Here is a 225752-nt window from a genome sequence, read left to right as displayed (position 1 = left end):
CCCGGATCGAGAACCTTCAGGAACTCGCCTCCGTGGCCCTCGAGTTCGAGCAGGAACGGGCGGAGGAGGAGGGCGCGGGCACGCTCGCCGAGTTCCTGGAGAAGGTCGCGCTCGTCGCCGACGCCGACCAGATCCCCGACGAGGACGAGGACGGCTCCGGTGTCGTCACGCTGATGACGCTGCACACCGCCAAGGGCCTCGAATTCCCCGTGGTCTTCCTGACCGGCATGGAGGACGGCGTCTTCCCGCACATGCGTGCGCTGGGACAGGTCAAGGAGCTGGAGGAGGAGCGCCGGCTCGCCTACGTCGGAATCACGCGCGCCCGCGAGCGGCTCTATCTCACCCGGGCGGCGATGCGCAGCGCCTGGGGTCAGCCCTCGTACAATCCGCCGTCGCGGTTCCTGGAGGAGATCCCGGACCAGCACCTGGAGTGGAAGCGCAAGGGCCCGATGGCGGCCCCGGCGGGACCGACGGCGGGCATCACCTCGTCGCTCTCTGCGTCCCGCTCGCGCTCCGGTCCCTCGGGCTTCGCGACCCGGCGGACCTCGGACAAGCCGACGATCACGCTGGTGGCCGGCGACCGGGTCACCCACGACCAGTTCGGTCTGGGCACGGTGACGGCGGTCGAAGGCATCGGGGACCAGGCCAAGGCCACGGTCGACTTCGGCGACGAACGGCCGAAGAAGCTGCTGCTGCGATACGCGCCGGTCGAGAAGCTCTAGCGGTCTAGCGCCCGCGAGGGCGTGACTGCCGGGGCGGCCGGGGCGGCCGGGGCGTTCTGCCCCGGCCGTTGCGCGTGCGCCGGGGCAGTCAGGTCAGCCGGGGCAGTCAGCTGGGTCAGTTCGGGTTGACGTTGTGGCTGCGGAGCCAGGGCAGCGGGTCGATGGCCGCGCCGCCGCCGGGTCGCACCTCGAAGTGCAGGTGCGGGCCGGTCGAGTTGCCGGAGTCGCCGGAGTGCGCGATGACGTCACCGGCCTTGACCGAGCCCGAGCGGATCCGGGTGCTGCTGAGGTGGCAGTACCAGGTCTCGGTGCCGTCGGCCGCGGTGACGATGGCCATGTTCCCGTAGGCGGTGTTGAACTGCGTACGGACGGTGCCGTCGGTCGCCGCCATCACCGGCGTGCCGTAGTCGACGGGGAAGTCGATGCCCGTGTGCACGGACATCCAGTTGACGCCCGCCTGGCCGAAGTACGCGCTGAGCCGGTGATTCGCGACCGGCATGACGAACTTGGGGCGCAGGGCCTCCTTGCGGGCGGCCTCCTCCGCACGCTTCCTCTTCTCGGCGGCCTGCCGCGCCTTCAGGTCGATGCGCTCCTGGGTGCGGCTGGCGCGGTCGGCGAAGTTCTCCGCGTCCGCGCTGAGGTTGGCCAGCTGGGTGTCCAGCTTGTTGTTGGCCGCGACGGGCTTGACCGTGCCGGGGTCGGCGGCCGCCATCGACGTGGTCTCGTCCTTCTTCTCCTCGCCGCCGCCCATACCGCCCACTGACGCCGCGGCGATGCCCGCCACGCTCATCACGCAGGCGGACGGAACAGCGACGGTGAGGAGTGCGGACCGCTTCGCGGGGGAACGCCTGCGGCTGCGGCTGCCGCCACCGCTGCGGGTGACGGGGCGGCCTGCGGGGCGCCGGCCGGCGGCCGGTGCGGAGTCCGGGACGGCGGCGGAATCGTCGTCGCGGGCGTGGTCGTGGGCGTGGTCGTCCGGCTCGGGCCCGGTGCCATCGGAGGCCTCTGCGTCGAGGTCCGTCTCCGGGAGGCTGAACTCGGCGGTCCGGTAGGGCTCGTACGGATCGTAGGAGGCCTGTTGCTCGTAGGTGGTCTCGTGAGAAACCTGCTGCTCGTACGGCGTCTGGTGGGAGGCAGCCTGCTGTTCGTACGGCGTCTCGTGGGAGGCCTGCTGCTCGTACGCCTCGTTGGCCATGTACGGATGCTGGGCCGTTTGTTCGGATTCGTGCGGCATCGTCGCGGTGTGCATGGCGTGCGAGGTTTGCTGTTCGTGCTCGGGCGTGGCGCCGGTGTTCCAGGCGGTGGCGTCGTACGCGCCGGTGTCGTATCCCGCTGTTCCGGTGCCGGCCCACTGGCCGTTCTGGTGCCAGGCGGTGGTGTCCCACTGACCGGAGGAGTCCGGGGCGCCGTGCTGGGCCGGGACCGCGTGGCCGTAGCCGCTGTCCGCCGGGATCCAGGTCGCGCCGGTGTCGTACTGCGGGTCGGCGTCGTACGGGTGCTGCTGCGGAGGCTGTTGCGCGGTGTGGGCCGTGTAGTCGGCGGAGAGGCCGTACTCGGCTGTGTGGTGTGCGCCCGTGTCCCACTGGGAGGCGTCGTACGTGCCGCTGTAGTCGGCCTGGCCGCTGCCGTACGGGTCGGCGTAGGCCGTCGCGGTGTCGTAGTTGCCGTCGTAGTTGCCGGGAAGGGAGCCGAAGAGCGGGTCGCTGTCGAAGCCGCCCATGGAGTGGCCGTCGTATCCGGCGTACCCGGCGTGGGGGTGCTGGTCGTTCACCAACTTCTCTCTCGCCTCGACAGCAGGACCAGTGTGTCCGGGGTCCGATGGGGACTCCGGGGGAAGCAGTGGCCGCGACTGTACCCGGCGGTATGCGACGCCGACAATCTTCGACGCCTTCCGGGCGCTCAGGAATCGGGCAATCGGCCGCCTTTCGACGGGCTGCTCACACAGCCTTGGCTCTACGTTCGAGGTTCGTTCGATTTGCGGGCGCGGTGGACTGTTGACGGGGCGGCGCGAGGCTTCGGAAATGTCGCAGTTTCAGGCCACGGAGGTGGCGTCGGCCGACCCGTGGGCAGGTGCATGGGCATCGAGCGCCTGGCGGATGCCGGCCGCCACGGCCGGGTGTACGGGCAGGGCGAGATGGCCGACCCCGCTGACCCGTACGTTCACCGCGTCGAGGTCCGGGTGGTCGATGCAGGCCGCCTCGACGGGGACGATCACCTGGTCCAGCTCGCTCCAGAAGCTGACGAACCGGGTGCGACAGCCGGGCGCGGGCAGCCGCAGCTCCTCGATCGGCGCCGAACCGCTGCGCATCTGGCGCACGATGGGGTGGGCGCCGGCCAGCGGGGCGACGGCGGTCCCACCGTGGGGCGTACCGAGGGTGACGAGGGTGCGGACCCGCCGGTCACCGCCCAGCCGCTGCACGTAGTAGCGCGCTATCAGGCCGCCGAGGCTGTGCCCGACGATGTCGACCTCGCGGCGGCCGGTCCGGGCGCAGATCTCCTCGATGTGCCGGCCGAGCAGTTCGGCGGCCGTGCGGATGTCGCAGGTCAGCGGGGAGTAGTTGAGCGACTCCAGATGGTGCCAGCCGTGCCGGGCCAGTGAGCGGCGCAGCAGGACGAAGACGGAGCGGTTGTCGATGAAGCCGTGCAGCAGCACGACGGGCGGCCGGGCGGAGCGCCCGGTGGGCAGGGCGGAGGTCCCGGCGGGTGCGGCCGTGGGTGTGGATGCCGGGCCGGTTCGTCCTGGCGTACCCGCCGTCGTTCCTGTGGTCGTTCCTGTGGAGGTTCTCGCGGCTGTTTCCGTGGCTGTTTCCGGTGTGGATCCGGCCGTGGGGCGCCGCTCGCCGGTGATGCCGGTGGGATAGAGGAGCGCGTGCCCCGCGAGCACGACCAGCTCGAGGGCGGTTGCCTTCAGCAGGGCGGTGGACAGCCAGGTGGACGGGATCCGGGCGGACGGCAGCCACGTGGTGCCCGTGCACAACCGGCGCAGCAGTAGAGGAAGAAAAGGCAGGGTCTTCATGGCCGACCTCCCGCTCCGGCACCCGGGGAGAAGCGGCTCGCTGCCCCGTATGCCCTTGTGGGGCGCCATGCCGGAGGAGGTCCGGGCCGGCCGGTCGCCGTCCTGGACTCGCCGTCCGCAGTGCCCTCCGGATCACCATCGGTGACCGGCGGACGGGCAGGCGGTGAGTCGTACCACCGTGCCGTGCGGCTGACGGCGCGGTGGTACGACGACCTCGTTGCGGCTCCCCTGGCAGCCGGTCCCGCACGGCAGGGCTGCCGCGTGCCGCGGGAACGGTGCCCGGTGAACATGTCCCACGTGTGATTTCCCCCTCCCCGTTCACCGCGAAACGGCGGCTTGCGGGATGCTGTGGATAACGTTCGTTCACATTCCCTGGCCTTCAGGCACGGGAGACGCATGTGGAGGCAGTGATGGGTGTGACCGGTCCGATCCGTGTGGTGGTGGCCAAGCCGGGCCTCGACGGCCATGACCGCGGGGCCAAGGTGATCGCGCGGGCGCTGCGTGACGCGGGTATGGAGGTCATCTACACGGGGCTCCACCAGACGCCTGAGCAGATCGTGGACACCGCGATCCAGGAGGATGCCGACGCCATCGGTCTCTCGATCCTCTCCGGTGCGCACAACACGCTCTTCGCGAAGGTGATCGAGCTGCTGAAGGAGCGCGACGCTGCGGACATCAAGGTCTTCGGCGGCGGCATCATCCCGGAGGCGGACATCGCCCCGTTGAAGGAGCAGGGCGTCGCGGAGATCTTCACGCCGGGCGCGACGACGGTCGCGATCGTCGACTGGGTCAACGCGAACGTCCGCCAGCCGGCGGAGGCCTGAGCCGCGGAGGCCTGGGGCCGGTGGAGGCCTGAGGCGCGGAGGCCTGGGTCGGGCGGAGGCCTGAGGCGCAGATGCCTGGTCCGGTGGAGGGCCGAGTGGGATGCGGCCTGGTCCGGTGTTGGGCTGAGCGGGTTTGCGGGCGGTCGCCGGTCCCGCTGCGAGGGGCACGGGCGCGGCGTGCCGTGCCGGCCCCGTGGCCGGGCCGGCGCGGCGTGGCGCTGTCCGCTGCCTCAGAGGCGGCGGCCCGGGGTGAGCTCCAGGTCCATCGCCGCGCGCAGCCGCAAGGTGGAGACCAGGCGCTGGAACGCCTCCGACCAGTAGCCGTTCGCACCCGGTGAGGCGTCCGCCGGCTCGTCGGGCGTCGTGGTGAGGACCTCGAGCCGGTCCGCCTCCGCCGGGTTCAGGCAGCGCTCGGCGAGGCCCATCACCCCGCTGAAGCTCCAGGGGTAACTGCCCGCGTCCCGGGCGATGTCGAGTGCGTCCACGACGGACCGCCCGAGCGGCTCCGCCCAAGGCGTCGGGCAGACCCCCAGTAGCTGGAACGCCTCCGACAGGCCGTGGGCCGCGATGAACCCGGCCACCCAGTCGGCCCGTTCGACGGCGGGCAGAACGGCCAGGAGCTTCGACCGCTCGGCGAGCGACGCCGTGCCGGGGCCGTTCGACGGAGGGGTGGAGGGGGTACCGAGCAGCGCCCGTGCCCACTCCGGGTCGCGCTGGCGCACCGCTGCCCGGCACCAGGCCGCGTGCAGCTCCTTGTCCCAGCCGTCGGCCACGGGCAGGGCGACGATCTCCCGGGCGCTGCGGCCACCGAACCGCGCCGGCCACACCGACAGCGGGGACGACTCCACCAACTGGCCCAGCCACCAGGACCGTTCGCCCCGCCCGGACGGCGGGAGCGCCACCACCCCGTCGCGCTGCATCGCCGCATCGCATTCGTGTGGCGCCTCCACGGCCACGGACGGACCGGTGCCCGTGAGGCCGGGGCTCACGCAGGACAGGGCGCGGGCCGCCATCCTGCGGGCCAGTGCCGATTCGGGGAGCGCGGACAAGAGCTCGGCGGCCGTGGCGCGTACATTGCGGCTGCGGTCGCCGAGGGCCTGCTCCAGGAACTCCTCGTCGGCTCCGGACAGCCCGGTGCGCAGTGAGTCGATGAACATCAGCCGGTCCTCGGCCCGCTCCGTGGACCAGGAGGTGGCGAGCAGCGCGAGTGCGGCATCCGCCTCGTGTGCCCGTACGGAGGACAGCAGGGCGACGCGTTCGGCGAACAGGCCCTCCTCCCACAGCCTGCGCACCGCCTCCGGGTCCGTCACCTCGGGCAGCAGCGCCCTGCCGGAGGCGCCGCGCAGGGCGAACTTCCAGTCGGGGTTCAGCCCGGCCAGCCACAGCCCGCGCAGCCCGGCGAACGCCAGCGCCTGGGGCCGCAGATCGGTCCGCGCCCGAGCCGCGTCCAGCAGCGGCGGCAACGCGGCGTCGGGCGCGCGGTAGCCGTGCAGATTGGCGGTGGCGAGCCACTGCGGGAGCAGCTCCATGAGATCGGGAGCCGTGCCGCGTCTGCCGCCCGAACCGTTCGGCGCCGCCCGGTCCGCGAGCAGCTGCGCCAGCCGGCTCCGGGCGGCCTCCGGCAGCGCCGCGCGCGGGTCGGCGGGTGCGGGATCGGGGCGGGGCGCCGCGGGGGCGGGCAGCAGTCCCGCCCGGCGCCGCACGGTGTGCAGCGCGGCGGCGTCCAGCAGCGCGGCCGCTGCGCCGTCCGGCCCGGTGCCGGACGGCGTCCCGGGCGGGCGGCGGTCCGTGCCGAGCAGCGCCGAGGTGACGAGCTCCTCCCACGGCGGGGGCGCGGATGCTCCGGCGGTCGCGGGGGGTGAAGCACCGGTCGTCGGCGCAGTCGCGGCGGTCGTCGTGGTGGTGGTCGTGGTGGTACGGGGCATCGCTCCTCCTCAGGTCAGATGAGCGGCACGGTCTCGGCGGCGGCAGCAGCTGCTGCGGCTGCGACGGCGTCCGGCCGGGCGTGCGACGACGGATCCGGCGACGCGGCGTCGCCGCCCTCGCTCGCGGCCGGCCAGGCAGCGAGCGGGTCGAAGCCGCGGTGACCGCACTCGCCGAAGACGGTGAGCGGGCGGCCTCCGGAGAGCGCGACGAGCTTCCACAGCGCGGGCCGGGACAGTGCGGTGGCGGCGACGGGCAGGGCCGCATCGCCCTCCGCGTCCGTCAGTTGCCAGCCGTCCGGGGACGGCACGGGTATGACATCGCGCAGCGTCACCGGCCAGGAGTCCAGCCACGGGTCGTCGCTCAGGGCCCTGCCGTACGCGGCGATCGCCTCGGTGACGGGGACGCCCGGCGGTGGTGTCCCGGTCGGCACGGGCAGGCCGAACTGCCGGCCCAGCTCCGCCCGTAGCTGCCCGGCTCCCCCGTAGGGCGTGACCTCGGCGTCGAGCGAGACGCCCACCGGAAGGGCCTGTCCGGGGGAGCGCCCGGCGGCCCCGAAGGACAGCAGCAGCGCGATGCGGCCCGAGTCCCTGCCGTACAGCCAGATGCGGCGGGTGACGATCTTGCCCTCTGGTGTGTCGTACTGCGCGAGGACCAGCCAGTGGTCACGGACCGGCGGTCCGTCCGCGGTGGCTGTCAGGCCCACGCGGGTGCGGACCGTCGCCGCGAGCGGCTGCGGGAGCCGGTCGATGCCCAGCCACGCCGTGTCCAGCAGATGGAGCAGCGCGCACTCCTCCAGCAGTCGCACCGGCCAGCCCGGCCCGGAGGCCGCGATCGCGCCCAACTCCCGCACCCGGCCCGCCAGGCCGGGCGCCTGTGCGTCGACCATGCGGGCGGCCGTCTCGTCCCACAGCCCGTACCCCGACTGCTCGGCCGCGGCCAGCCCGCCGCGCAGCAGGTCGGTCAGGCGCTGCTCCAGCTCCTGCGCGCCGCCGTCGATCCGCTCCGCCCGCCGCTCGGCACGACGCCGGGCGGCCTCGGGGTCGGCCGGACCACCGCCCGCAGTCTTCTCCTTGACCTCGGCGCGGGCGCGACGGTCCGTCAGCCACTCACCGGCCCAGTCGGGCGGATCGCCGGCGGGCGGCGCCGATTCGCCGGAAACGAGGAGGAGCAGCAGACCCAGAGCGTGCTTGCACGGGAACTTGCGGCTGGGGCAACTGCACTTGTACGCGGGCCCCGTGGTGTCGATCACCGTCCGGTAGGGCTTGCTCCCGCTTCCCCGGCACAGCCCCCACACCGCGCCCGAAACATCCCCTCCGGTGTCCGACCATGGACCGGCCGAACCCAGCTTGTTCCCCGCCTTGCGTGAAGCGTCGTCAGGAGCCAGGGCCAGGACCTGCTCCACCGTCCAGCGCGCCGCCGGAGCAGCGGCGCCCAAGGGTTCTCCCCCGTCAGTCAGCAGCATGGGAACGACGGTAGGCCGCACCACTGACAACGGGGCCTCTCCCGTCCGGGGGACCGGCCCTGACCTGCGGCGAGGTCGATTGTCAGTGCCATGGTGCACCGTGGGAACCACATCAGGTCGACCGATCTGGAGGGGGATCCATGACCGTGTCCGCAACCACCGCAGCCAGTGCGACGACCACCGCAGCCGTCGGCGCCGAAGTCCTGCGCCCGCATGCCGAGGACGCCTTCGCCGACGAGCTGAAGGCGCTCGCCGCCGCCGACGACCGCCCCCGGCCCGAGCGTTGGCGGCTGTCGCCGTGGGCCGTCGCCACGTATCTGCTCGGCGGCACCCTGCCCGACGGCACGGTGATCACACCCAAGTACGTGGGCCCGCGCCGCCTCGTGGAGGTCGCCGTCACCACACTCGCCACCGACCGGGCGCTGCTGCTCCTCGGCGTGCCCGGCACCGCCAAGACCTGGGTGTCCGAGCATCTCGCGGCTGCCGTCAGCGGCGACTCGACCCTCCTCGTCCAGGGCACGGCGGGCACACCCGAGGAAGCCGTCCGCTACGGATGGAACTACGCCCGGCTGCTCGCGCACGGCCCCAGCCGTGACGCGCTGGTGCCAAGCCCGCTGATGCGCGCCATGTCCGAGGGCATGACCGCCCGGATCGAGGAACTCACCCGCATCCCCGCCGATGTGCAGGACTCGCTGATCACGATCCTGTCGGAGAAGACCCTGCCCCTGCCCGAACTGGGCCAGGAGGTCCAGGCCGTCCGCGGCTTCAACGTCATCGCCACGGCCAACGACCGCGACCGCGGGGTCAACGAGCTGTCCAGCGCGCTGCGCCGCCGCTTCAACACCGTGGTGCTGCCGCTGCCCGCCACCCCCGAGGCGGAGGTCGACATCGTCTCGCGGCGCGTGGACCAGGTCGGGCGCTCGCTCGACCTGCCGCCCGCGCCTGACGGCCTCGCGGAGATCCGCCGCGTGGTCACGGTCTTCCGCGAACTGCGTGACGGGGTCACCACCGACGGCCGGACCAAGCTCAAGTCCCCCTCGGGGACCCTGTCCACCGCCGAGGCCATCTCCGTCGTCACCAACGGCCTCGCGCTCGCCGCCCACTTCGGCGACGGCGTGCTCCGCCCCGGTGACGTAGCCGCCGGCATCCTCGGTGCGGTCGTCCGTGATCCGGCGGCCGACCGCGTGGTCTGGCAGGAGTATCTGGAGACCGTGGTGCGTGAGCGGGACGGCTGGAAGGACTTCTACCGCGCCTGCCGTGAGGTCTCGGTATGACCGGCGCGCGGCCGCCGGGGCCGCTGCTGCTCGGCGTGCGGCACCACGGACCGGGGTCCGCCCGCGCTGTCCGTGCCGCGCTCGACGCGGCCCGCCCGCAGGCAGTGCTCATCGAGGGCCCGCCCGAGGGGGACGCGCTGCTGCCGCTCGCCGCCGACGAGCAGATGCGGCCGCCCGTCGCCCTGCTCGCCCACGCGGTGGACGACCCGGGCCGGGCGGCGTTCTGGCCGCTCGCCGCGTTCTCGCCCGAATGGGTCGCGATCCGCTGGGCGTTGGCGCACGGCGTCCCGGTCCGCTTCATCGACCTGCCCGCGGCGCACTCCCTGGCCATGACGGAGGAGGGGGAGCAGGACGGCCGCCCGGAGCGGGACGACGAGCCCCGGCCCGTTCCCGTCGACCCGATCCGGGTGCTGGCCGAGACGGCGGGCCACGACGACCCCGAGCGCTGGTGGGAGGACGTCGTCGAACACCGTGTACCCGGCGGTCCCGGCCATCCCGGCGGTCCCGGCGCCGCGGCCGCCGACCCGCTGGCCGCCTTCGCCGCGCTCGGCGAGGCGATGGCCGCTCTGCGAGCGGTCTACGGGGACGGCGGGCACCCCAGGGACGCGGTCCGGGAGGCGTACATGCGCATTCAGCTCCGCGCCGCCCGCAAGGAGTTCGGCGGCGCGTTCGCCGTGGTCTGCGGCGCCTGGCATGTTCCCGCACTCGAAGCGAGGACGACCCAGACCGCCGACCGGGCGCTCCTCAAGGGCCTCCCCAAGGTCAAGACCGAGCTGACCTGGGTGCCCTGGACCCATCAGCGCCTTGCCCGGCACAGCGGATACGGGGCCGGGATCGACTCGCCCGGCTGGTACGAGCACCTCTTCGCCTCCCCGGACCGCCCGGTCGAACGCTGGATGACCAAGGTCGCCGGACTCCTGCGCGACGAGGACCGGTTCGTGTCCTCCGCCCATGTCATCGAGGCGGTCCGGCTCGCCGACACCCTCGCCGCCATGCGGGGCCGGCCCCTCGCCGGACTGAGCGAGACCACCGACGCCGTCCGCGCCGTGATGTGCGAGGGCTCCGACGTGCCGCTCGCCCTCGTCCGGGACCGGCTGGTCGTCGGCGTGACACTCGGAGAAGTACCGGACACCGCCCCCGCCGTGCCGCTGCAGCGCGACCTCAACCGGCAGCAGCGCACCCTCCGTCTCAAACCGGAAGCCGGCGAAAGGGAGTTGGAGCTCGACCTCCGCAAGGACACCGACGCGGCGCGCAGCCGCCTCCTGCACCGGCTGTGTCTCCTCGGTATCGGCTGGGGCGAACCCACCGCGGGCCGGGGGAGCACCGGCACCTTCCGGGAGAGCTGGCGGCTGCACTGGGAGCCCGAGCTGTACGTACGGGTCGCGGAAGCAGGTGTCTGGGGTACCACCGTGCTCTCCGCCGCCACTGCACGCGCCGAGTCGGAGGCCCTGGCGGCCACCACCCTGGCCGAGGTGACCGCCCTCGCCGAGCGGTGCCTGCTCGCCGGACTGCCCGAGGCACTGCCCGTGGTGATGCGGGTCCTTGCCGACCGTGCCGCTCTCGACGCCGATGTCGGTCACCTAGCCGACGCCCTGCCCGCCCTGGCCCGCACCCTGCGCTACGGGGACGTCCGTTCGACGGACACCACCGCGCTCGGCGAGGTCGCGGCAGGGCTCGCCGAGCGGATCTGCGTCGGACTGCCGCCCGCCTGCACCGGGCTCGACGCGGACGGGGCGGCCGCGCTGCGCGGTCAGGTGGACGGCGTCCACACGGCGATCGGACTGCTCGCCGGCGCCGTACCGGAGAACGCGGACGGCCTGCGCGAGCGCTGGAGGGCGGTGCTGCACAAGCTGTCCGCCCGGGACGCGGTCGCCGGCGTCATCCGTGGCCGGGCCGCCCGGCTGCTGCTCGACGAGGGACACCTCGCGCAGGACGATGCCGCCCGGCTGATGGGCCTCGCCCTGTCACCCGGCACGCCCCCCGCCGACGCTGCCGCGTGGATCGAGGGCTTCGTGGGCGGGGCGGCCGGCGGCGGCATGCTCCTGGTCCACGACGAGCGGCTCCTCGCCCTGGTCGACTCCTGGCTCACCGGAGTTCCCGCGGACACGTTCACCGACGTGCTGCCCCTGTTGCGCCGCACCTTCTCGGCGTACGAACAGGGCGTACGCCGCACGCTGGGCGAGCTCGTCCGGCGGGGCCCGGCCGCCACCGGCACGGACCAGGTTCCCGGAGCGGTGCCGGGGCGCGAGTCCACGGCGCCGGGATTCGGACCGGTCCTGGACGGGGTGCGTGCGGATGCGGTGGTGCCGGTGCTGCGTCTACTGCTGGGCCTGGATGCCGTGTCGACGGCGGAGACACCCGACAACCACGAGGAACGGCTGGGGGCAACGGTATGACGACAGGAATCGGCGCGGCGGTGGACGTGGCAGCGACAACAACGGCAACGCCACCACTCCCCGCGGGCGACGGGGAACGGCTGCGGCGGTGGCGCTTGGTGCTGGGGGCGGAGAGCGCGGAGAGCACCGGCCGCACCCTCACCGGCCGCGACGCCGCGATGGACGGCGCGCTGACCGCGCTGTACGAGAGCGGGGGCCGGCCCGGAGGCAGGGGCGGCAGCGGACGATCGGCCGGGCTCGGGGCCTCGGCCCCGTCCGTGGCCCGCTGGCTCGGCGACATCCGTACGTACTTCCCCACGTCCGTCGTCCAGGTCATGCAGCGCGACGCCATCGACCGCCTGGGCCTCTCCGCCCTCCTGCTCGAACCGGAGATGCTGGAGGCCGTCGAGGCGGACGTCCATCTCGTCGGCACCCTGCTCTCCCTCAACAAGGCCATGCCCGAGACGACGAAGGAGACGGCAAGAGCCGTCGTGCGCAAGGTGGTCGAGAAGCTGGAGCAGCAACTCTCCACCCGGACCCGGGCCACGCTGAAGGGCGCCCTGGACCGATCCGCGAAGGTCACGCGGCCCCGGCACCACGACATCGACTGGGACCGCACCATCCGGGCCAACCTCAAGAACTACCTGACCCTTCCCGGTGAGGACGGGGCCGGGACGATCGTCCCTGAGCGGCTCATCGGCTACGGGCGGGCCGCGCAGTCCGTGAAGAAGGACGTCATCCTCTGCATCGACCAGTCGGGCTCGATGGCGGCCTCCGTCGTGTACGCCTCCGTCTTCGGCGCCGTCCTCGCCTCCATGCGCTCGCTGCAGACCAGACTCGTCGTCTTCGACACGGCGGTCGTCGACCTCACCGACCAGCTCGACGACCCCGTCGACGTGCTCTTCGGTACCCAGCTCGGCGGCGGCACCGACATCAACCGGGCGCTCGCCTACTGCCAGTCGAGGATCACCCGCCCCGCAGACACCGTCGTCGTGCTCATCAGTGACCTCTACGAGGGCGGTATCCGCAACGAGATGCTGAAGCGGGTCGCCGCGATGAAGGCGTCCGGAGTGCAGTTCGTGACCCTGCTCGCCCTCTCCGACGAGGGCGCACCCGCCTACGACCGCGACCATGCGGCGGCGCTCTCCGCGTTGGGTGCTCCCGCCTTCGCCTGTACGCCGGACCTCTTCCCGGACGTGATGGCGGCCGCGATCGAGAAGCGGCCCCTGCCCATACCGGACAAGGAGACCCATCAGTAACAGGGGACTTGCGTGCCCCCGGGCACCTCGTGCAAGCATCGTCCCCACATCCGCGGAGGATCGCATTCCGCGGTCCGCGCCATCCTGAGAGGGCTCGCTCCCACGTGACCACCGCAGTTGCCGGCTCCGCCACCGCCCCGCGCCTCCGGCGCGGTGCGGCAGGCCGCCGCGTGCTGCAGGTGGTGTTGTTCCTCGGCGGTCTGCTGGCGCTCGGGCTGCTCTTCGGCGCGCGTGCCCAGGCGGACCAGCAACCGGATCAGCAGCTGCTCCAGCAACCGGAACAGCAGCTGCTCCAAGAAGCGGCCGCGCAACAACTGCCGCACCAGCCGCATCAGCCGGTCCAGCCGCACCAGCCGGTCCAGCAGTTTCGGGAGGCGACAGCGGCGGATGCGGTGGCACCGGTCGTTTCCACTCCACCCGCGCCGCCGGTACGGGAAGCTGGGCAGGTACGGGAAGTGCTGCCGGTACGGGAGGCAGCGCCTGCACGGGAGGCGTCGCCCGTAGGGGAAGTGCCGCCCGTACGGGACACCGTCCGGGGGCTGACCCGGCCCGTCGGCCAGGTCGTCGAGCGGACCGTCGGCACGGCAGTCACGGGTCTCCGGGACGTCACAGCGGCCCTCCCGGGCGGATGGCCGCTGCCCATACCGTCGTTGCCGGCCACGCCCGAGGCGCCGCACGCCGGACCCGCACCGGTGTCCGATGCGCCCGGCAGGGGTGGACCGGACCTCCCGGCCGCGCCCCGCCCCGTCACCGCGTCCGTTCCTCCCATCACCCCGGCGCCTGCCGTGTTCCTCGCGTCGCGCGGGACAGCTGCGGCCCCTCACCGGGAGGCCGCGGCGGATCACCGTCCGGCACCCCGGGGGCCCTTCGGGCCCGACGGCGGGCAGGGCCGCTCCGCGCCCGCCGAGGTCCACCCGCCCCGTGGCGGTGACCAGTACGCCGTTCCGTCGGTGGACGGCACCTTCTTCGGACTCGTGCGTGGCGTCGGCCTTCCGGCGACCGCCGCACCGGTCCGTGACAGATCCGGCGACATCCTCGAATTTCCCGGCTAGGGCAGGCCTTTCCCCCGCCTCGACCTGCCGCGCGGGGGCGGAACAGGTCTGCCCGCAGTCCGGACGTACTCCGGACCGTCGAAAAATTCGAAGGATCTGACACACACATGCACAAGAACATCCGCCGTTCCATAGCCGTCGCTGCCACGGCCACCGGTATGTGGGCCCTCGGCACCGCAGCCGCAAGCGCGGACGAACTGCCCGTCTCCGTCCCCCTTTCCACCCCCGACCACGTGGCCGATGCGGCCGATGTGGCTCACGTGATCGACGGCGTCGACGGTGCTGACGTCGCAGGCAAGGCAGGAGGCCTCCAGGACACCGTCCGGGCGAAGGCGACCGACGTGACGTCCGCCGCCCGGAGCGCCGTCACCGGCCACGCGACCGACCGCACCGATCTCGCCGACATCGCCGACCGCGCAGACGTCGCGGACCGCACCGACCTCGCCGGCCACGCCGCGCAGGTCCGGAACGAGGCCGCCGGCACCCTCGGGAAGGCCGCGGGCACCACGGTCGGCAACCCCGCCCCCGAGGCACCTGTCGACTACCTCTTCGGCCCCATCGAGCAGCTCCCCGGCTACGGGCAGAACATCGGGACCACCGCCGAAGGTGCCCTCACCCAGGCCGCTCCGGTCGTCGGGCAGACCTCCGACGCCGTGCTGCCGCCCCTCGTCGCTGATGCCGTCTCCTCGGTGCTGCCGGTCGTCGGGCAGGCGCTCGGTGACGTCTCCACCCTCGCTCAGGGCGTCACCGGCGAGGTCACACCGTTCGCCGACGGAGTCGTGACGCAGGCCGCTGTGCCCTTTGTGCAGGGCGTGACGACCGAGGTCCAGCCGCTGGCGTACGGAGTGACCGGTGCGGTCCAGCCGTTCGCCGAGGGCGTCGTCTCCGAGGCCCAGCCGCTGGCCCAGGGCCTGGCCGGGGATGCCGTCGCCCCGTTCGCCCAGGGGGTCAGCAGCCAGGTGATGCCACTCGCCCAGGGCGTCGGCTCCGAGGCCCGGCCCTTCGCCGGCGGTCTCGTGTCCACGGTCGGCGACGACGCGGGTCCGGCCGTGTCGCATGCGGCGTACGGCTCCGAGGGGCTGAAGTCCGTCACTCCGGCCTACGTCTCCGACACCGTGTCGTCGGCCTCGGCGACGGTCTCGTCGCTGAACCCGGCGCACTCCGTCACCGCTCCGGCGTACCCGCTCCAGGGGATCTGAGAGGCCCCTCGCACCACTCGCCACACCGCCTTCCGCGCCATCCGTCACTCCGGGCACCGTCCCGGTGACCTGCCGGGCGGCCCCCGTACGGTCCGGACCCACCCGGGTCCGGGACAGGGGGCCGCCCGGTCCGCGTTCGGCCCTCCTGCCCTCGTCCACCGTGCCGATTTGTCCACTGCGACCCGGCTACCAGCGCGATCTGTGACCGTAATCACCGCCCAGGTGGGATCTGCGATTTAGGGTCATGCGGGGCTCGGGGATAACCTGCGAGATGGACATGCCGCGTATTCGGTCACCGTGTGCGCCTTCCTTGTGACAGAGCAGTCACGTTGCCCCTCGCGGCACGCCCACGCAGAAAACCAACCGCGAGACCATTTGATAAGGGACGGACGCGCGTGGACCTGTTCGAGTACCAGGCGAGGGACCTCTTCGCCAAGCACGGTGTACCGGTGCTGGCCGGTGAAGTGATCGAGACGCCTGAGGCAGCCCGCGAGGCGACCGAGCGGCTGGGCGGCAAGTCTGTCGTCAAGGCACAGGTGAAGGTCGGTGGCCGCGGCAAGGCCGGTGGCGTGAAGCTGGCCGCCACCCCTGACGAGGCGGTCGCCCGGGCGACCGACATTCTCGGCATGGACATCAAGGGCCACACGGTCCACAAGGTGATGATCGCCGAGCTGTCCCCGGAGATCGAGGCGGAGTACTACGTCTCGTACCTCCTCGACCGCACCAACCGCACCTTCCTGGCCATGGCCTCGGTGCAGGGCGGCATGGACATCGAGGAGGTCGCGGAGAAGACCCCCGAGGCCCTCGCGAAGGTCCCGGTCAACGCCGTCGACGGGGTCGACATCGTCAAGGCCCGCGAGATCGTGGCCCAGGCGAAGTTCCCGGCCGACGTCGCCGAGGGTGTCGCCGAGGCCCTGGTGACCCTGTGGGACACCTTCGTCGCCGAGGACGCGCTCCTCGTCGAGGTCAACCCGCTGGTGAAGACCAAGGACGGCCGCATCCTGGCACTGGACGGAAAGGTGTCTCTCGACGAGAACGCCGACTTCCGTCAGCCGGGTCACGAGGCGCTCGAGGACAAGGCCGCAGCCAACCCGCTCGAGGCTGCCGCCAAGGCCAAGAACCTCAACTACGTCAAGCTCGAGGGCGAGGTCGGCATCATCGGTAACGGTGCCGGTCTGGTCATGTCGACCCTGGACGTCGTCGCGTACGCCGGTGAGAACCACGGCAACGTGAAGCCCGCCAACTTCCTCGACATCGGTGGCGGCGCCTCCGCAGAGGTCATGGCGAACGGCCTGGAGATCATCCTCGGCGACCCGGACGTCAAGTCCGTGTTCGTCAACGTCTTCGGTGGCATCACCGCCTGCGACGAGGTCGCCAACGGCATCGTCCAGGCGCTGGAGCTGCTCAAGACCAAGGGCGAAGCGGTCACCAAGCCGCTCGTCGTGCGCCTTGACGGCAACAACGCGGAACTGGGTCGCAAGATCCTTTCCGACGCCAACCACCCGCTCGTTCAGCGCGTGGACACCATGGACGGCGCGGCCGACAAGGCCGCCGAGCTCGCCGCGGCTGCGAAGTAAGGAAGAGGGACTCAGACCACCATGGCTATCTTCCTCACCAAGGACAGCAAGGTCATCGTCCAGGGGATGACCGGCTCGACGGGCATGAAGCACACCAAGCTCATGCTCGCCGACGGCACCAACATCGTCGGCGGCGTGAACCCGCGCAAGGCCGGCACGACCGTCGACTTCGACGGCACCGAGGTACCGGTCTTCGGCTCCGTCGCCGAGGCGATGGAGAAGACCGGCGCGAACGTGACCGTCCTCTTCGTGCCGCCGGCCTTCTCCAAGGCCGCCGTCATCGAGGCGATCGACGCCGAGATCCCGCTCGCCGTCGTGATCACCGAGGGCATCGCTGTCCACGACTCGGCCGCCTTCTGGGCGTACGCCGGCGCGAAGGGCAACAAGACCCGGATCATCGGCCCGAACTGCCCGGGTCTCATCACCCCCGGCCAGTCCAACGCCGGCATCATCCCGGGCGACATCACCAAGCCCGGCCGCATCGGTCTCGTGTCGAAGTCCGGCACGCTGACCTACCAGATGATGTACGAGCTCCGTGACATCGGCTTCTCGTCCGCCGTCGGCATCGGTGGCGACCCGGTCATCGGTACGACGCACATCGACGCCCTCGAGGCGTTCGAGGCCGACCCCGACACCGACCTGATCGTCATGATCGGCGAGATCGGCGGCGACGCCGAGGAGCGTGCGGCGGACTTCATCGCGAAGAACGTCACCAAGCCGGTCGTCGGTTACGTCGCGGGCTTCACCGCCCCCGAGGGCAAGACCATGGGCCACGCCGGCGCCATCGTCTCCGGCTCCTCCGGCACCGCGCAGGCGAAGAAGGAGGCCCTCGAGGCCGCCGGCGTCAAGGTCGGCAAGACGCCGACCGAGACCGCCAAGCTGGCACGCGAGATCCTCGGCGCCTGACGCCTCACCGCGTCGGAGCACCACCGCAGGAACGCGTCACCGCACAACGACGCGGGCCCGCATCCCGATCAGGGGTGCGGGCCCGCGTCGTTGTGCGACAGGGCGTGCCGCAGTCGCCAGGTCAGTCGGCCAGGTCAGCCGCCGGGCCGGCCACCCGGGTCAGCCGGCCCGGGGGACCAGACGGCCCGGACCGCGGCCCAGTTCACTGCCGAGCTTCTTCTGAAGCTTCTTGTCCGTCGGCGTCAGCTTCTGCGGACCACCGAGCGGCGGCACCCCCTCGACCCTCTGTCCGGGCGACCGGGGTGTCTCGTACCGCGTCGGCGCCGTTGCCAGGGTGATCAGCGTCAGCCCGATCAGCAGCACGGTGAACGCGATGGCCGCCCTGGTCCACAGCTGTGCCTTGCGCTCGCTGCCCGTACGGATCAGGTCCGGAACGGGGAGCGAGGACGCGGGCTGGGCGAGGGCGAGGGCGCCGAGGTGTTCGTGCAGCAGCGCGGACTGCTCGTCCGGTGTCGGGGGCTCGGCGAGCTCGGGCAGCTGCTCGGCGACCGCGGCCCGGGCGGTCACCAGCCGGCCGGCCGCCGCCGGGGTGCTCGCCTCGGTCTCCGCCGCGGTCTCCGGCAGTCCCAGGCCGACCCCGTCATGCAGCAGCAGGGTGCGGCGGTACGCGGGCGGCAGGGCCAGCAGCGCGTCGAGCAGGGCGCGCGGGCCGGGCGCCTCGGGCGGCGGGTCGGGGTGACGGTGCTCGCGGCGCAGCCGGTGCCACGGCGACATCGCGTACTCGTAGGCGGCCGCCCGCACCCAGCCCACCGGGTCGCGGTCCACGGCGACCTCGGGCCAGCGCTGCCAGGCCTGCTCGAAGGCTTTTCCGACCGCCTCACGGGAGAGGGCGCGGCGGCCGGTGAGCAGATAGGTCTGGCGGTAGAGCGCGGCGGCGGTGTGCCGGTACAGCGCGTCGAACGCCTCGGCCGGCGAGGGTCCGGCCCCGTCGGCCTCTCGGGTTCCTTCGGCTGCCTCGACCGTCCCGGCCGCAGGGGGCGCCTCGGGTGCGGTGGTGCCGGGCTCGGTCGGGTCCATGGCGTCGCTCCCGGTGGCTTCGACGGGGATCGGCGGACGGGTGTTCGGGGACGGCGTCGCGGTCGGCTCGGCAGCCTTCGCAGCCGAAGGCCCGGCCGTCGCCGGAGCGGGAGCCCCAGCCGTCGCCGGAGTCGAAGGCCCAGCTGTCGCCGGAGCGGAAGGCCCGGCCGTGATCGGAGCCGAAGGTCCGGCTGCCGTCTCCGGCACCCGGTCCTCAGCCGCCTGCGAGACCCCGCCCACAGCCGGCCTCGACGCTCGGCCCGCAGTCGCCTTCGCGGTCGCGGCCGACCGGGCCTGCCGCGCGGTGGCGGCCCTCGGCCGGTTGTTCGGAGTGGCCGGCTTGACGGTGGAGGGGCGTGAGGTGGGCCGCGTACTGCCGGTTCCGATCAGCCGCGCGTACACCTCGCGCTTGCGTCCGCGCGGGCTGGTGCGGCCCGTCTCCCAGGCCCGGACCGTGGCCCGGGTGACGCCCACGGCAGCCGCGACCTGCTCCTCACTCAGTGACTTCGCCTCCCGCAGCCTGCGTCGCTCCTTGGGTGAGGGGAGCGGATGGGCTGCGGCCGCGCCGGTCGTGCTCTGCGTCATGAGGGCTCCCCACCCGGCCTGCGCTGGGTCAAAAAGTACATAAACGTATATTGAGCGACACAACGGCCGTTCGCCCGTTACACGGAATAAGCGCGTGTCGTTGGGAGCATTGCGGCGTGACCCAAATGACCGAACGCGGCCCGTTGTTGTCGGCAGAGCACGGACGGTCCGCCGTGCAGGCCCGGGCGCTGCTGCGCGGGGCCGTCGCGGCAGGGCTGGGGCTGGGCTCCGTCGCCGTGCTCGTCGTGGTGCTCTGGATCAGTTCCCCGGCACCCGACAGCGGCCCGGGCGAGGCCGTCCACGCGGCGGCGGGGCTCTGGCTGCTCGCGCACGGCGCCGAACTGATCAGGACCGACACCCTGACCGGGGCTCCGGCCCCCGTCGGCGTCGTTCCGCTGCTCCTCAGTGCCCTGCCGGTCTGGCTGGTGCACCGGGCTGCCAGGGATGTGCTGGAGCCCGAGGAGGGGCGCCGTGTCCCCTCGGCCGGGGGCACGATCGCCCTGGTTGCGGGGGGATATCTGCTGGTCGGGGCGGCTGTCGCGCTCTACGCCCGGGGTTCCTCGCTGTCCGCCCGGCCGCTGTCCCTGCTGTTCCCGGCGGTTCTTGTGGTGGCGGGCGCGGCGGCCGCCGGGGTGTGGACGGCCTCGGGGCGCCCGCTCGGGCCGCCGCCCTCGTGGGCACCGGTGCGGCTGCACGAGGCGATGGCACGCTCCCGGTTCGGGCGGCGCGCGGAGGCGGTGGGCCGGTCCGCGACGGCCGGTGTGGCGGTCCTGTTGGGCGGGGGCGCGCTGGTGGCCGCGGCGGCGCTGGTGTGGCACGCAGAACCGGTCCAGGAGTCGTTCCTGCGGCTCTCCGGCGACTGGGCCGGGCGCTTCGCGGTGCTCCTGCTGGCGCTGGCGCTGGTGCCGAACGCCGCGGTGTGGGGTGCCGCGTACGGGCTCGGCCCCGGCTTCGCGCTCGGTACGGCGTCCACGGCCACCCCGATCGCCTTCGAGGGGCACCCCTCGCTGCCGGACTTCCCGCTGCTGGCCGCGCTGCCGTCGCAGGGGGCCGGGACGCCCGTGAACTGGGCGGCCGCCGCGGTGCCGGTCGCCGCCGCGTTGACGGTCGCCTGGTTCACCGTACGAAGGGCGGCGCCCGCCCACGGTGAGCGCGAGGAGGCGTGGAGCCTGCGCGAGACGGCGATCACCACCGCGCTGGCGGCGGTCGGCTGCGGCATGGGCGCCGCCGTGCTGGCGGCCGCGGCCGGGGGGCCGCTGGGGGCCCACGTGCTGGCACGGTTCGGCCCCGTCTGGTGGCTCGCGGGGGCGGCGGCCCTGGTGTGGACGGCGGCACTCGCCGTCCCGGCGGCGCTGCTGCTGCGGGCCTGGCGGCTCCGTGGGCGTACGCCGGCCGAACAGCAGGAGGCCGAGGCGGAGGGGGCCGCTGCGGGCGGTACGGATGAGGTCCGGAAGCCCGGGGACGAGGTGGAGGAGGAGGGCGGGCAGGCCTGGCGCAGGTGGTGGCCGAGGCGCGGCCCCCGGCCGGCGGAACCCGGGGCGGACGAGGCCCCCGTCTCCGTACCCCGCCCGGCCGGCCCCCGTCAGGCCGACGAGGACGACGTGTTCGAGGCGTACGACTTCCTGCCGACCGATCCCTGGCACGCGAAGACGTCCGACGCACGGCCGGCCGGGTCGTCGGCACCCGCAGCAGCCGGAGAGTCCGAAGCAGCCGTCGCAGCAGCCGGAGAGTCCGAAGCAGCCGTCGCAGCAGCCGGAGAGTCCGAAGCGGGCGTCGCAGCAGCCGGGGAGTCCGAGGCAACCGTCGCGACAGCCGGAGAATCCGCACCGGCGACGTACTCGTCACCGGCCGGACCGGCCGCGCCTCTCGGCCCGGCCGGTCCGCAGGACGCTACCGGAGCCAATCGCAGTGCATAGGGCTCCGGCCCGGAGGTGAAGCGAATCTGAGTGCTGCTCCGAGTGGCAGGTCAGAGAGTGGCAGGTCGAAGCGGGTGGTTCTGCTGCTCGATGTACTGACGGTCGATGGATAGCGGTGCCCCGCCCTGATGTACGGCTGTGCACGGTCCTCAGCGTGCGGCGCTGTCGCAGGCTTTCGGGTGCGCTCGCGTCGTGTTCAACGACGCGCTGTCGAGCGCAGGTAGGACCGGGATCCCTGATCCCGGCGCAGCGCGAAGAAGCAGGAACCCACCGAGACGGTCCGCCGACCGTGGTAGGGCTCCCCGTCCTTCAGGACGGGGAGCGGAACTCAGTCCTTGACGCCGAAGAAGGGTTCCAGCGGCTTCGGGAGCAGGTCGTTGCAGGACAGCTGGCCCGCCTTGGTGAGGGAGTCGTTCACGCAGGTGTAGTAGTCCCGGTAGACCAGCTGCACGGTGAACGTCGTCGCGACGATGGACAGGGCGATCAGCGCCGTCACCAGGCCACTGACCGCGGCTGTCGTCTGCTGCCGGCTGCCGCGCTGGACGTAGTTGGTTCCCTGCGGGTCTGCCGAGGCAGTGGATCCGGTGATCGGTGCCGGTGCGGACGACGGGCCGGGCGCGGTTCCGTGGCCCTGCCCGAGGGTGCCCGTGCCGGGGGCTCCGGCAGGGCCGGCCGCCTCTCCCTGAGCCGACGGCTCCTTCCCCTTGGCCCGGAGCGCGCTGATCGACCAGTAGGTGGCGAGTGCGCCGAGCAGCAGCGCGATCTCCGGGAGGTCGAAGAGCGCGAAGAAGAAGGCCCACATGCCGGAGAGCAGTGAGTAGCGGGCGCGGCGCTGGATCGGGTCGGTCGGGTCCCAGCGCAGGCCGCCGCGGGGGCTCTCCGGGCCGCCTCCCTGGCCGTTCGTTCCGCCGGGCCCGGTGGGGCGTCCGCCGAAGTTGCCGTTCTGGCGCCCCGGCTGGTGGCTGCTCCACTGGCTGCCCCAGACGGGCCGGCTGTCGGAGGAGCCGCCCTCGGGGGCGTCACCGGAGCCGCCGTCGCCCTCGCCGTTGCCGTTCGTACCGCCGTTGACCGGGTGGCGCGGCTGCCACGGCTGGTCGGGGCGGTCCTCGGGCGGCGGGGCGAACGGGTTGTCGTCACCGGGGCCGGAAGATCCGGAGGAGCCGGCCGGCGAGGAGGAGGGCGGCGTCGAAGAGGAAGAGGAGGAAGGCGTGGAAGAGGAGCCCGGTGCTGGGGACTGGCGTTCCCGCATCAGCAGTGAGGACCGCTCGGGCAGCGGGTGGCGGAAGGCGGTGCGGCGGCGTCGGTCCGGCATGTGGTGAACGTCTTCCCCATCTCGTCATTTCCGCCCGGCGGACGGTTCCCTGTCCCCTGACGCTACCCTCCGGCGCGGAGGGGCCGGAAGCTGGGCGTACAGGCGGGGTGGCCGGCAGCTGCCACCCGGACCGCCCGCCCCTGCCGGGCCGGCGGTCACCGGACCCTCACCCCCGTCAGACGAGGGTCTCCCGAGGTGCCGGTATCGTTGCTGACGGTCGGCTCGTTCGTAGAGTTCCCCGTATCGAGGGACGCGATTCTTTCGTACGACCGTACAAACAGCATGGCCGTCGTGCCGCCGCTCCCGCAATGTGGCGGGTGGTGCGGCCGCTTCGAACTGCTCCACACGTGAGAAAGGGCCCAGCCGTGGCCTCCCCGCTCTCCTCCGCCGGACCGGCCCGTCTGGTCGTCCTGGTCTCCGGTTCCGGTACGAACCTCCAAGCCCTGCTCGACACGATCGGCGACGACCCCGAGGGGTACGGCGCCCGGATCGTCGCGGTCGGCGCGGACCGCGACGGCATCGCAGGTCTGGAGCGGGCCGAGCGCGCCGGGCTTCCCACCTTCGTGTGCCGGGTCAAGGACCACGCGACACGTGAGGAGTGGGACGCGGCGCTCGCCGCGGCCACCGCCGAGCACCGCCCGGACCTCGTGGTGTCCGCGGGCTTCATGAAGATCGTGGGCAAGGAGTTCCTCGCCGGGTTCGGCGGCCGGTTCGTCAACACCCATCCCGCCCTGCTCCCCAGCTTTCCCGGTGCCCACGGTGTGCGCGACGCGCTCGCGTACGGCGTGAAGGTCACCGGGTGCACCGTCCACTTCGTCGACGACGGCGTCGACACCGGTCCGATCATCGCGCAGGGCGTGGTCGAGGTGACCGAAGAGGACACCCCGGAGGGTGAAGCAGCCCTCCATGAACGCATCAAGGAAGTCGAGCGCAAGCTGCTCGTCGAGGCCGTGGGGCGGCTCGCCCGTGACGGCTATCGCATTGAGGGACGAAAGGTTCATCTCGGTCATGTCGGTGAATAAGCCCATCCGCCGCGCCCTGGTCAGTGTCTACGACAAGACGGGGCTCGAAGACCTCGCGCGCGGTCTGCACGAGGCGGGTGTCGAGCTGGTCTCCACCGGCTCCACCGCCGGGAAGATCGCGGCCGCCGGAGTGCCGGTCACCAAGGTCGAGGAGCTCACCGGCTTCCCCGAGTGCCTCGACGGCCGCGTCAAGACGCTGCACCCGCGCGTCCACGCCGGCATCCTGGCCGACCTGCGCCTGGACGCCCACCGCGAGCAGCTCGCCGAGCTCGGCGTGGAGCCGTTCGACCTGGTGGTCGTCAACCTCTACCCGTTCAAGGCCACCGTCGCCTCCGGCGCCTCCGACGACGAGTGCGTCGAGCAGATCGACATCGGCGGCCCGTCGATGGTCCGCGCCGCCGCCAAGAACCACCCGTCGGTCGCCGTCGTCACCAGCCCGGAGCGCTACGCCGACGTCCTCGCCGCCGTCAAGGCGGGCGGCTTCGACCTGACCGCCCGCAAGCGGCTCGCCGCCGAGGCCTTCCAGCACACCGCCGCGTACGACGTGGCCGTCGCCTCCTGGTTCGCCGCCGACTACGCCGCCGCGGACGACTCGGGCTTCCCCGACTTCTTCGGTTCGACGTACGAGCGCAAGAACGTCCTGCGCTACGGCGAGAACCCGCACCAGCCCGCCGCGCTCTACACCTCCGGCGGCAGTGGCCTGGCCGAGGCGGAGCAGCTGCACGGCAAGGAGATGTCGTACAACAACTACACGGACACCGACGCCGCGCGCCGGGCCGCGTACGACCACGCCGAGCCGTGCGTCGCGATCATCAAGCACGCCAACCCGTGCGGTATCGCGATCGCCGACGACGTCGCCGAGGCGCACCGCAACGCGCACGCCTGTGACCCGCTGTCGGCGTTCGGCGGCGTCATCGCCGTCAACCGCCCGGTGACGGTCGCGATGGCCGAGCAGGTCGCGGAGATCTTCACCGAGGTCATCGTCGCCCCGGCGTACGAGGACGGCGCCGTCGAGGTGCTCGCCCGCAAGAAGAACATCCGCGTGCTGCGCTGCCCCGACGCCCCGTCCGCCGAGGTCGAGGTCAAGCCGATCGACGGCGGTGCGCTGCTCCAGGTCACCGACCGCCTCCAGGCCGACGGCGACGACCCGGCCAACTGGACGCTCGCCACGGGTGAGGCGCTCTCCGCCGACGAGCTCCGTGAGCTCGCCTTCGCCTGGAAGGCCTGCCGCGCGGTCAAGTCCAACGCGATCCTGCTCGCCAAGGACGGTGCCTCGGTCGGCGTCGGCATGGGCCAGGTCAACCGCGTCGACTCCGCGAAGCTCGCCGTCGAGCGCGCGGGCGAGGAGCGGGCGCGGGGCGCGTACGCGGCCTCCGACGCCTTCTTCCCCTTCCCCGACGGGCTGGAGATCCTGACCGCGGCCGGCATCAAGGCCGTGGCCCAGCCGGGCGGTTCGGTCCGCGACGAGCTGGTGGTCGAGGCCGCGAAGAAGGCGGGCGTGACGATGTACTTCACGGGCACGCGCCACTTCTTCCACTGACACGCGTCGCACCCGGGCGGCCCGGGTAAGACGGAAGGCCGCCAATTCCCCCCGAACGAGTGGGGAATTGGCGGCCTTCGCCATGCAGTGAGGGTGGTTACACCTTCAGCATGCTCACTTCGTCTTGATGACGATGGTGCTGCCGGCGCGGTCGTGCCAGCCCTGGAGCTTGCCCGAGTTGTCGAAGAAGGGGGAGAGGTAGACCAGCAGCGTGCCGAGACCGCAGAAGAGCGAGCCGACCATCGGGATGATCCAGCGGATGAAGCCCGCACCCAGGCCGGGGGCCTGGCCGGTGTTCTCCCTGACGACCTTGACGTTGAGGACCATCTTGCCGAGCGTGGCGCCCCAGATGGAGACCATCAGCCACTCGTAGAGCAGCGCGATCAGCGCGAACACGGCGATGAAGCCGAGGAAGCCCGCGAGGATGCCGACGCCGGCATCGGCCGCGTCGTTCACGCACTGGGTGTAGGCAGGAGTGCCGTACTCCATGCCGCTGCAGTCGTCGATGGACTCCGAGGCGCCCACGAGGCCCGCGACGCCGATCACCGAGAAGATCACGTAGAGGATGCCGTACGCGACTGCGTCCAGCGCACGCGCGCCCAGGCGGCGCCCCATCGTGGCGAGTTCGACGGTGCCGAGGCCCGCGACGTTGATGTAGCCGTTGTTGGCCTGAAGGGTGCCGCCCGGCTGCTGGGGCGGGTAGCCGTAGCCGGGCTGGCCCTGCGGGGGCACGCCGGGCTGCTGCTGCGGGTAGCCGTAACCCGGCTGACCCTGCGGCGGGACGCCCTGGGGGGCCTGCTGCGGGTAGCCGTATCCGGGCTGGCCCTGGGGCGGCTGGCCCTGCGGCGGCTGGCCGGGCTGCTGCCCGTAGGGGTTGTTCGGGTTCGGGTCGCCGAAGCTCATCTGGGGCGTTCCTCCAACGGACGTACGGGGACGAATGCGGCCGCGCGGAGGAAAGAAAACATCAGCGGTCCGCCCCCCGGGTACTTCTGCGGCACTGCGGCCTTCATCGTTATAAGCAGGACGTAAGTTTGTCCAGCTGCTGCCCAGTCGCCGTCCAAGAAGTTGTCCAAGTGCAACCTTGTGTCCACGGTCGCGCCCGCAATTGGTCCGCGGGCCGGGTCATCCGCGAGAATGTCCCCATGACTGCCCAGATTCTCGATGGCAAGGCCACCGCAGCTGCGATCAAGTCCGATCTCACCGTCCGCGTAGCGGCCCTCAAGGCCCGGGGCATCACCCCCGGCCTGGGAACTCTGCTGGTCGGGGACGACCCGGGCAGCAGGTGGTACGTGAACGGCAAGCACAAGGACTGCGCCCAGGTCGGCATCGCCTCCATCCAGCGTGAACTTCCCGACACCGCCACGCAGGAGGAGATCGAGGACGTCGTCCACGAGCTCAACGCCGACCCCGCGTGCACCGGTTACATCGTGCAGCTGCCCCTGCCCAAGGGGATCGACACCAACCGCGTCCTGGAACTCATGGATCCGGCCAAGGACGCCGACGGCCTGCACCCGATGAGCCTGGGCCGGCTCGTGCTCAACGAGCAGGGCCCGCTGCCCTGCACCCCGCAGGGTGTCGTGCAGCTGCTGCGTCACCACGGTGTCGAGATCAACGGGGCGCACGTGGTGGTCGTCGGGCGCGGTGTCACCATCGGCCGGTCGATCCCGCTGCTGCTGACCCGCAAGTCCGAGAACGCCACGGTGACCCAGTGCCACACCGGCACCCGTGACCTCTCCTCCCACCTCCGCCGGGCCGACATCATCGTCGCCGCCGCAGGCGTGGCGCACATCATCAAGCCCGAGGACGTGAAGCCGGGTGCGGCCGTGCTCGACGTCGGCGTCAGCCGCGACGAGAACGGCAAGATCGTCGGCGACGTCCACCCGGGCGTGGCCGAGGTCGCCGCCTGGATCTCGCCGAACCCGGGCGGTGTCGGTCCGATGACCCGCGCGCAGCTGCTCGTCAACGTGGTCGAGGCGGCCGAGCACGCCGCCGACGCCGTCTGAGCCGGCTGATCCGATCCGGAAGGAACCCCATGGGTGCTGGTACGAGTCCGGCCGACCGGGCCGCCTCGGCGACCGGCCCGGCCGCCGAGCAGGCGGAGGGCACGGCTGAGGCCGACGCCGCGGCCGACGCCCCCGCCGCAGATACGGCCGACGGCCCTGCCGAGGGTTCTGAAGGCCGCACCGGCAGCCACCCGGAACCCGGCCCCGACGCGTCCCCCGCGGCGCGCCGGTCTCGGCGTTTCCCGTCGTTCACCCGGGACACCGCGCGTCCCGAGGGCGGTGGCCGTGCCGCGAGCGGGGACGCCCCGGCGCCCGCCCGCCAGTGGCCGCTGCTCGCCGTGCTCTGCACGGCCGGGGCCGGCCTGCTGATCGTGGCCGCCGACCCCTTCGCCGAGGCCTTCAGGATCGGCACGATCCTGATCGGTGTGGCGCTCATCGGGGGCGCGGTCCTGCGGCTCCTGGTCCCTTCGGTGGGCATGCTCGCGGTGCGGTCCCGCTTCACCGACCTGGTGACGTACGGACTGCTGGGCGTCCTCATCGTGATGCTGTCGCTCATGGCGCAGCCCAAGCCGTGGCTGGACATCCCGGTCCTGGAGGACGCGGTCCACTTCACGATCCGCTGAGCCCGGCCGGTCCGAACGGTGTCCGTCCCCTCCCCCGAGAAGGGACGGACACCAGGGGCGGGGCCCACCGGAGAGAAAAGCTCCGGAAAGTGGCGACTTGAGCGGCCTTGCCCCGTCCTGACTTCAGCCTTGTTGACGGGGGTCGAGGGTTCAAGGGATGGCTGTGCCCTGTGGCACGGAAGTGACCATTCCGCCACGGTGTGATCGCTGGGCAACGGAGGCGGGACCGCCCCCGGCCGCAACAGAGTGGGGGCGCGCGAGCGTGCGCGCGGACGCCTGAATGCCACCATGCGCTGCCTTCTCAGGAACTGGCGGTCCGCGTTTGCGCATCTACCTGGGTAGTCCGGAACGGAAGACCACCGGTCCGGACAGGGGGCAGACCGTGCGCGGCGCAGCGGAAGCCGGGCGAACCGAACGGGACGCACATGCAACGAGTGGTAAGCGGTGCAGCAGTAAGTAGGGGGAATTGATGCCTCGTTGGAAGGCGCTGCCGGAGGAGCTCGATCCACAGATCCGGGAGTTCACCGGCCAGTTGCGCAGACTCGTCGACCGCGGCGGGCTGAGCATCGCCGCGGTGGCCGACCGCACGGGCTACAGCAAGACGTCGTGGGAGCGGTATCTGAACGGCCGGCTGCTCGCTCCCCGCGGGGCGATCGTCGCGCTCGCCGAGGTGACCGGTACCGACCAGGCCCATCTGAACACCATGTGGGAGCTGGCGGAACGGGCCTGGAGCCGTGCCGAGATGCGCCACGACATGACGATGGAGGCCATCCGGATCACTCAGGCGCGGGCCGCGCTCGACGAGGCCGGGACCCAGCGCGGCCACGGCGGTCCCCGTCCCTCCGGAGCCGTCGGTACGGCGAGGGGCGAGGAGGAGGGCACGACGCCGGGCGAGGGCCACTCACCGTCCGTGCCGGCTCAGCGCGGGTCCCTTCCGCGGGTCCCGCAGCAGCCGCGGACCGGTCCGGACTCCGCCCCGGTCCGCGGCGTGCCGCCCGACGTGGCTTTCGGCGTCGGCGGACCGCGACCGCCCACGCCCGGTGACGGCGGGCGTGGCACGGCCGGGGGCGGTCGCAGGACGGCCGCGATCGCGGCGGCCGTCGTGGGCGTTCTGCTCGTGGTCACCGGTGTGGTGCTGCTGATCGGCTCGGACGGCGACTCCAAGGGCGACGCGGCCGCGCCCACGCCCTCCCCGACGCCGACGGCCAGCGCTCCGGTGCTGCCCGCCGGGGTCGAGTGCAGCGGCTCCGCATGCGCGGGCCAGGACCCCGAGGCCATGGGCTGCGGCGACGGACACGCCCGTACGCTCTCCAGCGCCACCGTCGGCACAAGCGTCATAGAGGTGCGCTACAGCAAGGTCTGTGCGGCGGCGTGGGCGCGGATCACCAAGGCGGCCCCCGGCGACTCCGTGGAGATCAGTGCGGGTGCGGCCGGGCAGAACGGCACGGTGGACGCTGCCGCGGACGCGGACGCCTACACCCCGATGGTGGCGGTGAAGCGGATCGCCGACGCCCGGGCGTGCGCGACGCTCGCCTCCGGTACGCGGGGGTGCACGGCCGAAGCGGCGGGGTGAGCCGAAGGGTGTAGTCGGGTGAGCGGGGAGTGACGGGTTGTGTGCGGTGCCACAGGGGGGCGGGCGGCCGCGGGGTTCCGGGTCGGATAGCCTGGCCGACGGATATCTCTTCACATCAAGATTCAGGGATGTCCCGCACCAGGGGCCCGGAGCCCCCACCGCCAGCTGTCTAACGGAGAAGGCCATGACCCGCACTCCCGTGAATGTCACCGTGACCGGCGCAGCCGGCCAGATCGGCTACGCGCTGCTCTTCCGCATCGCCTCCGGCCACCTGCTCGGCCCGGACGTGCCGGTCAACCTGCGTCTCCTGGAGATCCCGCAGGGGCTGAAGGCCGCCGAGGGCACCGCGATGGAGCTCGACGACTGCGCCTTCCCGCTGCTGCGCAACATCGAGATCACCGACGACGCCAACGTCGGCTTCGCCGGCGCGAACGTCGCCCTGCTCGTCGGCGCCCGCCCGCGCACCAAGGGCATGGAGCGCGGCGACCTGCTCTCCGCCAACGGCGGCATCTTCAAGCCGCAGGGCAAGGCGATCAACGACAACGCCGCTGACGACATCAAGGTCCTCGTCGTCGGCAACCCGGCCAACACCAACGCGCTCATCGCGCAGGCCGCCGCCCCGGACGTGCCGGCGGAGCGTTTCACCGCCATGACCCGTCTGGACCACAACCGCGCGATCTCGCAGCTGGCCGCCAAGACCGGTGCCGCCGTCTCCGACATCAAGAAGCTGACGATCTGGGGCAACCACTCGGCCACCCAGTACCCGGACATCTTCCACGCGGAGATCGCCGGGAAGAACGCCGCCGAGCTCGTCAACGACGAGGCGTGGCTGGCCGACACCTTCATCCCGACCGTCGCCAAGCGCGGCGCCGCGATCATCGAGGCCCGTGGCGCGTCCTCGGCCGCCTCGGCCGCCAACGCCGCCATCGACCACGTGCACACCTGGGTCAACGGCACCGCCGAGGGCAACTGGACCTCCATGGGCATCCCGTCGGACGGCTCCTACGGCGTCCCCGAGGGCATCATCTCGTCCTTCCCCGTCACCACGGAGAACGGCACGTACAAGATCGTCCAGGGTCTGGACATCAACGAGTTCTCCCGTGCGCGCATCGACGCGTCGGTGAAGGAGCTCACCGAGGAGCGCGACGCGGTCCGCGAGCTCGGCCTGATCTGATCCGTCGGTCCCCTCGCGGGACACGGACGCCACCGCCCCCGGCAGCAGAGTCATTCGCTGCCGGGGGCGGTGGCTTTTTTCGCGTACGTACGGTGTGCCGATGCCTCAGGACGCGCGCAGCCCGCCGGCGGTCTCGCCCAGGGCCGCCATGGCGCGGCGCTGGAGGCCGGGGCCGAACGTCACGCGGGCGGCGCCCAGTTCACCGAGACGCCGCGGACCCGGACCGCCCGGCCGGGCGAGGGCGTTCAGCGGCAGCGGTACGGCGGCGGCCAGGCGGGGGAGCGCCTCGGGCGGCGCCATGATCGGGTAGACGCCGTCGGCGCCCGCCGCCACGTACAGCAGCGCGCGGCGCACCGTTTCGGCCTCCTGGTCCGTGCCCTCCGGGACGCCGGTGACATACGTGTCCACCCGGGCGTTGACGAACAGCCCGTCCCCGGCAACCGCCCGCACCTCCGCCAGCCGGTCCGCCTGCCGGCGGGCATCCACGAGGACCCCGTCCACTGTGTCCTCCAGATTGCAGCCGACGGCCCCGGCGTCGAGCAGCCGCTCCACCAGCTCCCGGGGCGCCAGCCCGTACCCGGCCTCGATGTCGGCCGACACGGGTACGGAGACGGCGCGGGCGATCCGCGCCACCGCCGCGAACATCTCGGCGGCGGGCGTGGCCCCGTCCTCGTACCCGAGCGAGGCCGCCACCCCGGCGCTCGGTGTGGCGAGGGCCGGGAACCCCGCGTCGGCGAGAACGCGGGCACTCGCGGCGTCCCACGGGCCGGGGAGGACCAGCGGATCGCCGGGGGCGCGGCCGTGGTGCAGGGCGCGGAGGACGGACGCGGTCATGGTGGAGGCCTCCTGAGGCGTCGGCGGGCGGGGCGGGCGGGGCGGACGAGAGTCAGGAGCGGTGGTCGCCCGGGGTGTAGTGCCCCGGGACCATCCGGGTGGTCACGGCGAACCGGTTCCACGAGTTGATCGTGATGATCGCGGCGATGAGATGGGCGAGCTCGGCCTCGTCGAAGTGGATCGCGGCGTTCGCGTACACCTCGTCCGGAACGAAACCGTCGGTCAGGACGGTCATCGCCTCGGCCAGCGCGATCGCGGCGATCTCCTTCGGTGTGTAGAAGTGCTGCGACTCCTCCCAGGCGCTGAGCTGCACGATCCGCTCGATGGACTCACCCGCCGCGAGTGCGTCCTTGGTGTGCATGTCGAGGCAGAACGCGCAGTGGTTGAGCTGCGAGGACCGGATCTTCACCAGCTCGGCCACGACCGGGTCGAGCCCCTTGCGGGACGCGGCCTCCAGGCGGGCCATCGCCTTGTAGACGTCGGGGGCGTGCTCGGTCCACTGCATGCGGGGGGTGTGCTCGGGGGCGTACTCGGAGGTCGCGTGGTGGTGTGTGTTCGTCGTCATGGATATGACGCTACGCGGCGAGTGGCGCACCTGTATGGTCCATTCCCATGACAGATGCCTGGGCCACTTTCGGGTCCGACCTGCATATCGACCTGACCGGATCGAGCGGGCTGCGGGCCGGCCTCATGGACGCTCTGCGGGAGGCGGCCCGGACCGGCCGGCTCGCCCCCGGGACCCGGCTGCCGTCGTCCAGGACCCTCGCCGCCGACCTCGGTATCGCCCGCAACACCGTCGCCGACGCCTACGCGGAACTGGTCGCCGAGGGCTGGCTCACCGCCCGGCAGGGCTCCGGCACCCGGGTGGCGCAGCGGTCCGAGCCCCGCCCGTCCGCCACCAGGGCACCGCGCACCCGGCCGCACCGGAGCAGCCCCACGTACAGCCTGATGCCCGGCTCGCCCGACCTGGCCACGTTCCCGCGCGCCGAATGGCTGAAGGCTGCCCGCCGCGCCCTCACCCGCGCACCCAACGACGCCTTCGGCTACGGCGACCCGCGCGGCCGCATCGAACTGCGCACCGTGCTCGCCGACTATCTGGCACGGGCCCGCGGGGTGTACGCGGATCCCGAACGCATCGTGGTCTGCGCCGGCTTCGTCCACGGGCTGAGGATGATGGGGCAGGTGTTGCGGGAGCGTCGCGTGCGCGAGGTGGCCGTCGAGTCGTACGGACTGGACGTGCACACGAGCCTGCTCACCGACGCCGGTCTGCGCATCCCCTGTCTCCCGCTCGACGGACTCGGCTCCCGGACCGGCGAACTGCACGGGATGCGGGGCGCGGGCGCGGTGCTCCTGACACCCGCTCACCAGTTCCCGACCGGTGTGCCGCTCCATCCCGACCGGCGGGCGGCGGCCGTCGACTGGGCGCGCAGCACCGGTGGACTGATCCTGGAGGACGACTACGACGGAGAGTTCCGCTACGACCGCCAGCCGGTCGGCGCACTCCAGGGACTGGACCCCGAACGCGTCGTGTACCTGGGGACGGCCAGCAAGTCCCTGGCGCCGGGGCTGCGGATGGGGTGGATGGTGGTGCCGCAGTCAATGGTGGGCGAGGTGACCGCGGCCAAGGGCTGGAGCGACTGGGCGTCGAGCGCGCTGGACCAGCTGACACTGGCGGAGTTCATCGCGTCCGGCGCGTACGACCGGCATGTGCGTTCCATGCGGCTGCGCTACCGCAACCGCCGCGACCAGCTGGTCGCGGCACTGGCGGAGCGGGCCCCGTCCATCCGCGTCAGCGGAATCGCCGCCGGGCTGCACGCCGTACTGGAACTCCCGGAGGGCAGCGAGGCCGCGGTGATCCGTGCGGCGGCCTGGCAGGGCCTCGCGGTGGAGGGGCTGTCCTTCTTCCGGCACCCGGACGCCGAGGTGCGGCGCGAGGCGCTGGTCATCGGATACGGAACACCGACCGACAGTGCCTGGGCGGGGGCGCTGGACGCGCTTGTACGGGTGCTGCCGTAGACGAGGCGCAGCCGGGCGGTGACACGCCCCACCGGGCGCGATGCTTCGGCCCTCGTACGGCGGCGCATCCGTCCTCCGCTGTCGTGAAGGACGGGTGAGGTCGTGCTGCCCGCAGTCCCGTCCGGCCGGACGCGCCGTCCGGTGAGCGTCACCAGCAGGCCGGCAACGGGGTCGACCACGGTGAACACGTCGAGGTGCCCGGATTCCAGCCGCGCCATCGCCTCCTCCTGCCGGCTCTGGTCCTCGGCCCACTCCCGGAGCTCGTTCAGCACACCGGAGCTGTGAAGGACCGCCGACCGTACGCCCATTTCTCCGGAACACTCCGCGCCGGACGGAACACCACGTCCCTCCGCGACTCGGAGCGCCTGCCTTCGCAGCCACCGAAGAGCGAGCCGGCGATTCCCCACCACGACCTCGCCCAGCGAGACGGCGCGCTGTCCGTTCGTCACGGTGATCTCCGCCGCGTATCCCACACCGGTCATGGCGCGCTCTCCTTGTCCAGATCCACCAGATCCACCAGACCCAGAAGCCGATCGACTGCCACGCGCCAACCCTCCGACTCGACGTCACGATCGACGTTCCGTGCGTCGATCGATGCGTTCAGCCCGGCAAGGAACAACGCGCGGAACTCCGGGTCCGATTCGATGCGTTGCAGCTCGGCCAACGGCTCGTCCTGCCTGGTCCGGTGTGCCTTCACGACTCCTCCCCGTGCTCGGCGGCCCGGTGTCGCCTACGCAGCACCCGGCAGTCGGTCTCCCTGCTCGCGTCCCTCTCGCTGTGTGCGACGGCTTCTGCCGCGTCGAGTTCCTGGCAGCCCTGGCACTCGGCTGCCTCGGCTCTCTGCGGCGAACCAGGGGTCACAGCGCACCCCGACTTCGCGCGTTCTGCTCGGCGTTCAGTGCACTGAGACGCTCGCCGGCCGTGGCGAGGCGGACGTGTTCGGGGACGGCTTCCCACGCGGGGCCTCCGCCGACGGGCCGCAGCGACCAGTACGGGCCGGAGACCCCGCGGAACTCTCCGACGCGGTCCTTGCGGCCCCCGTCCACCACGAGTGCTCCGGCGGGAGGAAGTTGGATGCGCTTCTGCCCAGGCATCGCCGCACCTCTCTGTAGTCATTTCGCTACCAAGGGCGTTCAGCGTGGCCTAGGGTCAGGCTGTCTTCAACGTGGCGCAGGAGGAGGGCACATTGGTAAACCGCAAGGAGCTGAACCCCGAAGCAAGCGCCCAGGCGGCGTTCGGTGCGCGTTTGCGCAGACTGCGCGAAGGGCGGGGCTGGACCCAGGATCGCCTGGGAGTGCTGGTTGGCTGCACTGGCAGGCATATTTCGGCGATTGAAACTGGTCGCAAGTCGCCAACCCTGCCGTTTTCTCGCAGGGTTGACGCGACTTTGGGCACGGCCGACACCGCCGATTCCTTCGAGCGCGAGTGGCGGGAGATCAAGCACGGCAACTTGCTGGAAGGCTTTCCGGAGTACGTCGGCTTTGAGGGCCGCGCGGTGGAGATCCGGCTTTTCGAGATCGGGATCATCCCAGGGCTGTTGCAGACGCCGGAGTACGCGAGGGTCTTGGCGGCCAACGCCGTGCGGCTGGGTGCTATCACGCCCGAACAGGCCGAGGAGCGAGTCTCGTTCCTGGCGGAGCGACAGGCGGCACTGGTGCGGCCCCGGCCCCCCATGGTGTTCGTCACCCTGGACGAGAGCTGCATCCGTCGGCCCATTGGCGGGGCCGCGGTGATGGATGCCCAATTGGCGCGTCTCGTCGAGTTCGCGGGACTGCCGAACACCCTGCTCCAGGTGGCACCGTACGAGATTGGCGAGCGTCGCACCTTTGACCTGCCCGTCAACCTGCTGACCCTGTCGGACCGGTCCGTGCTCGGCTATGCCGAGTCTCAGGCGCAGGGACACCTGGACCGGGAAACTACGTCCGTGGTCCCCATGTTGACGGCCTACCATCAACTACAGGGCGAAGCGATGTCGCAAGCGGCATCCGTGGCCATGATCAGTGAGTTGCGAAAGGGCATCCCGTGACGACCGAATCCCCCCGTTGGTTCAAGTCCTCGTACAGCAACAACGGCGGCAACTGCGTCGAGGTCGCCGCCAACCTCGTCGCCTCGCGCGGCGTCGTCCCCGTCCGTGACTCCAAGGTCCTGGCCGGCCCGGTCCTGAGCGTTCCCGCCGCCTCGTTCGCCTCCTTCGTGGCGGGCGTCAAGGGCGGAGAGTTCGGCGCCGTCTGAGGGCGCGGCCCGGCACGTACCGAGCCAGAGAAGCCCTGCCGTGCGCGGCGGGGCTTCTCTCCGTCACCCTCGGGGCCTCGTGCTCACCGCAGCCTCGGACACGTCCTCAGCCGGCGCCTCGCCGAACCGGGCCAGGGCCAGCGCTCCCGCCACGGCCACCGCGAAACCGGTGACCGCCAGCCAGCCGAGGCCGTCGCGCGTACGGTCCCCGAGCCAGATGACCCCCACCAGCGCGGGCCCGATCGTCTCGCCCAGCACCATGCCGGCCGTGGCCGTCGTCACCGAACCGCGTTGCAGCGCCGAGGTGAGCAGCAGGAACGCCGAACCGCCGCCCACCAGCAGTGCGTACACGGCGGGGTTGGTGACGAGCGCGGAGGGCGACACGTCGTCGATCAGCCGGACGGCGACCTCCACAACCCCGAAGCCGCAGCCCGCGCCGAGCCCCAGAACCAGCGCGCGCGCCCGCTCGGGCAGCCGCCCGGCCGCGGTGCCCAGCAGCAGAATGCCGACCGCGATGCCGAGCATCGACCAGCGCAGCGCGTCCGAGCCGGTCAGATGGCCCTCGCCGCCGGAGGCGAGCCCCAGCATGCCCAGGCCCGCGCAGACCACGGCGACGGCCGTCCACTCGGTGGTGCTCAGCCGCACCTGGAGCAGGCGGGCGGCGACGACCGCGGTCACGGCGAGGCTCGCGGCCAGGGCCGCGCCCACCGCATAGATGGGCAGGGAGCGCAGGGCGATGATCTGGAACACGAAGCCGAGGCCGTCGAGCGCGAGCCCGGCCACGTAACGCCACTGGCGTAGGGCCCGCAGCAGCAGCGCCGGATCCACCCCCGCACCGGCCCCCGGCTCGGCGGCGGCCCGCGCGGCGACGGCCTGAAGGACGGAGGCCGTGCCGAAGCAGACCGCGGAACCGAGCGCGCAGATCATCCCCAGGAGCACACGGGGACTCTACTGGGGACGGCGCGGGCGCCCCGGACCCGGACCGGACCCGGACCCGAGGGCCGCCCCCCGGTGGTCAGCCCTCGGAGGCCGGCCCCCGGCGATCAGCCGCGCAGCACCTCGCGCAGCTGCTCCAGCCCCCAGTCCAGGTCCTCCTTGCTGATCACCAGCGGCGGGGCGATCCGGATCGTCGAACCATGGGTGTCCTTCACCAGTACCCGCCGGTCCATCAGCTTCTCCGAGATCTCCCGTCCCGTGCCGCGGCCCGGGTCGATGTCGACACCCGCCCACAGCCCGCGGCCCCGCACCGCCTCCACCGCGCCGCCGCCCACCAGCAGCCCCAGCTCCTGATGGAGGTGCTCGCCCAGCTCCGCGGCCCGCTGCTGGTACTCGCCGGTGCGCAGCATCGCGATGACCTCCAGCGCGACAGCGCACGCCAGCGGATTGCCGCCGAACGTCGAGCCGTGCTCCCCGGGCCGGTAGATCCCCAGCACCGCCGCGGACGAAACCACCGCCGACACCGGCACCACACCTCCGCCCAGCGCCTTGCCCAGCACATACATGTCGGGCACGACACCCTCGTGCTCACAGGCGAACGTCTTCCCGGTCCGGCCGAGGCCCGACTGGATCTCGTCCGCGATGAACAGCACGTTCCGCTCGCGGGTCAGCTCCCGGACCCCGGGGAGATAGCCGGGCGGCGGCACCAGCACCCCGGCCTCGCCCTGGATCGGCTCGAGCAGCACCGCCACGGTGTTCTCGGTCATCGCCTCCCGCAGCGCGGTCAGGTCCCCGTACGGCACGATCTCGAACCCCGGGGTGTACGGACCGAAGTCCGCGCGGGCCTCGTGGTCCGTGGAGAAGCTGACGATCGTCGTCGTCCGGCCGTGGAAGTTGTCGGCGGCGACGATGATCTTCGCCATCCCGTCCGGGACGCCCTTGACCCGGTAACCCCACTTGCGGGCCGTCTTCACGGCGGTCTCCACGGCCTCCGCCCCGGTGTTCATCGGCAGGACCATCTCCATGCCGCACAGCTCGGCGAGCTGCGTACAGAAGTCGGCGAACCGGTCGTGGTGGAACGCCCGTGAGGTGAGGGTCACCCGCTCCAGCTGCGCCTTGGCGGCGTCGATCAGACGGCGGTTGCCGTGGCCGAAGTTGAGCGCCGAGTAACCGGCGAGCATGTCGAGGTAGCGCCGGCCCTCGACGTCGGTCATCCAGGCGCCGTCCGCCGTGGCGACGACGACGGGCAGCGGATGGTAGTTGTGCGCACTGTGCGCCTCGGCGGAGGCGATGGCGTTTTCCGTGGTCGACACGGGGTCTCCGTTCGTCGTGCGGCGTGGGCTGGGGTCGTGCCCACTTTGTATCGTCGGTCGGATCGCCCACGAGGAAACCTTCACTTCGCGGCGCGCCCGCGTTTTCCGCTGCGCCACGTGCCCTCGGGCCGTCGTAGGGCCCTGTCCGGAGTCCTCACGCCTTTCTTACACCGGCTGCCCGAGATCGGTTCCGTACCTGAGACAATGACTCCATGGCCTCTGAACGTCCCCGTGTGCTCTCCGGAATCCAGCCCACCGCAGGCTCGTTCCACCTCGGCAACTACCTCGGCGCGGTCCGCCAGTGGGTGGCTCTCCAGGATTCCCACGACGCCTTCTACATGGTGGTCGACCTGCACGCGATCACCGTCCCGCAGGACCCCGCGGAGCTGCGCGCCAACACCCGGCTCGCCGTCGCCCAGCTGCTCGCCGCCGGGGTGGACCCGGAGCGCTGCACGCTCTTCGTCCAGAGCCACGTTCCCGAGCACGCCCAGCTCGGGTGGGTCATGAACTGCCTGGCCGGATTCGGTGAGGCGTCCCGGATGACGCAGTTCAAGGACAAGTCCGCCAAGCAGGGCACCGACCGCACCACGGTGGGACTCTTCACCTATCCGCTGCTGATGGTCGCCGACATCCTGCTCTACCAGGCCGACCAGGTCCCGGTGGGAGAGGACCAGCGCCAGCACCTGGAGCTGACCCGCAATCTCGCCGAGCGGTTCAACGGCACCTACGGGGACACCTTCACCGTGCCGGACCCGTACATCCTCAAGGAGACGGCGAAGATCTACGACCTGCAGGACCCGTCCGCGAAGATGAGCAAGTCGGCGGCGACCACCAAGGGCCTGATCAACCTCCTCGACGAGCCGAAGACGACGGCCAAGAAGGTGAAGAGCGCGGTCACGGACACCGACACCGTGATCCGATTCGACCAGGTCGAGAAGCCGGGCGTCAGCAATCTGCTGTCCATCTACTCCACCCTCACCGACACGTCGGTCGCCGACCTGGAGCAGAAGTACGAGGGCAAGGGCTACGGTGCGCTGAAGACCGACCTCGCCGAGGTCATGGTCGATTTCGTCACACCGTTCCGCACCCGCACCCAGGAATATCTCGACGACACGGAGACGCTGGACTCCATCCTGGCCAAGGGAGCGGAGAAGGCACGGGCCGTCGCCGCCGAGACCCTGGCGCAAACCTATGACCGGATGGGCCTTCTGCCGGTCAAGCACTGAGTCCAAGGACCCTGGCGTCAGGACCTCCACAGGCGGCACACTGGCGGCGTAAAGCTTGTGGCCGTCAGTGGCTGAAAACAGACCATCGAGGATTGAGGAGAACGACGTGGGGACCGTAACGCTCGGCGTTTCGATCGCGGTCCCGGAGCCCTACGGCAGCCTGCTCCAAGAGCGGCGCGCGAGCTTCGGGGACCCTGCCGCACACGGCATTCCCACCCACGTCACCCTCCTGCCGCCGACCGAGGCGGAGGCGGCCGATCTGCCCGCGGTCGAGGCGCACCTCGCCGCGATCGCGACCGGCGGCCGTCCCTTCCCGATGCGACTGTCCGGCACGGGAACCTTCCGCCCGCTCTCCCCGGTCGTCTTCGTCCAGGTCGTCGAGGGCGCCTCGGCCTGCTCCTGGCTCCAGAAGCGGGTCCGGGACGCCTCCGGGCCGCTGGTGCGCGAGCTCCAGTTCCCGTACCACCCGCACGTGACCGTGGCGCACGGCATCTCCGAAGCGGCGATGGACCGGGCGTACGCGGAGCTCGGCGACTACGAGGCGTCCTGGACCTGCGGTTCCTTCGCCCTGTACGAGCAGGGTGAGGACAGCGTCTGGCGCAAGATCAACGAGTTCCCGTTCGGAGCGGGCGGCGGCAGCCCCGCCGTACCCGCACAGAGCGGCAGCTCCGTGGACGCGCCCTCGCTCCACGGCTGAGGAGCCCGCGGGCCCCGCACCCGCACGCCACCCCTCGCTCCACGGCTGAGGACTCCACGAGCCCCGCACCGCGCCACCCCCTCGCTCCACAGCTGAGCGGGCCGGGCGGGCGGCTGTTCTCCGCCTCAGACCGGCAGGCGCCGGAACAGCGGCCGCGGCACATGCCGCAGCGCCGACATCACCGCCCGCAGCGCCCCCGGCACCCACACCGTCTCCGAACGCCGCCGCAGCCCCGTCACGATCGCTTCCGCGACCGCGTCCGGCGTGGTCACGAGCGGGGTCCGGGTGAACGGGATCATCGCGAGTGGCGCCCCGGCCGCCGCGGCGCCGGACCCGGCCGGCACGGTCGCCGGCCGGACGAGCCCGGGGCGTACGACCATCACGTGCACGCCCGTCCCGTGCAGGGCGTCCCCGAGCCCCTGCGCGAACGCGTCCAGGCCCGCCTTGCTCGACCCGTAGATGAAGTCCGCGCGCCGGGCGCGCTCCCCTGCCACCGAGGAGAGCACCACCAGTGAGCCATGGCCCTGCGCCTGGAGTGCGCCGGCGCACACCAGGCCGGCGGAGACGGCTCCTGTGTAGTTCGTCTGGGCGACCCTGACCGCGGCGAGCGGCTCCTCCTCGTCACGCTCCTGGTCGCCGGGGATACCGAAGGCGAGGAGCACCATGTCGATGTCGCCCTCGGTGAAGATCTTGCCGAGGCCGGTCTCGTGGGACTCGGTGTCCAGTGCGTCGAAGTCGACGGTACGGACGTAGGCGCCCCGGCCGCGCAGTTCGGCCGCGGCCGACTCCAGGGCGGGGGAGGGGCGTCCGGCCAGCCAGACCGTGCGGGTGCGGCGGGCGATCAGACGGCGGGCGGTGGCGAGCCCGATCTCCGATGTGCCGCCGAGGATGAGCAGGGACTGCGGGGCACCGAAGGCATCCTTCACGAGAACGCTCCTTAAGGGCGGGTGGCGGGTGGCGGAAGACAGACCGCGAAGGCGGAAGGCGGAAGTGAAGGCTGAAGACGGACGGCGGAAGAGGGGCGCGCTGCCGGCGTGGTGGTGGTCGCGCCGTCAGAGGGAGAGCCGGCGCGACAGATCCGACCGGAATGCCCCGTTCGGGTCCAACTCGGCTCGGAGCTGCCGGAATGCGTCCAGCCGCGGGTACATCGCGGCCAGCGTGTCGGGGCGCAGCCGGGAGTCGGCCGTCAGACAGACCCGGCCGCCCGCTGCCGCCACCTCCCCGTCCAGGCGGTCGAGGAAACGGGCCAGTCCCGGCAGGGCCGCGGGCAGGTCGAGGGCGAGGCTCCAGCCGGGTTCCGGGAAGGACAGCCAGCCGGGATCGCCGGGCCCGAACCGCTTGAGTACGGCGAGGAACGAAGGGCAGCGCCGCTGCGAGACCTGTCCGACGATCCGGCGCAGTGTCTCCGCCCGTCTGTCCCCGACGGCGAACTCGTAGTGCACGAAGCCGCTCCGGCCGCGGATCCCGTGCACGTGCGGCGTGGTGTCCAGGGGGTGGAAGAACGTGGAGATGCGCTGGAGTTCACCGGTGCGGGACCGGGGCGCGCGGCGGTAGCGGAGCTCGTTGAACGCGGCGGCGGACATGCGGCCGAGCAGCCCGCCGGGCACGAGATCCGGTACGAGGGAGTGTGCGGGGGGCAGGGGAGCGGAGCGGAAGAGCAACGGTGTGCGCCGGGCGTGCGCCGGGAGCATGTGAAGGGGCGCGTGCTCCCCCTGGGTCAGGACGCCGCGCCCCGTCGACCGGCCGCGGGCGGTCAGGTCGACCCAGGCCGACGCATAGCGGTGGCGGCGGCTGCCGGTGGCGAGCCTCGTCATCAAGTCGTCCAGATCGAGGGCCCGTTCGGTATCGACCGACATCAGAGACGTCACGACGGGATGGAACCGCAGCGTGGCCGAGAGGATCACCCCGGTCAGGCCCAGGCCACCCGCGGTCGCGTCGAAGAGCGGAGTGCCGGGGCGGACCGTACGGACCCCGCCGTCCGCGGTGAGGAGTTCGAACTCCGTGACGTGGCGGGAGAAGGAGCCGGCCATGCGGTGGTTGTGACCGTGGACGTCGGAGCCGATCGCCCCGCCCACCGTGATGTACCGGCTGCCGGGTGTCACCGGCAGGAACCAGCCCAGCGGCAGCAGCACCTCCAGCAGCCGGTGCAGGCTCACGCCCGCGTCGCACACCACGACGCCGGTGCCCACGTCGATGGTGCGGATCCGGTCGAGCGCCGTCATGTCGAGGACGGAGCCCCCGGCGTTCTGCGCCGCGTCGCCGTGGGACCGGCCCAGGCCGCGGGCGATCGAGCCGCGCGGCCCGCAGCCGCGCACCGCGGCGACGGCCTCCTCGTAACTACGGGGGTGAAAGCGCAGCGCGGTCGTCGGGGCGGTACGGCCCCAGCCGGTCAGGGACACGGTGTCGACAGACATGAGGGTGACCGTATCGCCCGAGAAAACACCTTTGAGGGATTTGTTACAACACTCACCGAAATGGGTGATTGAAAGGGTGTCATCTCCCCCGCGGCGGACCGGACGCCGGTTTTCGGTGCCCGGGAGGGTAGTCGTACGTTATGGACTGGCTGAAAAAACTCCCCCTCATCGGGCCGCTCGTCTCCCGGCTGATGGAGACGCACGCCTGGCGCAGCTACGAAACCCTGGACCGGGTGCACTGGGCCAGGCTCGCTGCGGCGATCACGTTCATCAGCTTTCTCGCCCTCTTCCCGCTGATCGCGGTCGGCGCGGCGATCGGCGCGGCGCTGCTCTCCGACAAGCAGCTGGACAAGATCGAGGACAAGATCGCCGAGCAGGTGCCCGGCATCTCCGATCAGCTCGGCATCGACAACCTGGTGGCCCATGCGGGGACCGTCGGGCTGGTGGCCGGTGCGCTGCTGCTCTTCACCGGCGTCGGCTGGATCGGCTCGATGCGGGACTGTCTGCGCGCGGTCTGGGAGATGGACGATCTGGACCAGGGCAATCCGGTCCTGCGCAAACTCAAGGACGCCGGGGTGCTGTTCGGGCTGGGCGGCGCGTCCCTGGTCACCCTGGCGATCTCCTCGGTGGGCTCCGTGGCCGTCGGCCGGGTCGCCGATCTGCTCAACATTCCGGAGGGCGGCGCGGGCGGTGTGCTGCTGCGCATCGCGGCCCTGGTGGTGGCGGTGATCGCCGACTTCCTGCTGCTGCTCTATCTGCTGACCCTGCTGCCCGGTGTCGAGCCGCCGCGGCACCGGCTCGTGGTCGCCGCGCTGATCGGCGCGGTCGGGTTCGAGCTGCTCAAGCTGCTGCTCGGCAGCTATATGAAGGGCGTCGCCTCGAAGAGCATGTACGGAGCCTTCGGCGTGCCGATCGCGTTGCTGCTGTGGATCAACTTCACGGCGAAGCTGCTGCTGTTCTGTGCCGCCTGGACGGCCACGCGGAGCAAGGGCGACGCCGTCCCGGCGGCGGACGCGGAACAGGACTCCGCGTCCGCTGCCGGAAAGGAGACCGGCGGCAGCACCCTCAGCGGCGGGGGAGGCGGCGCACCAGGTCAGGCAGCGGCCAGCGCCGGTTGACCAGGAACGCCGCCCCGGCCAGCAGTACCAGCACGCCGCCGACGATGCCCAGGGCGATCCCGGCCCCGCTCGTGCCGTCGGCGGCCGCGACGGTCTTCGCGGCCCCGGGGCCGTTCCCGCCCTTGGCCGCGGCAGGCTTGTCGGCCTGGGAACCCTTGCCCGTACCCGTCCCGGTTCCGGTCTCGGCGGACTTCGGCGGAACGAGTTCGCCGACCGGGGTGACCTTGCCGCTCGCGGCGAAGCCCCAGTCGAGCAGGCTCGCCGCTTCCTTGTAGACGGCGTGCGTCTCGTTGGAGGACGGGTTCATGACGGTGACGAGCAGCACCTTGCCGTTGCGCTCGGCGACTCCGGTGAAGGTGTTCCCGGCGTGCGTCGTGTAGCCGTTCTTGACGCCCGCGATGCCCTTGTACGGGGTGACACCGTCGGCCCCGGTGAGCAGCCGGTTGGTGTTCTGGATGCCGAAGCTCTCGCGCTCCTTGCCCTTCTTCTGCTCACCCGGGAACTGCGCCGTGGCGGTCGAGCAGTACTCGCGGAAGTCCGCCTTCTGCAGCCCGCTGCGGGCGAACAGCGTGAGGTCGTACGCGCTGGAGACCTGGTTGGGGGCGTCGTAGCCGTCGGGCGACACCACCGTCGTGTCCAGGGCCTGGAGCTCGTCCGCGTGCGTCTGCATGTCGGCGACGGTCTTGGGGACGCCCCCGTACATCGAGGCCAGCACGTGCACCGCGTCGTTGCCCGAACGCAGGAAGACCCCGAGCCACAGGTCGTGCACCGTGTAGCTGAGGTCTTCCTTGACGCCGACCAGGCTGCTGCCCTCGCCGAGATCGGCGAGGTCCTCGTCCTTGACCGTGTACTCAAGGGTCTTGGGCGTGAGCGTCGGCGCCTGGATCACCGTGTCGGCGAAGAGCATCTTCAGCGTGGAGGCCGGAGGCAGCCGCCAGTGCGGATTGTGCGAGGCGAGCACGTCGCCGGTCTCCGCGTCCGAGACCATCCAGGACCTGCCGGTCAGGTCCTTCGGCAGGACCGGGGCGCCGGCGCCGAGGTTGACCTGGGTCCCGCTCCGGCCGAGCTGTACGCCGCCGACCTGTGACATGCCGGCGGGTGGCTTCGGCTCGTCGTCCGTGGTGTCCTGACTGACCGCCGAAGCGGGGCTGACGAGGAAAACGGACAGCAAAGCGGCAGAGGTGACCGACAGCGCGGCCTTCTTGAGAGCTGACACGGTCGAAAACGTACATGCAGTTGATCTGAATATGGATACCGGAGGTATGACCCGCCGCGTGTACCGCCGGGACAGCCCACCCCGGGCGGAGCGGCCGGAGCGTGGCGGAGATACTGAATCCATGAAGCTCAGCCGCCCCGTCTCCTGGTTCCTGCTCGCTTTCGGGGTGTGGAGCTGGTTCATTTGGGTCACTTTCGTAAAAAATCTATGGAAAGACGGCAGCGGTCTCGCCTTCGACGACGCGGGTGACCCGACTGCCTACTTCTGGGTGCATCTACTGCTCGCCATCACGTCCTTTCTCCTGGGGACGGCAGTGGGAGTGATCGGGTTCCGTGGCGTCAGGGCCCTGCGCAGCCAGGACTCTTAGCACGTCGACTTCCGGCCGAGGCTGGATGCGGACAAACAAGACGAACAGGGCGGGGGTGCGACGTGGCGGTCATGGGATTCGCTCTGCTGGCGGCCGCGGTGCTCGGGCTGCTGGCCGTCGTGCACCGCTATGTGTGGCGCCGCTTCGTCGGTGACACGACGACAGCAGGCAGCCCCTGGCGCCGGGCCGGCACGGTTGCGGCGTACGTCCTGCCGTTGCTGAGCGTCGGCGCCCTGGTCTCCGGGCGTACGGGGGCCCCCTTCTGGCTCCAGCAGGTGCTGGCCTGGCCCGGTTATCTCTGGCTGGCCGCCCTCCTCTATCTGACGCTCGCCCTGCTGGCCGGCGAGGCGGTACGGCCGCTGCTGCGCCGGCTGCTCGCCCACCGGGCCGCGGGTGCGCCGGAAGCGGCGGCAACGGAGACGGCCGCACCCTCAGTGGTGGGGGAGGCGGCGCCCGCCGAACCGGTCACCGCCGCACACACGTCCACCCTCACGACCGCAGTCCCGCCGACCGCAGTCCCGGTTACCGCGCCGCCGGCCCCCGCCTCCGCCCCCGCCGCCCCTTCGCGCCGTCTCTTCGTCGCGCGGGCCGTCGGGGGCGCCGCCGCTGCCGCCGGGCTCGGTACGACGGGCTACGGCGCCTACGGGGTGCTGCGCGGCCCCCGCGTCAAGCGCGTCACCGTCCCGCTGGCCAGACTGCCCCGGTCCGCCCACGGCTTCCGGATCGCCGTCGTCAGCGACATCCACCTGGGCCCGGTCCTGGGCCGGGCTCACACCCAGCGGATCGTCGACACGGTCAACCGGACGCAGCCCGACCTGATCGCGGTCGTCGGGGACCTGGTCGACGGATCGGTCGCCGATCTCGGCCCGGCCGCCGAGCCGCTCGCGCGGCTCCGCTCCCGGCACGGCGCGTTCTTTGTCACCGGCAACCACGAGTACTACTCGGGGGCCGCCGAATGGGTTGATCATGTAAGGGAATTGGGCCTTCACCCGCTGGAGAACTCCCGGGTCGAGATCGACGGCTTCGATCTCGCCGGAGTCAATGACATCGCGGGTGAGAGCGAAGGGCAGGGCCCCGATTTCGGCCGGGCGCTCGGCGGCCGGGACCCCGGCCGTGCCGCCGTCCTCATGGCCCATCAGCCCGTCGTCATCGACGAGGCCGTCGAGCACGGCGTGGACCTGCAGCTCTCCGGGCACACCCATGGCGGCCAGCTCTGGCCGGGCAACTACATCGCGGAACTGTCCAATCCCACGGTCGCGGGGCTCGAACGCTACGGCGACACCCAGCTGTACGTCACGCGTGGCGCGGGTGCCTGGGGTCCGCCCGTGCGGGTCGGGGCGCCCTCAGACATCACCGTCGTCGAGCTCGCGTCCCGCCAGGCGTAATCGCCCACTGCTCACAATCCCCGCCGAACGCCTCCGAAATGCCCGTTCGGGTGACCGGTGATGAACCCTCTGTATTCGACCTATCGACCCAAGGTTTCAACTAACGAACAAAAGGCTATGAGCCTCCGATTTCCTCTTCCAGATGTGAAAACCGTGTGATTGGCTGAGCGCGAACGTGCGGTGATCTGCGTATCTGAGCGCGACGCCGAGGTGGGGCTGGTAAGGGAGTGCACGGCAATGCGGTCGATCCGGCTACGGATTCTCGCGATTCTCGCGGTATTGGTCATCGCAGGCGTCGGCGCCTGGCAGTTGCTCCCCTCGGATGAGGGGAAGAGTGATCCGGTCACGGTCGGCACGACCGACGAGGTGACCTCGCTCGACCCGGCGGGCGCGTACGACGCGGGTTCGTGGGCGATGTACAGCAACGTCTACCAGTCCCTCATGACGTTCAAGTCCGGGGCGATCGTCCCCGAGCCGGACGCCGCCGAGAGCTGCGGCTTCATCGGCGGGAAGCTGCAGACGTACCAGTGCAAGCTCCGTGACGACGTGACCTTCTCCGACGGTGAGGAGATCACCGCCGAGGACGTCAAGTACTCCTTCGACCGCATGATGGAGATCAAGACGGACGTCGGTCCCTCCGTCCTGTTCCCCAGTCTGAAGAACGTGGTGGCCGAGGGCCGGACCGTCACCTTCAATCTCTCCGCGCGTGACGCGACCTTCCCGCAGAAGCTCGCCACCGGTGCGGGCTCGATCGTCGAGAAGGGCTCCTACTCGGAGCACAAGCTGCGGACCGACAACAAGGTCACCGGGTCCGGGCCGTACGTACTGAAGTCGTACGAGCCGGGTGTCTCCGCGGAGCTCGTGCCGAATGCGAACTACAAGGGCGCGCTGAAGAGCACCGGTGGTCCGGTCACCGTGCGCTACTACAAGCAGTCGGACGAACTCCTGGCGGCCTGGAAGGCCGGTCAGGTCGATGTCACGCACCGTCAGCTCCCGTCGTCCACGCTCGCCGAGCTGGACACCGGTTCCGTCGACCAGCGCGTGACGGAAGCCGACAGTGCCGAGATCCGCAACCTGGTCTTCAACGTCCGCAAGAGCTCACCGCTCGCCGACAAGCAGGTCCGCCAGGCCATCGCGGCGCTCATCGACCGCGCGCCGCTGGTGACGGACGTCTTCAAGAGCACCGTCGAACCGCTCTACTCGCTGATCCCGCAGGGCTACATCGGGCACAGCACCCCCTTCTTCGACGCGTACCCCGCGCCCGACCCCGAGCGCGCCAGGGAACTGATGGGGAAGGCGGGTGTCCAGCTTCCGCTGCACATCAACTTCGCCTATCGCGACGATGCCGAGTACACGAAGGAGTCCGCGGAGATCCGTCGCCAGCTGGAGGCGGACGGGCTGTTCAAGGTCACGATGAAGGCTGTGGAGTGGCAGACCTTCCAGAAGGGGTACGCGGCCGGTGAGTACGACATGTACACCCTCGGCTGGCTCCCCGACTACCCCGACCCCGACACCTTCAGCCAGCCGCTCGTCGGCCGCGACAGCAGCCTTCACAACGGCTACACCAGCAAGAAGATGGACCAGCTGATCAGCTCCACGCTGCAGTACAGCGATCGCAGCCGCACCTCGGCCGACTTCAAGGAACTCCAGAAGCTGGTCGGCGAGGACGTGCCGCTCGTGCCGCTGTGGCAGAAGAAGGACTACGTCCTCGCCAAGCCCGACATCTCCGGATCGCAGTACCTCTCCGACGGCACCGGCATCTGGCGGCTGTGGGAGCTGGGCTGGATCTGATCCGGCACCGGTGCACGACACCGAGCGGCCGTTCCGGGATCGGATCCCGGGACGGCCGCTCGGTCGTTTCCGCCGCTGCCCGGCCGTCGTTACCTGGCCGCCGCCCGGCCCGTCGCTCCGGGCAGGAACTCCTCCAGCACCTCGTAGACCTGGCGCACGAGCGGCCGCAGTACCCGGAACCGGGACAGGGCGATGGCCCGCGCGACGATCGGGGCAGTGCGCTCGACGAGGCGGCGGCTGCGTTCGGCGTCGTCCGTCCGGTCGTAGACCCAGTACAGCACCAGGCCCATCTGGTTCAGCCACATCAGCTGGGGCAGCAGCTCGGCCAGTTCGGGGTCGATCCTGGTGCCGGAACCCGCCAGACAGCGCTCGTGGATGGAGATCGCCGCCTCACGCGCGGCGACCGAGTCCTGCGAGAACGGGCTGAGCGGGCTTTCGGGGTCCGCGGCGTTCTTGAAGAACTGGGCGGCGAAGCGGTGGTAGGGCTCCGCCACGTCCAGCCAGCAGAGCAGGACCCCGCGGATGCGTACCGCGAGGTCCTTGTCGCCGGCCAGGACCTGCTGCACCGCCGCTTCGTGCTCGGCGGCGATCCGGTCGTAGAAACCCTGGACGAGATGTTCCTTGGACGAGAAGTAGTAGTACGCGTTCCCTACGGAGACGCCGGCCTCCTGGGCGATGGCCCGCATCGTCGTCTTGTCGTAGCCGCGTTCGGCGAAGAGCCGGAGCGCGGTTTCGAGGATGAGTGTGCGGGTCTGCTCGCTCTTGGGAGCCTTGACTTCCTTCACGTCGTTCTCTTCCTTCACCACGGTCCCGAGGGTATCCGGACCGGCTACGTTCTCGGGCCGGGGCCCTGTACCCGGCACTCCCCGCCCGCACCTTGGCCACCGTCCGTGCGGCACGGCTCGGCCGTCAGGGAGCGGTACTTGGCGGCGGCGAGGACGGTCGCCCGGGCGAACGGCCGGCCGGCCGGGGTGGTCAGCCAGTGGGCCGTCGGCCGGTACCCGTCCAGCGCCCAGAGGCAGACGATCCACGCGGAGGTGGAGCGGTAGATCTGCCCCCGGTCACCGATCACCGTGATCTCCTCCAGCGTCCCGGAGTGGTCGAGGCCGGGAAAGCGGCGGTGCGCCTCCGCGGAGTCAGCCGGCACCAGGTCGAGCGGGACCAGCTGACGCCGGCTCATCAGCCACTGGCGCAGGTGGACGCAGAGCGAGCACTGTGCGTCGTAGAGCACGGTGAGCCGTTCGACGGACAGCCGCCGCCCATCGGTGCGGGTCGTCATGGCCGGTCCTCACGCCCTGGGGGCGTGCGCGGCCCACGGTCCCTGCCCCGGGCCCGGACCCATCCAGCCCTGCGGCGCGACGGGCGGGGTCTGCTCGCGTTCCATCAGGCCCCGGCGACGGATCTTGTTGAGTACGTAGACGTTGCCCAGGTGCATGACCCCGAGGACGAGCAGGACGACGCCGACCTTGACCGACAGTGCCTCGAAGAGCTGCCGGGCGTCGGCGACACCGTCGGAGTTCTTCAGGTAGAGCGTCACGAACCCCAGGTTGACCAGGTAGAAGCCCACCACCAGCAGGTGGTTGACGGCGTCTGCGAGCTTCTCGTTCCCGTGCAGCACATCGGCGAGGAAGACCTTGCCGTTGCGGCTGAGCGTGCGGGCCACCCAGATGGTGAGCGCCACGCTGATGAGCAGATAGATGACGTACGCGACAACAGTGAGGTCCATGCCCCACCCTCCCTTGAACGCGTTCAAATGCTGTTGTCATGGACTGTAGACCCATCTTTGAACATGTTCAAGCCGCGGCTTCGGTGGCGGCCGTCACGCTCTTCGCGGGCGGCCTGAAGTTCCGTACGCCCGGTACGGCCGCGGTGGCCAGGCAGGCCGCACCGACCATCAGCCCGGCCACGGCCAGCGGGACTTCGGCGCCCCACGCGGAAGCGGCGAGCGGGGCCAGGGTGTAGCCCAGCGGCATCGCGCCGAGCGAGAGCAGCCAGTCGTACGAGGTCACCCGGGCGAGCGCGTGCGCGGGGACGGCGGACTGGACGGCGGTCTCCCAGACCGGGTTGAGGAAGCCGAGTCCGGCAAGTGCGATCCCGTACGCGACGACGGCCACGGCGACGGGGGCGTGTGCGGCCAGCAGGCAGAGCGGGAGCGCGTAGAAGGCGAGGCCGAGGTTGGCGATCAGGACCGGGCGGCGCGGCCGGGCGCGGCCGGCCACCAGCGATCCGAGCAGCAGGCCGACGGCTCCGGTCTGGAGGAAGGCCACCCAGGCGCCCTTGCCGCCCAGGTCGCGGAGGAAGAGTGCCGGGCCCACCGTCATCAGGACGGCGGCCGCACCGTTCCAGACGGCGTGGGCGATCAGGCTGGTCCAGTACCAGTCGCGGCTTCGGACCTCGCCCCAGCCCTCCTTGAGGTCGGCGATCAGTGAGCGCCGCGGGATGGGGACGTGCCGGACGTCGATGGCGGCCAGCAGTGCGGCGCTCACCGCGAAGCTCGCGCCGTCCAGGACGAAGGCCCAGCCCGACCCCGCGGTGAACACCAGCGCCCCGGCGACGGCCGGGCCGCCGATCCGGGTCGCGCTGCCGGCCACGGCCATCAGGGCGTTGGCGCGCAGCAGTCCGGACTCCGGTACGGTGCCGCGGATCAGCGGCGCGACGGTGGGCATCGAGAAGGCTCCGGCGGCGCCGCCGATCGCCTCGGCCACGGCGATCTGCCACAACGCGGGTGTTCCGGAGAGCAGTTCGGCACCGACGAAGAGCTGGGTGACGCACCGTACGAGGTCGGTGGTCAGGGCGATCGTGCGGGCGTTGAAGCGGTCGCCGACCACGCCGCCGAGTGGCAGCAGGAGCAGCTTCGGGACCATCGCGCAGGCGAGCACCAGGGCGAGGTCGCCGGTCGAGCCGGTGGCCAGATAGACGGCGATGCCGAGTGCGGCGGGAATCGCGGCGTCACCGAGCAGCGAGAGGCTGCGTCCGACGAAGAGCAGGCGGAAGGACCGGGTGCGTAAGGGGTGAGGCATGGGCGGGAATCTATTTCGTCACCGAACTATTCGTCAACGAAATATCAACTTCCGAAACATGGGAGGGTCCGGCGTAGGCTGTGGCTCATGCAGCAACGCGACTGGACCGACGGCCACGTGGAGCGATGGAAGCCGGTACTTCCCGACCTCGACCCCGATGTCGAGGGCGCGGTGACGCGGATGAAGAAGCTCTCCGTCCATCTGCGCCGGGTGCGTGAGCAGTCCCTGGTCGACTTCGACCTGGACCGCCAGGAGTTCGACACGCTGCACAAGCTCGCCGGCCGCGGCGGCAAGGCGGCCCCCTCCGAGCTCGCCGCCGACCTCGACCTCGCGCCCGCCTCCGTCACCGGCCGTCTGGACGCCCTGGAGCGCCGCGGATTCGTCCGCCGCAAGCCCTCCACCACCGACCGGCGGCGCGTCGATGTGGAGCTGACGGACGAGGGCCGCGCGACCTGGCTCGGCGCGATGGACATCCTCGGCCACGAGGAGTACCGGCTGCTGGGCGTGCTCGACAAGGACGAACGCACGCTGTTCAACGACATGTTGCGGCGCGTCATGGTGGTCGCGGAGCACAAGGGCGGCGCGGACTGGGACTGACGGGAGAGGAAGCGCACCGGCCCTGCGAGACAGTGGCACCGGCCTCGCGAGGAGGTGCAGGGCCCCGCCTCGCCGGCCCGCCGCACCGGCCCGGCTCACCGGCCCGTCAGGCGCCGTCCTCGGCCCCCTTGCGGTCCTCGGCCCCCTCAGAGCTCTCGGCTTCCTTACGAGGCCGGGCCGTCCCCTCGGCCGCGTGCCGCGCCGGTTCGGCACGGAGCTCGTCCGGGCCGAGGGCCAGCGCCCCTGACCAGCTGGAAATCCGCGACGGGCGTCCCGTCCCCCAGGACGACGTTCCGGCCGCGGGCCCGGGTGGATTCGGCGAAGTCGCACATCAGCGCGGTCACTTCGCGGAGCCAGTCCGGATCCAGGGGCAGGATGGTGACGGAATGCCGGAGCGCGGCCATGGTCTCCCGCCCCTTCGAGTGTTCCCGGGCCCGTTCGCCCGGGGAGCCCGACCGTACCGCCGGGCAGTCCTCGTACGGCAAGAGGCCCCGTCCTCCGCATTGTTCCTGCGGAGGACGGGGCCTCTGGTGCGCTCGGGGAGTCCCGGCGATCCCGTGGGATCAGAAGCGACGCGTGATCAGCGCGCGCTTGACCTCCTGGATCGCCTTCGTGACCTCGATGCCACGCGGGCAGGCGTCCGTGCAGTTGAAGGTGGTGCGGCAACGCCACACACCGTCACGGTCGTTGAGGATCTCCAGGCGCTGCTCGCCGCCCTCGTCACGCGAGTCGAAGATGAAGCGGTGCGCGTTGACGATCGCCGCCGGGCCGAAGTACTGGCCGTCGTTCCAGAACACCGGGCACGAGGACGTGCACGCGGCGCACAGGATGCACTTGGTGGTGTCGTCGAAGCGCTCGCGGTCCTCGGGGGACTGCAGACGCTCGCGGGTCGGCTCGTTCCCCTTGGTGATGAGGAAGGGCATGACGTCGCGGAAGGCCTGGAAGAACGGGTCCATGTCGACCACGAGGTCCTTGAGGACCGTGAGGCCCTTGATGGCCTCGACCGTGATCGGCTTCTCCGGGTTCAGGTCCTTGATCAGCGTCTTGCAGGCCAGCCGGTTCTTGCCGTTGATCCGCATCGCGTCGGAACCGCAGATGCCGTGCGCGCACGAGCGGCGGAACGTCAGCGTGCCGTCGGTCTCCCACTTGATCTTGTGAAGGGCGTCGAGCACACGCTCCTTCGGGTCGATCTCGATCTGGAAGTCCTGCCACTGGGCCTCGTCGGAGACCTCCGGGTTGAACCGGCGGATCCGGAAGGTCGCCGTGATGTACGGCGAGTCGGCGAAACCGGCCTCGGGCTCGGGAGCCTTGTCGGCCTTTTCCAAGGTGGGGGTAGCCATCAGTACTTACGCTCCATCGGCTGGTAGCGGGTCTGGACGACCGGCTTGTAGTCCAGCCGGATCGACTCGGTGCCGTCCTCGGCGACCTCGCGGTACGCCATGGTGTGGCGCATGAAGTTGACGTCGTCGCGGTTCGGGTAGTCCTCGCGGTAGTGACCGCCGCGGGACTCCTTGCGCGCCAGCGCCGAAGTCGCCATGACCTCGGCAAGGTCGAGCAGGTTGCCCAGCTCGATGGCCTCCAGCAGGTCCGTGTTGAACCGCTTGCCCTTGTCCTGGATGGACACGTTGAGGTAGCGCTCGCGCAGCTCGGCGATCTTGTCGACCGCGGTCTTGATCGTCTGCTCGGTGCGGAACACCATCACGTTGGCGTCCATGCACTCCTGCAGCTCCAGGCGGATCACCGAGACGCGCTCGGTGCCCGTGGAGGTGCGCAGCCGCTCGACCTGGTCGATGACCTGCTGCGCCGGGTTCTCGGGAAGCCCGACGTAGTCGTTCTTCGCGGAGTACTCGGCGGCGGCGATGCCCGACCGGCGTCCGAAGACGTTGATGTCGAGCAGCGAGTTCGTACCGAGGCGGTTGGCGCCGTGCACGGAGACACAGGCGACCTCGCCGGCGGCGTACAGGCCCGGGACGACGGTGGTGTTGTCGGCCAGCACCTCACCCTGGAGGTTGGTCGGGATGCCGCCCATGGCGTAGTGCGCGGTCGGCTGGATCGGGATCGGGTCCGTGTAGGGCTCGATGCCGAGGTACGTACGCGCGAACTCCGTGATGTCCGGGAGCTTGGCGTCCAGCTGCTCCGGCGGCAGGTGCGTCAGGTCCAGGTAGACGTGGTCGCCGGCCGGACCGCAGCCGCGGCCCTCACGGATCTCCGTGTAGATGGAGCGGGACACGACGTCACGGGACGCGAGGTCCTTCATGACGGGCGCGTACTTCTCCATGAAGCGCTCGCCGTCCTTGTTGCGGAGGATGCCGCCCTCACCGCGGGCGCCCTCCGTCAGCAGGATGCCCATGCGCCAGATGCCCGTCGGGTGGAACTGGAAGAACTCCATGTCTTCCAGCGGCAGACCGCGGCGGTAGCAGGCGGCCTGGCCGTCACCGGTCAGGGTGTGCGCGTTCGACGTCACCTTGAAGAACTTGCCGGTGCCGCCCGAGGCATAGATGACCGACTTCGCCTGGAAGACGTGAATCTCGCCGGTGGCCAGCTCGTAGGCGACGACGCCGGCGGACTTCTTGACGCCGTCCTCCTCGACGACCAGCTGGTCCAGGACGTAGAACTCGTTGAAGAACTCCACGCCCTCCTTGACGCAGTTCTGGTACAGCGTCTGGAGGATCATGTGGCCGGTGCGGTCGCCCGAGTAGCAGGCGCGGCGGACCGGGGCCTCACCGTGGTTGCGGGAGTGACCGCCGAACCGGCGCTGGTCGATCTTGCCCTCGGGCGTGCGGCCGAACGGCAGGCCCATCTTCTCCAGGTCGAGAACGGCGTCGATGGCCTCCTTCGCCAGGATCTCGGCGGCGTCCTGGTCGACCAGGTAGTCGCCGCCCTTGATCGTGTCGAAGGTGTGCCACTCCCAGTTGTCCTCCTCCACGTTGGCGAGCGCGGCGGCCATGCCGCCCTGCGCCGCGCCCGTGTGGGAGCGGGTGGGATAGAGCTTGGTCAGCACGGCGGTGCGGCTGCGCTTCGTCGACTCGATGGCCGCGCGCATGCCGGCGCCGCCGGCGCCGACGATGACGGTGTCGTACTTGTGGATCTGCATGGTTTACCTCTGGTCCTTCGGGCCCGGCGTCTAGCGGATGTTCGGGTCGAAGGTGAAGATCACCAGCGTGCCCAGCAGGACGGTGAACACCGTGGCGGTGTACAGCAGCATCTTCAGCCAGAAGCGGGTGTTGTCCCGTTCGGCGTAGTCGTTGATGACCGTACGGAGACCGTTGGCGCCGTGGAGCATGGCGAGCCACAGCATCGCCAGGTCCCACATCTGCCAGAACGGCGAGGCCCAGCGGCCCGCCACGAAGGCGAAGCCGATCTTGGAGACGCCGCCGTCCAGCACCAGCTGGATCAGCAGGTGGCCGATGACGAGGACGACCAGCACGATGCCCGACAGGCGCATGAAGAGCCAGGCGTACATCTCGAAGTTGGTGCGCGAGCCCTTGGGGGTCTTGCCGGTCCGCTTGCGCGGCGGCTCGATCACGGGCGCCGGGTTGTCGACGTCGTACAGGGCAGCGCCCTCGACGTCGCCGATCGCGGAAGTCTCGGTGGACATTGGCCTCAGCTCCCGAATACTTCGCGTACGGCGTGGCCGAGGACGGGGTACAGGGCCCCGACCATCAGCACGATCCAGATACCCAGTACGGCCCAGAGCATCTGCTTCTGAACGCGCGGGCCCTTGGCCCAGAAGTCCACGGCGACGATGCGCAGACCGTTCAGCGCGTGGAAGAGAATCGCGGCCACCAGGCCGTATTCGAGGAGCGCGACGATCGGCGTCTTGTACGTGGACACGACGTCGTCGTATGCCTCGGGGGAGACGCGGACGAGTGCGGTGTCCAGGACATGTACGAACAGGAAGAAGAAAATGAGGACACCGGTGACTCGATGAGCCACCCAGGACCACATGCCTTCCCGGCCGCGGTACAGCGTTCCAGCCGGCACGGAAGAACCCTCCGGGAGCGGGGATTGGGGTCGGCCGGCTTGACTGTCGGTCTGACCCGGCCGGGTACGGTCCACCGGCCCCGGCCATCGTAGCGACGGATTGTCGGTTCGATCGCGCGGGGGCCTCTGGTGTGATCAAAGTGGCAATGAATCAGGCACGGACGGGCTATGGACAGGCGCCGACAGGCCTGTTTGCCCGCCTGTGGCGGGGAATCGGCACACCGGGGCTCGCCGCCAACCCGTTACTGACTCGATACCAGCTCGATGATGCGTCCCCGGGCGAGTCGCCGCATCTCGTCCGCCGTGACCACCCGCTCGTGTTCGGGTTCGTGCCCCAGCCGGGCCCGGATGGCGGCCAGCACCTGGTCGGGGTGCTCGGCGGGCCGGACGTCGTCCAGGCAGATCACGAAGACATGACCGAATCTGCATTCGTACGCGGCGTGCGCGGCGGCCAGCGCGAGATGGGCGGAGTGCGGCGCGTCCGGGGGCAGCCCAGGGGAGACCTCGACGGCGAGCGCCTCGGTGCGGTCGGTGGGGGAGAGGTCGTAGCCCGCCTCGTCGGCGGCGGCGAGCAGCGCGTCCAGGTCCGGGTACGGACGGTGGCCGGCCAGCCGCTGCGCCCAGCGGCGGCTGCCGTAGCACTCCAGCAGGGCGGCCTCGGCCTCGGCGACGGGCGCCGCGTTGAACCGGCGCAGGCAGTAGGGGCCGAAAGAGCTGCGGCCGGGCACGGATCCACGGTTCTGTACGGGCACCGCGGCCCGCCGGGCGGAAGGCTGCGGCTGCTCGGGGAGGCCGGCGTGGGACTCGCTGGACCTGGACAGCGTGGGCTCCTCGAATCAACGGCATCTGTGAACCTGGAGTGGGGAGGGACCGAAGAGACCAGGTGGATGCAGGGTGAAGGGAGAGACGAATGTGCCTCAAAGCTAGCGACGCTGGGCAACGGCCGTCCGACGGATGCGCGAATTTCACCCGGACGGGAGAGTTTCGGGATGCCTGAGGGACGAATGAGCGAGGAGAATGCCCGGCTATCTTCCATATCCGCCCTGTTTTCTCCCCCCATCTGCTCTCTTTCCCCCTGAAACCGGAGGTTTCTGACCGATGGCACCCTCACGCGGCGTCCTCATGGCCGTGACGGCGGTGGCCGCGGCGACCGTCACCGTCGCCGCCTGCGACAGCTCCGGCACCGAACACCGGAACGGCTCCGAGACGTCCCCCTCGTCGTCACCGTCCGCGTCCCCCACACCGTCCCCCACTCGGAGCTACCCGCTCTCGAAAGCACCCCGCACCATTCCCTCCGTACGGGAGCACACCCCCGCGCGCGGCCCCGGCTGGCAGCCGGGGAAGAGCAGCGCAGTGGTGATCGGAAAGGGCGACAAGGCGCTCGCCGACGAGGGGAAGCTGCTCGCCGGCGAGCTGAGGATCAGTTACCGGGGCGAGGCCCAGGCCCGTGCGGGCGACGTGGAACTGGCCCTGAACCCGAAGGACGGCGGCGGGCCCGAGTCGTACTCCCTGCGGACCCACGACGGACGTGTCACGATCAGCGGACCCGCCGAGGCAGGCGTCTTCTACGGCACCCGCACCCTCAAGCAGTCCGTGCGCGCCGACGGCACCATGCCCGAGGGCGAGGTGCGCGACCGCCCCGACCGTCCGCAGCGCGGACTCAACCTCGACATCGCGCGCAAGCACTACAGCGCCGGCTGGATCGAGGACCGGCTGCGCGGCATGGCCGACATCAAGCTCAACCAGCTCGGCCTGCACTTCTCCGACGACCAGGCCTTCCGCATCGAGTCCGACACCCACCCCGAGGTCGTGTCGCCCGAGCACCTGACCAAGGCCGAGGTGCGGCGCATCGTCGCCCTGGCCGGCCGGCTGCACATCGAGGTCGTCCCCGAGATCGACTCGCCGGGCCACCTCGGGGCGGTCCTGCTCGCCCACCCCGAGCTCCAGCTGCGCAACGTCTCGGGCGTGCCCTCGAAGGGATCGCTCGACATCTCGAAGCCGGGCGCGGCGAAGCTCGTCGACGAGCTCCTCGGCGAGTACACCGAACTGTTCGGCGGCGCCTACTGGCATCTGGGCGCCGACGAGTACCAGGCACTCACGGTGCGTGATCCCGCCGCCTCGTACCCGCAGCTGCAGCGCGAGGCCGTGAAGAAGTACGGGGCGCAGGCCGGCATCGAGGACCTCGCCACCGGCTGGCTCAACGACCGGGCGGCGGTGGTCCGGCCGCACGGCATGAAGCCCAAGGCGTGGAACGACGGGCTCTTCCGCGACAGCACCGTCCGGGCCGACAAGGACATCGAGATCGAGTACTGGACAGGCAAGGAGTATGGCGCCCGGCCGCCGGAGGACTACCTGCGCGAGGGGTTCAAGATGCTGAACCTCAACGACGAGTTCCTCTATTACGTGCTCGGCCAGCCCAACGCCTTCGTCTATCCCACGGGCAAGCGCATCTACGAGCAGTGGACCCCCCTCGTCCTGCGCGGCACGACGCCGGTCCCGGCGCGCTACTCCGGTCAGATCCTCGGCGGCCGGTTCGCCGTCTGGGGCGATTTCCCGAACGCCCAGACCGCGGAGCAGGTGGCGCAGGGCATCCGGATGCCGTTGCGGGCGACGTCCCAGAAGCTGTGGGACCCGGACAAACCGAAGCTCAGCTGGGACGGCTTCAAGGCGCTGGCGACGGAGATCGACCGGGGCTGAGCCGCGGGCCGCCTGAACCCCGTGGACAGCGCGGCGCGCGGAAGCTACCTTCCGCTTGCCGCGTGGTCCGGGGAGGGACGCGCGCTCCATGCGTAGGCGTCCGAATCCTGGGGGGTTCCACTTTCATGCTCTGCTCGCTCTGCGGTACGAGACCTGCCGGCACGTCCGACGGGCGGTGCACGGTGTGCGCCGCCTTTCGCCGTTCACGGGCGGGCGGGCTGATGCCGACGCCGACGGGACCGCAGACCACGCGTCTCCTGCGGTCACCGGTCGGGCTCGGCAAGGCGGTGTGCGTGCTGCTCGGCTCGGTCGTCGTGGCGGACGTGCTGTCGCTCGGCGCCGGTTTCCACGCGTGGCAGGTGCTCAGCGAGGGGATGGCCGACGACTTCCTGACGTACGACGAAGCGGTCGGGGACCGCGCCGACATGTTGTACCAGGCCGCCGGATCGCTGCAGCTGCTGACCTTCCTGGCCACCGTCGTCGTCTTCCTCATCTGGTTCCGCCGGGTGCGGCTCAACGCGGAGGCGTTCGACGCGTACGCCCACTCGATGCGGCCCGGCTGGGCGATCGGCGCCTGGTTCGTACCCATCGGAGTGCTCTGGCTGCCTCACCGCGTCGCGAGCGGCATCTGGACCGCGAGCTCCCCGGGCGGCAGCAACCGGCCCCCGGCCCCGCGCCGGCTGCTGCACGCCTGGTGGGCGGCGTTGCTCTGCTCGGGAATCGTCTCCCGGTACACCGGGCAGGTCTACTCGGACGCCGAGGAGGCGGACGAGATCCTGAACGCCATCGACCAGGTCATGGCCGCCGACGCGCTCGACATCGTCGCCGCCGTGCTGGCGATCCTGTTCGTGCGCCGGCTGACCGCGATGCAGGGCGAGCGGGCGGCGCAGGGGCCCGCTCCCGACGCCTCGCCGATCCCGGCGGACCGGGCCGACTGGGGCCGGGCGCACTGACGACCTGGTGCGAGCCGGACGACGGCAGGACTGAGCGGCGGTAATCAGACGGTACGAGTGACGATTTTCGGCCATACGGCGCTGAAGGCGATAAGACGACGCGCTGCCTCCCCGTACGTCCGTGTACGGGGAGGCCGACGGGAGACGCCGATGAGCCTGCTCGAACTGATCGCCGCCGCTGATGCCCGGGGGCTCGCCGCGAGCGGGGCCGCCTGCCTCGACCGGTGCCTGCCGCAGCCCGCCGCGGGGACCGAACCGGACCCGTTGCGCCCGCTCTGGGCCGGCTGCGCCGACCCGCGCGACTGGCCGGACCGGCTGGCCGAGGCGCGGGCGGCGCTGGACGCCCTGCCCGATCCGCCGGAGACCGCCCTGCGCATCCGGACCCTGCTCGGCGAGGCGCCCGCGGACCGGTCGGTTGAGGAACTGCGCACCTGGGCGGGCGCGTGCTCGGTGCTGGCCCTCGACATCCACTGCGGGCACGACACCGTACGCGCCGACGCCACGGAACTGGTCGGGCGCTGCCGGGCAGGGGATCCGGAAGGGGCGGGGCCGCTGCTGTCCGGGGAGACCGCCCGGCAGGTCCGGATCCTGGAGATGCTCGCGGAGATCGGGGACGCCGCCCCCACCGGCGCGGGGCTGCGCCAGGTGATGGACCTGTCGACCGAGGGCCAGCGGGTCCTGCGCGCCGCCGCCTCGCGACGGGCCCGGGTGCGCGGCTGACGCGGTACCGGTCCGGCTCCGGTGCGGGGTTGTGTCTCGGTGCCGCGCACGACGACGGGCCGGACCATGGCGTGGATCCGGCCCGGAGCACTTCCGTACATCGCCCTCGGCCGGCCTGCGATCCGGCCTCCCCGATGTAGCCGTGCGCTGGAGAGCAGCGTGGCCCCGGTGTTGCTCGGCCTGGCCGTGGTGCTCGGCGTTCTCCGCCCCCTCCCCGCCCGCCTGGAGCGGATGGCCGGAGGACCTGCATCCTGCGGGGAAGGCGGGCCTGCGGGCGTGGAACCACACGCGGGCCGGGCAGTTGGGGACGGTCCGGGGACCGGGCGCAGTTGAGGCCGGTTGAGCCGGCGGTGACCTCGAACTGCTTTGCTAACACAAATGGCTTGTCCTACAGTGTGGCCACTGAGACGAGCCTGGGGGAGGGGTCTTGGAGCAGCCTGGAGCAGCGCTTTCGGAGCAAATTGCCGAGCGCCGGCGGGGTGTTGGTGATCCGCGGGCGCTGGTGGGTGAGATGCGGCGTTCGGTCCTTCTGGTGCCGACGGTGGGTGAACGGCTCTGGTCGGCGCGGTTGGGCGGGGTGCGGTGGATCTACGGGTTCACCGACGAGGCCGCGCTGGCCCGGTTTGCTCTGCTTCGCTCATCGGGTGATCAGGCCATGGATTACGCGGCGTTGCTGGGTGCGCGCATTGTCGACGAGGTGGTGCCGTCCTTGGGGGAGCCTGCCGGTCTTGCCGTCGATGTCGCCACGGAGGACGGGTCGATGTTCTTCCCGCCGGTCGTCGGCATCGTTCCGGAGGCGGTCGCCGTCGATGCCGGTGAGGCGGAAGAGGGGGCGGGTCGATGAGCGGCGACGGGGCCGACCTGCATCTCGACAAGGAGTCCGTCACCAAGTTCACCAAGGGCCTGAACACGACCATCGACGAGCTCGGTGATCTCGGTGGTGCCACGGGTTCGGTGATGGGGAAGGGTTTCTCGTCGCTGGCGGTGACCGGGATGGAGGCCGGTCACCACGGTCTCGCGGTCGACTTCGAGGACTTCTGTGAGCGCTGGGAGTGGGGTGTGCGTGCTCTGGTGCGGGATGCCAGTGGGCTTGCGAACCGGCTCGGTCTGGCGGCGGGCACCCAGTGGGAGCACGACCAGTACCTCGCGGGCACGCTCAAGGTGGGTGCCAACTCCCTGTTCGGGGGGAACCCGCACGCCAGCGAGGAGGAGATCGCCAAGCAGAACTGGGGCGACATCTTCACGCCGGACTATCTGAACCCGGACTACAGCCCCGAATCGTTCGACAAGGCGAGCCAGGACATGGGGCAGACCTGGAAGGACACTGGCCGCACCGTCCTCACCGAGGGCTACGGCGGCCGGCAGTCCGACATGTTCAACAACGCGCTCGGCATCTCCGACGACCAGTTCGACCAGGCACTGGACGACACGCTCGGCCCGTCACCGGAGGAACGCGCCCAACAGACGCAGCAGCAGAGCCAGTCCGGGGGGAACTGACTGTGGGTATAGGCGACTTCCTGAGCGATATCACGCCCGACTCGGTCGAGGACGTGATCGAGGACGGCGTCGAGTGGGCCGGTGACCGGGTCGAGGACGCCGGGAACTGGACCGCGGACCGGCTGGACGATGTCGGCTGGGATTCCGGTGCGGACTGGGTGCGCGAGCAGTCCCGTTCGGTTGCCAACCGGATGGGCGCGGAGGTCGACGAGATGGACCTCGGGCAGACCGAGGACAAGACCAAGCTGATCTACGGCAGCCCCAGCAAACTCAACGCCACCGTCACCAAGCTCCGCGCCTTCCAGTCGGCCTTCGACGGCACCGGTGACGGTCTCAAGGGCCTGGACTCCGGGCAGCTCAAGGGCGAGACGGCCGACGCGCTGCGCACTGCGGTGGGCACCCAGCCGCCCAAGTGGTACGCCGCAGCCGATGCGAGCGCGAAGGCGATCGGCGCTCTTGACGCGTTCGCTGACACCGTCACCTGGGCGCAGGGGCAGGCGCAGACGGCGATCGACAAGTGGAAGGAGGGCATCAAGGCCTCAGAGGACGCGGCGGATGCCCACCGCAAGAAGGTCGACGGCTTCAACAGCGCGGTCGACCGCTACAACGCTCAGCCCTCCGACAAGCGTGACCCGTCGTCTCTGCCTCCCCGTCCCGCGTCGACGTTCGCCGACCCCGGCAAGAAGCTGATGCAGGATGCGCAGGACCTCCTCGCCGCGGCCCGCGAGCAGCGGAACTCGGCGGCGCAGACCGCGCGCACGGCGGTCCAGGCCGCCCGCGACATGGCGCCGCAGAAGCCGTCGTACAGCGAGCAGTTGCGCGACGGGGCCGAGGAACTCCAGGTCATGGGCATGCATGTGGACGGCGGCATCATCAAGGCCACGGCGGGCATGCTCAACTTCGTCCGCAGCGTCAACCCCATGGACCCGTACAACCTCACGCATCCGGGCGAGTACGTCACCTCCCTCAACAGCCTTGCCGCCGGTCTGGTGGTCGCCGCCAACGACCCGGTCGGCACCGGCACCACGATGGTCAAGGACTTCATGAAGGACCCGGCCGAGGGATTCGGCCGGCTGATCCCCGACATCGCGCTGACCATCGCCACCGGCGGCGGCGGCGCCGCGGTCAAGGGCGTGCGTGTCGCCGACGAGGCCGCCGAGGCCGCACGGCTGCGCCGCCTGGTCGACGACGCCCCGGAAGGCACCCACAGCCGGCCCGACGGCGAGCGAATATCCGACGACACCGACCCGGTGGACCTCGCCACCGGCCGGATGTACCTGCCGCAGACCGACGTCGCGCTCGCCGGCATCCTGCCGCTCCTGTTCACCCGCCGCACCGAGTCCGGCTGCACGGCCGGCCGCTTCCTGGGGCCCTCCTGGACGTCCACCGTCGACGAACGCCTGCAGATCGACGCCGTCGGTGTCATCCACATCACCGCCGACGGGCTCCTGATCCGGTACCCGCACCCGGCCCCGGGCGCACCGACCACACCGGAATCGGGCAGGGCCCGCACCTTGCTGGCCCGCGACGCCAACGGCGACTACACGGTCACCGACCCCGACAGCGGCCTGGTCCTCGACTTCGACGCCCCGTCCGGCGCCGAGCCGGGGGGTGACGGAACCGCCTGGCTGTCGGAGGTGACCGACCGCAACGGCCACAGGATCAGCGTCGACCGTGACGAGGGCGGCCTGCCGCTGGCCCTGGTCCACTCCGCGGGCCACCACGTGAATCTGACCACCGAGGACGGCCGGATCACCGCTCTGTCCCTGGCCGGTGCGGGCGAGGACGGCACGGACCTGCCCCTGATGAGCTACGGCTACGACGGCGGCGACCTCACCACCGTAAGCAAGCCGTCGGGCGCCACGACCACCTTCGTCTACGACGACCGCCGCCGCGTCACAGCCTGGATCGACTCCAACAACAGCCGCTACGACTACGCCTACGACGACCACGACCGCGTCATAGCCGAAGGCGGCCAGGCCGGCCACGTCCAGATCACCCTGGCCTACACCGAACCCGACCCCGAGACGGGCCACCGCTCCACCACACTCACCACCGCCGAAGGCCACGCCACACGCCATCTGTTCGGCCCCGGCTGCCGTCGGCTGGCCGTCACCGACCCGCTCGGCCACACCACCCGGTTCACCTACGACCCATGCGGCAACCTCCTGGCCCGCACCGATGCGCTGGGTCTGCGCACCGCCTTCGCCTACGACGAAGACGACCGCCTCGTCTCCACCACCGCCCCCGACGGCGGCGAACTACGCACGGTCCGCGGCCCGTTCGGCCTGCCCGTGGAGGTCGTCGGACCGGACGGCAGCCGCACGCTCCACGAGTTCGACGAACGCGGCAACCGCACGGCGGCCACCGACCCGGCAGGCTCCACCACCCGCTACACCTACGACCGGGCCGGCCGGCTCACCTCGGTCACCGACGCGCTCGGCGCCACGACCCACGTGGTGTGCGACGCGGCGGGCCTGGCCGTGGAGGTGACCGGCCCGACCGGCGCCGTCACCCGCACGGAGCGGGACGCCCTCGGCAGACCGGTCCGCGTCACCGATCCGGCGGGCGGCGTCACCCGCCTGGAGTGGCACGTCGACGGCCAACTCGCCCGCCGCACCGGACCGGACGGCGCCACGGAGTCATGGACGTACGACGGCGAGGGCAACCGCCTGACGCACACCGGCGCATCCGGTGGCGTCACCCGCTCCGAGTACACCCACTTCGACCTGCCCCTCGCCCGCACCGGACCCGACGGCGTCCGCCACGAGTTCGAGCACGACAACGAACTGCGCCTCACCCGCGTCACCAACCCACAGGGACTGGAATGGAGTTACGCGTACGACGCGGCCGGCAACATCGTCTCCGAGACCGACTTCGACGGACGCACCCTCAGCTACCGGGTGGACGCCGTGGGCCGGCTCGCTGCCCGTACCGACGCGCTCGGCGGGACCATCTCGTTCGAGCGCGACCAGCTCGGCCAGGTGGTCAGCAAGGACGTCGACGGCCATGTGACGACCTACGGCTACGACCGGGCCGGACGGCTGCTGGAAGCGGTCGGGCCGGACAGCGAACTCCGGTACCAGTACGACCGCCGAGGACTCACCAAGACAGAACTGGTCGACGGCCACCCCAGCTCGTACGCATACGACGTCCTCGGCCGCCGCACGCGACGCACCACACCCACCGGTCACGTCACCTCCTACACCTACGGCACGGACGGGCAGACCCAGCGCCTCACCACCGGCAGCCACCGCATCGACTTCACGCACGACGCCGTCGGCCGGGAGCTCACCCGCGCCTTCGGCGACGCGCTCACCATGACGTCGGCCTGGGACGAGGCCGGACGGCTCTCCGCCCAGCACATCACTGCCGGAGTGCGTCCGGTCAACAGCCGCGCTTACATGTACCGCGCCGACGGCCACCTCATATCCGTCGCCGATCAGAACTCCGGCACCCGCACCTTCGACCTCGACCGAGCGGGCCGCGTCACCGCCGTCCACGCCAAGGACTGGACGGAGCGCTACACCTACGACGACGCCGGCAACCAGACCTCGGCCTCCTGGCCCTCCGGCCACCCGGGCACCGAGGCCACCGGACCGCGCGCCTACACCGGCACCAGCATCACCCGCGCCGGGAACGTCCGCTTCGAGCACGACGCCCTCGGCCGCGTCACCCTGCGCCAGAAGACCCGCCTCTCCCGCAAGCCCGACACCTGGCGCTACACGTGGGACGTGGAGAACCGCCTCACCTCCGTCATCACCCCCGACGGCACACGGTGGCGCTACCGCTACGACCCGCTCGGCCGCCGCACCGCGAAGCAGCGCCTGGCGGTCGACGACGAGCGGGTGGTCGAGGAGGTCCGGTTCACCTGGGACGGCCTGACCCTGTGCGAACAGACCACCCACCACCCGGACACCCCGAACACGGTCGCCCTCACCTGGGACCACCGCGGCCACACACCCCTGGCCCAGACCGAGCGCATCCTCACGGCCGACGACGGTCAGGAGGAGATCGACCGCCGCTTCTTCGCCATCGCCACGGACCTCATCGGTACCCCCACCGAACTCATCGACGAGTCCGGCGACATCGCCTGGCGCTCCCGCTCCACCCTCTGGGGCACCACCGCCTGGTCCCGCAACAGCGGCACATACACCCCGCTGCGCTTCCCCGGCCAGTACTACGACCCCGAAACCGGCCTCCACTACAACGTCTTCCGCCACTACAACCCGGAATCCGGCCGCTACGCCTCCCCGGACCCGCTGGGGCTGGCTCCGGCCCCCAACCCCGTCGCGTACGTGGACAACCCGCACCGCTGGACGGACCGCCTGGGACTGGCACCGGACTACGTCCCGATCTACAGGACCCCCAAGGGGGCCCACGCGGAATACGAACTCGCCCACGGCCCGAATCCGGCCAACCATCAACCCGGCGTGGATATCGGTGGAGGCATCATCTCCGACGGGAAAATCTACTTTGGTGAACGGTCCGTTGCCGCGGAGTACGCTGGACCGACGGGCATCAACTTCGCCAAGGGTATGGTGAAGTACGAGATGCATCCGTCGTTCCTGGAAGAATTTGGCGAGCATGCGAAGGTTATCGACCGTAACGGCCCTAATGGGGCGGTGCGTTTGGAGTTCGAAATCCCCGTGGGGAAGCTGGATCGATTCAATGAACTCACCCAGGGGCGTAGTTGGATTTCGATTTTCGGAGGACCGAAATAGTGTTTCATGATCATCAGGAGCTCGATGTGACCGTGGTTGCGGTCGCTCCAGTGGGCTCGAAAGTCGATGCCGATGGTCGTACCGGATTCATCGATCAGGTGAAGCACCCCTCCTGGTGGGACGAGAGCAGCGCGCGGCCCCAGGTTGGGGACAGGCTGCACGTCGTTGTGCTCGACGCGAGCCGGGAGGAGCCCCGGTTCAGCGCGCTGCAGCGGGACATCGACATTGCGCGTCGCCTTCGGGGCACAGGCGCGTGAGGCCCGCGGCAACAGCCCCTATGACTCCGGCAGAACCTGAACGGAAACGGAACCGATCTGGTGCCTCTCGGCAGGCGGGTGGTTGCCGGAGCAGCGGCTGAGGGGGACTTCGACGGGGCCGTTGTTGGCGAGCCCCACAGCATGTCGCACCGCGTCTGCGGCGCGAAGGGCCGGGTAGCGGAATGGGACGTTGCCTCTCCCCTGTTCGCCAATGGAGTCGAGCGCTCACGCGCCCACGGGTACGTCGCCGAGTGCCCCGGCTGCGGAAGTCATTTCGACACGCGCTGGAGTTCATCACACCCGAAATGTCGTGAGGAATTCAGTTCTCGCCCGGCGCCGGCCAGTGTCGATCTCACGGGACGGCGTCGCCTTGCCTTTGTAGATGAATCCAGTGTCGTCGCAGATGACCATGGCCGCTGAAGCGGGCGCGACGGAGGCTCTGCCCCGATGTCGTAGAGGACGGGATTCCCGCCAAGCGCGGTCGTACGGCTACGGCTGAGCAGATCCGATGAGGAGCAACCGCGGTGAGAATCAATATGGGTGATGACTGGCGCGCGGTGGTGACGGACGAGCCGCTGCACATCGCCCCCCGCTTTTCAGGCGACGCTGTGTGCGTCATGCACTACGCGGACGGGAAGGAGCGTGAGCGGTTCGTTGCGGACACCTTCGGTAGCCAACACTGGTTGTGGGACACGCCCGATGTCTTCCGGTTCGCCCCGGACAGCCGGAAACTGGTCGGGGTCGAACTCCAGATGCCGTACATGTCCGCCGTCGCCGAGACCTCTACTCGCCTTCCCGCCATGCCTGCCGTACGCCCGGGCGGGCTCCGCGCGGACGAGGTCCGGGACTTCCGGCATGAGACGTGCACGGTGCTGTGCCGCGCTCCGGGGGACGCCATGCTGATCTGTTTGCGCGACCTCGACGTCCTGGACGAACCGCTGGAGGTCTGTATCGGCATCGCCCCGGACATGGCGCTCCTCGTCCAGCACGGCAGCGTCGTCGGCTGGAATCTGACCGACCCGGTCCGGTACTTGACCACTTGGTTCGCCGACCCCGATCCCGCCCCGCCGTCCGACACCACGCGTCGGCTGCTCACAGAGTGCCTGGACCTGATCACCGAGCCGGTGATCGACGACGTGATGGACCGCGAACCGGCCGCCTTGGCCCGGCTCCGGGCCGCCGACGATGCCCTGCGCAACCAACAGAATGACCGCCATCGGGCCGACGCCCTGCTCGCGCTCATCGCTGGACTGGTCGAGGACTACGCAGACGTGCCGCCCCCGCAGAAGCCGTGAACCACTGCCCTGCCCTGCCCGGAGCGAGCGAAGTCCTGATCCCTCACATGACCGAGAGGAATCCGTGGGCAGGCTGACAGCGGCCTTTCGTAAGCGGGACACGCATTACTTCTCCGCAGGAGAACCGATCACGGCCGACGAGCCGATCGCCGGCTTCGACGAGCAGGAGGGCGACCTGCTCGCGGACCACCCCCGAATGCGCCGGATCATATTTCGCCCACGTCCCGGCCGGCCGTTGCATCGTTATTACCTGCACTGGAGCGACCGAACCGGCCTGGCGTCCCTCGACAGGCGGGTGGCTGCCGGGACAGCGACCGAAGAGCTCACCATGGACGGTGAGGGACCGCGAGTGTGACGGGCAGACCTCCGGTCATCGCGCCGCGCTTCGACTTCCCGGAGGATCACGGACATGGGTGACGGTATTTCTGGGGAGCTCCAGATCTACTCAGTAGAGGCTGGAGATGCTGCGTCCGCCACGTGCGTAGTCCGCTGCGTAGGTGGCGTGGTGCGCACCGGCCGGCATTTCAGGACTTGTCCAACTGGTGACGCAACAGGCGATCCAGTCCTCCTGAGCCTCGACTGGATCAAGTGCTACGAAAAAATTGTGGACTCCCTGCATCCGCCCTACAGCGCCAAGGTTAAATTGTCCGGGAATGGGGTGGAATCCCTGAAGAGGGGCGTAATCCTTGCCTCTGTCGCGAATGATGAGCCCGAAGCGCCGTAAGGCGCGTTCAGGCCTCGCCCGGCCCTTCGGCTGCGCGCGGGGCGTGCGGAGGCCACATGCTCTGGGCGTGACATGACAGGAGCGGGGGAATGGAGGACGACCGGGGCCGCCACCCCCCACAGGAGAGGCCCCGGTCGTCTTCCGCGGGGCCGCAGGACGACCCCGTACTCATCTCAGCGCCGCGACTGCGTTTTCTGTCACACCGCACGGTGTCCGAAGAATGTTGCGGGTTGTACAAGTCATGGACGCGGTGCCCGCGAAGGACGTAGCGTGCTGAGTCGCGCAGGGTGGCGCCGCAGTGATGACCAGCTGCGATTCAGGACAGCAGGGCAGGGTTGAGGGAGTGCTGGGGGACGACGCGGGGCTTACTGCCGCGGTGCTCGCGGCGCAGGACGGGGACGAGGACGCCTTCCGTGCTGTGTACCGCGCTGTGCAGCCGCGGCTGCTGGGCTACATACGAACACTGGTGGGGGAGCCGGACGCCGAGGACGTGGCGTCCGAGTCGTGGCTGCAGATAGCCAGGGACCTCGACCGGTTCAGCGGTGACGCCGACCGGTTCCGGGGCTGGGCGGCGCGGATAGCCCGTAACCGTGCCCTGGACCATCTGCGGATGCGCGGCAGGCGGCCCGCCATCGGCGGCGACGAGACGGAACTGTCCGAGAAGCCGGCCGGGTCCGACACGGCCGACGAGGCGATCGAGGCGCTGGCGACCAGCCGGACCATGTCACTCATCGCCCAGCTGCCGCAGGACCAGGCCGAGGCCGTGGTGCTGCGCGTGGTGGTCGGTCTCGACGCGAAGAGCGCGGCGCAGACGCTGGGCAAGCGGCCCGGTGCGGTCCGCACCGCCGCGCACCGCGGGCTGAAGCGGCTCGCCGAACTGCTGCGGACGGATGGCGTGGACGGCGTGGACGGCGCGGACGGTGTGGACGGCGCCGGGAACCCGGGCGGCGAAGGCGGTCCGCGGGCGGTCGGCTCCGGCTCCGCGGAAGCGAGCCGTCCGCGCGGCGACGGACCGGCCGGAGGGGTCGGGGCGCCCAGGGGGCCGGTCGACGGCACGGCCCCGGCGCAGTCCCCGCAGGGCAACGGGGCGGGCCGGACGGTGGAACTCGGCGCCGTTCCCGCGCAACGCCCCTCCCGCACCGGCCTGGTGGCGCCCGCCGGTGTGACGCATTCGCGTCCGTGGACGCAGAAGGACATGTGATGGCCGACGAGCAGCACGAATGGCTTGACAAGGCAGCGGCGGAGAGAATTCTCCGCCGCGAACCGGTCGATCCTGCCGACGGCCGGCTCCCACAGGACGCAGAAAGGCTCGCGGCCGCTCTGGACGTAGTGGCCCGCACCGCCCGCCCCGCCACCGGGGAACTGCCCGGCGAGGCAGCCGCACTGGCCGCCTTCCGCGCCGCCCGTCGTCCCACCGCCCACACCGCCGCCGCGTCCGCCCCCACGGCTCCGCCGCGCGCGGCCCGGGCCTCCGGGACGGACGGCTCCACCGAGTCCGAGTCCGGGATGCTCGCGCCCGTACACATACGTTCGGCCGGTTCCGGCACGGCGTCCGGAGCCGCGGGTTCCCGCGGCCCCCGCCCGATGCGCTGGAGCCGGCCGATCCGCTTCGGCCTGGTCGCCTCCCTCGCGTGCTGCGCGATCGGCGGGGTGGCCGTGGCCGCCGGGACCGGGATGCTGCCCGGCCCCTTCGGCCGCCACGCGCCCGCACCGGCCACCTCGGTGTCGGCCGCGGCGACCCCCGAGGAGCTGGGCTCCGGCCTGACCGCCGACGACGAGACGTCCGCACCGCCGCCCGGATCCCCGGGCGGCGACACCGCGACGCCGGGCAAGCCCGGTTCCGGCAGGACCGGCGGCCCGGAGAGCGGCCGCCCCGACGGCGACGGCGGCACCACGGACGAGGACGCCGGCGGCGACGGCACCGGCGACAACCGGTCCGGCGGCACCGGGGACGCCCCGTCGGACGGTGCCGACGCGACGCAGGGCGAGAGCAGTCAGGACGGCCAGGCGGGCGACGGGACGTCCAGCGGCACCGGCGGCAAGACGCTCACCTGGTACGCCAAGACTCTGAAGGCCTGCCGCGCCTACCGCGACGGCACGCTCGACGACGAGCGCAGAAGCCGCCTCGAAGCGTTGGCCAACGGAGCCCGCAACCTCGACCGGTTCTGCGACCGGATGATCGACCAGGCGGATGGAACGAGCGACGACGGAACGAGCGGCAACGGGAAGAACGGCGACGGCCAGAGCGGCAACGACAGCGGCGACGGCGAAGACGACCCGGCCGGCAGCGACGGCTCGTCCGGTGGCGGCTCGGGCACCCTGCCCTCGATCCGCTTCTCCACGGCTCCCCCGGAGCCCTCGGCCGCCGCCCTCGCCCCGGACTCCGAGTCCTCGCACTTCCCGGCGTCGGCGTTCTCCCTCGCGGCGCGCTGACGGTCCGCACCGCCCCACCACCACCGGGTGTGACGTTTTTCGGCCTGCGGACGCAGTACTGAGTGAGCCGACTGGTCATCGGCAGCGCCCGGAGCCGGGGTTCCCCCCGTACCTACGGCTCGGCGCAAACGGCGCGGGCGGGACACGTTCCCCCGGTCCCGCCCGCGCCCCTCATTTCATGACCTCACTTGTAGATGACGACCTTGTCGCCGTTGCGGACCTGGTCGAACAGCGAGGCGATCTTCCCCTCGTCCCGGACGTTGACGCAGCCGTGCGAGGCGCCGTTGTAGCCGCGGGCCGCGAAGTCCGACGAGTAGTGCACCGCCTGGCCGCCGCTGAAGAACATCGCGTACGGCATGGCCGTGTGGTAGATCGACGACACATGGTGCCGGGACTTCCAGTAGACGGAGAAGGTGCCTTCGCGCGTCGGCGTGTACTGAGAGCCGAACCGCACGTCCATCGACGAGACGACCCTGCCGTCGATCATCCAGGACAGCGACCGGCTGTTCTTGCTGATGCAGATCACCCGGCCCGTCATACAGCGCTTGTCCGGCTTCGCGGCCGGACGGGTGGTCGGCGGGTTCAGCTCGGCGGCCGTCGGCGCGTGCGTCATGCCGAGCAGCTTCTGCCAGGTGAGCGTGTCCGTCTTTCCCGTACGGGACAGCCCGCGCTTGCCCTGGAACGACTGCACGGCGGCGACCGTGACGGAGCCGTAGTAGCCCGTGGGACTGCGGTCGAAGTGGCCGATCTGACGCAGCCGGGCCTGGAGCTCGCGCACCTGCTTGCCCTCGGCGCCGCTCGCCATCAGCACCTTGGCCTGCGGATCGGCCGACGGCGTGGACGGAGGTGTGGAGCTGGGCGTGGCCTTCGGAGGCGCGCTCGGCTTCTCGCTCGGCTTCGCGCTCGCGGACGGCGTGGCCGATTCCGGTGCCTTCGTGCCGGGCTTGGCGTCGTCGGTGGGTGAGCTGCTCGCCGACGGTGCGGCCGACGCGCTGCCGGCGGGCTCGGCCTTGCATCCTGCGGTCACGGCGACCAGCGCCAGTACGGCGACGGCGGAGGCCGCACCGGCCCCCCGGCCGCCCCTGTGCGCGTGGCCGCGCCCGGTCCTGCTGCTGCGTATCATCTCGGCCCCCTGAATCTGCGGTATCTCATGGGACGGATTCCCGCTCTGCCCGGTTGCCGAATCCTGCGCATGATGGGGAAAGCGGCATCGAGGACCGGAGGATGTCAGGCATCAGGGCTGTGGGCAAGCTCCGGCCGGGCCCCTCCGACAGTCGAGCGCCCGCCGCTACAGTCCGTCGCGAAGACCATCGGCTGCCGGCGAGCAGCTTCAGCGGGAGGCGCAGCAGATGACACGCGAGTCGGAGTCGGGACTGCCCATCGAGCCGGTCTACGGGCCGGACACGCTCGACGGATGGGACCCCGCGGAGAAGCTGGGGGAGCCGGGCGCCTACCCCTTCACACGCGGTGTGTACCCGTCCATGTACACCGGCCGCCCTGGACGATGCGCCAGTACGCGGGCTTCGGCACGGCCACCGAGTCCAACGCCCGCTACAGGCAGCTGATCGCCAACGGCACGACGGGCCTCTCCGTCGCCTTCGACCTGCCCACCCAGATGGGCCACGACTCCGACGCGGAGATCGCGTCCGGTGAGGTCGGCAAGGTCGGGGTGGCGATCGACTCGGTCGACGACATGCGCGTGCTGTTCGACGGGATCCCGCTGGACAAGGTCTCCACGTCCATGACGATCAACGCCCCTGCCGCGCTGCTGCTGCTCATGTACCAGCTGGTCGCGGAGGAGCAGGGCGTCCCGGCGCAGCAGCTCACGGGCACCATCCAGAACGACGTGCTCAAGGAGTACATCGCCCGCGGCACGTACATCTTCCCGCCCCAGCCCTCGCTGCGGCTGATCGCCGACATCTTCAAGTACTGCCGGGCCGAGATCCCGAAGTGGAACACCATCTCGATCTCCGGCTACCACATGGCGGAGGCCGGGGCCTCTCCCGCGCAGGAGATCGCCTTCACGCTCGCGGACGGCATCGAGTACGTGCGTACCGCCGTCGCGGCCGGCATGGACGTCGACGACTTCGCCCCGCGGCTCTCCTTCTTCTTCGTCTCGCGTACGACGATCCTGGAGGAGGTCGCCAAGTTCCGCGCCGCCCGGCGGATCTGGGCGAAGGTGATGAAGGAGGAGTTCGGCGCTTCGAACCCGAAGTCGCTGATGCTCCGCTTCCACACCCAGACCGCCGGTGTGCAGCTCACCGCGCAGCAGCCCGAGGTCAACCTGGTGCGCGTCGCGGTACAAGGGCTGGCCGCGGTCCTGGGCGGCACCCAGTCGTTGCACACCAACTCCTTCGACGAGGCGATCGCGCTCCCGACGGACAAGTCCGCCCGCCTCGCCCTGCGCACCCAGCAGGTCCTGGCGTACGAGACGGACGTGACGGCCACCGTCGACCCGTTCGCGGGCAGCTACGTCGTCGAGAGGATGACCGACGACGTCGAGGCCACGGCCGTGGAACTGATGCTCAGGATCGAGGACATGGGCGGCGCCGTCCACGCGATCGAGCGCGGTTTCCAGAAGAACGAGATCGAGCGCAGCGCCTACCGCATCGCCCTGGAGACGGACAGCGCCGAGCGGGTCGTCGTCGGCGTCAACCGCTTCCAGCTCGACGAGGAGGAGCCGTACGAGCCGCTCCGCGTCGACCCGGCGATCGAGGCCCAGCAGGCGGCCCGGCTGGCGAAGCTCCGCGCCGCACGCGACCAGGGCGCGGTGGACACGGCCCTGGCGGCCCTGCGCAAGGCGGCCGGGGGCACGGACAACGTGCTCCACCCGATGAAGGACGCGCTCAGGGCCCGGGCCACGGTGGGCGAGGTGTGCAACGCGCTGCGGGACGTGTGGGGGACGTACGTGCCGACGGACGCGTTCTGAGGCGGAACCCCGCTTCCGGCGTGTCGTACCCCCGTGCGACACTCCGTTTCATGCTGGGTGTCACCGACCTTCCGACCTATCTCGCCGGCCTCGTGCTCATCGTTCTGCTGCCGGGGCCGAATTCGCTGTACGTGCTGTCCGTCGCCGCCCGGCGCGGGGTACGGACCGGCTACGTGGCCGCGGCCGGGGTGTGGACCGGGGACACCGTGCTGATGACGCTGTCCGCGCTCGGAGCCTCGTCCCTGCTGCAGACGACGCCCGTGCTCTTCACCATCGTGAAGTTCGCCGGTGCGGGCTATCTGACCTGGCTGGCGATCGGGATGCTGCGCGCCGCGGTGTCGATGTGGCGCGAGCGGCACCGCCGGGTGGCCGAGCTCACGGGTGAGGCCGCGGACGGGGCGGAGACCCCGGGTGCCATGGAGCGGCCGTACCGGCGGGCCCTGGTGGTCAGCCTGTTCAACCCGAAGGCCATCCTGTTCCTGATCTCGTTCTTCGTGCAGTTCGTCGACCCCGGGTACGCGTATCCGGCGCTCTCCTTCCTGCTGCTGGGCACCCTGCTCCAGATCGCCAGCTTCCTGTATCTGTCGATGCTGATCTTCGGCGGAACCCGGCTTTCCGCCGCGTTCCGCCGCCGTAAGCGACTCTCGGCGGGAGCCACCTCGGCGGCGGGCGTGCTGTTCCTCGGCTTCGCGGCGAAGCTCTCGCTCAGCAGCGTCTGACCGGACCTCAGGACTCCCGGGCGCTGCGCCCGGGCAGTCCAGGGGCTCCCGGGCGGGACGGTGGCGTCACGGAGGCTTCGATCCGGGCGAACTGGTGGCCGAGGCTTGTCATCCACACCTCCAGATCGACCGACAGGGAGGCCGGCGGGTAGTCGCCCGGTTGCGGTACGGGCGGCCGCGCGGGCACCGTTCGGCCGGTCAGCAGTGATGCGATCCGGTCCGCCTCCGCCTCCATAGCCGTCGCTGTGGCGCGGGCCCAGGCCGCGGACGAGCCCGTCGTGCCGGAGCTCGGACGAAGACCGAAGCGGGGCAGCCGGTACGCGCCCATGAGCATTTGGTTGGCGACGATGAGCACGGAGTGCCAGTCGGGGCCGGTTTCCTCCGAGGCGCCCGGGGCCTCGCTGCGGTACTGCGCGTACGCCGCCTCGGCAAGCCGCAGCCTGTGCAGGCTCGGCAACGTCTGCGGCTGCGCCGACGAGCCCGGCGGCGGGGTCAGCAGCGTCTCCGCGGTCGGGGGCACCATCCCGCCGCACGAGCGCAGGAGCCCGGCCATGGCGCGGCGGACCTCCCTTCGGGCCCCGGCCGGCCAGGCCAGCAGCCCGCACAGCAGGCCGATCACGCTGCCGGTGACGACGTCGATCATCCGTGCCTCCGACAAGCGCCAGGTGACCGGCGACAGCTGGGCGAACGCGGTGGCCACGACCAGGGTGAACGCCCCTTGCGCGAAAGCGATCCCCAGCAACGGTCCCAGCCAGAACCCCACCAGCATCGCGGGGGCGAGCAGGGCGGCGTACACATCGGTGTGCGGGCCCACCCCCGTCAGGAGGGCCCCCGCCACGAGAGCCCCCACGGCATTGCCGGCCACCGACAGCCGAACCGTCCGCCAGGTCGCGCCCACCGTCGTACGTTCGAGGGTCAGCACCGCCAGAAGCACCCAGAACCCGTGGGCCAGGTCGAAGGAACCGGCCACCAGCCGGGCGGCTGCGAGGCCGAGCGAGGTCCGTACGGCGTTCTGGAAGACCACCGACCGGAACGTCATGTTGCCGAGGACGCGGTGAGCCCACAGCCTCGGTGTGGACAGCTCCGCGTACCAGAACAGATCGCGTGGGGCGGCCGGCGCGGTGGGCCCGTCGTTCACGGCGATGTCTGCGGTGACCTCCACGATCCGGGCCGATTCGGCCAGTGCCAGCACCCGCGACTGGCGCTGCAGCACGGCGGTCGGGGGCAGGTCGCCGGGCGGTCCCGACACCAGACGGACGGGCGCTCCCGACACCAGAAGGACGCGTTCCTCCTGGAAGCGTCGCATCGCCTCTTCCAGCGCCCCGGCAGGGGGCGGGTGGCTGCCGGTACGCAGGAACCGCGCGCATGCGGTGCAGACTGCCGCGACCCGGCCGAGGAGGGCGGTGGACGCCTCGTCGGCGGCGCGCGGTGTCGCTTCGGCGAGCGTCGCCAGCTGTTCCAGGAGCCGCCGTACCGAGCGGCCGGCCTGATCCAGCGCGCGATCCGTCCGGCCCGCACCGGCCGGCCTCTCCGCCGGCGGGATGTGCGACAGCCGCAGTCTCGATCCGGCCCTCCGCAGCTTCTCGGGCGTGACCTCGCCGGGTGTGGCCCCGGCGGCTGCCGTTTCGAGCGCGCGCGCCAGCCGTTCACGGTAGGAAGCTGCGGACGGTTCGGGCAGGAGCACCTCCCATGCGGCGAGGAGCAGAGTCCCCGTGGTCAGCCCCAGGAGCCGGGCCCCCAGCGAATCGGGGTCGTAGGGAGGGAAGCAGGCCAGGATGTAGAAGAGCTGGAGGCCGGGCCCCGTTCCCGCCGGGCGCGGACCGGCCACGGCCGCGAACGTCAGCAGGAACCCGACGGCGAGCACGCCGCCGACCGCCGCCCAGGTATTCACCGCGAGGACCGTTCCCAGGGACGCCAGCGCGAGTCCCGCGGGAAGCGCGCACAGCATGACGGATGCCCTTTGACGGCCGGAGCCGGGGATGGCGGAGAGCAGACCGAAGGCAATGGGCGCGAAGAGCGCGTAGAGAGCGGCGATCGGCTGTTCGGCGGCGTACAGCAGCGGGTAGAAGCCGATGCTCACCGCAAGCGTCACCCGGGCGGCCTTGCGCAGGGCCGCTGACCTGTCCACGCCGGTGCTCACACGCCTGCCTCACCCGTGCGGGTCCCCTCGGACCCGTTCGCGCGGTGGGCGTCGGACCTGGGGCCGCCTCTCGTTCGGATCATGCCGGGCTCGCTGGGTGATCCGAACGAAAGGCCCTGGCCGGAGCAGGGTGCAGGGCTTCGCGTGCCGGCAGCGGTTGTGCGCTCATGCCGCCCGCTCCTCTCGGCCGGGGCCACACCGCGCAGGCTCGCAGCGTGGTACCTGCGGCCATTGTTGGTCAGTGCGGAACCACCCGCGCGCGGGCCGTGGAGAACGGGCGAGAGGAGCGCCCCAGGGGTCCTGAGTGATCAGGGCCGGGTCGAGCAGGGCGCCGGTCCCGGGCTCCAAGCCGGCGGACACAGGAGTTCAGCCGTGCTTGAGGCCAAGACCCAGCGGAGCCAGATACTCCGCGAGCCCGGTCGCGTCCTCGCCCGCCCAGCCGACGTAGCCGTCGGGCCGGACCAGGAACAGCCCCTTGCCGTACGCCTCGTAGGCGTCCGTGCGGTGCACCCTGACCTGTGAGCCGGCGAACTCCGGCAGCTCCGCGTCGGTGCCGACGGCCAGCAGGGTGAAGTGCGGGCCCCGGAAGACGTCGAACAGCCGCCGCTCACCCGCCGGCCCGTCGGGGGCCCGGTCGCCGGCCTCCAGAGCGCCCGCGCGGCCCACCGACAGCGGGCCCTCGCGGTACCCGAGGCCCAGCTGCTGGGCGGCAGCGCCCCGCTCCTGCTCGCCGCGGTGGATACGGGTCGACAGACCGAGCATCTCGGCGGCGATGGGGCGGCGCTCCTCCTCGTAGCTGTCGAGCAGGGCCGCGGGCGCCCCGTGGCCCAGCACCTGGCCGAGCTTCCAGCCCAGGTTGTACGCGTCCTGCACGCTGGTGTTGAGCCCTTGGCCGCCGGCGGGGGAGTGGACGTGGGCGGCGTCCCCGGCCAGGAAGACCCGCCCGTCGCGGAACCGGTCGGCGAGCGCGGCGCGGGGGCGGAAGTCGGAGGCCCAGAGCACCTCGGTGACGTCCTGCGCGTCCACGTGGGTGCGTTCGGCGACGAGTGCGCGCACCCCCTCCAGGGAGAGGTCCGGCTCGCCCTCCTTGAACTGGGCGACCAGCTGGAAGTCCACGGTCCCGGGCAGCGGGCACAGCGTGATGAACCCCGAGTCGGTGTTCATCATGTGCCAGTTGAGCCGGTCGAGCGCGTCCTCGGCGACCCGTACATCGGCCACCAGCATCGGTGCCGGGTCCACCGTCTCCCCGGTCATCGCGAGGGACAGGGCCCGCCGCACGGTGGAGCGCCCGCCGTCCGCCGCGACCAGGTAGGAGGCGCGGACGGGGCCGGTGCTCAGCTGCGCGGTGACCCCGTCGGCGTCCTGGCCGAGGCCGGTCAGCGCGGTCGAGAGCACGACGTCGCCGCCCAGCTCGCGCAGCCGGGCCAGCAGGATCTCCTGGGTGCGCCACTGCGGCATCATCCACGGCTCCCCGTAGGGCTCGGCGTCCGTCGGGGCGGCCACCCGGAACATGTGGTGCTCGCCCATCCGCTCGCCGTTCTGCCAGGCCATCCCGACCGGCGCGGGACCGCCGTGCTCGCGGATCGCGTCACCGACCCCGAGGTCGTCGAGGACCTCCCGGGTGCGGGGCTGGATGCCCTTGCCGCGCGAGCCGGGGAAGAGGGCGGGCGCCTGCTCGACGAGAAGGGCGGGGACGCCGCGACGGGCCAGGTCGCAGGCGAGGGCGAGGCCGCAGGGACCCGCGCCGACGATGAGGACCGAGGTCTCCCGGACAGTTTCCTTAACGCTGTTAAGTTCCATGGTCCGGAGTCTCCGCTTAACGCTGTTAAGTTGTCAAGGGGAGGGGCTGTTAACTTGTCGAGGTGGGTACGACGAAGATCGACCGGTCCCGGGTGGCCGACACAGCGCTGCGGCTGCTGAACGAGGTGGGCCTGGACGGACTCAGCCTGCGCGCCATCGCCAAGGAGCTCGACGTCAAAGCGCCCGCGCTCTACTGGCACTTCAAGGACAAGCAGGCGCTGCTCGACGAGATGGCCACGGTGATGTACCGCCGGATGCTCGACGAGGGTCTGCCGGGCCCGACCCCGGAGCGCTGGCAGGACCAGCTCGTCGCGTACAACAGCGGGCTGCGCGCCGCGCTGCTGCGCTACCGCGACGGGGCCAAGGTCTACGGCGGCGCGAAGTTCACCGGCACGGACCACGCCGACGGGCTCGAAGCCCATCTGCGGACCATGGTCGACGCGGGTTTCGAGCTGTGGCAGGCGGTGCGGGCGGGCACCACCGCGTACTCGTACACGATGGGCTTCGTCAGCGAGGAGCAGGGCGTCCGCCCGATGCCGGACCAGCAGCGCGAGGGCTTCGACATCGGTGAGCGTGCGGAACGCATGGCCCGCTACCCGCTGGCCGCCGCGGCAGGCGCGGAGATCTTCGCCAACTACGACGAACGCTTCGAGGACGGCCTGCGGCTGATCGTCGCGGGCATCGAGGCGCGGTACGGGGCGGGCTGATCCCGCCCTTCCGGAGCGGGGGAGGGCTGAGCCCGCCGCGACGGAGTACGGGAGGCTGATCCCGCCCCGCCGGAGTGCGGTCCCGGCGCCTTCGCCGCTACGGCCGCGCGCGCCGCCGCCTTACACGCGTCTGGACCGCCGGTCCGAACGCCACGGCGAGCAGGGCAGCCAGCGCGGCAGCCCCGGCAACCGTCCCGGTCCGCAGTCCCGGTGGCCGGAAGGAGCAGTCCACCGAGGTCCGGTCACCGCCGACCGGCACCGCCACCAGGCCGAGGTACGAGTCGGCCGGACGCCCGTTGCAGCTCCATCCCGCGATCCGGGGCGCGGCCAGCACGGCCACCCCCCTTGTCCGAGGCGGGAGTTCGGCGTGTACACCGCTGCCCGAGACGGTGACCCTCGTCGCGCCCGTGTGCTTCAGCTCCGCCGCCGCCGAGGCCAGGCGCCCCGGATCCAGGCAGCCGACGGCCTCGTGCGGGACGGTCCCCGCCCGCTCCACCCGCAGCGTCACGGTGATCCGGCCCGCGCCCGCGCCCAGCGGCAGTACCCCGGCACGGCGCGCGGGCATGTCGCCCCGGACATCGATCGGTTCGCCGGTCGCACCCAGCCTGGCCGTGCCGAACAGGTCGGGCGCCCACAGGAACACCTGGCTGCCCGCGGGACAGCTCGCACTCAAGGTGTACGTGCCTGGCTTCGCCGCGTAGGTGCTCGTATTCCTGTCGGTGGCGGCCGAGCCGTCCGCGGACCGCAGCGCGGTCGTGGGCAGCGCGTACACCGAAGCGCCCAGCAGCTTCTCCTGATTGCGGAACGGTGAGCGCCCCCACCCGGAAGCACCGGATCCGGACGGCCGCACCGTCACCAGCGGCGGGACGTCCTGCCGGGTCACGGTCACCGGCCGCTGGTCCGGGCGGTTCCAGACCTGGTGCGGATCGCGCGGCATATGGACCCGGGCTCCCACCGAGAACACCGCGTCGGTCACCGGGTTGTCCAGGCTCTGCAGCGCGCGGCCGCGCGAGGTCCAGCCGGCGCCCAGTGCGAGGAAGGTGCGGGTCGTCACGTCAGGCGTATGACTGCTGTAGTAGGCCCCGCCCTGCCCGCCGACCAGCATCGGATCGTTGGCGGTGCTCTGCTCGAGGCCGGGGTCGGTGCGGTAGCGCGGCCAGCCGTCGGCGCCGGCGACCGCAGCGGACTGGAGACTCTGCCGCTCGCCCCAGGGGGCGTAGTCGTCGAGCCGGTTGAGCCGCTGCCGGTCGGCGTACGCGGTGGTCGCGGCGGCCTGCCCGGCCTGCGCCCCGGCCAGCAGGAGCACCGCGAGCACGACGAACCTGCGGTTGCGGACCAGCGCGAGACCGCCGACCGCCGCCACCAGTCCCGCGGCGAACAGCGGATAGGTCCACCGGGTGACCAGCTCGCTGGGGGCGGCAGCGGCGGCGATCAGCACCAGCACCCCGCCCCCGCCCAGCAGCGCCCGCCGGTCAGGCCAGGCATGGGCGACGGAGGTCCAGGCGGCGATCACCACGAGGCCGGAGAGGACGAACGTCTGCCGGAACGGGCTCCCGTTCGGCGTCGCGAAGGCGTGCCAGAGCAGATGCGTGGGTCCCCACTGCAACGACAGCGCGACCACCGCCACGAGCCCCGGCCACACCCACCGCTCGGTGCGCGGCACGGCACGGTGGAAGGCCAGCGCGCAGGCCAGCAGCAGGGAGCCCGTGCCGAGGAAGACCGCCGGGCTGAAGAATCCGTACGTGGCAGGCAGCAGCCGGGCGGCGACGTCCGGCCAGGCGGCCGGGGCGAACTCCCTTGTCCAGCCCGGGTAGGCGTGCCGCGTCCCCAGGAACACCGGCAGCAGCACCGGCGCGGCCAGTCCGATACCGATCAGCACCGTCCGCCCCGCGCGCACCAGCCCCCGGACCCGCTCCCGCGACGTCCCGTCCTCCAGCAGCAGCCGTACCACCAGCACCAGGGCCGCCCCGAGCGTGGCCATGTAGGCGGTGTAGAAGTTGGACACCCAGGCGAGCGTGACGAGGAGCGTCCCCAGCACGGGCCGCCGCGCGGTGCGCGCCCACTCGCCGGCCAGGCACAGCAGCGGGAAGGCGATCAGTCCGTCCAGCCACATCGGGTTGTACGCGGCCTCGACGACCGACCAGCCGCACAGCGCGTACGAGGCACCGAGCACCGCCGCCAGCCACTCCCGGCCGCGCCCCCGGCGCAACGCGGTGAGCAGCCAGGTCATGGCTGCCGCTGCCACGCCCGTCTTCACCAACGTGACCGCGTAGACGGCCAGGTCGATCCGGTCCCTCGGGAACACCCCGACGAGCAGGGCGAACGGGCTGGTCAGGTACGTACCGAGGTCCGGCAGGAAACTCGTGCCGAAGCCCGACTGCCAGTTGACCAGCAGCCCACCGTCCGCCCGCCCGTGCAGCAGGTCCCAGAGCCGGGCATGGAACGGTACGAACTGATTGCCCAGGTCGTTCACGCTGCGGGTGTGCGGGCCGAAGGGGTAGCTGCGGGCCACCGCGTCGCCGGCGCAGACGGTCGCGACGGTGAGCACGGCGGCCAGGGCGGCACCCCGGCCACGCGGCGATCGGAGAATCGACGGAGTCCTCATGATGGGTCGAATATGCCATCGAGCATCGCCAAATCCCGCGAGCGAAAAGGCGGTTCACCTGATGGACCGCCAGCCTTCACACGGCCATCCCCGCTCGGTCATCCTGCGCGGGCGACGACGCGTGCAGAGTGCCGGAGGGGCACGGTCCGCCGCGGAACGTCCTCATCGACGAGGGCCGGGCCCCGATGACGATCGGTGGGGGAGACAGTACGGACGGAGGGCGGCAGTTTTCCGTGCTGACAGGGCGAGTTCATCTTCCGGCCGTTCAGGTTTCCTAGCGTGCTACGGAACCACGAACGGTTGACGAACATCCGTACCTCCCTTCCTCCCTACGCCCCTTCCCCCCACGGGCAGCAGACGCTTGGAGCGCCATGACGAAAGCCCGCACCCGTTGGCCACGGCAGCGTGACGCGGAGGAACCGGCACCGCCCGACGGCGGCACGTCCTCCCTCGCCGCCGTCCGCCCGACGGAACTGGAGACCTGTCTGCGCGCCTGCGCCGCGCACAGCGGGAAGCTGGTCGCCGGGCTCGACCGGCGGCGTGCGGCGCTCGCAGAGGCCCTGCGGAATCTGCTGGCCACCCACGCGACCATGGAGCAGCCGTCCTCCGAGGCAGCCTCCCCGCTCCCGCTGCTGCGGCGCGCCGGCAAAGGCGGGCCGGCCTCCGCGCTGGTCCTCGGCGACCAGCTGCTCGACCCGCTGCTCGCGGTCGGCTCCAAGGCGCTGGACTGCGGCTACGAGGACGAGCTGAAGCTCGCCGTCCTCATCACCGACACCGTGCTGACCCAGCGCAAGAAGTCCCGGGCGGCCTGGCGGCTGCGGGCCCGTGCCCTGGAGGCGATCGGCGCGGAGAGCGCCGCCGTCGAGGCGTACGAGCGCTACCTGGCCCTCACCGACGAGGACGGCTTCGGGGTCGCGGCGAAGACGGCCGGGCTGCGGGCCGGCGCGGAGTATCAGAGCGAACTGCTGCTGAAGCTGGAGCAGAGCTGCCCCGAGGCCGAGGGTTTCGCCGGCGGGTCCGTCACCGACACCTGGGCCGAGGGCCTGGCACTGCACGGGCGCGGGGACTGGAACCGGGCACGATCCCGGCTGATCGGCGCGCTGCTTGCCCAGGACCGGGCCGGCGCGCCCGTGCCGGAGATCCAGGAAGCCCTCAGTCAGTACGTCGGACTCGTGCTGGAGGCCGGCGGCGCGCCGGGCGGTGGCGGCACTCCCCGCACCACCGCGGGCAACGCCGACCTCACCCCCCTCGCCGAACTCATGGAGCTCTACGCCGGTCAGCGCCGGGCCCGGATGCGTGGACCGGTCGGCGACCCCACCTTCGGCGACGTCGAATGGACGACGCTCGGAGAGTTCCGTAACCGCATCGCGGGGAAGTCGATCTGTCTGATCGCCAACTCGCAACGTGTCGGCACCGGTTCGATGGGCGCGGAGATCGACGCCTACGACCTGGTCGTCCGCTTCAACTCGTACCGGATCGACCCGTCGGCGACCGGCAGCCGTACCGACATCCACGCCACCATCCACAAGCACGGCTTCAACTGGGACCAGAAGGTCCATACCCGGCTGGTCTTCGGCGGGGTATCCGGCGACTGGAAGTACTCGCTGCGCAACCGGCTGGTGCCCGGTGCACAGCAGTACCTCGGCGACGAATCCCTGCGCTGGCCGCTGCGCAACATCGGCAGGGTCGGCACGGACGTCTGGCCGGCCATCCCCACCAGCGGATTCAACATGCTGTGGCTGCTGGACCATCTCGATGTCAGCTCGCAACTCGACCTGATCGGCTTCGACTTCTACGAGAGCGGCGCCTACCGGCTGCCGGCCGCGATGAAGATGCCCATCACCTCCGTCCACGAGTACACCAGCGAAAAGGCGTGGGTCATGGAACGCGCCCAGAGCGTCACCGATACGAGGATCCGACTGCGATGACGACGACGCCCCCTACCGCACCCGCGCCGCACGCCCCCGCCAACGCCCTCACCGGCAAGCGCCGCGTCGCCTTCGCGAGCTTCGTGGACGAGAACTACCTGCCCGGCTTCCTCGCCCTGCTGCGCAGCCTCGCCCTGTCCAACCCGGCGGTCTGCGAGGACTTCATCGTCCTGCACGACGGGCTGCGCCCCGCATCCGTCGCACAGATCCGGGCGCTGCACCCGCGCATCGACTTCCGGCGGGTCGATGCCGCGCACTACGACACGTACGCCAAGGGCGACCAGGACAACTACCTGGTCCGCAAGGCGTACTTCATCCTCGATGTCTTCCGGGTGCGCGACTACGACACCGTGATCACCCTGGACACCGACATGGTGGTCCTCGGCGATCTGGGCGACCTGCTGAGACTGCGCGACGGACTTGCCGCCGTTCCGCAGTTCTTCTACGGGCAGCACAAGCTCAACAGCGGGCTGCTGGTCATCCAGCGCGAGTATCTGAGCGACGCGTTCTGCGCGAAGATCGACGACGTGGGCCGCAAGGGCACCTACGAACTCGACAAGCACGACCAGGGCATCCTGAACGCCGTGCTCGACGGTGACTTCGTGCAGCTCGACGCCCGCTACAACTTCGTCAAGCGGCGGCTCTCCGGCGACCTCCCGGTGCCCGACACGACCGCCATCCTGCACTTCACCGGCCGGCACAAGCCGTGGCAGGGCGGCGAGGCCGGCTACAGCCAGGCCGAGGACCGCTGGCGTGAGTTCGAGCTGTCCGACGCGGTGTTCCACGCCGCGTACCTGGCGCTGCCCGGCGCCAAGCACCACGACCTGCTGGTGCACTACGGCACCCCGCACGTCCGCCGCACCGCCGACCCCGAGAGTGCACGCAAGGTCGCCGCCGCACACATCGGCGCCGGTGAGTACCAGGAGGCCGCCGACATACTCGGCGGCGTCCGGATCCCCGTCGACGAGGCCTGGCCGCACGAGGTGCTCGGCAACGCGCTGCTCAGCGTCTCCCGCTACGAAGAGGCCCGCGCGCAGCTTCTGCTGGCCGCCGCAGCCCCCAACCGGGCCGCCACCGCCTTCTCGCGCCTCGCTCAGATCGCCTGGATCCACGGCGACGACACCACCGCCGCGCAGTACGCCCTCCAAGGGCTCGGCGTCGACCCCACCCACCGGGCGAACCGGCTGATGTACAAGCGCACCAGGGACGCCGAGACGCCCGCGGAGGGGCCGGCCGACGAGCAACTCGCCCACGTCGCGTTCTACATGGACCGGCAGGGTAATGCCGGCGACAAACTGCTCCCGGAGAGCGTCCGGCTGGCCTTCGGCCGTGACACCGGCCCGGCCCGCTGGCACTCCGTCCACGCCCACCGGCTGTTCGACGAGGCCGCCCTGGAACGCGTCAACGCCCGCCGCGGACTGGTCATCGGCGGCGGCGGGCTCTTCATCCCGGACACCGCTCCGAACGGCAACAGCGGCTGGCAGTGGAACGTCCCCGACGAACTGCTGGAGCGGATCGACGTACCCGTCATGGTGTACGCGGTCGGCTTCAACGCCTTCGACGGCCAGGCGTACGGCCACGGCCGCGACCGGTTCCTCTCCTCGCTGCGCAGACTGGTGGAGCGCGCCTCGTTCTTCGGGCTGCGCAACCACGGCTCGATCGAGAAGGTCCGCGAGCTGCTGCCGCCGTCACTGCACGACAAGGTCCGCTTCCAGCCCTGCCCGACCACCGTCACCCGGCAGCTGGTGGACGGCTGGACCGACCCCGCACAGCGCGAGAACACCGTGCTGATCAACGCCGCGTACGACCGCTCGGGGCTCCGCTTCGGCCACGACTACGCGCACTTCCTCGCGGAGATGGCCACCGCGGTGAAGGGGCTCGGCGCCCATGCCGAGGTGAAGTGCGTGGCCCACTCGCTGGACGACGAACGGATCGCCTTCGACCTGCGGCGCGAGCACGGCATCGCGCTGCCGGTGATCCCGATGTACGACTTCGGGAACGACGAGATCCGCGACACGTACGCCAGGACCAAGCTCGTCATCGGGATGCGCGGGCACGCGGGCATGATCCCGTTCGGCTGCGGCACGCCGATCATCAGCCTGATCTCGCACCCGAAGATGGCCTACTTCCTGGCCGACATCGAGCGGCCCGAATGGGGCATCTCCGTCCACGACCGGCACCTCGGGGCGCGGCTCGTGGAACGGGCTGCCGGGTTGCTCGACGACCACGCGGCAGCGGTGGCCGATGTGCACGGCCGGCAGCAGGAACTGTGGAAGGTCACCGAGGCGAACGCGGCGGACCTGCGGTTCATCCGGGCGGGCGTGCGCGTCTGACGGTACGGCGGGAGGGGCGGGGAGGCGGGCCGGCTTCCCTGCCCCTCCCGCCGTTGACGCCCGACAGCGAAGGCCCCGTCCGGATCCAGTGACCGGACGGGGCCTTGCGCGTGTGCCCTCGACGCTCAGGTGGTGATGACCGGTACCGCGGAACCGGTGAGCTGGTGGCCGGCGTTCTCGGTATGGACCGTGAAGCACGCAGCGGTTCCCGGTGCTCGCCGGAAGGAGAACGAGGTGCCTGTGATGACCTGGGCGGAGACGGAGAACGGATCAGCCGATGCCGGGCCGCCGGCTTCCGCGACCGGCCGTCACCCCAGCGCCGCCCGCTTGAACGCCCGGGCCCGGCGCGCCACTTTGCGCAGGGCCCGGCTGCGCGGGATGAAGGAGAGCTGGGCGGGGACCGCCCCCGGCAGGGCCAGCGTGGTCAGGCGGCGACGCTTGAAGTAGCGCCAGGTGCGGTCGTCCAGATGGTGCGCGAGGTAGCGCTCGGCCGCCGGGCGCAGGTCCGGGTAGATCTGGGGCTGCATCGCGAAGCCCACCGCCGTGAGCAGCGGGGAGACCCGCTCGGCCACCTGGTCCGCGGAGGGCAGCGACCAGTCGCGTACGGCCTGCGCGTCGCCCAGATCGGGCAGCAGCGCGTCGGCCAGCGTCACCGGCACCCGATTGCTGTTCTGGTACGGGGCGAGCCGGTCCAGCAGCAGGTCCGTGCCGGTCCTGGCGACCGGCAGCCCGTAGAAGGCGGCCGCCGTCAGCAGAGCCGTGGAGAAGCAGCCGACGACCAGTGCCGGCCGCATCCGCTGGTAGAGCACCTCCGCGAGCAGGGCTGCGCCCGTCGCGCCGGCGCGGCCGGATTCCCGTTCCAGCACGGTCAGTTCGGCGCCGAGCGCGCTGGCCTCTGCCACCATCGCGTGCGCCCACTGCTCCGGCGCGGTGGGATGCGGCTTGAACACCAGACGGGTGTGCCCGAGCGCGACGGCGCCCCGGATCATCCGCAGGTGCAGTTCCTCCTCCTCGGCCGCCTCGATCAGTCCGAGCGCCGAGAGGTACTGGCCCAGCAGCAGTGCGGGCGCCTCCACGGGGGGCACCGCGACCGGCATGTCGGCCAGCTCGGCGAACACCTTCAGCAGGTGGTCCGTGCTCAGCGTCTCCGGCTCCACGCCGAACTCCGTGAGCAGCAAAGGCTTCAGCCCCGGCACCAGGTCGGGATGGAGCAGCCGGCGCACCCGGGTGCCGATCAGCGGGTCGATCTTGTTCCTGGTCGGGCCGTAGCTCATCAGGCCGTCCGCGTACACGTCGATCGGTGCGGCCGTGAAGATCTGGCAGATCGACAGTGACGGGCTGACCTGGATCGATTCGACGACCAGCTCGACACGGTCGTCGCCGAGTCCCCAGAGGAGGCGCAGATGGCGCTCCCACAGCGGCACGTCGTCCGCCCGCGGCTCCCAGGCGCCGGGGTGGAAGGGCGCGATGGCCTCGTTCCATGACAGCACGCCGTCGAAGCGCACGCGCAGCGCTTCGAAGCCGGGCATCGTGTCGACGGACGGCGAGGTCTCGGGGATCGAGGCGTTGTTGCAGAGCAGCAGGAGCGAGCGGTCGGCGGCCTCGAAACGGCCGTCGTCCATCGCGGCGGCCAGCGTGGCCACGCCGTAGAGGGTGGAGGCGACGAAGACGCGCGTGGTGCGCACGGTGGTGCTCATGCGGCGGCGACCTCCTTCGCGGTGTGCGGCCGACGGCGCAGCCGGCGCAGCAGCGTCGCACGCTGCCCGTCCATCGAGTCCAGTGCCTCGTCGAGTACCTGTTGCGGCATGCGCTTCAGGGCCGCCGAGCTGAGCGACTTCAATGTCCGGGCCACAGAGGGTTCGAACCTTTCGATCGAGCTGTTGTGATGAGAAATGACGGCGCAATACGTCCGTACGGCCTTCGGCAGCAGGACATCCGCGTCACGGTCCTCGGCCGTTTCCCTTACGACCTGGTCGAACGCCCGGATGAAATCGAGTTGGCGTACGTCCCCGATCTGGGTCAGTGAGGTGGAAACACCGCGCCGGTAGAAGAGGCCCAGCATTCCGACCACCGCGAAGGATTCCGCCTGCCGGTGCAGCCGCCAGATCCACGGGCGGTCCTCCGCCGTGCGCAGCCCGTCCGTGAAATGCAGCAGGCCGCGGTCCAGCAGCCGGCGGTGATAGATCCCGGCCCAGGCGTACGGATAGTCGACCATCGTGGAACGGGTGGCGGGCAGGATCGCCGCGCGGGGGTCCAGGGTCACGTCCCTGAGGCCGTGGGGTGCGCGCTGCACGGTGCGCGCCCTGGCGTGGGCCTGGACATGGTCCGTACGGACGAAGTCGCAGGCCAGCCTCTCGGCATGGGCCACGAGTTCGCTGTAGTAGCCGGGCGCGAGCCAGTCGTCGCCGTCCAGGAAGGTGAGGTACTCGCCGCGGGCCGCGTCCAGACCGGTGTTGCGTGCGGTGGCCAGCCCGCCGTTCTGTTCGTGTCTGAGCACCACCACCCCCGGAATGTCCTCCTGGGCGCGGTGCAGAATTTCCGCTGTCCCGTCGGTCGAGCAATCGTCGACGAGGATGAATTCGAAGTCGTCGCGGGCGTTGGCCAGCAGACTTCTGAGAGTGTCGGGCGCGTATGTCCGCACGTTGTAGAACGGCACGATGACGGAGAGCTTAACCACCCGCGTCACGCTAGTTCCGGGCCGCGCATTCGTCCTGTCGGCTGTGCAGACGGTGGGTGAACGGCGCCCGTCGGATTCATGAACCGGTAGGCCAGCAAGGGAATTGTTCTTCGTCTTTCAACGAGCCGGGCGGCCGGTTCGGCAATCGTCGGCAGGCTGTTAACCCTCTGTTGCTGTCGCGTTGGGCTGTCCACCCCCCGGCCTTCCTAACGTCTGGGACGTGCCCCCACGTACCGAAAAGACGACCACCCTCCGGGTAGCCGTACTCGCCGACTCCGACACCCGGTGGAAGTGGGGCGCGCTCACCGCGCGCCGGCTCACCACTGGCGACGCAGGCGCGTCCACGCCCCGTACGGAGATCAGCGGACTGCTGCTCCGCGGCCGGGCTACGCCGACACCCCGCCAGCTCGCCGAGGTCGGCGACGTCGGCATCGACACCGACCGGGTGCGCGAGGTGACGGCCGTCGAATTCCTGCACACCGTGCGCGACGAGGGATACGACCTCGTGGTCCTCGCCCTCGTCGGCGGCGCCGTCCAGGCGATGCTGCACGGCCTCGCCGCACTCCGGCTGCCCGCCCGGCCCGTCGTCGTCACCGGCTACGTCGGCGTCGTCTACGAGAAGCTCGCCGACGGACTGCTGCTGCGGCACGGCGCCGACGTCGTCCTCGCCAACTCCCGCCACGATGCCGGGCGTTTCCGCGACGTGTACGAGGGAGTGGGCGCCGACGCCTCGGCCGTCACGGAGGCCGCCCTGCCGTTCCTCGGCGGAGCCCCGCACGCCCCCGAACAGGGCCGCGACACGGTCGTCTTCGCCGCCCAGCCCTCCGTACCGGCCTCCCGCGCCGACCGTACGTACCTGCTGCGCCGGCTCGTCGAGCACGCCCGGCTCCACCCGGGGCGCGAAGTGCTCCTCAAGCTGCGCTCCAAGCCCGGTGAGCACACCACGCACATCGAGGAACTCCCGTACCAGCGCCTCGCCGAGAAGCTGCCCGGCGGACTCCCGCCCAACTTCCGGCTCGTGTACGGGCACATGGGCGAGGTCCTGGACCGCACCGACCTGCTGGTCACCGTCTCCTCGACCGCCGCCCTGGAGTCCCTGCACCGGCGCATCCCCACCGCGGTCCTCACCGACCTCGGGGTGCGCGAGACCCTCGGCAACCACCACTTCATCGGCTCCGGCCTGCTCACCTCCTGGGACCACCTCGACGGCGGCGCCCACCCGGTGCCCGACGCCGAGTGGCTGGCAGGCCAGGGCGTCGCAGCCGACGGCACGTACGCCACGGCCTACGACACCGCCCGCGCCCGGGTCGCCGCCCTGCTGGCGCAGGACCGGCTGCCGGACCTCGCGCCCTACTACACACCCGCCACCGCCCCCGGCTACCTCCCCGGCATCCTCGCCCGCCACCACCTGGCCCCCGACGGCCACCCGCTCCCCGGCGCCGCGGCGCCCAAGGACACCGGCCGGGTCAGGGGAGCGGTGCGCGAGGCGGTCCGCGACGCGGCCCGGGGCGCGTACCGCCACGGCGTCCAGCGGGTCGCCCCGGTCATCCGACGGATGGGCGAGCTGTGAAAACCACTACCGAGCCACTCACTGGAGCAGCGATGACGCAGCCCACCGTGCTAGCCGTGATCCCCGCCCGCGGCGGATCCAAGGGCGTACCCGCCAAGAACCTCGCCCAGGTCGGCGGCGTACCGCTGGTCGTCCGCGCGGTCCGCGCCTGCCTCGCGTCGAGCGAGGTCACCGACGTCGTCGTGACGACCGACGCCCCGGCCGTCGCCGAAGCGGCCCGTGCCGCAGGCGAAGCGCTCGGCGAGGCGCCCCGGCTGCACTGCGTCCAGCGCCCCGAGGCGATCGCCGGCGACACCGCGACCAGCGAGGCCGCCGTCCTGCACGCCCTCGACACCTACGAGGCGGAGCACGGCCGGACCGTGGACGTGGTCCTGCTCGTCCAGTGCACCAGCCCCTTCATCGCACGCGAGGACATCGACGGAGTCGCCGCCGCGGTCGCCCGCGAAGGCGCCGACACCGCCGTCACCGTCGCCCCCTTCCACGGCTTCCTGTGGCGCGACGGCAGCGCGGTCGAGGACCACAACTACGGTGTCAACCACGACAAGGCCGTCCGCCCCCGCCGCCAGGACCGCCCCGAGGACCTCCTGGAGACGGGCGCCGCCTACGCGATGGACGCGGCGGGCTTCCGCACCCACCGGCACCGCTTCTTCGGCCACACCGCCCTGGTGCGCACCGACCCCGCCCGGGTCCTGGAGATCGACGACCCGCACGACCTGGCCCGCGCCCGCGCCCTGGCCCCGCTCCTGGACCCGGCGCCGCTGCCGACCCGCGAGGACATCGACGCGGTCGTCCTCGACTTCGACGGCACCCAGACGGACGACCGCGTCCTCATCGACTCCGACGGCCGCGAGACCGTCGCCGTCCACCGGGGCGACGGACTCGGCATCGCAGCCCTGCGCAAGGCCGGACTGCCGCTGCTGATCCTCTCCACGGAACAGAACCCGGTCGTCGCCGCCCGCGCCCACAAGCTCCGCGTCCCCGTCCTGCACGGCATCGACCGCAAGGACCTCGCGCTCAAGCAGTGGTGCGACGAACAGTCCATCGCCCCCGAACGCGTCCTGTACGTCGGCAACGACGTCAACGACCTCCCCTGCTTCGCACTCGCCGGCTGGCCCGTGGCCGTCGCGAGCGCGCACGACTCGGTACGCGCCGCGGCGCGGGCCGTGACCACCACCCCCGGCGGATTCGGCGCCATCCGCGAGATCGCGGCCTGGCTGCTCGGACCCACCCTCACCACTCCCACCCCCACCAAGTAAGTAAGGAACACCCTCATGAGCACCTCCCGACTGCGCACCCTCGGCGACCGCACCGCGGGCCCCGGCCACCCCGTCTACGTCACCGGCGAGATCGGCATCAACCACAACGGCGACCTCGACAACGCCATCGCGCTGATCGACGTGGCCGCCGAAGCCGGCTGCGACGCCGTCAAGTTTCAGAAGCGCACCCCCGAGATCTGCACCCCGCGCGACCAGTGGGACATCGAGCGCGACACCCCCTGGGGCCGGATGACGTACATCGACTACCGCCACCGCGTCGAGTTCGGCGAGACCGAGTACCGCGCCATCTCCGAGCACTGCGCCGAGCGCGGCATCGACTGGTTCGCCTCCCCGTGGGACACCGAGGCCGTCGCCTTCCTGGAGAAGTTCGACGTCCCCGCCCACAAGGTGGCCTCCGCCTCCCTCACCGACGACGAGCTCCTGCGCTCCCTGCGCGCCACCGGCCGCACGGTGATCCTCTCCACCGGCATGTCGACCCCGCGCCAGATCCGCCACGCCGTCGAGGTCCTCGGCTCGGACAACATCCTTCTCTGCCACGCCACTTCGACGTACCCGGCCAAGGCCGAGGAGCTGAACCTCCGCGTCATCAACACCCTCCAGCAGGAGTACCCCAACGTCCCGATCGGCTACAGCGGCCACGAGACGGGCCTGCAGACCACCCTCGCCGCCGTCGCGCTCGGCGCCGCGTTCGTCGAGCGCCACATCACCCTGGACCGCGCGATGTGGGGCTCCGACCAGGCCGCGTCCGTCGAGCCGCAGGGCCTGACCCGCCTGGTCCGCGACATCCGCACCATCGAGGCGTCCCTCGGTGACGGAGTCAAGAAGGTGTACGAGTCGGAGCTCGGCCCGATGAAGAAGCTCCGCCGGGTCCCGGGCGTCGTGGCAGAGAGCGGCGAGACGGCCCAGGCCGCCGAGCCGGTCGCGGTCTGACGGGCAGACCGGTGAACCTCGCCTTCGTCGAGAGCCCGGTCCAGCTCCTGAACGTCCTGGAGTGGGCCTACACAGAGGGAGGCGGCGGCCGTGTCGTCCCGGACGTCACCGTCGTCGTCCTCCCTCCGGTCGACCCGATGTCGCGCGGTCAGCTGCGCCGGATGGCGGAGCTGGCCCGCGACGAGGGCATCACCGTGCGCTGGCAGGAGGCGCGCGGCGACTCGGGCACCCCCCTGAAGTCGCTGCGCGCCCTCACCAGGCTCGTACGCAACGCCGACCACATCGTCATCGGGGACCCGTTCTCCCGTTACGTACAGCTCCTGCTCTCCCTGGTCCGGCCCCGCCGGCTCACCGTGGTCGACGACGGCACCGCCACCATGGAGTTCGTCGCCCTGCTGACCCGGGGCGAGCGCCTGGTGCGCTGGCACCGCCGCGGCGGCTCCGGCCCCCGCGACCTGGCCCTGGCCCCGGTCTCCGCCACCGCCCGCCGCCGCTTCACCCCGTCCGCGGCGCGCGAGGTCGAACTCTTCACCGCGATGCCGGTGATCCCGCCGCCGGGCATCACCCTCATCCCCAACACCTTCTCCTGGACCCGCTCCCGCTTCGGCCCGCCGCTGCTCACCAAGGGCGCGGACATGGTCGGCACCTCCCTGGTGGAGACGGGCGTGGTCGACCGCGGCCAGTACCTGGAGGCGGTGGCCGCCCTGGCCCGTACGCACGGCGCCACCCGCTACTTCGCCCACCGCCGCGAGGCCACCGAGAAGCTCCACGCACTGGAGGCCGCCACCGGCCTGGAGATCGTCCGCCCCGACCTCCCCCTGGAACTCATCGCCCGCCGCGGACCCATCGGCCGCAAGGTCCTGAGCTTCCCCTCCACGGTCGTCCACACCCTGCCCCTGGCCCTCGTCGGCACCGAGGTCAAGGTCGCGGTCTGCGACATCGCCCCGGAATGGCTCCGCGAAACGGCTTCCCCGAGAGCCCAGGGCTTCCTGGCGGGGGTCACGGAGACGGCCCGCGACGTCCAGCGGCTGGCGCCGTGGCGGGCTACGGCGGTGACGTCGGAGGCGTGAGCCGGCGGGGCAGGCCCGGCAGGGCATGACCTGCACGTCGTAGGAGGGATTCCACTTGTCCCGGTCAGGACGGTCATCCCCTCGGTCCGGGCCTGAGCGCCGAGTCAGGGTAGGGGGTGGGCCAGGGACATCCCCGATAGCTGGCGAGGGTGCCGCGAGGCGATCATCTAGGCATGCAGAAATGGGAATTGACTGACCGTCAAAATAGTGTTGCGACCGCCGCGACCACCACACCGACGCTTCTCGCGGGTCCGGCCCTGATGGCCGGATACGGCGTGGTGCGGCTGATCGGGCGGTCGGTCGGTGACTACGGGCCAGGGGTGTGGTGGTCGCTGGCTCACCTGCTCTTCCTGGCCGGAGTGCTCGCGTTCGTTCCGGTGTTCCTGCGCCTGCGGACGGAGGCCGGGGTGCGCGGCGGCAGACGGGCCGGCATCCGGGTGGCCGCCGGAGCCGGGCTGCTGGGGGCGGCCGCGGTGGCGGTCCAGGCGGCGATCGACCTGGTGGTCGGGTTCCTCGCGGCGGACAAGGAGGCGATGAGCGAGATGTTCGACAGGGTTCAGGGCGTGCCCGGTGCGATGCCGCTGGTGTACACGGTGGTGCCGACGCTGTTCTGGCTCGGGCTGCTGGCGCTCGTCACGCAGCTCGCGTTCTTCCGCCGGGGCGAGGTCCCGGGCCGGTCCCCGCTGCTGGTGCTTGCCGGGATCGTCATGATGGCCGTGAGTCTGGATCTGCTGGCCGCCGGAGCCCTGTGCGTCGGGCTGGCGCTGTATCCGGTGCGCCGGGGGCTGCGGGGCTGACGGAGCATCCGCAGGGCAAGGCGCATCGCACGTGTCGCCGGGCGGTGCCCGCGAAGCCTCGTCCGGGCCGGACAGCCCTCAGCGCCCGTCCATCACACGGCGCGCCACCTCGTCCCGTGTCTCCTTGAGTTCCGCCCGCAGCGCGGTACTCCGTGCGGTGTCCATGGTGACCGCCGCCGGCAGAGCGGCCGCGGTCAGCAGTCGGGCCCGGCGCAGGTGGGTCGGGGGGTGGGTGGAGTCGACACTGTGACCGCGCAGCGCGCTGCAGCGGCGCTGCCGTTCGTGCTCGCTCTCCGGAATCGAGTCCATGTGGGCGGCCAGACGTTCCCACAGGCCGCTCCAGGCTTCACTGCCCGTGGGAGCCCCGGCCCGGCGGGTCTGACGAGAGTTGGACTCGCGCAGCAGTGTGGCGGCGGCGGAGTCGGCGACCAGCAGCCGGTCCATCATGCCCACGGCGGCTTCCGTGGACCCGCACCGGGCGGCGAAGGTGTCGGCCAGGTACTCGCCGCGCTGGGTGGCGCGCAGGGACAGGTGGTCGAGGGTCATCAGGACGCCCGTGACCGCGGAACGGGGAAGCAGATAGAGGGCGTTGAGTGCGGCCTCCACGAGCGTGGGGTGCTCGACCGGGCTCAGCAGGTACCGCCAGGTGTCCAGGGAGCGGAGCGCGTTCCCGATGATCAGGCCGTGGCGGGTGTCGCCGTTGGCGTAGTGGCCGAGCTCATGTCCCAGCAGCGCGATCCGCTGCTCAGCGGTGAGGGTCTCCCAGAGGCCGAGACCGATGGACAGCAGCCGTCGACGGCGGAGGCCGTACGTGGACACGCTCGCGTTGTACTCAGCGGTGATCGAAACCGCGTGCACCCCGGTCGTCCCCATCGTCCCGGCGATCTCGTCGACCAGGGCGAACAGCTCGGGCGCGTCTGCCCGGCGCAGGACCGGTTCGTCCTCGGGCAGGCGTGCGAACCGGGGGCGCAACGACCAGGCGACGAGGAGGGACAGGGCGCCGAGGAGCGGGAGCGCGCTGCCCCAGCCGAGAACGACCAGCAGCAGTCCGCCGACGAGCAGGGCGGCGGTGGTGCCGTGGACTGCCAGTGCCAGCGCCAGGGCGAGGACACCTACCGCATCGCGCCGGGGGCGCAGGGTTCCGTCCGTCGTCACCTCGGCCAGCAGCGTCTCGCCGTGCTGCCGGGCCAGCCTGTGCCGCAGGACTTCCAGCCGGCCTGTCGGTGGCTCGGGCTGCCCCGGGTTCACATTCCAGTCGCAGGCGGCGCACCACGCCACGAACCTGTGGTCGGTCCGGATCTCCACCCCGCATTGCGGGCATGCTTGAACGTGCTGTTCCACCGTGTCGAGCACTGCTGAGGTCCCCTCGTCCCACGGCTCCGACCGGAGACCGCCCAGGTGTGCGGCGTACGTGCGTTCGTGTTCGCCGGTCACGTGCAGATTAGGCCGGGGGTTCGGCTCCGTACAGGAGGTTCCGGGGGTGGAAATCGGCAGAGTTTACCCGCCTCTATCTCATGTCACACATGTCGACGCCGTCTTTTGTTCCTCTATGTGGCTGAACTTTTGTTGATCTGTGGCCAGTTGGCGGGGTGAGGGGCCTACCCTTCAACGGGTGAACGAGTTGATGTCCCGCGAGTCCGATGCCGACCTGCCCGGCACGCTGTCCGAATCCCTGCGCGCCGAGCTCATCGCCTTCCGCCGTGATCTGCACATGCACCCCGAGCTCGGCAACCAGGAGTTCCGCACCACCGCGGCCATCAAGGCCCGGCTGGAGCAGGCGGGCCTCGAGCCGCGGGTGCTCGCCTCCGGGACGGGGCTCATGTGTGACGTCGGGACGCGGGGCGAGGGGACGCGCCCCATGCTGGCGCTGCGGGCCGACATCGACGCGCTGCCGATCCCGGACACCAAGGCGGGCGTCCCGTACCGCTCCACCGTGCCCGACCGGGCGCACGCCTGCGGGCACGACGTGCACACCACCACCGTCCTCGGCGCCGGCCTGGTGCTCGCCGGGCTCGACCGGCAGGGGCTGCTGCCCAACCCGGTGCGGCTGATCTTCCAGCCGGCCGAGGAGGTGCTGCCGGGCGGGGCGCCCGACGCGATCGAGTCCGGGGTGCTGGAGGGCGTCGGGCGGATCATCGGGGTGCACTGCGACCCCAAGGTCGACGTGGGCCGGATCGGGCTGCGGGTCGGCGCCATCACCTCCGCCTGCGACCGCCTGGAGCTGTCCCTGGACGGCCCCGGCGGCCACACCGCCCGCCCGCACCTGACCACGGACCTGGTCACCGCCGCCGCCAAGGTCGCCACCGAGGTGCCCGCGCTGCTGGCCCGCCGGGTCGACGCGCGGGCCGGGCTCGCGGTGACCTGGGGACGCCTGGAGACCGGACACGCGTGCAACGTGATTCCGCAACACGCCGAACTGTCGGGCACGGTTCGCTGCCTGGATCTGGAGGCGTGGCGCGACGCACCGGATCTGGTCCACGCCGCGATCGACGAGGTGGCGGGAATGTACGGCGCGAAGACGGTGATCAACTACATCCGGGGTGTCCCGCCCGTGGTGAACGACGCGGCGGCGATCGACCTGCTCGCGGGCGCGATGTCCGCCCGCCGCGGTTCGTATGCCGTCGAGGACACCGAACAGAGCCTGGGAGGCGAGGATTTCTCCTGGTATCTGGAGCATGTGCCGGGCGCGATGGCACGCCTCGGGGTGCGGACGCCGGGTGACGCACGCGGGCTGGACCTGCACCGTGGCAACTTCGACGCGGACGAGGAGGCGATCACCGTCGGGGTGGAGCTTTTCACCGCCTCCGCTCTGTTTGACGGCAACCATCCGTAACCGGACAGGTCACCCCTCGTTCGCGACGATCCGATAACGGCTGCCGTACAGGTCATTATCTGACATCTACGCGCGTTACGATCGCCGCGAAACCAGCGCCGGAAGAGGCGCTTCGGTCAGGTTTGAAGGAGCCTTCCCTTGCGCCGGGTATCCAAGATCACCGCCGCGTGTGCTGTCACCGCAGCGCTCGCGCTCACCGCCACCGCGTGCGGCAGTTCGTCCGACGAGGACACCAGCTCCGACTCGGGTCAGATGAAGATCGGCATGGCCTACGACGTCGGCGGCCGTGGCGACAACTCGTTCAACGACTCCGCCGCCCGCGGCCTGGACAAGGCCAAGGCCGAGTTCGACGCCCAGACGAAGGAGCTCACCGCCAAGAACGGTGAGACCCCCGCCGACCGCGAGCAGCGTCTGCAGTCGCTGGCCGAGGGTGGCTACAACCCGGTCATCGCCGTCGGCTTCGCGTACAAGGACGCGGTCGACAAGATCGCTCCCAATTACCCGAAGGTCAGCTTCGGCCTGGTCGACTCGGTCTCCGACGCGAAGAACGTCGCCTCGATCGTCTTCACCGAGGAGCAGGGCTCGTACCTCGCCGGTGTCGCGGCCGCGCTGAAGTCGAAGGACGGCAAGGTGGGCTTCATCGGTGGTGTGGACCTTCCGCTGATCAAGAAGTTCGCCGCCGGTTTCCAGCAGGGCGTCAAGGACACGAAGCCCTCGGCCACGGTGCAGATCCAGTACCTGTCCACCGGTTCGGACCTGTCCGGCTTCGGCAGCCCCGACAAGGGCAAGGCCGCCGCCAAGGGCATGCTCGACAAGGGCGTCGATGTCATCTTCGCCGCCGCGGGCGGTTCGGGTGCCGGTTCGATCGAGGCCGTCGCCGGCCAGAAGGGTGCCTGGTCCATCGGAGTCGACTCCGACCAGGCCCTGGACCCGGCGCTGTCCAAGTACAAGGACACGATCCTGACCTCGGTCGTCAAGAACGTCGACACCGGCGTCTTCGACCTGGTCAAGTCCGTCAAGGACGGCAAGCCGCTGACCGGCACGCAGACGTACTCCCTGGCCAAGGGCGGCGTCAGCCTGACCACCACGGGTGACCACCTCAAGGACATCCAGACCCAGCTCGACGAGGCGAAGAAGAAGATCGTCGACGGCCAGATCACGGTCAAGACCACGACCTGATCCGTCCCGTCGATCGGGGCCCGGACGAGCGGCTTCGGCCGCCCGACCGGGCCCCGATTCACGTACCCCCGTCACGGGGGTCACCGGCCCCGGTCCGCCATCTGTGATCAGGTGGCCAACGATTCGGCAGCGCTACGCGCGTAGCTCCGGCTCGGGCGCGGTACCTTTTTCCGCCCCCCGCTCACGCCTTCCCGTCTCCGTCCCACCGCCTCCGCCCTCCGCTCCTGCCAAGGAGAGTGCGCCATCAACGCGTCCAGCAGTCCTCATGCCGTGGAGCTTCGCGGCATCACCAAGCGGTTCCCCGGGGTCGTGGCCAACCACGACATCGACATCACCGTGCGCCGCGGCACCGTCCACGCTCTCGTCGGTGAGAACGGCGCCGGCAAGTCCACTCTGATGAAGATCCTTTACGGCATGCAGAAGCCGGACGAGGGCACCATCGCGGTGGACGGCGAACAGGCCACGTTCTCCAACCCGGGCGACGCCATCGACCGCGGTATCGGCATGGTGCATCAGCACTTCATGCTCGCCGACTACCTCACCGTCCTGGAGAACGTCGTACTCGGCTCCGAGAAGCTGTACGGCATCGGCGACCGGGCCCGCGCGAAGATCCGGGAGATCTCCGACGCCTACGGTCTCGGGGTCCGCCCGGACGCCATGGTCGAGGACCTCGGTGTCGCCGACCGCCAGCGTGTGGAGATCCTCAAGGTCCTCTACCGCGGCGCCCGCACCCTGATCCTCGACGAACCCACGGCCGTCCTCGTGCCGCAGGAGGTCGACGCGCTCTTCGACAACCTGCGCGAGCTCAAGGCCGAGGGCCTGACCGTCATCTTCATCTCGCACAAGCTGGGCGAGGTGCTGTCGGTGGCCGACGAGATCACCGTCATCCGGCGCGGTACGACCGTGGGCACCGCCGATCCGGAGCACACCTCGACCAAGCAGCTCGCCGAGCTGATGGTCGGCAGCGAACTGCCCTCGCCGGAGACCCGCGAGTCGACCGTCACCGACACGCCGATGCTCACCGTCGACGGACTGCGGCTGACCGCGACCGACCCGGACGGGGTGGTGCGCGCCGTGCTCGACGGCATCACCTTCACCATCCACAAGGGCGAGGTCCTCGGTATCGCCGGCGTCGAGGGCAACGGTCAGTCCGAACTCGTCGACGCCGTCATGGGCATGCGCACCCTCGACGCGGGCTCCCTCGCCCTGGACGGTGCGGACATCTCCCGTACGCCGACGCGCAAGCGCCGCGAGAACGGCATGGCCGTCATCCCCGAGGACCGCCACCGGCACGGACTGCTGCTGGAGGCCCCCCTCTGGGAGAACCGCATCCTCGGGCACGTCACCGAGCGCCCCAACAGCAAGGGCGCCTTCCTCGACCTCAAGGCGGCCCGCGCCGACACCGAGCGGATCGTGCGCGAGTACGACGTGCGCACCCCCGGCATCGAGGTCACCGCGGCCTCCCTCTCCGGCGGCAACCAGCAGAAGCTGATCGTCGGCCGCGAGATGAGCCACTCGCCCAAGCTCCTGATCGCCGCGCACCCCACCCGGGGCGTGGACGTCGGCGCGCAGGCCCAGATCTGGGACCAGATCCGCGAGGCGCGCCGCGAGGGGCTGGCGGTACTGCTGATCTCCGCCGACCTGGACGAGCTGATCGGGCTCTCCGACACCCTGCGCGTCATGTACCGCGGCCGGCTGGTCGCCGACGCCGACCCGGCTTCCGTCACCCCCGAGGAGCTCGGCTCGGCGATGACGGGCGCGGCCAGCGGGCACCTCGAAGCGCCGGAGGGCGACGGCGGATCCGCCGCCCCCGCCACGGACGACACCGACCCCCGGAACGGGGGAGAGGACCGATGAAGAAGATCGACAAGGAGCGGCTGCTCCTGGGGATCGCGGCCCCTGTACTCGCGATCGTGGTCGCCTTCCTGGTGACGGCACTCGTGCTCGCCGCCACCGGCAAGGAGCCCTTCAGCGCCTTCGGCATCATGTTCGACTACGGCCTGAAGTCGGACAGCCAGGTCTACATCCTGAACAAGGCGACGACGTACTACCTCGCGGGTCTCGCGGTGGCCGTCGGCTTCCGGATGAACCTCTTCAACATCGGCGTCGACGGCCAGTACCGCCTCGCCGCCTTCTTCGCGGCGGCGCTCGGCGGCGCGCTGACCCTTCCCGGCGCCCTCCAGATCCCGCTGATCATCCTCACCGCGATGATCGTCGGCGCGATGTGGGCCGGCATCGCCGGTGTCCTCAAGGTCACCCGGGGCGTCAGCGAGGTCGTCTCGACGATCATGCTGAACGCCATCGCGACCGCGATCATCGGCTACCTCCTCCAGCAGAACCGCCTCGGTCACCTCGACGAGGCAGGCACCAAGATCTCCACCAAGCCGCTGCCGGAGTCCTCGCACTTCTTCGAGTTCCCGACCACCCCGACGCCCATCTGGGGCTTCATCGTGGTCGCGATCGTCGCGGGCATCGCCTACTGGTTCACGCTCTCGCGCACCCGGTTCGGCTTCGACCTGCGCACCGTCGGCCAGTCCGGCTCCGCGGCCGAGGCCAGCGGCGTGAACGTCAAGAAGATGGTCGTCACCTCGATGCTCATCTCGGGTGCCGTGGCCGGCCTGATCGGCATGCCGACCCTGCTCAACGACAGCTACGAGTACAGCGGCGACTTCCCGGTCGGCATCGGCTTCACCGGCATCGCCATCGCCCTCCTCGGCCGCAACCACCCCATCGGCATCGCCCTCGGCGCACTGCTCTGGGGCTTCCTGGAACGCGGTACCGGCAAGCTGGAGTTCGAGGGGTACGACAAGGAGATCGTCGGCGTGATCCAGGGCGTCATCGTCCTGTGCGTCGTCATCGCCTACGAAGTCGTCCGCCGCTACGGACTCAAGCGCCAGCAGAGCAAGGTCGGCGCGGAACTCGCCGCACAGGCCGCCCGTAACTCCGACCAGCAGGAGGTGTCGGCGTGACCGTCACGGCGACTTCCACCCCGCCCCCCGCGGCCCCCAAGGTCTCCGGCGGCAAGGGCGGCCGCACCCGTCTCTCCTTCCCCGTCGTCCTGCTGATCATCGCGGGCGTCCTGCTCGCGCTGTCCGCGGTGCGCGCCATCACCGGCGCACAGGACGTCACCTCGGCCGGACAGATCAGCGCGGCCCTCGCGATGGCCGTGCCGATCGGCCTCGCCGGTCTCGGCGGCCTCTGGTCCGAACGCGCAGGCGTGGTCAACATCGGCCTCGAAGGCATGATGATCCTGGGCACCTTCTTCGGCGCCTGGGCCGGCTGGCAGACCAACCCCTGGCTCGGCGTCCTCGCCGGTGTCATCGGCGGCATGCTCGGCGGACTGCTGCACGCGGTCGCCACCGTCACCTTCGGCGTCGACCACATCATCTCCGGCATCGCCATCAACATCCTGGCGCTCGGCTTCACCACCTACTTCGCCAAGCTCTGGTTCAACTCCGGCGACGCGGCGGCCAAGGGCGGCTCACCGAAGCAGTCCCCGCCGGCCGACGAGATCACCTCGGTGACGATCCCGGGCCTCTCCGACTGGCTGCACAGCGTCGAGAAGCACCACTGGTTCTTCGTCTCCGACCTGGCCGGCGTCATCGGCGGTCTGGTCACCAACGTGTCCCTGCTGACGATCGTGGCCGCAGTCCTGTTCGTCGTGACCTTCTTCATCCTGTGGAAGACCGCCTTCGGCCTGCGGCTGCGCTCCTGCGGCGAGAACCCGGTGGCAGCCGAATCGCTCGGTGTGAACGTCTACACGTACAAGTACATCGCGGTGATCATCTCCGGCGGCATGGCCGGACTCGGCGGCGCCTTCCTCTCCCTGGTCACCTCGCACATCTACAACGAGGGACAGACCGGCGGCCGCGGATACATCGGTCTCGCCGCGATGATCTTCGGTAACTGGCGGCCCGGCGGACTCGCCATGGGCGCCGGCCTGTTCGGCTTCGCCGACGCGCTCCAGCTGCGCAACGGCGGCGAGTCCGTCCACGCGCTGCTCCTGCTGCTCGTGGTCGTCCTGGCCGGCATCGCCGCCTGGAAGCTCTACCGCAAGAGCTTCGTGCAGGGCGTCGTCAGCGCGGTCATCGCCGCCGCCGTACTGGTCTGGTACCTCGGTACGGACACCGTGCCCACCGAGTTCGTCAGCGCCACCCCGTACGTCGTCACGCTGCTCGTCCTCTCGCTCTCCGCGCAGCGGCTGCGGATGCCGAAGGCGGACGGCATGCGCTACCGCAAGGGCCAGGGCAAGTGACGCCCACCGCCGGCGCGGACGACGCCGCCGTGAAGGGGGCCGACTGGGACGCCCTGCGGGCCGCGGCCCGGGACGCCATGTCCCGGGCGTACGCGCCCTACTCCGGCTACCCGGTCGGCGTCGCCGCGCGCGTCGACGACGGCCGCACGATCGTCGGCTGCAACGTCGAGAACGCCTCGTACGGCATCGGGCTGTGCGCCGAGTGCGGACTGGTCTCCCAGCTCCACGCCACCGGCGGCGGCCGGCTGACCCACTTCACCTGTGTGGACGGTGCGGGCGAGGTCCTGGTGCCGTGCGGTCGGTGCCGGCAGCTGCTGTACGAGTTCGGCGGACCGGAACTCGTCCTGGAGACGCCGGACGGCTTCCGCACACTCGACGAGATGCTCCCGCAGGCGTTCGGGCCGTCGCACCTCGGCTAGCAACCCGCCGGGTGGGCCCGCACATGGGCCCGCCCGGCGTCTCTTTTCCCCTCTATGCGCGTAGAGTCAACGGGACTCATGCGTGCTCATGCGTACGTACGTACCGGCCGGAAGGACTCCAGACCATGGACGCCATCTCCGTCATCCGCACCAAGCGGGACCGAGGCGAGCTGACCCCCGAGCAGATCGACTGGGTCATCGACGCGTACACCCGCGGTGAGGTCGCCGACGAGCAGATGTCCGCGCTGGCCATGGCGATCCTGCTGAACGGCATGAACCGTACGGAGATCGCCCGCTGGACCGCCGCCATGATCGCCTCCGGCGAGCGGATGAACTTCGACGCGCTCTCCCGCCCCACCACCGACAAGCACTCCACCGGCGGCGTCGGCGACAAGATCACCCTGCCCCTCGCCCCGCTCGTCGCCGCCTGCGGCGCCGCCGTACCGCAGCTCAGCGGACGCGGCCTCGGCCACACAGGCGGCACGCTCGACAAGCTGGAGTCCATCCCCGGCTGGCGCGCGCACCTCTCCAACGCCGAGATGCTGAACGTCCTCGACACCACGGGCGCCGTCATCTGCGCGGCCGGCGACGGCCTCGCCCCCGCAGACAAGAAGCTGTACGCGCTCCGCGACGTCACCGGCACCGTCGAGGCCATCCCGCTGATCGCCAGCTCGATCATGTCCAAGAAGATCGCCGAGGGCACCGGCGCACTCGTCCTGGACGTCAAGGTCGGCTCCGGCGCCTTCATGAAGACCATCGAGGACGCCCGCGAACTGGCCTCCACCATGGTCGCGCTGGGTACCGACAGCGGCGTACGCACGGTCGCCCTGCTCACCGACATGGCCACCCCCCTCGGCCTCACCGCGGGCAACGCCCTGGAGGTCCGCGAGTCCGTGGAGGTCCTGGCGGGCGGCGGACCGAAGGACGTCATCGACCTCACCCTGGCCCTCGCCCGCGAAATGCTGGACGCGGCCGGACTGAAGGACGCCGACCCGGAGAAGGCCCTCGCGGACGGCTCCGCGATGGATGTCTGGCGCCGGATGATCTCCGCCCAGGGCGGCGACCCGGACGCCACGCTCCCCGTCGCCCGCGAACAGCACGTCGTGAAGGCCTCGTCCTCCGGCGTCCTGACCCGCCTGGACGCGTACGACATCGGCGTCGCCGCCTGGCGCCTCGGCGCGGGCCGTGCCCGCAAGGAGGACCCGGTCCAGGCCGGCGCGGGCATCGAACTGCACGCCAAGCCGGGCGACCGGGTGACGGCCGGGCAGCCGTTGCTGACGCTGCACACGGACACCCCGGAGAAGTTCGACTACGCGCTGAAGGCCCTGCCGGACGCGTACGACATCGCGCCGTCGGGCACGCCGTTCACCGCCACCCCTGTGGTGCGGGAACGTATCGCGTAACAGGCGCGCGCTCCGACGCGAACGGCCCGCCGGGACGGTGAGAACCGTCCCGGCGGGCCGCTGTCATGCGTACCGGAGCAGAGGCAGGTCCTACTTGCCGAAGTAGGCGTTGTAGATGGCCACCGAGGACGTGTTGCCCTTCTTGTCCGTGACCTTGGCCTTGAAGGAGAGCGACTTCCTCTTGGCCGGGTTCTTCACCGAGATGCTGCCCTTCTTGACCGCGGTCTTCTTCCAGGTCTTCCCGGCGTCATAACTGATGTACACCGTGAGCGACTTGAGGTTCTTCCCGGCGGCCGCTCCCTGCACCGTCACCGGCACGGCCACGGACTTCCCGGCCTTGGCCGTGCTGTCCAGCGCCACCTCGGGTGCGAAGCGGACCATGGAGACCGGCAGCGCGACGAGATCCTTGGTCCGGCCGGAGCGGAAGGTCCAGCTCGCGTCGATCCGGGTGGAGACCGAAGCGACGTCGGCGGCGCGCCGCACCGACGTGGTCAACCGGTAGTCGGCGGCCGCGGCGGGCACGGTGAGGGGTGTCTCGCCCGCCAGAGGGTCGGCGTTCTTGGCGAACACCTTGCCGTTGCGGTAGAGCACGGTCTTCACCGAGCTGTAGAGGGAGCCCCCGACGTTCCGGTGGCCGTCGGCGACCAGCGGCAGCGACCCGACGAGCGCGTTCTCCTCGCGGAAGACCCCGAAGTCGGCGCTGACGTAAGGCCCGAACACCGCGGTGTTCACGGTCTTCGTGTACGTCCTGCCCGCCTTGAGGGCCTGCGGGGAACCGATGGAGTACGAGGCGTCGGCCTGCGGGAAACCGTCCTCGTCGGGCGCACCGTTCTGGCCGAAGTCGAAGGCCCACCGCACCTTGTCGGCGGTGGAGACATAGGCGGTGGTGGTCGACGGAAGCTTCTGGGTGGTTGCGGTCGACCAGCCGCCGAACGAGCCGGGCAGTTCGCTCCACGCGGAGACGTCGCCGGTCTTGCCCTTGACGGACGAACCGGCGCGGACTGCGACCTTGGCCAGCTGCTTACTGCCGAAGGCGCGGTGGTAGCCGGTCGCCACCCGGGTCACCGGGCCGCCGAGCGCGATGTCGTACCGGGTCGCCGCACCCTTGGTCCAGGTGCCGTACCAGTGCTGGGAGAGCTGGACGCCGGTCGTCTTCGGACCGACGTGCGCGGTGCGCAGCTGCTTGAACGAGCTGAGCAGCCAGCCGTAGCCGTAGCTGTTGTCCCCGTTCTCGACCTGGAGGTCGGGCGAGGCGAGCACGGGCTTCGTACCGGTGGCCGGAAGGGTGATGTCCACCGGCTTGGCCAGGCGCGCGTCGAAGGTCACCGTGGTGTCTCCGGTGAGGTTCAGAGAGGGCTGAGCGAGCCAGTCGACGCCCTTCTCCAGGTCCTCCGGGTCGATGTACACGGCCGAGTTCAGTACGTACCCGCCCTTGGGGACGCGGAGCTTCGCCGTGCCGTTGACGACCTCGGGGGACTCCCACACGCCGTTCGCTGCGCCGCTGATGCCGTAGACGTCGCCCGTGGTGTACGGGGCCGGCTTGCCGTCACGCCCGATGGTCCTGAGCGTGAGGTCGTACGACTCGCGCTCGCGATCGACCGCGGCCGCGGTGCGGACGGTCTGCCCGCCGCCGGTCGCGACGACGTACGCGGAGTAGCCGCCGTCGGCCGTGCCGCCGAGCTTGGTGTTCACGGTCAGCGGCACCTCGGCGGTGCCGCCCGCCGGGACGGTCACGCCGGTGGCGCCGAGGGCGAAGAAGCCGGCCGGGGCCGGCTTGCCCGTCGGACCGGTGCCCTGGACGGTGAGCGCGAGCGTGACATCGGTCGTGCCGAGGTTGCGGTACGACACCTTCTTGCTGACCGGCACGTCATCGGTGTGCGGCCACTGCTGGATGCCGAAGCTCAGCGAGACCGGGTCGGCGACGACGGACTGGGCGATCGCCCGGTCGACGGCGATCCGGCCCGAGCCCTGCTCGAAGGGGGTGTACTTCCCCGGCTTCGTGGAGGCCGTGAGCGCGCCCTTGAGCTCGGTGTACTTCCACGAGGGGTGCTGCTGCTTGAGGAGCGCCGCGGCGCCCGCGACGTGCGGGGTCGCCATCGACGTACCGGAGATCGTCAGATACCCCGCCGGGCTCTGGCCGACTTCCTGGTCGATGACGGAGCCGGGTGAGGCGGCCGCCGTGATGTCCACGCCGGGAGCGGTGACATCGGGCTTGATCGCGCCGTCGCCGACCCGGGGGCCCCGGCTGGAGAAGTCCGCCAGCAGGTCCTTGTCGTCGACCGCGCCGACGGTCAGTGCGGAGTCCGCGCTGCCGGGGGAGCCGACCGTGCCGGCCCCGGAGCCCTCGTTGCCCGCCGCGATGGCGAAGAGCACGCCGCTGTCGGCGGAGAGCTTGTTGACCGCCGCCTCCAGCGGGTCGATTCCCGGGGTGTCGGTGCCGCCGAGGCTCAGGTTGATGACGTCGGCGCCCTGGGCGACCGCCCACTCCATGCCGGCCAGGATGCCGGAGTCGTCGCCGAAGCCGTCGTCGTCGAGCACCTTGCCCTCGAGGAGCTTGGCGTCGGGGGCCACGCCCTTGAACTTCCCGCCCGACTTCGCGCCGGTACCGGCCGCGATCGAGGAGACATGGGTGCCGTGGCCGAAACGGTCCTTCGTGTCGGGCGAAGCGGAGAAGTTCTTCGACGTGAGGATCTGGCCATCGAGGTCCGGATGGGTGGCGTCCGCGCCGGTGTCCAGGACGGCGATCTTGACGCCCTTGCCGGTGTAGCCCGCCTTCCAGGCGGTCGGGGCGCCGATCTGCGGGACGCTCGTGTCGAGGCTCGCCCGGCGCACGCCGTCCAGCCACACGCGGTCGACTCCGGCTGCCGTGGTCCGCTGGGCGCTGCCCGACGGCTTGCTGGTCAGCGCCTGCCAGATGGACCGGGCGTCTTCCCGCGGGGTGGCCACGGACTGGGCGTTCAGCGACTTCAGCACGGGCCCGACGCGGGTGGCGCCCGCGTCGCGTACCTCGGCCTTCGCGGTCGTGGCCGCGGCACCCCGGTAGGAGACGATCAGTTTCAGGCCCGACTCCTGTGCCCTGCGGTTCTCCGCCCGGCTCAGCTCCGTGACGTCGAACAGCCGGCGGTCCAGCTTTCCGGAAGCGATCAGCCGGTGTGCGTCGGCCGGGACGAGCAGGGTGTGCCCGTCGTGTATCTGCCGCTGCACGGGTATGTGCTCGCGCCCCGCCGCGGGACGGAAGCCCACGACCCGGCCCTTGGCGTCCACCGTGACGCGGTCGCCGGTGATGAGCGTCAGCTGATGCCGTGCGCCGGACAAGCTGTCGGCCGGCTGCGACGGGCTGTTGTCGCGGGCCATGGCCGGGGTGGTCAACCCGGCCGCGAGCGCCACGGCCGCCGCTGTGGCGACGGTTGAAACACACGCTCTTCTCACGTGTCTGCGCAACTCTCCCCCTGGAGAATCAGGCGGCCCCCGAGGGGGGCCGGTGGGCAGTCGGCGCCGATGCGTGCACCGGCGCCGGCTGTTTCACCCGTCTAGAGGGGGATCTGATCGAATGGGTTCACAGCAGGCACACAGATGGCCGGAGTTGGCGGATCTTCATCGGCTGTCGGTCGAATGCCGGTCGGCTGTCAGTCGTCTGGCGGTCGGTCCTGCGAGACGGGGGAGCGGCCCGTAACGAGGTGGCCGGATAGGTTCATGGGCAGCTCGGGGGCGCAGGGGCGCCCCCGACGAGGAGCCGGACAAGAAGGGCACGCGCGTCCGGCGGAAGCGGGGAACGGCGGGGCGATGAGTTTCGGCCGTAAAACCGGTCTCCCTGGTATGGATCCCCTGTCGCCTGCCGTACTAGTGCTCTCCGGACGCGTCACCCGGGCCGGTACGCCACGCCTCTGCGCGGACTTGGAGGCGATACTGGCCACATCGGACGCGACGGTGGTGGACTGCGACGTCGGCGGCATCGTCGAGCCGGACCTGGCCTCGGTGGAGGCGATCGCCCGCCTGTCGCTGGTCGCGCGCAGGGCGGGCGGCAGACGGCTCCGGCTGCGCGCGACACCGCCCGAACTCCGGCTGCTGCTCGATCTGCTGGGGTTGGGCGACGTGGTGGACCTGGACGACGGGTCGGCGACGGTGGATGCCGGCCGGATGCCGGGCCCCTGACCGAGTCGGCCGCCACCGCCCCCGGATCAGTCGGAGACCGAGTAGTCGCAGGCCACCGCGGTGACCACGCTCTGTCTTCCGCCGGTGCTCGTGTGCTCCGGGGGCAGGGCGACGGCCGACGGGGACGGGGGCGGCGTCATGCGGGATTTCGCGGCCCGCACCGCCGCCGCGCAGCCGGACTCCGGCTGCGGCCCCGGCTCCGCGCCGGAGGGCGGCGGCGAGACAGGGCCCGGCCCCGCCGTCGCCGCCGGCTCACCGAGCCACTGCGTGACACCCCACCCGGCGACCGCGAGAACCACCCACCCCGCGACGATCCCCCGCACCAGCCGCGGCCTCACGCGGCATCGGCGTCCAGATGATCAGGCAGCCCGAACAGCGGGAACCAGCGCGGGGTGTCCAGGAAGCAGTGCATCCCCGTGATCGCACCGTCCGAGATGTCGATGACCTGCACCGCCCACGGAACGAATCCCGGCCCGTCCGGGTTCGGCTTGTAGTGCGCGAACGCCGGGGTGCCGTTCGCCGAGGTGGCAACCAGCCGGGAGCCCTCGCAGGCCGCGCCGATGGACGTCATGAAACCTGCGATGTCGTCGTGCCCCTGCAGCCAGAGGTCGAACGGCGGCATGGTCATCACGGCGTCCTCATGGAGGAGCGCGGTCAGCGCCTTCATGTCGTAGCCCTCGAACGCCGCCACATACCGCTCCAGGAGCTTGCGCTGCTCCTCGTCGAGCGGGTCCGCCGCATCGGCGGTGGCATCGCCCTGGTGATCGGTCAGAGTCGCCCGGGCCCGCTGGAGGGCGCTGTTGACCGAGGCGACCGAGGTGTCGAGCAGCTCGGCGACCTCGCTCGCCTTCCACGCGAGCACCTCGCGCAGGATCAGTACCGCCCGCTGCTTCGGCGGCAGATGCTGGAGCGCGGCAACGAACGCGAGCCGCACCGACTCACGCGCGACGGCGGCCTCCGCCGGGTCCTCGACCGACGGCAGGATCCGCCCGTCAGGCATCGGCTCCAGCCAGGTGTTCTCCGGCAGCGGATTGAGCGCGGCCTGCGCGAGCGGCGTCGGGCCGGACAGGTCGACCGGCCTGGCCCGCTTGTTGCCCGCGGTCAGCATGTCGAGACAGACGTTCGTCGCGATGCGGTAGAGCCAGGACCGCAGCGACGAACGCCCCTCGAACTTCTCGATGTTGCGCCACGCGCGCACCAGGGTGTCCTGGACCGCGTCCTCCGCCTCGAAGGCCGAGCCGAGCATCCGGTAGCAGTAGCCGGTCAGCTCGACCCGGTGTCCCTCCAGACGGCTGTCGATATCGGTCGTCGTCGCCGTCAGATCACTCATCGCTTCACTTCACCCCTGTTGCGCTGTGACACCGCTCACTCCAGCACTTCGGAAGCTACCGCAGGGCACTGACAACGGGGGCAGGAAGAGCAGAAGCGGTCACGTCCCGAGCTTGCGCCCGTACACGTACACGTCGTCGCCGTTCTTCAACAGGTTCCAGTACGACTTCGCGTCGGCGGTGCGCATGTTGACGCAACCGTGCGAGCCCGGCGGGTTCCACATCTTCACGCCCACCGCGTGGAAGGCCTGACCGCCGTCGAAGAACTGGGAGTACGGCATCGCGACGTTGTAGATCGTCGAGACGTGGTTCTTGTGCTTCCAGTAGATCTTCTTCGCCCCGGTCCGGGTCTCGTACCCGTCCCGCCCGGTCCGCACCGGCACCGGCCCGAACTTCAGCTTGCTGCCGTCCTGGATCCAGGTGATCTGCCGGGTGAGGTCCACGCACGCGATGCGCCCCTTGTTCGTGGGGCACTTCTTGGCCTTGTTCGGGTTCTTCCCGGCCGCCTTCTGCGCGGTGAGCGTCTGCATGGTGCGCCAGGTGATGGGCCCCGCGTAACCGAGGGTGGGGGTGACCCCGTACGTGCTCTGGAACGACCGGATCGCCTTGCAGTCGGCGGCCGACTGCTTGCCGTCCACCTTCCGGTGCAGGTACTTCTCGACCTGCTTCTGGTACGGACCCTTGGACGCCGTGCACGACGCCGCCTGGGCGGTGCCGCCGGTGCCGAGCACGAACGCCGGTATCGCGGTCAGACCGGCGACGGCCAGCGCCAGCCCGCGCCGTGCCCGTACGCTCCGCATGTTCCCCGTGACTCTCATGTGAACCCCAACTCCCCTTCGCGCGCAGTGCGGTGCTTCCGCCTGCTAGACGCGCGTCGGGGAGTGGATGGTTGTGCGGCGAATGTCTCAGTTCTGTACAGCTCAGTCCTGCGCGTCGCAGTCCTGCGCGTCTCAGTCCCGTACGGCTCGGTTCTGCACGGCTCAGCTCTGCATGGAGACCACTGTGCTCGGCCGCAGTCGCTCGGCACGTGCCGCCCGCGACCCGTACAGCGTGATCGAGACGACACCGAGGACCGCGACCAGCCCCAGCGTGACCGTGCCCGCCCAGCCGCCGGCGTGGAAGGCGACCGCACCGAGCGTGCCGCCCGCGCTGGAGCCCAGGTAGTACGCCGACTGGTAGAGCGCCGAAGCCTGGGCGCGGCCCTTGGTCGCCGTACGGCTCACGGAGGACGAGGCGACCGCGTGCCCGGCGAAGAACCCGGCCGTGATCAGGACCAGGCCGAGGAGCACGGCGGCCAGCTGGTCGGCGAGCGAGAGCAGCAGACCGGCGGCCGTGGTGGAGACGGCGAGGTACAGCGCGCCCCGGCGCCCCAGCCGGGCGACGAGCTTGCCCGCGGCCGCGGAGGAGACCGTACCGACCAGGTAGACGAGGAAGATGGACCCGACGACACCCTGCGGGAGGCTGAACGGCGCCTCGATGAGCCGGTAGCCGATCACCGTGTAGACCGCACCGAACACCGTCATGAACAGCGCGCCGATCGCGTACAGCCGACGCAGCAGCGGATCGGCGAGGTGCCCGCCGACGGTCTTGGCGAGGGCCCTCGGGTTCAGCGAACCGGGGGTGAAGTGCCGGGCCCGCGGGATCATGATGTGGAAGACGACGGCGCAGGCCACGGCCAGCAGCCCGACCGCGCCGAGCGCCGCCCGCCAGCCCCACGCCTGGGCGATCCAGCCGGTGAGGATACGACCGCTCATCCCGCCGATGCTGTTGCCGGCCACGAACAGCCCGATCGCGGCGACGAGCGCCTTCGGCCGGACCTCCTCCGCCAGATACGCCATCGCGGAGGCGGGCAGACCGGCGAGCGCGGCGCCCTGGAGGGCACGCAGCGCGATCAGCCAGCCGAGCGAGGGAGCGAACGGCACGAACAGCCCGACGACCACGGCCACCGCCAGCGAGGCGGTCATCATCTGCCGCCGCCCGAACCGCTCGGACAGCGCGCTCATCGGCAGCACACACAGCGCAAGCGCACCCGTCGCGGCGGACACCGTCCAGCTCGCCTGCCCGGCCGTGGCGCCGAAGGACGCGGAGACGGCGGGCAGCAGGGCCTGGGTGGAGTAGAGGAGTGCGAACGTCGCGACACCGGCGGCGAAGAGCGCGAAGCTCATCCGGCGATAGCCGGGGCGTCCGGGCTCGAGCCGGTCTGCTGCGACGGCGGGTACGGGGGACGACTGGGTCGAGGCGGCCACGGTGAGGGTGGACGCCCCGGTACTGGCAGGAGGCATGCCACGAACGTAGGCCTGTCACCTTTCATGCGTCCAATGCACAAACACGCAATAATCAATCCCATGGCGCATCAGCACAGCTCACAGCCTCGACTGTCACCAAGCAGTTACGAAGAAGACATTCGCGCGGTACTCGCGCCACGCCTCGCGTACTTCGAGGCGGTCGCCCGCCACGAGCACGTGACCCGTGCCGCGCACGAGCTGGGCGTCCCGCAGTCCACACTCTCGCGGGCGATGGTCCGACTGGAACAGGACCTGGGCGTGGCGCTGTTCGCCCGCAAGGGCCGCACCGTCTCCCTCACTCCGGCGGGCCGCACCTTCCTCGGCTCCGCGGAACGGGCACTGGAGGAGGTGGAGAAGGCGGCCGACTCGGTACGCGCCGACGCCGACCCCACCTCCGGCAAGGTCGCCTTCGGCTTCCTCCACACGATGGGCTCGGAAACGGTCCCCGCCCTCATCCGCGCCTTCCGCGTCGACCACCCACGGGTCCGCTTCCAGCTCGTCCAGAACTACGGCGAGGCCATGATCGAACGCCTCCGCGCGGGCGGCCTCGACCTCTGCCTCACCTCACCGGTCCCGGACGCCCCGGACCTCGTGGCCCGCCGCCTGGACGAACAGCGACTGCGCCTGGTCGTCCCCGAGGACCACCGCCTGGCCACCCGCCGCCGCATCCGCCTGGCGGAGGCCGCCGACGAAACCTTCGTCACCCTGGAACCCGGCTACGGCCTCCGCCGCATCACGGACGACCTCTGCACGGAGGCGGGCTTCGTCCCGCGCGTCGCGTTCGAGGGCGAGGAGGCGGAAACCCTGCGCGGCCTGGTCGCGGCGGGCCTGGGCGTGGCCCTGCTCCCGCCCCCGGCGGTGGCACGCCCGGGGGTCGTGGAGCTGACGGTGACGGCACCGCGGGCTGCTCGGGAGATCGGGGTGGCCTGGCTGGACGGGCACCCGGACACCCCGCCGGTGGCGGCGTTCAAGAAGTTCCTGCTGTCGCGGCGGGGGAACCTGCTGCCGGACTGAGGGGGTCAGGCGGTGGGGGCGGTGGCGGACGCGTACGCGGTGAAGTCCGACCAGGCGGTGGCGGAGACGGTGAAAGGGCGGCGGGCGGTGTCCTTGGAGTCGCGGACGTGCACGGCCTGCGTATGCAGGGCGATCTCGATGCAGTTGTCGCCGCCGCTGCCGCTGTAACTGCTCTTGAACCAGGCCAGTTCGGTACTCATAGCGCTCCTAGCATCTGCTTCAGCAGGCCCGCCGAGGCCTCGTGACTCAGCGCCTGTGAGCGCATCCTGCCATAGCGCTGGAGCATGGCACTGACCACTTTCGGGTCAGTGAGAAGAGTGCTGCTGTCATGGCCTTCGACGTAGCCGAACCAGCTGTTCGAGGGGGTCTCGGCGAGGTACATCTGCCCGTCGATGCCGGAGTGATCCGGCTGCCTGAGCGGCATGACGAGTACCTCGACGTTGCGGCGTCCGCCCTGTGTCAACAGGTTGTCGATGAGCGTGGACGTGACCTGAGTACCCCCTAACTGGCGCTCGATGACGGCTTGTTCGATGAGGAACGAGAATGAGGTGTTGGGACGTTCGGGCAGGAGTTCCTGTCGCGCCAGGCGCGCGGCCACCTGCTGCTCGAACTGATCCTCCGCGAGCGGTGGGAGCCGCCGGTCGAAGACGGCCCGGATATAACCCTCGGTCTGGAGCAGCCCCGGGACCCCGCGGCACTCGTACGCGTACAGCGTGATCGCTTCCTCCTCGATCCCCGCCCACTGCTGGAACCAGGAGGCCAGACCCGCCCTCCTCCGCAGACTTCGCGCGGCAGCGGCGAGGACCTTGCCCGCTACTGCCCCCAAGGCCTCGGATGCGCGCTCCGGGAGGCTCGCAGGCGGGAATCTCTTGCCCTGCTCGATCTTGGCGATGTAAGCGGGCGAGTACTGCACACGGGGCGCGAAATCCTCCTGGGTGAGGCCGGCGGCCTCGCGCAGAGCTTTCAGGACCGCCCCGAATGTCCTCAGGCTGTCGGACAGCTCGGATTCGCTGTTCGCCGTGGCGCCCTCGTGGTCTGCCGTCATCGCCGCCCGTCTTCCCCACATCGATCAACTAGACGATGATCACGGACGGTTACCCACCCCGTCCAGAGCGTCAACCCGTACAGGCGGATCTGTATGGGCGTCGTTCCTGCTGGAGCAAGGGGCGAGGCGGAACGCTTGGCACATGACAGCACTTCAATCCCAACCTCCGGTAACTGTAAGTGTGTTCGTCCAGAGGTGTTCCGCCACCCGCCTGGGCGCGACCCTCGCGCGGCGCCTCGCCGTATGGAAGCTCGACGTCTGGGGGATCCAGTACAGCAGCCCGCTCTCCGACACCGTGGCCCTCCTCGTCGCGGAGCTCGCGGCGAACTCGGTCCTGCACGGACGTGTACCGGGGCGCGACTTCGAGCTGCGGCTCTCGTACGCCTACAGGACCGGGGTCGTACGCGTCGAGATCTCCGACACCCACGAGGCCCGCCCGGACCCCGCCCCCGTGTCGCGACCCGACGCGGAGGCCGACGGCGGCCGGGGCCTCCTCATCGTCGAGGCGATCGCCGCCCGCTGGGGCGTGAGCGATCGGCTCGGGCCGGGCAAGGCCGTGTGGGCGGAGACGGAACCGGTTGCCCGGTGAGGAGCCGAGTGGGTCCGGGTCCGACATCGTCAGGAGAGCGGCTCGTGGTTGGCCCGGACGACCTTGCACGGGTGGCGGGACTCGCAGCTCGACCAGCGGCCGCTCGTCGCCTCGTTCGTCGCCGCAGCGGTTCCCGCGAGCCGGTCGCAGTCGGACGCGGCGTCGGATCAGGGGCCGGGCCTATCCCTGGGCGGTGATGTCGGATAATCGCCGTTCCGTTCGGTCGACGCCGGCCGATGGAACCACTACTGCTTCGTCTTCGAGCCCCGGGACGGACTGGCCCACCGGTCCCGCGAGGACATGGACACGGCCCGCGGGCACCGCATGATCTCCGGCGAGGCTCGGAAGAGGCATCCTGGCGGGTGGCACGAGAACCCGATGTGGGTATCCTGCTCCGGGAGTTGGGTGGCTAGGGCACGTAGATGCAGTGGCAGCCGGGGGACGACATGGTGCGCTTGATCAGGACGATCGTTCCGGTGTTTGCTCTGATCGCGGTGACGGCCGGGTGTTCCTCCGACGCCGGCAAGAGCGAGCAGCGGCTGACCGAGCAGCGCGAGAGTTACTGCACCCAGCTCGGGGCGTGGCAGGACGCGCGGGCAGAAGAGGCGGACGCTGAGGCGGAGGGCTCGGGCGCGGAAGCGGATGGGGCATCGGGGTACGACATGGTCGGGGCCGTCGCCGATGACGCCTTCCTTGCGATGGAGCCGCTCCGGGATGAGCCCGTCGGGGGAGGGCGCACCCTGGCGGAGGCCACGGTGGCGGCGATGAAGAGCAGTGATGTCGAGGCAGGCGGGCTCATCGTGCAGTACTGCCAGGACAACGGCTTCGAGACTCAGGTCGGTTGAGCCGGGTCGGGGATCTCCGGCCCGGGCCTGCCTCTGCGCCTCACCCCCGCAACGACTTCCCGAACCACGCCGCCAACGGCATCCGCAGTCCCAGCGGCGGCGGGGCCGCCAACGCGTCGGCCACCGGGCGTGCGTACCCCCGGCCGAAGAGCGAGCCGCGGATGACGTCCGCTGCCAGGGCGGGGACTTCGATGCGGGAGCCGGCGTCGGCGCTGCGTTCCGCCGCCCCGGACGCCGGCTGTCCGCGTCGGCTTCACGGCCTGCTGAACGTCACCTCCTTGGAGTCCTTGTCACGCTCGAAGTTGCCGGCGAAGCCCCAGTTCTTCCAGCCGCCGTCGCCGTTGTTGATGATCGTTCCGTCCTTGACGGCGAACACGTCGACACCGTCCACCACTGCGAGGTGTTCGAGGCCGGATACCGCGGAGAAGGACATCTCGTCGAAGTTCTTCACCGCGATGATGTTCGTGCCGGGGAAACTGCGGCTGTACTCCTCGACAAGCGACTGGTTCAGCTCGGCATCGCCTCCGGGCGCCTTGCCGCTGTAGTCGGTGCCGGGGTACGGCCCGTCGTCCGTGTTCGTGTACTTCGGTGCCCCGTCGTCGAAGTCGACCGATTCCGTACCGGTGGCGAGGGCGTCGGCGTCCAGGTCGGCGGGTTCCGGCTGCCGGAAGGTGGCATCCGTGCCGTCGCGGGTGACGTCGCCGTAGTACGCCCAGTTGGTGTAGCCGCCGTCGCCGTCGTTGCTGAACGTGCCCTTGTCGAAGACGTAGACGTCGAACACGGCCCGGCCCGAGGCGATGGTGTCCTGGGATTCGTCGGAGTGGTACTCGTTGGAGTTCAGCCGGTATCTGCTGTGGTCGATGAGCGTTTCCGGCTTGTCGGCCCAGTGCGAGGGCTGTTCCGAGTGCATCGCGACCACGTTGTAGTCGGGGTAGCAACGGCGCATGTCGTTCACGAGCATCCGGACCGCCTGCGTCGAACCCTCGTTGTCCAGCGGGGAGTACGTGTCGTAGTACCGGCTCCGGTCGGGCGGTTCCTGGCCCTCGATCTGGCAGCCCTCGTCGCCGGGCTTCCAGTCCTTCTTCCGCTTCGGGCGGGGAGGCTCTCCGAACGTGACGGTGCGGCGGTCCTCGCTGACCTCGAACACGCCCTTGAACGCACGGTTCTTCCAGCCGAGGTCTGCGTCGTCCGCCCAGGTGAACTTCCCCTTCCTGAACGCGTAGACGCGGTATGTCGTGCCGCTGATCTCGACGGTCTGGATCATCGCCGCGCCGTCCATCTGCTGCAGATTGCCCTCGTGCGGCTGCGCGATGACGATGTTGTAGTCGGGGAGGCAGTAGGAGAGGTCGTCGAGTGCCAGCTTGACCCGCTTCTCCTTGTTCTTCTCGTTGCTGATCTTCTCCACGACGAAGTTGACCAGGTATGAATAGCCCCAGGCGGCCGCCGTGCCGACGGCCCCGCTGCCCGGTACGGAGACCGACGAGTGCGAGGACCGTTCCCGTGGCTCGAAGCACAGGCTGGGGAGTGCGTTGTCCTCGGTGTCTTCGGACTTGTCCACGGTTTCGCTGTGGGGTTCGTCGCCCGGGCCGCCGTGGATGTCACCGGGCAACCCGCCGCGCTCACCCGGCTGCGCGCCGGGGGCATCGGCCGGTGCGAAGGATTCGGCGGGGGCGGGCTGCCCGCTGCCTGCGACATCGTTGTCATCGACGACATCGTTGTCATCTTCGCAAGAGGCGCTCCCTCCGAACTCCAGGACGCGGCAGACCTGCTGCTGTGCCGTGTCGGCCATGTCGCCCCCGAGGGACGTGGCAAGGAGTGCGCCGACCACGGCGGCCGACACCGTCACCATCGCCACGTAGTCGATCGCCGACTGTCCCGCGCTCGTGCGCGGGTCCCGGCACGTTCGTTCGCTGCTGTGCACGTCTCACCTCGTCATGGCTCGCTCGGATCGCGTCACCGGGAGCCGTGCGGCTGCCGGGTGTGAACCGTAGCGAGCGTGGCGGGGCCTACGGACAGTGCCCAAAGGCCCAGACCAGGACCTAAATCGGGAGGGCGGACCTCGTGGGACCGCCCGTGTGGACGGTGAGTTCGGTGCCCCCCGCCGTCGGAGCGATCCGCCTCAACCTCGCAGTGACTTCCCGAACCCCGCAGCCAACGGCATCCGCAGTCCCAGCGGCGGCGGGGCCGCCAACGCGTCGGCCACCGGGCGTGCGTACCCGCGGCCGAAGAGCGAGCCGCGGATGAAGTCCGCTGCCAGGGCGGAGACTTCGGCGTTGTGCTGGCGTAGCGCGTGGCCGTCCGAGTGGACCTCGAAGCGGCAGGTGTCGCGGTTGGACTTCTTGGCGCGTTCGGCCAGGCGGAAGGAGAGTTCGGGGTCGCAGCGGGCGTCGTTCGTGCCGTGGACCAGCAGGACCTGACGGCCGACCAGGTGCTTGACCGGTTCCGGTTCGGCGTCCGGGTCGCCCGGCAGCCAGGGGGCCATCGCGAGGACCGAGGTGACTGCGGGGTGGCCGCCCGCGCGGAGGGCCGCGCGGCCGCCCATGCCGTGGCCGGCCAGGCAGACCGGGATGTCGCCGTAGCGGCGTACGACCTCGTCCACCGCCCATTCGGCGTCCGCCGCGAGGTGTGCGTCCGTGGTGTTCCAGCCGCGGCAGCGGTAGTGCACGACGTGGGCGGCAAGGCCGTCGTCGCCGCCGGCCCGGGCCAGGAACCGGGCCAGGGGGAGCCGAAGGGCGTAGGAGAGAGGGGAGGGGCGACGGTACGAGTACGGCTCGCCGTCCGGGAGCAGCAGGACCACGCCGCTGACCGTGGTGGATGCTCCGGCCGTGCTGACGGCCCGTCCCAGCCTTGCAGCAGGCAGGGGAAGTGCGCGCTGTGCCATGACGCAACAGTGTCAGAAGGGAAGGTGTACGCCACCCGTATTCGCGGTCTCTGTTACGTATCGCCGAGCGGCGCTCTACGCGCGTAGGCGCTAGAGTGCGCAGATGATGAGCCCGACCCTCAATGTGCCCGGCCAGGATCAGATCCGGCGTGCCCCCAAGGTCCTTCTCCACGACCACCTCGATGGCGGCCTGCGCCCCGGGACGATCGTCGACCTCGCTGCGGCGAACGGATACGACGGACTTCCGGAGACCGATCCCGACAAGCTCGGTATCTGGTTCAGAGAAGCCGCCGACTCCGGTTCACTGGAGCGCTATCTGGAGACGTTCGCCCATACCTGCGCCGTCATGCAGACCCGTGACGCGCTGGTCAGGGTCGCCGCGGAGTGCGCCGAGGACCTCGCGGCGGACGGTGTCGTCTACGCCGAGATCCGGTACGCGCCCGAGCAGCACCTGGAAGCCGGCCTGAGCCTCGAAGAGGTCGTCGAGGCGGTCAACGAGGGCTTCCGCGAAGGTGAGCGCCGGGCGCGCCAGGACGGCAACCGGATCAGGGTGGGCGCGCTGCTCACCGCGATGCGGCACGCCGCTCGGTCGCTGGAGATCGCCGAACTGGCCAACCGCTACCGCGAGCAGGGCGTCGTCGGCTTCGACATCGCGGGCGCGGAGGCGGGCTTCCCGCCCACCCGGCACCTCGACGCCTTCGAGTACCTCAAGCGCGAGAACAACCACTTCACCATCCACGCGGGCGAGGCCTTCGGCCTGCCGTCGATCTGGCAGGCCATCCAGTGGTGCGGTGCCGACCGGCTCGGTCACGGTGTCCGGATCATCGACGACATCGAGGTCGCGGAGGACGGCAGTGTGAAGCTCGGCCGCCTGGCCTCCTACGTACGGGACAAGCGCATCCCGCTGGAGCTCTGCCCGACCTCCAACCTGCAGACCGGTGCCGCGGCCTCGTACGCCGAGCACCCCATCGGGCTGCTGCGCAAGCTCCACTTCCGGGCCACCGTGAACACGGACAACCGGCTGATGAGCGGTACGAGCATGAGCCAGGAATTCGAGAAACTGACCGAGACCTTCGGATACACGCTCGAAGACATGCAGTGGTTCACCGTCAATGCGATGAAATCAGCATTCATTCCTTTCGATGAACGTCTGGCGATGATCAGCGACGTCATCAAGCCCGGATATGCCGAGCTGAAGTCCGAATGGCTCTTCGAGCAGACCGCTGCGACCAGCGTCTCTACCTCGGTCGGCGGCTGAACGACCGCCTTCGGAAAACGGCCGGGAGCGTGTTTCCCGGCCGTTTTCCGCGTCTTTCGATGTTTGCGGGACGGGCAGTGGGCTGACTACCTTGCAGAGCCGCTCACATCCCCCTCCCCAAGGATGAATTTCACATGAAGCAGTCTGCTGCCAGGACTCTCGGCGTCGCCGCTCTCGGTGCCGCTTTCGCCGCTGCCGCCGCCGGTACCGCGTCGGCCTCCGCGCTGCCTCTGGACGCCGCGACCAGCGCCCTGCCCGTCGCCGGCGCACTGGCGAACGCCACCTCGACCCTGCCGGTCCAGGACACCGTCACCGAGCTCCTCGGCACCAGCCAGACCAAGGTCCTCGGCGACGTCACCGCCCCGGCCAAGGGCCTCCTCGGCGGTATGCCCGCCGGTGGTCTGACGACGAGCGGTCTGTCCGCCAACGGTCTGCCGCTCGGCCGCTGACGCACCGGCTCCACACCTGCCTGTGGGCGGGCACCCGGTATCGGGTGCCCGCCCACAGGTGTGCGTACGAGAACTACCAGGCGGTCGCGGTGGACGACGCCTTCTCCTCGGGGAGCAGCAGCCACAGCGCCAGGTAGAGCAGGAACTGCGGGCCCGGCAGCAGGCACGAGACGACGAAGATGATGCGCATGGTCCTCGTGGAGGTGCCGAAGCGCCGTGCCAGCGCTGCGCACACTCCGCCGAGCATGCGTCCGTCACGGGGGCGGGCAAGTGCGGCCATGGTGGGCTCCTTCGCGAACCGTTGCTGAGGGAGCTGTCCGTTGCGCTCCCGATGTATCCAGGATGGCTCGCGGAACGGGGCAAAGCGTCGCTCTACGGGGCGATGCCGACCCTGGAAATCGTCGGGGTCGACCCCTGAGAGGCCGCGCCCGCCGAGGCCTGGGCCTGGTGGCCGACCCGGGGCAGCGCCCGGATCCGCCGCTGCTTGCGGCGGCGCAGCCGCGCCCGCCAGGCGGGGACGACCAGGACGTGGGCGAGCCCGACGCCGACGGTGTTCAGGATCAGTGAGTCGACGTCGACGACCTGGCCGGGCACCCCGGTCTGGCCCAGTTCGATGGCCAGCGAGATCAGCGCCCCGGCCGCGACCGTACGGGTCAGTGAGAACCACGGCGAGACGAAGAGCCGTCCCCCGGCGAGCGGCAGCAGTACACCGAGCGGTGCCAGCAGCAGGAGGTCCTTGCCGATGCGGCGGGCGGCGGCGACCGGGCCGAGGGAGAGATCGGCCTTGATGCCGGCGAACGGGTGGAGGTTGGCAGCGGTCATCCACGGCACGTCCAGCGGGCGCAGAGTCAGCCACCCGACAAGCAGCAGATGCGCGAGGAGCAGAGACACTCCGACCGCGCGGAAGCGGATGACGGCCTGACCGCCCGAACCTTGACGCACGTCACCCAAGACGCGGGCGGCGGCAGGATCGGTTCCGCTCGGGCGGGGGAGACCTGGCTCACCTCGCGCCGCGTCCCCGCGCCGCGTCCTCGCGCCGCGTCCCCGCGCCGCGTCCCCGCGCCGCGTCCCCGCGCCGCGTCCCCGCGCCGCGTCCCCGCGCCGCGTGCGCTTCACCCGGGCCCGCTCCCGGGCCCGGGCCGCCCGGCCCCGCTCAGGGCAGTTGGACCGTGCCCGTCGTCGGTACTGCCTTCGGGCTGGCCTTCGTCTCCGTGGTGCACAGGTAGGCGCGCGGTGCGTAGCTGCCCGGGCCGCCCAGTGTCACCGAGCCGTCGTGGACGAGCGACTCGCTCTCGGTGTACGTACAGACGATCTGCGCCAGCGCCTCGGACGGCAGGTCCTCCGGCTGCTCGCTGAGGCGCAGCGTGCCCTTCGGGTCGCCCGCGCGGGGGCCGCCGACCCGGAGCGTCGCGGGGACGTGGGTGGAGAAGCCCGCCTGCCGTTCGGCGCCGGGCGGTTCCCGGCGCAGTTCGTCCAGCAGGGCGCGGGCGATCCGGAGCCGGTCCGATGCCGTCTCCTGGACCTGAACCGTGCGGTCCACGGTGACCAGTTCCGAGGCGCAGACCAGATAGACCTGTACGGGGATGCCCAGCTGGGCCTGGGTGGTGATGTCCTCCGCCGGCATGGCGCACGGCACCCGTGACGGGGCCGGGCCGGCGTCGACGGGTACCGAGGTGGTCCTGATCCCGCAGCCCGCCGCCAGCACGGCGCAGAGCGCGGCACCGGCCAGAGCCGCGGCGGGGCGGCGGCCCCGGCGTTCGCTGGGCGTCACGTCGCGTCGTCCTCCTCGTCCGGGATCTCGGCCTCGCGACCTTCGGCGGTGCCGTCCAGCGCCTCGGCGTCGCGCGGCAGGCGCAGGACGAACACCGCGCCGTCGCCGTCGGGCGAGTTCGCGGCGGTGATGTCGCCGCCGTGGATGTGCGCGTTCTCCATGGCGATCGACAGGCCGAGACCGCTGCCCTCGGAACGCGGCCTGGAGGCGCTGGCCTTGTAGAAGCGGTCGAAGACGTGCGGGAGCACGTCCTCGGGGATGCCGGGGCCGTGGTCGCGCACCTCGATGACGAGATCGTCGCCCTCGGTCCGTACCGCGACCCGTACCGGCGAGCCGCCGTGCTTCAGCGCGTTCCCGATCAGATTGGCCAGGATCACGTCCAGCCGGCGCGGGTCGAGGCGGACCATCATGCCGCGCTCGGCGTCCAGGTCCACCGCGTCCAGCCAGGCCCGGGCGTCGATGCAGGCGGTCACCTGGTCGGCGACGTCGACGTTGTCGACGACGAGGCGGGCCGTGCCCGCGTCGAAGCGGGTGACCTCCATCAGGTTCTCCACCAGGTCGTTGAGGCGCCGGGTCTCGCTGACCACCAGGTGTACGGCGGGCGCGATCATCGGGTCGAGGCTGTCGGCCTCGTCCTCCAGCACCTCGGCGACCGCGGTGATCGCGGTGAGCGGGGTGCGCAGTTCGTGCGACATGTCGGCGACGAAGCGGCGGCTGGACTCCTCCCGCGCGCTCATGTCCGCGACCTTCTTCTCCAGGGAGCTCGCCGCCCTGTTGAACGTTCTGGAGAGATCGGCCAGTTCATCCGTGCCGGACACCACGAGCCGGGTGTCGAGCTTGCCTTCGCCGAGCTTGCGGGCGGCGTCGCCGAGCCGCTGCACGGGACGCAGCACCGTCGTCGCCGCGGCCTGCGCGAGCAGCGCGGAGCCGACCAGTGCCAGTGCGGTGGCGATCCCCAGTGACCAGGCGAGGGAGTTGAGGTCCTGCCGTTCCTGGTCGAGCGACTTGAGCATGTAGCCCGTCGGACCACCGCCGATGATCTTCGTGCCGGCGACGAGGTACGGCGTGCCGTGGATGGATATCCGTTGCCAGAACAGGTGGTACTGGTACTTGTTGCCTGCCTTGACGGGCTGCTTCTTGTCGACCTGCTTCCGCAGCGACGCCGGTACGTTGTCACGGGTGAACGTGTCCAGGTCGGAGTTGCCGACGATCGGCTTGCCGGGGTCGCGCTCGTCGATCAGCAGCACGCTGTAGCCGGGGCTGCTGCTCGCCATCTGCACGGCGGCGGTCTGCAGGTCCTCCTTGGTGGGGCGCAGCGGCAGCGAGGCCGCGCGGCTCTGCATCTCCTGACGGAAGTCCCCGAGCGCGGAGTCCTGCGTACGGGTCAGCACCGCCTCGCGGTTCAGCCAGTACGCGATCCCGGACGCGGACACCGCGGCGGTCAGCGCGACCAGCGCGAACACGACGACGAGCCGCAGCCGCAGGCTGGTCCAGCGGAGCCCGGCGAGCAGGCTCCGCCGCACAGCCGTACTCACTGCGGCGAGTCCAGCCGGTATCCGACGCCCCGCACGGTACGGATCAGGGTCGGCGAGGACGGTACGTCCTCCACCTTCGCGCGCAGCCGCTGGACACAGGCGTCCACCAGCCGGGAGTCACCGAGGTAGTCGTGCTCCCAGACCAGGCGCAGCAGCTGCTGCCGGGACAGGGCCTGGCCCGGCCGGCGGCTCAGCTCCAGCAGGAGTCGCAGCTCGGTCGGCGTGAGCTGCAGGTCCTCCCCGTTCTTGGTCACGGTCATGGCGGAGCGGTCGATCACCACGCTGCCGAACGTCGCGGAGTCGGTGGACTCGCGCTCGCCGCGGCGCAGCACCGCGCGGATACGGGCGTCGAGCACCCGCCCCTGCACGGGTTTCACCACGTAGTCGTCGGCACCGGACTCCAGACCGACCACGACGTCGATGTCGTCGCTGCGCGCGGTCAGCAGGATGATCGGCAGTTGGTCGGTGCGCCGGATGCGCCGGCACACCTCGAAACCGTCGATTCCGGGCAGCATCACATCCAGCACGACCAGGTCGGGTCGCTGCTCTCGCAGCAGGTTGAGGCCGTCCTCTCCCGTCGCCGCGGTGGCCACACGGTGGCCCTGGCGTGACAGCGAGAGTTCGAGGGCCGTGCGGATGGCGTCGTCGTCCTCGATCAGCAACAGGAAAGGCACGTTGGTCATTCTGACCCATGGGGGTGCCCTAGTTCGACAGTTGGTCCCCTCTCATGCATCCAGCAGCCCGGAATCTTGTCTGCGCCGGGCCCTGTGACAGGTCTGTGACAGTCGGCGGACAGCCCCATGAAATCGCCCCGGCAAGCTCGTTGACACAAGGAACGGACGGACTCCACCGACGGGGGGCGCGAGATGAACGCAACGCACAGCATCACCACCAGCGCAGTTGTCACGCGTCTCCACGACGTCGGCCGGGGCGCCGAGAAGTCCGGCGCCGCATTGAACGGGCGGGGGTGCGTTCGAGGCGCCGGGCGTCAGCACCCGTCGTACATGACGGTGGTCGACGCACCTGCCGCGACAGGCGCGGGCAACGGGGGAAGCGCGTACGGGGAGGTCACGGGGGAGCGGAAGGCCCCGGCGCAGGCCGAGGACGCCGAAGCGGCGTTCACGGCCTACGTCCGGGAGCGCCGCGCCTCCCTGTACGCCACTGCCTATCACCTGACCGGTGACCGGTTCGAGGCCGAGGATCTGCTGCAGAGCGCCCTCTTCTCGACGTACCGGGCATGGGACCGGATCAGTGACAAGGCGGCGGTCGGCGGCTATCTGCGCCGCACCATGACCAACCTGCACATCAGTGCCTGGCGCAGGCGCAAGCTGAACGAATACCCGACCGAGGAGCTGCCGGAGACGGCGGGCGACACGGACGCGATGCGCGGTACGGAGCTGCGCGCCGTGCTCTGGCAGGCGCTGGCGCGACTGCCCGAGACACAGCGCACGATGCTGGTCCTGCGCTACTACGAGGGCCGTACGGACCCCGAGATCGCGTCCATCCTCGACATCAGTGTCGGCACGGTGAAGTCCAGCATCTGGCGGTCGCTCCGCCGGCTGCGTGAGGACGAGGTCCTCAGCTTCGGCCGTGACGAGGAGGAGTCCTTCGGCGAGCTGGTGGCCTGAGGCAGGGGGGAAACGGGGAACGGGGAAACGGGGCCGCTGCTTCGGGGGAGGCGGCGGTGTACGGGGGAAACGGGGTCGTCGCTTCGGGGGAGGCGGTGGCGCACGGGGGAGCACGGGGAGCACGGGGAGCTGAGGGGTCGGACGGGCCGGGGGGTCCTGTCCGGCCCTTCGGCGCGTTTGGCCGGGGTTCCGGGGGCGGGGGCCGTTCGGGGGCGCTGCCCCCGGACCCCGCTCCTCAATCGCCGGAGGGGCTTGATTTTGCCGGGCTTGGCTTTCTCCGGGTCAGTCGCCGGAGGGGCTCACCTTTGCCGCCGCAGGCGTACGGCACCGGCCCGCCGCCGCGGCGGCCAGTCGGCCCAGGGCCTCGGCCTTGCCGCAGGGGTACGCCCCCAGTTCCGCCTGGCGCGCCACGATCCGGCGTTCGGCCCGCATCAGCCGCCAGCCCCGCCGCAACAGGAACGGCACGGACTTGCGGCCTTCCCGCAGGTCCCGCAGCAGCCGGCGGCGGAATGTCGTCGACGGGCGGCCGCGCAGACACAGGGCATCCGCCAGGAGGCCCAGCGACTGACAGCGCTCGACTATGTCGGCGGCGAAGATCCCCTCGGCCACGAAGAGCGGCGTTCGCTCGATGTGGAGGCCCTCGTGCCCCGTTCGGGAGCTGGTCGCGATGTCGTACACCGGTACGTCGGTGCGTCCGGTGCGGCACAGTTCCGTGATCGCGGCGACCGCGGCATCGGCGTCCCAGGACTGTGCGGAGTCCCAGTCGATGTCCGTACTGCCGGTGACGAGCGGCAGCGTGGGGTCGCCTGCCTCCTTGTAGAAGTCGTCCAGCCTCAGCACCGGAAGACCGGTACGGACGGCCAGGGATGACTTGCCGGAGCCGGAGGGGCCCGCCAGCAGGACTACGCGGGTCGAAATCGCTTGGGAACTCACAGAACACAAGTGTGAGGCATTGACCCGCACAGGGGATCCCCCGGAGGTCTTGTTGGTATCCAGCATCACACCTCAACTACGCTGTGCACTCAACCGATTACTCGATTGATGGTTCGAATCGGCCCGATCAGGTGGGAACTTCATGGCACGTCACGCACTTTCCAAGTCCCGGCGCCGCACTCTGCTGCGGGCAGGTCTGACCGTCACCGCGGTGGGTGCCGCGCTCGGTGCGGGGGGTGCGGTGGCCCAGGCGGCCCCCCTGCCCCTCGTGCAGGCGACGGGTACGGACACCAGCCTCGGCGAGGCCGGTGAGGCGGCCGGTGGCGCGGTCACCGGGGCGCTCGGCCACTCGCTCGACAACGGCATCGCGCCCGTGACGCATCTGCGGCTCGACCCGCTGGCCGGCACGGGTGTGGACCCGCTGGACAACGCGGTGGGGACGCAGGTCGCCGACTTCAAGCCGGTCTCCACCGCCGCCGTCACCGACCCGGTGACCAGCGGTGGCGCGCTGAAGGACCTGCCCGTGGTGGGGCAGATCGCGGGCCTGCTGCACGGCTGACGCGGAAGCGGCCCGTGCCCCCGGATCCGCAGATCCCGGGGCGCGGGCCGCCGCCGCGTCCGTGTCAGTACGAGGAGCCCGACACGCCCAGTGCGCCCGTCGGGTGCCAGACCGTCTTGGTCTCCAGGAACGCCGTCAGGCGGCGGGTGCCCGGGTCGGCCGACCAGTCGCCGCTGCCGCCGTCCACAGCCTGTGGACGGGAGATCCGCTTCAGGTTGTCGGCCGCCGCGATCTCCAGCTCCTTCGCCAGTTCCGCGTCCGCCCCCGTGAGGTCGATGCCGTTCACGTCCTGGTGCGAGGCGAGCGGCGTAGCGATCTCCGCAGTCTTCCCGGACAGGATGTTGACCACGCCGCCCGGCAGGTCCGAGGTGGCCAGCACCTCGCCCAGCGACAGTGCGGGCAGCGGGGCGTCGGCCGAGGCGATGACGACCGCGGTGTTGCCGGTCGCGATCACCGGCGCGACCACCGAGATCAGGCCCAGGAACGAGGACTCCTGCGGGGCCAGGACCGTGACCACACCGGTCGGCTCAGGGGTCGAGAGGTTGAAGAACGGCCCGGCGACCGGGTTCGCTCCACCCACGATCTGGGCGATCTTGTCGGTCCAGCCCGCGTACCAGACCCAGCGGTCGACCGCCGCGTCCACGACGGCCGCGGCCTTGGACTTCGACAGCCCCTCGGCCTCCGCCACCTCGCGGACGAACTGCTCCCGGCGGCCCTCCAGCATCTCGGCGACGCGGTAGAGGACCTGGCCGCGGTTGTACGCGGTCGCGCCCGACCAGCCACCGAAGGCCTTGCGGGCGGCCACGACGGCGTCCCGCGCGTCCTTGCGGGAGGACTGGGGCGCGTTCGCCAGCCACTTGCCCTTGGAGTCGGTCACCTCGTACACCCGGCCGCTCTCGGAGCGGGGGAACTTGCCCCCGACGTACAGCTTGTAGGTCTTGAAGACGCTCAGTCGTCCGTCAGACATCGAGGTAGGCCTCCAGACCGTGACGGCCGCCTTCGCGGCCGAAGCCCGACTCCTTGTATCCGCCGAACGGCGAGGTCGGGTCGAACTTGTTGAACGTGTTGGCCCAGACGACGCCCGCCCGGAGCTTGTTCGCCACCGCGAGGATGCGGGAGCCCTTCTCCGTCCAGATGCCGGCCGAGAGGCCGTACTGGCTGTTGTTGGCCTTGGCGACCGCCTCGTCCGGCGTACGGAACGACAGCACGGACAGCACCGGGCCGAAGATCTCGTCGCGGGCGACGGTGTGCGCCTGGGTGACGCCGGTGAAGAGCGTCGGGGCGAACCAGTAACCGGCGGAGGGCAGCTCGCACGGCGCCGACCAGCGGTCGGCGCCCTCGGCCTCGCCCGTCTCGACGAGCGCGGTGATCCGGGAGAGCTGCTCCTCGGAGTTGATCGCGCCGATGTCGGTGTTCTTGTCCAGCGGGTCGCCGAGGCGCAGCGTGGACAGCCGGCGCTTGAGGGAGTCCAGCAGTTCGTCCTCGATCGACTCCTGGACCAGGAGCCGCGAGCCCGCGCAGCAGACCTGGCCCTGGTTGAAGAAGATGCCGGTGACGATGCCCTCGACGGCCTGGTCGATGGGGGCGTCGTCGAAGACGATGTTGGCGCCCTTGCCGCCCAGTTCGAGCGTGGCCTTCTTGCCGGTGCCGGCGATCTGGCGGGCGATGGCCTTGCCGACCGCGGTCGATCCCGTGAAGGCGATCTTGTTGACGTCCGGGTGCTCGACGAGGGCCGATCCCGCGTCCCCGTACCCCGTCAGGATGTTGACGACGCCCCTGGGCAGGCCGGCCTGGCGGCAGATGTCCGCGAAGAAGAGCGCGGACAGCGGGGTCGTCTCGGCGGGCTTGAGCACCACCGTGTTGCCGGTGGCGAGCGCCGGGGCGATCTTCCACGCGAGCATCAGGAGCGGGAAGTTCCACGGGATGATCTGGCCGGCCACGCCGAGCGGACGCGGGTTCGCGCCGTAGCCCGCGTGGTCCAGCTTGTCGGCCCAGCCCGCGTAGTAGAAGAAGTGCGCGGCGACCAGCGGGAGGTCCGCGTCGCGGGTCTCCTTGATCGGCTTGCCGTTGTCGAGGGTTTCGAGGACGGCGAGCTCGCGGCTGCGTTCCTGGATGATCCTGGCGATCCGGAACAGGTACTTGGCGCGCTCGGAGCCGGGCAGCGCCGACCACTTCTCGAACGCCCTGCGGGCCGCCTTCACGGCCCGGTCCACGTCCTCGGCGCTCGCTCGTGCGACCTCGGAGAGCACCTCCTCGGACGACGGGCTGACCGTCTTGAAGACCTGGCCGTCGGCGGCGTCGGCGAACTCGCCGTCGATGAACAGGCCGTACGAGGGGGCGATGTCGACGACGGAACGGGATTCCGGCGCCGGTGCGTACTCGAATGCAGATGCCATGGGAATCAGTCCACCGTCACGTAATCGGGGCCGGAGTAACGGCCGGTGCTGAGCTTCTGGCGCTGCATCAGCAGGTCGTTCAGCAGGCTGGAGGCGCCGAAGCGGAACCAGTGGTTGTCCAGCCAGTCCTCGCCCGCCGTCTCGTTGACCAGGACGAGGAACTTGATCGCGTCCTTGGTGGTGCGGATGCCGCCGGCCGGCTTCACGCCGATCTGGATGCCGGTCTGCGCACGGAAGTCGCGCACCGCCTCCAGCATCAGCAGGGTGTTCGCGGGGGTGGCGTTGACCCCGACCTTGCCGGTCGACGTCTTGATGAAGTCCGCGCCGGCCAGCATCCCGAGCCAGGAGGCGCGGCGGATGTTGTCGTACGTGGACAGCTCACCGGTCTCGAAGATCACCTTCAGGCGCGCGGAGCCGCACTCGGCCTTCACGGCGAGGATCTCCTCGTACACCTTCAGGTAGCGGCCGGAGAGGAAGGCGCCGCGGTCGATCACCATGTCGATCTCGTCGGCCCCGGCCGCCACGGCGTCGCGGACGTCCGCGAGCTTCACGTCGAGCGCGGCGCGTCCGGCCGGGAAAGCCGTCGCGACGGACGCCACCTTCACGCCGGAACCGGCCAGGGCGGCGACCGCTGTCGCCGCCATGTCGGGGTAGACGCAGACCGCCGCGGTGCGCGGGGTGGTTCGGTCGGTGGGATCGGGATGGACGGCCTTGGCGGCGAGCGCGCGGACCTTGCCCGGGGTGTCCGAGCCTTCCAGCGTCGTCAGGTCGATCATCGAAATGGCCAGGTCGATGGCGTACGCCTTGGCCGTCGTCTTGATCGAACGGGTTCCGAGCGAGGCGGCGCGCGCTTCGAGGCCGACGGCGTCGACGCCGGGCAGCCCGTGCAGGAAGCGGCGCAGCGCACTGTCGGACGCCGTCGCGTCGGCGAATGCGGGAGCAGTGGTGGGCATGGTCACCAGAGGAGCATATCTACGCGCGTAGCGGCCTGTACAGGGGCCCCGGCCATTCGCGCATCGCGCGGCGCCACGGCGCGAGGCGAACGCGTGTACGGGACCCGCCCCGCCGGTCTCCGTACGCGCGTCCGACGGTTTCCGTACGCGTGTCCGGGCGGCCGCCCCCGCGTCCGGCGCGCGCGTCAGGCAGAATCGGGCTCATGACGAGCCCCACACCGCCCTCCGAGCCCACCTACGCCGACCGGACCTACCGGTCGCCCGCCGGGCTGGTCGGGGGTGCCCTGCTGCTCCTGCTCGTCTGCTGGATCGGAGGGGACGCCGTGATCCGGGGCGAGGACCGCACGCCGTGGCTGGCCCTGGCCGGGCTGCTCACCGTGGTGCCGCTGGTCGTCGCCTTCACCCTGCGCCCCGTGGTGCTCGCCAACGCCGAGCGCATCCGGATCCGTAACCCCTTCCGGACGATCACGCTGCCGTGGACCGATGTCGCGGAGGTCCGGGCCGGATACTCGACCGAGCTCCTCACGCGCGACGAGGAGAAGTTCCAGCTCTGGTCCGTCCCGGTGTCGCTGCGGCAGCGCAAGAAGGCCGCCCGTCACCAGTCCCGGCAGTCGATGGACGACCCGTACCGCAGGACGTCCGTCTCCGCCGACGTACGCGACACGAAGGCGCGGACGGCGGCCGCGGACCAGGCGGTCGCGGACCTGAGGGCGCTGGCCGAGCGCGCGGGCGACAATCCCGCCGCCGAGGGCACCCTCAAGTCGGTGCGCTGGGCGTACGAGATCATCGCACCGGCCGTGGCGGGCGCGGTGCTGCTGGTGGTACTGCTCGCGATCGGCTGACGAGCCCCTTGCGGTCCGGGCACAGCCTGCCCGGGCGCAGACCCCCGGCCACGGACGGCCGGGGCGCAGCCGCTGCGGGCGCTCCGGCTGGGGATCACCGGCTGGGGATCACCGGTCCTTGAGCAGGGTCCACCACCAGGCGATGCTGGCGATCGGCAGAGGCTGGTCCACTTCCCGTTCGTGGAAGGGGGAGGCGGCGCTGCCGGCGGGCAGGTCGGCGGGATTCTCCGGATTGACGTAGCGGTTGGTGGTGAGGGACCAGTCGTAGTCGGCGCGGATCCAGTGGTCGCAGTCCGTGATCCAGCGGTGGAGTTCCGGGCCGGCGTCGCGCAGGATCTGGTCGCGCAGGCGGAGGTAGAGGGCCATGGCGCGGGTGTGCATCATGGCGGTCTCGCTGACGGCGTCGGTGAGGGAGCACTTCTGCTCGTACGCGATCAGGTCGACGATGTTTCCGTATCCCTCCTGGCTGCGCTGGCGCTCCTTGTGGTAGGAGACCAGGTCGTTGGACCAGCCGATGATCGAGGCGAAGACCTCGACGAACCCGCGGACGTCGTGGCGCTCGTAATCGGCCGCGGGGAGGTCGTATCCGTGGATGATCTCGCTGAGGGTCGAGAAGATCTTGACCGCGGAGGAGTCGAGCCGGACCGCCAGATGGTCGGAGAGGCTGGGAATCCGTCCGTGGGCGCTGTTGGCCGCCATCCAGACCTGGCCCTGGAGATAGGCGCGGAAACCGGCGGCCCAGCGGGCGGTCTGCACGGGTGTGGTCAGTTCGTCGAGCCGCAGGCGCAACTCGCGCAGAGCGGCGCCGTAGCTGTCCTCGGTGGGAGCGGCCCAGGGGACTTCGATGATGCGCTGAAGCTTGGTGATGATGAGCAGGGTGGCGTCCGGGGATGCTGAGACCGGCCCCTCGTCGCAGTACTCGTCGTCGAAGGCGAAGAGCCACATCAGGAAGTCCGAAGTCCACTGCAGCGCCGCGAGGCGCCCGGACGGTGCACCTCGGCTGGTTATCTCACCGACGGAGATGCGCGTCAGCCGTTCGCGCTGCGCCCGGTCGGAGTACAGGCCGAATCGATCGAGCCAGGCAGCCGAGCGGTCGTCGATCTCACGCCAACCCGGGTGGATCCCCGACGGGAGCGGAACCCATAGCTGAGGGATCTTCGGTGCTGGAGCTGGGGAGGTCATCTACCACCCTTTCGAGTGCACTTTTCGATAGCGCTAAGTCCCGGAAGTTATCAAGGTGTACGAGGATCAGGAACGGCCGTTTTCGGCCGGGTTGGCCTACGGACCGGTGCTCTTTCTCTCCTGGGGCCGGGCATTTCTGGCCATGTCCCCGGCGCCTGCGAAACCGTGCGGGCGGTGGATCGCGCATCGTTCGCGCACGCTCTTTTTCGACGCGTAGTTGGCCCGAAAGTGACTCTTGCGCCTGCCCCGCCCGGCATCCGATGGGGCGGCGGGGGCGGAATCGACGGCGGAGGGAGAGCCGAGGCCGGTGGGGCGCGTTGCCGGGGCGATGCCGGGGCGGACGGCGGGTACGAATGGCGGATGATCGCGCAGAGCGGCCGTGTGGTCGCCGTGTCCCCCGGATCCCACGCGGAGTACGGCGAGCGCCTGGCAGCCTGCGACGAAGTGTGCGCGCGTGCACAGGAGTTGACCGGCGGGGTGCAGCGCACGCCCGAGGGCAACGGCTGGATGCGGGTGCTGCGGGACACCGCCGGACGGGCCGCCGTCGTCTCGGAACGCGCGTAGCCGGACACCGGCTTCACGTACCTGATGCGCACCTGAGGCGTACGCGATGCGTACCTGAGGCGTACGTGAGCCGGTGTCCTTCTCCGGATCAGATCCCGGCCGCGGCCGCCAGGTCCCGCTTGATGCCGGACAGCAGCTCCGTGCCCTTCGCGCGGGCCGCAGGCAGCTCGTCCGCCGAGGCGACCGGCACCACGACCTCCAGGTAGCACTTGAGCTTCGGCTCGGTGCCGCTCGGGCGGACGATCACCCGGGCGCCCTCCAGCTGGTAGCGCAGTCCGTCGGTGGGCGGCAGGAGTTCGGTGCCGTTCGACAGGTCCTCGGCCGAGGTGACGGCCAGGCCCGCGAGTGCCGTCGGCGGCTGCTCGCGCAGGCGGCGCATGGCGTCCGCGATGACGGACAGGTCCTCGACCCGGACCGAAAGCTGGTCGGTGGCGTGCAGCCCGTGCTCGACCGCGAGGTCGTCCAGCAGATCGAGCAGCGTGCGGCCCTGTTCCTTGAGTACGGAGGCGAGTTCGGCGACCACGAGCGCGGCCGTGATGCCGTCCTTGTCGCGGACGCCGTCCGGGTCGACGCAGTAGCCGAGCGCCTCCTCGTAGCCGTACCGCAGACCCTCCACGCGGGCGATCCACTTGAAGCCCGTCAGCGTTTCCTCGTAGCCGAGGCCCGCCTTCTCCGCGATCCGGCCGAGGAGGGACGAGGACACGATCGACTCGGCGAAGACGCCGGTGACACCGCGTCCGACGAGGTGGGCGGCGAGCAGTGCGCCGACCTCGTCGCCACGCAGCATCCGCCAGCCGGCGTCCGCCGCGGGGTCCGGGACGGCGACGGCGCAGCGGTCCGCGTCCGGGTCGTTGGCGATGATGATGTCGGGGTCCGAGCGGCGCGCGGTGGCGAACGCGAGATCCATCGCGCCGGGCTCCTCCGGATTGGGGAAGGCCACGGTGGGGAACGCGGGGTCGGGCTCGGCCTGTTCGGCGACGAGGACCGGGGCGGGGAAGCCGGCCCGGTCGAAGGCGGCGGTGAGCACGGAGGTGCCGACACCGTGCATGGCCGTGTAGACGACGCGGGCGGTGCGCGGCGAACCGTCGGCCAGCACCGCGTCCGTGCGCGCGAGGTAGGCGTCCAGGACCTCGTCGCCGAGGGTCTCCCAGCCGCTTCCGGGGCGGGGCACGGTGTCCAGCGGGCCGACCGCGGCGATGGCTGCGGCGATCTCGCCGTCGGCCGGCGGCACGATCTGCGAGCCGTCGCCGAGGTAGACCTTGTAGCCGTTGTCACGCGGCGGGTTGTGGCTGGCGGTGACCTCGACGCCCGCGACGGCCCCCAGATGCCTTATGGCGTACGCCAGGACGGGGGTCGGGAGCGGGCGGGGGAGTACGGCCGCCCGCAGCCCGGCGCCGGTCATCACGGCGGCGGTGTCCCGGGCGAAGTCGGTGGACTTGTAGCGGGCGTCGTACCCGATGACGACGAGGCCGCCGTCCTGCCCCTGGTCCTTCAGGTACGCGGCGAGCCCGGCGGCGGCACGGATGACGACGGCGCGGTTCATCCGCATCGGGCCGGCGCCGATCTCACCGCGGAGTCCGGCGGTGCCGAACTGGAGCATGCCGGCGAACCGTGCGCCGAGCTCGTCGAGGTCCTCGGAGTCGATGAGCTTGGCGAGCTCGTCGCGGGTCTCGGGGTCGGGGTCCTCGGCGAGCCAGGTCCTGGCCCGGGCGATGAGGTCCTGCTCCTGCTGCACGGTGGTCCGCCTTCCATGTGGTCTTGGTGGGGTTGCTGCGCGGGGGCGTCTGCGGCGGGCATGTTCCCCACCCCACCCCTTCCCGTAACGGGGGCTCCGCCCCGGATCCCGCGCCTCGAACGCCGGCGAGCCCGGATCTGTCGCCGGCGGGTCTGGACCGCCAGGCGGCTCAGTCAAATGCCGAGAGGGCGGAATCGGGCCCCTGGTGGTCCCCCGGACGGAGTCCGGGGGAGACCGAGGAGCGGGGATCCGGGGGCAGCGCCTCCGGAACGGCCGTAGCGGGGCCGGATCAGATCCGGTCCAGGACCCTCGCCAGCAGCGAGCCCATTTGGGTCGCCGAGTCGCGCCCCGCCTGCAGCACCTCTTCGTGGTTCAGCGGTTCCCCGCTCAGCCCCGCCGCCAGGTTCGTCACCAGGGAGATGCCCAGCACCTCCGCGCCCGCCTCCCGGGCCGCGATGGCCTCCAGCACGGTGGACATGCCGACGAGGTCGCCGCCCATCACACGGACCATGTTGATCTCGGCCGGGGTCTCGTAGTGCGGGCCGGGGAACTGCACGTACACGCCCTCTTCGAGGGTCTCGTCGATCTCCTTGCACAGCGCCCGCAGCCGCGGGGAGTACAGGTCGGTCAGGTCGACGAAGTTGGCGCCGATGATCGGCGACGCCGCCGTGAGGTTGATGTGGTCACTGATCAGGACCGGCTGGCCGGGGCGCATGCCCTCGCGCAGGCCGCCGCAGCCGTTCGTCAGCACGACGGTCTTGCAGCCCGCGGCGACGGCGGTACGCACTCCGTGCGCCACGGCGGCGACGCCACGGCCCTCGTAGTAGTGCGTGCGGCCCAGGAAGACGAGGGCGCGCTTCTCGCCGATGCGGTACGAGCGGATCGTTCCGCCGTGACCCTCGACGGCGGGGGCCGGGAATCCGGGCAGGTCCGTGACCGGGAACTCGGCCTCCGGAGCACCGAGCGCATCGCCGGCGGGCGCCCAGCCGGAGCCCATCACGAGGGCGACGTCGTGGGTCTCGGCACCGGTCAGCTCGCGCAGGCGGGCGGCGGCGTCGGCAGCGGCGGCGTGCGGGTCGCCCTGGATGTGGTCCGGAATAACTGATGCGTTCACGCGGATGAGCGTAACCGCTGATTCCCTACGCGCGTAGATGCTCCTGGACAGAGTCTCGCCGTGTTCGTTCGTGTGTTCCCACAGTCATCCGGCGGTGATCATGCGAAAGGGCAGATCAGAGCGGCCCCGCGTAGCTCAGCAGGGGCGCTTGCGGAGTTCCATCACATAATCGTGCGGCGCGCCCGCGGAGTCGGCCGCGTCGGCCACCTCGCCCAGGTAGCGCGCCGACGGCAGGCCGCCCTCGTACCCGTTCAGTACGTACATCCAGGCCGGCTCCTCGCCGTCCAGCGTGTGCACCCGGACCCGCATGCGGCGGTAGATGTCCAGGCCGACGCCCTCCCAGCGGTCCATGGAGTCCTCGTCCATCGGCGCCAGGTCGTACAGGGCCACGAAGACCTGGGAGCGCGGCGCCTCGACCACCGTGGCCAGCGCACCCTCCCAGCCCATCTGCTCGCCGCCGAACGTCAGCCGCCAGCCGTTCAGCCAGCCGGTACCGCGCAGCGGGGAGTGCGGTGCGCGGCGCGTCATCAGCCGCGCGTCGAGGTTGCCGGCGTACGCGGCGTAGAGCGACATGGGATCGAGGGTACGGGAGGTGACACCGGGAGCGTCGATTCCTGAGAGGAACAACCCCGCCCGGGGGCCGGATCGACCGGCCGCTTCCCGTGTCCGGGGCGCTCCGGCGCACGTATGGAGGGCCCCGGGGCGAAGCACCTTGGCGCGTGCGGGACAATGAAGTACGTACTGCATTCCCCCGGGGCGGCCCCCCGGACCCCCGGCCGGGACAGCAGACGGCCGCGGGACGAGAAACGCGAGGCGGACTTTTCGTGACCCGGATCGTGATCATCGGCGGCGGACCCGGCGGGTACGAGGCGGCATTGGTGGGCGCCCAGCTCGGCGCGGAGGTGACCGTCGTCGACTGTGACGGCCTCGGCGGCGCGTCCGTGCTCACCGACTGCGTGCCCTCGAAGACCCTGATCGCGACGGCAGAGGTGATGACCACCTTCGACTCCTCGTACGAGGAGCTCGGCATCATCGTCGCGGACGACACGCCGCACATGGAGCAGGCGGCGCGTGTGGTCGGCGTCGACCTGGGCAAGGTCAACCGACGGGTGAAGCGCCTGGCGCTCGCCCAGTCCCACGACATCACCGCCTCCGTCACCCGTGCCGGCGCGCGGGTGATGCGCGGGCGCGGCCGTCTGGAGGGCCTCCAGGCCGCCGACGGCTCCCGCCAGGTCGTCGTCACCGCGGCCGACGGCACGGAGGAGACGCTCGACGCGGACGCCGTGCTGATCGCCACCGGCGGCCACCCCCGGGAGATCCCGGACGCGCTCCCCGACGGTGAGCGGATCCTGAACTGGACCCAGGTCTACGACCTCGACGAGCTCCCCGAGGAGCTCATCGTGGTCGGCTCGGGTGTCACCGGCGCCGAGTTCGCCGGCGCCTACCAGGCCCTCGGCTCCCGCGTCACCCTCGTCTCGTCCCGTGACCGGGTGCTGCCGGGAGAGGACCCGGACGCGGCCGCCGTCCTGGAGGACGTCTTCCGGCGCCGCGGCATGAACGTGATGGCCCGCTCCCGCGCCCAGTCCGCCAAGCGGGTCGGCGACCGGGTCGAGGTGACCCTCGCCGACGGCCGGGTCATCACCGGCTCGCACTGCCTGATGGCGGTCGGCGCGATCCCGAACAGCGCGGGCATGGGCCTGGAGGACGCCGGGGTCCGGCTCAAGGACTCGGGCCACATCTGGACCGACAAGGTCTCCCGCACCAGCGCGCCCGGCGTCTACGCGGCCGGCGACGTCACCGGGATCTTCGCCCTCGCCTCGGTCGCCGCCATGCAGGGCCGGATCGCGATGTACCACTTCCTCGGCGACGCGGTGGCCCCGCTGAACCTGAAGACGGTGTCCTCGAACGTCTTCACCGACCCCGAGATCGCCACGGTCGGCTACAGCCAGGCCGACGTCGACGCCGGCAAGATCGACGCCCGCGTCGTCAAGCTCCCCCTGCTGCGCAACCCGCGCGCCAAGATGCAGGGCATCCGTGACGGCTTCGTCAAGATCTTCTGCCGGCCCGGCACCGGCATCGTGGTCGGCGGCTGTGTCGTCGCGCCGAAGGCGAGCGAGCTGATCCACCCCATCTCGATCGCGGTCGACAACAATCTGACCGTGGAACAGATCGCAAACGCCTTCACTGTGTATCCGTCCCTGTCGGGATCGATCGCGGAAGTGGCCCGTCAGTTGCACACCCGGAAGCAGGCGGGCGAGGGGTAACCAGCTCCGGGGGAGCCCCGGGAACCCGGCATTCCCCGGCAACCCCCGGCAACTCAGGCGGTCCGTGAGCGCCGCTCGATCAGTACGGAACAACAACGGGGCCGCCTATACCACTTGGCGGCCCCTTGTATGTACAACTTCTGTTATTCGGCGCAAACAGCTGAAAACGCTCGGGCGGTCACGTTACTGTCAGTTTTGTGTTCGCTGCAGAACGTCGTCAGTTGATCCTCGAAATGGTGCGTGCCAACGGGGCGGTATCGCTCCGTGAGCTCGCCCGCGTCGTCCAGACCTCCGAAGTGACCGTACGGCGGGACGTGCGGGCACTGGAGGCAGAAGGACTCCTCGACCGCCGGCACGGCGGTGCGGTTTTGCCGGGCGGTTTTACGCGGGAGTCCGGCTTTCCGCAGAAATCCCATCTCGCCACCGCGGAGAAAACGGCCATCGCCGACCTGGCCGCCGGCCTCGTCGAAGAGGGCGAGGCCATTGTGGTCGGCGCCGGTACGACCACGCAGGAGCTGGCCCGCCGGCTCGCGCGGGTCCCCGGCCTGACCGTGGTCACCAACTCGCTTCTCGTCGCCCAGGCGTTGGCCCATGCCAACCGGGTGGAAGTGGTGATGACCGGGGGCACCCTGCGCGGTTCCAACTACGCCCTGGTGGGCAGTGGTGCCGAGCAGTCGCTCCAGGGGCTGCGGGTCTCGCGCGCCTTCCTGTCCGGGAGCGGGCTCACCGCCGAACGCGGACTCTCCACGTCCAACATGCTCTCCGCGAGCGTGGACCGGGCGCTGGTGCAGGCCGCGGGGGAGGTGGTGGTCCTCGCGGACCACACCAAGCTCGGCTCCGACACCATGTTCCAGACCGTGCCGACGGATCTCATCACCCGTCTGGTGACCGACGAACCGGCCGCTCACGACGACCGGGCGGCCGCGGAGCTGCAGGCCCTGGCGGACCAGGGCGTGCAGATCGCGGTGGCGGGCGCCGGAGGCGGCCCCGCCTCGGCCGACCCCTCGCCACCCGGCAGGGCCGCCCGTCGCGACATGCCCCTGCCGGGACAGCGTCGTACGCATGCGCAGCAGTTGCGGGGGGCGGCGGTGCTGGCGGAGCAGGGCGGTCAGGCGGAGCGGGCGAGAGTGGCAGACCTGCGCCGCCGGTAGCGGGTCTCGGGGGCGCAGCACACCCGGACCCCCGCTCGTCAGTTGCCGGTGGGGCTCGATCGGTCCGGGGCTGTGCTCCTCAGCCGCCGGAGAGGCTTCCGTGCCCGGGTCCCCGCTCGTCACTCGCCGAGGGGCTCTATCTGTCCGGGGCTGTGCTCGTCAGTCGCCGGAGGGGCTTCCGTGCCCGGGGTTCGACCGCCCCTTCAGGCCCTGCAGCGTCAGCGTCAGCAACCGTTCCGCCAGCTCCGGATCGTCCGGCGACTGCTCGGCGGCCAGTGCGATCGCGTTCGTCAGCTGCATCAGGTCGTCGATGGACACATCGGCCCGCACGGCCCCGCTCGTCTGCGCCCGGCCCAGCAGCACCGAACCCGCCTCGCGCAACGGCACATTGCACGGCGAAAGAGCCGAGTTCTTGTCCCGGCACGTCGACATGAGCGCCTGTGCCAGCCCCCGGTACTCACCCGCATGAGTGATGAGCGCGCCCAGCCACTCCACCAGGCCGGTGCACGGCTGCTCCGCCTCGGCCAGTTCGTGGGAGCGGGTGATCAGGGAGGCCACCGCCTCCTGGAAGACCGCGCTCATCAGTGCGTGACGGGTCGGGAAGTGCCGGTACAGCGTGCCGATGCCCACGCCCGCCCGTCGCGCGACGTCCTCCAGGGACGCGTCGGTGCCGTGCTCGGCGAAGGACTCGCGGGCCTCGGTCAGCAGCCGGTCGTAGTTGCGGCGCGCGTCGGCGCGCATGGGCTTGTCCGGCGTGCGGACCGGTGTCCGTGCCGTACTCGTCGCCATTGCGCAGTCCTCCCTGTGTCCGGCTTGGGGTCCAGGATGCCATCGTGCAACCGGAGTCGCCCTCCGTAACACCGAACGGCCGGACTGACCGGAAATGACCGGCGCCCCGGTCACGTCCTATGACATGAGCGGGGCGCCGGCGGAACGGGTGTCGCGAGGATCAGTCCTTGATCTCGCAGATGACGGCACCGGAGGAGACCGAGCTGCCGACCTCGGCGGCGAGGCCCTTGACCGTGCCGGCACGGTGGGCGTTGAGCGGCTGCTCCATCTTCATGGCCTCAAGGACGACGATCAGATCGCCCTCCTTGACCTCCTGGCCCTCCTCCACAGCGATCTTCACGATCGTGCCCTGCATCGGGGAGGCGAGGGTGTCGCCGGAGGCTGCGGAGCCGGACTTCTTCGCCGCGCGGCGCTTGGGCTTGGCGCCCGCCGCGAGGCCCGTACGGGCCAGGCTCATGCCCAGCGACGAGGGCAGGGAGACCTCGAGGCGCTTGCCTCCGACCTCGACGACGACCGTCTCGCGGCCGGACTCCTCGTCCGCCTCCGCGTCGGCCGGAGCGGCGAACGGCTTGATCTCGTTGACGAACTCCGTCTCGATCCAGCGGGTGTGGATGCGGAACGGGGCGGAGGTGAACGCCGGGTCGACGACGACCGCGCGGTGGAAGGGGATGGCGGTGGCCATGCCCTCGACGTTGAACTCGGCCAGCGCGCGGGCCGCGCGCTGCAGTGCCTGCTCACGCGTCGCACCGGTCACGACCAGCTTGGCGAGCAGGGAGTCCCATGCCGGGCCGATGACCGAGCCGGACTCCACGCCCGCGTCGAGGCGGACGCCGGGGCCGGTCGGCGGGGCGAAGACGGTGACGGTTCCGGGGGCGGGCAGGAAGCCGCGGCCCGGGTCCTCGCCGTTGATCCGGAACTCGAAGGAGTGCCCGCGCACGGCCGGGTCGTCGTAACCCAGCTCCTCGCCGTCGGCGATGCGGAACATCTCGCGCACGAGGTCGAGGCCGGTGACCTCCTCGGTGACCGGGTGCTCCACCTGGAGGCGGGTGTTCACCTCCAGGAAGGAGATCGTGCCGTCCGTGCCGACCAGGAACTCGACCGTGCCGGCGCCGACGTAGCCGGCCTCCTTGAGGATCGCCTTGGACGCCGCGTACAGCTCGGCGTTCTGCGCCTCGGACAGGAACGGGGCCGGGGCTTCCTCGACCAGCTTCTGGTGGCGGCGCTGGAGCGAGCAGTCACGGGTGGAGACGACGACCACGTTGCCGTGGGAGTCGGCCAAACACTGGGTCTCCACATGCCGCGGCTTGTCGAGGTAGCGCTCCACGAAGCACTCCCCGCGCCCGAACGCGGCGACGGCCTCACGGACAGCGGAGTCGTACAGCTCCGGGATCTCCTCCAGCGTGCGCGCGACCTTCAGCCCGCGCCCGCCACCGCCGAACGCGGCCTTGATCGCGATCGGCAGCCCGTGCTCCTCGGCGAAGGCGACCACCTCGGCGGAACCCTCGACCGGGTCCGGGGTGCCCGCGACGAGCGGGGCACCGGCGCGCTGGGCGATGTGACGGGCTGCGACCTTGTCACCGAGGTCCCGGATCGCCTGCGGCGGCGGGCCGATCCACGTCAGACCGGCGTCGAGCACGGCCTGGGCGAACTCGGCGTTCTCCGACAGGAACCCGTAACCCGGGTGGATCGCGTCCGCCCCGGAGTCCTTGGCCGCCTGGAGCACCTTGGCCATGTCCAGATAGCTGGCGGCCGGGGTGTCACCGCCCAGAGCGAATGCCTCGTCGGCCGCACGCACATGCAGAGCGTCGCGGTCCGGGTCTGCGTAGACGGCCACGCTCCCGATTCCCGCGTCCCGGCAAGCACGGGCAACACGGACAGCAATTTCGCCACGGTTGGCGATGAGCACCTTGCGCACGATGGCTCCCTCCTTGAAACAAGCTGAGTTTAGGGACAACCGACACGGCCTTACGACCCGTCCCCAATGGTGAGCTTGCCCACACGGAGTGTGATTCGAGGCTTGCTCGAGTCGCGAAATCCCTTGTGGCACCACGGTACGCCGGGAACCATGACCGCACAGTAGCCACGAGGTGTGGTCCAGGTCTCTGTCGGCACGGGCAGCGACTTCCCGTGTTTCTTTGTGGACTTCCTACTAAGGGGCGCGTGATTCTTTGCCCGACGCACGAGGGCGCGCACAAGGGGGGTGCGAAGCCGGGGCGGGCGGGCGCGCGAAGGGCGCGTCGAACCCCTTGTCCGGAGCATTACCCGTTAGTAGGGTCCGCGCTATCGCATGTACTGCAGGTAACAGGGGGTGAGCACCGTGGTGCGCAGGCCGGTGGCTTTCATAGCCGCGCTCGTGTTGTTCGCGGAAGCCGTGGGCATTGTGATCATCAACGTGGTCCTGGGAACGGTCGTGAAGAACCAGGACATGTCCCTGGCCGGCACGGATCCGGGTGTCATGTCCAAGGGGACCTGGGCGCTGGGCGGCGTCTCGGGACTGTTCCTGGTGCTGTGCGGCGTGCTGATCCTGCTGGCCGGCATCCGCGACCGGGCGCCCGGCCGCATCGCCCGGATCGTGCTCATCTCCTGCGCCGTCATCCACGGGGTGCTGGGCGCCCTGACGGTGGGCCTGGTCGGCTGGTCCGCGTTCGTGGTCATGATGGTGGTGCTCGGCCTCGTCGTGTGGACGCTGGTGGCGTACGGCCCCGCCGACCGGCAACCGGCCACCGCCGTCGAGCCCGAGCAGCCGACGGCCCCGGCCCCTGCCTGACCAGGGCCCGCCCCGGACCCGGACGTCCCGGACCCTGAGGTCTCAGACCCAGAGGTCGGTGACCTGGACCCCCAGCTCGCCCAGCAGTCGCCGCAGCAACGGCAGCGAGAGCCCGATGACGTTGCCCGGGTCGCCGTCGATGGAGTCCACGAACGGCGCCGAGCGCCCGTCGAGGGTGAAGGCGCCCGCGACATGGAGCGGTTCGCCGGAGGCCACGTAGGCGGCGACCTCGGCGTCCGACGGCTCACCGAAGCGCACCGTCGTGGACGCGGTCGCGGAGGCGGTGCGCCCGCTCGCGGTGTCGATCACGCTGTGACCGGTCTGAAGGACCCCGGAGCGCCCCCGCATGGACTTCCAGCGGGCCGTGGCCTCCTCGGCGTCGGCGGGCTTGCCCAGCGCCTCACCGTCCAGTTCGAGCACCGAGTCGCACCCGATGACCAGCGCCCCGGCGGCCTCCGGCCGCCCGGCCACCGCCGCGGCCTTGGCCCGGGCCAGCACGAGCGCGAGCTCGGCCGGCGTCGGGGCGTTCAACGCGTCCTCGTCGACCCCGCTGACGATCACCTCGGGCGCGAACCCGGCCTGCCGCAGCAGACCGAGACGGGCGGGGGACTGCGAGGCGAGCACGAGACGGCGGCGAGCGGGATCAGTCATGGGCGCCATCGTACAAATCAGCCGGTGCGGCGAGGACCGCCCCCGGGAACACGGGCCCCCGCCGCCGTCACCGCGTCCCGAGCGCGATCATCGCGACCACCATGGCGAGCGCGAGCACCAGCCACGCGCGCCGCATCATGTCCTGGGCGTCGCGCAGTTCCTTCGGCGGCTTGTTCTCGGGGTCGGACCACAACATGATCCGATCCTGCTGCGGGCATCGCCGTCGCGCCTGAGTACCCGTACTCAGGCGCCCTGGTGCGTACGGACCAGATCCTTCCGGTACATGCCGGAGGCCCGGACCCCGCAAGGGATCCGGGCCTCCGGCGACAGTCCGTGACTAACCGGGCCAGTACGTACGCGCCCAGGCGCGCGGCCCCGGCAGATGGCGGCCGCGCCGGGCCGGACGGCCCGGGTCGGACCACTGTGCGGGCAGCTCCGGTGCGCCGGACGACACGGCTGCCGCCGCCGCGGCGCGCGCCTGGACCACCGCCAGGGCGGCGGCCAGCTCCTCCGGGGTCGGGTTGCCCCTTACGACCTTGATCATGGCCAGGACCCTTTCTAGAGGGGGATGTTGCCGTGCTTCTTCGGGGGCAGCGACTCCCGCTTGGTCCGCAGCTGCCGCAGCCCCTTGACCACCTGCGCCCGGGTCTCGTGCGGCATGATCACCGCGTCGACGTAACCGCGCTCGGCCGCCACGTACGGGTTCAGGAGCGCGTCCTCGTAGTCCGCCATCAGTTCGGCGCGGGTCGCCTCCTGATCCTCGGCGGCGGCGATCGTACGGCGGTGCAGGATGTTGACGGCGCCCTGGGCGCCCATGACCGCGATCTGCGCGGTCGGCCAGGCGACGTTGATGTCGGCGCCCAGGTGCTTGGAGCCCATGACGTCGTACGCGCCGCCGAACGCCTTGCGGGTGATCACCGTGATCAGCGGGACGGTCGCCTCCGCGTACGCGTAGATCAGCTTGGCGCCGCGGCGGATGATGCCGCCGTACTCCTGGTCGACACCCGGCAGGAAGCCCGGCACGTCGACGAAGGTCAGCACGGGCACGTTGAACGCGTCGCACGTGCGGACGAACCGTGCGGCCTTCTCGCTCGCGTTGATGTCCAGGCAACCGGCGAACTGCATCGGCTGGTTGGCGACGATGCCGACCGGATAGCCCTCCACCCGGCCGAAGCCGGTGAGGATGTTCGGCGCGAACAGGGCCTGGGTCTCCAGGAACTCGCCGTCGTCCAGCACGTGCTCGATCGCGGTGTGCATGTCGTACGGCTGGTTCGCCGAGTCCGGGATGAGCGTGTCGAGCTCGCGGTCCTCGTCGCTGATCGCCAGGTCCGCCTCCTCCGGGAAGGCCGGGGCCTCGGAGAGGTTGTTCGACGGCAGGTACGACAGCAGCGACTTGACGTACTCGATGGCGTCCTTCTCGTCACCCGCCATGTGGTGCGCCACACCCGAGGTGGTGTTGTGCGTACGGGCGCCGCCGAGCTCCTCGAAGCCTACGTCCTCACCGGTGACCGTCTTGATGACGTCGGGTCCCGTGATGAACATGTGCGAGGTCTGGTCGACCATGACCGTGAAGTCGGTGATCGCGGGGGAGTAGACCGCGCCACCCGCGCACGGTCCGACGATCAGCGAGATCTGCGGGACGACACCCGACGCGTGCACGTTGCGGCGGAAGATCTCCGCGAAGAGGCCCAGCGCCGCGACACCCTCCTGGATGCGTGCGCCGCCGCCGTCGTTGATGCCGATGACCGGACAGCCGGTCTTCAGCGCGAAGTCCATCACCTTGACGATTTTCTCACCGTAGACCTCGCCGAGCGAGCCGCCGAAGATGGTGAAGTCCTGCGAGTACACGCAGACGGGGCGGCCGTCGACCGTGCCGTACCCGGTGACGACACCGTCCCCGTACGGCCGGTTCTTCTCGATCCCGAAGTTCGTCGAACGGTGCCGGGCGAACTCGTCCAGCTCCACGAAGGAACCCTCGTCGAGCAGGAGATCGACGCGCTCGCGCGCGGTCAACTTGCCCTTCGCGTGCTGCTTTTCCACCGCGCGTGCGGAGCCCGCGTGGGTCGCCTCGTCGATACGGCGCTGCAGGTCCGCGAGCTTGCCCGCGGTGGTGTGGATGTCGATCTCTTCCGGCTCGGACATCGGGTGGCGGCTCCCTGCCTGGTCACGGGGACGACTGTGCTGCTGATCAGCGGATGAAGGGCTGAAGGCGCGCAGCACCGAACGGCTACTGCCCCGTAGCGTATCGGCGCGGATACGGTTCGGCAGTGCGTCGTTTGACACACCTAGGGTGGGTTGCATGACACCTTCGGATGCGCCACAGAGCCGTTGGTCGGACCTGGACCGGCCGCCACTGAACGTCCCCGCGCTGCGCCGCGGACTGCTGGTGCCGGGCGGGCTGTGGACCGCCCTCGACGTCGTCGCCGCCACCGGCTCCACCAACTCCGATCTCGCGGGCCGCGCGGCCTCCCTCGCCGAGGGCACCGTCCTGGTCGCCGAGGAACAGACCGCCGGCCGGGGCCGCCTGGACCGCACCTGGACGGCGCCTGCCCGCTCCGGCCTGTTCTTCTCCGTCTACCTGACGCCGGGCCCGGTTCCGGTGCAGCGGTGGGGCTGGCTCCCGCTCCTCGCCGGGGTCGCCGCGGCGACCGGCCTGGCCCGGTCGGCAGGCGTCGACACGTCGCTGAAGTGGCCCAACGACCTGCTGGTCACGGTCGGCGGGGAGGAGCGCAAGACGGGCGGCATCCTCGCCGAGCGGGCGGGGGACGGCGTCGTCGTCGGCATCGGTCTGAACGTCTCCCTGCGGGCCGACGAGCTGCCCGCCCCCACCGCCGCCTCGCTCGCCCTCGCCGGAGCGGTCTCCACCGACCGCGAGACACTGCTGCGGGGCGTACTGCGCTCACTGGAGCAGTGGTACGGACAGTGGCGCGCGGCCGACGGCGACGCGGCCGCCAGCGGGCTCCAGGAGGCGTACGCCGCGGGCTGCGCGACGCTCGGGCGAAAGGTGCGGGCCCAGTTGCCCGGCAACCGGACGCTCACCGGTGAGGCGGTGGCGATCGACGGGGACGGCCGGCTGGTCCTGTCCTCGGACGACGGACTGCGGAAGCCGGTCTCGGCGGGCGACATCGTGCACCTGCGCGGAGCGGAGGGCGGACTGACCTGAGGGCGGCCCACGGCGCGAATCCCGTCCGGTGTCGTCCAGGGCCCCCCGTACGGATCAGGCAGGGCTCGCGTGGTCCGGCATGATCGGAACGAAACGCCCTGGACGACGTGAGGTAGGGCACACCTGCCGTATCGTTGAGGCGATCCACCGACAGATCGGCAGGGCAGTGCGCAGGGAACGGGCAGGAGGCGGCTGGTGACCGTCGACGACACGACCTCCGGCGCGGGCGAAGAGCCCCCGTCGGACTCCTCGGTCCACGCGACACCGCATCACGAAGTCGACCACACGGCGGAACCGACCGACGATCCCCTGGCGATCCGGCTGGAACAGCTGATCCTGGGGGCCGACCGGCGCTACACCCCGTTCCAGGCCGCCCGGACCGCGGGCGTCTCCATGGATCTGGCGTCCCGGTTCTGGCGGGCCATGGGATTCGCCGACATCGGCCAGGCCAAGGCGCTGACCGAGGCCGACGTGCTGGCGCTGCGGCGGCTGTCCGGTCTGGTCGAGGCGGGGCTGCTCAGTGAGCCGATGGCGATCCAGGTGGCCCGGTCGACCGGGCAGACCACCGCCCGGCTGGCGGAATGGCAGATCGATTCCTTCCTGGAGGGCCTCACCGAGCCGCCCGAGCCGGGAATGACCCGCACCGAGGTCACGTACCCCCTGATCGAACTGCTCCTGCCGGAGCTGGAGGAGTTCCTGGTGTATGTGTGGCGGCGCCAGCTCGCCGCCGCCACCGGCCGGGTCGTGCAGGCCGCGGACGACGACGAGATGGTCGACCGGCGCCTGGCCGTCGGCTTCGCCGACCTCGTCGGGTTCACCCGGCTGACCCGTCGCCTGGAGGAGGAGGAGCTCGGTGAACTCGTCGAGTCCTTCGAGACCACCTGCGCCGACCTCGTCGCCGCGCACGGCGGCCGGCTGATCAAGACCCTGGGTGACGAGGTGCTCTTCGCCGCCGACGACGCGCGCACCGCGTCCGAGATCGCGCTGCGTCTCATCGAGGCGATGACCCTGGACGAGACGATGCCGGCGCTGCGCGTCGGCATCGCGTTCGGCACCGTCACCACCCGGATGGGCGATGTCTTCGGCACCACGGTGAACCTCGCCAGCCGGCTGACCTCGATAGCGCCGAAGGACGCCGTCCTGGTGGACGGGGCGTTCGCCAAGGAGCTGACCCGTACCGGCGACGCCCCCGTCTCCGAGGCCCAGGCCGCGGAGGAGGCCGCGGCCGCCGCGCGGGCCGAGAAGGAGGGCGTGGACGGCGAGGAGCCGGCTCCCGTACCCAAGTACCGCTACGGGCTGCAGCCGATGTGGCAGCGCCCGGTGCGTGGCCTGGGCATCGTCGAACCGTGGCTGCTGGCCCGTCGCGGCACGTCCTGACCGATCCCGGATCGCCGGGTCGGCACGTCCTGACCGGCCCCGGATTGCCGTGCCGGCTCGTTCCGACTCATCCCGCATTTCCCGGTCGGCACGTCCCGACCGGCCCTGGATCGCCCGGCCGGCACGTCCTGACCGGCCAGACAGCCCCCTGCCCTCCCGCCCCGGGAGAGCTCTAGGATCCCTCCGGTAACGCTCGTTAACCGGAGGGGTGCAGTCATGACCGTCACGTCCGAGCAGCGGTTCGGGGAGTTCGTCGTCGTACGGGGCCATGAGGGCCTGGAGCACGTCGCCGAGCTGGTTCTCGACCGGCCCAAGGCGATGAACGCCGTGTCCACGGACATGGCGCGCTCGATCGGCGCGGCCTGCGCCGCGCTCGCCGCCGACTCGGATGTCCGGGTCACCGTCCTCACCTCCAGCCATGAGCGGGCCTTCTGCGTGGGCGCGGACCTCAAGGAGCGCAACTCCTTCACCGACGCGGACCTGGTGCGCCAGCGGCCCACGGCCCGTGCCGCCTACACCGGAGTTCTCGAACTGCCGATGCCGACGATCGCCGCGGTGCACGGCTTCGCGCTCGGCGGCGGGTTCGAGCTGGCCCTGTCCTGCGACCTGATCGTCGCCGACCGGACCGCCCTGGTGGGCCTCCCCGAGGTGTCGGTCGGGGTCATCCCGGGTGGTGGCGGCACCCAGCTGCTGCCGCGCCGGATCGGAGCGGCGCGCGCCGCCGAGCTGATCTTCACCGCCCGCCGGGTGGAGGCGGCCGAGGCGCGGGAGCTGGGGCTGGTCGACGAGCTGGTCGCCGAGGGCGAGGACCGGGCCGAGGCGCTCGCGCTGGCCGGCCGGATCGCGGCGAACTCCCCGGTGGGGCTGCGGGCGGCCAAGCGGGCGCTGCGGCTCGGCCACGGGCTCGATCTGCGGGCCGGTCTCGAGGTCGAGGACTCCGCGTGGCGGTCGGTGGCCTTCTCCGGCGACCGGGCGGAGGGCGTGGCGGCGTTCAACGAGAAGCGGAAGGCGAACTGGCCCGGGGAATGACCCGAACATGACCCTGTGTGTTCGATAGGCGACGCACCGTGCGTGAGTCGAGCCGCAAACTGATCAAATCACCACAAACCTACATAAGCTGATGCGATGGGTGGTGATGATGCGCGGCTGCGGGCCGTGGTTTCGCTTGCGCAGGCGATGGCGGCGGCGCACACCCCGCGGGGGTGCTGGCGAGCGGCCGCGCTGGGGGCGTGCGAGGCGTTGGGCGGCAGCTTTGCCGCGCTGTCGGTCTGGGAGCGCGGACGCGGGCGGCTGCGGGTGCTGGTCAACGCGGGCGAGCGGGCCGAGGGGGAGGAGGAGTTCCCCGACGAGGAGACGTACCCGGTGCACCAGTTCCCGGAGATCACCGAGTTCCTGCATGAGCGGTGGGCCGGGGGCGGCGAGCCGGACGCCTGGGTGGAGACGGCCGACGGTCCGGTGGAGCCGGAGACCGGGGGTGCGGGTGTGGCGGGTGCGCACGGTTACCGGCGCGGCTACTGCCATCAGCGGGTGGCGGCGCTGCGCCGGCGCGGACGCGGCTGCTGCGTGGTGGCTCCGATCGTGCTGCACGGGCGGGCCTGGGGTGAGCTCTATGTGGCGCGGCCGGTGGGGGAGCCGGTGTTCGGCCGCCGGGACGCGGACTTCGCCACCGTGCTGGCCGCCGTCGTGGCCGCCGGTATCTCCCAGACGGAGCGCCTGGAGGAGGTGCGCAAGCTCGCCTTCACCGATCCGCTGACCGGTCTCGCCAACCGGCGGGCCGTCGACATGCGGCTGGACGAGGCGGTGGAGCGGCACCGGGAGGACGGCTCGGTGGTGAGCCTGGTCGTCTGCGATCTGAACGGTCTGAAGCGGGTCAACGACACGCACGGGCATGCCGTCGGCGACCGGCTGCTGGAACGTTTCGGCTCCGTGCTGTCCCGGTGCGGGGCCATGCTGCCCGGGGCGCTGGCGGCCCGGCTCGGCGGGGACGAGTTCTGTCTGCTGGCCCTGGGTCCCGGGGCGGACGAGGTGATCGCGGTGGCCACGGAGCTCTGCGAGCGGGCCGCCGAGCTGGAGTTCGGCAACGGGGTCGCCTGCGGGATCGCGTCCACCGGGGATCCGATCGGTCCGGTGGTCTCCGCGCGGCGGCTCTTCCGGCTCGCGGACGCGGCCCAGTACCGGGCGAAGGCGGCCCGCTCCGTGAGGCCCGTGGTGGCGGGGCGTGACGGCGAGGTCATCCGGCTGGCCGACTCTCCGCCCAAGTCCGCCCATGACCGCCGCCGCCTGCGGGGAGCCGTGCCCGAGGTGACGGATGAGGTAAGGGGTCAACCCGGCGACCACTAGTGACATGAAGGGTTTCAGTCCGTACGCTTCTGAATATGGATATGCATACAGTCGTGGTGGGGACGTCCGGTACCACTGCTCAGGACGTCATCGCCGTGGCCCGCGGCAACGCCCGTGTCGAGCTCTCCGCGGCCGCGGTGAGCGCCCTGGCGGCCGCCCGCGAGATCGTGGAGGCGCTCGCCGCCAAGCCCGAGCCGGTCTACGGCGTCTCCACCGGGTTCGGCGCCCTGGCCAGCCGCCACATCAGCCCGGAGCTCCGTGCTCAGCTCCAGCGCAACATCGTCCGCTCGCACGCGGCCGGCATGGGCCCGCGGGTCGAGCGCGAGGTCGTCAGGGCTCTGATGTTCCTCCGGCTGAAGACGGTCGCCTCCGGACACACGGGCGTGCGGCCCGAGGTCGCCCAGACCATGGCGGACGTACTCAACGCCGGGATCACACCCGTCGTTCACGAGTACGGTTCCCTCGGCTGCTCCGGTGACCTGGCACCGCTCTCGCACTGCGCCCTGACCCTGATGGGTGAAGGTGACGCGGAGGGCCCCGACGGGACCGTCCGCCCGGCCGGTGAGCTCCTCGCCGCTCACGGCATCACCCCGGTCGAGCTGCGCGAGAAGGAGGGCCTCGCCCTCCTCAACGGCACCGACGGCATGCTCGGCATGCTCGTGATGGCCCTCGCCGACCTGCGCAGCCTCTACACCTCGGCCGACATCACCGCGGCCCTCTCCCTGGAGGCCCTGCTCGGCACGGACAAGGTCCTCGCCCCCGAGCTGCACGCCATCCGCCCGCACCCCGGCCAGGGCGCCAGCGCCGACAACATGCTGCGGGTGCTCGCCGGTTCGGGTCTGACCGGTCACCACCAGGACGACGCGCCGCGCGTCCAGGACGCCTACTCCGTGCGCTGCGCGCCCCAGGTCAACGGCGCGGGCCGCGACACCCTCGCCTACGCCGCGACCGTTGCCGACCGCGAACTGGCCTCCTCCGTCGACAACCCCGTCGTCCTTCCCGACGGCCGGGTCGAGTCCAACGGCAACTTCCACGGGGCGCCGGTCGCGTACGTCCTGGACTTCCTGGCCATCGTCGCCGCCGACCTCGGTTCGATCGCCGAGCGCCGCACCGACCGGCTGCTGGACAAGAACCGTTCGCACGGGCTGCCGCCGTTCCTCGCCGATGACGCCGGTGTCGACTCCGGCCTGATGATCGCCCAGTACACCCAGGCCGCGCTGGTCAGCGAGATGAAGCGGCTCGCCGTCCCCGCCTCCGCCGACTCGATCCCGTCCTCCGCGATGCAGGAGGACCACGTCTCGATGGGCTGGTCGGCCGCGCGCAAGCTCCGTACCGCCGTCGACAACCTCGCCCGGATCGTCGCCGTCGAGCTGTACGCGGCGACCCGCGCCGTCGAGCTGCGCGCCGCGCAGGGCCTGACCCCGGCCCCGGCCTCGCTGGCCGCCATCGAGGCGCTGCGGGCGGCGGGCGTCGAGGGCCCCGGCCCGGACCGCTTCCTGTCGCCGGACCTGGCCGCGGCGGACGCCTTCGTCCGGGCGGGCAAGCTCGTCTCGGCGGTCGAGCCGGTCACGGGGCCGCTGGCCTGACCGCGGTCCTGATACGCACGACAGCGGCCACCGGGCGGACCCGGTGGCCGCTGTCGTGTCCGCGGCCGTGCCCGCTCACAGGGCCGGCTGCGGACCTCCGTGACGGCCCGAGTACGTGACGAAGCCGGCTCCGATTCCCAGAAGCGCCATGCCGCCGACGAGATACGGCGTCGTGTCGATCCCGGTCCCGGTCTCGGCGAGCGTGGTGGGGTCCAGGTCCGAACCGGAGGCGGCGGCGCTGTGGCCGGCCGTGCTGGGTGCGGGGGTCGCATCGCCCGCGTTGGCGGACGGGACGAACCACAAGGCGCACAGCAGCGTTCCCGCGGCGGTGGCGGTCAGAAGCGGGCGGCGGGTGATGGCCACGGAATCGATCCCCCTTGGGGCAGCCGTAAGAGAGAGGGCTCCCCGAATGCCGGGTCCCCTCAGGCCTGTTGCACCGATGCTAATGAACGCAGCGGGTCGCGGGAAAGCCATGGCGGCCGGGAGTTCGGGCCGGCCGGCACCTGGGGCGGTTTCGCATGCCCGGGCACGCGCATCTGCGGCGTTGCCGTCGATCAACAACTCCCCCATAGCCCTGAAGGCATGGGGGACCCCCTTCGCGCGGCTGCGGGCACCCGGACCCGTTCCCTCCTCCACCTCGCAGGTGCCGGCCGGCCTTACGCTCCACATCATGAGCACTTCTGAGTCATCACGATTCGTTCGCCTTCGTGTCGAAATGGTGGTCGAGATCACGGACGCCGACGCCCTGAGCGGGACCGCGCTGGAAAGCCTCGCGGCCGAGTACGGGGAGCCCGGCGGCGAGTCCGCCGAAGAACGTACGCATGCCGAGACCGCGGTACGGGAAGACGGTGCGGAGGCCCTCGCCTCGCTGATCGACCCGTTCGACCTGGTCGGGGAGGTGCCCGGGGTCGAGCTGGCCCAGGCCTCCTGGAGCAGCGAGATCATCGACTACGACCCGGACGACCCGGACGGATGGGACCTCGATGACGACCAGGACGACGACGGCGAGGGGGACGACGGCGACGAGAGCGCCTCCGGCGTCCCGCACAATGGGGAGAAGGACGGCAGCACGGAACGGCGGGTCTAGCGGGTGGGAACACCGGCCCCGGCCCGCTTCCGGCGGACCGGGGCCGGTCTGCGTGAGCAGCCGGTGGATACGGATCACGGACGTGCTGTACAACCGGTTCGTGTACCGGCGGACACATAGGTGATGAACAGCGGGAACCACGGCTGTCACCACCGCGTCGATGAGTGGTGTTCCCCACATCTGAGGCAGATATGGAACGGGGCGCCCATTCAGGGTGTTCTTGGAGCATTGACGGGTGTAGCCGGTCGACGGCCTTGCTCGGGGTTTTGGGGATTTCGGCAACGATGGAGAAGCGTGTGATGACGGACAGCAAACGGCGCAGGGGCCTCATGGCCGCGTCCGCACTGCTCGGCGGCGTGCTGGTGCTTTCGGCCTGCAACGACGGCGGCGACAAGGGCGGCCCTAGCCCCGACAGCTCGAAGTCACAGGCGGCCGAGGTCGACAAGGCGGCGGCCGAGGAGGCCTCCGAGGCGCAGATAGCGATTTCGCCGAAGAACGGCGCGACCAACGCGAGCATCAACAACGCCGCCAAGGTCACCGTCACCAAGGGCAAGCTGACGGTGGTCACGATGACCACGGCAGCCGGCGAGAGCGTCAAGGGCACCCTGTCCGCCGACGGCACGACCTGGAAGCCGGACGCCCAGCTGGAGCGTTCGACCACGTACAAGATCAATGCGACGGCGCAGGACTCGAAGGGCCGCGAGGCGCACGAGAACTCCTCCTTCACCACCGTGTCGCCCGCCAACAGCTTCATCGGGAACTTCACCCCCGAGGACGGCTCCACCGTCGGCGTCGGCATGCCCGTCTCGATCAACTTCAACAAGGCGATCACCGACCAGAAGGCCGTCCAGGACGGCATCACCGTGACGTCCAGCAGCGGCCAGCAGGTCGTCGGCCACTGGTTCAACTCCCAGCGCCTGGACCTGCGTCCCGAGGACTACTGGACGGGCGGCTCCACCGTCACGCTGAAGCTGGCGCTGGACGGCGTCGAGGGTGCGGACGGCGTGTACGGCGTGCAGCAGAAGACGGTCACCTTCAAGGTCGGCCGCAACCAGGTCTCGACCGTGGACGCCAAGACGCACACGATGACCGTCACCCAGAACGGCAAGACGATCAAGACCATCCCGATCTCGGCCGGTTCGTCGGACAACCCGACGTACAACGGCCAGATGGTGATCTCCGAGAAGTTCAAGGAGACCCGGATGGACGGTTCGACGGTCGGCTTCACCGACGACGACGGCAAGGGTGAGTACGACATCAAGGACGTGCCGCACGCCATGCGGCTGTCCACGTCGGGCACCTTCATCCACGGCAACTACTGGGGCGCCAAGTCGATCTTCGGCAGCGCCAACACCAGCCACGGCTGCGTCGGCCTCTCCGACGCCAAGGGCGCCGGTGACCCCAACGAGCCCGCCGCCTGGTTCTACAACAACTCCATGATCGGTGACGTGGTCGTCGTCAAGAACTCCCCGGACAAGACCATCCAGCCCGACAACGGCCTCAACGGCTGGAACATGAGCTGGGCCCAGTGGACGGCGGGCTCCGTGGCCTGAGCCGGCCGACCGCTTCCCCCTCACCCCGGGCAGCACCCACCCCGTCCCGCACGCCAGGCGGCGGCACCGGATCCCCACGGATCCCGGAGCCGCCGCCTTCGGCGTACCGGGCTGTTCTCATCCCGCTCTCATCGTGGCCTTAACTCACCATCACAAGCGGTCCATAGCCTCGCGCCATGTTCTTCACCTACCTCCGGCGCGAGCTGCGCCGCCGCAGAAAGGCGGCGCTCGTCGTCGCCTCGGGGCTCGCCCTCGGCATTGCGCTGGTCATCATCGTCAGTTCGGTCTCCTCGGGCATGAGCAAGGCCCAGGACAAGGTCCTCGAATCGCTGTACGGCCTCGGTACGGACATGACCGTCACCAAGGCCGCCGCAGCTCCGGGAACCAACACGGAACGCCCCAAGTTCGAGTTCGACGCCAAGGACAGCGACGACGAAGCGACTCAGAGCACGGACCGGGTCATGGTCCAGGGCTTCCAGACGCTCGCCTCCACCACCGTGGACAAGGTGGACAAGCAGAGCGGCGTCGCCGACGCCGTCGGCGGGCTGAGCATGACCGTCATGAAGGTGGACGGCCAGTTCAAGCGCGGTGAGTTCAAGCAGGAGGGCGGCACGACCGGGGGCACCCGGGGCGGCCCCGGCGGCGGTACCGGCCAGCCGCAGGGCGAGGTCCAGGGCGGCGGCGCCTCCTTCGACGTCAACTCCTACACGGTGTACGGCACCGACGTCACCAAGCAGGATCTCGGCCCGCTCACCTCGTCGAAGATCACCGCCGGACGTACGTTCAAGACGACCGAGACCAACGCGAAGGTGGCCGTCGTCGACGCCGCCTACGCCAAGGAGAAGAAGCTCTCGGCCGGCAAGACGGTGACCGTCCACGGCACCAAGTTCACGATCGTCGGCGTCTCCACGGCCGACAGCGGTGACGCGGCCGCCAACCTCTACATCCCGCTCCAGCAGGCGCAGACCCTCGCCGACGCGAAGAACAAGGTCACCACGGTCTACGTCAAGGCCGCGGACTCGCAGCAGATCGACAGCGTCAAGTCCACCATCCAGAAGAACATCGCGGGTACCACGGTCACCACCTCCGCCGACCTCGCGGACACCGTGTCCGGCTCCCTTTCCACCGCGTCCGACCTGGCCTCCAGCGTCGGCAAGTGGCTCTCCATCGCCGTGCTCATCGCCGCCTTCCTGGTGGCGGGACTCCTCACCTCCTCCGCGGTCAGCCGCCGCGTACGGGAGTTCGGCACGCTCAAGGCGCTCGGCTGGAAGAGCGGCCGGGTCACCCGCCAGGTCATCGGCGAGGCCCTCGTCAACGGCCTGATGGGCGGCGTCCTCGGCATCGCGATCGGCCTCGCCGGCGCGTACATCGTCACCGCCGTCAGCCCCACCCTCACCGCCCAGCTCGGCTCATCGAGCAGCGGCGCGGGACGCGGCGGCGGCATGATGGGCGGCGGTCGCCAGACCGCGTCCAAGGCGCTCGACATCGCCCTGACCGCACCCGTCTCCCTCTCCACCATCCTGATCGCCGTCGGCCTGGCCGTGGCGGGCGGGCTGATCGCGGGCGCCTTCGGCGGCTGGCGCGCCTCCCGGCTGCGCCCCGCGGACGCGCTGCGCCGCGTCGAGTAACCCGCCGCGGGATGCCCGGCGGCCGGGCATCCCGCACCCCCGTCCCCGCGACCCGCGATCCACGAGGCGTTCGCCCGGGATCCGCGATCATCGGCCAGCAGGAGTTGACCCATGTACACCCTTCAAGGCGTCACCAAGCGCTACACGCGCGGCAAGTCCACCGTCCACGCGCTCGCCGGCGTCGACCTGACCATCGAGGACGGCGGCCGCCTGGTCATCCAGGGCCCCACCGGCGGCGGCAAGTCCACGCTGCTGCAGATGCTCGGCGGCCTGGACCGCCCCACCGACGGCAGCGTCGAACTCGACGGTGTGGACCTCGCGAAGCTCAGCGAGGCCAAGCTCACCAAGGTGCGCGCCGAGAACATCGGCTTCGTCTTCCAGAGCTTCAACCTCATCCCGACGCTCACCGCCCAGGAGAACGTCGAGACCGCCCTCGTCCCGCTCGGCATCAAGGCGGCCGAACGGCGCAGACGAGCCGCCGAGGCACTCGACTCGGTCGGACTGGGCGAACGGCTCAGTCACCTCCCCAGCGAGATGTCCGGCGGTCAGCAGCAGCGGGTCGCCATCGCCAGAGCCCTGGTCAAGCAGCCCAAGGTGCTCCTCGCCGACGAGCCCACCGGCAACCTCGACGAGTCCATGCGCGACGAGATCATGGAGGTGCTGGAGACCATGTGGAAGGAGCACGGGCTCACCTTCATCATGGTCACCCACGACAGCGCGATCGCCCGCAGGGCCCCGCGGCTGGCGACCATCCGCAAGGGCAAGGTCACCATCACGGAGAACGCCGCGGCCTGAGCCGGCAGCAGCTCACCACCCCGCCCCTGACCGACGGGCCCGCCCGGGTCCGCCGGTCAGGGGCTTCCCGGTGTCCTCAGACCGCCCGCGCGGCCACGGCCCTGCGGTGCGCCGCCAGGTCGCTGCGGCGGACCTGGCGCAGCCCGGCCGGGTCGGTGGGGGCGGCGGCCTCCTCGCAGACAGGCCGCGGACCGGGACCGCCCGCGCCGCCGGCCCCGGCAAGACGGGCGCGGAGCCCGTACCAGGGCTGCAGCGGCAGCCAGCACAGCCCGTACAGCCAGCGCCGCGTCAGCCGCCCGGGGCCCGGGCGCCCCGCATCCGGCAGGCTCACCACCCGTATCCCCATGATCAGCTTCCCCGCGCCCGCGCCGACGACCGCGGTCAGCACCACCTGATTGAGGAACGAGAGGACGAGCACCGGCCCGATCAGCAGCCCGACGACCTGGGGAACGGTCGCCGAGCCCGCGTACGGCCGGACGAGTAAGCCGCCGGTGACCAGGCAGAGATAGCAGTCGAGTCCGACAGCGAGGTAGCGGCGCATCTCGCCGGCCCGGGGCGGTGTGCGCGGCGCGGGCCGACCCGTCCGTACGGGGACGTACGGGGGTCCCGGATGCCCATGGCCGAGCGGCGGGCCCGTGGCCAACGGCGTTGCTCTGTAAGGGTGATGAGGATCCCGGCCCTTGCGGTCCCCCCGCGATGTTGTCATGACGGAATCATGTCTGATCGCCCGTCACCGCGGGCCCGGACCGCGCAGCTCCGGGACATCGGGGCGCCGCCCGATGGTGTAGCCCGCTACACCATCGGTCCGGGAGGCCGGACCCTCGTGCCGGAGTCCGGCCGCTGGAAGCATGAAGGACAGCCGGGTGAGGGCCCGGTGCACCTGCCCGACTTCCTGTTCCCGGAGGAACCCCGTGAAGCCGCTTCTGTGGACCGTGCTCGTCGCCGCGCTCGTCGCGAACCTCTCGCTGAACTTCCTGGTGGACCAGGAAGGACTGCACATCGCCCTGAGCGTCGTGTCGGGTGTGGTCCTGCTCGCGTCGGCGGCGGGCCTGTGGGTGCTGCGCAGCCCGCGCGAGAACTGAGGGCGGCCCGCCGCGGACCTCACACCCGCCAGGACGCCCCTGTGAGGTTCACCACTTCGGGTGGCGCACGCCCCCGCCGCAACCCGGCCGATTCTCCCCGGAACCGGCCTGGGACCGGGAGGTTGCGGCCTTCCCGTGCGGGGCGCGACGGGATCACCATGTGGATGCCCGTGGAGCATTGCGTCGTCCCACTGGGACACTCGATACGCCACAACGGTCCTGTACGTCGCTTTCGTGAGCACGGTATGCGTGATGTCGGGCGACGCCCTCAACGGCGAGGGGGGACCTGGCGCCCCTCGGGACGGGGGCGCCTTCGCGCATGAGCCGACCCATGGAAGGTCTTGATCAGATGCAGGCCACCCCTGACTCCGCAACGCCGCACGCCGCCGACCGCGTCATCGAGCCGCTGTACGCGGAGATCCTCCGCCGCAACCAGGGCGAGAAGGAGTTCCACCAGGCCGTACGGGAGGTCCTGGAGACGCTCGGCCCGGTGCTGGCCCAGCGGCCGGAGTTCGTGGACGCCCGGATCATCGAGCGGATATGCGAGCCGGAGCGCCAGCTCATCTTCCGTGTGCCGTGGTCGGACGACTCCGGCGACATCCACGTCAACCGCGGATTCCGGGTCGAGTTCTCCAGCTCGCTCGGCCCGTACAAGGGCGGGCTGCGCTTCCACCCCTCGGTCAACCTCGGCATCGTGAAGTTCCTCGGCTTCGAGCAGATCTTCAAGAACGCCCTCACCGGCATGCCCATCGGCGGCGGCAAGGGCGGCTCCGACTTCGACCCGAAGGGCCGCTCGGACGCCGAGATCATGCGGTTCTGTCAGTCGTTCATGACCGAACTCCACCGCCACCTCGGCGAGTACACCGACGTCCCCGCCGGTGACATCGGCGTGGGCGGCCGCGAGATCGGCTACCTCTTCGGCCAGTACAAGCGGATCACCAACCGCTACGAGTCCGGAGTCCTCACCGGCAAGGGCCTCGGCTGGGGCGGCGCCCTGGTGCGCACCGAGGCGACCGGCTACGGCTGCGTCCTGTTCACCGCAGAAATGCTCCGCAGCCAGGGCGACAGCCTCGACGGCCGGCGCATCGCCGTCTCCGGTTCGGGCAACGTCGCGATCTACGCGATCGAGAAGGCCCAGCAGCTCGGCGCCACGGTGGTGACCTGCTCCGACTCCGACGGCTACGTCGTGGACGAGAAGGGCATCGACCTCGCCCTGCTCAAGGAGATCAAGGAGGCGGGCCGCGGCCGCGTCTCCGAGTACGCGGAACGCCGCGGCGAGCACGCCGTGTTCGTGCCCGGCACCGGCGTCTGGAACGTGCCCTGCGATGTGGCGCTGCCCTGCGCCACACAGAACGAACTCCACGAGGCCGACGCGTTGACCCTCGTACGCAACGGTGTGAAGGCGGTCGCCGAGGGCGCCAACATGCCCACCACCCCCGAGGCCGTCCGCGTGTTCCAGGACGCCGGCGTGGCCTTCGCCCCCGGCAAGGCGGCCAACGCGGGCGGCGTGGCGACCAGCGCCCTGGAGATGCAGCAGAACGCCTCGCGCGACTCCTGGACGTTCGCCCACACGGAGGAGCGGCTCGCGGAGATCATGCGCCACATCCACGACTCCTGCTACATCACGGCGGAGCGTTACGGCAGCCCCGGCAACTACGTCGTCGGCGCGAACATCGCCGGCTTCGAGCTGGTCGCGGACGCGATGCTGGCGCAGGGACTGATCTGACCGGGTTCCCGGTGTACGCGCACGGGGCCGGGACGCGGATGCGTCCCGGCCCCGTGGTGCGTGCGGGCACGCCCGGAGCGGATGTACGCAAGTCCCGGACGACGCCGACGAGCAGGGCCCGGCGTGGGCCACGTCGCGGGAGCCTGCCTGCGCTACGCCGTAGGACCCGGCCTGCGCCGGAACGTCTCCGCCAGGCCCGTGTTCGCCACCACCACGACGGCCATGACCACGGCCGCCGCCGGGTGCCCCACCTCGTACAGCCCGTAGGCGCCGCCGCCGAGCACCACGGCCTTCACCGCTAGTACCCCGGCCAGCGGCAGCCGGATCCGGGCGCGCGGTGCGGCGAACGTTCCCCACAGGGCGATGGCGACCGCCAGTACCCCGGTGCCCAGCAGTAGTTGAACCGCCAGGCCGTCGCCGAGAGTGAACCCCCACCGGAACAGGCACGCCAGCGCCACCAGTTCCACCAGGAATGCCAGAGTTTCGTTGGCGGCCCACCAGGGGCGGCCGCTCGACGAAGGGATCGCCGGCCCCTCCGTACGGTTGTCGCGCATGGTGCCCCCACCCTCCCCGTTCACGTCGGAGCGAGGGTATCCGGATCAGCCCTGGGCCGGTGCCACACCGATCGGGCACGAGACACCCGTGCCGCCGATCCCGCAGTAGCCGGCCGGGTTCTTGTCGAGGTACTGCTGGTGCGCCGGCTCGGCGGGCCAGAAGGTACGGCCCTCGGCCGGGAGGATCTCCGTGGTGATCTCGCCGTAGCCGGATCCCGTGAGGACCTTCTGGTACGCCTCGCGGGACGCCGCCACGGCCGCTGCCTGCTCGGGGGAGTGGGTGTAGATCGCGGACCGGTACTGGGTGCCCACGTCGTTGCCCTGGCGGAAGCCCTGGGTCGGGTCGTGGGACTCCCAGAAGACCTTCAGGAGCTGGGTGTACGTGACGGCCTTCGGGTCGTACACCACGCGGACCGCCTCCGTGTGTCCGGTCAGGCCCGAGCAGACCTCCTCGTACGCGGGGTTCTCCGTATAGCCGCCCTGGTAACCGACGAGAGTCGTCCAGACACCGTCCGTCTCCCAGAACTTGCGCTCGGCACCCCAGAAACACCCCATCGCGAAGTCCGCGGCCTCCAGACCCTCCGGGTACGGGCCCAGCAGGGCGTTGCCCAGGACCGTGTGGCGGGCCGGGACGGTGAATTCCGGGGTGGCGCGGCCGCGCAGGGCCTCCTCCGGGGTGGGGAGCTGCGGGGTGCGGCGGTTCAGGAACATGCGGGGCTCCTCCTGGGGTCGGCGTGATGTCCGTACAACGCACCGGGACCGCCGTGGATTCCGGCCCCGGTGCTCAGGCGCGGGGCGTGCCGTCCTCCGACTCGGCGGCCTTCAGATAGTCGGCGGCACGCTTGCGGGACTTGAACCAGAAGTAGAGGCCGAGGCCGATCAGGATCAGGGGTATCAGTCGTGCCACGGGAACACCGGTCCTTGTCGTGGGAAGCAGTCGCGGGAAGTCTTGTGCGGTCGTGGGAAACGGCCGGGGAAAGCAGGAGTACGTCGCTCCCACGGTCGCACAGTCGCGCCTCGGGAGGTCCCGGTGCCGCGTCAGCTCAGCAGCGTCGCGGGGCTGCCGCCGTTCGCCTCGTAGCCGGCCACCGCCAGGGCCCGGTACACGGTGTACTCGGCGGCCGGGTCGGAGTTCGCCGTCCACGGCAGCGCGCCCACGTGTCCGTCGATGTGGATCAGCTGGTTCATCGCCTCGGACCAGCGCTCCATCCGTACCAGGAACAGCACCAGGAGATGACGGACGTGCGCGAGCATCGGGTCGTCGGCGCGGGCCGCGTGGACCGCGAACATCGCGCCCTCGACCGCCTTCGTCACCACCAGGCTCCGGTAGAACCCCTGCACGAGATTGACCTCGGGGAGATGCTCGTACACGGCGAACAGCGGCAGGGCGGCCAGCAGTGAGCCCTGCGGGGCGCGGGCGGCGGCCGCGGTCGCGAAGCGGTCGGCCTCCTCGCGCGATCCGTGCCACTTCTCGCACCAGAAGTGCAGCGCCGCGATGTGCGCGCCCATGTGGGCCGGCGCCCGGTCGATGATCTTCGCCCAGAGCTGGTCGAACTCCTCGTGGGAGTACCCGAGTCCACGGGCGACGGCCAGTTCCGCCAGATACGGGACGGGGTCGCCCGGCGCCAGCGCGGCCGCCTCGCCGACGACCGTACGCGCCTCCTCCAGAATGATCCGGAAGTCGTCCGTACCGGTCGTGGACGAACGCCACGCCTGCTGGACCAGGAACTCCGCGTGCACGGCCGCGGCCCCCGCGTCCTCAGGTGCCTCGGCCCGCCACTTGCGCAGCCATGCCCCGCCCACGCCCGGCCGCTGCATCAGCTCCAGCGAGGCGGCCCCGGCGAACGCCTGCACCCGCTGCCACCGCACCTCGCCCTCCTTCGGCGTCCCGGACAGCAGCTGGGACGCGGCCCGCCACTCCTGGGTGTGCTGGACGACATCGAGCACATCGAGAAGATCCTGGTCGGGGCCAGGCATCCGGATGTCCAGCTCCTCCTGGCGCACGAAGCCGTAGGTGTCCGGATCGGCGGCGTCCGGGGAACCGGGCGCCACCTGACGGATACCGCCGCGACGGCGCAGCACATAGGGGCCGACGACCGCGGCGAGCATGCACAGCGCGAGCAGGAACCACAGAATCTCCATGCCCCCATTGTCACCGGACGGCAAGGTGCTCTGTGAGCGCCCTCGGAACGAACTACGCTCGGGGCCCATGAGCGACCAGCACAGCTTCGAGACTCTCGCGATCCATGCGGGAAACACCGCCGATCCCCTTACCGGCGCCGTTGTTCCGCCCATTTACCAGGTGTCCACGTACAAGCAGGACGGCGTGGGCGGCCTGCGCGGCGGCTACGAGTACAGCCGCAGCGCCAACCCCACGCGCACCGCGCTGGAGGAGAACCTCGCGGCCCTGGAGGGAGGCCGCCGCGGACTCGCCTTCGCGTCCGGCCTCGCCGCCGAGGACTGCCTGCTCCGTACGCTGCTGACGCCCGGCGACCACGTGGTCATCCCGAACGACGCCTACGGCGGTACGTTCCGGCTGTTCGCGAAGGTCGCCTCGCGCTGGGGCGTGGAGTTCTCGGTCGCCGACACCTCGGACGTGGCGGCGGTCCGGGCCGCGATCACCCCGCGTACCAAGGCGATCTGGGTGGAGACCCCCTCCAACCCGCTGCTCGGCATCACCGACATCGCGGCGGTCGCCGGTGTCGCCCGCGCCGCGGGTGCACGGCTCGTCGTCGACAACACCTTCGCCAGCCCCTACCTTCAGCAGCCCCTCGCCCTGGGCGCCGATGTCGTGGTCCACTCCACGACCAAGTACATGGGCGGCCACTCGGACGTCGTCGGTGGCGCGCTGATCGCCAACGACCCCGACCTGTCGGACGAGTTGGCGTACCACCAGAACGCGATGGGCGCCGTCGCCGGTCCGTTCGACGCCTGGCTGGTGCTGCGCGGCATCAAGACCCTCGCCGTCCGGATGGACCGGCACAGCGAGAACGCCACCAGGGTCACCGAACTGCTGACCCGCCACCCCAAGGTCACCCAGGTCCTCTACCCCGGGCTGCCCGAGCACCAGGGCCACGAGATCGCCGCCAAGCAGATGAAGGCCTTCGGCGGGATGGTGTCCTTCCGGGTCGCGGGCGGCGAGGAAGCGGCCGTCGAGGTCTGCAACCGCGCGAAGCTCTTCACGCTCGGTGAATCGCTCGGCGGCGTCGAGTCGCTGCTGGAGCACCCGGGCCGGATGACGCACGCCTCCGCCGCCGGATCCCCGCTGGAGGTCCCGGCCGACCTGGTCCGCCTCTCCGTCGGCATCGAGAACGGCGACGACCTGCTGGCCGACCTGACGCAGGCGCTCGGCTAGTCCTCTCATTCGCGGGCGGGGCCGGTTTCGCCGGCCCCGCCCCTGGTGCGGTCACCCTCAGACCGAGGCCTTCTCGTCCTCCAGCGAAGCCCTGACCTGCTCCCGCAGCTCGGGACTGTCGGTGTGCTCATGGACCGAGACCGCGTGCTCGGTCGCCGCCCGCACGACTTCGTCCTCCTCACCGGAGATGGTCAGCGAACAGTTCGACACGCTCGGATACTTGCGGCAGTCAGCGATCTTCCTGGTCATCACAGCCTCCTCGGGCAGTGCCCTTCCAGGATAGAACGGCATGAACCCGGGCACCTGCGCGCCTACCAGCCCTCCAGCGGCGGCGTCGTCTCGGCGGGCGGCACCTGCCAGGGCTGGGCCACCACCGCCCACACCGCGAACGCCACGACCACCGCGGCCGCCGTCAGCAGCCACAGCCGACCCAGCACCCGCCGGCGGCGCAGCAGCCGGTCACCGCGTTCCGCCGCCCGCGCCGCCAGTTCCGCGGGCACCTGCGGATGGGGGGTGTCCAGCATCCGCCGGACCTCGTCCTCCCTGCGCCCCATGCCGCTCACGGCGCAGTCCCCAGGGGTCGGGTGCGATCCCGGCGCGGCGGCCGAGTCCCGGTACCCCGGAACCTGGCCGCCCCGCCGATGCAGACCACGCGGACCCGCTCCACCGGCATCCCGAGCAGCGCCGCAGTCTGCTCCTCCGGGGCACCCTCGTACAGGCGCAGCACCAGGACCAGCCGTTCCTGCGGGGTCAGCCGGTCCAGCTGCCCGCCGCGCGGACGGCGATGGCGCCAGGCCTGCCGGGCGAACCGGGTGGCCAGATCCTGCCGGGTGCGGTTGTACGGATCCTCGCCGTGCAGCCGGTCCCAGTCCGCGTAGGTCCGGGCCAGCGCCGCGGTGAGCAGCCGCAGCGCGCGCTCGTTGGCGCCCGGCGGATCCGCAGGCTCGGCCGTGAGCAGAGTCGCGGTGTGCAGCAGCCGGCCCGCCGCGCCCGCCACGAAGGCCTCGAACTCCTGGGCGCGGCGCCGCAGTCGGACCGCATGGCGCTCTCGCACGAGGTCCATCGGAGCGCTCCACGGGCCCCGGGTCAACCCCCAGGGCCCGGTGGGTCAGAGCCTGTGCCGGGCCCTATCCCGCCGACGGCGGCTGGTGCGCCGCCTGCCGCGCGGCCAGGGACCCGTTGAAGCGGGTGAGCAGCGCGCAGAACGTGTCCCGCTCGTCCTCTGTCCACTCGTCCGTCACCTGGGACATCAGCTCGCGACGCGAGGCCCGGACCTCCTCCAGCCGCGCCTGGCCGCGCGGGGAGAGCTGGAGGACGACCGCACGGCCGTCCTCCGGATGCGAGGTGCGCTTGACCAGACCGGTGTCCACCAGCGGCGCGACCTGCCGGGTCACCGTCGAGGAGTCGATCCCCATTCCGGCGGCCAGCGCCTTGACGCCCATGGGGCCTTCCCGGTCCAGCCGGTTGAGCAGCAGATACGCGGCCCGGTCCATGGAGTTGCGCACCTGGCCGACGCCGCCGAGGCGGGTCTGCTCGGCACGCCGGGCGAAGACCGCCACCTGGTGCTGCAGAGCGTCGAGAAGGTGGTCGTGACCCGGGTTCTCCGGGGTTGCGCCCCCGGAAGGAGACGTGGCAGTCGTCATGTCCTGAGGGGGCATGGCCGGGGGCTCTCTTCGTAGGGTGTCGGATGGGTGGGGGACAGAGTACGCGGCCCCGGGGCAACGTGTACCAGCGCCGCACAAACCTGCGGACATCGGCGCAGGAGGGGCCAGTCGGCGGCGGCCGCAACCCCTTTCAGCTGCAAGACTTGCGGTATGAACTTCCCACCGCCCGGCCGTTTCCCCCCGCTGATCCTCGATGACGTCCGAGGGGCGCAGAAGATGCTCTCCGGCGTCTCCAGGGTCACGCCGCTGGAGGGAAGCCGCCATCTGTCCGCCCTGGTGGGTGCGCCCGTCCAGTTCAAGTGCGAGAACCTGCAGCGGACCGGCTCGTTCAAACTGCGGGGCGCGTACGTACGCATCTCCGGTCTCACCCCGGTCGAGCGGGCGGCCGGTGTGGTGGCCGCGAGCGCCGGAAACCATGCGCAGGGTGTCGCGCTCGCGTCTGCGCTGCTCGGCGTACGGGCAACGGTCTTCATGCCGGTCGGGGCGCCGCTGCCCAAGGTCGCCGCGACCCGTGAGTACGGGGCGCAGGTGCGGCTGCACGGCCACGTCGTCGACGAGACACTTGCCGCGGCGCAGGAGTACGCACAGGAGACCGGTGCGGTCTTCATCCACCCCTTCGACCACCCGGACATCATCGCGGGGCAGGGGACGGTTGGCCTGGAGATCCTCGACCAGTGCCCCGAGGTGCGCACGATCGTGGTCGGCGTCGGCGGCGGCGGGCTCGCGGCCGGGATCGCCGTGGCGGTGAAGGCGATCCGGCCCGACGTGCGGATCATCGGCGTACAGGCGGCGGGCGCCGCCTGCTATCCGCCGTCGCTGGCCGCGGGCCACCCCGTGTCGATCGGCTCGCTCCAGACGATGGCGGACGGCATCAAGGTGGGACGCCCCGGCGACGTGCCCTTCGGCCTGGTCCGCGAGTTGGTCGACGAGGTCCGTACGGTCTCCGAGGACGAGCTGTCCAGCGCCCTGCTGCTCTGCCTGGAGCGGGCGAAGATGGTGGTGGAACCGGCCGGTGCGAGCCCGGTGGCCGCGCTGCTGAGCGACCCGAAGTCGTTCCGCGGCCCGGTGGTGGCGCTGCTGTCCGGCGGCAACGTGGACCCGCTGCTGATGCAGCGCATCCTGACCCACGGCATGTCGGCGGCCGGCCGCTATCTGAGCCTGCGGCTGCGCCTGACGGACCGCCCCGGCGCGCTGGCGACCATGCTGGGAGTGCTCACGGTGGCCGACGCCAACGTCCTCGACGTCATCCATGTGCGCACCGACCCCCGGCTCGGCCTCACCGAGGCCGAGGTGGAGCTCCACCTGGAGACCAAGGGCCCCGAGCACTGCGAGGAGGTCGCTGCGGCGCTGCGCGGGGCGGGCTATCTCGTCATGGTCTGACCACTTGTCAGTCGCGATGTATCGCGTTACTGTTCCTGCGCCCGGCCCGGGGACGCACGTGCGTTCGCCTCGTGTGTTCACCGGGCGCGGAAACACGGGCAAATCTAGGATCTGTGAGGAAGTCACCCGAACGTACTGGGGGAATCCCGTATGCCAGGCGCCATCTACGCCGAAGGTCTGGTGAAGACCTTCGGAGACGTACGAGCACTCGGCGGCGTCGACCTCGACGTGCCGGAAGGCACCGTCCTCGGACTTCTCGGCCCCAACGGAGCCGGTAAGACGACCGCCGTACGCGTCCTCACGACGCTGCTCATGCCCGACAGCGGCAGCGCCTTCGTCGCGGGCATCGATGTACTGAAGAAGCCCAACGAGGTGCGGCGTTCGATCGGGCTCTCCGGTCAGTTCGCCGCCGTCGACGAATATCTGACCGGCCGCGAGAACCTGCAGATGGTCGGCCAGCTCTACCAGATGTCCTCCCGTGACGCGAAGGCCCGGGCCACGGAGCTGCTGGATCGGTTCAACCTCGCCGACGCGGCCGACCGCACCGCCAAGACCTACTCCGGCGGCATGCGCCGCCGGCTCGACCTCGCGGCGGCGCTCGTCGTCTCCCCGCCGGTCATGTTCATGGACGAGCCGACCACCGGCCTCGACCCGCGCAACCGGCAGCAGCTCTGGGACGTCATCGAGGAACTCGTCGCCGGCGGCACGACGCTCCTGCTGACCACGCAGTACCTGGAGGAGGCCGACCGTCTCGCCCACGACATCTGCGTGATCGACCACGGTCTCGTCATCGCCCGCGGCACCTCCGACCAGCTCAAGGCCCGCACCGGCGGCGAGCGCGTCGAGGTCGTCGTCCAGCGGCCCGACCAGATCGACCCGGCCCGCGAGGTCCTCGCCCACCTGGGCAAGGGCGAGGTCGCCGTCGTCCCGCACATGCGCAAACTGACCGTCCCGGTCAACGGCGGCGCCAAGCTCCTCGCCGAGGTCATCCGCGACCTGGACGGCCGCGGCGTGGGGATCGACGACATCGGGCTGCGCCGCCCCACCCTCGACGACGTGTTCATCTCCCTCACCGGCCACGCGGCCGAGCAGGAGAAGAGCGACGAGAACGGGACGGACGTGCAGTCCGCCGCCCGGACGGAGGCGGAGAAGTGAGTGCTGTCACCCGTACGACCGCGGCCCCCGCGCCCAGAGGCGCCGGCGGCATCGGGCAGTCCGCCCGCGACTCGCTGGTCATCGCCCGTCGGAATCTGCTGCGCATGACCCGGATTCCCGAAGTAGTACTTTTCGGGCTCATCCAGCCAATTATGTTCGTAGTGCTGTTCAGTTACGTGTTCGGCGGCTCCATGAACATCGGCGGTTCGACGGACCCCGTCGTCTACCGGAACTTCCTCATGGCCGGGATCTTCGCGCAGACCGTCACCTTCGCCACCGCGGGAGCGGGCGCCGGGATCGCCGACGACATGCACAAGGGGCTCGTCGACCGGTTCCGCTCGCTGCCCATGGCGCGCGGCGCGGTGCTCACCGGGCGCACACTGGCCGACCTCGTCCAGACCATGTTCACCGTGCTGGTGCTCACGATCGTCGCCCTGATGGTCGGCTGGCGCATCCACGAGGGCATTCCCAAGGCGCTGGGCGCGTTCGGGCTGCTCCTCCTGCTCGGCTACGCCTTCTCCTGGATCGGCGCGCTGATCGGCTTGTCCGTCCGGACCCCTGAGGCGGCCACCTCGGGCGGGCTGATCTGGCTGTTCCCGGTGACGTTCATCTCCAACGCCTTCGTGGACTCAAGCCAGATGGCGGGCTGGCTCCAGCCGATCGCCGACTGGAACCCGTTCAGTGCGACGGTCCAGGCCTGCCGCGTGCTCTTCGGGAACCCGGGCGTTTCGACGTCCGACGCCTGGCCGATGCAGCACCCGGTCTGGGCCTCGCTGATCTGGTCCGTGCTGATCATCGCGGTGTTCCGGACCCTCGCGGTCCGCAAGTACCGCTCGGTCGCCGTCTGAGCACAGCGGGAAGCCCCGGCCGGATGAAACGGCCGGGGCTTCCCGCTGTGCGTGGGGTGTGCGGATCAGCCGGAGTACGGCTTCGCCGAAAGGATCTTCACCCTGGCGATCTTGCCGTTCGGCAGCTCGTACTCGGCGCTCTCGCCCATCCTCTTGCCGTTCACGCCCACGCCGAGCGGGGACTGCGGGGAGTAGGTCTCGATGTCCGAGCTCGCGTATTCGCGGGAGGCCAGGAGGAAGGTCGTCGTGTCGTCGTCATCGCCGTCGAAGGCGATCGTCACGACCATGCCGGGCTCGACCACGCCGTCGTCGGCCGGCGACTCGCCGACCTTCGCGTGCTCCAGGAGCTGGGTCAGCTGGCGCACCCGGAGCTCCATCTTGCCCTGCTCCTCCTTGGCCGCGTGGTACCCGCCGTTCTCGCGCAGGTCGCCCTCCTCACGGGCCGCCGCGATCTTGACGGCGATCTCCGTGCGCGCGGGACCAGACAGGTACTCCAGCTCGGCCTTGAGCTGGCTGTACGCCTCCGGCGTGAGCCAGGTGACGTTTTCGCTGGTCTGGGTCACAGGGTGCTCCTCGTCGGTACTGGGAATACAAAGCATCGCCCTACCCCGAAGCATGCGCTTCCACGGGTGGGCGAAACCACGAGCCTAACAATTCGCCGGAGAAAGGGGGAGGAGGTAAACGGTTGAGAGTGTTGAACCGCAGGTCAGCGCCGTCAATAGTCGCTCAGGTCACCCGTGCGGCGGTCAACGCTACGCCCCGTCGTCGTCCGTGCACCCCAGCAGCTCGACGGCGGTCGCCCTGGACGTCGTACGCAGGGTGAGGACCTGGTCGACGCGGTCGGTGGCGCCGTCGAAGCGGAAGTCCTTGCGGGCCACCTCCGCACCCTCCTCGCTCAGCGAGCGAAGCGTGCAGTAGCCCTTGGCGTCCTGGTCCTTGCGGACCTCAAGGTGCACCTCGACGCGGTCGTCCGAGACGACCTTGAACTTGATCATCTCGGCGCTGAGGCCCTGACCGCTCACATAGCCGTAACCGATCCAGCCGACCACACCCAGCAGGGCGACGCCCAGGACGGAGCCGATGATCTTGAGCTTGCGGTCCGCGCGCTGGTCCGCGGAGCGGCCGTAACGGTTCTCGGGAGGCGTCTCGCGCACCGCCGTCATGATCGTTCCTCCCGTACCGGGGATCGAGGAATTTTCCACCCCCGTGTTCGGTCACTATAGAAGCCGCCCGTGCGCCACCCGACCGCCACCCCACACCGACGTCCCTGCGGGACGGCACCCTTGCTGGCGACCAATCACTGAGGATCGAGTCTTGACTGAGCAGCTTCGACTGATGGCCGTACATGCCCACCCCGACGACGAGTCGAGCAAGGGCGCGGCCACCATGGCCAAGTATGTGTCCGAGGGGGTGGACGTGCTGGTCGTGACCTGCACGGGAGGCGAGCGTGGCTCCATCCTCAACCCGAAACTCCAGGGCGACGCGTACATCGAGGAGAACATCCACGAGGTGCGCAAGAAGGAGATGGACGAGGCCCGGGAGATCCTGGGCGTCAAGCAGGAGTGGCTCGGCTTCGTCGACTCGGGTCTGCCCGAGGGCGACCCGCTGCCGCCGCTGCCCGAGGGCTGCTTCGCGCTGGCGGACGAGACCGTGGCGGCGGGGCGCCTCGTCGCGAAGATCCGTGCGTTCCGGCCGCAGGTCGTCACCACGTACGACGAGAACGGGGGCTACCCGCACCCCGACCACATCATGACCCACACGATCTCGATGATCGCCTTCGACGGTGCGGCGGACACCGAGAAGTTCCCCGAGGCGGAGTTCGGTCCCGCCTGGACGCCGCAGAAGCTCTACTACAACCAGGGCTTCAACAAGCCGCGCACGGTCGCGCTGCACGAGGCCCTGCTGGCCCGCGGTCTGGAGTCGCCGTACGGGGACTGGCTGGAGCGCTGGAAGGAGTTCGAGCGCGCCGAGCGCACGCTGACCACGCACGTTCCGTGCGCGGACTTCTATGAGATCCGCGACAAGGCGCTGATCGCGCACGCGACGCAGATCGACCCCGACGGCGGCTGGTTCCGCGTTCCGATGGACATCCAGCGGGAGGTCTGGCCGACCGAGGAGTACGAGCTGGCGAAGTCTCTCGTCGATACCTCCCTCCCCGAGAGCGACCTCTTCGCGGGCATCCGCGACAATGCCTGATATGTACGCGACTCAGGCACTGACGCACCTCGTCCCGCTCGCCGAGGAACTGGACAAGAACAAGGTGACCCCCGGGGTCCTCGGCTTCATCGTCTTCGCCGCGCTCGCCGTGGGCGTGTGGCTGTTGATGAAGTCGATGAACCGGCACATGGGCAAGGTCGACTTCGAGGAGGCCCCCGAGGCGCCGGAGGCGTCGGCCGGCGCGAAGGGTGCGGCGGAGCCCGCGGGTTCCGCGAAGCGGAAGTAGGCGGGGGCGGGGCGGCACCGGACGACCGGTTCAGCCCCGCCCGTGCGGACCGGTACGGCGACGGGCACGCGGGTCGGTTCGGCGTGAGCTCGCCGTCCGGCATGCGCAGCGTCGCCGCTGCCGTCCGGCGTGAGCACCGTCGTCGCCGCCCGTCCGGCCGTCCACTTCGCCCGGATCGTCGTGGCGGCGACAAGGCCCAGCAACCGAGCACCCAGCAGCCCGCACCCCGGAGCCACGGATCGCGCCCGGCTCCGCGCCGGGCCGCTGCGTCGATCACCGGTCCGAGCGCGCATCCCAGGGCAGCCCGGCCGAGGCCGGCCCAACCCAGCCCAACCCGGCCCGGCCCAGCTCATGGACGGAGCCGGACGCGCCGGGGTGGCCCCCGCGTCAGCCGTCGCCCGGGACCGGCACCCCCATGATTTCCCGGGCCTGCCGGGTCGGGGTCAGGCCGAGGCGCCAGGCCTGCCAGCCGTCCTCCAGGTCCACGCCCCGGTTCAGCACCACCCGGAACGCCGCCGCGCAGTCCTCCAGCTTCGCATCCCGCGTCGGATGCCCGGCCGCGATCAGGTCGGCCAGCTCCTGCTGTGCCACCACCGTGCCTACCTCGATGCCGCCCGGCGAGGCGTACGGCAGCAGCGTGCAGCGCAGGAAGCCGGCCCAGTCTGCGCCCCGCGTATCGCCGTACGAGTCGAACAGCGCGGCCGCCTCACCGCACAGCTCCAGGGCCTGCGGCGCACGCTGGTTTCCCGCGTCGATCAGGGCCAGCTCCAGACATGTCCACGCCTCCCCGTGGGCGACCCCGATGCGCCGGAAGTCGGCCCGCGCGTCCACCAGCAGCTGACGGGCGAAACCGGAGTTGCGCAGGTTGCCCGTCTGCGCGGCCCGCTGGTCGCGGGTGACCCGCCCCGAGTGGTGGCGGGCGCACGCCAGCCCGTACACGTCCCGCATCCGCGAGAACATCGTCCGGGCCCGCTCCAGCTGCCGTACCGCCTGATCGGTGTCGCCTGCCTCCTCCAGCGCCTGGCCCAGGTAGTAGAGCGTCCACGCCTCGCCCCGCGCGTCCTCGCTGTCGCGGTGGCGGGCCAGGGCCGCGTTCAGCTGCTCCACCGCCGGCGCCGGATCGCCGTCCATCAGCCGGGCCCGGGCCAGCTGGGTCAGCGCCCACGCCGAGCCCCGCTCGTCCCGCGTCCGCCCGTACAGATCCAGGGCCGTACGCAGCGCCGACTCGGCCCGCTCCACATCGCCCATCCGCAGCCGCACCTGACCCAGCTGGAACTGCGTCCACGCCTCCCCGTGCAGCGACTCGCCCTCGCGGTGCAGGACCAGCGCCGTGTCCAGGAGCTCCAGCGCCTCGGGCAGATGGGCCCGGTCGCGCTCCACCGCGGCCAGTGCGTGCAGCGACCAGGCCCGGTCCTCCGCCTGCGCCGCGGAGGACTGCAGCCCGATCGCCTCGCGCAGCCGCGCCGCCGCCTCCGTCAGATTGCCCTGGTGGTGCAGGGTGATGCCGAGCGAGCACAGCGCCAGCGCCGTACCCGAGTCGTTCTGCGCCTCGCGGTACAGGCCGACGACGGACGACAGCGTCGTGCGGGCCTTGTCCAGCTCGCCGAGCTGACGGGCCGCGATACCGGTCCGCCACTGCACCGACCGCTCCAGCAGCCCCTGGTCGACGGCCTGCGTCAACTCACTGATCTCGCCCAGCCGGTAGAGGTCGCCGCGCAGCAGGCAGTAGTCGCACAGCGCCCCCAGCAGGTCGAGCACCGCGCCCTGGTCGACGCCCTCGCTGTGCCGCAGCGCGGACGTGATGAAGCTCGACTCGTCGTCCAGCCAGCGCAGCGCCGCGTCGAGGGAGCTGAATCCGTGCGGTCCGAACTGCCCTGCCCGGGTGGACATCTTGCCGTCCACCATCCGGATCACCGCGCCCGCCAGCTCCGCGTAGTTCACGATCAGCCGCTCCTGCGCGGCCGTGCGGTCGGCCGGTTCCTCCTCGTCGAGCAGCCGGGCCAGGGCGAAGCCCCGTACGAGATCGTGCAGCCGGTAGCGCGAGCCCCGCACGTGGTCCAGCAGCCCGGCCCCGGACAGGGCCGCCAGCAGCCGTTCGGCCTCCTGATCGTCGGCCGAGAGCAGTGCGGCGGCCGCCGCGGCGCCCAGACTGGCCCGCCCGGCCAGCGCGAGCCGGCGCAGCAGCCGCCGCGCCGGCTCGGACTGGTCGGTGTAGCGCAGCCACAACGCCCGCTCGACCGGTGGCACCGGGCCGTACGCGGCGAGATCGGCGGCCAGCGCGCTGGGGGTACGCGCTCCGAGCGAGGAACCCGCGATCCGCAACGCCAGCGGCAGCCCGCCGCACAGCTCGGTGATCGCCTCGCTCGACGGGTAGTCGTACAGCCCCTGTTCCTCCTCCTGGGAGGCCGTGCGCAGCAGCTCCTCCGCCCCCGCCGCATCCAGCGCCCCGACCTCCAGTTGATGCACCCACGCCGGGAGGGACTCGGGCAGATCGAGCGGCTCGCGGGCGGTGACCAGGACGAGGCTGTCGGAACGTTCCGGAATCAGCGTGCGGACCTGCTCCGCGTCACTGGCGTCGTCGAGGACGATCGTCACCGGGGTTCCGGTCAGATGCTGGTGGTACAGCTCGCTGAGCCGGCGCACCTGCTGCTCGGCCGAGGTGCCGGCCGGCCGGCCCGCGGAGCCCCCGTCACGGAACAGCAGCTGTTCGCGGGGCGCGCCCAGGCGGTTCAGCAGGTGGAGCAGCGCGTCGCGGGTCGGCAGTGGCGGTTCGCCGTCCGCGCCACCGCGCAGGTCCACCACGCACGCGCCCCGGAACTGGTCCTTCAGATCGTGCGCCGCTCGCACGGCGAGCGCGGTGCGCCCGGCCCCCGGCGGGCCGTGCAACACGACCACGGTCGGCTTTGTCTCCGTCGACGCACGGGCCGCGTGCACCCATTGCCCGATCCGGGTCAGCTCGGCACGGCGCCCCGCGAACCGGGTCTCGGGCGCGGGGAGATGGCTGAACGACTGCTCCAGGAGGGCGCGCATCCGCGCTGCCGCGCTGCGGTCGCCGCCGCGCAGGGACGGGGCGGACCGGGGCTGGGCGGCGGCCGTCTTCTTCGCCGGAGTACGGGACGAGGCGGTCAGCATCCGCTGCTGGTCGATGAACGGACGGATGCCCCGTACCTCCAGCGCTGTCAGCCACTGGAGCCTCAACTGCTCGGTGCCGCCGGGCTGTCCGAGGGCTCCTGCCCGGCGGGAGGCGGCCGGCCAGTGCGATGCGGTGACCTTGGCGACGGTGGTGGTGGCGCCCGCGACCGCGACTATGGCCCCGGCGCCGAGCGCCAGGCCGGAGGCGGTGCCGAGCGCCAGGTCCGCGCCGAAGGCGGCTGCCGCAGCAACTCCGGTGACCAGCAAGGGTGTTCCCAGTGCCGTCCGGTTGAGCCGGTGCGCCAGCGGCGTCTGCCCGGCCGCCTCGGCATCCAGGGCCTCGACGTACGCGGTGTACTCCTCGGCGCCGCCCGCCGCCATGGTGTCCAGGCCGGCCCGCGCACGCGTCATCAGTACGCCAGGGTCCGTCCGCCCGCCGGAGCGCCGGACCTCTTCCTCCACGGCCCGTGCCAACAGCCTCTCGGCGTCCGCCCGGTGGCTGTCCCGCATCCGCATATGTCCCCCTCGGTTCCCGCCCGGCACCCGGCAGCGTGGAGTACCAGTCTCCTGCCTGGGGCCGGTGCGCGACAGGGAGTCTGCGAGACTGCGCCGACAGCCGTACGGAGAAGGCGGAGCGCAGGACCATGACCGACCGCGGCAGCGACGAGGCGGCCGACGGGTTCCCCGGCGCGGAAACCGGCGGGCGCCGCCACCGGGGTGGGCCCGGCACCCTCCCGCTGGTCGCGGCCGGAGCCGCGCTCGTCGCCTTCGGTGGCGCCCTCGTGGTCGCCCGGCGCCGCAAGCGCGCCTGATCTCACGGCGGTTTGCCCGTCCGCACGTACCCTCGCGGCGGACGGACGGGGAGCTGTCCCGCCCTTCGCCGGCAGTGGTCAGGCCGGGTCGGTGGGGTCGTGGGTGATCAGGTCGCCCGGCTGGCACCGGAGGACCTCGCAGATCTTCGACAGGGTCGAGAAGCGCACGGCCTTGGCCCGCCCGTTCTTGAGCACGGACAGGTTGACGACGGTGATGCCCACCTGTGAAGACAGTTCGGTGAGTGTCATGCCGCGCTCGGCGAGGATCCGGTCGAGGTGGATCCGGATTCCGTGGGGTTCGTCCTCGGGCATCAGATGGTCGCTTCGATGTCCTCGCGCATGCGCACGCCCTCGCGCATGATCCTCCCCATGATCACCGCGCCCAGACCGGCGAGGATGAGCGCCATCGGGCCGGAGAGTTCGAGCTCGGAGCCCACCACCGGCGACATGCTCCCGGCGAGCCAGGACTGGGACGAGCCGGCGATGAGGCCGGCCAGCGGCGTGCCCACGGTGACGAGCCAGCCGAGCGCCGAGAGCCGTCGCGCCACCGTGTCCGTGAACGGCCCCTGTTGCAGGACGCCCGTCAGCAGCCGGGAGAAGAGCAGCAGTGCGAGGGCGCCGAACAGGAGCCAGGGCAATTCGCCCCCGAGGTCCGCGGCCCGCTGTCCCACGGAGGGGCTGTCCTGGCAGAGGCGTGCGGTACTGCTGGACGCGTCCACGCCCTTGCCGACAGGCGGTCCTTCCGGCCCGAACGAGGCGTTGGCCCAGAATCCTGTCTTCACGCAGACCGCGCCGTCATCGAGCATGTGCGAGGCGGCAGTGCCCAGGAAGGCGAGCCCGCAGAGCACCGCCAGGCCGAAGGTGACCGAGGCCAGAGCCCTCGTAAGTCGCGTGTTCACGGCATCCCTCCATATCGAAGTTCGATATGGAGGAGACTAGTGGAGCATATCGATATTCGACAAGTCGACGCCGTCGGTGAGGCTTGATCGGGCGGGGCGGGGCGGGGCGGGTGCGCGCCCGCCCCGCCCGATCGGAGGTCGTTACCGCTGCCGGGCGGCGCGGCGGCGTGCCACCAGGACGCCGCCCGCCCCGAGGACCACGGCGCCGGCAGCCGCGGCCGCGAGGGGCAGGGTGGAACCGGAGCCGGTCTCCGCCAGGTCACCGCCCGTGGAGGACGAGCCCGAGGTGCCCGAGGCGGAGCTGCCGCCCGTGGCGGCGGTCCCGGAGCCGGACGCCGAACCGGAAGTGCCGGAGCCGGAACCGCCGGCGGCGGCAGTCCCGGAGCCGCCGGAGCCGGACGTCGAGCCGGAGCTGCCGGAGCCGGACGTCCCCGAGCCGCCGGAGCCGGACGTGGAGCCGCTGCCGCCCGTGGTGCCGGCGCCCTCGACGTCGAGCAGGATGTCCGCCGAGTCGTTCGACTTGATGGGGTCGAAGGGCCGGGACTTCTTCTCGAGCGTCACCGAGCCCTTGGCCCCGGGCACCGCCTTGTTGATCTTCAGCTTGAATTTGTAGGTGTTCTCGCTGTTCGGGTTGATGAACGAGCTGCTGGTGCCGCAGACGTACGCCCCCTGCCCCTCGTCCCGGCAGGGCTGGGTCCCGGTGACCGTCGTGCCGGCAGGCATCTTGATATGGACGTTGGTCACGGATTCGTAGGGCTCACCTGCCACCCAGCCGGGTCCTGCATTGGTGAACTTCACCGTCAGCGGAACCGTGTCGCCGACCTTGCCCTTCAGGTGGGCGCCCGTCACCTGGAAGTCGGCCGTGCTCTTGGCGGTCACCTTCGTCCTGGTCGAGGCGGGCTCGGTGGAGCCCGGGGCGGCCGGGGTCTCGTCGGGTCGTTCCACCAGCTTTATCGCGGGCCCGGTGCCTTGAGTCGGCCAGCCCTCCGGGATCTGGATAGGGCTCTTACTGACTCTCGCGGACAGTTCGTCGTTCAGGGCGCTGTCGTGGATCCTCAGCTTCAGCCCCTCGGGCGCGTAGACGACACCGGGGCTCACCGTCTGGTCGAACTCGCAGATCAGGAGGTAGGACTGAGGCGCCTCGTCGGCGCCACCGTAGTTGTCGGTCGAGCAGTTGGAGGGCGTCGGGTAGGAATAGCTGAGGCCGATGGTCGCGGACCAGATCATCCAGACCTTGTCGAGCGCTCCGGTTCCCGCGTTGGTGAAGGAACCCGGCAGGTCGAGCTCGCTGCCCGGCTTCACCCCATCGATCGGGCCGATCTTGCTCATCACGAGGCCGGTGTCCGGGTCTGCGGCGTCTGCGGGCGCGGCACCCAGCACCATCAGGGCTACGGCGCCGACGGCGCCTGCGGTCCGGCGCAGAGCGCGGCGGCGGCGGGGAGAAGCATGGGCCATGGAAACCTCTGTATGAAGTGGCGTGGTTGATACGGGCATCGGAACAACGCAAGAACGTTTGTTCGCTCAGGAGACGTCCGGCACCGCCGGGGGGTTGTACGGGAGTGGCGAACGCATTCGGATCGCATCCCCGGAAACGGACACGACTAGATCTCCGTCGATCCACCGGAGTCGCGTATCCAGCACCAACAGTGCCCGCCCGTGGCGCTTAGGTGGCACGCGCGGGCGTGCGCAAGGATGGAGGCATGCCCAACCGACTCGCGCACGCCACGTCCCCGTACCTCCTCCAGCACGCGGACAACCCGGTCGACTGGTGGCCGTGGGAGCCCGCGGCCTTCGAGGAGGCCCGGCGGCGCGACGTGCCCGTCCTGCTGAGCGTGGGATACAGCGCGTGCCACTGGTGTCATGTCATGGCGCACGAATCGTTCGAGGACGATGCCACCGCCGCGTACATGAACGAGCACTTCGTGAACGTCAAGGTCGACCGCGAGGAACGCCCCGACGTCGACGCCGTCTACATGGAGGCCGTGCAGGCCGCGACCGGCCAGGGCGGCTGGCCGATGACCGTCTTCCTCACCGCGGACGCGGAGCCCTTCTACTTCGGTACGTACTTCCCGCCCGAGTCCCGGCAGGGCCTGCCGTCCTTCCGGCAGGTGCTCGAAGGTGTGGCGGCGGCCTGGACCGACCGCCGTGAGGAGGTCGCCGAGGTCGCGTCGCGCATCGTCCACGACCTGTCCGAGCGCACCCTCACCCAGGGCGGCGAGGGCCTGCCCGGCGAGTCGGAGCTCGCCCAGGCGCTCCTCGGACTGACCCGCGAGTACGACGAGAAGCACGGCGGCTTCGGCGGCGCGCCCAAGTTCCCGCCGTCGATGACGATCGAGTTCCTGCTGCGCCACCACGCCCGCACCGGGGCCGACGGTGCACTCCAGATGGCGGCCGACACCTGCGAGGCGATGGCCAGGGGCGGGATCTACGATCAGCTGGGCGGAGGCTTCGCCCGCTACGCGGTGGACCGCGAGTGGGTCGTCCCCCACTTCGAGAAGATGCTCTACGACAACGCGCTGCTCTGCCGCGTCTACGCCCACCTGTGGCGCTCCACCGGCTCCGAGCTCGCCCGCCGAGTGGCGCTGGAGACAGCCGACTTCATGGTCCGCGAGCTCCGCACGGCCGAGGGCGGCTTCGCCTCCGCGCTGGACGCCGACAGCGAGGACGCGAACGGGAAGCACGTCGAGGGCGCGTACTACGTCTGGACTCCCGCGCAGCTGCGCGAGGTGCTGGGCGAGGAGGACGCCGTGTTCGCCGCGGAGCTCTTCGGGGTGACCGACGAGGGCACCTTCGAGGAGGGTTCCTCGGTGCTCCGGCTCCCGTCGGCGGACGCCACGGACGAGGCCCGCGCCGCCGATGTGCGGGCCCGGCTGCTCGCCGCCCGTGAGCTGCGCGCGCGGCCGGGGCGGGACGACAAGGTGGTCGCGGCGTGGAACGGGCTGGCGATCGCCGCACTCGCCGAGACGGGGGCGTACTTCGACCGCCCCGACCTGATCGAGCGCGCCACCGAGGCGGCGGACCTGCTGGTGCGGCTCCACATGGGCCCCGTCGCCCGGCTGGTCCGCACGTCGAAGGACGGCCGCGCCGGCGAGCACGCCGGGGTGCTGGAGGACTACGGCGATGTCGCGGAGGGCTTCCTGGCCCTGGCCGCCGTCACCGGCGAGGGGGCATGGCTGGAGTTCGCGGGCTTCCTGACGGACATCGTGCTCCAGCACTTCACCGGCGACGGCGGGCAGTTGTACGACACGGCGGACGATGCCGAGCAGCTGATCCGCCGGCCGCAGGACCCCACCGACAGTGCGACCCCGGCCGGCTGGACCGCGGCGGCCGGTGCACTGCTCTCGTACGCCGCGTACACCGGATCGGAACCCCACCGCACGGCTGCGGAGGGGGCGTTGGGTGTGGTGAAGGCGCTGGGTCCGCGGGCGCCGCGGTTCACCGGCTGGGGGCTCGCGGTGGCCGAGGCGCTGCTCGACGGGCCGCGCGAGGTGGCGGTCGCCGGGCCCGTCGGCGGCGTGCTGCACCGTACGGCCCTGCTGGGGCGGGCGCCCGGTGCGGTGGTCGCGGCGGGGGAGACGGCGGGTACGGAGTTCCCGCTGCTGGCGGACCGTCCGATGGTGGACGGTGCGCCGACGGCGTATGTGTGCCGGCACTTCGTGTGCGACGCACCGACCACGGACCCGGAGGTGCTGGCGGACGCGCTCAGGGGCAGCGGCGCCTGAGGCGCGTCACAGCCGCAGGCCGCTCCCCAGCGTGTCGAGCGCCTCGTCGATCATCGCCACGAGGTCGCCCTTCTGGCCGTGCTCGCCCCAGTACAGCGTGACCTCGCGCAGCGCACCGAGCACCGCAGCGATGAAGACCCGGATCTGCAGGTCGTCCGGGCTGCGGCCGGTGCGGTCGGCGAGCACCTGGGTGAGCACCTTGGCCGTGTCCGACATGGTCTCCGTCATCCGGGCCCGGATGGCGGGGACCTCCACCATCAGCCGGGTGCGCTGGCGCAGTTCCTCGTCCTCCGCGGTGACGAACGCGGTCAGCGCCTCGTGCATCATCAACCGCAGGGACTCCAGCGGAAGTTCGTCCGCCGGGCGGCTCCGGAGCACGGCTTCCATGATCGGGTCGTACTCGTCGGTGAGGACGATGTCCTCCTTGGTCGCGAAGTACCGGAACACCGTGCTCGGCGACACCTCGGCCGCCTCCGCGATCTGCTCGATGGTCGTCGCCTCGTAGCCCTGCTCCTGGATGAGGCGGTACGTCGCCTGCCGGATCGCGACCCGTGTCTTGAGCTTCTTGCGCTCGCGCAGCCCCATCGGGGGCTGCGCGCCGGGTGCGGTGAAGGAGGGGGTACGGGGGGTGGCGGCCATGGTCGCCATTGTCACGCATCGACGGGGGCGGCGGCCACGTCCGCGGACTCCGCCGGCCGCCGGGCCGGAGTGGTCAGGAAGGCCGCGACCAGCAGGGCGCTCACCAGCGCCGTCGCACCGATGACGAGCAGGACCAGGCTCATCCCGTGCACATACGCCGCGTCGGCGGAGTCCGCGAGCCGCTGGGCGCCGAGCCGTGCGGCGACGGCGTGGGCGGCGACGACGGAGTCCCCGGCCGTGTCCGCGGCGGCCGCCGGTACGCCCGTGGTGTCGAGCCGGCCGCTGTAGGCACCGGCGAGCAGGCTGCCCAGCAGTGCGATCCCGAGAGCGCTGCCCGTCTGCCGCACGGTCATCAGCAGCCCCGATCCGCTGCCCGCCCGGTCCGCGGGCAGGGCGCCGAGGGCCGCGTCCATGGCGGGGACGACGGCGAAGCCGAAACCGAGCCCGGCGACGGAGAGCCACAGCGCGGTGAAGCCGTAGCCGCTGTCGATCGTCGTGCGGCTGCCGAGCAGCGCGGCGAAGGCGAGCACGACGAGTCCGGCCGACATCGTGGCGCGGGCCCCGAACCGTGCGGTGACCGGGCCGCCGGCCTTCGCGGCGACGATCAGCCCGCCCATCATGGGCAGCATCCGCAGCCCCGTACCGAAGGCGTCGTGGCCCAGGACGGCCTGGAGGTAGCCGGGCAGGATGAACATCAGCCCCGCCATCACGAACATCACGAGCGTGGCGGCGAGCGCGCTGAGCAGGAACGGCCGCTGCCGCAGCAGGGACATGTCGAGCATCGGGCGGACGGCCTTGCGTTCCCGTACGACGAGCGCGGCGAGCAGCGCCGCACCGGCGGCCAGTACGGCAAGGACCAGCGGGTCGCCCCAGCCGCGGCCCGGTGCCTCGATGATCGCGTAGATCAGGGCGCCGAGGCCGGTCGCGGTCAGGACGGTGGAGACGATGTCGACCTTGGGCGACGCGGGGTCCCGGGTCTCGGGGAGCAGGAACACGCAGGCGGTGATGCCGATGCCGACCATGGGGACGTTGACCAGGAAGATCGAGCCCCACCAGAAGTGGTCGAGGAGCCAGCCGCCGAGGATCGGGCCGAGCGGCATGCCGAGCGCGGAGGCTGCCGAGACGATGCCGATGGCCTTGATCCGGTCCTTCGGCTCGCCGAAGAGCGAGGGCAGGACGGCCATGGCGAGCGGCATCACCAGCGCGCCGCCGACGCCCATGACGCAGCGGGCGGCCACGACGGTGGAGACGTCATCGGCAAGCGTTCCGGCGATCGAGCCGACGAGGAAGATGCCGAGGCCGGTGATGAGCATCCGGCGGCGGCCGAACCGGTCGCCGAGCAGGCCCGCCGGAAGCATCAGGGCGGCGAACACGACGACGTAGGCGTCCGCCATCCACTGCTGTTCACCGGTGGTGGCGCCGAGATCTCCCGCCATGGTCGGCAGCGCCACATTGAGGATCGTCATGTCGAAGCCGAGGACGAGCATGCTCGCCACCAGCGCGCCCAGGGCCCACCAGCGTCGGTTCATGGCCTACTCCTTTGAGAGTTGCAGTCAAGTGACAGTAACTCTCAAAAGATGGTGAGTGTCAATCTAACGGGGTGCGCCCCCTGTGCCCGGGTATGAAGAAGGGCCGCGGCTCGGAAGCCGCGGCCCTGATCGAGGGGAAGGGGGGTGCTCAGTTGTGGTTGTAGGCCACCAGCGAGATGCCGACGTAGTGAACGATGAACGCCGCCAGGGTCAGCGAGTGGAAGACCTCGTGGAAGCCGAAGAAGTGCGGTGACGGGTTCGGCCGCTTGATGCCGTAGATGACGCCGCCGGCGCTGTAGAGCAGCCCGCCGACGACGATGAGCACCAGCACCGCGATCCCGCCGGTCCGCATGAAGTCCGGCAGGAAGAAGACCGCCGCCCAGCCCATCGCGATGTAGCAGGGGGTGTAGAGCCAGCGCGGGGCGCCGACCCAGAAGACCCGGAAGGCGATGCCCGTGACTGCCGCCGCCCAGACCGCCCACAGGAGCGGGGTCCCGGTGGACTCGGGCAGCAGGAGCAGGGTCAGCGGGGTGTAGGTGCCCGCGATGATCAGGAAGATGTTCGCGTGGTCGAGCCGGCGCAGTACGGCCTCGCCGCGCGGCCCCCACGTACCGCGGTGGTAGACCGCGCTCACGCCGAACAGCAGGCATGCCGTCAGGATGTAGATCCCGCAGGCGATCCGGCCACGGGTGCTGTCCGTGAGTGCGATGAGCACGATGCCCGCGATCACGACGGCGGGGAACATCCCGGCGTGCAGCCAGCCGCGCATGCGTGGCTTCAGCTCGGCGACGTCGGTTCCGGCTGGTTCCAGCCCGGCGGGTTCGGGCGCGGCGGCGTCAGCAGTCATTCCCGCATCGTACCTACGCCACCGTAGGTACCGGATACGAGTGGCGATGCTCACGTGGGCGGCCCCCTGGACATATGGGCGGATCGGTCGGATGATCAAATGAGTGCGGTCGGCACCGGATGAGCGCCAGGGAATTCGAAGGGGTAGAAGCATCCGGGTCGCAGCCCCCACGGGGCCTACCAAACAGACACCCTCATCAAGGAGCGATCGTGGCGCGCGACATCGCGGCTCCCCTCACTGTTCCCACCAATCACCAGGAGCTCGTCTCCTGGGTCGACGAGATCGCAGCCCTCACCGAACCGGACCGAGTGGTCTGGTGCGACGGCTCCGAGGCCGAGTACGAGCGCCTGTGCGGGGAGCTCGTCGCCAAGGGCACGTTCACCAAACTCGACGAGATCAAGCGCCCGAACTCGTACTACGCGGCCTCAGACCCGAGCGATGTCGCACGCGTCGAGACCCGGACGTTCATCTGCTCCGCGAAGGAGGAGGACGCCGGTCCGACGAACCACTGGAAGGACCCCGCCGAGATGCGGGAGATCTTCGTGGGGGAGAAGGGCGTCTTCCGCGGCTCGATGCGCGGCCGCACCATGTACGTCGTGCCCTTCTGCATGGGCCCCGTCGGCTCGCCGCTCTCCGCGATCGGCGTCGAGATCACCGACTCCGCGTACGTCGCCGTCTCGATGCGCACCATGACGCGCATGGGCCAGGCCGTCCTCGACGAGCTCGGCACCGACGGCTTCTTCGTCAAGGCCGTCCACACGCTCGGCGCACCCCTGGAGGAGGGCCAGGAGGACGTTCCGTGGCCCTGCAACTCCACCAAGTACATCTCGCACTTCCCCGAGGACCGCGAGATCTGGTCGTACGGCTCCGGCTACGGCGGCAACGCCCTGCTCGGCAAGAAGTGCTACGCGCTGCGCATCGCCTCCGTCATGGCGCGCGACGAGGGCTGGCTCGCCGAGCACATGCTGATCCTGAAGCTCACGCCGCCGCGCGGTGAGTCGAAGTACGTCGCCGCCGCGTTCCCGAGCGCCTGCGGCAAGACCAACCTCGCCATGCTGGAGCCCACGATCTCCGGCTGGACCGTCGAGACCATCGGCGACGACATCGCCTGGATGCGGTTCGGTGAGGACGGCCGCCTCTACGCGATCAACCCCGAGGCGGGCTTCTTCGGTGTCGCGCCCGGCACCGGCGAGCACACCAACGCCAACGCGATGAAGACCATGTGGGGCAACTCCGTCTTCACCAACGTCGCGCTCACCGACGACGGCGACGTCTGGTGGGAGGGCATGACCGAGGAGCTTCCCAAGCACCTCACGGACTGGAAGGGCAACGACTGGACCCCCGAGTCCGGCACGCCCGCCGCCCACCCCAACGCCCGCTTCACCGTCCCGGCCGGCCAGTGCCCGATCATCGCCCCCGAGTGGGAGGACCCGAAGGGCGTGCCGATCTCGGCCATCCTCTTCGGCGGCCGCCGCGCCTCGGCCGTCCCGCTGGTCACCGAGTCCTTCAACTGGCAGCACGGCGTCTTCCTCGGAGCCAACGTGGCCTCCGAGAAGACGGCAGCCGCCGAGGGCAAGGTCGGCGAGCTGCGTCGCGACCCGTTCGCCATGCTGCCGTTCTGCGGCTACAACATGGGCGACTACATGAACCACTGGCTCAAGGTCGGCGCGGACAAGCCGGACCAGTCGAAGCTCCCGAAGATCTACTACGTGAACTGGTTCCGCAAGAACGAGGCGGGCAAGTTCGTCTGGCCCGGCTTCGGCGAGAACAGCCGCGTCCTGAAGTGGATCGTCGAGCGCCTGGAGGGCAAGGCCGAGGGCGTCGAGACCCCGATCGGCATCCTGCCGGCCAAGGGCTCCATCGACACCGAGGGCCTGGACCTCTCCGAGTCCGACCTGGACTTCCTGCTCAAGGTCGACAAGGAGGTCTGGCGCGAGGAGGCGGCGCTGGTCCCCGAGCACCTCAACACCTTCGGTGACCACACGCCGAAGGAACTGTGGGACGAGTACCGGGCCCTGGTCCAGCGCCTGGGCTGACCGCCCCTTCCATCTCCGCGGCCGGGCTCCCGACATCCGCCCTGACCTGTGGGGTCAAAGGCCTGCCGCGGTAGGGACGTGCACGAACACGCCCCTGGAGAGGCCCCCGGAACCTGATGGGTTCCGGGGGCACCTCCCGTTTCCGGGTGGCGGCCCCGGCCCCAACCGGCACTGTTCGTAGTCGGGTTGTGACCGGCCCGAGCTGTCGGAGGGGTGCGCCCCGGTTTACGTTTGACCGGGCCGTGCCAGGGGGCGCGGAGGTTGTGGGGGGCCATGACGTACTCCGGCTTGCCGCCGTATCCGGACCAGCGCACCGGCATGCGGCGCCGGCGCACCCGCACGCCCCGCTGGGTGGTGATCCTGATCGCGGTGATGGCCTCGCTGCTGGTCCTGTCGCCGGTCGCGCTCGTGGTGGCGTTCTTCTACGTTTCGGGGAAGAACCACGGGGACCTGCGCTTCCCGTCCCAGGACGTGAGCATCTCCTCCTGCCGGAAGGACGCGGTCACCGGTGGCCCCGTGGCCGAGGTGCGGGTGACGAGCCAGGCGAAGCGGCCCGGGAGCTACACCGTGTCCCTCGCGTTCCGGGACCTGCGGGGCGAGGACGGGGGCGACTCGGCGGGCAGGCGCACCGTGGTCCTCAAAGACCTGGCGGTGGGCGCGACCGTCACCAGGGAGATCGCCGGGCCGGTCCCGGTGCGGGGCCGGCCGCAGTGTGTGGTCGCCGACGCGACGTTCCTGTCGACCGAACTGGCCGAGGCATCGAAGTCGGCCATGCCATGAAGAGGTGGCACCCGGTCCACGCGCCTCGACGGCCGTGGACCGGGGCCGTCAGAGGGCGCCGACCAGCCGCGGCGGGGCGGCGGGGGATTCGGCGGGGGCAGCGGCCTGGACCGCTGCGGTGTGGGCGTCCATACGCTCGGCCGAGAGGATCGCGACCACGGTGTCGGCGCGGGACGCCGCCACCACCAGGGCCCGGCCCGCGAGGGCGTGGGCGCGGCGGTGGAGGGTGGTCGCGGGCGCGTCGCTCAGGCCGGCGTGCCGGGCGGGTGGTGCGCCGCGCAACCGGGCGACCTGCTCGGCGATGCGGTCGCCCGCCTCGCCCAGCCCCAGCTCGTCGGTGACCGCGAGCAGGGCGGCCAGGTGTCCGGCGAGCTGGATGTCCAGCTCCTCCTCGCGGGTGCGATGCGGGAAGTCGTCGGCATGGTCGGCCGGTGTGTGGACCGATTTGGTGCGGATCGGTTCGTACATGGATGGCCTCCTGGTGGTGCTGTGGGAACCATCCTAGCTTGGATTCAGTCTAAAGTTGTCCATGTTCGAGAGACTGTTTGCGGGTCAGACCTGCCCGTATCCGTCCAGGAAGCGGGCGATCCGGCCGATCGCGTCCGTCAGGTCCTCGGTCGAGGGCAGGGTCACGACCCGGAAGTGATCGGGCTCCGGCCAGTTGAACCCCGTCCCGTGCACGACCATGATCTTTTCGGCCCGCAGCAGGTCGAGGACCATCTGCCGGTCGTCCTTGATCTTGTAGACCTTCGGGTCGAGCCGGGGGAAGAGATACAGCGCCCCCTTCGGCTTCACGCAGGTCACGCCCGGAATCTGCGTCAGCAGGTCGTACGCCACGTCCCGCTGCTCCAGGATCCGGCCGCCCGGCAGCACCAGGTCGTTGATCGACTGCCGCCCGCCGAGCGCCGTGGCCACGGCGTGCTGCGAGGGCATGTTGGCGCACAGCCGCATGTTGGCCAGGATCGTCAGGCCCTCGATGTACGAGGAGGCGTGTGCCTTCGGTCCGCAGACCGCCATCCAGCCCGAGCGGTAGCCGGCCACCCGGTAGTTCTTCGACAGCCCGTTGAAGGTGAGCACCATCAGGTCGGGGGCGATGGTGGCGGTCGGGGTGTGGGTGGCTCCGTCGTACAGGATCCGGTCGTAGATCTCGTCGGAGCAGACCACCAGGTTGTGACGGCGGGCGATCTCCGTCAGCCCGCGCAGCATCTCGTCGTCGTACACCGCACCCGTCGGATTGTTCGGGTTGATGATGACGAGGGCCTTCGTGCGGTCGGTGATCTTCCGCTCGATGTCGGCCAGGTCCGGCATCCAGTCCGACTGCTCGTCGCACCGGTAGTGCACGGCCGTCCCGCCGGCGAGTGAGACCGACGCCGTCCACAGCGGATAGTCCGGAGCCGGTACGAGCACCTCGTCGCCGTCGTCGAGCAGCGCCTGCATGGACATCTGGATCAGCTCGGAGACGCCGTTGCCCAGGTAGATGTCCTCGACGTCGAGGTCGATCCCCTTGGTCTGGTAGTGCTGCATCACCGCCCGCCGCGCGGACAGCAGCCCCTTCGCGTCGCCGTAACCGTGCGCCCCGGAGAGGTTGCGCAGGATGTCTTCGAGGATCTCGGGCGGGCACTCGAAACCGAACGCGGCAGGGTTGCCGGTGTTCAGCTTGAGGATGCGGTGACCTGCTGCTTCCAGCCGCATCGCTTCCTCGAGCACGGGGCCCCGGATTTCGTAACAGACGTTGGCGAGCTTCGTGGACTGGATGACCTGCATGTCTGCGAGCTTACGACTGTGTTTCGCGGCCTGCCCGGCCTTTCCCCGCCCATTCGCCCACCCGGGTCCGTCCGCCCGCCGACCCGGCTTCCATCGCCATGTGCCCGTGCTCCCGAACCGTGGGAACCCGGGGCGCGGGCCGGGCCGGGGCTTGGAATGGGGTGGAACGGGGGCGTGACGGACCGGGGCGGGTGAGATGCGCCACGGCGTGGCGCGGCCCGCCCCGCTCCGCCCCGGTCACTCGGGCAGCCGGGCCCCCTCCGGCAGGCGGATCGCGAAGGTGTCCGCGAGGACGCGGACCGTCTCCGCGGCGTCCGACAGCTCACGCTCCTCCCGCTTGCCGTCGTGGGCCGTCACCACGAGGGTGCGCCCGGCGAGCGACAGATGGGCGTCAGGGGTGGTGCGCTGCACGTACAGCAGATGCTCGAACGGTGAACGCGGATTGGTCGCGATGTGCCAGTTGATGACCTCGAAGTCGGGTGCCTCGAACGGCTCCACCGTGAACGCGTACTGACCCTGCCACGCCTCGTCGCCCGCCCGGGCCTGGAGCTCCCACAACTCCAGCGGCCCGTCGTGCGGCGTGTGGACGAGCCGGTGGCGGCGCGGGGTGTCGTACAGCTCGGCGCCCGCGACCAGCGGGATCGGCTCCAGCAGCGAGCCCGCGGCGCCGAAGCCGACGTCGGCGAGATACGGCGTCGGATCGCCAGGCACCCTGACGCGCATCAGCATGTGCGTCCGCGGCCGGACGTCCCCGGAGCCGGCACCCAGCACGACCCGGGCGCACAGCAGCGTGACCTCGAACCCCAGCGCCCGCAGTGCGGCGGCCAGGAGCGTGTTGTGCTCGTAGCAGTAGCCGCCCCGCTCACTCCGTACGAGCTTCGCCTCCAGATCGGCGAGGGCGAGCGAGGGCACGGTGCCGAGGACGGGGTCCAGGTTCTCGAACGGGATGCCCAGCGCATGCGCACGGTGCACGGAACGCAGCACGGCCACGGTGGGCCGGCGCTCCCCGCTCCAGCCGATGCGGGCGAGATAGGCATCGAGGTCGAGGGCGTGAGCGGCTTCGCGAGTCATGACCCGACAGTAACGACCCGGTGCGCGATGGCGAGCGGGCTCCCGACGCCCTGCGACTCCGCCTCCGGCGTTGTCGTCGGTCAACGACGCTTCGCGTCGCTTCCCATCTCCGCCTCGGATCCGAAGCCGCATGACGCCGCTCGCAGATCCACTCCCTGGCGCGCACCACGTCGTCATCACGGCCGACCGGCGGGCGCCGCAGAGGGCGCGAGAGAGTGTGAACCTCTGAAGTACCTCAATCCGGGTGAGGACCGGGGTACGGCGGGGGACGCTGCCTGCATGATCGGAAACGGGAAGAAGGACATGGCCGTGATCGTGATCCGCGACGCGGAGAGCATCACCGCCGTGCTGCGGCAGGCGCTGGAGCACGCGAGCGACGAGGAGCGCCCCGGTCTGGAGCGCGCCCTCGCACTGGCCCTCGCCGAGGCCGGTGTACCGGACGCGGAGCTGCGCGGCCGCTGGGCGGGGCGCCGGATCAGGGCGGCCGGGCACGACGGCCCGCTCGACTCCGTGACAGCGGTCAAGGCGCTGCGCACCGCCGAGCCGGGGCTGAGTCTGCTACAGGCAGTGCAGTTGTCGCGGGACGCGGCGGCGGCCGGCACGGCGGCGGCCGGCACGGCGGCGGACGCCGGCTAGCGCTACGGGTGCCGGCTAGCGCTACGGGTGCCGGGCTGCCTCGCGGAGTCGCCGGCCCGGCTCCCGTACGGCCCGCTACTCGGTCTTGTCCCCGGCGAGGGTGTGGGCGACCAGGGCGTTGGCGTGACCGTGCCCCATCGCGTGCTCGGACTTGAGCCAGCCCACGATCTCCATGTGCTTCGTCAGCGGCGAGGCGCGGATGAGCTCCTTCCACTCCGCGACCGGACGGCCGTACTTCTGCTCGATCGACGGGAAGTAACTCGCGGGGCCCTTCACTGCATCGCTCATGACGAAAGTCTGGCAGCCAGGTGTGACAACCGCCCCCTGTAACTCGTCTGACCAGCCGGCAGTCCCCGTCGTAGGGTCCGGCCATGGACTGGCAGGCATGGCACGACGCATACGATTCCCCCGATTCATGGCTGACACGGCGGCTGCGCGCCGTCCAGGACCGGATCCAAAACGCCCTGGACACTGCGCCGCCCGGCCCGCTGCGGGTGGTCAGTGTGTGCGCGGGCCAGGGCCGCGACCTCGTCGAGGTGCTGGCGGACCATCCCCGGCGCGACGACGTCCGGGCCCGGCTGGTCGAACTGGACGCCGGAAACACGGCATACGCGCGGGAGTCGGCCCACCGGGCGGGCCTGTCGCAGGTGGATGTGGTGACGGACGACGCCTCGCTCACCGACCACTACCTCGACCTGGCGCCGGCCGATCTCGTCCTGGTCTGCGGCGTGTTCGGCAATATCGTCGACGCCGACATCGAGCGCACCGTCGACACCTGCACCCGGTTGTGCCGGACGGGCGGCACGGTCGTCTGGACGCGCAATCGCCACGTTCCCGACCGGGTGCCGCTGGTCTGCGACTGGTTCGAGGAGCGAGGCTTCGAGCGGCTGTGGCTGTCCGATCCGGACGCGGGCTTCGGTGTAGGCGCCCACCGTTTCACGGGCGAGCCGGGTGAACTGACCTCTGGGCAGCGCATGTTCGACTTCGTCGGCTACGACGTACTCAAGGCGGCAAGGTCGGGGGCGGACAGCCGGGAGGCGGGGGCGTGATGACGCAGGCGGGTCTGACTCCCTCTCCCCGGAGGCGGGCGCTGAGCCATGCCGCCGCCCTGTCCTCGGGGCGGCCGCTCGACGCCTCGCTGCGGCTGACGCTGAACTTCCACCCCGACCGCGAGAGCGCGGGCCGGCCCGCGCTGGACGCGCTGGCACGGGACGGCGTCTACCGCTCGCAGTTCGTGACGGGCACCAGCAACGGCGGCCTCACGGCCCATCCGGGCGGGGACCGGTGGCGCTGGGAGAGCCGGATCTTCGGCGGTGCCTACGACGGGGAGCCGGGCGAACAGCGCCCGGTGTACGGGGCGTTGAACTTCCGCCGCTCCGCCGTCGGGGCGGCGCCCAGATTCGGATCGGCGCACCTCAGGCTCACCGCCGGGGCGCTGCCTCGCGCGACCTTCTGCTATTCGGACAGCGCCGCCGAGCCCGCCGACTTCGGCGTCGCGGCCGGGATGCACCTGATCGAGCTGGCCGAGTCCGACGACCGGGACGCGCTGGACGACTACATCGAAGCCCAGATCCACGGCCCGGTACTGCTTGACCGGCACATCGAGGCCCTCGTTCTCGACCCGTGCTACCGCGGCACCCCGGTGGAAGCGGCGGCCCGCGCCCTGCCGTTCCGTACCGAATGGCACCACGGATTCCGGCTGACCGTCGAGGAGCTCCGGCGGCACGGCGACTACCGGGGCGAGGAGTTCGTCGTCCTCGGCGCGCAGATCGCCGAGGACGGCGTCCTCGACCCGCAGATCATCGGTGACGCCGCCCGCACCGGCCGCCACGACCTCCAGTCCCTGAAGAGGGTCTGGCACTGCCTGGCACGCTTCGGCGCCCCAGCGGTCCCGCCCCGCTGACGTACCCGACGTACCTGACGTACCCGACCGGGCCGGGCACAGGATGTCGGGTGGGGCAGGGTGGTCCTTTCCTAGCGTGGTGGACGAAAGGGAAGGAGGCCCGGGTGCTGGAGCGGCTGAACGAGGCCATGGACCACATCGAGCTCCGTCTCGACGACCGCATCGAGGTCGCCGAGCTGGCCAGGATCGCGTTGACCTCGGAGTACCACCTGCGGCGGATGTTCTCCGCACTCGCCGGGATCCCGCTGTCGGAGTACATCCGGCGCAGGCGGCTCACGGTCGCGGGTGCCGAGGTGCTGGCCGGTGAGCGGACGCTGCTGGATGTCGCGGTGCGGTACGGCTACGCCTCGGGTGAGGCGTTCGCCCGCGCGTTCCGGGCCATGCACGGCGTCGGTCCTGGCGAGGCCAGACGCACGGGGGCCGCTCTGCGGTCCCAGCCCCGGATGTCCTTCCGCCTCGTCGTGGAAGGGACCAGCAGCATGCGATACCGAATCGTGGAGAAGGAAGAGTTCCGTGTGGTGGGCAGGAAGGCACGCGTTCCGCTGGTACACGAGGGGGCGAACCCCGCCATCGCCACGTTCATCCGGAGCATCGGCAAGGAGACCGTGGAGCGCATCAACAGCCTGTCCGACCAGGAGCCGGAGGGGATCGTCCAGGTGAGCGACGACCTCGCCGACAGCCGGGCCGAGGGCACCGAACTGGACTACTACCACGGGGTGGTGAGCTCGGCGACCGTCCCCGAGGACATGGACGCGCTCCCCGTGGCGGCGGGCACCTGGGCCGTCTTCGACGGCTCGGGCGCCTTCCCGCAGGCACTCCAGTACCTGTGGCGGGACGTGTTCACCGAGTGGTTCCCGTCCAATCCGTACCGGAGCCGGCCGGGACCGGAGATCCTGCGCACCCGCCTCTCGCCCGACGGGACGCAGGCCGACGCGGAACTGTGGATCCCGGTGGAGCGGGTCGCGGCGGCCTGAGGGGTCCGGTGCCGGCAGCCGCAGGCCAACGGCGCTCGGTTCCAGGCGCGTTGCACGCGTCTCGGTCGAACGGCCCGCGGTTCGGGCAGCGTTGCACGCGCCTCGGACCGCGGGTCGTCCCCCGTGCGAGCTACACGCAGGTGTCCACCGTGCGGTGACGACTCCTGTCCGCCGGATCCGTAGCGTCGAAGCGAAGCCGCGGCGACCGTCCGCGGGTCACGCTGAGGAGTTCCCATGAGAGTGGTCTGGCAGATTGCCGCCGTCGCCGCGGTAGCGATAATCGGTGGTCAGTGCGTTGCCGCGGTGGAGGGCAATCCGTGGCTCACGCTGATTCTCGGTCTTCTGACGGCCGTGCTCGCCGTGCCGGTCTACCGGTGGGTGGTGGGACGGACCGAGCACCGACCGGTCACCGAGCTCTCCCGGGAGGGTGCCGGGGCGGGTCTCGGCCGTGGAGTGCTGATCGGCGTCGCGCTTTTCGGGGCCGTCATCGCGAACATCGCCTTCCTCGGTGACTACGAGGTCGACGGGCTGGGATCGGTCTCTGGTGCGGTGGGGCTGCTCGGCTTCATGGCAGCCGCCGCCGTGACGGAGGAACTGCTGTTCCGTGGTGTGCTGTTCCGGCTCATCGAGGAGCGTGCCGGCACCTGGATCGCGCTGACGGTGACGGGCGTGCTGTTCGGTCTGGTGCACCTGCTCAACCCGGACGCCGACCTGTGGGGTGCCATCGCCATCGCGATCGAGGCCGGTGGCATGCTCGCCGCCGCGTACGCGGCCACCCGCAAACTGTGGCTGCCCATCGGTGTGCACTTCGGGTGGAACTTCGCCGCGTCCGGCATCTTCAGCACCGAGGTCTCGGGCAACGACACCCAGCAGGGAATACTGGACGCCGCGACCTCGGGCCCGCAGCTGATCACCGGCGGCGTGTTCGGCCCCGAAGGCAGTGTCTACTCGGTGGCGTTCGGCGTGGTGCTGACCGCCGTGTTCATGTGGCTGGCCCACCGGCGCGGCCATGTGGTTCCCCGCCGCAGGCGTGCCGCCCGCGTCGAGGCCACCACTACAGTTCCCCGGTGACCACTCCTGCGAGCTTTCCCGAGCGATGGCGCCGGCTCGACGTCGCCCTGCGCGATCTTCCGCTCGGGCTGTTTCTCCTCGCGGCGTCGCTCGTGCCGGTGCTCCACAGTCGCGGGACGCAGCTCGGCGGGATGCCCGCCCACTCCTTCGACGCGCCGGCCGTCGTGGTCGTCGCCCTCGAATGCCTCCCGCTCACCGTGCGCCGGCGGTGGCCGGTCGTCTGTGTCGCCCTGGTGTCGCTCGGCTTCGTCCTGGACCAACTTCGCGGATACCACCTGGTCGCCGGCGCCGCGCTGCTCATCGCGCTGCTGAGCGCGGGATCCCATCTGGAACGGCACCGGCGGGCCGTCGTGCTCGCGCTCTCCGCGGCGTACGTGCCACTGACGCTCGTGCTCCTCAGGTTCGGGACCGGCGAACCGCCCATCGAGTTCGTGACGTTCTACCTGATGCTGGCCTTCGCCTGGGGCGCCGGGGCCTGGCTGCGCTCCACCCGGGTGGCGGAGGCCGAACGCCGCAGCCGCGTCGCCGAGGACACCCGGGCCGCCGAACGCACCCGCATCGCCCGGGAGTTGCACGATGTCGTGACCCACCACGTCACGGCGATGGTGGTGCAGGCCGAGGCGGCACGATATCTGACCGCCGCGCCCGAACGCCTCGACCAGACCCTGACCACCGTCACCGACACCGGGCGGCGGGCCATCACCGACCTGCGGCATCTGCTCGACCTCCTCAACCCCGATCACGGCGCCGAGGCCAGAAAGCCGACCGTCGGACGGCTTCTCAGCCTGGTGGAGCAGACCCGCAGAGCCGGGCAGGCCGTGGAGTTCACCGAGGAGGGCACCCCGGCGGAGTCGACCGGCAGCGCCGACCTCGTCGCCTACCGGGTCGTGCAGGAAGCGCTGACGAACGCCCTCAAACACGCCCAGGGAAGCCGTACTTCGGTCCAGGTCCGGCACAGCGAAAGGGAGATCTCCGTGGAGGTCGGCACCGACGGTTCAGGCTCGCGGGCCAGGGTCCCGGGCGGCAGTGGACGAGGCCTGGCCGGTCTGCGCGAGCGGGTCGACCTCCTGGGCGGCGAGTTCAGCGCCGGCCCCCGGAAGGGCGGCGGCTTCGTCGTACGGGCCCGCATACCCGCGGGGAGCCCCTCATGAGCGCGCCGATCCGGGTCCTGGTCTGTGACGACCAGATTCTGGTCCGCACCGGGCTGGCCACGATCATCGACGCCCAGCCCGACCTCGAGGTGGCGGGCGAGTGCGGGGACGGGCGGACCGCGGTCGAAATGGCGGGCCGGCTGTGCCCGGACGTCGTGGTGATGGACATCCGGATGCCGGTGCTCGACGGCATCGAGGCCACCCGGCTGCTGGCCGGTGCCGGGGTGCCGCATCCCGCCAAGGTACTCGTGGTGACCACGTTCAACCTGGACGAGTACGTCTACGAGGCGCTGCGCGCCGGGGCGAGCGGCTTTCTGCTCAAGGACGCACCGCCGGCCCACCTGCTGCACGGAATCCGGACCGTGCAGACGGGCGCCGCCCTGCTGGACCCGGAGGTGACACGCCGCCTCGTGGGCCGGTACGCCGCCCGGATCAGGCCGACCGGCGACACCCCGCAGGACATCCCGCTGACCCCGCGTGAACTGGAGGTCCTGCGACTCATCGCGGACGGCTTCTCCAACAGCGAGATCGCCGTCACCCTCCTGATCAGCCAGGAGACCGTCAAGACCTTCGTGTCACGCATCCTCGCCAAACTCGGACTCCGTGACCGCGTCCAGGCAGTCGTCTACGCCTACCGGCAGGGCCTGGTGACCTGAATTCGCCCCTTGTGGGGCTCCCTCCAATGCGCCACCATGCGCATGTCAAAACCGGAAGAACTTCGGTCGCAGAGGCTTCCCACGCTCTGCGCAGGTCACTTGAGGGGACCCCCACATGAAAAAGCCTCTCGTCGGTGCGCTCTTCGCGGTGCTGCTCCTCGGAGCCGGCACCGTGCCCGCGGCAGCGGCCACAAGCCATGACGCGGCAGCACCCAGCACGGTCAAGGCGGCAGTATCGGCGGGCCGCGCCGCGGCCGACGCGGCGTCATCCGGCCACGCGGCCGTTCAGGCGAAGGTCAGGCCCAAGGCCATCGGCTTCGCCGGGACCGTGGCGCTCAGCAACTGTTCGGGCTCGGTCGTCCGTGCGCCCGGCTCCCAGCCTGGCGACCCCGCGCTCGTGCTCTCCAACGGGCACTGCATGGAGTCCGGATTCCCCGGCCCGGGCGAGGTCGTGTTCAACCAGCCGTCCACCCGCAGCTTCACGCTGCTGAACGCCTCGGGCAGCGGTGTCGGCACCGTCCGGGCCAGCAAGATCGCGTACGGGACGATGACGGACACCGACATATCGGTGTACCAACTCACCTCCACGTACGCCCAGATCGAAAGCACCTACGGCATCAAGGCGCTGGAGCTCAACACCGCGCACCCGGTGCAGGGCACCGCGATCACCGTCGTGTCCGGCTACTGGAAGCGCACGTACAGCTGCAACGTCGACGGGTTCGTCTACCGCCTCAAGGAGGGGGAGTGGACCTGGAAGGACTCGGTCCGCTACACCTCCGCCTGCCAGACCATCGGCGGTACGTCCGGCTCGCCGGTGATCGACAACGCCACCGGCAAGGTCGTCGCCGTCAACAACACCGGCAACGAGGACGGGCAGGAGTGCACGGACAACAACCCGTGCGAGGTCGACGAGAACGGGCAGGTGACGGTCCGCGAGGGCATCAACTACGCCCAGGAGACCTACGGCATCGTGCCGTGCATCGGAACCGGCAACGTCTTCGACCTCGACCGTGAGGGCTGCGCACTGCCCAAGCCGTGACGGGCGGAGCGGGGCGGGACCGCACATGAGCGGTCCCGCCCCGCTCCCGGCCGGCGCCCGGTCAGATCCTGCGCCACCGGGCGTTGGCGCAGGAGAAGAGGCCGAAGGCCGCCAGTCCGATGGCGATCAGCGCCAGCAGCCACGGACCGGCCGGTGTGGTGCTGAACGACCGCAGGGTGTCGTCCATCCCCTTGGCCTCGCCCGAGCGGGCCTTCACCGCGGCGGCGACGGCGAATCCGCCCGCCACCGCGAAGACGAGTCCGCGCGAGATGCCGCCGAGGACTCCGGTGACGTCCACCGCGCGTCGCACGGCGGGCGACATCTCGCCGAGGCGGAGATGCTTGTGGAACTTCCGCAGCGCGGCACGGCCCGCGATCCACAGGCCCGCGCCGGCGATGACCGCGCCGGCCGCCCCCACCAACCATCGCCCGCCCGGCATGCCGAGCACCTGCGCCGTGACGTCCTTCGACTGCGCGTCGCCGGAGCCGCTGCCGCTGCCGCGGTCGCCCGCGGCGAACATCAGGACCGAGTACGAGACGAAGGCGTAGAAGACCGCACGCCCGGCCGATGCCAGGCGCTTGGTCGCCTTGCGCCCGTCCGGGCCGGCAGCCCCGAACGCCGCCTCGGACAGCCGCCACAGGGTCATGCCCACCAGAGCGACCCCCAGGACCCACAGCAGGACGGAACCGAAGGGCTTCTGCGCGATCTCCGCGAGCGCCCCACCCCGGTCCGCCTGCTTTCCGCCCCCGCCTCCGCCGTTTCCTCCACCGCTGCCGAACGCGATGCGCAGCGCGAGTACGCCGACCAGGACATAGATCGCTCCGCGGGCCACGAACCCCGCCCGGCCGCCCGCCTCGACGGCTGAACTGTTGCCCGCCCGTCTCGCCTTTCCGTGACTTCTCCGGGCTGTCGCAGAGATATTCATGTCCAGCCGGTTGCCCCGGCCGGGCGGCGGGAAACTACCGTGCCCCGGCGGCAGCCGCCCCGGCGGACCGCACCGACCGGCCCGCCAGGACCTGCGTCCGCCTGCCGTCCTCGATGACGAACCGGCCGTCGATCAGCACGTGCGGGATGCCGGCCGGCAGGGTGCGGGGCTCGGCGAACGTCGAGCCCGCGGCCACCGTCGACGGATCGAAGAGCACCAGGTCGGCACGGTAGCCCTCGCGCACGTATCCGCGGTCGGGCAGCCGCAGGCGGGCCGCGGGCCGGGAGGTGAGGTGGGCGACGCACTCCTCCAGGGAGAGGATGCCCAACTCCCGTGCGTACCGGCCGAGATAGTGCGGGAACGTGCCGTACGCCCGGGGGTGCGGCTTGTCGCCCTGGAGGATTCCGTCGCTGCCGCCGGTGTGGACGCGGTGGCGCATGATCTGCCGGACGTTCTCCTCGTGGCCCACGTGCTGGAGGATCGTCGTCCCGAGCCGGTCCTCCAGCAGCAGCCGCCGGGCGGTCACCCAGGGCTCCTCGCCGCGCAGGTGCGCCGACTCCGCGACCGTACGGCCGACATACGAGGCGAGGGCCGGCGCGCCGACGCCCGAGATCTCGATGGTGTCCCACTCGATCGGCACACCGTGGCAGCCGTCCGATCCGACGACCTCCAGGTCGTGGCGGATCCTCGCCGCCGACGCCTCGTCGGCCAGGCGCGTCAGAACCGACTCGGGGCCGCCCTCGCCGGCCCAGCTGGGCAGCATGGCGACCAGCGTGGTGCAGCCCGGGGTGTACGGGTAAGTGTCGAGGGAGATGTCGGCGCCCGTGTCGAGCGCACGGTCCAGGAGGCCGAGCAGTTCCGGGGCGCGGCCCTCGTTCACGCCGAAGTTCATGGTGGCGTGGGCGAGATGGAGGGCGCAGCCCGCGGTGCGGGTGAGCCGCACCATCTCCTCGTACGCCTCCAGCGCACCGGCGCCGTACGAGCGGTGGTGCGGGCAGTAGTAGCCGCTGTGCTCGGCCACCACCCGGCACAGGGCGGTGAGTTCGGCGTCGTCCGCGTACATGCCCGGGGTGTAGGTGAGTCCGGAGGACATGCCGACGGCGCCCTCGGTCATGGACTGCGCGACGAGTTGCCTCATCCGGGTCAGTTCGGCATCGGTGGCCGGCCGGTCGTCCCAGCCGACCGCGTACATCCGGACGGTGCCCTGCGGGATCAGGTAGGCGGCGTTCACCGCGATGCCCTGGCCGCCGAAGTTGCGGTCGAGCCGGTCGAGGTACTCACCGACGGTGCGCCAGTCGAAGTCGATGTCGCTCCCGTCGCCGTTCCACCCGGTGATGGAGCGGCGGACCTCGGCGAGCGTGCGATCGTCGACGGGGGCGTACGACAGCCCGTCCTGGCCCAGCACTTCGAGGGTGACGCCCTGCGCCGCCTTCGCGCTGTGGTCGGGGTCGCGCAGCAGGGCGAGGTCGCTGTGGGCGTGCATGTCGACGAAGCCGGGGGAGAGCGCGAGGCCGTCGGCGTCCAGGGTCCGGGCGCCGCTGGGGCGGGGGCCGGGGGAGTCCTCGCGGTGGATCTCCGCGATGCGGCCGCCGGAGAGGGCCACGTCGGCGCGGTAGGAAGGGGTGGCGGTGCCGTCGATGACGCGGGCGTCGCGGATGACCAGGTCCATGGGGGGCCTTTCGGAGGGCAGGGGCCGGGGATCGGGCCCGGCCCCCGTCACATCGGCCGCGTTCGGCAGGGCGGGGGATCGGGCCACGGCTCCCGTCACATCAGCCGGGTTCGGGAGGGCCGGGGACCGGGCCCCGGCCCCGTCTCATCGGCCTGGATCAGAAGAACGTGCGGATGTAGTCCGTGACCGTGCCGTCCGCCTCGACCAGCGGGATCAGCTGCCACTTGTCGAAGCTCGTGCAGGGGTGCGACAGGCCCATCCCCACCCAGTCCCCGACCTCGAGCCCGGCCCCGTCGGCCGTCCGCACCCACGCGTGCTGGTCCGACAGGCCGGTGATCTCGATCCCCGTCGCCGCCCGCACCGAACCGTCGCGCCCGGACCGCACGACCTGCGCCTGAGGCAGGTCGAGGTCGTAGGCGGCGTCCCGCTTGCCCGCGTTCAGGAACGCCTGCTCGGCCGAGGGACGCGACACGACCTGCGCCCAGAGCCGGAAGGCGGGCTGCAGCGCACCCTCTTCGGGGACCCGGTTGAAGGGGGTGAGGTGGCGGTAGTGCCCGTCGTCGTGCGAGACGTACGCCCCCGAGCGGAGCAACTTGAGCACGGGGGAGGAGAGTTCGGGGATCTCCGCGAACACGTCCGCGACCGCGTCGAACCATGCGCTGCCGCCCGCACTGATCACGATCGGCTCACCGGTGGCCGACGCGGCGAACCGCCCCGCCGCGTCGAAGTCCGCGGCCAGTGCGACGAGCCGGCGCAGCCAGTCCCGTACCCGCTCGCCCGTCGCGTCCGGCACCTCGCCCTCGTAACCGGCCACGCCCGCCAGGCGCAGCGTCCCGGCGGCGGCCACCGCGTCGGCGACCGCGGCGCAGTCGGCCTCGGTGCGGGCACCCGTGCGGGCGCCCTCGCCCGCGCCGAGCTCCACGACGACATCCACCGGGCGGGAGGCGCCAGCCGCGCTCAGGGCCTCGTCCATCAGCTCGACGCCGCGTACCGAGTCGACGTAACAGATGAAGCGGAAGTCCGGGTCGGCGGCCAGCTCGCCCGCGAGCCAGGTCAGCGCCACGGCGTCGACGAGTTCGTTGGCGAGGAAGATCCGCTGGATCCCGAACGCCCGGTAGACCCGCGCCTGGTGCGGCACCGCCGCGGTGATTCCCCATGCGCCGTGCTCCAGCTGGCGGGCGAACAGCTGCGGGGACATCGACGTCTTGCCGTGCGGTGCGAAGGCGAGACCGTGGCGCTGTGCGTACGTCTCCAGCAGGGCGAGGTTGTGCTCGACGGACTCGGCGGACAGGGCGAGCACCGGGGTGGTGAACCCGCCGGTGAAGAGGTTGCGCCGCTCGGCGGCCAGGTCGCCGACGGTCAGGCCGGCCGCGTCGGGCGGGAGGGCCTTGAACCGGTGGTCGACCCGCTCCTCGGCCAATCCGGCCAGGCCGGCAGGTCCGGCGACAGGGCGTTCGTCGGCCATGGGGGTGCCTCCTCGATCGAAGTCATGCGGTAGGTGACCGTGTCGTCGTTGCAACATACGCAACACCCATTGCGTATATCGCTCAGGGCTGTCTAACATCCGAGCCGACGCCCGGTCAATGGTGAGACCCGGTGCCGCCCGCCCGCCCGCCCGATCCCGAGGAGCCCGAGTGTCCGGAACCCCGGCCAGGACCGACGCCGACGCGACCACCGATGTCGTGTGCCTCGGTGAGTCCATGGTGACGTTCCTGCCCTCGCAGCCCGGGCGCCTTGCCGACGTACCGTCCTTCGGCCGCGGCATCGGCGGCGCCGAGTCCAACGTGGCCTGCGCCCTCGCCGCGGCCGGGCACCGCGCGGCCTGGGTGAGCCGGGTCGGGGCGGACGGCTTCGGCGACCACCTCGTCGACGCGATCGCCGCGTACGGCGTCGACACCTCCGCCGTACGGCGCGATCCGGCCAGGCCCACGGGCATCTACTTCCGTACGGCGACGGACCGCGGCACCGATGTCCACGAGGTGGCGTACTACCGGGCCGGGTCCGCCGCGTCCGCGATGTCGCCCTCGAACGTTCCGTACGAGGCACTGTTCGCCGGCCGGGTCCTGCATCTGTCCGGCATCACCGCGGCGCTCTCCGCCGACTGCCTGGAGCTGCTGCACGAGCTGACAGCCCCGCGCCCCGGGCGCCCGCTCATCTCGTTCGACGTCAACCACCGGCCCGGGCTGTGGCGCGGCGCCGACGCGTCCCCCGGCGTCCTGCTGGACCTGGCCCGCCGCGCTGACCTCGTCTTCGTCGGCGAGGACGAGGCGGAGGAGGCGTGGGGGGTGAAGGGTGCCGACGCGATCCGCGAGGCGCTGCCGGAACCGGCGGTGCTGGTGGTGAAGCGGGGCGCGGACGGGGCAACGGTGTTCTCCGGAGGGCCGGACCCGACCGACACCGTCACCGACGTCCCCGCCCTCCGTGTCGACACCGTCACCGACGTCCCCGCCCTCCGCGTCGACGTCGTCGCCCCTGTGGGCGCGGGCGACGCCTTCGCCGCCGGATTCCTCTCCGCCACCCTGCGCGGACTGCCCGTCCGCGACCGGGCCCGGCACGGGCACCTGATGGCCGCCGCCGTCCTCACCGTCCCCGGCGACCTCACCGACCCGCCCGCCCGCGACCGCGCCGACCGCCTCGCGGCCCTCGACGACGCCGCCTGGGGGAGACTGCGTCTCGGCCCCGGGTGGACGGGGGACGACACGGAGGTACGTACGCAATGAGTCAGACCGTCGACCGGGCACTGAGCATCCTGCCGTTGCTCGCACAGGGACCCGCCGACCTCGGACAGGTCGCCGAGCGGCTCGGCGTCCACAAGTCCACGGCCCTGCGCCTGCTCCGTACGCTCCACGAGCACGGGCTCGTCTACCGCCAGCAGGACCAGCGCTACCGCCTCGGCGCGCGGCTCTTCGCCCTCGCGCAGGAGGCCGTCGAGAACCTCGACGTGCGGGAGATCGCCCACGCGCACCTCGTCGAGCTCAACGCGAACTGCGGACACACCGTTCACCTCGCGGTGTACGAGGAGAACGAGGTCCTCTACATCGACAAGGTCGAGAGCCGTTACCCGGTCCGGATGTACTCCCGCATCGGCAAACCCGTCGCGATCACCGTCGCCGCCGTGGCCAAACTGCTGCTCGCCGACCTCTCCGAAGCCGAGCGGCGCGCCATCGCGGAGAAGCTCGACTACCCCATGTACACGTCCCGTTCGACCCCCGGCCCCGGCGCCTTCCTCAAGGAGCTCGCCACCGTGCGCGAACAGGGATGGGCCACCGACCTCGGCGGCCACGAGGAGTCCATCAACTGCGTCGGCGCCCCCATTCGCGGCACCGACGGGCGCGTCGTCGCCGCGATGTCGGTCTCCGCACCGAACGTGGTCGTCACGGCCGAGGAACTCCTCACCCTGCTCCCCCTGGTCCGTCGCACCGCCGACACCATCAGCCGGGAGTACTCCGGCACCAACCGACCCAAGAAAGCCTGATCAGCGATGACCGACAAGACCGAGAAGACCGCCCTCACCCCGAGCACCCACACCACCCCGCCCGCGAAGTTCTCGCACGGGGTGCGGAAGGGGAACATCCTTCAGGTCGCCGGCCAGGTCGGCTTCCTGCCCGCCGTCGACGGCCAGGCCCCGACCCCGGCCGGTCCGACCCTCCGCGAGCAGACCCTCCAGACCTTCGCCAACGTCAAGGCGATCCTGGAGGAGGGCGGCGCGAGCTGGGACGACGTGATGATGATGCGCGTCTACCTCACGGACGTGGACCACTTCGCCGAGATGAACGAGATCTACAACACGTACTTCGGCGAGCAGAACCTCAAGGAGGCTCCCTCCGCCCGCACGACGGTCTACGTCGGCCTGCCCAAGGGCCTTCTCATCGAGATCGACGCCCTCGCGGTCCTCGGCTGAGCCTGATCCCCTTGCCGCACCCGCTCCACCGCACCACCGCGCTCCACGGCACGGCGCCCCGCCCCACCGGGGCGCCGTGCCGCGCTCCCCCCTGCCCAAGCCCCATGTACGACAACGGAGTTACCCATGCTGCTCGCCGCCGGCCCCCCACCGGTCGAGACGCCACCCCACACCGGTGGACTCCTCCTCCTCATAGACGGGACGGCCGGTCTGCTGACCGTCGCCGTCCTCGGGATCGCGCTCCTTCTCTTCCTGATCATCAAGGTCAGGCTCCAGCCGTTCGTCGCGCTGCTCGCCGTCTCCATAGCCGTCGGCCTGGGCGCGGGCCTCTCCGTCACCGAGCTCTTCGGTACGGTGCAGAAGTCCGCCGCCGTCTCCGTGATCGAGTCCGGCATGGGCGGCATCCTCGGCCATGTCGCGATCATCATCGGCCTCGGTACGATGCTCGGTGCGATCCTCGAAGTCTCCGGCGGCGCCGAGGTGTTGAGCACCCGGCTGCTGAACCTCTTCGGTGAGAAGCGCGCCCCGCTCGCCATGGGGCTGACCGGTCTGATCTTCGGTATCCCGGTCTTCTTCGACGTCGGCATCTTCGTCCTCGCGCCGATCGTGTACGCGGCAGCCAAGCGCTCCGGCAAGTCGATCCTGCTCTATGCGATGCCGCTCCTCGCGGGCCTGTCCATGACGCACGCGTTCCTGCCGCCGCACCCCGGCCCGGTCGCCGCCGCGGGCCTCTTCCACGTCTCGCTCGGCTGGGTCATCCTGATGGGCGCCGTCGTCGGCATCCCTTCCGTCCTGGCCGCCTGGGGCTACGCCGCCTGGATCGGCAAGCGCATCTTCGTCGAGGTCCCGCAGGACATGGTCGAGGCCGCCGAGGAGGCGAAGGCCGCGGTCGTAGCCGAGCAGCGGGCCGCCGGGGTCACCCCGCACGAGGCACCCGTCGCACTCGGCACCGTACTCGCGATCATCGGCACGCCGCTGGTGCTGATCCTCGCCGCGACGTTCTCCTCCATCGCGCTCGACCCCTCGACGCTCCGCTCCGTCATCGAGTTCTTCGGCAACCCGTTCGTCGCCCTGACGATCGCGCTGCTGCTCGCCTACTACCTGCTCGGCATCCGTCGCGGCTGGTCCCGCAAGTCCCTCGAATCGGTGTCGACCTCGTCCCTCAAGCCGGTCGGCAACATCCTGCTCGTCGTCGGCGCGGGCGGCATCTTCGGCGCCGTCCTCAAGAGCAGCGGCATCGCGGACGCGCTCGCCGACACGTTCAACGACGTCGGTCTGCCCGTCATCCTGCTCGCCTGGCTCATCTCGGCGGTGCTGCGCATCGCCCAGGGTTCGGCGACGGTCGCCATCGTCACCACCGCCGGCATCGTGGTCCCGCTCGTCGAGGACCAGGACTTCTCGCAGCCGCACCTGGCGCTGATCATCATGGCGATCTCGGCCGGCTCGATCATCGCCTCGCACGTCAACGACGGTGGATTCTGGATGGTGTCGAAGTACTTCGGCATCTCCGAGCGCGACACCCTGAAGTCCTGGACGGTCCTGGAGACGGTCCTGTCGGTCGCGGGGTTCGTGGTGGCGGCGCTGCTCAGCCTGGTGATCTAGGGCGGGCCCGAGGGCCGGGCCGGACGGTGCGGCCCGGCCCGTCTCAGGCCGCCGACGCGCAGATGATGCTGCGGCCCCGGTTCACCGGCCAGTACCAGAACCGCTCGCCGCCCCCGGACGGGCACGTCCAGTTCTGGCCCCCCTTCGGAGCCCGGTAGAACCCGGTGATCCGCAGGATGGACTGGCCCGCCCGGGGGACGGTCGACGCGTTGCAGCCCCAGACCACCGTCAGATCAGCACTGGTGGCCCCTGTGACGTCCGCGGGGAAACACTGGCCCACCTGGTACACCCGGTCGAGGCAGAGCGTCCTGTCGACCCCGTCGTCACCGGATTTGCTCCACCAGGTGAAGCCCGCCCCGGTATCGCAGGAACCGGAGCCGCCGGAAAGGGTACTGACGCGGTTGACGTGCATGTACGCGTTCGAAGCGCCGCAGCTCACCCGGATCGGGCGGTCGGCGCTCATGTCGTCGTGCCCGTCGTTGTACACGTTGAGACAGTCACCGGCCCGCACCGCGGCGAACGCCCGGTCGGTGGCATCCGGGGTCGGCGTGGGTGTGGGTGTGGGTGTCGGGTCGTTCACGGTGTCGCTGCCGGAGCCGTTGGAGCCGTCGGTGCTGCTGTCGGTGTCGGTGTCCGTGTCCGTGCCGGAGTCGTCCGTATGTGTGCCGAGGTCGCTGCCGGACGACACGGCGCCGGAACTGCTGCCGGCGGACGAACTGCCGCCACCGCCCCCTTCGTTACCCGTCGTCTCCCAGGGCTGCCAGACCAGCAGGGCGACCACGGCGGCCACGGCGATCAGCCAGCCCAGGCCCGAGGAGTTGCCCGAGGAACCGGTGCGCGGGGGCGTCGGGCGCGTGGTGCCCGGGGCGGGCGGGGCTGTGCCGGGGGAGGACGTCCGTGCCCGGGCAGCCCGACGGGACGCCTCGCGCTCGGCCCGCCGCAGGGCCTCCCGCTCGGCCTGTTCCCGCGACGCACGCTCGGCCGCCTCCCTTGCCGCGCGCTCCCGCTCCGCCCGCCTCTGCGCCCGCTCCCGCTCTGCGCGTTGCTGTTCCTGCGCCGCGCGCTCCCGTTCGCGCCGGGCGCGTTCGGCCTCCAGGCGCTGGGCGGCCAGTCGCTCGGCCTCCATGCGGGCGGCCTCGACGCGCTCCCGGTCGGCGCGTTCCTGCTCGGCCTGTTCCGCCCGCTGCCGCTCCGCCAGTTCCGAGAGGGCCGCCAGGTCCGGCCGCGCCCGTTCGCGGCGGGCACGGTCGCGGGCCGCGCGGGCCTCCCGCTCCGGCGGGTACACGAGCGTCGGGGGGGGCGGGGGCGGCACCACGCGAGTGCGCTGGACGACGGTCGGGGCCGCCGGGCTCGCCTCCCTCGACCGGCTCTGCCGGCTCGTGCGGCGGTCGTTCGCGAGTTCCAGGCCCTGGGTCGCGTACGCGCCGATCAGCGCCGTCCACCGCGGCGGCAGCCACCGGGTGCCGCTGTGGGACTCCGGCAGACCGGCCTGGGCCTCGCGGAAGCGGGCCAGCAGCTCCGCCGGTTCGGGACGCCGGTCCGGGTCGACGGACAGGCACGGCCGGATCGTCGCCACGAGCTCCTTCGGCAGTCCGCCGAGGTCGAGTTCGCCGCGCTGGACGCGGGCCAGCAGCCGAAGGGTGTCCCCGTCCGCGCGGTAGGGCGGCCGTCCGGTGGCGAGCAGGAAGAGCGTCGCGCCCAGGGAGTAGACGTCGGACGCGGCGGTCGACTCCTCGCCGCGCGCCTGTTCGGGCGAGGTGAAGGCGATCGTGCCGAGGGTGAGCCCCGTCAGCGTGAGGTCACTGGCGTGCGAGATGCCGAAGTCGATGACCCGGGGGCCGTCCAGCGGCAGCAGCACGTTCTGCGGCTTCACGTCGCGGTGGACGATGCCCACCCCGTGCAGGGTGACCAGGGCCTCCGCGGTCCCGGCGGCGATCCACCGTACGGCCGAAGCCGGCAGCACCCCGCAGTTGCGGACGAGTTCGGAGAGCGGCGGAGCGGCGATGTAGTCGATGGCCATCCACGGCCGCTCCGCGTCGGGGTCGGCGTCCCGGACGCGCGCCGTGTACGCGCTGGCGACCCGCTGCGCGACCGACACCTCGCGCGCGAAGCGCCGACGGTCGATGTCGCTGACGGCCCCCTCGGCCAGCAGCGTCTTCACGGCGACCAGGGCCCGCCCGCCTCGCTCGCCGCTGCGGGCCAGGTAGATCCGCCCCATGCCCCCGGACGCGAGGCGTCCGATCAGCCGGTACGGTCCGAGCGTCGCCGGATCGTCCCCACCCAGCGGCTGAACCCGCGCCCCGGCCATGTCACTCCCCCTGTCGCACCCTCCTGGCAACGGTGCCACGAGGCTGCCCGAACAGCCATGGGGCGCGGCAACTCCCGGGCACTCTGTTGCGGGTCCGGTACAGGCCGGGTACGCCCGTCGGACCCCGAACATGCAGCAGCGCCACCGGGGGAGCGGCGGCGCTGCTGGTCAGTGATGCCGGCCGGGCTCGATACAACCCGGGCCGGGCGGTGTTACGGGAGGGCGTGGACGTGCGGGCCGACCGCGTTCGACCAGGCGTTGCCCGACTTGGCGTCCCAGTTGGTCGACCAGGTCATCGCGCCGCGCAGACCCGGGTAGGTCTTCGACGGCTTGAAGGTGCCGCAGCCGGTGCCCTTGGCGAGGCAGTCCAGGGCCGCGTTCACGACCGAGGGAGCGACGTAGCCGCTGCCCGCGCCACTGGTGGAGGCGGGGACACCGAGACCGACCTGCGACGGATCGAGGCCACCCTCCAGCTGGATGCACGCCAGCGCGGTGAGGAAGTCCACCGAGCCCTGCGAGTAGACCTTGCCGTCACAGCCGAGCATCGAACCGCTGTTGTAGTACTGCATGTTGACGACGGTCAGGATGTCCTTGATGCCGAGCGCCGTCTTGAAGTACTCACCCGATGTGGACTGCATGTCGATGGTCTGCGGAGCCATCGTGATGACGAGGCCGGAACCCGCCTTCTGCGACAGGGAGCGCAGCGCCTTCGTCATGTACGTGGAGTTGAGGCCGTTCTCCAGGTCGATGTCGACGCCGTTGAAGCCGTACTCCTGGATGAGCGAGTAGAGCGAGTTGGCGAAGTTGGTTGCGGAGGCGTCGCTGTTGACCGAGACGGAGCCCTTCTCACCGCCGACCGAGATGATGACGTTCTTGCCGGCCGCCTGCTTCGCCTTGATGTCGGCCTTGAACTGGTCGACGGTGTAGCCGTTCAGGCCCGCCGAGTCCAGGTTGAAGGTCACGGCACCGGGCGTGGTCGTGGCGTCGGCGAAGGAGACCGCGATGATGTCGTAGTTCGCGGGCACGTCGCTGAGCTTCTGCACGGTCGCACCGTTGTTGAAGTTCTGCCAGTAGCCGGTGACCGCGTGCTTGGGCACGGACGTGCCCGGGTTCGGGTTGCCGGTGCCGGAGGTGGCCGTCCGGCCGCTGACGGTGGCGGACTTGACCGACTCACCGGCCGCGTTGGTGGCGGTCACCGCGAACTGGTAAGCCGTGTCGGCGGCCAGTCCCGTGATCGTCGCCGAGGTTCCGGTGGAGGTGGTGGTCTTCGCGCCGTCCTTGTAGACGGTGTAACCGGTCGCGCCGGACACCGAGTTCCAGGACAGGGCGAGGGAGGAGGACGTGGCCGTGCCGACCGCGAGACCGGCGGGGGCCGCGGGGATCGTCGGGGCGGGGTCGGTGCCACCGCCGCCGTCGGGGCCGCTGACCGAGACGTCGTCGACGAGGTAGGCGGCCTGCCCGTACCAGCCGTGCGTGTAGACGGTGACGGACGTGGTGCTGGGCCCGGTCGTGAAGCTCGTCGAGAGCTGGGTCCAGCTGCTGGAGCCGGGGGTCCAGGTCGACACGTCGGTGGTCCCGGTGCCGCTGGCGCCCAGGTAGGCGTAGCCGCCCTGGACCCATGAGCTGAGCGCGTAGGTCGAGTTGGGCTTCACGGCCACGGTCTGGGTGCACTTGGCGTTGTCCTGGCCGGCCGGGGTGGCCTTGAGCGCCGAGGTGCCGCCGTGCACGGGGGAGGAGACGGTGGCGCCGCTGCCGCCGGAACAGGTCCAGTTGGCGAGGCCGGACTCGAATCCTGCGTTCTTGGCGACGTTGACATCGGCGGCTTCTGCGCTGCTGACGAGACCGGTGAGGGTCAGCGCGCCCGCTGCGAGAACGGCCATGGCGGAACCGAGGAGCGGGCGGTTGTGCCGTCGTCTGTGGCTGGTTGCGGGGGAACGTTCCACTTGCTGCCTCCGTGGGGGAGTCGGGGATGGCGGGGAACGGCACGGGGATGCCGGGGGCCGGACACGGGGGTGCCGGGGTGTGGAATCGAGGAACGGTGGCCACCGCTGGGCGATAAAACTGGTCCAGACCAATCAAGTTGTCAAGACCTCTGGCAGCGAACCGTCGCAATGCGCCCTCACCGGAGGGGTGGCGGGCGGGGTGGCGGCCCCGGTTCGTTAGCTCCTGAGGGGGAGTTGGGGACGCGCCCTCGGGGGGCCCGGATGGCGACGCCGCCGGCCCCGCCGATCGCGTCAATCGCGCCGATCGCGCTGGGCCCGGGGGCCCCAATCCGGGCCCAGAGTTCACATTGGGCCCACCAGGAACACAGGGGGCTGCCGCATGAATGCGCTCCCACGCCTCTGACGTGCATAAAGACTGGTGAGGATCATGAATAACACGGGCGGGGAATGGGTATTCGATTAAATGGTACGGACTTTAACAACTAGTCACTTGGGCTGATTTGTCACGCGAACGCCCCGTGGGGGTCCGTGGGCCCGTCCGTACTGGGTCCTGGAAGGTGTTCTCTACCTCGCATTACGTGGATAAAGTGCTGATGCGGGAGCGCCTGAGTGAGGAGCAACCTGACGTGAGCGATTGCGGCCGGCGGTACGCGGCGGCCGGAGCCGAACGGGGAACAGCGTGCCGACAGCAATAGCAGTGACAAGCGCTGATCTGGTGCTGTCCCCGGCCGATCAGCAGACGCCCACGGCGGTGGTTCTGCGCGCACCCGAGGACCAGTCGCTCGAGCAGGCGGTGAGTGACATGCACGTCCTGCTGGAGCAGCACGGCTACGTCATCGCGGTCTATCCCACCAGCATCAAGCCCACCCATGAGCGGCGGCTGCACGCGATTCGCGCGGTGATGGAAAGTGACCGTATTGCGCTGATCAAGGTGGATCTGCCCCCCCTGGGGATCGCCGTACTGGTGCGCCAGTTGCGGCAGTTGTCCATCTGTGACTTCAGCGCCGGGGTGGTCGCCTCCGCGGCGAGGCTGCTCTCCCACTACATCCACTCCGGTGCGCTCCTGAACTCGGTCACCAAGCTCGACCGGGTGCCGGTCAGCCTGAAGACCCATGCCAAGTCCTGGGTTCCGGGCTCGCAGTTCGGCGTGCTGGCCAACCCGACCCCTCAGCTGATCAAGATCGGCTCGGGGGACCTCGCCGGACCCGAATTCGCCACACATCTGCTGGTCGCCAAGGGGCAGTTGCAATCCGACTGGGTGACGACCACCATCGCCCCGGCCTGGCAGGTGCAGGAGGTGCACGAAGCCCCGCTGCCCTCGGATTCGCCTTCCTGGTGGGGCACTTCGAAGATGGTCGAATTCGCCGCCTATCTGCCCGATATCTCTCTGATCTATCAGCTCGTTTCCTCGGTCCGCAGGGAGGTCTGTACCTGGTGCGGAAATGAACTCATCGGCGACCGCTGCGGTCTGTGCTCGGCCCCACTGAAACCACCGGAGAACCAAACGCGGGGTTCCGGTGTCCTGAGCCAAGGAACACCGATGCACCAAGGGTCGTGAGCCACCGCGACGGCGGTGCTCCCCTGCTGCACCCACAGCCCGGAGAACAGCGCACGGCGCCCGCCCGTCCCCATGGGCAACGCCACAGAGAGACCCGCGACGGCTCGACCCCGCTCCGCTCCCCTGTCCGCTCATCGGCCCACGTCTCCCAACGAGGTTGCTCCGCTCATGAACTCACGGCAACGCCGCGGCGTCATCCTTCTTCTCCTCTCGGTCCTCTGCGCCTTCGGTGCGTTCGCCGGTGTGCTCTCGGTGATCAGTGATGTGAACTCGAAGGTCGGTCCGGAGGTGACTGCCTACCAGGTGAAGTCGGACATAGCCCCCTACCGGCCCCTGGAACCCGGGCAGTTCGAAAAGGTCTCGATGCCGAAGCGCTGGCTGTCGAAGAACGCGGTCACCGACCTCTCGGTACTGAGCGGGAAGATCGCCGTCACCAACCTCCGCAAGGGCTCCCTGCTCCAGGACGACATGCTCGTCAAGCGCCCCAAGCTGGAGAACGGTCAGCAGGAGATAGCCATCATGATCGACGCCGCGACCGGCGTCGCCGGCAAGATCCGGCCGGGCAACCTCGTCAACATCTACGCGACCTTCGCGGGCCAGACCGACAAGGACAAGCCCACCTCACGCGTGATCGTCCCCAACGCCAAGGTGATCGACGTCGGACAGCTGACCTCGCTCGAACCCAAGGGTGACGACCGAGGCGGCCCCACCGAGGCCGTGCCGATCACCTTCGCCCTGGACACCACCGACGCGCAGCGCGTCGCCTACGCCGAGTCCTTCGCGGAGCACGTACGGCTGGCCCTGTTGCCCGACGACAGCCCGACCACGCTCCGTCCCGGCGAGGGCAGTTACAACCTCGACGAAGACAAGAACAAGTGAGGACCGGATGAGCACTCGAATCCTCCCGGCTGTCGGCGATGCCGACGCTGCCCGATCCATCACCACGCTGCTCAGCCAGCTCCCCGATGCGGAGCCGGCCGCACCGCTGGGTGACTCGACCACGCTGCTCGACACACTGGCCCGGCTCGCCGCCGAGTCACTGGACGAGCTGCCCGAGGTCGTGCTGGTGCACGAGCGGATCGGTCCGGTTCCGGCCCTTGAGCTGATCCGGGAGGTGGCCCTGCGCTTTCCGGCGGTCGGGGTCGTGCTCGTCACCGCCGACATGAGCCCCGGGCTCTACTCGGCAGCCATGGACTCCGGCGCCCGCGGCCTGGTCGGCCTGCCCCTCTCGTACGAGGAGCTGGCCCAGCGCGTCCAGGCCGCCGCCGGCTGGTCCGTCGGAGTCCGCCGCCACCTCGGCGCGGGCGCCGAGATGTTCACCGGCCCCGGCGGCACGGTCGTCACCGTCAGCGGCGCGAAGGGCGGCGTGGGCGCGACGGTCGTGGCCGTACAACTGGCCCTCGCCTCTGCGGCGTCGGGCCACACGGTCGCCCTCGCCGACCTGGACCTCCAGTCCGGGGACGTGGCGTCCTATCTGGACGTGCAGTTCCGCCGGTCGATCGTCGACCTCTCCACCATCCAGGACATCTCGCCACGCGTCCTCCAGGACGCCCTGTACAGCCACGACAGCGGGCTGGCCCTGATGCTGGCACCGAGCGAGGGCGAGCGGGGCGAAGAGGTCAGCGACCGGGTCGTACGCCAGACCGTCAGCGCCCTGCGGCACCGCTTCGAGGTCGTCATCATCGACTGCGGCACGCACATGAACTCGGCCAACGCCGCAGCCATCGAGATGGCGGACCGGACCCTGCTGGTCACCACGCCGGACGTCATCACCGTCCGCGCGGCCAAGCGCATGGTCCGGCTCTGGGACCGCCTCCAGGTCCGCAAGGCCGAGGAGACGATCACAGTCGTCAACCGCTACACGCGTAACACGGAGATCCAGCCACCACTGATCGAGAAGATCACGGCCACGAAGGTGGCGCGGATCGCGGTCCCCGCGAACTTCAAGGAACTCCAGGCGGTGATCGACGCCGGCCGCTTGCAGGACCTGGAGGCCAAATCCACGGTCAAGCAGGCGCTGTGGGGGCTGGCGGGAGATCTCGGGCTGGTGAAGAACTCGGAAAGCGCCGAGAAGCAGGGCAAGTTCAAGGGCGACCGCGGTTCGCTGGGCGGCCGGCGGGGACGTACGAAGTGAGCGGCGGCGGGACGGTTCCGTCGGCCGGGTACGTCGGTGAGGTGATCTGTGCAGCGAACGACGAAGTGTTCAGCGAAGCGATTAGTGACGCGATGAGACCGAGGGGGACCGTTGAATCATGAAACTTCTACGAACGGGCCGGCCGCCGGCGGAGCCGGGTAGCGCGAGGGCTGGGACATCCAGCTCCGGTGAGCGCCGCCGCAGGCGCAGCGACCGGGGGCAGACGGCGATCGAGTTCGTCGGCACGCTGCCGTTGATCCTGGTGACGCTGGCGGTGATGTGGCAGGCCGGACTGGTCTGTTACACGTGGGTGCTCGCGGGCAACGCGGCGGACAAGGGCGTCAGGGCGGCCGCGGTCGCGGAGAGCAGCCCGGAACGTGCCTGCCGACAGGCCGTACGCGAGGACGTGCCCGACGCCTGGGACACCACCGTCCTGCGCTGCGGCGGCGGCATCGGTGACCTGGTCACCGCGAAGGTGCAGGTCAAGGTGCCCCTCATCTTCCCGGGGGTGTTCAACGTGCCTTGGCACGCGACGGGCGACGCCAAGGCCAAGAGGGAGAAGGGCGGGTGGGGATGGTGAGGCGCACATGGGCGCGGCGGCCCGACACCGGACGCACAACCGCATCCCGCGCGGACAGCCGGCGGGGCCAGGCCGCCATCGAGTACGTGGGTGTGCTCACCCTCCTGCTCGTCATATCGCTGGCCGTGGTTCAGCTCGGCATCGCCATATACGCGACCCAGCAGGCCGGCACGGCCGCGCGGGCGGGGGCGCGAGTGGGCTCGGACAAGTACCAGTTCGGGCGCGCAGGTTCGGTCGCGCGGGATTCCCTGAGCGACTGGCTGGTCGACGACGCCACGATTGTTCCGACCCCAGGTGTGAACAGCGTGACCGTGAGAGTGGATATCGAGATCCCCTCTCTCCTGCCGATGTTCAAGTTCGGAAAGGTCACGAAGAAAGCCACCATGCCGCGCGACTGATCCAGTACCGCTGCACCACACCAGGGAGTTGAGGGCATGAGCCTGCGGGCGCGCATTACCAGTCCCGAGCCGACGAACGGGCTGAGCGAAGAGAGTCGGCTGGTCCAGGTCTACCGCGCCAAGCTCCTGGAGGAGATCGACCTCGCCGAGATGTCCGCCCTCGCGGCGGCCGAGCGCAGGGCGCGGCTCGAACGCGTCCTGGGCCACATCATCAGCCGAGAGGGCCCAGTCCTCTCCTCCATGGAGCGCTCGCAGCTCATCCGCCGGGTCGTCGACGAGTCCCTCGGGCTCGGCATCCTGGAGCCGCTGCTCGAAGACGCCTCCATCAGCGAGATCATGGTGAACGGACATGATCAGGTGTACGTGGAGCGGCGCGGGCGCCTGGAGCTGCTCCCGATGCGCTTCTCGTCCAACGAACAACTGATGCAGACCATCGAACGCATCGTGTCCACGGTCAACCGCCGTGTCGACGAGGCGAATCCGATGGTCGACGCGCGACTTCCCTCGGGTGAGCGTGTCAACGTGATCATCCCGCCGCTCTCCCTCAGGGGCCCGATCCTCACCATCCGACGGTTCCCCAAGGCGTTCACGCTCCAGGAGATGATCGGGCTCGGTTCGCTCGACGAACACATGCTGATGCTGCTCGCCGGACTGGTCCGCGCCAAGTTCAACGTGATCGTCTCCGGAGCCACCGGTACCGGCAAGACGACTCTGCTCAACGCGCTGTCCGGGCTGATCCCGAACGGCGAGCGCATCGTCACGATCGAGGACTCCGCAGAGCTCCAGCTCCAGCAGTCCCACGTGATCACGTTGGAGAGCCGCCCCTCCAACGTGGAGGGCAAGGGCCAAATCACCATTCGCGACCTGGTCCGCAACTCCCTGCGTATGCGCCCCGACCGCATCATCGTCGGTGAGGTCCGTGGCGGCGAGACGCTCGACATGCTCCAGGCGATGTCCACCGGTCACGACGGTTCGCTCGCCACCGTCCACGCCAACAACGCCGAGGACGCGCTGATGCGTCTGCAGACGCTGAGCTCCATGTCCGAGGTCGAGATCCCGTTCGTGGCGATCCATGACCAGATCAACAGCGCCGTCGACGTGATCGTGCAGCTGACCCGTCACGCCGACGGTTCCCGCCGGATCACCGAGATCGCGATCGTGGACTCGCACGGACGCGAGGACTACCGCATCGTCTCGGTCTGCCGTTTCCATGCCCAGCCGATGGCCGCGGACGGCCGCATCTACGGGAAGTTCGAGTACTACCCGCTGCCACGCCGGGTGGCCGATCGCCTCTACATGTCGAGTGAGGCGGCCCCGGCGGCCTTCGGTGTCGCCGAGACGGAGGAAGAGCTGCGCATGCGCAAATCAGCAGCCTGATTCCGCTCTGGCACCCCGCTACGTCCCCAGCCCGCCGCTCACCCAGAAGGCCTCGTCCGAAATGGATAATCTTCCGCTCCTGACGATCGGCGTGACACTCCTCGCCGGTCTGTTCGCCGTCATAGGCGTGCACATCTTCACCTCGGACAGAGCTCAGCAGCAGATTCTGGCCGACCGGATGTCCCAGACGGGCCAACTCACGATCGGCGGCCGCAACCGTCGCTTCCGTGGCATCGACCGGCGCCTGCGCAAGACGAATCTGGGTACGCGGATCGAGCGGAAGATCGCGGCAACGGGCCTGGACCTCACGCCCGGTGAGTACTTCGTCTACGTCGTGGCAGCGCTGCTCGGCCTCTACTTCGTGGTCGGTTCGATCTTCGCGCCGTTCTTCGGACTCATCGCCGCGCTCATCGGACTGTGGGGAGGGAACGCCTTCCTCAACTACCAGCGAGCCAAGCGCACCGAGGCGTTCATCAACCAGCTCCCCGAGCTGACCCGCGTCCTCGCCAATGCCACCCAGGCCGGCCTCGCGCTCCGGACAGCCATCAGCATGGCGGTGGACGAACTCGACGAGCCGGCGCACGAAGAACTGCGCCGAGTGGCCGACCGGCTGGCCGTGGGCCACTCACTCGACGACGCGATGAACGAGCTCGTCGAGCGGCTGCCGTCGCGCGAACTGACCGTGCTGGTCTCGACGCTCATCCTTTCCAACCGGGCGGGCGGCACGATCGTCTCCTCGCTGCGCAACCTCACGGGGACGCTGGAGGAGCGCAAGGAGACCCGGCGAGAAGTCACCACCCTCCTGTCCCAGGTCAAGGTGACCGCGGTCGCCGTCCCGATCCTCGGAATGGGCTTCCTGCTCATCATCAACAGCATGCGGGCGGGCGCGCTGGACGACATGACCGCCGCCACTCCCGGCCGGATCGCCGTCCTTGTCGCCGCAGGACTCTACGCCCTCGGTTTCTTCCTCATCAGCCGACTCACTCGCGTCCGTATATGACGGCCGGAACCAACAAGGAGAGGACATCATGGATCTTCTGATCGCGGCCGTCTTCGGACTCGGCGTGTATGGAGCCTTCCACGGCATCCGCATGTATCGCGCCGAAGCCAAGCTCCCCGGTGACATGGAGCTCGCGCTGGAGATCGGTGCCAGCCGCACCACGGCCGCCGGTGGCCTGGCTGACCGCATGGGCATGCGCTACGCACCCCGAGTTCTGTCGATGATGGGTCCCAAGCGCGTCGACAAGGTGCGGCGCAAGCTGGACATGGCCGGAAACCCCGGGGGCATGACGGTCGACCGTTACGCGGCGCGGCGGGCCTTCTACGGCGGACTCGGGACGCTCGCGGCCCTGGCCATGCTCATGAATGGCCAACTCATCCTGGCCATTCTCCTGTTCGTCTACGGCCTCTTCTGGACGGACGTGATCATCAGGTCCGCCATCTCGCGTCGCAAGGACGACATCGACCGGACGCTCCCGGACTTCCTCGACGTCCTCGCGGTTGTCGTCTCGGCCGGACTCGGGTTCCGGCAGGCACTGGAACGGGTCGCGGAGAAGTACCAGGGGCCGTGGGCTGACGAACTCCGCATCACGCTGCGGCAGATGGACATGGGTGTCAGCCGACGCGAGGCCTTCGACCAGCTCCGCAAGCGGAACGAGTCCGAGCAGGTGTCGATGTTCGTCTCGGCCCTGCAGCAGGGCGAGGAACTGGGTGCCCCGATCGTGGACACCCTGATCCAGATCGCCAACGACATGCGTCGGACCGACTCCCAGAACGCGCGGCGCAAGGCAGCGAAGGCCGTCCCCAAGGCCACGCTGATCGTCACCAGCTTCATGCTGCCCGGGACGATGATCCTGATCGTCGTCGGCTTCTACTACGCGTCTCAAGTCAACATCGGGGATGTATTCGGCGGCTGATGCGCTCAGGCTCGAGGAAGCGATCCGCACCGACGAGGAGGTGAGAGGACCAGATGGCCCCACGACCGACCGGTCCCGCCCTGACAGGCGGCCCCGACGCGCAGACGCCGGAGAGCGCGGCCGGGCATGTTCCCTCACTGCCCATCCAGCTGAACGCCCTGCAGGCCCTTTGCCGTCAACTCTTCGGATTCCGGCTTGCGATGACCTTGCTGGCCACTCCCTTCGCTCTCGACGGCGTGCACGACGAGGTGGGTAGCTGGCTGGTGGGAGCGGCGGTCCTCGTCACCGTCATGGTCTCGTACGTACTGATGCGCGACTGGGAGCGTTTCGGGCCGGTCCTCCTGCGTCATCCGCTCCTGCTCGCCGCGGACATGCTCTTCGGCGCGCTGCTGCTGTTCGCTGCCAGCCCTGGTTCGACACTCTCGTACGTCACGGTCTGCACCCCGCTTCTCGCCGGCCTGGTCTACAGCTGGCGGGGCGGTGCGATCTTCGCCGCTCTTCAGGCGCTGCTGCTTGCCGGAGCCTACGGGGTCAGCCGGGAGGCCGAGGCGGATGCCTCGGCGCTTCTTGTGGTGGGGCTCTGCATCATGGCCGGGGCGGTCGGCAGCACGTTGCGGAGCTTGCTTCTCGGGTTCGGCGCCGCCTCACAGGCTCTGACGGAGACCCGGGCCCGCCTCGCGGTCAACGGTGCGGTCGAGGAGGAGCGCGCCCGCCTCGCCCGGGAGATGCACGACTCCGTGGCCAAGACGCTGCACGGTCTGGCCATGGCGGCCGACGGCCTGGCCAGCACCGCCGACCGGATGGACCCGCTGACCGTCAAGCACCAGGCGGAGCTCGTCGCACGCGCGGCACGCCGGGCCGCAGCGGAGTCCCGCGAACTCCTCTCAGACCTGCGCAGGGAGTCGGGCCTCGACGGCGGTGTGGACGTGTTGGGCGAGCTGGCAGCGCGCACCGCGGACTTCGATCGCCGCCACAGCATCAAGGCGGTCTTCCGCCGACTCGGCGAGAGCCCCGTCCCGCCCATTCCGCACGCCGTGGCCCGCCAGGCCCTGACCATCGCGACCGAGGCCATGGAGAACGCCCAGCGCCATGCCCGTCCCAACTATGTGGAGGTCTCCGCCGGGCTGGTCCGTGACGTGGTGCGCATCAGCGTGTACGACGACGGCGAGGGCCTGCCCCGGGGTACTTCGCTGGCAGATCTGCGCAAGGCCGGGCACTTCGGCCTCGTCGGGATGGTCGAGCGCGCCGCCTCCATCGGCGCACGCATCCGGATCGGCAGGGGCCAGGCGGAACGGGGTACCGAGGTCCGTCTCGACCTGTCGCTCGCCGCGATGAACCTGGCGCCACCCGCGTCTCCCACAGCTCCCGGGTACCCACCGTTGCTCACGCAGGTACCCGGCCAGCCCGCCCGACCCAACAACTGAATCCGCACCACCGCTACTGAGTACCCCCCACAGTCCCCCATCCTTGAGAGAGGAGGCCCGCACCATGTCGGACGAGATCTCCCGCAGCTCCGGAGAGCAGTGGACGCAGCAACCGCATGTCTCGCAGCACACGTCCCCGCATCCGAGCCCGCTCAGTTCGCCGCCTACAGGCGGTGTCCCCGTACCTGATTCTCCCGGTGGATTCCCGGCCTTCCCCAGCCCCGAAGCGTTGCCCGCTGCACGGCCGCTCAGAGTGGTCGTCGCCGATGACAATCCGGTCGTACGGGCCGGTCTGACCGTTCTCCTGCACGGACGCGACGACATCGACGTGGTCGCGGAGGCGGGTGACGGCCGTCAGGCGTACGAGATGGCGGTGCAGCACCGCCCGGACGTCGTGCTGCTGGACGTACGCATGCCCGGCGTCGACGGCATCTCGGCCCTGCCCCACCTGGTGCGGCTGGCCCCGGTGCTGATGATGACGTACAGCCGGGAGAGCGAGATCGTTTTCGAGGCCCTGCGCCTGGGGGCCGGGGGCTATCTGGTGCACGGTGAGTTCACGGCGGACCAGCTGGTGGCTGCCGTCCGCGACACCAAGGAGGGCCGGGCCCACTTCACGTACTCGGCCAGCAGCGCGCTGCTGGAGTCGGTGCGAGGTGGCGGGGGCGGCCTGGGCGGGGACGGCCCGCCCTTGCCTGAGGGCCTGGGCACGGCCTTCACCGGACCGGGCTACCGACCCATTGCCCCACCGGGGCAAGTATCTGCACCCGCACACGACACACACGGGCAATGGGGACCGGGCGGAGGGATGAATCACCAGGTCGGGGGTGTGAGTCAGGAGTTGAACGAGCACAGATTCTCGCAAAAGGCTTCGCTTCCGCAATCATCTGTGGGACATTCTTCCTCGGGGATGCCTGTCGCGGCACCCCAAGGAGTACGGGCCGAGCTGAGTGAACGGGAGGTGGAAGTGATGGACCTGATCGCGTCGGGCATGACCAATCAGCAAATCGCGGCCACCTGTTTCATCAGCCAGAAGACCGTCAAGAACCACATCAACCGCATCTTCGCGAAGTTGAATGCCGGCAGCCGGGGCGAGGCCATCGCCGTCTGGCACCGCATGTCGTCCGGGGGGTCGACGAGGCATGGCTGAGCACTCGATGACCCCGAAGACCCAACTGGGGAAGTGGGCCCGGAGTTGGGCCCGCAGGCCCATGCGGATGGGTGTTGCCCCGACGTACGTTTCTCATGTCGAAAGCGAGACCGGCCGGGAGGAAGCCGGAAGCGCGAACGACACGAAGACTTACGTAGCAGTGTCGGCCGATTCCCGGTCGGCCGAACTCGGAGGGGAACACCATGTCGAACATCACCCTGAAGGCCGCCACCGCCACGCAGACGTACGTCAACGGCTGGAAGAACACCGCCGTGGACGCGATCAAGCGTCGCAGCGACAAGGGACAGGGCGCGATCGAGTACGTCGGCATCACGATCCTCGTGGTCGCGATCGTCGTGGCGCTGCTGCAGACGAACCTCGGTTCGACCATCGGTGCGAAGTTCACCGAGAAGATCAACTCGGTTCTCAACGGGTGATCCGTCGAATGAAGTCCGAGGAAGGGCAGGCCGCACCGCTGTACATCACAGCGGTGACCGGCCTGCTCTTCCTTGCGTTGGTCTTCTTTGCGTTCGGTGAAGCCGATGTCAAGCGCAACGGGGCACAGACTGCGGCGGATGCCACGGCTTTGGCGGCGGCCAAGGACTCCCGGAAGCTTCTCAAGTTGGACCTGATGGCCCACGTCATGGACAGGGGCTTCTACACCGAGGTGTTCAATGCCCCCTACGTCGGGATGGACGGTTGCGCCATGGCCAGCTCGTTCGGGGCGAGGAACGGCGCCACCGAGGTCGATTGCCGGCCTGTTAGCGGCATGCGCTGGGGCTACGAGGTCGAGCTGAAGTCGAGAAAGAAAATGAGCGCGAACCTCGTTCCGGGTACTGAGGGAAGGCGGGCGGAGGCTGAGGCTGTCGCCGTCCTTGACAATCGGGGATGCACGTTCGTCCCGAACCCGATCCCCACGTCGCCGTCCATCGGCACGGTCGGCTGTCTCAGCGGGCTGGTGTGGGTGGTCAGCCCACAGAGTTTGGCCGTCATGCCCGATATGACTCTGCTTTTCGACGTTCGCCTGGCCGAAGACTGACCTCGATCAAACGCAAAGGAACTGGACCGATGAGCTATCCGCACGTGAGGACCACGCGCCGTGCCGGGGGAGTTGCTGTACTGGCAGCCGCCCTGGCGCTCTCGATGACCGCCTGTGGCAGTGACGACGGGAACAAGCCGAAGGACGCCGCGTCCCAGGCCTCTACCTCGCCGTCCCAGTCCGACAAGGGCAACGGTGGCGGGGAGACCGTCCCGGACACGAGCACCGTTCTGGTGACATCCAAGAACGATGACGGCATCGAGATGGCCATCAACTCGGCCAAGCGTGACAGCGGTGGGTTCCTCACGGTCACCGGACAGCTCAAGAACAATTCGGGCAAGAGCTACACCATCCCCATCGGCTGGAACGGCAAAGAGGTAGCCGTCGCACTCAAGGACCGCTCCTTGGCGGACATGACCCTTGTCGACTCGGTGGGGAAGAAGCGCTACTACGTCCTGAGGGACACGGACAACCGTCCACTGACGACCACTGGCTTCAACGCGTTCCTCGACGCGGGGAAGACCATCACGTTCTTTGCACAGTTCCCGTCCCCTCCGGACACCACCAGCAGGGTCAGCCTCCTGTTCCACGGGTTCGCCCCGGCGCCGATTGAGATCTCCTGATGAGCGGCACCCTCACCACCACCCGCCGGGTGTCCGGGCGGATGGCGAGCACGGTTCTTGTCGGTGTGCTCGCGTTCGGCGCCGTGGGCGTATCGCAGGCGGTCGCGGACGACAGCCCGTATCCCTCGGCGTCTGCGGAACCGTCCGTCAAGATCGATGCGAACGATTCGGATCTGAAGCTCCCGGACGGGGCCACCCTTGCGCCGGCCAAGATCCTCGACATCAAGTCGGTTATCGAGGACATGGGCGGCGAGGAGCGCCGCGAGGACACCAACTCCGACATCAAGTTCGCGCTCCAGGCCGAGGTTCTCTTCGGCAAGGACAGCGCGAAGCTGAGCTCCGCGGCCAACGGCCGTATCAACGCCATTGCCGCTGAGATCAAGAAGCAGGACGCGAAGAAGGTCCGGGTGTTCGGCTTCACCGACAACCTGGGTTCCTCCGCCCACGGCGACGTGCTCTCCAAGGAGCGTGCGGAGGCGGTGCACAACGTCCTGGACAAGGCCTTGACCGGCACCGGTATCTCGTACGAGATCCGTGGCTACGGCGAGCAGTACCCGATCGCCGACAACGGAACGGAAGACGGCCGCAAGAAGAACCGCCGCGTGGAGGTCTCCTTCGCGCGTGCGGGAGGCTGACAGAGCTGACAAGCGCTTCCGCTTCAAGTCGTGACCTCGCGGCCGATGCCGTATGCACCTCGCATACGGCATCGGCCGCGAGGCTTTGCGGTGGGCGCGGGGCACTGCGCCGGAGCCTGCGCGCAGGGCCGGATACGGCATGGGGCAGTCGAGCGTCAAGCGACGTTTGCTTCGCCTGTCAGTGGTGATCGCCATCATGGCGCCATGGCCAACTCGAACATGAACACCGACGTTGTCTGGCGGCTCCACCACGGTGACCAGGAGATTGCCCGGCTGACCGTGACCGGCGCAGACATGCCCTGGACGCACGCCGACGTCGAGGCCCTTCCGGGCTTCGAAGCGTTCCGCCCGATCTTCAGTGAGCAGGAGCGAGCTGCCGACGAGGAGGACTGGGAGCGCCTCGACGGCTGCTACGAGGAGATCCGCAGCGCGCTCACCATGACGTTCCCCGACGGCAGCCCGGTTGCCGAGTTCATCCTGCACATCCACGACGACGGTACCGCCGGCTGGCGCTGGCACGACGAACCGTTCGACGAGTTGAACTGCTGACTCCGGAGGGCCGGTTGTGTTCGGCGCGACCGTCGGCTCACCGAGCCGTGCTCGACGGCAGGAGCACGGCGGACGTGCCGGCCCGTGACGAGAACGCCGCCGTCCAGGCAGCGGGACGCGACGCGGTGACGGCAAGACCGACGGCCACGTTTGCGAATCCTGCTCACGTGCTCGGCGGCGACACCACGGGGCCGTGGCACTCGACGGTCAGCGCCTCCGTGCCGAACCACTTGGTCGTGAAGGGCTTCTGATCCGACACCATGCGCCCGGCACCGGGACCCGGGCTCGTGCGGTGCCGGGGCGCCCCGCCGTTACAGCAGGTGGTCCGCCTTGCCGGCCTTGATGTCGCGGATCATCTGCTGGAGCGACTCACGGCTGTCGGTGAGGTAGTGGCCCTCCTCGCCCAGGACGGCTATGTAGCCGTTGCCCTCGGCGTCCGTACCCAGCCTGAAGCAATTGTTTCCCTCGCCGCAGTAGGCCTCTTCCCAGTTGATCTCTGACATCTCGAACGTCCTTACATTTGGCATGAGATGGCGTGGACGAAGTCTCTTGATTCAGGGAGGTCGAGCGATGCGTGCTCCAGCCAGTCCAGTTGAGCACGGTACTTGGTCAACTGAGCCTCAGCGTGCATGAATTCAGGACCATGAGCAGAGTCGAGCTGGGCGGTGTCCAGCTGAGGGACCACGCCGTGCGCGTACAGAAGGGCATGTCCGGCCCCAGGGAATACGCCTCGGCTGACCGGGATGACGCGGATATCGATGTGCTCCCGCTCGGACATCATGCAGAGGTGGCGCAGCTGTGCCTGGGTGACCTGCCGGCCTCCGAACTGCATGCGCAAGGCCGCCTCGTGGACGTATCCCACGTAGGGGGTGGGGTCTTCACGGTCGAGCACCTGCTGCCGCTCCATCCGGTGGGCCACCCGCAACTCGACCTCCAGGCGAGACAGGGCGGGCAGTACGGCACCGAATACTGCGCGGGCGTATCCGTCCGTGTGCAGGAGGCCCGGCAGGTGCACGGTCTGGGCTGTGCGGAGGCGCGTTGCATGCCACTCCAGTTCGGCGATGTCCAGCAGGCCCGGAGGCAGCGTTCCCCGGTACTGCTCCCACCACCCGCGCTCGCGCTGTTCCGCCATCTCCACCAGCGCCTCGGTGTACTTGGCGTCGGCGCACGCGTAGTTGCATGCGAGGGTGCGCACGCGATCCGGAGCGATGGGGCGGACCCCAACCTCCATGTTGGAGATCTTCGTTCGGTCCACGCCCAGCAGGCCCGCCGCGTATGCGGTGGTCGCTTCCGCGGCAACGCGCATCTTCCGTAGTTCGGCGCCTAGTCGCTTCTGGCGTTCTGTCGGAGTGGAACTGCTCGGCATGGGGTCCTTCTTCCGCCGACGGTTAGACACAGTCTGACCCTGTGAGGGGGGCCAGTCCAGGAGAGGGAGAGGCAATTGCCTCGAACGCTGTGACACAAGTGCCGTCATTAGGCTACGTTCAGTAACGCACCGCTCACGCAACGCCGAGCAAGAAGTGCATCGCACGGCCCTGCCCGCAGCCTCCTTCCCTGGGAGGGGCGGGTCCGTGTCAGGGAGACAGGCCACTGTTCGTCGTCCGAAACGCGAGAGCCATCCGTGCGCGCCCACGAGGAAGAGAGACACCGCCAACTCGCCACCCGTATCGGGGAGTCAGCCATGCACTCATCTCCACTCGCCGCACTCTGCCCGGCCGTCGCCGAGACGCGGATGCCGTTCCCGGATGCGTACACGCACTCCGCCCAGTCCCGCCCACCGCAGCCCTACCTCCGCCCGAAGGGGGGTTCCGGGCGCTCCGCCCCCGGGCTCGCCCTGAGTTTCACGCTCCCCGGTGATATCCGCAGCGCCCGCATCGCCCGTGCGGCGACCGCCGCCGCCCTGGAGGCGCACGGGCTCGCCCCGTACGTCTGGCCGGTGACGTACGCGGTCACCGAACTCGTCTCGGTCACCGCGCGGATGAGCCCCGGCCGGGAGCTCTATGTCTCCCTGCGCCACCGCGACGACGCGGTCCGCCTCCTCGTCTGGGACCAGCACCCGCACCACACCGAACCCGACCTCACCACCCTCTGTGAGGCGCGCCGCCGACGCGCGCTCTGGCTGCTCGCGGCGGTCGCGGACGACTGGGGTGGCGAGTGGGGCATGTGCGAGGCGCCGCTGCCGCAGCGCGGCACGAAGTCCTGGGTGCTGCTGCCCCGTTGAGCGGGCGTGCGACCGTGCGGCACCTTCCGTCCCCGTCCCCACTCCGGCGATGCGACCCCTTCGCCGTGGGCTGGATTCCGTGCTTGTCCGGTTTCCAGGACGCTCGTAGGCTGATTCGGCCGAGGTTCTGTGCATGCTGAAACCGAGGGGGAGTCTTGCTCAAGCTGGATGCGCCGAGGCGTGGTTTCGAGGTACGGGCGATCTCCGATCACGACTATCCCGAGTCGGAGTGCGGGGATTCCGGCCCGGGGTGGAGCTGGATGTGGGTGTCGACCCCCTTCAACTCGCAGTACGTGCGGGGTCAGTTCACCGACCGGGTCTTCAAGAGGTGCCGTACGTCGCACCGGGACATGGAAGCCTTCGTCCGAGAGAATCTCGGTGACAGCCACCGGCACTGGTCCACCGCGGCAGCCGCCGTGATTCGGGGCGCCACCGTCCAGGAGTTCGTTCTCGTCTGCTCCAGCGACTGGGCGATTGCCTCGTACGAGGTCCGCTCGGGCAGAAGTGCGGAAGCGGGGACTGCCTTCTACAACGGGTGGGTCGGGGCGATGAATGTGGATCCTCGACGCGCGTTCGCGGTGATGGGGTCCCAGGCGCCGGTGCTCATGCCGTGGGCCTGACCGGCCGTCGCGGCCGCGGTACGTACCCTGGCGGCCGCGGTACGTGCCGGGGCGCGGGTCGGTGAACTCGGCCTCGGGTCGGCCCTTTCGGCCGGGCCGTGAAGGAGTTCGACGCGGTGCAGGGCGCCCGCTGCGGCGCGGTGGCTCACACGAGGTGCGGGCTCGAGGTTCTGCTCGAGGTTGTGTACGGCCCAGGCGCGGGTGAACCCGTCGGCCTGAGTTCCCCGCTCTCGGGGCTTTCCGTCGTCACACGCGCCAGTCGGCGCAGTACTGGACGTGCAGGAGGTCCGGCACGTTCCGGCGCGGGCGCGGTTGCGACCACGGACCGGCGCGGAGCTCGGCGCAGCAGTGACCGGCCTTCCGGCGGCGGTGCTGGTGCGAAGGCGCCTCCTCGAGGAGACCACGCAGAGCCGTGCCGTGCTCGCGGAACGCGGTGGAACTGCCCACGACGAAAAGGGTGCGCGCGGCGATGTCGAAACGGAGGTGGTCCCGGTGTGCGGGGTAGAGACGCCGCTGATGGTCGATGGCGCTCTCGTCGGGGAAGTCGTCGTCCGGGGTCTCCGCGACCTGTGGTGTGCCGGTGCCGAGCCGTGCCCGTATCTCCTTCCATGAACCCGTCGGGAACTGGAGGCTGTGATGGAGCAGGACCATGTCCAGCGGGGCCGGGACGCCGGCGCTCGTGACTCCGTCCGGGGCCGTGTTGGCCCGGATCGGCAGGTGAACCAGTGACCTGGCGGACCGGGCGGCCAGGGACCACAGGGCGACGAGTTGTTCGGAGCCCTTGCGGTCGGCGTGCATCGACAGCCAATGGCCCTCGTCGCGCAGTGCCAGCCGGGCCGGGGGCGGGGCGGGCCGGATCACTCGGATCTCGTTGCTGCCCAGCCGCACCTTGTGTATGCGTACCCGCTGTTCCACACGCCCCCCGACCGTTGCCTGCCGCCCTACCCTAGTGCGGCCCCGCGGCCCGGTCCGAGCCGTTGTTCCCGGGCTGGGCCTCCGGCTCGTCAGGGGCCCGGTGAGCCGGCGGCGTCGGGCGGCAGGGTGCCGGTTCCGGTGCTCGGTCCGGCGCCGGGCCGCGGCGCCGGACCAGAGGCAGATACACCTCGTCGACGATCTCCACGAGGACGTCGTCGGGTGCGGTGGGGACTCCGCGTACGACGAACTCGTTGCGCAGCAGGACCATCGCCACGGTGGCGACCCTGGGGTGGAGCGCCTCGGGGAGTGCCTCGCCGCGTGCGGCCGCGCGGCCGAGGACCGTCAGCCAGGGTGCGGCCGCGGCGTCGCCCGACTGGTCCTGGAGCTGGGCCAGGAGCTCCGTCGCGCCACCGGCGGCGGAGAGCAGTTCGCGCAGGATCGCGCCGAAGGGGGAGCTCCAGTTGCGGTTCGCCCGGCGCAGCAGCTCCAGGGCGTCGCCGCGCAGCGTGCCGGTGTCGGGCGGCTGGACGGTCGTGGCCAGCTGCCGGTACGCGGCGATGCCGAGCGCGAGGCGGTTGGGCCAACGCCGGTAGAGGGCGTTCTTGTTGGTGCCGGCGCGGGCGGCGACCTTGTCCATGGTCAGCCCGGCGTATCCCGATGCGGTGAGCTCGTCCGCCGCCGCGCGCAGGATCGCCTCCTCGAGGACGGCTCCGCGTCGCCGCGTCTGCCCGGAGCCCGGTCGCTCCCTCGCGTCACC

209 protein-coding genes and 2 pseudogenes (2 of these 211 running past the window's edge) are annotated in these 225752 nt (G+C 70.7%); 118 read left to right on the top strand and 93 right to left on the bottom strand.

The annotated features are described in order from the left end of the window. Positions 1-722, top strand: the final stretch of a protein-coding gene (pcrA, locus tag ACIOEW_RS11330) for a DNA helicase PcrA (RefSeq protein WP_401963371.1). The gene continues 1717 nt to the left of window position 1, outside the view; only the last 722 of its 2439 coding nucleotides appear in the window; its start codon lies beyond the left edge, outside the window; the stop codon is at positions 720-722. Positions 723-837: 115 nt separating this feature from the next. Here the strand turns inward: pcrA and ACIOEW_RS11325 are convergent, their stop codons facing one another. Then, complete coding sequence (locus ACIOEW_RS11325; RefSeq protein ID WP_401963369.1) at positions 838-2493, bottom strand: M23 family metallopeptidase; 1656 nt, start codon at positions 2491-2493, stop codon at positions 838-840. Positions 2494-2754: 261 nt separating this feature from the next. Continuing rightward, the gene (locus tag ACIOEW_RS11320; RefSeq protein WP_401963367.1) at positions 2755-3738 is read right to left on the bottom strand and encodes an esterase/lipase family protein; all 984 of its coding nucleotides are present in this window, start codon (positions 3736-3738) and stop codon (positions 2755-2757) included. A gap of 410 nt (positions 3739-4148) precedes the next feature. Here ACIOEW_RS11320 and ACIOEW_RS11315 point away from each other — a divergent pair, with 410 nt between their 5' ends. Further along, complete coding sequence (locus ACIOEW_RS11315; RefSeq protein WP_328898391.1) at positions 4149-4562, top strand: cobalamin B12-binding domain-containing protein; 414 nt, start codon at positions 4149-4151, stop codon at positions 4560-4562. A 230-nt stretch (positions 4563-4792) separates the two neighbouring features. Here ACIOEW_RS11315 and ACIOEW_RS11310 read toward each other — a convergent pair whose 3' ends face one another. Continuing rightward, positions 4793-6487 (bottom strand): DUF5691 domain-containing protein, encoded by a 1695-nt coding sequence (locus ACIOEW_RS11310; protein WP_401963365.1) that lies wholly within the window; start codon positions 6485-6487, stop codon positions 4793-4795. 14 nt (positions 6488-6501) lie between these two features. Then, positions 6502-7950 carry an SWIM zinc finger family protein gene (locus ACIOEW_RS11305; RefSeq protein WP_401963363.1) on the bottom strand — a complete coding sequence of 483 codons (1449 nt, stop codon included), beginning with the start codon at positions 7948-7950 and terminating at the stop codon, positions 6502-6504. A gap of 140 nt (positions 7951-8090) precedes the next feature. Here ACIOEW_RS11305 and ACIOEW_RS11300 point away from each other — a divergent pair, with 140 nt between their 5' ends. The 7 genes from ACIOEW_RS11300 (at position 8091) to sucD (ending at position 17592) form a co-directional block, all read left to right on the top strand. Continuing rightward, positions 8091-9224, top strand: coding sequence for an AAA family ATPase (locus ACIOEW_RS11300; protein ID WP_362546146.1), 1134 nt, complete (start codon positions 8091-8093; stop codon positions 9222-9224). After that, positions 9221-11620, top strand: coding sequence for a DUF5682 family protein (locus ACIOEW_RS11295; RefSeq protein WP_401963361.1), 2400 nt, complete (start codon positions 9221-9223; stop codon positions 11618-11620). Before ACIOEW_RS11300 ends, ACIOEW_RS11295 begins: the two co-directional genes overlap by 4 nt. Beyond that, entirely contained in the window at positions 11617-12858 is a 1242-nt protein-coding gene (locus ACIOEW_RS11290; RefSeq protein WP_401963360.1) for a vWA domain-containing protein, read from the top strand. The genes ACIOEW_RS11295 and ACIOEW_RS11290 overlap by 4 nt, the downstream gene beginning before the upstream one ends. A gap of 104 nt (positions 12859-12962) precedes the next feature. Next, positions 12963-13910 (top strand): hypothetical protein, encoded by a 948-nt coding sequence (locus ACIOEW_RS11285; RefSeq protein WP_401963359.1) that lies wholly within the window; start codon positions 12963-12965, stop codon positions 13908-13910. A gap of 107 nt (positions 13911-14017) precedes the next feature. Then, positions 14018-15109, top strand: a complete 1092-nt coding sequence (locus tag ACIOEW_RS11280) for a hypothetical protein (RefSeq protein ID WP_401963357.1) — start codon at positions 14018-14020, stop codon at positions 15107-15109. Between the two features lie 395 nt (positions 15110-15504). Next, the gene (gene sucC / locus ACIOEW_RS11275) at positions 15505-16686 is read left to right on the top strand and encodes an ADP-forming succinate--CoA ligase subunit beta (protein WP_362546157.1); all 1182 of its coding nucleotides are present in this window, start codon (positions 15505-15507) and stop codon (positions 16684-16686) included. Between the two features lie 21 nt (positions 16687-16707). After that, complete coding sequence (gene sucD / locus ACIOEW_RS11270; protein WP_362546159.1) at positions 16708-17592, top strand: succinate--CoA ligase subunit alpha; 885 nt, start codon at positions 16708-16710, stop codon at positions 17590-17592. Positions 17593-17751: 159 nt separating this feature from the next. On the opposite strand, the gene ACIOEW_RS11265 is transcribed toward sucD, so the two are convergent. Continuing rightward, complete coding sequence (locus tag ACIOEW_RS11265) at positions 17752-19254, bottom strand: helix-turn-helix domain-containing protein (protein WP_401963355.1); 1503 nt, start codon at positions 19252-19254, stop codon at positions 17752-17754. 125 nt (positions 19255-19379) lie between these two features. Between ACIOEW_RS11265 and ACIOEW_RS11260 the strand changes: the two genes are divergently transcribed. Further along, positions 19380-21170: a DUF6350 family protein gene (locus ACIOEW_RS11260; protein WP_401963854.1), complete on the top strand. Its 1791-nt coding sequence runs from the start codon at positions 19380-19382 to the stop codon at positions 21168-21170. A gap of 138 nt (positions 21171-21308) precedes the next feature. Beyond that, on the top strand, positions 21309-21509 hold the full coding sequence (locus tag ACIOEW_RS11255) for a helix-turn-helix domain-containing protein (RefSeq protein WP_401963353.1): 201 nt from the start codon (positions 21309-21311) through the stop codon (positions 21507-21509). Here the strand turns inward: ACIOEW_RS11255 and ACIOEW_RS11250 are convergent. Continuing rightward, positions 21499-22482, bottom strand: coding sequence for a hypothetical protein (locus tag ACIOEW_RS11250; protein WP_401963351.1), 984 nt, complete (start codon positions 22480-22482; stop codon positions 21499-21501). The genes ACIOEW_RS11255 and ACIOEW_RS11250 overlap by 11 nt on opposite strands. A 365-nt stretch (positions 22483-22847) precedes the next feature. Here ACIOEW_RS11250 and purN point away from each other — a divergent pair, with 365 nt between their 5' ends. Both purN and purH read left to right on the top strand, forming a co-directional pair. Beyond that, complete coding sequence (gene purN / locus ACIOEW_RS11245; RefSeq protein WP_362546171.1) at positions 22848-23504, top strand: phosphoribosylglycinamide formyltransferase; 657 nt, start codon at positions 22848-22850, stop codon at positions 23502-23504. After that, positions 23491-25044 (top strand): bifunctional phosphoribosylaminoimidazolecarboxamide formyltransferase/IMP cyclohydrolase, encoded by a 1554-nt coding sequence (gene purH / locus ACIOEW_RS11240; protein ID WP_401963349.1) that lies wholly within the window; start codon positions 23491-23493, stop codon positions 25042-25044. Before purN ends, purH begins: the two co-directional genes overlap by 14 nt. 114 nt (positions 25045-25158) lie before the next feature. On the opposite strand, the gene ACIOEW_RS11235 is transcribed toward purH, so the two are convergent. Beyond that, positions 25159-25947 carry an RDD family protein gene (locus ACIOEW_RS11235; RefSeq protein ID WP_362546177.1) on the bottom strand — a complete coding sequence of 263 codons (789 nt, stop codon included), beginning with the start codon at positions 25945-25947 and terminating at the stop codon, positions 25159-25161. Between the two features lie 239 nt (positions 25948-26186). Here ACIOEW_RS11235 and ACIOEW_RS11230 point away from each other — a divergent pair, with 239 nt between their 5' ends. The 4 genes from ACIOEW_RS11230 to ACIOEW_RS11215 all read left to right on the top strand — a co-directional run bounded on the left by ACIOEW_RS11230 (position 26187) and on the right by ACIOEW_RS11215 (position 30417). Continuing rightward, entirely contained in the window at positions 26187-27047 is an 861-nt protein-coding gene (locus ACIOEW_RS11230; RefSeq protein ID WP_401963346.1) for a bifunctional methylenetetrahydrofolate dehydrogenase/methenyltetrahydrofolate cyclohydrolase, read from the top strand. Between the two features lie 29 nt (positions 27048-27076). After that, entirely contained in the window at positions 27077-27670 is a 594-nt protein-coding gene (locus ACIOEW_RS11225; RefSeq protein WP_401963345.1) for a DUF3017 domain-containing protein, read from the top strand. A 469-nt stretch (positions 27671-28139) separates the two neighbouring features. Further along, on the top strand, positions 28140-29243 hold the full coding sequence (locus ACIOEW_RS11220) for a DUF2690 domain-containing protein (protein WP_401963344.1): 1104 nt from the start codon (positions 28140-28142) through the stop codon (positions 29241-29243). A 184-nt stretch (positions 29244-29427) separates the two neighbouring features. Beyond that, positions 29428-30417, top strand: a complete 990-nt coding sequence (locus ACIOEW_RS11215) for a malate dehydrogenase (RefSeq protein ID WP_351001114.1) — start codon at positions 29428-29430, stop codon at positions 30415-30417. A 105-nt stretch (positions 30418-30522) separates the two neighbouring features. Here ACIOEW_RS11215 and ACIOEW_RS11210 read toward each other — a convergent pair whose 3' ends face one another. Together ACIOEW_RS11210 and ACIOEW_RS11205 are read right to left on the bottom strand one after the other, a co-directional pair. Beyond that, positions 30523-31251 carry an isocitrate lyase/phosphoenolpyruvate mutase family protein gene (locus ACIOEW_RS11210; protein ID WP_401963342.1) on the bottom strand — a complete coding sequence of 243 codons (729 nt, stop codon included), beginning with the start codon at positions 31249-31251 and terminating at the stop codon, positions 30523-30525. Between the two features lie 52 nt (positions 31252-31303). Continuing rightward, complete coding sequence (locus tag ACIOEW_RS11205; protein ID WP_362546192.1) at positions 31304-31816, bottom strand: carboxymuconolactone decarboxylase family protein; 513 nt, start codon at positions 31814-31816, stop codon at positions 31304-31306. Positions 31817-31863: 47 nt separating this feature from the next. On the opposite strand from ACIOEW_RS11205, the gene ACIOEW_RS11200 reads away from it, so the two are divergent. Continuing rightward, on the top strand, positions 31864-33267 hold the full coding sequence (locus ACIOEW_RS11200; RefSeq protein ID WP_401963339.1) for a PLP-dependent aminotransferase family protein: 1404 nt from the start codon (positions 31864-31866) through the stop codon (positions 33265-33267). A 478-nt stretch (positions 33268-33745) separates the two neighbouring features. Here ACIOEW_RS11200 and ACIOEW_RS11195 read toward each other — a convergent pair whose 3' ends face one another. Further along, the gene (locus ACIOEW_RS11195; protein WP_401963338.1) at positions 33746-33964 is read right to left on the bottom strand and encodes a hypothetical protein; all 219 of its coding nucleotides are present in this window, start codon (positions 33962-33964) and stop codon (positions 33746-33748) included. A 160-nt stretch (positions 33965-34124) separates the two neighbouring features. Continuing rightward, positions 34125-34361, bottom strand: a complete 237-nt coding sequence (locus tag ACIOEW_RS11190) for a hypothetical protein (RefSeq protein ID WP_401963337.1) — start codon at positions 34359-34361, stop codon at positions 34125-34127. 92 nt (positions 34362-34453) lie between these two features. On the opposite strand from ACIOEW_RS11190, the gene ACIOEW_RS11185 reads away from it, so the two are divergent. Continuing rightward, positions 34454-35293, top strand: coding sequence for a Scr1 family TA system antitoxin-like transcriptional regulator (locus ACIOEW_RS11185; protein ID WP_401963852.1), 840 nt, complete (start codon positions 34454-34456; stop codon positions 35291-35293). Further along, positions 35290-35499, top strand: a complete 210-nt coding sequence (locus tag ACIOEW_RS11180) for a DUF397 domain-containing protein (RefSeq protein ID WP_401963335.1) — start codon at positions 35290-35292, stop codon at positions 35497-35499. The genes ACIOEW_RS11185 and ACIOEW_RS11180 overlap by 4 nt, the downstream gene beginning before the upstream one ends. A gap of 63 nt (positions 35500-35562) precedes the next feature. Here ACIOEW_RS11180 and ACIOEW_RS11175 read toward each other — a convergent pair whose 3' ends face one another. Together ACIOEW_RS11175 and rocD are read right to left on the bottom strand one after the other, a co-directional pair. Next, positions 35563-36426, bottom strand: a complete 864-nt coding sequence (locus ACIOEW_RS11175) for a hypothetical protein (RefSeq protein ID WP_401963850.1) — start codon at positions 36424-36426, stop codon at positions 35563-35565. A 116-nt stretch (positions 36427-36542) separates the two neighbouring features. Then, positions 36543-37748 (bottom strand): ornithine--oxo-acid transaminase, encoded by a 1206-nt coding sequence (gene rocD / locus ACIOEW_RS11170; RefSeq protein WP_401963334.1) that lies wholly within the window; start codon positions 37746-37748, stop codon positions 36543-36545. A gap of 212 nt (positions 37749-37960) precedes the next feature. Between rocD and trpS the strand changes: the two genes are divergently transcribed. Beyond that, a complete protein-coding gene (gene trpS, locus ACIOEW_RS11165; RefSeq protein WP_401963332.1) occupies positions 37961-38974 on the top strand; it encodes a tryptophan--tRNA ligase in 1014 nt (337 codons plus the stop codon). Between the two features lie 106 nt (positions 38975-39080). After that, a complete protein-coding gene (locus tag ACIOEW_RS11160; protein ID WP_362546216.1) occupies positions 39081-39671 on the top strand; it encodes a 2'-5' RNA ligase family protein in 591 nt (196 codons plus the stop codon). 125 nt (positions 39672-39796) lie between these two features. On the opposite strand, the gene ACIOEW_RS11155 is transcribed toward ACIOEW_RS11160, so the two are convergent. Next, entirely contained in the window at positions 39797-40597 is an 801-nt protein-coding gene (locus ACIOEW_RS11155; RefSeq protein WP_401963330.1) for a decaprenylphospho-beta-D-erythro-pentofuranosid-2-ulose 2-reductase, read from the bottom strand. Positions 40598-40723: 126 nt separating this feature from the next. Beyond that, the gene (locus ACIOEW_RS11150) at positions 40724-42085 is read right to left on the bottom strand and encodes an FAD-binding protein (RefSeq protein ID WP_401963328.1); all 1362 of its coding nucleotides are present in this window, start codon (positions 42083-42085) and stop codon (positions 40724-40726) included. A 140-nt stretch (positions 42086-42225) separates the two neighbouring features. Between ACIOEW_RS11150 and ACIOEW_RS11145 the strand changes: the two genes are divergently transcribed. Continuing rightward, the gene (locus ACIOEW_RS11145; RefSeq protein WP_401963327.1) at positions 42226-43203 is read left to right on the top strand and encodes a YihY/virulence factor BrkB family protein; all 978 of its coding nucleotides are present in this window, start codon (positions 42226-42228) and stop codon (positions 43201-43203) included. On the opposite strand, the gene ACIOEW_RS11140 is transcribed toward ACIOEW_RS11145, so the two are convergent. Beyond that, on the bottom strand, positions 43151-44419 hold the full coding sequence (locus ACIOEW_RS11140) for a D-alanyl-D-alanine carboxypeptidase family protein (protein WP_401963325.1): 1269 nt from the start codon (positions 44417-44419) through the stop codon (positions 43151-43153). The two genes, ACIOEW_RS11145 and ACIOEW_RS11140, sit on opposite strands and share 53 nt — an antisense overlap. A 121-nt stretch (positions 44420-44540) precedes the next feature. On the opposite strand from ACIOEW_RS11140, the gene ACIOEW_RS11135 reads away from it, so the two are divergent. The 3 genes from ACIOEW_RS11135 to ACIOEW_RS11125 all read left to right on the top strand — a co-directional run bounded on the left by ACIOEW_RS11135 (position 44541) and on the right by ACIOEW_RS11125 (position 47962). Continuing rightward, a complete protein-coding gene (locus tag ACIOEW_RS11135) occupies positions 44541-44786 on the top strand; it encodes an SCO4848 family membrane protein (protein ID WP_362546231.1) in 246 nt (81 codons plus the stop codon). 71 nt (positions 44787-44857) lie between these two features. Then, positions 44858-46171 carry a metallophosphoesterase gene (locus tag ACIOEW_RS11130; protein ID WP_401963323.1) on the top strand — a complete coding sequence of 438 codons (1314 nt, stop codon included), beginning with the start codon at positions 44858-44860 and terminating at the stop codon, positions 46169-46171. Between the two features lie 237 nt (positions 46172-46408). Beyond that, a complete protein-coding gene (locus ACIOEW_RS11125; RefSeq protein WP_362546594.1) occupies positions 46409-47962 on the top strand; it encodes an ABC transporter substrate-binding protein in 1554 nt (517 codons plus the stop codon). 89 nt (positions 47963-48051) lie between these two features. Here the strand turns inward: ACIOEW_RS11125 and ACIOEW_RS11120 are convergent, their stop codons facing one another. From ACIOEW_RS11120 to ACIOEW_RS11105, 4 genes are all read right to left on the bottom strand, one after another. Then, positions 48052-48768: a TetR family transcriptional regulator gene (locus tag ACIOEW_RS11120; protein ID WP_362546233.1), complete on the bottom strand. Its 717-nt coding sequence runs from the start codon at positions 48766-48768 to the stop codon at positions 48052-48054. A gap of 23 nt (positions 48769-48791) precedes the next feature. After that, positions 48792-49241: a thiol-disulfide oxidoreductase DCC family protein gene (locus tag ACIOEW_RS11115; protein WP_401963320.1), complete on the bottom strand. Its 450-nt coding sequence runs from the start codon at positions 49239-49241 to the stop codon at positions 48792-48794. A gap of 9 nt (positions 49242-49250) precedes the next feature. Then, the gene (locus ACIOEW_RS11110) at positions 49251-49688 is read right to left on the bottom strand and encodes a hypothetical protein (RefSeq protein WP_401963318.1); all 438 of its coding nucleotides are present in this window, start codon (positions 49686-49688) and stop codon (positions 49251-49253) included. A gap of 67 nt (positions 49689-49755) precedes the next feature. After that, positions 49756-50982 carry an MFS transporter gene (locus tag ACIOEW_RS11105; RefSeq protein WP_401963316.1) on the bottom strand — a complete coding sequence of 409 codons (1227 nt, stop codon included), beginning with the start codon at positions 50980-50982 and terminating at the stop codon, positions 49756-49758. 87 nt (positions 50983-51069) lie between these two features. Here ACIOEW_RS11105 and ACIOEW_RS11100 point away from each other — a divergent pair, with 87 nt between their 5' ends. Further along, positions 51070-51579, top strand: coding sequence for a MarR family winged helix-turn-helix transcriptional regulator (locus ACIOEW_RS11100; RefSeq protein ID WP_401963314.1), 510 nt, complete (start codon positions 51070-51072; stop codon positions 51577-51579). A gap of 563 nt (positions 51580-52142) precedes the next feature. Here the strand turns inward: ACIOEW_RS11100 and ACIOEW_RS11095 are convergent. The 5 genes from ACIOEW_RS11095 to ACIOEW_RS11075 form a co-directional block, all read right to left on the bottom strand. Next, positions 52143-52919 carry a succinate dehydrogenase iron-sulfur subunit gene (locus tag ACIOEW_RS11095; protein WP_401963312.1) on the bottom strand — a complete coding sequence of 259 codons (777 nt, stop codon included), beginning with the start codon at positions 52917-52919 and terminating at the stop codon, positions 52143-52145. Next, positions 52919-54673 (bottom strand): succinate dehydrogenase flavoprotein subunit, encoded by a 1755-nt coding sequence (sdhA, locus tag ACIOEW_RS11090; RefSeq protein ID WP_401963311.1) that lies wholly within the window; start codon positions 54671-54673, stop codon positions 52919-52921. Before sdhA ends, ACIOEW_RS11095 begins: the two co-directional genes overlap by 1 nt. 30 nt (positions 54674-54703) lie before the next feature. Further along, entirely contained in the window at positions 54704-55177 is a 474-nt protein-coding gene (locus ACIOEW_RS11085; protein ID WP_351001051.1) for a succinate dehydrogenase hydrophobic membrane anchor subunit, read from the bottom strand. A 5-nt stretch (positions 55178-55182) separates the two neighbouring features. Continuing rightward, positions 55183-55563 carry a succinate dehydrogenase, cytochrome b556 subunit gene (gene sdhC / locus ACIOEW_RS11080; protein WP_026249405.1) on the bottom strand — a complete coding sequence of 127 codons (381 nt, stop codon included), beginning with the start codon at positions 55561-55563 and terminating at the stop codon, positions 55183-55185. Between the two features lie 242 nt (positions 55564-55805). Then, complete coding sequence (locus tag ACIOEW_RS11075) at positions 55806-56315, bottom strand: 2-oxo-4-hydroxy-4-carboxy-5-ureidoimidazoline decarboxylase (RefSeq protein ID WP_401963310.1); 510 nt, start codon at positions 56313-56315, stop codon at positions 55806-55808. A 346-nt stretch (positions 56316-56661) separates the two neighbouring features. Here ACIOEW_RS11075 and ACIOEW_RS11070 point away from each other — a divergent pair, with 346 nt between their 5' ends. The 11 genes from ACIOEW_RS11070 (at position 56662) to ACIOEW_RS11020 (ending at position 70863) form a co-directional block, all read left to right on the top strand. Beyond that, positions 56662-58260, top strand: coding sequence for a glycoside hydrolase family 20 protein (locus ACIOEW_RS11070; RefSeq protein WP_401963309.1), 1599 nt, complete (start codon positions 56662-56664; stop codon positions 58258-58260). Between the two features lie 221 nt (positions 58261-58481). Further along, entirely contained in the window at positions 58482-59213 is a 732-nt protein-coding gene (locus ACIOEW_RS11065; RefSeq protein ID WP_362546262.1) for a DUF4328 domain-containing protein, read from the top strand. A 150-nt stretch (positions 59214-59363) separates the two neighbouring features. Beyond that, positions 59364-59933, top strand: a complete 570-nt coding sequence (locus ACIOEW_RS11060) for a hypothetical protein (protein ID WP_401963308.1) — start codon at positions 59364-59366, stop codon at positions 59931-59933. A 427-nt stretch (positions 59934-60360) separates the two neighbouring features. Continuing rightward, positions 60361-60777, top strand: a complete 417-nt coding sequence (locus ACIOEW_RS11055) for an SseB family protein (RefSeq protein WP_362546268.1) — start codon at positions 60361-60363, stop codon at positions 60775-60777. Continuing rightward, the gene (locus ACIOEW_RS11050; RefSeq protein ID WP_362546271.1) at positions 60774-61430 is read left to right on the top strand and encodes a hypothetical protein; all 657 of its coding nucleotides are present in this window, start codon (positions 60774-60776) and stop codon (positions 61428-61430) included. The genes ACIOEW_RS11055 and ACIOEW_RS11050 overlap by 4 nt, the downstream gene beginning before the upstream one ends. Before the next feature lie 2 nt (positions 61431-61432). Next, positions 61433-66154: a putative T7SS-secreted protein gene (locus ACIOEW_RS11045; protein ID WP_401963307.1), complete on the top strand. Its 4722-nt coding sequence runs from the start codon at positions 61433-61435 to the stop codon at positions 66152-66154. Continuing rightward, positions 66154-66411 (top strand): hypothetical protein, encoded by a 258-nt coding sequence (locus ACIOEW_RS11040; RefSeq protein WP_401963305.1) that lies wholly within the window; start codon positions 66154-66156, stop codon positions 66409-66411. Before ACIOEW_RS11045 ends, ACIOEW_RS11040 begins: the two co-directional genes overlap by 1 nt. A gap of 524 nt (positions 66412-66935) precedes the next feature. Beyond that, positions 66936-67706 carry a hypothetical protein gene (locus tag ACIOEW_RS11035; RefSeq protein ID WP_401963303.1) on the top strand — a complete coding sequence of 257 codons (771 nt, stop codon included), beginning with the start codon at positions 66936-66938 and terminating at the stop codon, positions 67704-67706. Between the two features lie 64 nt (positions 67707-67770). Beyond that, positions 67771-68061 (top strand): hypothetical protein, encoded by a 291-nt coding sequence (locus ACIOEW_RS11030; protein WP_401963302.1) that lies wholly within the window; start codon positions 67771-67773, stop codon positions 68059-68061. Positions 68062-68773: 712 nt separating this feature from the next. Then, on the top strand, positions 68774-69631 hold the full coding sequence (locus ACIOEW_RS11025) for an RNA polymerase sigma factor (RefSeq protein ID WP_401963848.1): 858 nt from the start codon (positions 68774-68776) through the stop codon (positions 69629-69631). Then, positions 69631-70863, top strand: coding sequence for a hypothetical protein (locus ACIOEW_RS11020; RefSeq protein ID WP_401963300.1), 1233 nt, complete (start codon positions 69631-69633; stop codon positions 70861-70863). Before ACIOEW_RS11025 ends, ACIOEW_RS11020 begins: the two co-directional genes overlap by 1 nt. Before the next feature lie 184 nt (positions 70864-71047). On the opposite strand, the gene ACIOEW_RS11015 is transcribed toward ACIOEW_RS11020, so the two are convergent. Then, entirely contained in the window at positions 71048-71986 is a 939-nt protein-coding gene (locus tag ACIOEW_RS11015) for a L,D-transpeptidase family protein (RefSeq protein ID WP_362546284.1), read from the bottom strand. A gap of 226 nt (positions 71987-72212) precedes the next feature. Between ACIOEW_RS11015 and ACIOEW_RS11010 the strand changes: the two are divergent. Together ACIOEW_RS11010 and leuE are read left to right on the top strand one after the other, a co-directional pair. Beyond that, positions 72213-73792 (top strand): annotated as a pseudogene (locus ACIOEW_RS11010) (methylmalonyl-CoA mutase). Between the two features lie 50 nt (positions 73793-73842). Further along, positions 73843-74511, top strand: coding sequence for a leucine efflux protein LeuE (gene leuE, locus ACIOEW_RS11005; protein ID WP_362546290.1), 669 nt, complete (start codon positions 73843-73845; stop codon positions 74509-74511). A gap of 7 nt (positions 74512-74518) precedes the next feature. Here the strand turns inward: leuE and ACIOEW_RS11000 are convergent, their stop codons facing one another. Both ACIOEW_RS11000 and ACIOEW_RS10995 read right to left on the bottom strand, forming a co-directional pair. Then, positions 74519-76651 carry an FUSC family protein gene (locus ACIOEW_RS11000; RefSeq protein WP_401963298.1) on the bottom strand — a complete coding sequence of 711 codons (2133 nt, stop codon included), beginning with the start codon at positions 76649-76651 and terminating at the stop codon, positions 74519-74521. A 366-nt stretch (positions 76652-77017) separates the two neighbouring features. Further along, the gene (locus ACIOEW_RS10995; protein WP_401963297.1) at positions 77018-78451 is read right to left on the bottom strand and encodes an FAD-dependent monooxygenase; all 1434 of its coding nucleotides are present in this window, start codon (positions 78449-78451) and stop codon (positions 77018-77020) included. A gap of 62 nt (positions 78452-78513) precedes the next feature. Between ACIOEW_RS10995 and ACIOEW_RS10990 the strand changes: the two genes are divergently transcribed. Further along, a complete protein-coding gene (locus tag ACIOEW_RS10990; protein WP_362546299.1) occupies positions 78514-79158 on the top strand; it encodes a TetR/AcrR family transcriptional regulator C-terminal domain-containing protein in 645 nt (214 codons plus the stop codon). A 97-nt stretch (positions 79159-79255) separates the two neighbouring features. Here ACIOEW_RS10990 and ACIOEW_RS10985 read toward each other — a convergent pair whose 3' ends face one another. After that, complete coding sequence (locus tag ACIOEW_RS10985) at positions 79256-81763, bottom strand: YfhO family protein (protein WP_401963296.1); 2508 nt, start codon at positions 81761-81763, stop codon at positions 79256-79258. A 371-nt stretch (positions 81764-82134) separates the two neighbouring features. Between ACIOEW_RS10985 and ACIOEW_RS10980 the strand changes: the two genes are divergently transcribed. Together ACIOEW_RS10980 and ACIOEW_RS10975 are read left to right on the top strand one after the other, a co-directional pair. After that, positions 82135-83691, top strand: a complete 1557-nt coding sequence (locus ACIOEW_RS10980) for a hypothetical protein (protein WP_401963294.1) — start codon at positions 82135-82137, stop codon at positions 83689-83691. Continuing rightward, positions 83688-86024 (top strand): glycosyltransferase, encoded by a 2337-nt coding sequence (locus ACIOEW_RS10975; protein ID WP_401963293.1) that lies wholly within the window; start codon positions 83688-83690, stop codon positions 86022-86024. The genes ACIOEW_RS10980 and ACIOEW_RS10975 overlap by 4 nt, the downstream gene beginning before the upstream one ends. A gap of 308 nt (positions 86025-86332) precedes the next feature. On the opposite strand, the gene ACIOEW_RS10970 is transcribed toward ACIOEW_RS10975, so the two are convergent. Continuing rightward, positions 86333-87721, bottom strand: a complete 1389-nt coding sequence (locus ACIOEW_RS10970) for a polysialyltransferase family glycosyltransferase (RefSeq protein WP_401963291.1) — start codon at positions 87719-87721, stop codon at positions 86333-86335. Further along, a complete protein-coding gene (locus ACIOEW_RS10965; protein WP_401963290.1) occupies positions 87718-88701 on the bottom strand; it encodes a glycosyltransferase family 2 protein in 984 nt (327 codons plus the stop codon). Before ACIOEW_RS10965 ends, ACIOEW_RS10970 begins: the two co-directional genes overlap by 4 nt. Positions 88702-88921: 220 nt before the next feature. On the opposite strand from ACIOEW_RS10965, the gene ACIOEW_RS10960 reads away from it, so the two are divergent. The 5 genes from ACIOEW_RS10960 (at position 88922) to ACIOEW_RS10940 (ending at position 94345) form a co-directional block, all read left to right on the top strand. Continuing rightward, complete coding sequence (locus ACIOEW_RS10960) at positions 88922-90271, top strand: DUF6716 putative glycosyltransferase (protein WP_401963289.1); 1350 nt, start codon at positions 88922-88924, stop codon at positions 90269-90271. 32 nt (positions 90272-90303) lie between these two features. Further along, positions 90304-91527 carry a cytidylyltransferase domain-containing protein gene (locus tag ACIOEW_RS10955; protein ID WP_401963287.1) on the top strand — a complete coding sequence of 408 codons (1224 nt, stop codon included), beginning with the start codon at positions 90304-90306 and terminating at the stop codon, positions 91525-91527. A 15-nt stretch (positions 91528-91542) separates the two neighbouring features. Continuing rightward, positions 91543-92478 carry an N-acetylneuraminate synthase family protein gene (locus ACIOEW_RS10950; RefSeq protein ID WP_351001411.1) on the top strand — a complete coding sequence of 312 codons (936 nt, stop codon included), beginning with the start codon at positions 91543-91545 and terminating at the stop codon, positions 92476-92478. Positions 92479-92489: 11 nt separating this feature from the next. Further along, a complete protein-coding gene (locus ACIOEW_RS10945; RefSeq protein ID WP_362546323.1) occupies positions 92490-93548 on the top strand; it encodes a hypothetical protein in 1059 nt (352 codons plus the stop codon). A 173-nt stretch (positions 93549-93721) separates the two neighbouring features. Further along, positions 93722-94345, top strand: coding sequence for a hypothetical protein (locus ACIOEW_RS10940; protein WP_401963285.1), 624 nt, complete (start codon positions 93722-93724; stop codon positions 94343-94345). Between the two features lie 78 nt (positions 94346-94423). Here ACIOEW_RS10940 and ACIOEW_RS10935 read toward each other — a convergent pair whose 3' ends face one another. Continuing rightward, entirely contained in the window at positions 94424-95779 is a 1356-nt protein-coding gene (locus ACIOEW_RS10935; protein ID WP_401963284.1) for a M48 family metallopeptidase, read from the bottom strand. Positions 95780-95969: 190 nt separating this feature from the next. On the opposite strand from ACIOEW_RS10935, the gene ACIOEW_RS10930 reads away from it, so the two are divergent. The 7 genes from ACIOEW_RS10930 to ACIOEW_RS10900 all read left to right on the top strand — a co-directional run bounded on the left by ACIOEW_RS10930 (position 95970) and on the right by ACIOEW_RS10900 (position 104434). Then, complete coding sequence (locus ACIOEW_RS10930) at positions 95970-97178, top strand: amidohydrolase (protein WP_401963846.1); 1209 nt, start codon at positions 95970-95972, stop codon at positions 97176-97178. Positions 97179-97316: 138 nt separating this feature from the next. Continuing rightward, on the top strand, positions 97317-98357 hold the full coding sequence (locus tag ACIOEW_RS10925) for a BMP family ABC transporter substrate-binding protein (protein WP_362546332.1): 1041 nt from the start codon (positions 97317-97319) through the stop codon (positions 98355-98357). A gap of 270 nt (positions 98358-98627) precedes the next feature. Further along, the gene (locus tag ACIOEW_RS10920) at positions 98628-100214 is read left to right on the top strand and encodes an ABC transporter ATP-binding protein (RefSeq protein WP_362546335.1); all 1587 of its coding nucleotides are present in this window, start codon (positions 98628-98630) and stop codon (positions 100212-100214) included. Beyond that, entirely contained in the window at positions 100211-101326 is a 1116-nt protein-coding gene (locus ACIOEW_RS10915; protein WP_401963283.1) for an ABC transporter permease, read from the top strand. The genes ACIOEW_RS10920 and ACIOEW_RS10915 overlap by 4 nt, the downstream gene beginning before the upstream one ends. Next, the gene (locus ACIOEW_RS10910) at positions 101323-102612 is read left to right on the top strand and encodes an ABC transporter permease (RefSeq protein WP_362546341.1); all 1290 of its coding nucleotides are present in this window, start codon (positions 101323-101325) and stop codon (positions 102610-102612) included. The genes ACIOEW_RS10915 and ACIOEW_RS10910 overlap by 4 nt, the downstream gene beginning before the upstream one ends. Further along, positions 102609-103031 (top strand): cytidine deaminase, encoded by a 423-nt coding sequence (locus ACIOEW_RS10905; protein WP_401963282.1) that lies wholly within the window; start codon positions 102609-102611, stop codon positions 103029-103031. Before ACIOEW_RS10910 ends, ACIOEW_RS10905 begins: the two co-directional genes overlap by 4 nt. Positions 103032-103156: 125 nt before the next feature. Then, positions 103157-104434, top strand: a complete 1278-nt coding sequence (locus ACIOEW_RS10900) for a thymidine phosphorylase (RefSeq protein WP_401963281.1) — start codon at positions 103157-103159, stop codon at positions 104432-104434. Between the two features lie 90 nt (positions 104435-104524). Here the strand turns inward: ACIOEW_RS10900 and ACIOEW_RS10895 are convergent, their stop codons facing one another. Further along, a complete protein-coding gene (locus ACIOEW_RS10895) occupies positions 104525-107788 on the bottom strand; it encodes a S8 family peptidase (protein WP_401963844.1) in 3264 nt (1087 codons plus the stop codon). 462 nt (positions 107789-108250) lie between these two features. On the opposite strand from ACIOEW_RS10895, the gene ACIOEW_RS10890 reads away from it, so the two are divergent. Then, complete coding sequence (locus tag ACIOEW_RS10890) at positions 108251-108586, top strand: STAS domain-containing protein (RefSeq protein ID WP_401963280.1); 336 nt, start codon at positions 108251-108253, stop codon at positions 108584-108586. Positions 108587-108612: 26 nt separating this feature from the next. Here the strand turns inward: ACIOEW_RS10890 and ACIOEW_RS10885 are convergent, their stop codons facing one another. The 4 genes from ACIOEW_RS10885 to ACIOEW_RS10870 all read right to left on the bottom strand — a co-directional run bounded on the left by ACIOEW_RS10885 (position 108613) and on the right by ACIOEW_RS10870 (position 112196). Continuing rightward, positions 108613-108924 carry a hypothetical protein gene (locus tag ACIOEW_RS10885; RefSeq protein WP_401963279.1) on the bottom strand — a complete coding sequence of 104 codons (312 nt, stop codon included), beginning with the start codon at positions 108922-108924 and terminating at the stop codon, positions 108613-108615. Continuing rightward, positions 108921-109916 carry a sigma-70 family RNA polymerase sigma factor gene (locus ACIOEW_RS10880; RefSeq protein WP_401963278.1) on the bottom strand — a complete coding sequence of 332 codons (996 nt, stop codon included), beginning with the start codon at positions 109914-109916 and terminating at the stop codon, positions 108921-108923. Before ACIOEW_RS10880 ends, ACIOEW_RS10885 begins: the two co-directional genes overlap by 4 nt. A 99-nt stretch (positions 109917-110015) precedes the next feature. Further along, positions 110016-110732, bottom strand: coding sequence for a L,D-transpeptidase family protein (locus ACIOEW_RS10875; RefSeq protein ID WP_362546359.1), 717 nt, complete (start codon positions 110730-110732; stop codon positions 110016-110018). A 162-nt stretch (positions 110733-110894) separates the two neighbouring features. Then, entirely contained in the window at positions 110895-112196 is a 1302-nt protein-coding gene (locus ACIOEW_RS10870; RefSeq protein WP_401963275.1) for an MFS transporter, read from the bottom strand. 63 nt (positions 112197-112259) lie between these two features. On the opposite strand from ACIOEW_RS10870, the gene ACIOEW_RS10865 reads away from it, so the two are divergent. Further along, complete coding sequence (locus ACIOEW_RS10865; protein ID WP_362546365.1) at positions 112260-113213, top strand: LysR family transcriptional regulator; 954 nt, start codon at positions 112260-112262, stop codon at positions 113211-113213. 5 nt (positions 113214-113218) lie between these two features. Here the strand turns inward: ACIOEW_RS10865 and ACIOEW_RS10860 are convergent, their stop codons facing one another. Together ACIOEW_RS10860 and ACIOEW_RS10855 are read right to left on the bottom strand one after the other, a co-directional pair. After that, positions 113219-113413, bottom strand: coding sequence for a DUF397 domain-containing protein (locus ACIOEW_RS10860; protein ID WP_401963273.1), 195 nt, complete (start codon positions 113411-113413; stop codon positions 113219-113221). Then, positions 113410-114258 (bottom strand): helix-turn-helix domain-containing protein, encoded by an 849-nt coding sequence (locus ACIOEW_RS10855; protein WP_401963271.1) that lies wholly within the window; start codon positions 114256-114258, stop codon positions 113410-113412. The genes ACIOEW_RS10860 and ACIOEW_RS10855 overlap by 4 nt, the downstream gene beginning before the upstream one ends. A gap of 181 nt (positions 114259-114439) precedes the next feature. Between ACIOEW_RS10855 and ACIOEW_RS10850 the strand changes: the two genes are divergently transcribed. Next, complete coding sequence (locus ACIOEW_RS10850) at positions 114440-114847, top strand: ATP-binding protein (protein WP_401963269.1); 408 nt, start codon at positions 114440-114442, stop codon at positions 114845-114847. Positions 114848-115269: 422 nt separating this feature from the next. Further along, positions 115270-115692 carry a hypothetical protein gene (locus tag ACIOEW_RS10845; protein ID WP_401963267.1) on the top strand — a complete coding sequence of 141 codons (423 nt, stop codon included), beginning with the start codon at positions 115270-115272 and terminating at the stop codon, positions 115690-115692. Positions 115693-115732: 40 nt separating this feature from the next. Here the strand turns inward: ACIOEW_RS10845 and ACIOEW_RS10840 are convergent. The 3 genes and pseudogenes from ACIOEW_RS10840 to ACIOEW_RS10830 all read right to left on the bottom strand — a co-directional run. Continuing rightward, a pseudogene (locus tag ACIOEW_RS10840) lies at positions 115733-115888 on the bottom strand (alpha/beta hydrolase); the annotation flags it as partial. Between the two features lie 57 nt (positions 115889-115945). Further along, the gene (locus tag ACIOEW_RS10835) at positions 115946-117613 is read right to left on the bottom strand and encodes a hypothetical protein (protein ID WP_401963266.1); all 1668 of its coding nucleotides are present in this window, start codon (positions 117611-117613) and stop codon (positions 115946-115948) included. 198 nt (positions 117614-117811) lie between these two features. Further along, entirely contained in the window at positions 117812-118573 is a 762-nt protein-coding gene (locus tag ACIOEW_RS10830; protein WP_401963264.1) for an alpha/beta hydrolase, read from the bottom strand. Between the two features lie 103 nt (positions 118574-118676). Between ACIOEW_RS10830 and ACIOEW_RS10825 the strand changes: the two genes are divergently transcribed. Further along, positions 118677-119831, top strand: a complete 1155-nt coding sequence (locus ACIOEW_RS10825; protein ID WP_362546387.1) for an adenosine deaminase — start codon at positions 118677-118679, stop codon at positions 119829-119831. Positions 119832-119965: 134 nt separating this feature from the next. Continuing rightward, a complete protein-coding gene (locus ACIOEW_RS10820) occupies positions 119966-120280 on the top strand; it encodes a hypothetical protein (protein WP_401963263.1) in 315 nt (104 codons plus the stop codon). 73 nt (positions 120281-120353) lie between these two features. On the opposite strand, the gene ACIOEW_RS10815 is transcribed toward ACIOEW_RS10820, so the two are convergent. From ACIOEW_RS10815 to afsQ1, 5 genes are all read right to left on the bottom strand, one after another. After that, positions 120354-120560, bottom strand: coding sequence for a PspC domain-containing protein (locus ACIOEW_RS10815; protein WP_362546393.1), 207 nt, complete (start codon positions 120558-120560; stop codon positions 120354-120356). Positions 120561-120652: 92 nt separating this feature from the next. Next, a complete protein-coding gene (locus ACIOEW_RS10810; RefSeq protein ID WP_362546396.1) occupies positions 120653-121222 on the bottom strand; it encodes a VanZ family protein in 570 nt (189 codons plus the stop codon). A gap of 211 nt (positions 121223-121433) precedes the next feature. Continuing rightward, complete coding sequence (locus ACIOEW_RS10805) at positions 121434-122051, bottom strand: hypothetical protein (protein ID WP_362546399.1); 618 nt, start codon at positions 122049-122051, stop codon at positions 121434-121436. Continuing rightward, positions 122048-123586, bottom strand: coding sequence for an ATP-binding protein (locus ACIOEW_RS10800; protein WP_401963260.1), 1539 nt, complete (start codon positions 123584-123586; stop codon positions 122048-122050). Before ACIOEW_RS10800 ends, ACIOEW_RS10805 begins: the two co-directional genes overlap by 4 nt. Continuing rightward, a complete protein-coding gene (gene afsQ1 / locus ACIOEW_RS10795) occupies positions 123583-124260 on the bottom strand; it encodes a two-component system response regulator AfsQ1 (RefSeq protein ID WP_185095372.1) in 678 nt (225 codons plus the stop codon). Before afsQ1 ends, ACIOEW_RS10800 begins: the two co-directional genes overlap by 4 nt. Before the next feature lie 192 nt (positions 124261-124452). Between afsQ1 and ACIOEW_RS10790 the strand changes: the two genes are divergently transcribed. Further along, complete coding sequence (locus tag ACIOEW_RS10790; RefSeq protein ID WP_401963258.1) at positions 124453-125214, top strand: SigE family RNA polymerase sigma factor; 762 nt, start codon at positions 124453-124455, stop codon at positions 125212-125214. A gap of 282 nt (positions 125215-125496) precedes the next feature. Here the strand turns inward: ACIOEW_RS10790 and ACIOEW_RS10785 are convergent, their stop codons facing one another. Continuing rightward, on the bottom strand, positions 125497-126213 hold the full coding sequence (locus ACIOEW_RS10785) for a uridine kinase (RefSeq protein ID WP_362546407.1): 717 nt from the start codon (positions 126211-126213) through the stop codon (positions 125497-125499). Positions 126214-126289: 76 nt separating this feature from the next. Between ACIOEW_RS10785 and ACIOEW_RS10780 the strand changes: the two genes are divergently transcribed. Next, positions 126290-126706, top strand: coding sequence for a hypothetical protein (locus ACIOEW_RS10780; protein WP_362546410.1), 417 nt, complete (start codon positions 126290-126292; stop codon positions 126704-126706). Between the two features lie 64 nt (positions 126707-126770). Here the strand turns inward: ACIOEW_RS10780 and ACIOEW_RS10775 are convergent, their stop codons facing one another. The 3 genes from ACIOEW_RS10775 to deoC are packed head-to-tail and all read right to left on the bottom strand — an operon-like array spanning position 126771 to position 130055. After that, entirely contained in the window at positions 126771-127673 is a 903-nt protein-coding gene (locus tag ACIOEW_RS10775) for an aldehyde dehydrogenase family protein (RefSeq protein WP_362546413.1), read from the bottom strand. Then, the gene (locus ACIOEW_RS10770; RefSeq protein ID WP_401963255.1) at positions 127666-129102 is read right to left on the bottom strand and encodes an aldehyde dehydrogenase family protein; all 1437 of its coding nucleotides are present in this window, start codon (positions 129100-129102) and stop codon (positions 127666-127668) included. The genes ACIOEW_RS10775 and ACIOEW_RS10770 overlap by 8 nt, the downstream gene beginning before the upstream one ends. Before the next feature lie 5 nt (positions 129103-129107). Next, complete coding sequence (gene deoC, locus ACIOEW_RS10765) at positions 129108-130055, bottom strand: deoxyribose-phosphate aldolase (RefSeq protein WP_401963842.1); 948 nt, start codon at positions 130053-130055, stop codon at positions 129108-129110. Between the two features lie 203 nt (positions 130056-130258). Between deoC and ACIOEW_RS10760 the strand changes: the two genes are divergently transcribed. Further along, positions 130259-130897, top strand: a complete 639-nt coding sequence (locus ACIOEW_RS10760) for a PH domain-containing protein (RefSeq protein WP_401963254.1) — start codon at positions 130259-130261, stop codon at positions 130895-130897. Positions 130898-131005: 108 nt separating this feature from the next. Here ACIOEW_RS10760 and ACIOEW_RS10755 read toward each other — a convergent pair whose 3' ends face one another. Next, on the bottom strand, positions 131006-132079 hold the full coding sequence (locus ACIOEW_RS10755) for a (+)-(1(10)E,4E,6S,7R)-germacradien-6-ol synthase (RefSeq protein WP_401963252.1): 1074 nt from the start codon (positions 132077-132079) through the stop codon (positions 131006-131008). Positions 132080-132439: 360 nt separating this feature from the next. Here ACIOEW_RS10755 and ACIOEW_RS10750 point away from each other — a divergent pair, with 360 nt between their 5' ends. Next, complete coding sequence (locus tag ACIOEW_RS10750; RefSeq protein ID WP_401963251.1) at positions 132440-132643, top strand: hypothetical protein; 204 nt, start codon at positions 132440-132442, stop codon at positions 132641-132643. 88 nt (positions 132644-132731) lie between these two features. Here the strand turns inward: ACIOEW_RS10750 and ACIOEW_RS10745 are convergent, their stop codons facing one another. From ACIOEW_RS10745 to ACIOEW_RS10735, 3 genes are all read right to left on the bottom strand, one after another. After that, complete coding sequence (locus ACIOEW_RS10745; RefSeq protein WP_401963249.1) at positions 132732-134378, bottom strand: phospho-sugar mutase; 1647 nt, start codon at positions 134376-134378, stop codon at positions 132732-132734. Between the two features lie 289 nt (positions 134379-134667). Beyond that, positions 134668-135492, bottom strand: a complete 825-nt coding sequence (locus ACIOEW_RS10740; RefSeq protein ID WP_362546427.1) for a purine-nucleoside phosphorylase — start codon at positions 135490-135492, stop codon at positions 134668-134670. Positions 135493-135627: 135 nt separating this feature from the next. Then, positions 135628-136065 carry a gamma-glutamylcyclotransferase gene (locus ACIOEW_RS10735; protein WP_136327705.1) on the bottom strand — a complete coding sequence of 146 codons (438 nt, stop codon included), beginning with the start codon at positions 136063-136065 and terminating at the stop codon, positions 135628-135630. A 251-nt stretch (positions 136066-136316) separates the two neighbouring features. On the opposite strand from ACIOEW_RS10735, the gene ACIOEW_RS10730 reads away from it, so the two are divergent. Continuing rightward, the gene (locus tag ACIOEW_RS10730; RefSeq protein WP_401963248.1) at positions 136317-137756 is read left to right on the top strand and encodes an NAD(P)H-quinone dehydrogenase; all 1440 of its coding nucleotides are present in this window, start codon (positions 136317-136319) and stop codon (positions 137754-137756) included. Between the two features lie 197 nt (positions 137757-137953). Continuing rightward, positions 137954-138907, top strand: a complete 954-nt coding sequence (locus tag ACIOEW_RS10725; protein WP_401963246.1) for a DeoR/GlpR family DNA-binding transcription regulator — start codon at positions 137954-137956, stop codon at positions 138905-138907. A 159-nt stretch (positions 138908-139066) separates the two neighbouring features. Here the strand turns inward: ACIOEW_RS10725 and ACIOEW_RS10720 are convergent, their stop codons facing one another. Together ACIOEW_RS10720 and ACIOEW_RS10715 are read right to left on the bottom strand one after the other, a co-directional pair. Next, a complete protein-coding gene (locus tag ACIOEW_RS10720; RefSeq protein ID WP_401963244.1) occupies positions 139067-139696 on the bottom strand; it encodes a TetR/AcrR family transcriptional regulator in 630 nt (209 codons plus the stop codon). A 160-nt stretch (positions 139697-139856) separates the two neighbouring features. Further along, positions 139857-141611: an acetyl/propionyl/methylcrotonyl-CoA carboxylase subunit alpha gene (locus ACIOEW_RS10715; protein ID WP_401963243.1), complete on the bottom strand. Its 1755-nt coding sequence runs from the start codon at positions 141609-141611 to the stop codon at positions 139857-139859. Between the two features lie 393 nt (positions 141612-142004). On the opposite strand from ACIOEW_RS10715, the gene ACIOEW_RS10710 reads away from it, so the two are divergent. Further along, a complete protein-coding gene (locus ACIOEW_RS10710) occupies positions 142005-142463 on the top strand; it encodes a hypothetical protein (RefSeq protein ID WP_401963242.1) in 459 nt (152 codons plus the stop codon). Positions 142464-142505: 42 nt separating this feature from the next. Here ACIOEW_RS10710 and ACIOEW_RS10705 read toward each other — a convergent pair whose 3' ends face one another. The 4 genes from ACIOEW_RS10705 to ACIOEW_RS10690 form a co-directional block, all read right to left on the bottom strand. Further along, the gene (locus ACIOEW_RS10705; RefSeq protein ID WP_362546445.1) at positions 142506-143123 is read right to left on the bottom strand and encodes a nucleoside triphosphate pyrophosphatase; all 618 of its coding nucleotides are present in this window, start codon (positions 143121-143123) and stop codon (positions 142506-142508) included. 58 nt (positions 143124-143181) lie between these two features. Beyond that, positions 143182-143310, bottom strand: coding sequence for a morphogenic membrane protein MmpB (gene mmpB, locus ACIOEW_RS10700; RefSeq protein WP_350989353.1), 129 nt, complete (start codon positions 143308-143310; stop codon positions 143182-143184). 141 nt (positions 143311-143451) lie between these two features. Further along, positions 143452-143658 (bottom strand): acyl-CoA carboxylase epsilon subunit, encoded by a 207-nt coding sequence (locus tag ACIOEW_RS10695; protein WP_362546448.1) that lies wholly within the window; start codon positions 143656-143658, stop codon positions 143452-143454. Between the two features lie 14 nt (positions 143659-143672). Beyond that, on the bottom strand, positions 143673-145256 hold the full coding sequence (locus ACIOEW_RS10690; protein WP_401963240.1) for an acyl-CoA carboxylase subunit beta: 1584 nt from the start codon (positions 145254-145256) through the stop codon (positions 143673-143675). Between the two features lie 157 nt (positions 145257-145413). Between ACIOEW_RS10690 and ACIOEW_RS10685 the strand changes: the two genes are divergently transcribed. From ACIOEW_RS10685 to hutH, 5 genes are all read left to right on the top strand, one after another. Next, positions 145414-146277 carry a biotin--[acetyl-CoA-carboxylase] ligase gene (locus tag ACIOEW_RS10685; RefSeq protein WP_401963239.1) on the top strand — a complete coding sequence of 288 codons (864 nt, stop codon included), beginning with the start codon at positions 145414-145416 and terminating at the stop codon, positions 146275-146277. A gap of 195 nt (positions 146278-146472) precedes the next feature. Further along, the gene (locus ACIOEW_RS10680) at positions 146473-147654 is read left to right on the top strand and encodes an adenylate/guanylate cyclase domain-containing protein (protein WP_362546457.1); all 1182 of its coding nucleotides are present in this window, start codon (positions 146473-146475) and stop codon (positions 147652-147654) included. A gap of 216 nt (positions 147655-147870) precedes the next feature. Beyond that, the gene (locus ACIOEW_RS10675) at positions 147871-148683 is read left to right on the top strand and encodes an enoyl-CoA hydratase/isomerase family protein (protein WP_401963236.1); all 813 of its coding nucleotides are present in this window, start codon (positions 147871-147873) and stop codon (positions 148681-148683) included. Positions 148684-148779: 96 nt separating this feature from the next. Further along, positions 148780-149994: a diguanylate cyclase domain-containing protein gene (locus ACIOEW_RS10670; RefSeq protein WP_401963235.1), complete on the top strand. Its 1215-nt coding sequence runs from the start codon at positions 148780-148782 to the stop codon at positions 149992-149994. A 35-nt stretch (positions 149995-150029) separates the two neighbouring features. Continuing rightward, complete coding sequence (hutH, locus tag ACIOEW_RS10665; RefSeq protein WP_401963233.1) at positions 150030-151580, top strand: histidine ammonia-lyase; 1551 nt, start codon at positions 150030-150032, stop codon at positions 151578-151580. Between the two features lie 75 nt (positions 151581-151655). Here hutH and ACIOEW_RS10660 read toward each other — a convergent pair whose 3' ends face one another. Then, complete coding sequence (locus ACIOEW_RS10660; RefSeq protein WP_401963231.1) at positions 151656-151943, bottom strand: hypothetical protein; 288 nt, start codon at positions 151941-151943, stop codon at positions 151656-151658. A gap of 307 nt (positions 151944-152250) precedes the next feature. On the opposite strand from ACIOEW_RS10660, the gene ACIOEW_RS10655 reads away from it, so the two are divergent. From ACIOEW_RS10655 to ACIOEW_RS10640, 4 genes are all read left to right on the top strand, one after another. Then, positions 152251-152667, top strand: coding sequence for a hypothetical protein (locus ACIOEW_RS10655; RefSeq protein WP_362546472.1), 417 nt, complete (start codon positions 152251-152253; stop codon positions 152665-152667). Positions 152668-152951: 284 nt separating this feature from the next. Then, complete coding sequence (locus tag ACIOEW_RS10650) at positions 152952-154220, top strand: Ig-like domain-containing protein (RefSeq protein ID WP_362546475.1); 1269 nt, start codon at positions 152952-152954, stop codon at positions 154218-154220. A 176-nt stretch (positions 154221-154396) separates the two neighbouring features. Then, positions 154397-155848, top strand: coding sequence for an ABC transporter permease (locus ACIOEW_RS10645; RefSeq protein ID WP_401963229.1), 1452 nt, complete (start codon positions 154397-154399; stop codon positions 155846-155848). A gap of 111 nt (positions 155849-155959) precedes the next feature. Further along, positions 155960-156643, top strand: a complete 684-nt coding sequence (locus ACIOEW_RS10640; protein ID WP_362546481.1) for an ABC transporter ATP-binding protein — start codon at positions 155960-155962, stop codon at positions 156641-156643. A 76-nt stretch (positions 156644-156719) separates the two neighbouring features. Here ACIOEW_RS10640 and ACIOEW_RS10635 read toward each other — a convergent pair whose 3' ends face one another. Beyond that, positions 156720-157349: an RDD family protein gene (locus ACIOEW_RS10635; protein ID WP_401963226.1), complete on the bottom strand. Its 630-nt coding sequence runs from the start codon at positions 157347-157349 to the stop codon at positions 156720-156722. Positions 157350-157554: 205 nt separating this feature from the next. On the opposite strand from ACIOEW_RS10635, the gene ACIOEW_RS10630 reads away from it, so the two are divergent. Together ACIOEW_RS10630 and gdhA are read left to right on the top strand one after the other, a co-directional pair. Further along, a complete protein-coding gene (locus ACIOEW_RS10630; protein WP_401963224.1) occupies positions 157555-157725 on the top strand; it encodes a hypothetical protein in 171 nt (56 codons plus the stop codon). A 349-nt stretch (positions 157726-158074) separates the two neighbouring features. Then, entirely contained in the window at positions 158075-159451 is a 1377-nt protein-coding gene (gene gdhA, locus ACIOEW_RS10625) for an NADP-specific glutamate dehydrogenase (RefSeq protein WP_401963840.1), read from the top strand. A gap of 152 nt (positions 159452-159603) precedes the next feature. On the opposite strand, the gene ACIOEW_RS10620 is transcribed toward gdhA, so the two are convergent. The 4 genes from ACIOEW_RS10620 to ACIOEW_RS10605 all read right to left on the bottom strand — a co-directional run bounded on the left by ACIOEW_RS10620 (position 159604) and on the right by ACIOEW_RS10605 (position 162147). Then, the gene (locus ACIOEW_RS10620; RefSeq protein ID WP_401963222.1) at positions 159604-160005 is read right to left on the bottom strand and encodes a YrdB family protein; all 402 of its coding nucleotides are present in this window, start codon (positions 160003-160005) and stop codon (positions 159604-159606) included. Positions 160006-160050: 45 nt separating this feature from the next. After that, complete coding sequence (gene msrA, locus ACIOEW_RS10615; protein WP_362546490.1) at positions 160051-160716, bottom strand: peptide-methionine (S)-S-oxide reductase MsrA; 666 nt, start codon at positions 160714-160716, stop codon at positions 160051-160053. Between the two features lie 73 nt (positions 160717-160789). Next, positions 160790-160912, bottom strand: a complete 123-nt coding sequence (locus ACIOEW_RS10610) for a hypothetical protein (protein WP_362546493.1) — start codon at positions 160910-160912, stop codon at positions 160790-160792. A 131-nt stretch (positions 160913-161043) separates the two neighbouring features. Further along, a complete protein-coding gene (locus ACIOEW_RS10605; RefSeq protein WP_401963220.1) occupies positions 161044-162147 on the bottom strand; it encodes a hypothetical protein in 1104 nt (367 codons plus the stop codon). Positions 162148-162214: 67 nt separating this feature from the next. Between ACIOEW_RS10605 and ACIOEW_RS10600 the strand changes: the two genes are divergently transcribed. Further along, positions 162215-163360 carry a cystathionine gamma-synthase gene (locus ACIOEW_RS10600; protein WP_362546499.1) on the top strand — a complete coding sequence of 382 codons (1146 nt, stop codon included), beginning with the start codon at positions 162215-162217 and terminating at the stop codon, positions 163358-163360. Positions 163361-163417: 57 nt separating this feature from the next. Here ACIOEW_RS10600 and ACIOEW_RS10595 read toward each other — a convergent pair whose 3' ends face one another. From ACIOEW_RS10595 to ACIOEW_RS10580, 4 genes are all read right to left on the bottom strand, one after another. Next, a complete protein-coding gene (locus tag ACIOEW_RS10595; protein ID WP_136327728.1) occupies positions 163418-163609 on the bottom strand; it encodes a DUF1059 domain-containing protein in 192 nt (63 codons plus the stop codon). Between the two features lie 62 nt (positions 163610-163671). Beyond that, positions 163672-163914 (bottom strand): hypothetical protein, encoded by a 243-nt coding sequence (locus tag ACIOEW_RS10590; protein WP_401963838.1) that lies wholly within the window; start codon positions 163912-163914, stop codon positions 163672-163674. A gap of 5 nt (positions 163915-163919) precedes the next feature. Further along, positions 163920-164414, bottom strand: a complete 495-nt coding sequence (locus ACIOEW_RS10585; protein WP_401963836.1) for a sigma factor-like helix-turn-helix DNA-binding protein — start codon at positions 164412-164414, stop codon at positions 163920-163922. A 73-nt stretch (positions 164415-164487) separates the two neighbouring features. Then, positions 164488-165018, bottom strand: coding sequence for a MarR family winged helix-turn-helix transcriptional regulator (locus ACIOEW_RS10580; protein ID WP_401963217.1), 531 nt, complete (start codon positions 165016-165018; stop codon positions 164488-164490). 156 nt (positions 165019-165174) lie between these two features. Between ACIOEW_RS10580 and ilvA the strand changes: the two genes are divergently transcribed. From ilvA to ACIOEW_RS10565, 3 genes are all read left to right on the top strand, one after another. After that, the gene (gene ilvA / locus ACIOEW_RS10575) at positions 165175-166404 is read left to right on the top strand and encodes a threonine ammonia-lyase (RefSeq protein ID WP_362546508.1); all 1230 of its coding nucleotides are present in this window, start codon (positions 165175-165177) and stop codon (positions 166402-166404) included. A 150-nt stretch (positions 166405-166554) separates the two neighbouring features. After that, positions 166555-167559, top strand: coding sequence for an ATP-binding cassette domain-containing protein (locus ACIOEW_RS10570; protein WP_362546511.1), 1005 nt, complete (start codon positions 166555-166557; stop codon positions 167557-167559). 104 nt (positions 167560-167663) lie between these two features. Further along, a complete protein-coding gene (locus tag ACIOEW_RS10565) occupies positions 167664-168407 on the top strand; it encodes an ABC transporter permease (RefSeq protein ID WP_401963834.1) in 744 nt (247 codons plus the stop codon). A gap of 65 nt (positions 168408-168472) precedes the next feature. On the opposite strand, the gene greA is transcribed toward ACIOEW_RS10565, so the two are convergent. Next, positions 168473-168970, bottom strand: a complete 498-nt coding sequence (gene greA, locus ACIOEW_RS10560) for a transcription elongation factor GreA (protein WP_401963214.1) — start codon at positions 168968-168970, stop codon at positions 168473-168475. Positions 168971-169159: 189 nt separating this feature from the next. Then, positions 169160-169570 carry a DUF4307 domain-containing protein gene (locus ACIOEW_RS10555; protein ID WP_362546520.1) on the bottom strand — a complete coding sequence of 137 codons (411 nt, stop codon included), beginning with the start codon at positions 169568-169570 and terminating at the stop codon, positions 169160-169162. A 151-nt stretch (positions 169571-169721) separates the two neighbouring features. Here ACIOEW_RS10555 and mca point away from each other — a divergent pair, with 151 nt between their 5' ends. Both mca and ACIOEW_RS10545 read left to right on the top strand, forming a co-directional pair. Beyond that, positions 169722-170603 carry a mycothiol conjugate amidase Mca gene (gene mca / locus ACIOEW_RS10550; protein WP_362546523.1) on the top strand — a complete coding sequence of 294 codons (882 nt, stop codon included), beginning with the start codon at positions 169722-169724 and terminating at the stop codon, positions 170601-170603. A 1-nt stretch (position 170604) separates the two neighbouring features. Beyond that, positions 170605-170850 carry a hypothetical protein gene (locus ACIOEW_RS10545; protein WP_350989294.1) on the top strand — a complete coding sequence of 82 codons (246 nt, stop codon included), beginning with the start codon at positions 170605-170607 and terminating at the stop codon, positions 170848-170850. Between the two features lie 387 nt (positions 170851-171237). On the opposite strand, the gene ACIOEW_RS10540 is transcribed toward ACIOEW_RS10545, so the two are convergent. Next, entirely contained in the window at positions 171238-174492 is a 3255-nt protein-coding gene (locus ACIOEW_RS10540; protein WP_401963211.1) for a tetratricopeptide repeat protein, read from the bottom strand. Positions 174493-174626: 134 nt separating this feature from the next. Between ACIOEW_RS10540 and ACIOEW_RS10535 the strand changes: the two genes are divergently transcribed. After that, entirely contained in the window at positions 174627-174794 is a 168-nt protein-coding gene (locus tag ACIOEW_RS10535) for an LPXTG cell wall anchor domain-containing protein (protein WP_401963209.1), read from the top strand. Between the two features lie 78 nt (positions 174795-174872). Here ACIOEW_RS10535 and ACIOEW_RS10530 read toward each other — a convergent pair whose 3' ends face one another. From ACIOEW_RS10530 to ACIOEW_RS10520, 3 genes are all read right to left on the bottom strand, one after another. Next, positions 174873-175106 carry a helix-turn-helix domain-containing protein gene (locus ACIOEW_RS10530; protein WP_401963207.1) on the bottom strand — a complete coding sequence of 78 codons (234 nt, stop codon included), beginning with the start codon at positions 175104-175106 and terminating at the stop codon, positions 174873-174875. Then, positions 175106-175693, bottom strand: coding sequence for a DUF2975 domain-containing protein (locus ACIOEW_RS10525; RefSeq protein ID WP_401963206.1), 588 nt, complete (start codon positions 175691-175693; stop codon positions 175106-175108). The genes ACIOEW_RS10530 and ACIOEW_RS10525 overlap by 1 nt, the downstream gene beginning before the upstream one ends. A gap of 141 nt (positions 175694-175834) precedes the next feature. Beyond that, entirely contained in the window at positions 175835-177148 is a 1314-nt protein-coding gene (locus ACIOEW_RS10520; protein ID WP_401963204.1) for a hypothetical protein, read from the bottom strand. Positions 177149-177393: 245 nt separating this feature from the next. Between ACIOEW_RS10520 and ACIOEW_RS10515 the strand changes: the two genes are divergently transcribed. Further along, positions 177394-179415, top strand: coding sequence for a thioredoxin domain-containing protein (locus ACIOEW_RS10515; RefSeq protein ID WP_401963202.1), 2022 nt, complete (start codon positions 177394-177396; stop codon positions 179413-179415). 6 nt (positions 179416-179421) lie between these two features. On the opposite strand, the gene ACIOEW_RS10510 is transcribed toward ACIOEW_RS10515, so the two are convergent. The 3 genes from ACIOEW_RS10510 to ACIOEW_RS10500 form a co-directional block, all read right to left on the bottom strand. Further along, positions 179422-180054 carry a TetR family transcriptional regulator gene (locus tag ACIOEW_RS10510; RefSeq protein WP_362546541.1) on the bottom strand — a complete coding sequence of 211 codons (633 nt, stop codon included), beginning with the start codon at positions 180052-180054 and terminating at the stop codon, positions 179422-179424. A gap of 11 nt (positions 180055-180065) precedes the next feature. Beyond that, positions 180066-181583: an MFS transporter gene (locus ACIOEW_RS10505; RefSeq protein ID WP_401963200.1), complete on the bottom strand. Its 1518-nt coding sequence runs from the start codon at positions 181581-181583 to the stop codon at positions 180066-180068. Between the two features lie 148 nt (positions 181584-181731). Next, positions 181732-182430: a hemolysin III family protein gene (locus tag ACIOEW_RS10500; protein WP_401963198.1), complete on the bottom strand. Its 699-nt coding sequence runs from the start codon at positions 182428-182430 to the stop codon at positions 181732-181734. A 209-nt stretch (positions 182431-182639) separates the two neighbouring features. Between ACIOEW_RS10500 and ACIOEW_RS10495 the strand changes: the two genes are divergently transcribed. Further along, positions 182640-184466 carry a phosphoenolpyruvate carboxykinase (GTP) gene (locus tag ACIOEW_RS10495; RefSeq protein ID WP_362546547.1) on the top strand — a complete coding sequence of 609 codons (1827 nt, stop codon included), beginning with the start codon at positions 182640-182642 and terminating at the stop codon, positions 184464-184466. Positions 184467-184739: 273 nt separating this feature from the next. Further along, complete coding sequence (locus ACIOEW_RS10490) at positions 184740-185246, top strand: hypothetical protein (protein WP_401963196.1); 507 nt, start codon at positions 184740-184742, stop codon at positions 185244-185246. A gap of 48 nt (positions 185247-185294) precedes the next feature. Here the strand turns inward: ACIOEW_RS10490 and ACIOEW_RS10485 are convergent, their stop codons facing one another. The 3 genes from ACIOEW_RS10485 to ACIOEW_RS10475 all read right to left on the bottom strand — a co-directional run bounded on the left by ACIOEW_RS10485 (position 185295) and on the right by ACIOEW_RS10475 (position 188081). Beyond that, positions 185295-185714, bottom strand: coding sequence for a hypothetical protein (locus ACIOEW_RS10485; protein ID WP_362546549.1), 420 nt, complete (start codon positions 185712-185714; stop codon positions 185295-185297). An 84-nt stretch (positions 185715-185798) separates the two neighbouring features. Next, a complete protein-coding gene (locus ACIOEW_RS10480; RefSeq protein WP_401963194.1) occupies positions 185799-187010 on the bottom strand; it encodes a pyridoxal phosphate-dependent aminotransferase in 1212 nt (403 codons plus the stop codon). A 237-nt stretch (positions 187011-187247) separates the two neighbouring features. Beyond that, complete coding sequence (locus tag ACIOEW_RS10475; protein ID WP_401963193.1) at positions 187248-188081, bottom strand: arylamine N-acetyltransferase; 834 nt, start codon at positions 188079-188081, stop codon at positions 187248-187250. Between the two features lie 279 nt (positions 188082-188360). Between ACIOEW_RS10475 and ACIOEW_RS10470 the strand changes: the two genes are divergently transcribed. Further along, positions 188361-188717 (top strand): hypothetical protein, encoded by a 357-nt coding sequence (locus ACIOEW_RS10470; protein ID WP_401963191.1) that lies wholly within the window; start codon positions 188361-188363, stop codon positions 188715-188717. 75 nt (positions 188718-188792) lie between these two features. On the opposite strand, the gene ACIOEW_RS10465 is transcribed toward ACIOEW_RS10470, so the two are convergent. Continuing rightward, positions 188793-189005: a DUF4287 domain-containing protein gene (locus tag ACIOEW_RS10465; protein ID WP_401963189.1), complete on the bottom strand. Its 213-nt coding sequence runs from the start codon at positions 189003-189005 to the stop codon at positions 188793-188795. A gap of 83 nt (positions 189006-189088) precedes the next feature. Here ACIOEW_RS10465 and ACIOEW_RS10460 point away from each other — a divergent pair, with 83 nt between their 5' ends. From ACIOEW_RS10460 to ACIOEW_RS10430, 7 genes are all read left to right on the top strand, one after another. Then, on the top strand, positions 189089-189766 hold the full coding sequence (locus tag ACIOEW_RS10460; RefSeq protein ID WP_401963187.1) for a methyltransferase domain-containing protein: 678 nt from the start codon (positions 189089-189091) through the stop codon (positions 189764-189766). Then, positions 189766-190620, top strand: coding sequence for a DUF3626 domain-containing protein (locus tag ACIOEW_RS10455; protein WP_401963833.1), 855 nt, complete (start codon positions 189766-189768; stop codon positions 190618-190620). The genes ACIOEW_RS10460 and ACIOEW_RS10455 overlap by 1 nt, the downstream gene beginning before the upstream one ends. Positions 190621-190724: 104 nt before the next feature. Continuing rightward, positions 190725-191594, top strand: coding sequence for a GyrI-like domain-containing protein (locus ACIOEW_RS10450; protein WP_401963185.1), 870 nt, complete (start codon positions 190725-190727; stop codon positions 191592-191594). 234 nt (positions 191595-191828) lie between these two features. Continuing rightward, positions 191829-192665: a lysostaphin resistance A-like protein gene (locus ACIOEW_RS10445; protein WP_401963183.1), complete on the top strand. Its 837-nt coding sequence runs from the start codon at positions 191829-191831 to the stop codon at positions 192663-192665. Beyond that, the gene (locus ACIOEW_RS10440) at positions 192662-193816 is read left to right on the top strand and encodes a sensor histidine kinase (RefSeq protein WP_401963181.1); all 1155 of its coding nucleotides are present in this window, start codon (positions 192662-192664) and stop codon (positions 193814-193816) included. Before ACIOEW_RS10445 ends, ACIOEW_RS10440 begins: the two co-directional genes overlap by 4 nt. Continuing rightward, complete coding sequence (locus ACIOEW_RS10435; RefSeq protein ID WP_401963179.1) at positions 193813-194472, top strand: response regulator; 660 nt, start codon at positions 193813-193815, stop codon at positions 194470-194472. Before ACIOEW_RS10440 ends, ACIOEW_RS10435 begins: the two co-directional genes overlap by 4 nt. Before the next feature lie 115 nt (positions 194473-194587). Beyond that, positions 194588-195511 (top strand): serine protease, encoded by a 924-nt coding sequence (locus tag ACIOEW_RS10430; protein WP_362546579.1) that lies wholly within the window; start codon positions 194588-194590, stop codon positions 195509-195511. A 61-nt stretch (positions 195512-195572) separates the two neighbouring features. On the opposite strand, the gene ACIOEW_RS10425 is transcribed toward ACIOEW_RS10430, so the two are convergent. The 3 genes from ACIOEW_RS10425 to ACIOEW_RS10415 form a co-directional block, all read right to left on the bottom strand. Beyond that, positions 195573-196436 carry a DUF1206 domain-containing protein gene (locus ACIOEW_RS10425; RefSeq protein ID WP_401963177.1) on the bottom strand — a complete coding sequence of 288 codons (864 nt, stop codon included), beginning with the start codon at positions 196434-196436 and terminating at the stop codon, positions 195573-195575. Between the two features lie 34 nt (positions 196437-196470). Continuing rightward, positions 196471-198105 carry an amidohydrolase family protein gene (locus tag ACIOEW_RS10420; RefSeq protein WP_401963831.1) on the bottom strand — a complete coding sequence of 545 codons (1635 nt, stop codon included), beginning with the start codon at positions 198103-198105 and terminating at the stop codon, positions 196471-196473. 157 nt (positions 198106-198262) lie between these two features. Next, the gene (locus tag ACIOEW_RS10415; RefSeq protein ID WP_362556819.1) at positions 198263-199570 is read right to left on the bottom strand and encodes an alanine racemase; all 1308 of its coding nucleotides are present in this window, start codon (positions 199568-199570) and stop codon (positions 198263-198265) included. A gap of 169 nt (positions 199571-199739) precedes the next feature. On the opposite strand from ACIOEW_RS10415, the gene ACIOEW_RS10410 reads away from it, so the two are divergent. From ACIOEW_RS10410 to ACIOEW_RS10395, 4 genes are all read left to right on the top strand, one after another. After that, positions 199740-200825 (top strand): sugar kinase, encoded by a 1086-nt coding sequence (locus ACIOEW_RS10410; protein WP_401963174.1) that lies wholly within the window; start codon positions 199740-199742, stop codon positions 200823-200825. Beyond that, the gene (locus tag ACIOEW_RS10405) at positions 200822-201580 is read left to right on the top strand and encodes an IclR family transcriptional regulator (protein WP_362556823.1); all 759 of its coding nucleotides are present in this window, start codon (positions 200822-200824) and stop codon (positions 201578-201580) included. The genes ACIOEW_RS10410 and ACIOEW_RS10405 overlap by 4 nt, the downstream gene beginning before the upstream one ends. A gap of 6 nt (positions 201581-201586) precedes the next feature. Then, a complete protein-coding gene (locus tag ACIOEW_RS10400) occupies positions 201587-202006 on the top strand; it encodes a RidA family protein (protein ID WP_401963172.1) in 420 nt (139 codons plus the stop codon). A gap of 126 nt (positions 202007-202132) precedes the next feature. After that, on the top strand, positions 202133-203608 hold the full coding sequence (locus ACIOEW_RS10395) for a gluconate:H+ symporter (protein WP_362556827.1): 1476 nt from the start codon (positions 202133-202135) through the stop codon (positions 203606-203608). 43 nt (positions 203609-203651) lie between these two features. Here ACIOEW_RS10395 and ACIOEW_RS10390 read toward each other — a convergent pair whose 3' ends face one another. Then, positions 203652-205916 carry a protein kinase gene (locus ACIOEW_RS10390; protein ID WP_401963170.1) on the bottom strand — a complete coding sequence of 755 codons (2265 nt, stop codon included), beginning with the start codon at positions 205914-205916 and terminating at the stop codon, positions 203652-203654. A gap of 212 nt (positions 205917-206128) precedes the next feature. Continuing rightward, positions 206129-207796, bottom strand: coding sequence for a chitinase (locus ACIOEW_RS10385; RefSeq protein ID WP_401963168.1), 1668 nt, complete (start codon positions 207794-207796; stop codon positions 206129-206131). Between the two features lie 760 nt (positions 207797-208556). Between ACIOEW_RS10385 and ACIOEW_RS10380 the strand changes: the two genes are divergently transcribed. The 15 genes from ACIOEW_RS10380 to ACIOEW_RS10310 all read left to right on the top strand — a co-directional run bounded on the left by ACIOEW_RS10380 (position 208557) and on the right by ACIOEW_RS10310 (position 221239). Continuing rightward, positions 208557-209417 (top strand): hypothetical protein, encoded by an 861-nt coding sequence (locus ACIOEW_RS10380; protein ID WP_362556833.1) that lies wholly within the window; start codon positions 208557-208559, stop codon positions 209415-209417. 168 nt (positions 209418-209585) lie between these two features. Further along, on the top strand, positions 209586-210296 hold the full coding sequence (cpaB, locus tag ACIOEW_RS10375) for a Flp pilus assembly protein CpaB (RefSeq protein WP_401963166.1): 711 nt from the start codon (positions 209586-209588) through the stop codon (positions 210294-210296). A 7-nt stretch (positions 210297-210303) separates the two neighbouring features. Then, complete coding sequence (locus ACIOEW_RS10370) at positions 210304-211551, top strand: CpaE family protein (RefSeq protein ID WP_401963164.1); 1248 nt, start codon at positions 210304-210306, stop codon at positions 211549-211551. Between the two features lie 118 nt (positions 211552-211669). Beyond that, positions 211670-212131 (top strand): TadE family protein, encoded by a 462-nt coding sequence (locus ACIOEW_RS10365; RefSeq protein WP_401963162.1) that lies wholly within the window; start codon positions 211670-211672, stop codon positions 212129-212131. Beyond that, positions 212125-212529 (top strand): TadE family protein, encoded by a 405-nt coding sequence (locus ACIOEW_RS10360; RefSeq protein ID WP_401963161.1) that lies wholly within the window; start codon positions 212125-212127, stop codon positions 212527-212529. The genes ACIOEW_RS10365 and ACIOEW_RS10360 overlap by 7 nt, the downstream gene beginning before the upstream one ends. Positions 212530-212565: 36 nt before the next feature. Next, positions 212566-213906 (top strand): CpaF family protein, encoded by a 1341-nt coding sequence (locus tag ACIOEW_RS10355; protein WP_401963160.1) that lies wholly within the window; start codon positions 212566-212568, stop codon positions 213904-213906. Positions 213907-213967: 61 nt separating this feature from the next. Further along, positions 213968-214906, top strand: coding sequence for a type II secretion system F family protein (locus ACIOEW_RS10350; protein ID WP_401963158.1), 939 nt, complete (start codon positions 213968-213970; stop codon positions 214904-214906). 28 nt (positions 214907-214934) lie between these two features. Then, positions 214935-215822: a DUF5936 domain-containing protein gene (locus tag ACIOEW_RS10345; RefSeq protein WP_401963156.1), complete on the top strand. Its 888-nt coding sequence runs from the start codon at positions 214935-214937 to the stop codon at positions 215820-215822. 53 nt (positions 215823-215875) lie between these two features. Further along, positions 215876-217246, top strand: coding sequence for a sensor histidine kinase (locus ACIOEW_RS10340; protein ID WP_401963154.1), 1371 nt, complete (start codon positions 215876-215878; stop codon positions 217244-217246). A 64-nt stretch (positions 217247-217310) separates the two neighbouring features. After that, on the top strand, positions 217311-218393 hold the full coding sequence (locus ACIOEW_RS10335; RefSeq protein WP_401963152.1) for a response regulator: 1083 nt from the start codon (positions 217311-217313) through the stop codon (positions 218391-218393). A gap of 203 nt (positions 218394-218596) precedes the next feature. Next, on the top strand, positions 218597-218830 hold the full coding sequence (locus tag ACIOEW_RS10330; RefSeq protein WP_393060170.1) for a hypothetical protein: 234 nt from the start codon (positions 218597-218599) through the stop codon (positions 218828-218830). Positions 218831-218838: 8 nt separating this feature from the next. After that, the gene (locus ACIOEW_RS10325; RefSeq protein WP_401963150.1) at positions 218839-219432 is read left to right on the top strand and encodes a pilus assembly protein TadG-related protein; all 594 of its coding nucleotides are present in this window, start codon (positions 218839-218841) and stop codon (positions 219430-219432) included. Positions 219433-219461: 29 nt separating this feature from the next. Continuing rightward, positions 219462-220055: a hypothetical protein gene (locus ACIOEW_RS10320; protein ID WP_401963149.1), complete on the top strand. Its 594-nt coding sequence runs from the start codon at positions 219462-219464 to the stop codon at positions 220053-220055. Continuing rightward, positions 220055-220690, top strand: coding sequence for an OmpA family protein (locus ACIOEW_RS10315; protein WP_401963147.1), 636 nt, complete (start codon positions 220055-220057; stop codon positions 220688-220690). Before ACIOEW_RS10320 ends, ACIOEW_RS10315 begins: the two co-directional genes overlap by 1 nt. Before the next feature lie 204 nt (positions 220691-220894). Next, positions 220895-221239 carry a hypothetical protein gene (locus ACIOEW_RS10310; RefSeq protein ID WP_401963145.1) on the top strand — a complete coding sequence of 115 codons (345 nt, stop codon included), beginning with the start codon at positions 220895-220897 and terminating at the stop codon, positions 221237-221239. A 311-nt stretch (positions 221240-221550) separates the two neighbouring features. On the opposite strand, the gene ACIOEW_RS10305 is transcribed toward ACIOEW_RS10310, so the two are convergent. Beyond that, entirely contained in the window at positions 221551-221742 is a 192-nt protein-coding gene (locus tag ACIOEW_RS10305; RefSeq protein WP_401963144.1) for a hypothetical protein, read from the bottom strand. Positions 221743-221753: 11 nt separating this feature from the next. Further along, positions 221754-222605: a DUF5753 domain-containing protein gene (locus ACIOEW_RS10300; protein WP_362556863.1), complete on the bottom strand. Its 852-nt coding sequence runs from the start codon at positions 222603-222605 to the stop codon at positions 221754-221756. Between the two features lie 315 nt (positions 222606-222920). Here ACIOEW_RS10300 and ACIOEW_RS10295 point away from each other — a divergent pair, with 315 nt between their 5' ends. Beyond that, complete coding sequence (locus tag ACIOEW_RS10295) at positions 222921-223460, top strand: ATP-binding protein (RefSeq protein WP_401963142.1); 540 nt, start codon at positions 222921-222923, stop codon at positions 223458-223460. Positions 223461-223615: 155 nt separating this feature from the next. Then, positions 223616-224080: a hypothetical protein gene (locus ACIOEW_RS10290; protein WP_401963140.1), complete on the top strand. Its 465-nt coding sequence runs from the start codon at positions 223616-223618 to the stop codon at positions 224078-224080. Positions 224081-224326: 246 nt separating this feature from the next. Here the strand turns inward: ACIOEW_RS10290 and ACIOEW_RS10285 are convergent, their stop codons facing one another. Both ACIOEW_RS10285 and ACIOEW_RS10280 read right to left on the bottom strand, forming a co-directional pair. Beyond that, entirely contained in the window at positions 224327-224995 is a 669-nt protein-coding gene (locus ACIOEW_RS10285) for a hypothetical protein (protein WP_401963138.1), read from the bottom strand. 31 nt (positions 224996-225026) lie between these two features. Continuing rightward, positions 225027-225752 carry the 3' portion of a TetR/AcrR family transcriptional regulator gene (locus ACIOEW_RS10280; protein WP_401963137.1) on the bottom strand. 6 nt of this gene lie beyond the right edge of the window, so only the last 726 of its 732 coding nucleotides appear in the window; its start codon lies off the right edge, out of view; it ends in the stop codon at positions 225027-225029.

The sequence above is a fragment of the Streptomyces sp. NPDC087901 genome (genome assembly GCF_044742205.1).
GTDB lineage: Bacteria > Actinomycetota > Actinomycetes > Streptomycetales > Streptomycetaceae > Streptomyces.
Note: the sequence above shows the minus strand (reverse complement) of the source record. Positions and strands in the feature narration are given on the sequence as shown.

Coding starts and splice junctions, on each gene's coding strand:
- ACIOEW_RS11320 (WP_401963367.1), bottom strand. CDS start 3,738: ATGAAGACCCTGCCTTTTCTTCCTCTACTGCTGCGCCGGTTGTGCACG.
- ACIOEW_RS11315 (WP_328898391.1), top strand. CDS start 4,149: ATGGGTGTGACCGGTCCGATCCGTGTGGTGGTGGCCAAGCCGGGCCTC.
- ACIOEW_RS11310 (WP_401963365.1), bottom strand. CDS start 6,487: ATGCCCCGTACCACCACGACCACCACCACGACGACCGCCGCGACTGCG.
- ACIOEW_RS11305 (WP_401963363.1), bottom strand. CDS start 7,950: ATGCTGCTGACTGACGGGGGAGAACCCTTGGGCGCCGCTGCTCCGGCG.
- ACIOEW_RS11300 (WP_362546146.1), top strand. CDS start 8,091: ATGACCGTGTCCGCAACCACCGCAGCCAGTGCGACGACCACCGCAGCC.
- ACIOEW_RS11295 (WP_401963361.1), top strand. CDS start 9,221: ATGACCGGCGCGCGGCCGCCGGGGCCGCTGCTGCTCGGCGTGCGGCAC.
- ACIOEW_RS11290 (WP_401963360.1), top strand. CDS start 11,617: ATGACGACAGGAATCGGCGCGGCGGTGGACGTGGCAGCGACAACAACG.
- ACIOEW_RS11280 (WP_401963357.1), top strand. CDS start 14,018: ATGCACAAGAACATCCGCCGTTCCATAGCCGTCGCTGCCACGGCCACC.
- sucD (WP_362546159.1), top strand. CDS start 16,708: ATGGCTATCTTCCTCACCAAGGACAGCAAGGTCATCGTCCAGGGGATG.
- ACIOEW_RS11265 (WP_401963355.1), bottom strand. CDS start 19,254: ATGACGCAGAGCACGACCGGCGCGGCCGCAGCCCATCCGCTCCCCTCA.
- ACIOEW_RS11260 (WP_401963854.1), top strand. CDS start 19,380: ATGACCGAACGCGGCCCGTTGTTGTCGGCAGAGCACGGACGGTCCGCC.
- ACIOEW_RS11250 (WP_401963351.1), bottom strand. CDS start 22,482: ATGCCGGACCGACGCCGCCGCACCGCCTTCCGCCACCCGCTGCCCGAG.
- purH (WP_401963349.1), top strand. CDS start 23,491: ATGTCGGTGAATAAGCCCATCCGCCGCGCCCTGGTCAGTGTCTACGAC.
- ACIOEW_RS11235 (WP_362546177.1), bottom strand. CDS start 25,947: ATGAGCTTCGGCGACCCGAACCCGAACAACCCCTACGGGCAGCAGCCC.
- ACIOEW_RS11230 (WP_401963346.1), top strand. CDS start 26,187: ATGACTGCCCAGATTCTCGATGGCAAGGCCACCGCAGCTGCGATCAAG.
- ACIOEW_RS11225 (WP_401963345.1), top strand. CDS start 27,077: ATGGGTGCTGGTACGAGTCCGGCCGACCGGGCCGCCTCGGCGACCGGC.
- ACIOEW_RS11220 (WP_401963344.1), top strand. CDS start 28,140: ATGCCTCGTTGGAAGGCGCTGCCGGAGGAGCTCGATCCACAGATCCGG.
- ACIOEW_RS11215 (WP_351001114.1), top strand. CDS start 29,428: ATGACCCGCACTCCCGTGAATGTCACCGTGACCGGCGCAGCCGGCCAG.
- ACIOEW_RS11210 (WP_401963342.1), bottom strand. CDS start 31,251: ATGACCGCGTCCGTCCTCCGCGCCCTGCACCACGGCCGCGCCCCCGGC.
- ACIOEW_RS11205 (WP_362546192.1), bottom strand. CDS start 31,816: ATGACGACGAACACACACCACCACGCGACCTCCGAGTACGCCCCCGAG.
- ACIOEW_RS11200 (WP_401963339.1), top strand. CDS start 31,864: ATGACAGATGCCTGGGCCACTTTCGGGTCCGACCTGCATATCGACCTG.
- ACIOEW_RS11190 (WP_401963337.1), bottom strand. CDS start 34,361: ATGCCTGGGCAGAAGCGCATCCAACTTCCTCCCGCCGGAGCACTCGTG.
- ACIOEW_RS11175 (WP_401963850.1), bottom strand. CDS start 36,426: ATGATCTGCGCGCTCGGTTCCGCGGTCTGCTTCGGCACGGCCTCCGTC.
- trpS (WP_401963332.1), top strand. CDS start 37,961: ATGGCCTCTGAACGTCCCCGTGTGCTCTCCGGAATCCAGCCCACCGCA.
- ACIOEW_RS11150 (WP_401963328.1), bottom strand. CDS start 42,085: ATGTCTGTCGACACCGTGTCCCTGACCGGCTGGGGCCGTACCGCCCCG.
- ACIOEW_RS11145 (WP_401963327.1), top strand. CDS start 42,226: ATGGACTGGCTGAAAAAACTCCCCCTCATCGGGCCGCTCGTCTCCCGG.
- ACIOEW_RS11135 (WP_362546231.1), top strand. CDS start 44,541: ATGAAGCTCAGCCGCCCCGTCTCCTGGTTCCTGCTCGCTTTCGGGGTG.
- ACIOEW_RS11130 (WP_401963323.1), top strand. CDS start 44,858: ATGGGATTCGCTCTGCTGGCGGCCGCGGTGCTCGGGCTGCTGGCCGTC.
- ACIOEW_RS11125 (WP_362546594.1), top strand. CDS start 46,409: ATGCGGTCGATCCGGCTACGGATTCTCGCGATTCTCGCGGTATTGGTC.
- ACIOEW_RS11115 (WP_401963320.1), bottom strand. CDS start 49,241: ATGACGACCCGCACCGATGGGCGGCGGCTGTCCGTCGAACGGCTCACC.
- ACIOEW_RS11110 (WP_401963318.1), bottom strand. CDS start 49,688: ATGGACCTCACTGTTGTCGCGTACGTCATCTATCTGCTCATCAGCGTG.
- ACIOEW_RS11105 (WP_401963316.1), bottom strand. CDS start 50,982: ATGCCTCACCCCTTACGCACCCGGTCCTTCCGCCTGCTCTTCGTCGGA.
- ACIOEW_RS11100 (WP_401963314.1), top strand. CDS start 51,070: ATGCAGCAACGCGACTGGACCGACGGCCACGTGGAGCGATGGAAGCCG.
- ACIOEW_RS11095 (WP_401963312.1), bottom strand. CDS start 52,919: ATGGCTACCCCCACCTTGGAAAAGGCCGACAAGGCTCCCGAGCCCGAG.
- sdhA (WP_401963311.1), bottom strand. CDS start 54,673: ATGCAGATCCACAAGTACGACACCGTCATCGTCGGCGCCGGCGGCGCC.
- ACIOEW_RS11085 (WP_351001051.1), bottom strand. CDS start 55,177: ATGTCCACCGAGACTTCCGCGATCGGCGACGTCGAGGGCGCTGCCCTG.
- ACIOEW_RS11070 (WP_401963309.1), top strand. CDS start 56,662: ATGGCACCCTCACGCGGCGTCCTCATGGCCGTGACGGCGGTGGCCGCG.
- ACIOEW_RS11065 (WP_362546262.1), top strand. CDS start 58,482: ATGCCGACGCCGACGGGACCGCAGACCACGCGTCTCCTGCGGTCACCG.
- ACIOEW_RS11060 (WP_401963308.1), top strand. CDS start 59,364: ATGAGCCTGCTCGAACTGATCGCCGCCGCTGATGCCCGGGGGCTCGCC.
- ACIOEW_RS11050 (WP_362546271.1), top strand. CDS start 60,774: ATGAGCGGCGACGGGGCCGACCTGCATCTCGACAAGGAGTCCGTCACC.
- ACIOEW_RS11020 (WP_401963300.1), top strand. CDS start 69,631: ATGGCCGACGAGCAGCACGAATGGCTTGACAAGGCAGCGGCGGAGAGA.
- ACIOEW_RS11015 (WP_362546284.1), bottom strand. CDS start 71,986: ATGATACGCAGCAGCAGGACCGGGCGCGGCCACGCGCACAGGGGCGGC.
- leuE (WP_362546290.1), top strand. CDS start 73,843: ATGCTGGGTGTCACCGACCTTCCGACCTATCTCGCCGGCCTCGTGCTC.
- ACIOEW_RS10995 (WP_401963297.1), bottom strand. CDS start 78,451: ATGGAACTTAACAGCGTTAAGGAAACTGTCCGGGAGACCTCGGTCCTC.
- ACIOEW_RS10985 (WP_401963296.1), bottom strand. CDS start 81,763: ATGAGGACTCCGTCGATTCTCCGATCGCCGCGTGGCCGGGGTGCCGCC.
- ACIOEW_RS10980 (WP_401963294.1), top strand. CDS start 82,135: ATGACGAAAGCCCGCACCCGTTGGCCACGGCAGCGTGACGCGGAGGAA.
- ACIOEW_RS10975 (WP_401963293.1), top strand. CDS start 83,688: ATGACGACGACGCCCCCTACCGCACCCGCGCCGCACGCCCCCGCCAAC.
- ACIOEW_RS10970 (WP_401963291.1), bottom strand. CDS start 87,721: ATGAGCACCACCGTGCGCACCACGCGCGTCTTCGTCGCCTCCACCCTC.
- ACIOEW_RS10955 (WP_401963287.1), top strand. CDS start 90,304: ATGACGCAGCCCACCGTGCTAGCCGTGATCCCCGCCCGCGGCGGATCC.
- ACIOEW_RS10950 (WP_351001411.1), top strand. CDS start 91,543: ATGAGCACCTCCCGACTGCGCACCCTCGGCGACCGCACCGCGGGCCCC.
- ACIOEW_RS10940 (WP_401963285.1), top strand. CDS start 93,722: ATGCAGAAATGGGAATTGACTGACCGTCAAAATAGTGTTGCGACCGCC.
- ACIOEW_RS10930 (WP_401963846.1), top strand. CDS start 95,970: ATGTCCCGCGAGTCCGATGCCGACCTGCCCGGCACGCTGTCCGAATCC.
- ACIOEW_RS10915 (WP_401963283.1), top strand. CDS start 100,211: ATGAAGAAGATCGACAAGGAGCGGCTGCTCCTGGGGATCGCGGCCCCT.
- ACIOEW_RS10900 (WP_401963281.1), top strand. CDS start 103,157: ATGGACGCCATCTCCGTCATCCGCACCAAGCGGGACCGAGGCGAGCTG.
- ACIOEW_RS10895 (WP_401963844.1), bottom strand. CDS start 107,788: ATGGCCCGCGACAACAGCCCGTCGCAGCCGGCCGACAGCTTGTCCGGC.
- ACIOEW_RS10890 (WP_401963280.1), top strand. CDS start 108,251: ATGGATCCCCTGTCGCCTGCCGTACTAGTGCTCTCCGGACGCGTCACC.
- ACIOEW_RS10880 (WP_401963278.1), bottom strand. CDS start 109,916: ATGAGTGATCTGACGGCGACGACGACCGATATCGACAGCCGTCTGGAG.
- ACIOEW_RS10875 (WP_362546359.1), bottom strand. CDS start 110,732: ATGAGAGTCACGGGGAACATGCGGAGCGTACGGGCACGGCGCGGGCTG.
- ACIOEW_RS10870 (WP_401963275.1), bottom strand. CDS start 112,196: ATGCCTCCTGCCAGTACCGGGGCGTCCACCCTCACCGTGGCCGCCTCG.
- ACIOEW_RS10865 (WP_362546365.1), top strand. CDS start 112,260: ATGGCGCATCAGCACAGCTCACAGCCTCGACTGTCACCAAGCAGTTAC.
- ACIOEW_RS10860 (WP_401963273.1), bottom strand. CDS start 113,413: ATGAGTACCGAACTGGCCTGGTTCAAGAGCAGTTACAGCGGCAGCGGC.
- ACIOEW_RS10855 (WP_401963271.1), bottom strand. CDS start 114,258: ATGACGGCAGACCACGAGGGCGCCACGGCGAACAGCGAATCCGAGCTG.
- ACIOEW_RS10845 (WP_401963267.1), top strand. CDS start 115,270: ATGCAGTGGCAGCCGGGGGACGACATGGTGCGCTTGATCAGGACGATC.
- ACIOEW_RS10830 (WP_401963264.1), bottom strand. CDS start 118,573: ATGGCACAGCGCGCACTTCCCCTGCCTGCTGCAAGGCTGGGACGGGCC.
- ACIOEW_RS10825 (WP_362546387.1), top strand. CDS start 118,677: ATGATGAGCCCGACCCTCAATGTGCCCGGCCAGGATCAGATCCGGCGT.
- ACIOEW_RS10820 (WP_401963263.1), top strand. CDS start 119,966: ATGAAGCAGTCTGCTGCCAGGACTCTCGGCGTCGCCGCTCTCGGTGCC.
- ACIOEW_RS10815 (WP_362546393.1), bottom strand. CDS start 120,560: ATGGCCGCACTTGCCCGCCCCCGTGACGGACGCATGCTCGGCGGAGTG.
- ACIOEW_RS10790 (WP_401963258.1), top strand. CDS start 124,453: ATGAACGCAACGCACAGCATCACCACCAGCGCAGTTGTCACGCGTCTC.
- ACIOEW_RS10785 (WP_362546407.1), bottom strand. CDS start 126,213: ATGCTGGATACCAACAAGACCTCCGGGGGATCCCCTGTGCGGGTCAAT.
- ACIOEW_RS10780 (WP_362546410.1), top strand. CDS start 126,290: ATGGCACGTCACGCACTTTCCAAGTCCCGGCGCCGCACTCTGCTGCGG.
- ACIOEW_RS10775 (WP_362546413.1), bottom strand. CDS start 127,673: ATGTCTGACGGACGACTGAGCGTCTTCAAGACCTACAAGCTGTACGTC.
- ACIOEW_RS10770 (WP_401963255.1), bottom strand. CDS start 129,102: ATGGCATCTGCATTCGAGTACGCACCGGCGCCGGAATCCCGTTCCGTC.
- deoC (WP_401963842.1), bottom strand. CDS start 130,055: ATGCCCACCACTGCTCCCGCATTCGCCGACGCGACGGCGTCCGACAGT.
- ACIOEW_RS10760 (WP_401963254.1), top strand. CDS start 130,259: ATGACGAGCCCCACACCGCCCTCCGAGCCCACCTACGCCGACCGGACC.
- ACIOEW_RS10755 (WP_401963252.1), bottom strand. CDS start 132,079: ATGACCTCCCCAGCTCCAGCACCGAAGATCCCTCAGCTATGGGTTCCG.
- ACIOEW_RS10750 (WP_401963251.1), top strand. CDS start 132,440: ATGATCGCGCAGAGCGGCCGTGTGGTCGCCGTGTCCCCCGGATCCCAC.
- ACIOEW_RS10735 (WP_136327705.1), bottom strand. CDS start 136,065: ATGTCGCTCTACGCCGCGTACGCCGGCAACCTCGACGCGCGGCTGATG.
- ACIOEW_RS10720 (WP_401963244.1), bottom strand. CDS start 139,696: ATGGCGACGAGTACGGCACGGACACCGGTCCGCACGCCGGACAAGCCC.
- ACIOEW_RS10705 (WP_362546445.1), bottom strand. CDS start 143,123: ATGGCGCCCATGACTGATCCCGCTCGCCGCCGTCTCGTGCTCGCCTCG.
- mmpB (WP_350989353.1), bottom strand. CDS start 143,310: ATGTTGTGGTCCGACCCCGAGAACAAGCCGCCGAAGGAACTGCGCGAC.
- ACIOEW_RS10695 (WP_362546448.1), bottom strand. CDS start 143,658: ATGATCAAGGTCGTAAGGGGCAACCCGACCCCGGAGGAGCTGGCCGCC.
- ACIOEW_RS10690 (WP_401963240.1), bottom strand. CDS start 145,256: ATGTCCGAGCCGGAAGAGATCGACATCCACACCACCGCGGGCAAGCTC.
- ACIOEW_RS10685 (WP_401963239.1), top strand. CDS start 145,414: ATGACACCTTCGGATGCGCCACAGAGCCGTTGGTCGGACCTGGACCGG.
- ACIOEW_RS10675 (WP_401963236.1), top strand. CDS start 147,871: ATGACCGTCACGTCCGAGCAGCGGTTCGGGGAGTTCGTCGTCGTACGG.
- ACIOEW_RS10670 (WP_401963235.1), top strand. CDS start 148,780: ATGGGTGGTGATGATGCGCGGCTGCGGGCCGTGGTTTCGCTTGCGCAG.
- hutH (WP_401963233.1), top strand. CDS start 150,030: ATGGATATGCATACAGTCGTGGTGGGGACGTCCGGTACCACTGCTCAG.
- ACIOEW_RS10655 (WP_362546472.1), top strand. CDS start 152,251: ATGAGCACTTCTGAGTCATCACGATTCGTTCGCCTTCGTGTCGAAATG.
- ACIOEW_RS10650 (WP_362546475.1), top strand. CDS start 152,952: ATGGAGAAGCGTGTGATGACGGACAGCAAACGGCGCAGGGGCCTCATG.
- ACIOEW_RS10645 (WP_401963229.1), top strand. CDS start 154,397: ATGTTCTTCACCTACCTCCGGCGCGAGCTGCGCCGCCGCAGAAAGGCG.
- ACIOEW_RS10640 (WP_362546481.1), top strand. CDS start 155,960: ATGTACACCCTTCAAGGCGTCACCAAGCGCTACACGCGCGGCAAGTCC.
- ACIOEW_RS10635 (WP_401963226.1), bottom strand. CDS start 157,349: ATGACAACATCGCGGGGGGACCGCAAGGGCCGGGATCCTCATCACCCT.
- gdhA (WP_401963840.1), top strand. CDS start 158,075: ATGCAGGCCACCCCTGACTCCGCAACGCCGCACGCCGCCGACCGCGTC.
- ACIOEW_RS10620 (WP_401963222.1), bottom strand. CDS start 160,005: ATGCGCGACAACCGTACGGAGGGGCCGGCGATCCCTTCGTCGAGCGGC.
- msrA (WP_362546490.1), bottom strand. CDS start 160,716: ATGTTCCTGAACCGCCGCACCCCGCAGCTCCCCACCCCGGAGGAGGCC.
- ACIOEW_RS10605 (WP_401963220.1), bottom strand. CDS start 162,147: ATGGAGATTCTGTGGTTCCTGCTCGCGCTGTGCATGCTCGCCGCGGTC.
- ACIOEW_RS10600 (WP_362546499.1), top strand. CDS start 162,215: ATGAGCGACCAGCACAGCTTCGAGACTCTCGCGATCCATGCGGGAAAC.
- ACIOEW_RS10595 (WP_136327728.1), bottom strand. CDS start 163,609: ATGACCAGGAAGATCGCTGACTGCCGCAAGTATCCGAGCGTGTCGAAC.
- ACIOEW_RS10590 (WP_401963838.1), bottom strand. CDS start 163,914: ATGGGGCGCAGGGAGGACGAGGTCCGGCGGATGCTGGACACCCCCCAT.
- ACIOEW_RS10580 (WP_401963217.1), bottom strand. CDS start 165,018: ATGCCCCCTCAGGACATGACGACTGCCACGTCTCCTTCCGGGGGCGCA.
- ilvA (WP_362546508.1), top strand. CDS start 165,175: ATGAACTTCCCACCGCCCGGCCGTTTCCCCCCGCTGATCCTCGATGAC.
- ACIOEW_RS10570 (WP_362546511.1), top strand. CDS start 166,555: ATGCCAGGCGCCATCTACGCCGAAGGTCTGGTGAAGACCTTCGGAGAC.
- ACIOEW_RS10565 (WP_401963834.1), top strand. CDS start 167,664: ATGACCCGGATTCCCGAAGTAGTACTTTTCGGGCTCATCCAGCCAATT.
- ACIOEW_RS10555 (WP_362546520.1), bottom strand. CDS start 169,570: ATGACGGCGGTGCGCGAGACGCCTCCCGAGAACCGTTACGGCCGCTCC.
- ACIOEW_RS10545 (WP_350989294.1), top strand. CDS start 170,605: ATGTACGCGACTCAGGCACTGACGCACCTCGTCCCGCTCGCCGAGGAA.
- ACIOEW_RS10540 (WP_401963211.1), bottom strand. CDS start 174,492: ATGCGGGACAGCCACCGGGCGGACGCCGAGAGGCTGTTGGCACGGGCC.
- ACIOEW_RS10535 (WP_401963209.1), top strand. CDS start 174,627: ATGACCGACCGCGGCAGCGACGAGGCGGCCGACGGGTTCCCCGGCGCG.
- ACIOEW_RS10530 (WP_401963207.1), bottom strand. CDS start 175,106: ATGCCCGAGGACGAACCCCACGGAATCCGGATCCACCTCGACCGGATC.
- ACIOEW_RS10520 (WP_401963204.1), bottom strand. CDS start 177,148: ATGGCCCATGCTTCTCCCCGCCGCCGCCGCGCTCTGCGCCGGACCGCA.
- ACIOEW_RS10515 (WP_401963202.1), top strand. CDS start 177,394: ATGCCCAACCGACTCGCGCACGCCACGTCCCCGTACCTCCTCCAGCAC.
- ACIOEW_RS10510 (WP_362546541.1), bottom strand. CDS start 180,054: ATGGCCGCCACCCCCCGTACCCCCTCCTTCACCGCACCCGGCGCGCAG.
- ACIOEW_RS10505 (WP_401963200.1), bottom strand. CDS start 181,583: ATGAACCGACGCTGGTGGGCCCTGGGCGCGCTGGTGGCGAGCATGCTC.
- ACIOEW_RS10500 (WP_401963198.1), bottom strand. CDS start 182,430: ATGACTGCTGACGCCGCCGCGCCCGAACCCGCCGGGCTGGAACCAGCC.
- ACIOEW_RS10490 (WP_401963196.1), top strand. CDS start 184,740: ATGACGTACTCCGGCTTGCCGCCGTATCCGGACCAGCGCACCGGCATG.
- ACIOEW_RS10485 (WP_362546549.1), bottom strand. CDS start 185,714: ATGTACGAACCGATCCGCACCAAATCGGTCCACACACCGGCCGACCAT.
- ACIOEW_RS10480 (WP_401963194.1), bottom strand. CDS start 187,010: ATGCAGGTCATCCAGTCCACGAAGCTCGCCAACGTCTGTTACGAAATC.
- ACIOEW_RS10475 (WP_401963193.1), bottom strand. CDS start 188,081: ATGACTCGCGAAGCCGCTCACGCCCTCGACCTCGATGCCTATCTCGCC.
- ACIOEW_RS10470 (WP_401963191.1), top strand. CDS start 188,361: ATGATCGGAAACGGGAAGAAGGACATGGCCGTGATCGTGATCCGCGAC.
- ACIOEW_RS10465 (WP_401963189.1), bottom strand. CDS start 189,005: ATGAGCGATGCAGTGAAGGGCCCCGCGAGTTACTTCCCGTCGATCGAG.
- ACIOEW_RS10460 (WP_401963187.1), top strand. CDS start 189,089: ATGGACTGGCAGGCATGGCACGACGCATACGATTCCCCCGATTCATGG.
- ACIOEW_RS10455 (WP_401963833.1), top strand. CDS start 189,766: ATGACGCAGGCGGGTCTGACTCCCTCTCCCCGGAGGCGGGCGCTGAGC.
- ACIOEW_RS10445 (WP_401963183.1), top strand. CDS start 191,829: ATGAGAGTGGTCTGGCAGATTGCCGCCGTCGCCGCGGTAGCGATAATC.
- ACIOEW_RS10435 (WP_401963179.1), top strand. CDS start 193,813: ATGAGCGCGCCGATCCGGGTCCTGGTCTGTGACGACCAGATTCTGGTC.
- ACIOEW_RS10430 (WP_362546579.1), top strand. CDS start 194,588: ATGAAAAAGCCTCTCGTCGGTGCGCTCTTCGCGGTGCTGCTCCTCGGA.
- ACIOEW_RS10425 (WP_401963177.1), bottom strand. CDS start 196,436: ATGAATATCTCTGCGACAGCCCGGAGAAGTCACGGAAAGGCGAGACGG.
- ACIOEW_RS10420 (WP_401963831.1), bottom strand. CDS start 198,105: ATGGACCTGGTCATCCGCGACGCCCGCGTCATCGACGGCACCGCCACC.
- ACIOEW_RS10415 (WP_362556819.1), bottom strand. CDS start 199,570: ATGGCCGACGAACGCCCTGTCGCCGGACCTGCCGGCCTGGCCGGATTG.
- ACIOEW_RS10405 (WP_362556823.1), top strand. CDS start 200,822: ATGAGTCAGACCGTCGACCGGGCACTGAGCATCCTGCCGTTGCTCGCA.
- ACIOEW_RS10400 (WP_401963172.1), top strand. CDS start 201,587: ATGACCGACAAGACCGAGAAGACCGCCCTCACCCCGAGCACCCACACC.
- ACIOEW_RS10395 (WP_362556827.1), top strand. CDS start 202,133: ATGCTGCTCGCCGCCGGCCCCCCACCGGTCGAGACGCCACCCCACACC.
- ACIOEW_RS10390 (WP_401963170.1), bottom strand. CDS start 205,916: ATGGCCGGGGCGCGGGTTCAGCCGCTGGGTGGGGACGATCCGGCGACG.
- ACIOEW_RS10385 (WP_401963168.1), bottom strand. CDS start 207,796: ATGGCCGTTCTCGCAGCGGGCGCGCTGACCCTCACCGGTCTCGTCAGC.
- cpaB (WP_401963166.1), top strand. CDS start 209,586: ATGAACTCACGGCAACGCCGCGGCGTCATCCTTCTTCTCCTCTCGGTC.
- ACIOEW_RS10370 (WP_401963164.1), top strand. CDS start 210,304: ATGAGCACTCGAATCCTCCCGGCTGTCGGCGATGCCGACGCTGCCCGA.
- ACIOEW_RS10365 (WP_401963162.1), top strand. CDS start 211,670: ATGAAACTTCTACGAACGGGCCGGCCGCCGGCGGAGCCGGGTAGCGCG.
- ACIOEW_RS10360 (WP_401963161.1), top strand. CDS start 212,125: ATGGTGAGGCGCACATGGGCGCGGCGGCCCGACACCGGACGCACAACC.
- ACIOEW_RS10355 (WP_401963160.1), top strand. CDS start 212,566: ATGAGCCTGCGGGCGCGCATTACCAGTCCCGAGCCGACGAACGGGCTG.
- ACIOEW_RS10350 (WP_401963158.1), top strand. CDS start 213,968: ATGGATAATCTTCCGCTCCTGACGATCGGCGTGACACTCCTCGCCGGT.
- ACIOEW_RS10345 (WP_401963156.1), top strand. CDS start 214,935: ATGGATCTTCTGATCGCGGCCGTCTTCGGACTCGGCGTGTATGGAGCC.
- ACIOEW_RS10340 (WP_401963154.1), top strand. CDS start 215,876: ATGGCCCCACGACCGACCGGTCCCGCCCTGACAGGCGGCCCCGACGCG.
- ACIOEW_RS10335 (WP_401963152.1), top strand. CDS start 217,311: ATGTCGGACGAGATCTCCCGCAGCTCCGGAGAGCAGTGGACGCAGCAA.
- ACIOEW_RS10330 (WP_393060170.1), top strand. CDS start 218,597: ATGTCGAACATCACCCTGAAGGCCGCCACCGCCACGCAGACGTACGTC.
- ACIOEW_RS10325 (WP_401963150.1), top strand. CDS start 218,839: ATGAAGTCCGAGGAAGGGCAGGCCGCACCGCTGTACATCACAGCGGTG.
- ACIOEW_RS10320 (WP_401963149.1), top strand. CDS start 219,462: ATGAGCTATCCGCACGTGAGGACCACGCGCCGTGCCGGGGGAGTTGCT.
- ACIOEW_RS10315 (WP_401963147.1), top strand. CDS start 220,055: ATGAGCGGCACCCTCACCACCACCCGCCGGGTGTCCGGGCGGATGGCG.
- ACIOEW_RS10310 (WP_401963145.1), top strand. CDS start 220,895: ATGGCCAACTCGAACATGAACACCGACGTTGTCTGGCGGCTCCACCAC.
- ACIOEW_RS10305 (WP_401963144.1), bottom strand. CDS start 221,742: ATGTCAGAGATCAACTGGGAAGAGGCCTACTGCGGCGAGGGAAACAAT.
- ACIOEW_RS10300 (WP_362556863.1), bottom strand. CDS start 222,605: ATGCCGAGCAGTTCCACTCCGACAGAACGCCAGAAGCGACTAGGCGCC.
- ACIOEW_RS10295 (WP_401963142.1), top strand. CDS start 222,921: ATGCACTCATCTCCACTCGCCGCACTCTGCCCGGCCGTCGCCGAGACG.